The 217381-nt window shown below is 56.7% G+C and carries 176 protein-coding genes, 7 tRNA genes, 1 pseudogene and 1 riboswitch; of the genes and pseudogenes, 53 read left to right on the forward strand and 131 right to left on the reverse strand.

Translation table 11 applies throughout. From position 1 onward, the window contains the following. Window positions 1–613: 613 nt before the first annotated feature. Together HMPREF1631_RS05765 and HMPREF1631_RS05770 are read left to right on the forward strand one after the other, a co-directional pair. Window positions 614–2362 carry an ABC transporter permease subunit gene (locus HMPREF1631_RS05765; RefSeq protein ID WP_034233511.1) on the forward strand — a complete coding sequence of 583 codons (1749 nt, stop codon included), beginning with the start codon at window positions 614–616 and terminating at the stop codon, window positions 2360–2362. Between the two features lie 100 nt (window positions 2363–2462). Next, entirely contained in the window at window positions 2463–3896 is a 1434-nt protein-coding gene (locus HMPREF1631_RS05770) for a nitrate/sulfonate/bicarbonate ABC transporter ATP-binding protein (protein WP_052047175.1), read from the forward strand. A 121-nt stretch (window positions 3897–4017) separates the two neighbouring features. Here the strand turns inward: HMPREF1631_RS05770 and HMPREF1631_RS05775 are convergent, their stop codons facing one another. Together HMPREF1631_RS05775 and leuS are read right to left on the reverse strand one after the other, a co-directional pair. Beyond that, entirely contained in the window at window positions 4018–5004 is a 987-nt protein-coding gene (locus tag HMPREF1631_RS05775) for an aldose 1-epimerase (RefSeq protein ID WP_034233513.1), read from the reverse strand. Between the two features lie 141 nt (window positions 5005–5145). Next, window positions 5146–8031 (reverse strand): leucine--tRNA ligase, encoded by a 2886-nt coding sequence (gene leuS / locus HMPREF1631_RS05780; protein ID WP_034233516.1) that lies wholly within the window; start codon window positions 8029–8031, stop codon window positions 5146–5148. A gap of 105 nt (window positions 8032–8136) precedes the next feature. Between leuS and HMPREF1631_RS05785 the strand changes: the two genes are divergently transcribed. Further along, on the forward strand, window positions 8137–8673 hold the full coding sequence (locus tag HMPREF1631_RS05785) for an HIT family protein (RefSeq protein ID WP_084707524.1): 537 nt from the start codon (window positions 8137–8139) through the stop codon (window positions 8671–8673). Here the strand turns inward: HMPREF1631_RS05785 and HMPREF1631_RS06870 are convergent. Continuing rightward, the gene (locus HMPREF1631_RS06870) at window positions 8630–9364 is read right to left on the reverse strand and encodes a vitamin K epoxide reductase family protein (protein ID WP_156956243.1); all 735 of its coding nucleotides are present in this window, start codon (window positions 9362–9364) and stop codon (window positions 8630–8632) included. The genes HMPREF1631_RS05785 and HMPREF1631_RS06870 overlap by 44 nt on opposite strands. A gap of 40 nt (window positions 9365–9404) precedes the next feature. Further along, a complete protein-coding gene (locus HMPREF1631_RS05795; protein ID WP_034233798.1) occupies window positions 9405–10175 on the reverse strand; it encodes an HAD-IIB family hydrolase in 771 nt (256 codons plus the stop codon). Window positions 10176–10397: 222 nt separating this feature from the next. Between HMPREF1631_RS05795 and HMPREF1631_RS05800 the strand changes: the two genes are divergently transcribed. From HMPREF1631_RS05800 to HMPREF1631_RS05825, 6 genes are all read left to right on the forward strand, one after another. Beyond that, complete coding sequence (locus HMPREF1631_RS05800; RefSeq protein ID WP_052047177.1) at window positions 10398–11651, forward strand: AI-2E family transporter; 1254 nt, start codon at window positions 10398–10400, stop codon at window positions 11649–11651. A gap of 52 nt (window positions 11652–11703) precedes the next feature. Then, a complete protein-coding gene (gene deoD / locus HMPREF1631_RS05805) occupies window positions 11704–12414 on the forward strand; it encodes a purine-nucleoside phosphorylase (protein WP_034233517.1) in 711 nt (236 codons plus the stop codon). A gap of 50 nt (window positions 12415–12464) precedes the next feature. Then, window positions 12465–13175, forward strand: a complete 711-nt coding sequence (locus tag HMPREF1631_RS05810) for a metal-dependent transcriptional regulator (protein WP_034233519.1) — start codon at window positions 12465–12467, stop codon at window positions 13173–13175. Window positions 13176–13468: 293 nt separating this feature from the next. Continuing rightward, a riboswitch (SAM riboswitch) is annotated at window positions 13469–13580 on the forward strand. 14 nt (window positions 13581–13594) lie between these two features. Beyond that, the gene (locus HMPREF1631_RS05815) at window positions 13595–14584 is read left to right on the forward strand and encodes a methionine ABC transporter ATP-binding protein (RefSeq protein WP_034233521.1); all 990 of its coding nucleotides are present in this window, start codon (window positions 13595–13597) and stop codon (window positions 14582–14584) included. After that, a complete protein-coding gene (locus tag HMPREF1631_RS05820) occupies window positions 14581–15330 on the forward strand; it encodes a methionine ABC transporter permease (RefSeq protein WP_034233523.1) in 750 nt (249 codons plus the stop codon). Before HMPREF1631_RS05815 ends, HMPREF1631_RS05820 begins: the two co-directional genes overlap by 4 nt. 144 nt (window positions 15331–15474) lie before the next feature. Next, window positions 15475–16311 (forward strand): MetQ/NlpA family ABC transporter substrate-binding protein, encoded by an 837-nt coding sequence (locus HMPREF1631_RS05825; RefSeq protein ID WP_034233524.1) that lies wholly within the window; start codon window positions 15475–15477, stop codon window positions 16309–16311. A 200-nt stretch (window positions 16312–16511) separates the two neighbouring features. On the opposite strand, the gene HMPREF1631_RS05830 is transcribed toward HMPREF1631_RS05825, so the two are convergent. The 15 genes from HMPREF1631_RS05830 to HMPREF1631_RS05900 all read right to left on the reverse strand — a co-directional run bounded on the left by HMPREF1631_RS05830 (window position 16512) and on the right by HMPREF1631_RS05900 (window position 32528). Then, window positions 16512–17342, reverse strand: a complete 831-nt coding sequence (locus HMPREF1631_RS05830; protein ID WP_034233526.1) for an anchored repeat-type ABC transporter permease subunit — start codon at window positions 17340–17342, stop codon at window positions 16512–16514. Continuing rightward, window positions 17339–18076, reverse strand: a complete 738-nt coding sequence (locus HMPREF1631_RS05835) for a metal ABC transporter ATP-binding protein (RefSeq protein ID WP_034233528.1) — start codon at window positions 18074–18076, stop codon at window positions 17339–17341. Before HMPREF1631_RS05835 ends, HMPREF1631_RS05830 begins: the two co-directional genes overlap by 4 nt. Continuing rightward, on the reverse strand, window positions 18069–19007 hold the full coding sequence (locus tag HMPREF1631_RS05840) for a choice-of-anchor M domain-containing protein (RefSeq protein ID WP_084707549.1): 939 nt from the start codon (window positions 19005–19007) through the stop codon (window positions 18069–18071). Before HMPREF1631_RS05840 ends, HMPREF1631_RS05835 begins: the two co-directional genes overlap by 8 nt. 26 nt (window positions 19008–19033) lie before the next feature. Next, a complete protein-coding gene (locus tag HMPREF1631_RS05845) occupies window positions 19034–20665 on the reverse strand; it encodes an anchored repeat ABC transporter, substrate-binding protein (protein ID WP_232215454.1) in 1632 nt (543 codons plus the stop codon). A 154-nt stretch (window positions 20666–20819) separates the two neighbouring features. Further along, window positions 20820–22625 (reverse strand): aminotransferase class I/II-fold pyridoxal phosphate-dependent enzyme, encoded by a 1806-nt coding sequence (locus HMPREF1631_RS05850; RefSeq protein ID WP_034233538.1) that lies wholly within the window; start codon window positions 22623–22625, stop codon window positions 20820–20822. 8 nt (window positions 22626–22633) lie between these two features. Next, complete coding sequence (locus tag HMPREF1631_RS05855) at window positions 22634–23680, reverse strand: DUF1015 family protein (RefSeq protein ID WP_034233540.1); 1047 nt, start codon at window positions 23678–23680, stop codon at window positions 22634–22636. A gap of 63 nt (window positions 23681–23743) precedes the next feature. Continuing rightward, complete coding sequence (locus HMPREF1631_RS05860; protein WP_034233542.1) at window positions 23744–24589, reverse strand: phosphorylcholine transferase LicD; 846 nt, start codon at window positions 24587–24589, stop codon at window positions 23744–23746. A 174-nt stretch (window positions 24590–24763) separates the two neighbouring features. Then, window positions 24764–24835 (reverse strand) — tRNA-Asn (locus HMPREF1631_RS05865). 145 nt (window positions 24836–24980) lie between these two features. Then, window positions 24981–25250 carry a hypothetical protein gene (locus HMPREF1631_RS05870; RefSeq protein ID WP_034233543.1) on the reverse strand — a complete coding sequence of 90 codons (270 nt, stop codon included), beginning with the start codon at window positions 25248–25250 and terminating at the stop codon, window positions 24981–24983. A 49-nt stretch (window positions 25251–25299) separates the two neighbouring features. Then, window positions 25300–25373 (reverse strand) — tRNA-Ile (locus HMPREF1631_RS05875). A 51-nt stretch (window positions 25374–25424) separates the two neighbouring features. Further along, on the reverse strand, window positions 25425–27407 hold the full coding sequence (dnaG, locus tag HMPREF1631_RS05880; protein ID WP_034233545.1) for a DNA primase: 1983 nt from the start codon (window positions 27405–27407) through the stop codon (window positions 25425–25427). 60 nt (window positions 27408–27467) lie between these two features. Continuing rightward, a complete protein-coding gene (locus HMPREF1631_RS05885) occupies window positions 27468–28730 on the reverse strand; it encodes a deoxyguanosinetriphosphate triphosphohydrolase (protein WP_034233548.1) in 1263 nt (420 codons plus the stop codon). Next, entirely contained in the window at window positions 28731–29945 is a 1215-nt protein-coding gene (gene dusB / locus HMPREF1631_RS05890; protein WP_034233550.1) for a tRNA dihydrouridine synthase DusB, read from the reverse strand. Then, window positions 29938–31134: a YibE/F family protein gene (locus tag HMPREF1631_RS05895; protein WP_052047180.1), complete on the reverse strand. Its 1197-nt coding sequence runs from the start codon at window positions 31132–31134 to the stop codon at window positions 29938–29940. The genes dusB and HMPREF1631_RS05895 overlap by 8 nt, the downstream gene beginning before the upstream one ends. Further along, entirely contained in the window at window positions 31134–32528 is a 1395-nt protein-coding gene (locus HMPREF1631_RS05900; protein WP_034233553.1) for a glycine--tRNA ligase, read from the reverse strand. The genes HMPREF1631_RS05895 and HMPREF1631_RS05900 overlap by 1 nt, the downstream gene beginning before the upstream one ends. A gap of 279 nt (window positions 32529–32807) precedes the next feature. Here HMPREF1631_RS05900 and HMPREF1631_RS05910 point away from each other — a divergent pair, with 279 nt between their 5' ends. After that, window positions 32808–33218: a Fur family transcriptional regulator gene (locus HMPREF1631_RS05910; protein ID WP_034233558.1), complete on the forward strand. Its 411-nt coding sequence runs from the start codon at window positions 32808–32810 to the stop codon at window positions 33216–33218. Window positions 33219–33225: 7 nt separating this feature from the next. Continuing rightward, window positions 33226–33486, forward strand: coding sequence for an RNA-binding S4 domain-containing protein (locus HMPREF1631_RS05915; RefSeq protein WP_052047181.1), 261 nt, complete (start codon window positions 33226–33228; stop codon window positions 33484–33486). Here HMPREF1631_RS05915 and dnaE read toward each other — a convergent pair. The 21 genes from dnaE to HMPREF1631_RS06020 form a co-directional block, all read right to left on the reverse strand. Then, entirely contained in the window at window positions 33473–37015 is a 3543-nt protein-coding gene (dnaE, locus tag HMPREF1631_RS05920) for a DNA polymerase III subunit alpha (protein WP_034233560.1), read from the reverse strand. The genes HMPREF1631_RS05915 and dnaE overlap by 14 nt on opposite strands. 107 nt (window positions 37016–37122) lie before the next feature. Further along, a complete protein-coding gene (locus HMPREF1631_RS05925) occupies window positions 37123–38049 on the reverse strand; it encodes an RluA family pseudouridine synthase (RefSeq protein ID WP_255347279.1) in 927 nt (308 codons plus the stop codon). Then, window positions 38046–38639, reverse strand: coding sequence for a signal peptidase II (locus tag HMPREF1631_RS05930; RefSeq protein ID WP_084707526.1), 594 nt, complete (start codon window positions 38637–38639; stop codon window positions 38046–38048). Before HMPREF1631_RS05930 ends, HMPREF1631_RS05925 begins: the two co-directional genes overlap by 4 nt. A gap of 133 nt (window positions 38640–38772) precedes the next feature. Continuing rightward, the gene (locus HMPREF1631_RS05935; RefSeq protein WP_232215455.1) at window positions 38773–39369 is read right to left on the reverse strand and encodes a DivIVA domain-containing protein; all 597 of its coding nucleotides are present in this window, start codon (window positions 39367–39369) and stop codon (window positions 38773–38775) included. 133 nt (window positions 39370–39502) lie between these two features. Beyond that, on the reverse strand, window positions 39503–39799 hold the full coding sequence (locus tag HMPREF1631_RS05940) for a YggT family protein (RefSeq protein ID WP_034233564.1): 297 nt from the start codon (window positions 39797–39799) through the stop codon (window positions 39503–39505). A 9-nt stretch (window positions 39800–39808) separates the two neighbouring features. After that, window positions 39809–40216, reverse strand: coding sequence for a cell division protein SepF (locus HMPREF1631_RS05945; RefSeq protein ID WP_034233566.1), 408 nt, complete (start codon window positions 40214–40216; stop codon window positions 39809–39811). A 126-nt stretch (window positions 40217–40342) separates the two neighbouring features. Further along, window positions 40343–41506 carry a cell division protein FtsZ gene (gene ftsZ / locus HMPREF1631_RS05950; protein ID WP_034233568.1) on the reverse strand — a complete coding sequence of 388 codons (1164 nt, stop codon included), beginning with the start codon at window positions 41504–41506 and terminating at the stop codon, window positions 40343–40345. 116 nt (window positions 41507–41622) lie between these two features. Then, complete coding sequence (locus HMPREF1631_RS05955) at window positions 41623–42465, reverse strand: cell division protein FtsQ/DivIB (RefSeq protein ID WP_034233570.1); 843 nt, start codon at window positions 42463–42465, stop codon at window positions 41623–41625. Beyond that, window positions 42462–43835, reverse strand: a complete 1374-nt coding sequence (murC, locus tag HMPREF1631_RS05960) for a UDP-N-acetylmuramate--L-alanine ligase (RefSeq protein ID WP_034233572.1) — start codon at window positions 43833–43835, stop codon at window positions 42462–42464. Before murC ends, HMPREF1631_RS05955 begins: the two co-directional genes overlap by 4 nt. Beyond that, window positions 43835–44950, reverse strand: coding sequence for a glycosyltransferase (locus HMPREF1631_RS05965; RefSeq protein ID WP_034233574.1), 1116 nt, complete (start codon window positions 44948–44950; stop codon window positions 43835–43837). The genes murC and HMPREF1631_RS05965 overlap by 1 nt, the downstream gene beginning before the upstream one ends. Continuing rightward, window positions 44943–46235, reverse strand: coding sequence for an FtsW/RodA/SpoVE family cell cycle protein (locus tag HMPREF1631_RS05970; protein ID WP_052047182.1), 1293 nt, complete (start codon window positions 46233–46235; stop codon window positions 44943–44945). The genes HMPREF1631_RS05965 and HMPREF1631_RS05970 overlap by 8 nt, the downstream gene beginning before the upstream one ends. Continuing rightward, entirely contained in the window at window positions 46232–47845 is a 1614-nt protein-coding gene (gene murD, locus HMPREF1631_RS05975) for a UDP-N-acetylmuramoyl-L-alanine--D-glutamate ligase (RefSeq protein ID WP_232215456.1), read from the reverse strand. The genes HMPREF1631_RS05970 and murD overlap by 4 nt, the downstream gene beginning before the upstream one ends. Further along, window positions 47827–48912, reverse strand: coding sequence for a phospho-N-acetylmuramoyl-pentapeptide-transferase (gene mraY / locus HMPREF1631_RS05980; protein ID WP_034233576.1), 1086 nt, complete (start codon window positions 48910–48912; stop codon window positions 47827–47829). Before mraY ends, murD begins: the two co-directional genes overlap by 19 nt. Next, window positions 48909–50342 carry a UDP-N-acetylmuramoyl-tripeptide--D-alanyl-D-alanine ligase gene (murF, locus tag HMPREF1631_RS05985; RefSeq protein ID WP_034233579.1) on the reverse strand — a complete coding sequence of 478 codons (1434 nt, stop codon included), beginning with the start codon at window positions 50340–50342 and terminating at the stop codon, window positions 48909–48911. Before murF ends, mraY begins: the two co-directional genes overlap by 4 nt. A 123-nt stretch (window positions 50343–50465) precedes the next feature. Next, window positions 50466–52268, reverse strand: coding sequence for a penicillin-binding protein 2 (locus tag HMPREF1631_RS05990; RefSeq protein WP_052047183.1), 1803 nt, complete (start codon window positions 52266–52268; stop codon window positions 50466–50468). A gap of 34 nt (window positions 52269–52302) precedes the next feature. Further along, window positions 52303–52695, reverse strand: a complete 393-nt coding sequence (locus HMPREF1631_RS05995) for a hypothetical protein (protein ID WP_034233580.1) — start codon at window positions 52693–52695, stop codon at window positions 52303–52305. After that, window positions 52692–53711 (reverse strand): 16S rRNA (cytosine(1402)-N(4))-methyltransferase RsmH, encoded by a 1020-nt coding sequence (rsmH, locus tag HMPREF1631_RS06000; RefSeq protein WP_034233583.1) that lies wholly within the window; start codon window positions 53709–53711, stop codon window positions 52692–52694. Before rsmH ends, HMPREF1631_RS05995 begins: the two co-directional genes overlap by 4 nt. Window positions 53712–53824: 113 nt before the next feature. Further along, window positions 53825–54256, reverse strand: coding sequence for a division/cell wall cluster transcriptional repressor MraZ (gene mraZ / locus HMPREF1631_RS06005; RefSeq protein WP_034233585.1), 432 nt, complete (start codon window positions 54254–54256; stop codon window positions 53825–53827). Window positions 54257–54476: 220 nt separating this feature from the next. Further along, the gene (locus HMPREF1631_RS06010; RefSeq protein WP_034233587.1) at window positions 54477–54875 is read right to left on the reverse strand and encodes a DUF3040 domain-containing protein; all 399 of its coding nucleotides are present in this window, start codon (window positions 54873–54875) and stop codon (window positions 54477–54479) included. A 62-nt stretch (window positions 54876–54937) separates the two neighbouring features. Then, window positions 54938–56173 carry a DNA polymerase IV gene (gene dinB / locus HMPREF1631_RS06015; protein ID WP_034233589.1) on the reverse strand — a complete coding sequence of 412 codons (1236 nt, stop codon included), beginning with the start codon at window positions 56171–56173 and terminating at the stop codon, window positions 54938–54940. A 50-nt stretch (window positions 56174–56223) separates the two neighbouring features. After that, complete coding sequence (locus tag HMPREF1631_RS06020) at window positions 56224–57366, reverse strand: PAC2 family protein (protein WP_034233591.1); 1143 nt, start codon at window positions 57364–57366, stop codon at window positions 56224–56226. Window positions 57367–57638: 272 nt separating this feature from the next. Here HMPREF1631_RS06020 and HMPREF1631_RS06025 point away from each other — a divergent pair, with 272 nt between their 5' ends. Continuing rightward, on the forward strand, window positions 57639–59858 hold the full coding sequence (locus HMPREF1631_RS06025) for an AAA family ATPase (RefSeq protein ID WP_034233819.1): 2220 nt from the start codon (window positions 57639–57641) through the stop codon (window positions 59856–59858). Between the two features lie 132 nt (window positions 59859–59990). Beyond that, window positions 59991–62000, forward strand: coding sequence for an AMP-binding protein (locus HMPREF1631_RS06030; RefSeq protein WP_052047184.1), 2010 nt, complete (start codon window positions 59991–59993; stop codon window positions 61998–62000). A gap of 119 nt (window positions 62001–62119) precedes the next feature. Here HMPREF1631_RS06030 and nrdR read toward each other — a convergent pair whose 3' ends face one another. Both nrdR and HMPREF1631_RS06040 read right to left on the reverse strand, forming a co-directional pair. Then, on the reverse strand, window positions 62120–62572 hold the full coding sequence (gene nrdR / locus HMPREF1631_RS06035) for a transcriptional regulator NrdR (protein WP_034233593.1): 453 nt from the start codon (window positions 62570–62572) through the stop codon (window positions 62120–62122). 210 nt (window positions 62573–62782) lie between these two features. Beyond that, window positions 62783–63352, reverse strand: coding sequence for a hypothetical protein (locus HMPREF1631_RS06040; protein ID WP_034233594.1), 570 nt, complete (start codon window positions 63350–63352; stop codon window positions 62783–62785). Between the two features lie 234 nt (window positions 63353–63586). Between HMPREF1631_RS06040 and lexA the strand changes: the two genes are divergently transcribed. Next, entirely contained in the window at window positions 63587–64300 is a 714-nt protein-coding gene (lexA, locus tag HMPREF1631_RS06045; protein ID WP_034233596.1) for a transcriptional repressor LexA, read from the forward strand. A 99-nt stretch (window positions 64301–64399) separates the two neighbouring features. On the opposite strand, the gene HMPREF1631_RS06050 is transcribed toward lexA, so the two are convergent. Together HMPREF1631_RS06050 and hflX are read right to left on the reverse strand one after the other, a co-directional pair. Next, window positions 64400–66382, reverse strand: a complete 1983-nt coding sequence (locus tag HMPREF1631_RS06050) for an ATP-dependent DNA helicase (RefSeq protein ID WP_034233599.1) — start codon at window positions 66380–66382, stop codon at window positions 64400–64402. Then, a complete protein-coding gene (gene hflX, locus HMPREF1631_RS06055) occupies window positions 66379–67851 on the reverse strand; it encodes a GTPase HflX (protein ID WP_034233601.1) in 1473 nt (490 codons plus the stop codon). Before hflX ends, HMPREF1631_RS06050 begins: the two co-directional genes overlap by 4 nt. Window positions 67852–67997: 146 nt before the next feature. Here hflX and HMPREF1631_RS06060 point away from each other — a divergent pair, with 146 nt between their 5' ends. After that, window positions 67998–68645 (forward strand): class I SAM-dependent methyltransferase, encoded by a 648-nt coding sequence (locus HMPREF1631_RS06060; protein WP_034233603.1) that lies wholly within the window; start codon window positions 67998–68000, stop codon window positions 68643–68645. On the opposite strand, the gene miaA is transcribed toward HMPREF1631_RS06060, so the two are convergent. The 10 genes from miaA to HMPREF1631_RS06110 all read right to left on the reverse strand — a co-directional run bounded on the left by miaA (window position 68617) and on the right by HMPREF1631_RS06110 (window position 79341). After that, window positions 68617–69549, reverse strand: a complete 933-nt coding sequence (gene miaA, locus HMPREF1631_RS06065; RefSeq protein WP_034233605.1) for a tRNA (adenosine(37)-N6)-dimethylallyltransferase MiaA — start codon at window positions 69547–69549, stop codon at window positions 68617–68619. The two genes, HMPREF1631_RS06060 and miaA, sit on opposite strands and share 29 nt — an antisense overlap. 9 nt (window positions 69550–69558) lie before the next feature. Beyond that, the gene (gene miaB, locus HMPREF1631_RS06070; RefSeq protein WP_052047219.1) at window positions 69559–71088 is read right to left on the reverse strand and encodes a tRNA (N6-isopentenyl adenosine(37)-C2)-methylthiotransferase MiaB; all 1530 of its coding nucleotides are present in this window, start codon (window positions 71086–71088) and stop codon (window positions 69559–69561) included. Window positions 71089–71150: 62 nt separating this feature from the next. Continuing rightward, window positions 71151–71720, reverse strand: a complete 570-nt coding sequence (locus tag HMPREF1631_RS06075; protein WP_052047185.1) for a regulatory protein RecX — start codon at window positions 71718–71720, stop codon at window positions 71151–71153. 14 nt (window positions 71721–71734) lie between these two features. Then, complete coding sequence (recA, locus tag HMPREF1631_RS06080) at window positions 71735–72769, reverse strand: recombinase RecA (RefSeq protein WP_034233607.1); 1035 nt, start codon at window positions 72767–72769, stop codon at window positions 71735–71737. A gap of 217 nt (window positions 72770–72986) precedes the next feature. After that, complete coding sequence (locus HMPREF1631_RS06085; protein ID WP_084707530.1) at window positions 72987–73220, reverse strand: DUF3046 domain-containing protein; 234 nt, start codon at window positions 73218–73220, stop codon at window positions 72987–72989. Between the two features lie 20 nt (window positions 73221–73240). Further along, the gene (locus HMPREF1631_RS06090; RefSeq protein WP_052047220.1) at window positions 73241–73612 is read right to left on the reverse strand and encodes a helix-turn-helix domain-containing protein; all 372 of its coding nucleotides are present in this window, start codon (window positions 73610–73612) and stop codon (window positions 73241–73243) included. 112 nt (window positions 73613–73724) lie between these two features. Next, window positions 73725–74207 carry a nicotinamide-nucleotide amidohydrolase family protein gene (locus HMPREF1631_RS06095; protein WP_034233610.1) on the reverse strand — a complete coding sequence of 161 codons (483 nt, stop codon included), beginning with the start codon at window positions 74205–74207 and terminating at the stop codon, window positions 73725–73727. 7 nt (window positions 74208–74214) lie between these two features. Beyond that, the gene (pgsA, locus tag HMPREF1631_RS06100) at window positions 74215–74808 is read right to left on the reverse strand and encodes a CDP-diacylglycerol--glycerol-3-phosphate 3-phosphatidyltransferase (protein ID WP_052047186.1); all 594 of its coding nucleotides are present in this window, start codon (window positions 74806–74808) and stop codon (window positions 74215–74217) included. 132 nt (window positions 74809–74940) lie between these two features. Continuing rightward, window positions 74941–77586: a DNA translocase FtsK gene (locus tag HMPREF1631_RS06105; RefSeq protein ID WP_232215458.1), complete on the reverse strand. Its 2646-nt coding sequence runs from the start codon at window positions 77584–77586 to the stop codon at window positions 74941–74943. A 69-nt stretch (window positions 77587–77655) separates the two neighbouring features. Beyond that, window positions 77656–79341 (reverse strand): ribonuclease J, encoded by a 1686-nt coding sequence (locus HMPREF1631_RS06110; RefSeq protein ID WP_034233614.1) that lies wholly within the window; start codon window positions 79339–79341, stop codon window positions 77656–77658. 107 nt (window positions 79342–79448) lie between these two features. On the opposite strand from HMPREF1631_RS06110, the gene HMPREF1631_RS06875 reads away from it, so the two are divergent. Beyond that, window positions 79449–80078: a GNAT family N-acetyltransferase gene (locus tag HMPREF1631_RS06875; RefSeq protein ID WP_156956244.1), complete on the forward strand. Its 630-nt coding sequence runs from the start codon at window positions 79449–79451 to the stop codon at window positions 80076–80078. Window positions 80079–80094: 16 nt separating this feature from the next. Here the strand turns inward: HMPREF1631_RS06875 and HMPREF1631_RS06120 are convergent, their stop codons facing one another. From HMPREF1631_RS06120 to HMPREF1631_RS06140, 5 genes are all read right to left on the reverse strand, one after another. After that, the gene (locus HMPREF1631_RS06120) at window positions 80095–81405 is read right to left on the reverse strand and encodes a pitrilysin family protein (protein ID WP_034233616.1); all 1311 of its coding nucleotides are present in this window, start codon (window positions 81403–81405) and stop codon (window positions 80095–80097) included. A gap of 100 nt (window positions 81406–81505) precedes the next feature. After that, entirely contained in the window at window positions 81506–83833 is a 2328-nt protein-coding gene (locus tag HMPREF1631_RS06125) for a polyribonucleotide nucleotidyltransferase (RefSeq protein ID WP_034233835.1), read from the reverse strand. Window positions 83834–84016: 183 nt separating this feature from the next. Then, window positions 84017–84286, reverse strand: a complete 270-nt coding sequence (gene rpsO, locus HMPREF1631_RS06130) for a 30S ribosomal protein S15 (protein ID WP_034233618.1) — start codon at window positions 84284–84286, stop codon at window positions 84017–84019. A gap of 159 nt (window positions 84287–84445) precedes the next feature. Beyond that, window positions 84446–85438, reverse strand: coding sequence for a bifunctional riboflavin kinase/FAD synthetase (locus HMPREF1631_RS06135; RefSeq protein ID WP_034233620.1), 993 nt, complete (start codon window positions 85436–85438; stop codon window positions 84446–84448). Continuing rightward, window positions 85422–85631 carry a hypothetical protein gene (locus tag HMPREF1631_RS06140; protein WP_034233622.1) on the reverse strand — a complete coding sequence of 70 codons (210 nt, stop codon included), beginning with the start codon at window positions 85629–85631 and terminating at the stop codon, window positions 85422–85424. Before HMPREF1631_RS06140 ends, HMPREF1631_RS06135 begins: the two co-directional genes overlap by 17 nt. A gap of 70 nt (window positions 85632–85701) precedes the next feature. Between HMPREF1631_RS06140 and HMPREF1631_RS06145 the strand changes: the two genes are divergently transcribed. Further along, window positions 85702–86265, forward strand: a complete 564-nt coding sequence (locus HMPREF1631_RS06145) for a DUF421 domain-containing protein (RefSeq protein ID WP_052047189.1) — start codon at window positions 85702–85704, stop codon at window positions 86263–86265. Here HMPREF1631_RS06145 and hemH read toward each other — a convergent pair whose 3' ends face one another. The 6 genes from hemH to rimP all read right to left on the reverse strand — a co-directional run bounded on the left by hemH (window position 86266) and on the right by rimP (window position 93373). Further along, window positions 86266–87207, reverse strand: a complete 942-nt coding sequence (hemH, locus tag HMPREF1631_RS06150) for a ferrochelatase (protein WP_034233624.1) — start codon at window positions 87205–87207, stop codon at window positions 86266–86268. Window positions 87208–87303: 96 nt separating this feature from the next. After that, the gene (gene truB, locus HMPREF1631_RS06155; protein ID WP_052047190.1) at window positions 87304–88320 is read right to left on the reverse strand and encodes a tRNA pseudouridine(55) synthase TruB; all 1017 of its coding nucleotides are present in this window, start codon (window positions 88318–88320) and stop codon (window positions 87304–87306) included. Further along, window positions 88313–88759 carry a 30S ribosome-binding factor RbfA gene (gene rbfA, locus HMPREF1631_RS06160; RefSeq protein ID WP_034233626.1) on the reverse strand — a complete coding sequence of 149 codons (447 nt, stop codon included), beginning with the start codon at window positions 88757–88759 and terminating at the stop codon, window positions 88313–88315. The genes truB and rbfA overlap by 8 nt, the downstream gene beginning before the upstream one ends. A 96-nt stretch (window positions 88760–88855) precedes the next feature. Further along, window positions 88856–91603, reverse strand: a complete 2748-nt coding sequence (infB, locus tag HMPREF1631_RS06165) for a translation initiation factor IF-2 (protein ID WP_034233627.1) — start codon at window positions 91601–91603, stop codon at window positions 88856–88858. A gap of 214 nt (window positions 91604–91817) precedes the next feature. After that, the gene (nusA, locus tag HMPREF1631_RS06170; RefSeq protein ID WP_052047191.1) at window positions 91818–92837 is read right to left on the reverse strand and encodes a transcription termination factor NusA; all 1020 of its coding nucleotides are present in this window, start codon (window positions 92835–92837) and stop codon (window positions 91818–91820) included. Window positions 92838–92839: 2 nt separating this feature from the next. Then, window positions 92840–93373, reverse strand: coding sequence for a ribosome maturation factor RimP (gene rimP / locus HMPREF1631_RS06175; RefSeq protein ID WP_034233629.1), 534 nt, complete (start codon window positions 93371–93373; stop codon window positions 92840–92842). 60 nt (window positions 93374–93433) lie between these two features. Between rimP and HMPREF1631_RS06180 the strand changes: the two genes are divergently transcribed. Beyond that, a complete protein-coding gene (locus HMPREF1631_RS06180) occupies window positions 93434–94420 on the forward strand; it encodes a hypothetical protein (protein WP_156956245.1) in 987 nt (328 codons plus the stop codon). 4 nt (window positions 94421–94424) lie between these two features. Here the strand turns inward: HMPREF1631_RS06180 and HMPREF1631_RS06185 are convergent, their stop codons facing one another. The 9 genes from HMPREF1631_RS06185 to pyrH all read right to left on the reverse strand — a co-directional run bounded on the left by HMPREF1631_RS06185 (window position 94425) and on the right by pyrH (window position 104208). Then, window positions 94425–96209: a proline--tRNA ligase gene (locus HMPREF1631_RS06185; protein ID WP_198017387.1), complete on the reverse strand. Its 1785-nt coding sequence runs from the start codon at window positions 96207–96209 to the stop codon at window positions 94425–94427. 95 nt (window positions 96210–96304) lie between these two features. Further along, a complete protein-coding gene (gene ispG, locus HMPREF1631_RS06190; RefSeq protein WP_034233642.1) occupies window positions 96305–97441 on the reverse strand; it encodes a flavodoxin-dependent (E)-4-hydroxy-3-methylbut-2-enyl-diphosphate synthase in 1137 nt (378 codons plus the stop codon). Window positions 97442–97564: 123 nt separating this feature from the next. After that, window positions 97565–98854, reverse strand: a complete 1290-nt coding sequence (locus HMPREF1631_RS06195; RefSeq protein ID WP_034233644.1) for an RIP metalloprotease — start codon at window positions 98852–98854, stop codon at window positions 97565–97567. Window positions 98855–98857: 3 nt separating this feature from the next. Next, window positions 98858–100063, reverse strand: a complete 1206-nt coding sequence (gene dxr / locus HMPREF1631_RS06200; protein ID WP_034233647.1) for a 1-deoxy-D-xylulose-5-phosphate reductoisomerase — start codon at window positions 100061–100063, stop codon at window positions 98858–98860. A gap of 1 nt (window position 100064) precedes the next feature. Beyond that, window positions 100065–100628, reverse strand: a complete 564-nt coding sequence (locus HMPREF1631_RS06205; RefSeq protein ID WP_034233650.1) for a DivIVA domain-containing protein — start codon at window positions 100626–100628, stop codon at window positions 100065–100067. After that, on the reverse strand, window positions 100625–101899 hold the full coding sequence (rlmN, locus tag HMPREF1631_RS06210) for a 23S rRNA (adenine(2503)-C(2))-methyltransferase RlmN (protein ID WP_052047192.1): 1275 nt from the start codon (window positions 101897–101899) through the stop codon (window positions 100625–100627). Before rlmN ends, HMPREF1631_RS06205 begins: the two co-directional genes overlap by 4 nt. Window positions 101900–101937: 38 nt before the next feature. Continuing rightward, the gene (locus HMPREF1631_RS06215) at window positions 101938–102852 is read right to left on the reverse strand and encodes a phosphatidate cytidylyltransferase (RefSeq protein WP_052047193.1); all 915 of its coding nucleotides are present in this window, start codon (window positions 102850–102852) and stop codon (window positions 101938–101940) included. Between the two features lie 35 nt (window positions 102853–102887). After that, window positions 102888–103445, reverse strand: coding sequence for a ribosome recycling factor (gene frr, locus HMPREF1631_RS06220; protein WP_034233849.1), 558 nt, complete (start codon window positions 103443–103445; stop codon window positions 102888–102890). 13 nt (window positions 103446–103458) lie between these two features. Further along, the gene (pyrH, locus tag HMPREF1631_RS06225) at window positions 103459–104208 is read right to left on the reverse strand and encodes a UMP kinase (RefSeq protein WP_034233653.1); all 750 of its coding nucleotides are present in this window, start codon (window positions 104206–104208) and stop codon (window positions 103459–103461) included. A 126-nt stretch (window positions 104209–104334) separates the two neighbouring features. On the opposite strand from pyrH, the gene HMPREF1631_RS06230 reads away from it, so the two are divergent. Continuing rightward, the gene (locus tag HMPREF1631_RS06230) at window positions 104335–105165 is read left to right on the forward strand and encodes a YwiC-like family protein (protein WP_052047194.1); all 831 of its coding nucleotides are present in this window, start codon (window positions 104335–104337) and stop codon (window positions 105163–105165) included. Window positions 105166–105255: 90 nt separating this feature from the next. Beyond that, window positions 105256–106761: an MFS transporter gene (locus HMPREF1631_RS06235; protein ID WP_052047195.1), complete on the forward strand. Its 1506-nt coding sequence runs from the start codon at window positions 105256–105258 to the stop codon at window positions 106759–106761. A gap of 82 nt (window positions 106762–106843) precedes the next feature. On the opposite strand, the gene tsf is transcribed toward HMPREF1631_RS06235, so the two are convergent. Both tsf and rpsB read right to left on the reverse strand, forming a co-directional pair. Then, the gene (tsf, locus tag HMPREF1631_RS06240) at window positions 106844–107695 is read right to left on the reverse strand and encodes a translation elongation factor Ts (RefSeq protein WP_034233656.1); all 852 of its coding nucleotides are present in this window, start codon (window positions 107693–107695) and stop codon (window positions 106844–106846) included. A 39-nt stretch (window positions 107696–107734) separates the two neighbouring features. Beyond that, window positions 107735–108586, reverse strand: a complete 852-nt coding sequence (rpsB, locus tag HMPREF1631_RS06245) for a 30S ribosomal protein S2 (protein ID WP_034233658.1) — start codon at window positions 108584–108586, stop codon at window positions 107735–107737. A 349-nt stretch (window positions 108587–108935) separates the two neighbouring features. Here rpsB and HMPREF1631_RS07025 point away from each other — a divergent pair, with 349 nt between their 5' ends. After that, window positions 108936–109511 carry a M23 family metallopeptidase gene (locus tag HMPREF1631_RS07025; protein WP_084707532.1) on the forward strand — a complete coding sequence of 192 codons (576 nt, stop codon included), beginning with the start codon at window positions 108936–108938 and terminating at the stop codon, window positions 109509–109511. Window positions 109512–109636: 125 nt separating this feature from the next. On the opposite strand, the gene HMPREF1631_RS06255 is transcribed toward HMPREF1631_RS07025, so the two are convergent. The 4 genes from HMPREF1631_RS06255 to HMPREF1631_RS06270 are packed head-to-tail and all read right to left on the reverse strand — an operon-like array spanning window position 109637 to window position 113731. After that, entirely contained in the window at window positions 109637–110575 is a 939-nt protein-coding gene (locus HMPREF1631_RS06255; RefSeq protein ID WP_034233660.1) for a tyrosine recombinase XerC, read from the reverse strand. A gap of 9 nt (window positions 110576–110584) precedes the next feature. Continuing rightward, a complete protein-coding gene (gene dprA, locus HMPREF1631_RS06260; RefSeq protein ID WP_198017388.1) occupies window positions 110585–111796 on the reverse strand; it encodes a DNA-processing protein DprA in 1212 nt (403 codons plus the stop codon). After that, window positions 111789–113339, reverse strand: a complete 1551-nt coding sequence (locus HMPREF1631_RS06265; protein WP_034233662.1) for a YifB family Mg chelatase-like AAA ATPase — start codon at window positions 113337–113339, stop codon at window positions 111789–111791. The genes dprA and HMPREF1631_RS06265 overlap by 8 nt, the downstream gene beginning before the upstream one ends. Continuing rightward, a complete protein-coding gene (locus HMPREF1631_RS06270) occupies window positions 113339–113731 on the reverse strand; it encodes a YraN family protein (RefSeq protein WP_052047197.1) in 393 nt (130 codons plus the stop codon). The genes HMPREF1631_RS06265 and HMPREF1631_RS06270 overlap by 1 nt, the downstream gene beginning before the upstream one ends. Before the next feature lie 63 nt (window positions 113732–113794). Here HMPREF1631_RS06270 and HMPREF1631_RS07270 point away from each other — a divergent pair, with 63 nt between their 5' ends. Then, the gene (locus HMPREF1631_RS07270) at window positions 113795–113923 is read left to right on the forward strand and encodes a hypothetical protein (RefSeq protein ID WP_255347280.1); all 129 of its coding nucleotides are present in this window, start codon (window positions 113795–113797) and stop codon (window positions 113921–113923) included. Window positions 113924–114024: 101 nt separating this feature from the next. On the opposite strand, the gene HMPREF1631_RS06280 is transcribed toward HMPREF1631_RS07270, so the two are convergent. From HMPREF1631_RS06280 to rpsP, 8 genes are all read right to left on the reverse strand, one after another. Beyond that, a complete protein-coding gene (locus tag HMPREF1631_RS06280) occupies window positions 114025–114384 on the reverse strand; it encodes a DUF2469 family protein (protein WP_052047198.1) in 360 nt (119 codons plus the stop codon). A gap of 4 nt (window positions 114385–114388) precedes the next feature. Then, window positions 114389–115102: a ribonuclease HII gene (locus HMPREF1631_RS06285; protein WP_034233667.1), complete on the reverse strand. Its 714-nt coding sequence runs from the start codon at window positions 115100–115102 to the stop codon at window positions 114389–114391. After that, window positions 115102–115968: a signal peptidase I gene (gene lepB / locus HMPREF1631_RS06290; protein ID WP_232215459.1), complete on the reverse strand. Its 867-nt coding sequence runs from the start codon at window positions 115966–115968 to the stop codon at window positions 115102–115104. Before lepB ends, HMPREF1631_RS06285 begins: the two co-directional genes overlap by 1 nt. A 135-nt stretch (window positions 115969–116103) precedes the next feature. Continuing rightward, window positions 116104–116454, reverse strand: a complete 351-nt coding sequence (rplS, locus tag HMPREF1631_RS06295) for a 50S ribosomal protein L19 (RefSeq protein ID WP_034233670.1) — start codon at window positions 116452–116454, stop codon at window positions 116104–116106. 131 nt (window positions 116455–116585) lie between these two features. Continuing rightward, the gene (trmD, locus tag HMPREF1631_RS07030) at window positions 116586–117872 is read right to left on the reverse strand and encodes a tRNA (guanosine(37)-N1)-methyltransferase TrmD (protein ID WP_084707534.1); all 1287 of its coding nucleotides are present in this window, start codon (window positions 117870–117872) and stop codon (window positions 116586–116588) included. Beyond that, a complete protein-coding gene (gene rimM / locus HMPREF1631_RS06305) occupies window positions 117872–118414 on the reverse strand; it encodes a ribosome maturation factor RimM (RefSeq protein WP_034233672.1) in 543 nt (180 codons plus the stop codon). Before rimM ends, trmD begins: the two co-directional genes overlap by 1 nt. 157 nt (window positions 118415–118571) lie before the next feature. Further along, on the reverse strand, window positions 118572–118808 hold the full coding sequence (locus HMPREF1631_RS06310; RefSeq protein WP_034233673.1) for an RNA-binding protein: 237 nt from the start codon (window positions 118806–118808) through the stop codon (window positions 118572–118574). After that, window positions 118808–119272, reverse strand: a complete 465-nt coding sequence (rpsP, locus tag HMPREF1631_RS06315; RefSeq protein WP_034233872.1) for a 30S ribosomal protein S16 — start codon at window positions 119270–119272, stop codon at window positions 118808–118810. Before rpsP ends, HMPREF1631_RS06310 begins: the two co-directional genes overlap by 1 nt. A gap of 371 nt (window positions 119273–119643) precedes the next feature. Between rpsP and HMPREF1631_RS06320 the strand changes: the two genes are divergently transcribed. Further along, window positions 119644–120582: a cation diffusion facilitator family transporter gene (locus HMPREF1631_RS06320; protein WP_034233676.1), complete on the forward strand. Its 939-nt coding sequence runs from the start codon at window positions 119644–119646 to the stop codon at window positions 120580–120582. On the opposite strand, the gene HMPREF1631_RS06325 is transcribed toward HMPREF1631_RS06320, so the two are convergent. From HMPREF1631_RS06325 to HMPREF1631_RS06380, 11 genes are all read right to left on the reverse strand, one after another. Next, window positions 120503–121477 (reverse strand): DMT family transporter, encoded by a 975-nt coding sequence (locus HMPREF1631_RS06325; protein ID WP_052047200.1) that lies wholly within the window; start codon window positions 121475–121477, stop codon window positions 120503–120505. The two genes, HMPREF1631_RS06320 and HMPREF1631_RS06325, sit on opposite strands and share 80 nt — an antisense overlap. Window positions 121478–121630: 153 nt before the next feature. After that, a complete protein-coding gene (gene ffh / locus HMPREF1631_RS06330; RefSeq protein ID WP_034233688.1) occupies window positions 121631–123184 on the reverse strand; it encodes a signal recognition particle protein in 1554 nt (517 codons plus the stop codon). 42 nt (window positions 123185–123226) lie between these two features. Then, window positions 123227–124366: a signal recognition particle-docking protein FtsY gene (gene ftsY / locus HMPREF1631_RS06335; RefSeq protein WP_034233691.1), complete on the reverse strand. Its 1140-nt coding sequence runs from the start codon at window positions 124364–124366 to the stop codon at window positions 123227–123229. Between the two features lie 113 nt (window positions 124367–124479). Then, on the reverse strand, window positions 124480–124785 hold the full coding sequence (locus HMPREF1631_RS06340; RefSeq protein ID WP_034233694.1) for a hypothetical protein: 306 nt from the start codon (window positions 124783–124785) through the stop codon (window positions 124480–124482). 102 nt (window positions 124786–124887) lie between these two features. Continuing rightward, on the reverse strand, window positions 124888–128472 hold the full coding sequence (gene smc / locus HMPREF1631_RS06345) for a chromosome segregation protein SMC (protein WP_034233696.1): 3585 nt from the start codon (window positions 128470–128472) through the stop codon (window positions 124888–124890). A gap of 50 nt (window positions 128473–128522) precedes the next feature. Further along, window positions 128523–128939: a nucleoside-diphosphate kinase gene (gene ndk, locus HMPREF1631_RS06350; RefSeq protein ID WP_034233699.1), complete on the reverse strand. Its 417-nt coding sequence runs from the start codon at window positions 128937–128939 to the stop codon at window positions 128523–128525. 172 nt (window positions 128940–129111) lie between these two features. Further along, on the reverse strand, window positions 129112–130614 hold the full coding sequence (locus HMPREF1631_RS06355) for a folylpolyglutamate synthase/dihydrofolate synthase family protein (RefSeq protein WP_034233702.1): 1503 nt from the start codon (window positions 130612–130614) through the stop codon (window positions 129112–129114). Further along, window positions 130611–133835, reverse strand: a complete 3225-nt coding sequence (gene ileS, locus HMPREF1631_RS06360) for an isoleucine--tRNA ligase (protein WP_034233705.1) — start codon at window positions 133833–133835, stop codon at window positions 130611–130613. Before ileS ends, HMPREF1631_RS06355 begins: the two co-directional genes overlap by 4 nt. 384 nt (window positions 133836–134219) lie before the next feature. Next, window positions 134220–134963, reverse strand: a complete 744-nt coding sequence (hemQ, locus tag HMPREF1631_RS06370) for a hydrogen peroxide-dependent heme synthase (RefSeq protein WP_034233712.1) — start codon at window positions 134961–134963, stop codon at window positions 134220–134222. A 14-nt stretch (window positions 134964–134977) separates the two neighbouring features. Further along, window positions 134978–136057 carry a ferrochelatase gene (locus HMPREF1631_RS06375; RefSeq protein WP_232215460.1) on the reverse strand — a complete coding sequence of 360 codons (1080 nt, stop codon included), beginning with the start codon at window positions 136055–136057 and terminating at the stop codon, window positions 134978–134980. Then, window positions 136024–137319, reverse strand: a complete 1296-nt coding sequence (locus HMPREF1631_RS06380; RefSeq protein WP_052047202.1) for a glutamyl-tRNA reductase — start codon at window positions 137317–137319, stop codon at window positions 136024–136026. Before HMPREF1631_RS06380 ends, HMPREF1631_RS06375 begins: the two co-directional genes overlap by 34 nt. A 95-nt stretch (window positions 137320–137414) precedes the next feature. Here HMPREF1631_RS06380 and hemE point away from each other — a divergent pair, with 95 nt between their 5' ends. Genes hemE through HMPREF1631_RS06410 form a run of 6 tightly spaced genes read left to right on the forward strand, consistent with a single transcriptional unit; the run spans window position 137415 to window position 144102 of the window. Further along, a complete protein-coding gene (hemE, locus tag HMPREF1631_RS06385) occupies window positions 137415–138467 on the forward strand; it encodes a uroporphyrinogen decarboxylase (protein WP_369794736.1) in 1053 nt (350 codons plus the stop codon). Beyond that, on the forward strand, window positions 138460–139848 hold the full coding sequence (locus HMPREF1631_RS06390) for an NAD(P)/FAD-dependent oxidoreductase (protein ID WP_034233721.1): 1389 nt from the start codon (window positions 138460–138462) through the stop codon (window positions 139846–139848). Before hemE ends, HMPREF1631_RS06390 begins: the two co-directional genes overlap by 8 nt. Then, window positions 139848–140909 (forward strand): hydroxymethylbilane synthase, encoded by a 1062-nt coding sequence (hemC, locus tag HMPREF1631_RS06395; RefSeq protein WP_052047203.1) that lies wholly within the window; start codon window positions 139848–139850, stop codon window positions 140907–140909. Before HMPREF1631_RS06390 ends, hemC begins: the two co-directional genes overlap by 1 nt. Before the next feature lie 4 nt (window positions 140910–140913). After that, entirely contained in the window at window positions 140914–141618 is a 705-nt protein-coding gene (locus HMPREF1631_RS06400) for a uroporphyrinogen-III synthase (protein WP_034233724.1), read from the forward strand. 19 nt (window positions 141619–141637) lie between these two features. Further along, window positions 141638–142654 carry a porphobilinogen synthase gene (hemB, locus tag HMPREF1631_RS06405; RefSeq protein WP_084707540.1) on the forward strand — a complete coding sequence of 339 codons (1017 nt, stop codon included), beginning with the start codon at window positions 141638–141640 and terminating at the stop codon, window positions 142652–142654. Between the two features lie 44 nt (window positions 142655–142698). Then, the gene (locus tag HMPREF1631_RS06410; RefSeq protein WP_034233727.1) at window positions 142699–144102 is read left to right on the forward strand and encodes a glutamate-1-semialdehyde 2,1-aminomutase; all 1404 of its coding nucleotides are present in this window, start codon (window positions 142699–142701) and stop codon (window positions 144100–144102) included. A 99-nt stretch (window positions 144103–144201) separates the two neighbouring features. Here HMPREF1631_RS06410 and HMPREF1631_RS06415 read toward each other — a convergent pair whose 3' ends face one another. After that, window positions 144202–146139, reverse strand: coding sequence for a potassium transporter Kup (locus HMPREF1631_RS06415; protein ID WP_198017389.1), 1938 nt, complete (start codon window positions 146137–146139; stop codon window positions 144202–144204). Between the two features lie 180 nt (window positions 146140–146319). Between HMPREF1631_RS06415 and valS the strand changes: the two genes are divergently transcribed. Both valS and HMPREF1631_RS06425 read left to right on the forward strand, forming a co-directional pair. Next, a complete protein-coding gene (gene valS / locus HMPREF1631_RS06420) occupies window positions 146320–148992 on the forward strand; it encodes a valine--tRNA ligase (RefSeq protein ID WP_034233730.1) in 2673 nt (890 codons plus the stop codon). 103 nt (window positions 148993–149095) lie between these two features. Continuing rightward, on the forward strand, window positions 149096–150928 hold the full coding sequence (locus HMPREF1631_RS06425; RefSeq protein WP_034233733.1) for a long-chain fatty acid--CoA ligase: 1833 nt from the start codon (window positions 149096–149098) through the stop codon (window positions 150926–150928). 258 nt (window positions 150929–151186) lie between these two features. On the opposite strand, the gene HMPREF1631_RS06430 is transcribed toward HMPREF1631_RS06425, so the two are convergent. The 5 genes from HMPREF1631_RS06430 to tig all read right to left on the reverse strand — a co-directional run bounded on the left by HMPREF1631_RS06430 (window position 151187) and on the right by tig (window position 156983). Beyond that, a complete protein-coding gene (locus HMPREF1631_RS06430; protein WP_034233736.1) occupies window positions 151187–152107 on the reverse strand; it encodes a hypothetical protein in 921 nt (306 codons plus the stop codon). 158 nt (window positions 152108–152265) lie between these two features. Then, window positions 152266–153543, reverse strand: coding sequence for an ATP-dependent Clp protease ATP-binding subunit ClpX (clpX, locus tag HMPREF1631_RS06435; protein ID WP_034233739.1), 1278 nt, complete (start codon window positions 153541–153543; stop codon window positions 152266–152268). A gap of 284 nt (window positions 153544–153827) precedes the next feature. Further along, complete coding sequence (locus HMPREF1631_RS06440) at window positions 153828–154502, reverse strand: ATP-dependent Clp protease proteolytic subunit (RefSeq protein ID WP_034233742.1); 675 nt, start codon at window positions 154500–154502, stop codon at window positions 153828–153830. An 11-nt stretch (window positions 154503–154513) separates the two neighbouring features. Beyond that, window positions 154514–155155, reverse strand: coding sequence for an ATP-dependent Clp protease proteolytic subunit (locus tag HMPREF1631_RS06445; protein ID WP_304412813.1), 642 nt, complete (start codon window positions 155153–155155; stop codon window positions 154514–154516). A gap of 235 nt (window positions 155156–155390) precedes the next feature. Beyond that, complete coding sequence (tig, locus tag HMPREF1631_RS06450) at window positions 155391–156983, reverse strand: trigger factor (RefSeq protein WP_084707555.1); 1593 nt, start codon at window positions 156981–156983, stop codon at window positions 155391–155393. Between the two features lie 502 nt (window positions 156984–157485). On the opposite strand from tig, the gene HMPREF1631_RS06455 reads away from it, so the two are divergent. Continuing rightward, the gene (locus HMPREF1631_RS06455) at window positions 157486–158241 is read left to right on the forward strand and encodes a glycerophosphoryl diester phosphodiesterase (protein ID WP_034233896.1); all 756 of its coding nucleotides are present in this window, start codon (window positions 157486–157488) and stop codon (window positions 158239–158241) included. A gap of 45 nt (window positions 158242–158286) precedes the next feature. Here HMPREF1631_RS06455 and HMPREF1631_RS06460 read toward each other — a convergent pair. Next, window positions 158287–158360, reverse strand: a tRNA-Pro gene (locus HMPREF1631_RS06460). 140 nt (window positions 158361–158500) lie between these two features. Between HMPREF1631_RS06460 and HMPREF1631_RS06465 the strand changes: the two genes are divergently transcribed. After that, window positions 158501–158574 (forward strand) — tRNA-Gly (locus HMPREF1631_RS06465). Between the two features lie 588 nt (window positions 158575–159162). Here the strand turns inward: HMPREF1631_RS06465 and HMPREF1631_RS07180 are convergent. Continuing rightward, the gene (locus tag HMPREF1631_RS07180) at window positions 159163–159891 is read right to left on the reverse strand and encodes a hypothetical protein (protein WP_198017390.1); all 729 of its coding nucleotides are present in this window, start codon (window positions 159889–159891) and stop codon (window positions 159163–159165) included. 244 nt (window positions 159892–160135) lie between these two features. On the opposite strand from HMPREF1631_RS07180, the gene HMPREF1631_RS06475 reads away from it, so the two are divergent. Both HMPREF1631_RS06475 and HMPREF1631_RS06480 read left to right on the forward strand, forming a co-directional pair. Further along, on the forward strand, window positions 160136–160384 hold the full coding sequence (locus HMPREF1631_RS06475) for a helix-turn-helix domain-containing protein (RefSeq protein ID WP_156956248.1): 249 nt from the start codon (window positions 160136–160138) through the stop codon (window positions 160382–160384). Window positions 160385–160507: 123 nt separating this feature from the next. Beyond that, entirely contained in the window at window positions 160508–160918 is a 411-nt protein-coding gene (locus tag HMPREF1631_RS06480) for a hypothetical protein (RefSeq protein ID WP_156956249.1), read from the forward strand. Here the strand turns inward: HMPREF1631_RS06480 and HMPREF1631_RS07310 are convergent. The 3 genes and pseudogenes from HMPREF1631_RS07310 to HMPREF1631_RS06880 form a co-directional block, all read right to left on the reverse strand. Next, window positions 160915–161010: pseudogene (locus HMPREF1631_RS07310) on the reverse strand (DUF1963 domain-containing protein); the annotation flags it as partial. The gene HMPREF1631_RS06480 and the pseudogene HMPREF1631_RS07310 sit on opposite strands and share 4 nt — an antisense overlap. Before the next feature lie 496 nt (window positions 161011–161506). Beyond that, window positions 161507–166909 (reverse strand): S8 family serine peptidase, encoded by a 5403-nt coding sequence (locus HMPREF1631_RS06485; RefSeq protein WP_034233747.1) that lies wholly within the window; start codon window positions 166907–166909, stop codon window positions 161507–161509. Between the two features lie 246 nt (window positions 166910–167155). Next, window positions 167156–168862: a BspA family leucine-rich repeat surface protein gene (locus tag HMPREF1631_RS06880; protein WP_052047207.1), complete on the reverse strand. Its 1707-nt coding sequence runs from the start codon at window positions 168860–168862 to the stop codon at window positions 167156–167158. A gap of 305 nt (window positions 168863–169167) precedes the next feature. Between HMPREF1631_RS06880 and HMPREF1631_RS06495 the strand changes: the two genes are divergently transcribed. The 3 genes from HMPREF1631_RS06495 to HMPREF1631_RS06510 all read left to right on the forward strand — a co-directional run bounded on the left by HMPREF1631_RS06495 (window position 169168) and on the right by HMPREF1631_RS06510 (window position 173326). Beyond that, window positions 169168–170901, forward strand: coding sequence for a glycerol-3-phosphate dehydrogenase/oxidase (locus HMPREF1631_RS06495; RefSeq protein WP_052047208.1), 1734 nt, complete (start codon window positions 169168–169170; stop codon window positions 170899–170901). Window positions 170902–171337: 436 nt separating this feature from the next. Continuing rightward, window positions 171338–171613: a DUF1540 domain-containing protein gene (locus HMPREF1631_RS06505; protein ID WP_034233755.1), complete on the forward strand. Its 276-nt coding sequence runs from the start codon at window positions 171338–171340 to the stop codon at window positions 171611–171613. Between the two features lie 207 nt (window positions 171614–171820). Continuing rightward, on the forward strand, window positions 171821–173326 hold the full coding sequence (locus HMPREF1631_RS06510; protein WP_052047209.1) for an amino acid permease: 1506 nt from the start codon (window positions 171821–171823) through the stop codon (window positions 173324–173326). A 167-nt stretch (window positions 173327–173493) separates the two neighbouring features. Here the strand turns inward: HMPREF1631_RS06510 and putP are convergent, their stop codons facing one another. Then, entirely contained in the window at window positions 173494–175002 is a 1509-nt protein-coding gene (gene putP / locus HMPREF1631_RS06515) for a sodium/proline symporter PutP (protein ID WP_034233906.1), read from the reverse strand. Window positions 175003–175134: 132 nt separating this feature from the next. Continuing rightward, window positions 175135–175296, reverse strand: a complete 162-nt coding sequence (rpmF, locus tag HMPREF1631_RS07040) for a 50S ribosomal protein L32 (protein ID WP_084707544.1) — start codon at window positions 175294–175296, stop codon at window positions 175135–175137. A gap of 353 nt (window positions 175297–175649) precedes the next feature. Here rpmF and HMPREF1631_RS06520 point away from each other — a divergent pair, with 353 nt between their 5' ends. The 3 genes from HMPREF1631_RS06520 (at window position 175650) to epsC (ending at window position 178414) form a co-directional block, all read left to right on the forward strand. Continuing rightward, complete coding sequence (locus HMPREF1631_RS06520) at window positions 175650–176294, forward strand: YigZ family protein (protein WP_034233757.1); 645 nt, start codon at window positions 175650–175652, stop codon at window positions 176292–176294. Between the two features lie 582 nt (window positions 176295–176876). Then, on the forward strand, window positions 176877–177809 hold the full coding sequence (cysK, locus tag HMPREF1631_RS06530) for a cysteine synthase A (protein WP_034233760.1): 933 nt from the start codon (window positions 176877–176879) through the stop codon (window positions 177807–177809). A 29-nt stretch (window positions 177810–177838) separates the two neighbouring features. Then, window positions 177839–178414 (forward strand): serine O-acetyltransferase EpsC, encoded by a 576-nt coding sequence (epsC, locus tag HMPREF1631_RS06535; RefSeq protein ID WP_034233761.1) that lies wholly within the window; start codon window positions 177839–177841, stop codon window positions 178412–178414. A 140-nt stretch (window positions 178415–178554) separates the two neighbouring features. On the opposite strand, the gene HMPREF1631_RS06540 is transcribed toward epsC, so the two are convergent. Beyond that, window positions 178555–179001: a ribose-5-phosphate isomerase gene (locus HMPREF1631_RS06540; protein WP_034233763.1), complete on the reverse strand. Its 447-nt coding sequence runs from the start codon at window positions 178999–179001 to the stop codon at window positions 178555–178557. Between the two features lie 63 nt (window positions 179002–179064). Here HMPREF1631_RS06540 and HMPREF1631_RS06545 point away from each other — a divergent pair, with 63 nt between their 5' ends. Both HMPREF1631_RS06545 and pepN read left to right on the forward strand, forming a co-directional pair. After that, a complete protein-coding gene (locus HMPREF1631_RS06545; protein ID WP_034233765.1) occupies window positions 179065–181065 on the forward strand; it encodes a M13 family metallopeptidase in 2001 nt (666 codons plus the stop codon). Between the two features lie 198 nt (window positions 181066–181263). Continuing rightward, on the forward strand, window positions 181264–183816 hold the full coding sequence (gene pepN, locus HMPREF1631_RS06550; protein ID WP_034233767.1) for an aminopeptidase N: 2553 nt from the start codon (window positions 181264–181266) through the stop codon (window positions 183814–183816). An 86-nt stretch (window positions 183817–183902) separates the two neighbouring features. Here pepN and malQ read toward each other — a convergent pair whose 3' ends face one another. Then, window positions 183903–186035, reverse strand: a complete 2133-nt coding sequence (gene malQ / locus HMPREF1631_RS06555) for a 4-alpha-glucanotransferase (protein WP_034233769.1) — start codon at window positions 186033–186035, stop codon at window positions 183903–183905. Window positions 186036–186155: 120 nt separating this feature from the next. Between malQ and HMPREF1631_RS06560 the strand changes: the two genes are divergently transcribed. Then, entirely contained in the window at window positions 186156–187112 is a 957-nt protein-coding gene (locus tag HMPREF1631_RS06560) for an acyl-CoA thioesterase II (RefSeq protein WP_232215461.1), read from the forward strand. Between the two features lie 41 nt (window positions 187113–187153). Here the strand turns inward: HMPREF1631_RS06560 and ettA are convergent, their stop codons facing one another. The 4 genes from ettA to HMPREF1631_RS06580 all read right to left on the reverse strand — a co-directional run bounded on the left by ettA (window position 187154) and on the right by HMPREF1631_RS06580 (window position 192735). Next, complete coding sequence (gene ettA, locus HMPREF1631_RS06565; RefSeq protein ID WP_034233771.1) at window positions 187154–188836, reverse strand: energy-dependent translational throttle protein EttA; 1683 nt, start codon at window positions 188834–188836, stop codon at window positions 187154–187156. A gap of 84 nt (window positions 188837–188920) precedes the next feature. Beyond that, window positions 188921–189424: a single-stranded DNA-binding protein gene (locus tag HMPREF1631_RS06570; protein ID WP_034233772.1), complete on the reverse strand. Its 504-nt coding sequence runs from the start codon at window positions 189422–189424 to the stop codon at window positions 188921–188923. Between the two features lie 196 nt (window positions 189425–189620). Next, entirely contained in the window at window positions 189621–191123 is a 1503-nt protein-coding gene (locus HMPREF1631_RS06885; RefSeq protein ID WP_052047210.1) for a GTP-binding protein, read from the reverse strand. Window positions 191124–191172: 49 nt separating this feature from the next. Then, a complete protein-coding gene (locus HMPREF1631_RS06580) occupies window positions 191173–192735 on the reverse strand; it encodes a GTPase domain-containing protein (protein WP_198017391.1) in 1563 nt (520 codons plus the stop codon). Window positions 192736–192920: 185 nt separating this feature from the next. Between HMPREF1631_RS06580 and HMPREF1631_RS06585 the strand changes: the two genes are divergently transcribed. The 3 genes from HMPREF1631_RS06585 to orn all read left to right on the forward strand — a co-directional run bounded on the left by HMPREF1631_RS06585 (window position 192921) and on the right by orn (window position 195044). Then, window positions 192921–192993: transfer RNA gene (locus HMPREF1631_RS06585), tRNA-Arg, on the forward strand. A gap of 86 nt (window positions 192994–193079) precedes the next feature. Continuing rightward, on the forward strand, window positions 193080–194270 hold the full coding sequence (locus tag HMPREF1631_RS07045; protein WP_034233918.1) for an amidohydrolase: 1191 nt from the start codon (window positions 193080–193082) through the stop codon (window positions 194268–194270). Between the two features lie 114 nt (window positions 194271–194384). Further along, window positions 194385–195044: an oligoribonuclease gene (orn, locus tag HMPREF1631_RS06595; protein WP_034233774.1), complete on the forward strand. Its 660-nt coding sequence runs from the start codon at window positions 194385–194387 to the stop codon at window positions 195042–195044. Window positions 195045–195203: 159 nt separating this feature from the next. Here orn and HMPREF1631_RS06600 read toward each other — a convergent pair. Together HMPREF1631_RS06600 and HMPREF1631_RS06605 are read right to left on the reverse strand one after the other, a co-directional pair. Further along, window positions 195204–195275, reverse strand: a tRNA-His gene (locus HMPREF1631_RS06600). 128 nt (window positions 195276–195403) lie between these two features. Then, the gene (locus HMPREF1631_RS06605) at window positions 195404–196333 is read right to left on the reverse strand and encodes a RimK family alpha-L-glutamate ligase (protein ID WP_034233775.1); all 930 of its coding nucleotides are present in this window, start codon (window positions 196331–196333) and stop codon (window positions 195404–195406) included. Between the two features lie 204 nt (window positions 196334–196537). Between HMPREF1631_RS06605 and HMPREF1631_RS06610 the strand changes: the two genes are divergently transcribed. After that, window positions 196538–196610 (forward strand) — tRNA-Lys (locus tag HMPREF1631_RS06610). Window positions 196611–196654: 44 nt separating this feature from the next. On the opposite strand, the gene HMPREF1631_RS06615 is transcribed toward HMPREF1631_RS06610, so the two are convergent. Then, on the reverse strand, window positions 196655–197983 hold the full coding sequence (locus tag HMPREF1631_RS06615; RefSeq protein ID WP_034233777.1) for a DUF5692 family protein: 1329 nt from the start codon (window positions 197981–197983) through the stop codon (window positions 196655–196657). Window positions 197984–198166: 183 nt separating this feature from the next. Here HMPREF1631_RS06615 and HMPREF1631_RS06620 point away from each other — a divergent pair, with 183 nt between their 5' ends. From HMPREF1631_RS06620 to HMPREF1631_RS06635, 4 genes are read left to right on the forward strand one after another with little or no spacing between them, the layout of a single operon-like run. Next, window positions 198167–199189, forward strand: a complete 1023-nt coding sequence (locus HMPREF1631_RS06620; RefSeq protein WP_034233920.1) for a hypothetical protein — start codon at window positions 198167–198169, stop codon at window positions 199187–199189. After that, on the forward strand, window positions 199186–200223 hold the full coding sequence (locus HMPREF1631_RS06625) for a DUF5692 family protein (protein WP_232215462.1): 1038 nt from the start codon (window positions 199186–199188) through the stop codon (window positions 200221–200223). Before HMPREF1631_RS06620 ends, HMPREF1631_RS06625 begins: the two co-directional genes overlap by 4 nt. A 6-nt stretch (window positions 200224–200229) precedes the next feature. Next, a complete protein-coding gene (locus tag HMPREF1631_RS06630) occupies window positions 200230–202914 on the forward strand; it encodes an RNA helicase (protein ID WP_034233779.1) in 2685 nt (894 codons plus the stop codon). Window positions 202915–202961: 47 nt separating this feature from the next. After that, entirely contained in the window at window positions 202962–203720 is a 759-nt protein-coding gene (locus HMPREF1631_RS06635; RefSeq protein ID WP_034233781.1) for a YggS family pyridoxal phosphate-dependent enzyme, read from the forward strand. A 74-nt stretch (window positions 203721–203794) separates the two neighbouring features. Here HMPREF1631_RS06635 and pflA read toward each other — a convergent pair whose 3' ends face one another. The 7 genes from pflA to HMPREF1631_RS06665 all read right to left on the reverse strand — a co-directional run bounded on the left by pflA (window position 203795) and on the right by HMPREF1631_RS06665 (window position 212172). Continuing rightward, window positions 203795–204682: a pyruvate formate-lyase-activating protein gene (pflA, locus tag HMPREF1631_RS06640; protein WP_084707547.1), complete on the reverse strand. Its 888-nt coding sequence runs from the start codon at window positions 204680–204682 to the stop codon at window positions 203795–203797. A gap of 42 nt (window positions 204683–204724) precedes the next feature. After that, the gene (grcA2, locus tag HMPREF1631_RS06645; protein ID WP_034233785.1) at window positions 204725–204976 is read right to left on the reverse strand and encodes an autonomous glycyl radical cofactor GrcA2; all 252 of its coding nucleotides are present in this window, start codon (window positions 204974–204976) and stop codon (window positions 204725–204727) included. Between the two features lie 67 nt (window positions 204977–205043). After that, window positions 205044–207059, reverse strand: coding sequence for a pyruvate formate lyase family protein (locus HMPREF1631_RS06650; protein ID WP_232215466.1), 2016 nt, complete (start codon window positions 207057–207059; stop codon window positions 205044–205046). A 380-nt stretch (window positions 207060–207439) separates the two neighbouring features. Continuing rightward, window positions 207440–208618, reverse strand: coding sequence for a branched-chain amino acid aminotransferase (locus HMPREF1631_RS06655; protein WP_084707548.1), 1179 nt, complete (start codon window positions 208616–208618; stop codon window positions 207440–207442). A 2-nt stretch (window positions 208619–208620) separates the two neighbouring features. After that, window positions 208621–208746, reverse strand: coding sequence for a hypothetical protein (locus HMPREF1631_RS07275; protein ID WP_255347281.1), 126 nt, complete (start codon window positions 208744–208746; stop codon window positions 208621–208623). Continuing rightward, a complete protein-coding gene (locus HMPREF1631_RS06660; RefSeq protein WP_052047212.1) occupies window positions 208743–210458 on the reverse strand; it encodes an amino acid ABC transporter ATP-binding/permease protein in 1716 nt (571 codons plus the stop codon). Before HMPREF1631_RS06660 ends, HMPREF1631_RS07275 begins: the two co-directional genes overlap by 4 nt. Beyond that, window positions 210445–212172: an ABC transporter ATP-binding protein/permease gene (locus tag HMPREF1631_RS06665; protein WP_232215463.1), complete on the reverse strand. Its 1728-nt coding sequence runs from the start codon at window positions 212170–212172 to the stop codon at window positions 210445–210447. The genes HMPREF1631_RS06660 and HMPREF1631_RS06665 overlap by 14 nt, the downstream gene beginning before the upstream one ends. 353 nt (window positions 212173–212525) lie before the next feature. Here HMPREF1631_RS06665 and HMPREF1631_RS06670 point away from each other — a divergent pair, with 353 nt between their 5' ends. Continuing rightward, complete coding sequence (locus HMPREF1631_RS06670) at window positions 212526–214127, forward strand: aspartate:alanine exchanger family transporter (RefSeq protein ID WP_034233930.1); 1602 nt, start codon at window positions 212526–212528, stop codon at window positions 214125–214127. A gap of 49 nt (window positions 214128–214176) precedes the next feature. Here the strand turns inward: HMPREF1631_RS06670 and HMPREF1631_RS06675 are convergent, their stop codons facing one another. The 3 genes from HMPREF1631_RS06675 to HMPREF1631_RS06685 all read right to left on the reverse strand — a co-directional run bounded on the left by HMPREF1631_RS06675 (window position 214177) and on the right by HMPREF1631_RS06685 (window position 217274). After that, window positions 214177–215505, reverse strand: coding sequence for a threonine/serine exporter ThrE family protein (locus tag HMPREF1631_RS06675; protein WP_034233790.1), 1329 nt, complete (start codon window positions 215503–215505; stop codon window positions 214177–214179). A gap of 126 nt (window positions 215506–215631) precedes the next feature. Next, the gene (locus HMPREF1631_RS06680) at window positions 215632–216399 is read right to left on the reverse strand and encodes a class I SAM-dependent methyltransferase (RefSeq protein ID WP_052047214.1); all 768 of its coding nucleotides are present in this window, start codon (window positions 216397–216399) and stop codon (window positions 215632–215634) included. Continuing rightward, entirely contained in the window at window positions 216396–217274 is an 879-nt protein-coding gene (locus HMPREF1631_RS06685) for a Sir2 family NAD-dependent protein deacetylase (protein ID WP_052047215.1), read from the reverse strand. The genes HMPREF1631_RS06680 and HMPREF1631_RS06685 overlap by 4 nt, the downstream gene beginning before the upstream one ends. Window positions 217275–217381: the final 107 nt, after the last annotated feature.

Here is a 217381-nt window from a genome sequence, read left to right on the forward strand (position 1 = left end):
AACCCCCCCCCCCCCGGCAAATATGTCTTACAAAACGGCTGGGCGCGGCGGACTTCCGTTTTGGGGTCTGTTTTCGGAGACGGCCGGATCCGTTTTCGGAACACACACAGATTGCACAGATTCATCCGCGGAGTGCAGACGGCACCGAAATTCTCCCAAAACAGAGAAATCCGGAAAAGAAACGTATGTTGACAAACACACTGCCCGGGCTTATGCTGATTCAGGCCTCAAAGTGGGCCTGCACGGCAGTGTGCATCACCGTCAGATTAAGGAGGTGACCGGCCATGAATTATCACAGTAATATCTCAGATATGGATATCTCGGGTGACGGCCCCGGAAGTAAGTTCCGACATACTTTCTCCGCCGCCTCCCCGAACAGCGAAAACGGCAGTCACCCCTTCGGCGTGAAATAGCGTTTTCGGCATACTTTAAAATTATCGGTAATTTTCTTCCGCTGTTTGGCGGTTTCGGTTTCTTTTCCCGCCCGTATCTGCCTTTGGCACGGAAAAACGCCCGCCTGCGGGCATTGCCTGCGGCTGCGGCGTACGCCGGCGCCGGCGGCAATACCGAAACCCCGCGCGGAATATAAATATGACAGCACAGGAACTTCGTCATGACTATATTTACAGTCTCCCGGAAAAACGAAAACACGAAAAAAGTCACTTTTGCCACACGGCTGTATTCCGACGTCATCGTCTGTGTCGGAATACTGGCACTGTTTGGAGTCGCCGCATATGTTCTGCAGGGAATAAATATGCCCGTAAAACAGGGAAATATCCCCTCTGCCGTTTCCGCCGACCCGGCGCGGCTGCCGTATTATGCACTGCGTTCGGTGTTCCGAATGTTTGTCGCTCTGATATTTTCCCTGATCTTTACCGTTGTTTACGCACTGGCGGCGGCACGTGGCCGGCGGCTGGGAAGAGTCCTCATTCCCCTGCTCGACATACTGCAGTCCGTGCCGATCCTCGGTTTCCTTTCCGCAACGGTTACAGTCTGGCTCGTCATTTTTCCCAATTCCATGCTCGGCGTGGAAGCAGCCTCAATTTTTGCCATCTTTACCGGCCAGGCATGGAATATGACCTTCTCATTCCACAGATCGCTGCTCAGCGAACCGAAGGAACTGGACGAAGCGGCACGCAGCCTCGGTCTCAGCCGCTGGCAGCGTTTTTGGACTCTCGATATGCCCAATTCCGCAATTCCCCTGCTGTGGAACTGCATGATGTCGGTTGGCGGAGGATGGTTCTTCCTCACCGCTTCGGAAATGATCTCCGTCAACAACCGCACCTACGCACTGCCGGGTATCGGCAGCTTTGTGGCGCAGGCAGCCGCGGAAGACAAACCCGGCCATATCAGGTGGGCAATCGGGACAATGATAATCGTCGTTGTCGCCATTGATTTCCTGCTGTGGAAGCCGCTCACCGCATGGGCCGAGCGCTTTCGGATCACACACGGCGCCGGCGGGGAAGAACGGCGCAGCGCGGTACTCACGCTGATCCGTCAGTCGCATACCGACGAAATAATCGGCAGGATTTTTTCTCCCCTGCGTGAGCAGATTGACCGCGCAATGCGCATATTCGGCAAAACGGGCGCAAAATGGCACCGCGGCGGCAGAATGGAAAAACCGGCGGACTTCGCTTTTACGGCAGCCGTTTTGGCAGTAACGGCGGCGGCCGCCGCCCGCCTGCTTTTCTTCGTTTCGCAAACCACGGGTCTGGGAGAATTTGCGACTGCCGGTTTCCTCGGCGCACTGACGTTCATCCGCGTTGCCGTGCTCATACTTCTCAGCACGCTGATCTGGGTTCCGATCGGGGCAGTCATCGGAATGCACCCGAAAGTATCGCGGATTATGCAGCCGGTCGTCCAAATCTGCGCCAGCTTCCCCGCGAATTTCATTTTTCCTTTCGCCATGGTGTGGTTTTCGGCATGGCATATCGATTTAAGCCTGGGCAGCATCATCCTGATGGCTTTGGGAACACAGTGGTACATTCTGTTTAACGTCATCGCCGGAGCGAGCGCCATTCCCGGGGATTTGCGGGAAATGGCACGCAGTTTCCGTCTCGGGCCTCTGCTGCGTTGGAAAAGCCTGATTCTGCCGGCCATTTTCGGCCCGTGGTGCACCGGAGGACTCACTGCGGCGGGCGGGGCCTGGAACGCGTCAATCGTTTCCGAAATCGTCGAATACGGAAAACACCGTTTTTCAACTCCCGGTCTGGGCACATATATTGCCGATGCCACAGGCGCCGGCGACACCGCCCGTATTCTGGTCGGAATCACCGTGATGAGTTTAATCGTGGTTCTGAGCAATAAACTGTTTTGGGCCCCTTTGCAGCGCATTGCCGCCGGGCGGTTCACGGTCGGCTAAACCCGGGCGCACAGGCACACAGACATGCCGCCGCGCAGACAAATACGCACACACAGACAATATCCGAACGAAAATCCACAGACTTAAAGGACGGCAGATTATGAACATGAATACGGTATCGGCACCGAACACGGAAGCAATCATCCGCGCCGAACACATCAGCCAGAGTTTCACCGCGGAAAACGGAAGCACGCAGCACGTGCTGAAAGACATCTCCTTTACCCTGCACGAAGGGGAAATAGTGGCAATTCTGGGACGTTCCGGGGCAGGGAAATCCACTTTTCTGCGCACTCTTGCGGGCTTGGTGGAGCCCACCGCCGGCAGTGTCGCCTACCGCGGAAAAACTCTGACCGGCCCAAACCCGGGCGTGGCAATCATTTTCCAGAATTTCGCCCTTATGCCCTGGCTGACCGTGCAAAACAACGTTGAGCTGGGACTGCGCGCCCGGGGCGTAAAACGCAAAGAGCGCGCCGAACGGGCATTGGCGGCAATCGACTCCATCGGTCTCGACGGCTTCGAAAGCGCATACCCGAAAGAACTTTCCGGGGGAATGCGTCAGCGCGTGGGCATTGCGCGCGCACTGGTTCTTCGCCCCGATGCCCTGTTTATGGACGAACCGTTCTCGGCTCTGGACGTGCTGACGGCCGAAAATCTGCGGCAGGAAGTGCTCAAGCTGTGGTCGAAGAAAGAACGCGACATTAAATCCGTGCTGATTGTGACACACAATATCGAAGAGGCCGTGCAGATGGCGGACCGCGTGGTAGTGCTCGGTTCCCACCCGGGGCACTTAATCGCCGATCTGCGTATTGACCTTCCCCGCCCGCGCAACAGGCACAGCGCCGAATTCGGGCAGGCTGTGGATCGTCTTTACGCCATCCTGACCGGGGCGACATCCGCAGATACCACAAACACTTCCGGCACCGGGCACAGAACACAGACGGAACCGGGCGCACACGCCGCCGCGCAAAGCCGAGAAACGGCTGCGATCACCGAAATGCTCATGCGCCGGGCGGGAAATTCCAACCCCGCGCACGGTTCCGGAAACACACCGATACACCTGCTGCCCAATGCCACTCCGGGCGGGCTGGCAGGTCTGCTCGACGTGATGGCAGACACTCCGGCCGGACTGGATCTTGCCGATATCGCAGCCGATCTCTCCTTTGAGGTAGATGATCTGTTTCCGCTTGTCGACGCGGGAATACTGCTTAATGTGCTCACTGCGGAAAACGGGCACGTTACGATCACCGCGGAAGGGAAAAAGTGGCACCGGGCAGATATTCTGACCAGCAAACAGATTTTTGCCCGACTGGCACTTAACCATGCCCCGCTTGTGTGTGCCATCGACAGAGCGCTGGCAAACAACGGCGGAAAACTGCGCGGAGAACTGATTTTGGATCTGCTGCGCAGCAGACACCCCAACGGGCTGGCAAAACAGCAGTTTGAAACGGCTATCAGCTGGGGCCGCTACGGCGAACTTTTCGACTATGATGCAGACGACGACGAACTGACACGCACGGTCGGGCAAAGCGAATAAAAGGCGCGCCCGGCCGGGCGGCCTGTGCGTGCAGATCTGCTGCGCTTTTCTCTGTCTGTGCGCACAGGCAGAGAAAAGCGGCGAAAAGGGATTAAACTCCGAAAAGTGAGAGGGGCGCCGTTCAGCCCGCGTTGCACCGGTAACTCAAAGTGACGGTAACCGTCCGTTCCCCGCCGGCGGGCAGGCCGACGCTCGCCACCGAATCCGCACGGTTAAATGCATCGGGAAGATGGGAACTCGGCTCCAGGGCAATTGATTCGCGCGCGCCGTCCGGCAGACCGTCTGCCGTGAACATATGCAGCACGGGAGCCAGAGCGGGTTCCTGCGAAATGCGCACCTCCGCATTTGAACCCAAATCCCGCACAACAGAGGTAACCACGCCGTCGTCTTCGGGAATCAGACCGCGGAAAGACGTATCTTCCTGCGTGCTTCCCAAATATTCATATACCACCGGGGCCTGCACTCCCGCATAGGCTGCCTCGCCGGCGCGCGGAATTTTCTGCGCATCCACCAAAATTTTCGTGCGCGCGGGAATCTCCACCCGACATTTATTGATCGATTTCATTCCCGGGATTTTAATGTAGGGATGCCAGCCCACAGCGAGGGGAATCTCGCAGCTGTTTGTGTTTTTGGCGGTAATCTGCACGGAAAGATGCTCCACGCCGTCGGCACCGCTTTCCAGGGAGAAAGTGACCGTCACCGTAAAATTCCACGGATAGCCGGGGACGCCGCCGATTTTCGCCGACAGCACCAGCGCAGCCGGGGAAGAAACCCGCGAAAACTCCTGCGCACCGATCAGCCCGTGCATTGCGCCGCCCGGCGTATCACCGGCAAGACAATAGCGTTTGCCCCGAAAACGGTAGCTACCGTCTTTTATCCGCCCACACCAGGGAACCATTATTCTGCTGCGGGAAGCCACGGTGTTTTGCAGATCGGCGGCACTGCGGTATCCGGCGATCACTTCCTTTCCGGGCTCCGGCTGCCAGGAAAGCAGAGTCGCCCCCGCGGCAGCCACCAAAGCGGTGGCACCGGAATCGGCGGTAATACGCCACGCCCCAAGTCCGTCAAAGAGAGTTTCTTCAATTTGCGTAAAATGCGATCCGACCACTTCGTTTCCCCCTCGGCAAAATTGTTTCTGTGTTTATCCTACATAACATCGGCAGAAAAGTAACCGGTGTTCCGCAAAAACAGGCGCTGCGCTGCCGGTACGGTTTGCCGCAGAGAGGCTCCCCTCCCGCGGCAAACCGGTTCAGAGCACGATATTAACCAGTTTCGGCGCGCGCACAATCACTTTCCGCGGCTCGCCGTGCACAAACTGCCCGATTTTTTCCGAAGCCAGCGCGAGACGGCGCAGCTCATCCTCCGCAATATCCGGCTTTACCTGCAGCCTGTCGCGCACTTTGCCCTGCACCTGCACCACGCACGTTACCGTTTCTTCCTCCAGCAGGGATTTGTCCTCCACCACGGGGAACGGCTCGTGCGCAAGCGAATTTTCGTGCCCGAGACGCTGCCACAGCTCCTCGGCAATATGCGGGGCAACAGGCGCAACCATCTTCACCAGATCCTCCGCAACCCGGCGGGTGACCGTCCTGCCCGTAAGATAGTTGTTGAGCATAATCATCTTCGCAATCGCGGTGTTGATCCGCATATGCCGGTATTCTTCCGTCACGTCGGCAATCGTGCGGGCAACGGTTTTCTGCGTTTCGCGGTCGGGCTGCCCGTCGGCAACCTTCACTTCGCCCGTCGTTTCGTCAACGATATTCCGCCACAGACGCTGCAGAAAACGCTGCGAGCCGACCACGGCCCTGGTTTCCCAGGGACGGGAAATATCGAGGGGACCCATCGACATTTCATACACACGGAACGTATCGGCGCCGTAACGTGCGCACATTTCGTCCGGAGTCACGATGTTTTTCAGCGATTTGCCCATCTTGCCGTATTCACGGTTTACTTCCTCGCCGTGCCACATATATTTCGTTTCGCCGTCGGCGTTCGCGGCCGGCACTTCTTCAACCTCATCGGCGGGCACATACTGTCCGCGCGCGTCGGTGTAGGCATAGGCCTGCACATATCCCTGGTTGAAAAGCCTGTGGAAAGGCTCATAGGAGCTCACCCACCCCAGATCAAAAAGCACCTTGTGCCAGAAACGGGCATAAAGCAGATGCAGCACGGCATGTTCCACACCGCCCACATACAGGTCCGTACCGCCGGATTCCTTGCCCGGCCGCGGCCCCATCCAGTAGGCCTCGTTTTTCGGATCAACAAATGCCCGTTCGTTGTGCGGATCGATGTAACGCAGCTCGTACCAGCATGAGCCGGCCCAATTCGGCATGGTGTTTGTGTCGCGCCGGTAGGTTTTTAACCCGTCTCCCAAATCAAGCTTTACGTTTACCCACTCCGGCAGTCTTCCCAGCGGCGGTTCCGGCTGCGAATCGGCATCCTGCGGATCAAAAGACCGCGGGGAATAATCCGGTGTCTGCGGCAGCTCAAGCGGGAGCATGGACTCAGGCAGGGCGTGCACGGATCCCTCTTCGTCGTAAACGACGGGGAACGGCTCTCCCCAATATCTCTGCCGGCTGAAGAGCCAGTCGCGCAAACGGTATGTCACCGCGGCTTTTCCGCAGCCTTTTTCCTCCATCCACGCCGTAATTTTGGCTTTTGCCCCGTCCTTAAACAGCCCGTTGAGCGAAAGCGTATCGTTGGCGGAATTAATCACTTCACCGTCTTCGGTCCATGCGCGGTCCCACGCAAAACCGTCGGGAGCCTTCATTGTGGGCACAATATCAAGAGCGAACTTCACCGCGAAATCAAAGTCGCGCTGATCATGGGCGGGCACGGCCATAATCGCACCCGTGCCGTATCCCATCATCACATAATCGGAAGTAAACACCGGAATGTCTTTTCCGTTTATCGGATTTTCGGCAAAAATTCCCGTAAAAACGCCCGTTTTTTCCTTATCCGCATCCCCGCGTTCCGGTTCGGATTTGCGCGCCGCCGCCCGGCGGTATGCCGCAACCGCCTCACGCGGAGTGTCCGCGCCGTTTTTCCACTCTTCGGGAATGCCCGGTTTCCACTGCGCGGGAATGTTTTTCTCCTCCAGCATCGGATGCTCGGGAGAGACGACCATGAACGTTGCCCCGAACAGCGTGTCCGGACGGGTGGTAAACACTGTCAGCGTCTCGCTGCCGGTCTCGTGGTGCGCAGTAAAATCAACGTTTGCCCCGCGGGACTTACCGATCCAGTTCCGCTGCATGGACTGCACTTTTTCCGGCCAGTCCACATCGTCGAGATCGGCGGCAAGACGGTCGGCGTAAGCGGTAATGCGCATCACCCACTGCCGCAGATGACGCCTGAACACCGGGTAGTTGCCCCGCTCCGATTTGCCTTCGTTCGTCACTTCTTCGTTTGCCAGCACGGTTCCCAGACCGGGACACCAATTCACCGGCGCATAATCAACATAGGCCAGACGGTATGAATTTACCGTATCGTTCTTCTCTTTGGCGCTCAGCGCGCTCCATTTCCTGCCGTCCGGCAAAGGCCTGCTGCCGTCGGCAAAAGAGGCGATAAGTTCGCAAATCGGACGGGCACGGCCCTTGGTGCCGGGACGCCGGCCGGGCGCGTCCGGATCGTACCAGGAATTGAAAATCTGCAGGAAAATCCACTGCGTCCAGCGCATATAGTCGACATCGGTGGTGGCAAAGGAACGCCGTTTTTCATGCGACAGACCCAGTCTGCGCAGCTGGGCCGCCATATTGGCGATATTTTCCTCCGTCGTGACCCGCGGATGCTGACCTGTCTGCACGGCATACTGCTCCGCAGGCAGACCGAAAGCGTCATATCCCATGGTGTATAAAACGTTTTTGTTTTGCATCCGCTGGAAACGGGCAACCGTGTCCGTGGCGATAAAACCCAGCGGGTGCCCCACGTGCAGGCCTTTTCCGGAAGGATAGGGGAACATGTCCAGAAGGAAGAACGGCTCGGCGGATTTCTTTGCCGGCGGCATCGAATCGCCCACGGGATTCGGGGCATTGAACGTGCCCTCCGCGTCCCAGCGGTCCTGCCATTTGGCTTCGATCCGGTTTGCCAATGCGGCACTGTAACGGTACGGAAATACGGAGTCTTCCTCGGTGCTCATAATTCTCCTTCAAGATAACTGGAAACCGGTTTAATGCTATCTCAATTCCCGGGCGATGATTAACGCGTTCTGGATACCGGGCAGAAATTCACTTAAAATGAACGCATGAGCGTATTTTCAATGATTATCGACGGTAAAATTCCGGGACGTTTTGTTTGGGCAGACGATATCTGCGTCGCTTTTGCCACGATTGAACCTGCCGCGCCGGGGCACGTGCTGATTGTGCCGCGGATGGAAGTCGATAAGTATTCCGATCTGCCGGCGAATGTATTTGCGCACATGGCTGAGGTAAGCCAGATTATCGGCCGGGCACAGGAAAAGGCTTTCCACGTTCCCCGGGCAATTATTTCCATTCTCGGATTCGATGTTCCCCACACACACATTCACGTGATTCCCGCCCGGCCCGAGACCGTGAAAGTACTGGGAAACGAAAAACCCGCGCAGCCGGCGGAACTGGACTGCGCGATGCATAAACTGCGCAGCGCGGTGCGCGAAATGGGATATGCCGACTTTGTGCCCGAAAAAATGGACAGCCCGAAAACCAAATCCGCCGGAAAGGGAAACGCGCCAAAGCCGAAGCCCGCGTCAAAACCAAAAGCTAAAACAGAAGCATCCATTTATCCCAAAAATAAAACAATATGAAAGCGCTCAGCGCGGCATATGCGGCCGTCAGAATCACCGGGTAGTTGCGCACCAAAAATTCGCCTCCGCGCACAAACCGCGCACCGCAGTGCCCTGCCTGCAGACACCGCGCCCACAGCAGCAGGATCAGCGGAACCGATATATACCAGGTAAGAACGCAGTACGGGCACAGTGAATGCGCCACAAAAAACGACTGATACATAAACCAGCACACCCAAACTGCCGCCGCACAGGCCCCCGCGGCCAGCAGACGCCAGATATTTCTGTGCAGACAGGCACCTCCGAGCAATGCCACGCCGAAAGCGGCAAGCGCGGCGAAACCGGCCAGGCCGAGCACCGAATTCGAAATGCCGAACACGACTTCGTTTACCCGCGTGCCGATCCATTTTCCGCAGCCGATAAGGGGATTCAGATCGCAGGTAAGGGAGGCACCCGGAGATTTCAGTTTCGTTTTTTCGGCCATAATCAGGGACAGCGCCGCATACATCCCCACCAGCGAGAGAATCACAATCGCCGCCGCGGTTCTTTTCCCGGTTCCCCCGGCCAGGGCATGCCCGTCGGCGCGGCCGGTCAGTTTCGCCAGCCGCGCATCAATTTCCGCCTCGTCGGCAGGCCGTACCGCAAAAGAGGAAGAGGCGGCCTTCTGCCCGCCCGCCGCGGAAAGAAAATCTCCGTCTGTTTCTGTGTTCATCCGTTTCTCCCGTTTTGTGTCGGATACGGTTTTTCCAAAATCATTCCCGGTCCTCCCCCGAAAAGCGGGCAGAATAGGCACGGACAAAAGCGTATGTATCTTCCCAGTTCCGCACCCGGTAGGTATCTATGCCCAATCTGCATACCGGATAATCGTTGCCCCCGGGATCGAGGCGGTCTCCGACAAACAGTATATCTTTTAAGGGGATTCCCGTCTGCTCGGACAGCCTGGTAATCCCAAAGGCCTTGTCCACGCCCTTTGCCGTCACGTCAACGGATGTCGAACCGCCGCCGCGCACTTCCAGCCCCGGCAGCAGCGGTGCCGCCGCACGGCGGAGAGCTTCTTTTTTCTCCCCCGTGGGATCCCATGCCTTTTTTGCTTCCAACGGAGCCTCCTGGCCGAGAGCCGAATAGGTGATCTGCGATCCGCGGTCCTCGATAATCTGCCCCCAGGGATGTTCCTCCCACAATCCCAGTTCCCGGGCTTTTTCCCGCAAAACACGCACACATTCTTCCCGCAGCCGCGTAGGCAGATCGCGTGCGTAAACCGTCTGCCAGGCACCGTTTTCAAAACGCAGATAACGGGTACCGCAGGTCGGCATTAAATGCAGATTCCCCAGCCGTGCGCCGCAGGCGGCAAGAGGCGGAAGAAGCTGTGTTTCAAATTGAGTGAACCGGCCGCCCGAAATAACGCATACCGCAATATGCTCCAGCAGCGCAGCAAGCTCCCGGGCCATCTTCCCGGGAAGCGGCGATTTTGACGGCGCCAGTGTGTCGTCCAAATCAAAGGCAATTATTCGGTACTGTGTCATTTCGCTCTGTTTCTCTCCGATTTGACTCTGCTTCCCGCAGATATCCGCCGTGTCTCTCGGTTCACCGGTTTCGGTGCCGGCATCCGCCGATTTGCGCGCGAAATGTATCCGGCACAACGGAAACCGGTTCGGTCGGCAAAATACCGGCGGTGTAAGGTACACTGTTAAAGTATATTATTTCATCGGCGCAACGGAAAACCATGTGAAAGACAGGTGTAAGGATTGTCCGAAAACAACACGGAAACCCGGGCGGACTTCCCCGTGCTTCCTCCCGTCCTGACCGTGCTCTCCGACTGGGCGTGGAGATTTTTGGCCGTCTGCGGGGCGGTCGCCGTCATTGCCATGTGCACTTTCCGTTTTTCGGTGATCATTATTGCCCTGCTCGTGGCAATGCTGCTGGCAGTGGTACTCGAACCGCTAAACAGTTTTCTGCACCGCAAAGCCCGGCTGCCGAAGTCGCTGAGCGCCTGCCTGACCGTGCTCTTCCTCGCCGCACTGCTGTTTGCCGTTCTTTGGGCATCGGGCACGGGAATATACCAGGGATTTTACAATCTGAGCGACCGTATCACAGGCGGAATGCTGCATATCGTCACCTGGGCGGAGTCGGCTTTCCCGAATCTGCGCGGACAGATCGAACACTCATGGGACTCCGTGCGCGAAGCCCTGCAGAACAACAGCGGCAGAATTGTGGGCGGTCTGATGATGCTCGGTTCTTCGGTGGGCACATTTTCCACGAGTTTTGTTTTCTCTTTGTTTGCGCTGTTCTTTTTTCTCAAAGACGGACGGCAGATCTGGCATTGGTTTGTCCGGCTGTTTCCGTGCCAATACCGCAATGCCGTGAATGAATCGGGAATCCGCGCCTGGGTGATGGTCGGCAGCTATGCGCGCACGCAGACGGTGGTGGCACTGGTCGATGCGGTGGGTATCGGTCTTATTGCCTACTTCCTGGGCACTCCCGTGGGATTCGTTCTGCCTATTTTCGTTTTTGTGTTTTTGGGTGCGTTTATTCCCGTGGTCGGCGCGCTGTTTTCCGGGTCCGTGGCTGTATTGCTGGTCCTGGTCAACAGCGCAAGCTTCGAAACCGCCGGGTTAATGCTTCTGGGCGTGCTGTTGGTGCAGCAGACGGAAGGCAATGTGCTCCAGCCCGTACTGCAGGGAAACGCCCTGAGCCTGCACGCATTGGCGATTTTCATTCTCGTTTCGGGAGGAACGGTTTTCGCCGGAATTTTCGGAGCGGTTTTCGCCGTTCCCATTGCGGCGGCAGTGAACGTGATTTTGCTGTATCTGAACGGACACGATATTTATCCCTATCTGGATACGGATCCGAACCGCCCGGGCGGCCCCAAGCAGGATTTTGCACAAATCACGCAGGCGCATTGGGAAAAGTTCGACAGCGACGTGGCGCAGAAACTTAGCCCCCGCGAAAAACGCAGGCTAAAATGGGAAAAGCGGAAAAAGAAATTTATCGGCCGGTAAATAAGGATTTTTCACAGTCAGTTAACAGTTTCAGACAGTAAAGGAATCAGATATGCCTACCCCCCACATCGGTGCCATGCCGGGAGATTTTGCCCCTGCCGTACTTATGCCCGGAGATCCGAAACGTGCGCAGCGCATGGCCCGGCAGCTGATGCCGGATGCCAAAACGGTCACCGATGTACGCGGAATTCTCGGCTTCACGGGCACGGTGAACGGAAAACCGCTGTCGGTCATGGCTTCCGGAATGGGACAGCCATCACTGTCCATCTACGTCAACGAACTGTTTTCCCAATACGGTGTGGAGCGGATCATCCGCGTGGGAACATGCGGGGGCATTTCGCCGAAAGTAAAGGTGGGCGATGTGGTGATTGCCTCCGGCGCGCACTACGAAGGTGTTTTGAACACATATATGGCACCGAACGTTCATTTTTCCGCGATAGCCGATTTTTCCCTGATGAGGGCGGCCGCCGAAGCTGCCGCCGGCGATCCGCGGGTGACTGTGGGACCGGTTGTGTCGCGCGACCGTTTCTACGGAGTCGATCCGCAGGAAAATAAGGCACTGGGCGAAATCGGGGCGCTCGGAATCGAAATGGAGGCCGGCGCGCTCTACGGTTTGGCGGCAAAATACGGAAAGCAGGCTTTAACCGTGCTCACCGTGTCCGACCATCTTTTTGATTCCGCTTCCGATATGACCGCCGAAGAAAGAGAATCAAACTTCCGCCGCGCACTGCAGCTTGCCCTGGCAGCCGCGCACTGCGAATAATTCAGCACACAGAGAATAATTCAGCACACAGACAACGAAAGCAGCCGGACGTGAAAGCAGCCCCAGATACAGTGCTCAGCACCACACACGAAGATTATTTAAAAAACATCTGGCATATCTGTTCTTCGACAAAGTCTCTTGCCGGAGTGAATGAGCTTGCCTCCAGAATGAATCTGAGTCCTTCCACCGTCTCCGAAGCCGTGAAAAAACTCTCCGCCCAAAACCTGGTGGAACACAGCAGATACAGCGGAATCAGGCTCACTGCGGCGGGAAGGGCAATTGCTTTGAAGATGGTCCGCAGACACCGTCTGCTGGAAACCTATCTTTTTACCGCGCTCGGCTATTCCTGGGAAGAAGTACACGCGGAGGCGGAATCTCTGGAACACGCGGTATCCGACAGATTTATTGCCGGAATCGACGCTCTTTTGAACCATCCGACACACGATCCGCACGGCGACCCTATTCCCGACGCGGACGGGGAAATCAAAATGGAAGAATCCGTTCCCCTTTCACAGGCACCTGCGGAAACAGCACTGAGGGTTGCCAGAGTCTCCGACAGGGAATCGGATGTGCTCGCATACCTGCGCGAACTGCGAATTCTGCCGGGGACCGAACTGCGGATCACGGCGAAGTCAGAAGTTCTCGGACTGATCACCTGTTTCCTGCCCGATTCCCCGGCCCCCGCCCAAAAAATCCAGATAACTCTGCCAATCGCGGAGGCGGTGTGGGTGCGCGCGGAACGTAACGCAGATCGGAAATAAGAAAAAATATCTCGTCCGCATCCCGGGCCGCACCGGATACACATCTAATAAATACGGTTTTTTCTGCATAATAATTCACTTTCGTTCCGTTACTGAATATGATTCCCAATTATCGCGCACTGCCCCACAGAAAAACCGTTCCCCCGGGGCACATGCCCTAAATCACAGCCTGTTTCAAAACTTTTCCGTTCTCGTTGATAACTCGGCATTTCTCTCTTCCCGGAAGATGTCCGGAACGTGAACCGGGCTTCTTCCGACTTGCAATGATGTATTTATTCATGCAAATATACAGTTGTTCATCAAGAGCAGCCGAGAGACTTGGCTCAGTGACGCTGCAGCCACCTACGGAAGCGGAAACCGAAAGGCAGCCGCCCGTAAAGGTGCTAAGGCCAAGACCGATGAGATAAACAGGAGTTCACGTGATTAAATTAGAAGGCGTAACGAAGATTTACCCCAGAAGGGGGCAGGATCCGGTGTACGCGTTGAATAATTTGTCATTGTCCGTTCCCTCCGGCGCAATACACGGAATCGTGGGGGAATCGGGAGCCGGAAAATCAACTCTGATTCGCTGTCTGACAGCTCTCGAGCGTCCGACGGAGGGGAAAATCGAAATTGCCGGCAAAGACCTGACGCAGCTTTCCGAACGGGAACTGCGCAACGAACGCCGCCGGATCGGCATGGTGTTTCAGGGAGCCAATCTGCTTGACTCGCGCACCGTCGGACAGAACGTTGCCTACGCCCTGAAAATTGCGGGCATACCGGCGGAAAAAAGAAAACAGCGCGTGAAAGAGCTGTTTGAACTGATCGGGCTCAGCGGACGCGAAACTTCCTACCCCGCACAGCTTTCCGGAGGCCAGCGTCAGCGTGTGGGCATTGCCCGCGCCCTTGCCGCAAATCCGAATGTTCTCCTGGCCGACGAACCGACCTCGGCGCTGGACACCGGCACAACCGAGCAGATTCTGCGTCTTCTGAAAGACGTACGCGACCGGACGGGCGTTACCGTGGTTGTGATTACGCATGAAATGTCGGTTGTGCGCAAAATATGCGACTCCGTGACGCTGTTGGATGCCGGACGGGCCCTTGAATCGAAAACCATTGAAGATGCGGTATCGGATCCGGAATCGGGTCTGTGCCAAAAACTGATTCCGCTGCCTGAAGTGGATCTGCAAAACCTGCACCACGAAACACTGATCGACGTATTCTTCACGGCGCATCCGGGCGAACCTGCCGGCTCCAAAGTTTTGGGTCTGGCCAGCCATTTGGGAGCGGATATTGCCGCCGGACTGTTTGAAACGGTCGGCAAAGTACAGCTCTCCCGGCTTGCGCTTGCAATTCCGCGGGAAACCACGGAACACGCACTCACGGCCCTGCGCGAAAACGGAATTTATGCAAAGGAGCGCCTGGCATGACGATTAGCGCACTTACACTTTTTGCACACAATACTTTTGCCGGCATTCATTCGGGTGCCGCCGCAGCTTCGCAGACCTGGCTGAACAACCCGGCAATACGGCAGTTTCTGCTGCCGGCAATCTGGGAAACAATTCTGATGGTCGTAATTTCCACGGCCGTAACCGTAATTATCGGCATTCCGCTGGGCGTGTTCCTCTGTGAGACGCGCAAAGGCGGTCTGCTGAATAAACCGATCCTGAATCGCGTTGTGGGACTGATAATCAATCTGGGACGGGCAATTCCGTTTATCATTCTGGCAATTATCGTTCTGTTTGTGATTCGCGCAGTGGATTTGCCCTGGCTGAAAGCAATCGGCTGGCCGGCATTCACCCTTACCCTCATCGCCTCCGCCGTGCCCTATTTTGCACGGATGATCGAGTCAAACGTGCTGGCTGTGGAAAGCGGAAAAGTTGAGGCGGCTCAGATGATGGGCGCCTCCCGGCTGCGGATTATGGCAGGCGTTCTGGTGCGTGAAGCCCTGCCCGCCATCATTCAGTCCACCACCATTTTGACCATTACCATCATCGGATATTCCGCAATGGCTTCCGCAGTCGGAGGCGGCGGACTGGGAGCGCTTGCGATCAACTACGGCTACCAGCGCTACCAATTTGACGTGATTGTGATCGTGGTCGTTGTAATTCTGATCATGGTTCAGCTCGTGCAGATGTTTGGCGACATGCTCAGCCGGTTGGCCGACCACCGCTAAGGCATCGCCAACCGGGAACAGGGCTTTAAAACCGCAAGAGCCTTAGTGTATCTATTGTCCAAAACAAACCATTTTCGACAGTGCGGATACACTTGTCAATAACCTGTAGTTCGCGCTGAAACCATATACTTAAAAGGAAAAACAATGTCTACATTCAAAAAATTCTCTGCCCTGCTGGCTGCCGCCTCTCTTGCCCTCGGAGCCTGCTCTTCTTCCGACGGAAAGGATAAATCCGCAGCGGAGGGCAAAAACGGAGTGACCAAACTGATTGTGGGGGCAAGTCCGGTTCCGCACAGCGATATCCTGCAGTTCGTGAACGACAAACTTGCCAAAGACGCGGGAATCGAGCTGGAGATTAAGCAGTACACCGACTACGTGCAGCCCAATGTGGCCCTCAACGCCGGGGAAATCGACGTAAACTTCTATCAGCACCTCGCCTACTATCAGGAAGAGGCGGCCACCAAAGGCTACAAATTCGAAGTCGGAAAACCGGTCCATATCGAACCGATCGCACTGTATTCAAATAAATACAAAAAGCTTGAGGACATCCCGGATGGGGCAACAATCGTAATCAACAACGATCCGTCGAATCAGGCACGCGGACTGAAACTGCTTCAGGACGCAAAACTGATTAAGCTCTCTTCCAAATCGCAGAGTGCCTCAATTGCCGACATTTCCGAAAATCCGAAACATCTGAAGATCAAGGAATCGGAAGCCGCGGCAATCCCGGTACAGCTTGCGGACGTGGATGCCGCGGTAATCAACGGAAACTTTGCACAGGAAGCAAAGCTTAAGCCCGCCGATTCGCTGTTCATCGAGTCTGTGGAAAACAATCCGTACGCAAACATCCTGGCATGGAGACCGGACAACAAAAAAATTGCCGCAATCAAAAAGCTTGAGAAGCTGATTCATTCTCCCGCTGTGGCAAAGTTCATCACCGAAAAGTACCCGGATAAGAATATCATCCCGGCTTTTAAGTAAACCCCGGCCGCAGGACCGGAAAAAGGGAGGGAACGGATTTTCCGTTCCCTCCCTTTTTCCCCTCGCCGCTCTGCACCCCGGCAGTGCACAGTTTTCGGCCGCTCTCCGCACAATCTGCCGTGCGCTGCTGTCTGCGCGGATCCGCCGCCCGGTGCGCAAATCGGGAAAAGATTCACCCCGCGCCGCACACCGAATCCCGGTCAGTGCCGGCGAATCGGGGAAAACACCCACAGCAGAATGAAAAGCAGTGCGGAAACAAGCACAATGCTCGCACCCGTGGGTAAATTCAAAGCCCACGAAGCCCAAATCCCCAAAAAAGCGGAAACCGCACCGATAACGGAGGCAATCACCATCATCGGAAATATCCGGTCCGTAACCATCCGCGCGCCGGCCGCAGGGGCAGTCAGAAGCGCGAGCACAAGGATATTGCCGATTGTCTGCACCGAAACCACAACCGCCGCCGCAATCGTAAGAAAAAGAAGAAGATCCAACATTCCCACGCGCAGACCAAGCGTGCGGGCATAATCCCGATCCACGCCGAGAAGCACCAGTTTTTCGTGAAATACCGCCAGCACGCTAAGAATACAGATCCCCGCGGCGGCAACAGTCAGAATATCTGCGTTTGTCACGCCCGTAAGCGAACCGAACAAAAAAGATTCCAAAGAACCCGTATAGCCGGGAATCCGACTCATAATTACCAGCCCCAGAGCAAATGCCGCCGCGAAAAAGATCCCGATCACCGAGTCTTCGCCCAGGCGTCTGCTTTGGGAGAAAAGAGCGATTAACAGAGCGACCGCCCCGCCGGCGACCGCTCCGCCCAGCAGAATCGATCCCTGCATCGCAAAGGCAACGGCAATTCCGGGAAATACGGCATGCGAAAGGGCATCTCCCACAAAAGAAAGCCTGCGCAGCACCACATGCACACCCGTAACCGCACAGATCACCGCCGACATCACCGCCACAAGCAGTGCTTTTGGCAGAAATACCAAATTTGGGTTGCACATATCGGCAAGAAAATCAAAAAAGTTCATTTTGTTCCCATCCCCAGGGCACGCAGCAAAGCCGAATCCTCCCGCACCCGATAAGTTTCCGTCCACAGCTTCGGAATCAGCAGCTCCTGCGGTTTGCCCGCCGCACGCACGGTTTCGTTCAGCATAACCAGACGGTCGCAGATATCTATAGCCTGCGTAAGGTCGTGTGTGGACATCAAAATCCCCACACCGTTTTGCGCCAGTTCGCCAAACAAGTCCGAAAGAAGATCCTGATTTGGATGATCCAGGCCCGTAAAAGGCTCGTCAAGCAGCAGCAGCGCAGGATTTGGGGCAAGAGCCCTGGCAATCAGCACACGCTGTTTCTGCCCGCCGGAAAGCTGTGCTATTGTCCGTCTGCGCAGCTTTGCCAACCCAACCCGGTGCAGTGCCCGGTATACGGCAGCCCATTTCTCTTTTCTCCCCGCAAGCGCATCGGCCTTTCCCCCGCGGCGCGCAAGAAAAGAAGTCATCACCAGCTGTTCTGCCGACATCGGATACGACCAGTCGAGATTCTGTATCTGCGGCACGTAACCGATCTGCCGCTCTGCGGCAATCTCACCGCAAGTGCGGCGCACCAGACCCATCACCGTGCGCATCAGAGTCGTCTTTCCCGCTCCGTTCGGCCCGATCAGACCGACCAATTCCCCCCGGCGGACGTGCAGGCTCACATCTTTGAGAACTTCCTGCGTGCCCAGGGAAACACACAGATCTTCTATTCTTAATGCGTCATTCATCGATTCCCGCCATTTTCTCGGCTGCCCGGCGCTCGCGCAGCGTACGTCTGCGCATATACAGTGCCCCGGCGGTAACCGCCGAAGCGGCGGCCGCCAAAAATACCGCCACCGCCAAAGGCAGAAGCGTCATGCGCTCAAGTATGCCGGGCTGCGCCGATTTCACGGCAGTGGCGGGCGGATTTGTCTTCGTCCATGCCATAGCCAGGACGCGCTGCGCATCTGCCGCGTCACCCACCGCAAAACGCAGTATTTTTGTGTCTTCGACGGACGTCCCGTCTTTCAGCCGGGCCTGCGCGCTTAAACGCAGCAAATGTTCTCCCGGTTTTGTAAACACCCAGTTTGCGTGGGTGTGCGTGTTCGGCTCCACGTGAATCGGCTGTGAAACGGACCGGCGTGAGTTCCACAGTTCCTGCGGGCCGGAAAAATTACCCGCCTGCACAAAACCGTGGAAATCCCCGGCTCCCTGATGCCCTGCGTAAATCAGCGACACTCCCCCGTTCACGCTTCGGGCCACTTCCGGAGACTGCGTATTCCAGCCCAGCCAGACAACGCCCGGAATCTCCTGCTGCGGAATCACCCATACCCTGCCGGTGGCATTGATAAAAGAATATTCGTCTTTCTTTGGAATTTCGGCCTGCGCTTTGTCCGAAACCCGGAAAACGACATCTTCCGGATGGCGCCAAACCGGTGTTTTCCCCGAGTCGTCGCGCACCATCAGCTCCCATTTTCCGCCAATGATTTTCGGACCCAGATCCATATGGCCGGCAGAAATCTCCACTGCCGTCCCCTTTGGCGCAATATGCTCATTTTCCTCCACAACCTGCGTCAGCGCCGGGTCGGAAGGATTTGGCTGAGAATCGGCAGCCGCAGGCTGTGCGGCACACAGCAGCACAGGAAGGACGGCAGAGAGTTTTCGCAGGTGTTTCATCATATTATTCCTTTTTCCGCGTTTTCGTTTCACTGTTTTTCCGCTGCCGGGGAGGGACTCTGCGCGATGTTGGGATTCCATGCCGGCAAAGATTCCCGATCCAGACAGGATTTCAGAGATTTGGTATTAAATTCCATCAGCTTTATGTATGTGTTTATCTGCCCGGAGAAAGTGTCCGAATATATTTCACACACAGCGGTATTCGCCCTATGCGCGGCGGAAATAAGCTCGGGCACATGTGCTTTTGACGTCGGCTCGAGAAAAACCGCTTTCCCGGGAAGGGAACGCAGGGTCCGTGTCAGGTTCGCCAGCTGCACCACGGACGGTTCCAGCGACGGATTCGGGGCAACGAATCCCGCAATTTTAAATCCGTAGGCTTTGGCAAGATAGCCGAAAGAATCATGGGCGGTAACCAGGGTACGCCGCTCTTTCGGCACGGACGTAAGAACGTCGCGCATCCAGGCGTCCAGGCGGTTCAGTTTTTCCCTGTATTTGACCGCATTTTCCCTGTATTCGGCGGCGTGTTTCGGGTCTGCGCTTTCCAGGGCGGAAGTTATGCACTCCACATAGGCAGCCGCGTTGCTTACGTCATGCCACAGATGCGGGTCTGTTTCCCCGTGCACGTGTCTGCCCAATACCGCCTGTGCCAAAATCCATGCTTTTTCTCCCGGACGGCCGAGAAAACGCCATCCGTTGTCCGGAATATCCGCCGCCGCCGTGTGCGGCACCGCAATCACGGTGTCCTGCGGGGAAAACGAGGCCGTTCCGCCCTGCGGGGCATCGCCGAAAAGGTCTACTCCCCCGCGCAGCCGGGCGGTTATATCCATGTGCCCGCTATCGATCACGGTCTTTCCCGTTTTCTCCGCATTTGTGCCGACCGCAAACGTAACAGTCGCACTTCCCAGATCACGCTCTCCCGATTTGCCTTTCAGCACCGCTCCGAGCGTAAGTTTATATGTGCCCGGACGGGAAAATCCCCAGGACATATGCGTGTGCGCATTCGTGGGCAGGGAGACTTTACCGCGGGTCTGCGTTCCGCCGCCGCCCGTAATCCAGGGCGTGGGCCGGCCGAAGGTGCCTGTGGTAAATGCGGACAGAAGACCGGGGCCGGTTATTTTCCGGGCAACGATATCGACCGTTTCCTGCGAACTTCCCTGCCCGTCAACGCGAAATCCCAGCCATACCGTAGACAGCGAGATATCTTCCGTCAGATGAATGTGTTTTGCCCCGTAAGGCACCGACTCCTGCGCCAAAGCCACATTTTTTGCCTTTTCCGGCAGGTTTGCCTCAATCGTCGAAATCAGAGACTGCTGTTCAAGCAGAAGTCCGTTGGTGAAGGCGATATCCGCATTTGCCACATCCCGCACGGTAGCCACGGAGGGCTCGAAGGAATGGGGATCGGCACCGGGAGGAATCAATACGGAGATGTCGGCTTTTGGGGCAACATTGCGCACCAGATCGGCAATGATCGGAACGGAGGCAACTACCCTCAGCCGGCCATCCGCTGCGTCCCCCGCGGTGCCGGCAGAGCATCCGGCGAAGGACGCCATCGCACAAAACGCAGCACAGAGCGCTGCGCATTTCCCGCGCCGCGCACGGGAAATACGTCCACGCTTCGGATTTTCGGGGAAATATCCGCGCAGTTTTCCCCCAATCCGCACTTTCAGATTCAGTTTTCACACCGTCCTGCCAATTGGAATTTTTCCGACGGGACAATTCTAATTGATATTGATTCTCATTACCAATTTTAAGGTGTGATCCTGCTCTGCGCTTCCTTCCCGCACGCCAGACGGCCGGCCGAACCACGCAGCCGCTTCAGAACATCTCTTTCCGCAGCGCATCGAGCAAAACGTTGTCTTCTTCCTCATTGCGCACCGCAAGCCTGATATATTTTTTCCCGCCCATTTTCACGCGGAGATCTTTAATCAGTATCCCGTAGCGGGCAAGAAGGACCTGCGTCAGCTCTTCCGTTCCGATTTTGCCGGTAAGCTCGGCCATCACGTAATTGGCCTGGGAAGGTATAACTCTCAGCCCCCCGATACGGCTCAGCTCTTTTTCGAAACGCGCACGTTCGGCCCGGATGCGCACCAGAGCCTTCAAATAATCTTTTTTGTATTTCTCGGCTATCTGCAGATAATATTCGCCAAAAGAATTAATGTTCCAGATCGAAACATCTTTTTTGACCCTGCCTATCGCCCGGGTATCCCCCGAGGCCAGCACACCCAGGCGCAGACCGGGAACACCGTAGGATTTGGAAATGCTTTTCACCACAAACAAATGGGGAAAACGTTCAATGGTTTCCTGCCTGAGGAACGTGGGATCCGCTTCGTCGGAAAAATCAACAAAGGATTCGTCAAGAATAAATACGATTCCTTTTTCTTCGGCCCATTCGGCAATCCCGCGCATATCTTTCTTCGGGATATAATTCCCCGTAGGATTGTCGGGATTTACAAGAACCAGATTTTTAATATCTTTATCCCCGAAGAAATCAATCACATCCCGCGCGGTGTATGTGTAATTTTCGTTATCCGGATAAAAAGATACCGAGTTCTCTTTACCGTAACGGTTTGGATACTCCTCAAAAGTCGGCCGGATAAAACCTACTTTTCCTTCCAGATTATCCATAAGTGCCTTAATCAGTTCGGCGGCACCGTTGCCGACGGCTATATTCTCTGCCCGAATATTAAAATTCTTTCCCGCCAGCATGGAATTAACCGCCATTCCCGACGGATATTGGGTAAGGAGAACATCAAAATTGGATTTCAGTTCGTCGATAAGCTTTCGGGGCGGAAAATACGGATTCACAAGATAGCAGAAATCAAGCATCCCCGGATATCTCCAATAACCGCCGTAACGCGCAAACATCTTTTTCGCCCGCTCACCCGGCGGGCAGAAAATCGAAGAGGCAATATCCAAATCCTGCTCATCGTCAATCTCATACCATTTTTCATCCCTTATCCGCCTGACGCGCATCACCGAAGCGTCCACGGCGACAACGCTTTGCAGCACGCGCTCGTAATACTGATTTCTCCCCGCCGCGCAAAGATACGCCTCCATGAACGGAAAATAGCAATCGCGCAAAAACTCTTTGGAGAACTTATAGATATTTACCGTCTTCCAATAGGCGCCGCACCGGTTAAAATCAAATTCCGCACCCGGAATAAACGCGGTAATCCGGTCTTCGCCGTCAATTTCCACACACGTCCCGTCCATCCAGGATTCATATTTGTCAACCACCGCCAAATTCGGACGTTCATCCTCGGCCAGGCCGCGCAAAACAGCGTCGTCAAAAATCAGATCCGACTCAAGCAAAATGGTATCGTCTTTAACCATCTCCTCTTTCGCCAGATAAAGAGAATAGATATTATTTGTTTTATCGTAAATTTCGTTGTTTACGAATACCGTCTCTATCCCGGGATTCAGCTTCGAGACGTAATCCCGTAATTTTTCCCCCTCGTATCCGACAACGATAATAACCCTTTTCAGACCCAATCCTGCCAGCTGCCTGAGCATCCGTTCCATTAAAGAAACACCGTTTACCCGAACCATGCCTTTTGTTTGGTTTTGCGTGAGCCTCTTCAGCCTGCTTCCCATACCGGCGGCCAATATCAATCCCTGCACACGTCCTCCTACCTGTACTTTTTCATAATCAAAAACGAGGGAAACTTCGGTTCAAAACACGTTGACTTCGGCGGCATCACCTGATCGCGGTCGATAAATCCGACAAACTCGCAGAGCGTGGGCGCACACACCTCCAACAGAACGTCATTTCTGCCCAGAGTGTAGTCTCCCCGTTCAAAATCATTCCCGGAGACGAAAGACAAATCGGAAAAATCGTTTATTCTGAACGCAACGGTCAGGATTTGGGTGTTTAGCCTCAGCACATCGTTGTTCCAGAATTCATCGCCGTCGATATCGGACAGCCTGACGTACAGCGTTTCGTCCCCGTAGGTTATTCTGACGATGCCCTTTTTCAGCGCACGGCCGTCGGCAATCATCCTTCTGCTTTGAAACATTTTTTTTGCGGCATCGAATACGGCTGCGTCTATATTTCGCAAAATACGGTGAATCGGATAAATCACAACATCATCCATATCCGCCAGACACGAGAGCATGGTTTTTTTATGCCGCAGAATCGATGTCGAATACAGACGGTGATGACCGTCCGCCACGTAAAGGCATCCGATCTGCCTGTTATACATTTCCAGCAGACGCAGTGCCCGGTCACCGAGATAAACGTAGATCACCGTGTCTTTCACAGTGTAAATACCGTCGTTTTCCTCCTTTGCGGCATATTCGCCCAAAGGCAGGTGCTCTTTATGAATCAGCAGCACAGGCTGGGTTTCGGTATTGTAGATATTGAAATTTGCCAGCATCCCCTGCACCGTATCGGGAATAACCAGCTCATGCGTTTTCACTCTGCCGTTTTTGTATTCGTCAATGTCGATATCCGCAACCAGGCTGTAAACGTTTTTGCGCCTGACGAGAAAAGCGGCATTTTTATAATTTCGGACAGCGTCGCGGTTCAGTTTTTCCTTCTGCGTCTGCGAAAGAAAAAGCACCCGGCTGTCAAAATTTATTCTGCCGTCGTCTATTCGGGTCAGATTAATGAAATCCGGATCATAGCAGTTTCCGCTTACGTTCAGATACGAATCACTTATGGGGCATAATTTCAATCAGCTCACCCAATCCAAAAACACCATGCCCGCCTGCCGGCTTTTACACACAGACACGGGCCGTTACCACCGGCCGAAATCCAGACGCGCCGGATAATGGTTCTTCCGCTTCTCCTTGGGCGGAAGCTGCATATAATCACCGTAGAAAACAGACAGATGCCGGTGCAGATTCGCGGGGAAATTAATCATCATTCCCTCAAATTCGAGCTGCTGCAGAGGATAGACATCCTCACGGGACCAGACCGAATCATAAGGCTTCGTATCGCACATAAAAGCAATGCGTTTCCACGGCTCGCCAAAATGCATCCGCCGGGCGGCCTTTTCTTTTGCAATGCATTTTTCCAACGAAATCGGAAGCAGCGAAATCAAAGCTCCCGCGGCATACGTCACGGCTTTTACAATCCGGCCTTTCCATCCGTGATACACGATATACGGACGGGGAATCAGCTTCAGCAGACGCAGATGCGACCAGAACCACGCCCGGCGCGCCTGCCTGCGAAATTCCTTCTCGTTCTCGCTCACCGTGTCCAATGCGTACACATCAAGGAAAATTCCCAGATTAAGGGGCAAATTCCTCAAAGACTCCTCGCAAAACTGCGTTCCCTTCAGCATAATGCGGGACGTGGCAAGGGGATATTTCGGATTTTTCTCCGCATTGATAATTTCATAGCGCTGCGGATACTTCTCCTCAAAAATGGCAAGCACCCTGTCGTAATCCGCCGCAGGAAGACACACGTCAATATCGTCGTCCCACGGAATAAAACCTTTATGGCGCACGGCACCGATACCCGTTCCGGCATAGGCAAAATAAGTGAGATTGTTTTGCGCACACACTTCGGTGAAATCCTTTAGGATCATCAGTTCAAGCTGCTGCACGTGATGAAGCGTCTCCTCATCGTACTCGGTCATGCACACTCCTTCATCCGCGGCGTAAACACAAGTATTATGTTAAACATACACACTCCGTTAATCAATGACAACGCGGCGGAACACTTAGCACACAAAAAGCGGCAGAAACGCGGTGCGCGGACACGGTGTTCTTTGGGCAGCAAAAAACCGGGCCGAAGCCCGGCTGAAATCCGGCTCCCGCGGCTGGATTCGAACCAGCGACCATCCGATTAACAGTCGGACGCTCTGCCACTGAGCTACGCGGGATCGCGACTTAATTACTTTAGCAAAAAATAGTCCCGGTTCAAATTTTCCCGCCTCTTTTCCGCACAATGTGTTTTGATACACAGTTTGCCGCAGGCGCCGGCGCAGCAGCACCGCAGGCGAAAACACAGCCGCGCACGCACCCGTTTTACCCAATCTGCAGAGCGCACGGCCCGCCCGGCGCAGCCGCGCATACACCCACATCCGATACCTGCCGGCTCACCGCGCAGGATGCCGCGTCATGTTTTTGACGCATCTGTTTTCCCGCACAGAAACCCAAAACAGCAAGCAGCAGTCCCAAAATCAGGGCAACGGCAATATAGCGTTTTTGCGTGCGCCCGGCGCGTTCCCTTTCGGATTTTTCCGAATCATTCTCTTTGCATCCGTTGCGGTGCCCGTCGGCATCGGAGGAATCCACGGCAGCCTCCCGAAATAATACACCAATAGCCTGCTTCAATATTCTGCAGTGCCCCCGGCAGGACTTGAACCCGCGACCCTGGAATTATGAGTTCCCTGCTCTAACCATCTGAGCTACGGGGGCGATTATTTTATGCACTTCCTACAATAATGAAAAAAATCCGATTTTCCTAATTCAGAAATCAGTTTCGTCGTATTTGGCCCGTCTCACCCGCAGTTTTTCGATTCTGGCCAGAACTTCCTTCCGTTTCGGATCCTCGGCGGGCAAAAGACGCAGCTGGCTCTGCCCCTCGGCAATCTGGCGTGTGAGAGCCTGACGGATCAAAGATCCCATCACACCGTTCACATAAGCGCCTACCGTCCGCATATCGTCCTGGGCGATCGGTTCTGCGGCAAGCTGCCTGACAGCACCCGTCACAGGCTCCCCCGACGCATTCAGCAGCTGCTGCACATACCATGTATTCGCACGCCGTTCGGCCACATCGCTTTCCACACCGGCATCGGTAAGCTCTTTGAGGTAGCGCAGATATGCCTCTCCTGCGCCTACCGACTGCACGGTATCGCACACATTACGGTGTATCGGCACCGTGAATACCGCGCTCGGAATGCTGCCCGCGTTCGCCTGCTGCGCCAGCAGCGGCATCTGCACCATCACCTGCAGCACGGCACGTTCCACACGCTCGGCAGGATCGGAAATTTGGGAAAACGGTTTCAGCACCGGCTTTTTCTCCCCCTCTTCCGGCGCACAATGATCTTCGGAAGCCGTGATCTCTCTCGGTTCCCCCGCACGCATACGCATTCTGCGCTGCACATTTTCACGGACCACATTCCCGTCCAAATTCAGCCAGCCGGCAACCGTCTGCACATACTGCATCCGCAAAATATCGTCCTTGATTTCCGCCAGCACGGGAACGCAGCGGTACAGGGCGGCCGTTCTTCCCTCCGGAGACGAAAGGGAAATCTGCGAAAGCAGGGAACGCAGAACAAACTCAAACAGCGGTTTGCGGTTCTTCACGAATTCACGCACGGCTTCGTCGCCGTAGTTCAGACGCACCTCACACGGATCCATCCCGTGCGGGGCAACGGCCACATAGGTCTGCACGCCGAAAATACCGTCCTGCCCGTAGGCTTTCAGCGCCGCTTTCTGCCCCGCATTGTCGCCGTCAAATGTGTAGATAATCTCGCCGTTGAGGCCCGATCCGTCGTGCAGTACCGTCCCCGAATCGGGAGTGCGGATATCGCCGATCAGCCGGCGGATAATTTTTGCGTGCTCGCTTCCAAATGCCGTGCCGCAGGTGGCCACCGCATTCGTAATGCCCGCCAAATGCGCCGCCATCACGTCCGTGTAGCCTTCCACAATCACAATCTGCCTACGCCCGGCAATCTCGGCCTTTGCCATATTCAGCCCGTAGAGCACCTGCGATTTTTTGTAGATCGGTGTTTCGGCCGTATTCAGATACTTCGGACCTTCTTCGCTATCATCCGTTTTGCGTGCGCCAAATCCAATCGGATCACCCGTAATCGAATGAATCGGCCACATCAGCCTGCCCCGAAAACGGTCGTACATCCCGCGCGCGGACTGCGTTCCCAAACCGGAGACGGCAATCTCTTTCTCAGTGAAACCTTTTTTCCGCAAAACACCCAAAAGACAGTCCCACTGCGGCAGGGAATACCCGATTTCAAAGCGGTCAATTGCCTCGTCGTCAAAACCCCGGTCGTAAAGCAGCTGCAGCGCCTCTTTTGCCTGCGGCATGCGCAGCTGCCGGCGGTAGAGTTCTTTTGCCACTTTATGGGCATCGACCAGACGCGAGCGCTTCACCCCGCCACGATCACGGTCCTCGGCGCGGCCCTGCTCATACTCTATTTCTATTCCCAGCTTTTCCGCCAAAAGCTCCACTGCCTCAAGAAAAGAAATATTCTCGATGCGTTCGATAAACGAAAAAACATCCCCGCCCTCGCCGCACGCGCCAAAGCAGTGCCATCTGCCGTTGTACGGACTGACCGTAAACGAGGGGGTTTTTTCGTCGTGAAACGGGCACAGTCCTTTCAGGCGATTCGTACCGGCAGGTTTAAGCTGCAGATATTCCCCAACGATTTCGTCGATCCGCGACTGTTCGCGGATCCTGTCAATCACCGATTCTTTGATTCTGCCCGCCATACTTTACATCTCACCTCTGCGCCGATCATACCATTTTCCGATACCCCAAAATGCCGCAGATCAGTTCCGCAGCATTCCGCAGTACCGCGCATGCCACTGCCGCGCAGAATAGTCGGTGAGCGAGGCAATCTGATCGATTATTGCCCGCTGCCGCAGATCCTCGTTTCCCGCCGACCGCCAAAACTGCAAAAACAGCGGTTCGAGACGGGCGCACGGATCTTCGCCAATCGCATCGCAGAGGTCAAAAAGCAGCGTACGCTGTTCGTAGTAAAGCGGTTCGGTTTCCCTGGGAGCCATCACGTAATATACCGCCAGACCTTTAAGAAACATGATCTGAGCTTTGGTCCTGCGCGGAAGCACGATATCTGCGCAATACCGTCTCAGCGGTTCGGGACCGAAGCTTTCCCGCGTGGCGGCGGTCACGGCACGGACGAAGAATCCAATCAGATCCGAGGTGAGATCTTTCAGGCGGGCAAGCGAAACCGCATCACCGGAAAAATTCCGCGGCCAAAATTCGGCAGACAGCAGCTCGCGATACGCGTCAATCAGCGCGTCACCCGAGACTCCGTCGCCATACCACTTCAGGGTGGCCTCAACCACCTTCTCCGGCTCTCCGGCGCGCAGAGCGCCCGGAGTGAAGAGAAAGTCGGGGTTCAGAGCCCCGCGCACAATCGCATCTTCCACATCGTGCACGGAATAGGCAATGTCGTCGGCCAAATCCATAATCTGCGCCTCCACGCAACGGGCATTCCCGTGATTCCCGTGCGCCCAGAGAAACACGGCGCGGTCGTCGGGATACACACCGAATTTCCCGCTTTTGCGCCCCCGCGGACCGGCAAAACGCTCCCACGGATACTTCAGCACCGCGTCGGTGCAGGCACGCGTAAGATTTAACCCCACCGGTTCGCCCGTAGGCGCAAAACGCTTCTGTTCCAAACGCGTAAGCACCCGCAGAGTCTGCGCATTGCCTTCAAAACCGCCGATATCTTCACTCAGCTCGTTTAAGGCACGCTCCCCGTTGTGTCCGAAAGGCGGATGCCCGATGTCGTGGCTCAGGCACGCCGTTTCAACCACATCCGGATCCGCCCCCAGATTTTTCGCCAGCGCCCGGCCTATCTGCGCCACTTCCAGGGAATGCGTGAGACGGGTGCGCACAAAATCATCCGATTCCGGACCAAGAACCTGGGTTTTTGCGCCCAGACGCCGCAGCGCCGAAGAATGCAGCACGCGGGCCAGATCCCGCTCAAAATCCGTTCTGACAGGATCTTTTGCGGCTTCGGGAACAAAACGCCGCCTGTCTTCCGCAAGATACATATCCGCCATTTATCCTCCGCTGATCCCGATTTCCGCTTCTTCAATTTTAGCTTTCTGCCCGGGGGTCAGATAATGGCTGTCCAGCCAGTGTTCCGGCAGATGCGGCTTTTTCTCCCCGCCGGCGCGCCCCCGCGGACCGTCGGCCGCATCCGGATAAGGCTGATCCTCCAGCAGGGAAAGCTGCCCCTGCAGATCGGACAGCGAAGAAACAAGGGCAAGGCTGTGCCTGCACTGTCCGCCAACCGCAAAACCGCGCAGATACCAGCCAATATGCTTGCGCAGCTCACGCAGTGCGCGGTATTCGTTGCCGAAATGCCGCACAGACAGACGGGCGTGTTCCAAAATCACCTGCGAAACTTCTTTCAAAGTGGGACGGTAACGTTTTTCGCTGCCGTAATGCGCGGCCACAAGGTCGTAAAAGATCCACGGCCTGCCCTGACAGCCGCGACCCACCATCACGCCGTCACAGCCCGTTTGGCTCAGCAGCGCGGCGGCATCCCCGGCCCCAAACACGTCTCCGTTGCCGAACACGGGAATCGGCACCGCTTCTTTCAGCTCTTTTATTGCCTCCCACCGGGCTTTGCCCGAATAATACCGGGCAGTCGTCCTGGCATGCAGCGTAAGAGCCGAAATTCCCGCATCTGCCGCTATCTGCGCCGCATCGCGAAACGTTTCATGTTCTTCGTCGATTCCGATTCTGATCTTCGCCGTTACGGGTACGGGCCGGCTCCTGCCTGTTTTATCGCAGGCCGTCGCGCACGCGTCTACCGCTGCCCGGAGAATCTGCCCGAAAAGATCGTGCTTCCACGGCAGGGCCGATCCTCCGCCTTTGCGCGTCACTTTCGGCACGGGACAGCCGAAATTCAGATCTATATGATCCGCATACCCGTGTTCGACCAAAAATCCGACGGCTCCTGCCGTGTTTTTCGGCGTCACCCCGTACACCTGCACCGAACGCACCGGGTCGCGGGGATCGGGGGTAATCATCAGCATCGTTTCCCTGTTTCGTTCCACAACCGCGCGGGCCGTGATCATCTCGCACGTATACAGACCCGATCCCGCCTCCAGACCGTCCGTATGCCCGCAAATCGGCTCCATGCCCATATCCCGCAGGGCCAGATCGGCAAATTCCCGGCACAGACGGCGAAACGGCGGATTCGTCACCCCTGCCATCGGCGCCAAAATTATCGGCGTATGCAGCCTAACCGCACCTACTTTAAGCACCGCGGCACACCTGCTTCGCCGGTGAAACGGGAGCCAGTGCAGCGGCAATCACCGTCGTCAGCGGAATTGCAAGCACCAGACCGACAGAGGCCACCAAAGTCCGCACTATTTCTTCCGCCACTTCGCCTGCCAGGAGAAAATCCGTAAAACCGCGGTCAATCAGCGAAGCCGCCAGAAGCAGCGGCAAAGACGTTCCGATATAGGCGAAGGCAAGCGTATAAACCGTGGAGGCAATATGGTCGCGTCCCACGGTCATTGCCTGCCTGATCAGAGCCGAACGGCTCCCCTGCGGAGCGGCGGCATGCAGCTCCCAGACGGTCGAAACCTGCGTCACGGTAACGTCGTTTAACGCACCCAAACCGGAGAGGATCATTCCCGCGAGCAAAATACTCTGCAAAGACAGACGGGGCAGACGGCCCACGAGCGCAAGAGCGGCCTCGCCATGGGTCCCGGTCAGGTTTGCGGTGTCGATCATCACCCATGCCAGCACGCCCGTAAGGAGCAGGCCGGCAAAAGTGCCCAAAATCGCCGTGGTTGTGCGCACGGAAATTCCATGCGCGAAATAGATGGAGACAAACATCATCGCGCTGCCCGCCACCAGCATTGTCAAAACCGCCGGTTTCCCCGCCAGAAGTGCAGGCAGCAGGAAAAACACCACGACCGCAACAGACGCCGCCAATCCGGCAATCGCGGCAAGTCCTTTCTTCCGCGCCACGGCCAGCACGGCAAGCAGGTACACGGCCAAAAGGATCAGGATCGGGCCCGCCCGGCAGAAGTCGGCAAACAGATACGGCACTCCCGTGTCGAGAGCGTTGGGGGAAAACACGGTTTTTATTCTGTCGCCCACGCTTAAACCGTTTTTCACCACCTCAAGCGGAACGGAGACGGGAACCGGCGTGCCCCGGACTTTCATCTGCACGTCGGTCTGTCCGTTTTTGTCCGGCGTACCGATTTTTGTGACCGTTCCGACCGCAATTCTGCTTCCGGGTTCCAGATACGGCATTTTCTCAATGCCCGTATGCGGCCACAGCAGTACCACACCGATCAGCGTGAGCAACGCCAGCGGAATCGCAATTCCCGCCAGGCACAGCCGCACCCTGCGTCTTTGCCCCGGATTCACACCCGGAGCCAAATGGGTCCGTGTGTGCGGATGCGCCGCGGCCCGCACACCGGCTGCGGTTTCCTCCATCAGCAGCCCGCAAGCCGTGCTGCCAGGAAATCACGGACTTCATCCAGCGAAATCCGTACCTGTTTCATCGTGTCTCTGTCGCGGACGGTAACCGCGTGATCTGAGGGAGAATCGAAATCAAACGTAATACAGTACGGCGTGCCGATTTCGTCCTGACGGCGGTAGCGGCGTCCCACGGCTCCCGCCTCGTCATAGTCCACATTCCAATATCCACGCAGTTCTTTGGCAAGCTCCTGCGCGGGCGCGGTAAGCTCCGGCTTGCGCGACAGCGGCAGCACGGCCGCTTTCACCGGCGCGATACGCGGATCGAGACGCAGAACAACACGCCTGTCCACACCGCCCTTGGTATTGGGCGCTTCGTCTTCGCAGTACGCCTCGACCAAAAATGCCATCATCGACCGCGTCAGACCCGCCGAAGGCTCAATAACGTACGGCGTGTAACGCTCCCCCGTGGCCTGGTCAAAGTATTCGAGTTTCTTCCCCGACGCCTTTGAATGGGAACTCAGATCGAAGTCTGTCCGGTTTGCTATTCCTTCCAGTTCTCCCCACTGCGCGCCCGTGAATCCGAATTTATATTCAATATCCACCGTACGCTTTGAATAATGCGACAGTTTCTCTTTCGGATGCTCGTACAGACGCAGATTTTCGCGCGCAATGCCCAAATCCGTGTACCACTCAAGCCGGGCGTCAATCCAATTCTGATGCCACTTCTCGTCGTCTCCGGGACGGACAAAAAATTCGATCTCCATCTGCTCAAATTCGCGCGTACGGAAAATAAAATTACCGGGCGTGATCTCGTTGCGGAACGATTTGCCTACCTGGCCGATGCCGAAGGGCGGCTTTTTGCGTGTACAGGTGAGGACGTTGGCGAAATTGACAAAAATTCCCTGCGCGGTTTCCGGACGCAGATAGTGCAGACCGGCTTCGTCGTCCACGGGACCGAGATAGGTTTTCAGCAGGCCGGAAAACGGCTTCGATTCCGTCCACTGTCCGCGCGTTCCGCAGTTCGGGCAGGGGATATCGGCAGGATCGACATCTTTTTCCGCAATGTGGTGCCGGGCGGCATATTCTTCCGTCAGCTGGTCTTCACGCAGACGCCTGTGGCAGGACTGACATTCCGTGAGGGGATCGGAAAAAGTGGCCACGTGCCCCGAAGCCACCCACACCTCGCGCGGAAGAATAACGGAAGAGTCCAGGCCGACAACATCGCCGCGGGAAGTCACATTCGTTTTCCACCACTGACGTTTTATGTTTTCCTTCAGTTCGACGCCCAGCGGACCGTAATCCCATGCCGAGCGCGTCCCCCCGTAAATTTCTCCCGCAGGGAACACAAATCCCCGCCGCTTTGCCAGTGAAATCACGTTTTCCAACTTAGACGATGCCTGTTTCGCCATATCTCTGCTCCTTGTCCGATTTACGCCCGCAGGACGTAAATTCTCTGTTCTGCTGCCGGCTGCAGCAGTTTCCGGGCGGTCCCGGGGTTTTCGCAAACCGAATGGCCCGTTATTCTCCATTTTACGAAATAAACCGGGAAAACGAACTTTTCCCCTGCAAAAGCGCACCGGAGATTAGTCACATACCGCAAAGCGCGCCGGGTGCGCATGAATTTTTGCCAAAGAGCAGACAGTTTGCCGGTATACTGAAAGGGAATTCTTTGATTTGCGGAGTTGAGAATGCAGCGAATGACCAGACAGCGCATAGCAATTATTGAATTGCTGCGCAACCAGCAGACTTTTCTGTCCGCGCAGGACATACACGACCTGCTGCGCGAAGGCGGAGTGAATATCGGTTTGGCAACGGTGTACCGAAATCTTCAGGCCATGTATGAGGACCACACCGTAGACACCATCCGTCAGGAGGGTACGGATATCCAGCTCTTCCGCTACTGTGCCGAAGATACGCATCATCATCACCTGGTTTGCCGGTGCTGCGGCAAGACCGTCGATATCAAAGGCGGCGGGTTCGAACAGTGGGCAAGAAAAATCGCCGCGGAAAACGACTTTTCCCGTGTTTCCCATTCTTTCGAACTCTACGGGCAATGCTCCGAATGCATCAATCACGAATCCGGACACACACTGAAATAGGTACGGCATGAAAGACATTGCACTGCGTCTGCCCATTCGTCTCAGCGCTTTTGTGAAACTCTGCGGCGCAGCGGAAAACGGCGGACAGGCAAAAGAACTTATCCGCAGCGGAAACGTAAAAGTAAACGGCAGAACCGAAACACACCCCTCCCATCTGCTGCTGGACGGAGATGCCGTCACGGTGGCGGGTTTGCACGGGGAAGATATTTCACTGCGGGCAGTATCGGCCCAAACCGAAATTCCCAGCGCGGATCTCACCTGCCCATAACGCAGTTTCGCCCCAGAAGTACTTTCAGGTCGCTGAAAAGATAGGGGCTTGGCGCAACAAAAAACTCTTTCCCCAGTTCCACCACCGTTATCCGCTCCGCCTGCCGAATATGCAGCCGCACCGGTGTTCCCCCGGGATACTGGCGGAGCAGCTCGGCAAGTTTTTTCATCAGTGGCGGCACGCACATCCGCTCGGCAACCGTAATATCGAGCGGAAGATCGGAATCCACCGCCGTTGAGGGGACGCTCAGCTCCCGTGCGTTCAGCTGCACGGCACCGTCTCGCAGCGAAACACGCGCTTTGAGCACCACAACCGTGTCCGGAACCAGCATCATGGAAACTTTGCTGTATGTGGCGGGGAAGAAATTGACCTCAATCGATCCGGTCAGGTCTTCTACCGTGGCAGTGGCCCATACACGGGCATTCTTTTTCGATATCTTCGTTTCCACGGCGGAGAGCAGACCGGCAACCACCACTTCCTTTCCGTCGCTGAGCGAATCCGTATCCCCCAGAAAATCCACAATCCGGCAGTCCGCGGCGCGGTTCAGGAATGCCTCCAGGCCGGAAAGGGGATGATCGGACACGTAAAGACCGATCATCTCCCGTTCAAAATTAAGTTTCTTCTTTTTTTCCCACTCCTCGGTCTGCGGAATATTCACCGTGAATCCCGCGCCGCCGTCCGTGGCCGTTTCAAACAGATCAAACTGCCCCACGGCCTCGTTTTTCTTCAGCGACACCACCGAATCGAGCGCTTCTTCGAAAATTTCGGTCAGAGCCCTGCGCGAATGCCCGAAACTGTCGAACGCGCCGGCTTTGATCAGCGCCTCCAGCGAGCGTCTGTTGCATACGGAAAGCGGAACCTTCTTCAGAAAATCGGCGAAAGAGGTAAAAGCACCCTGCGATGCGCGCGCCTGCATGATTCCGTCCACAACCGCATCGCCCACACCGCTCACCGCGGAAAGCCCGATCCTGATTTCCTGCCCGACCGCCCAGTATTCGGAGCGCGATTCATTCACATCCGGCACCAGCACCCTAATGCCCATACGCCGGCACTCCGCCAGATAGGTGGCGGTCTTTGGCTTGTTCTTTTGGTTCGACGCCAGCAGCGCGGCCATAAATTCCGCAGGATAATGCGCTTTCAGATACGCTGTCTGATACGAAACCAGCGCATAGGCCTCGGAATGGGATTTGTTGAAAGCATAGGAAGAAAACGGAACCAAAATCTCCCACAGCGTATCGATGGCGTCCTGAGAATATCCGTTTGCCTTCATCCCCGCGGAAAATCCGGTGAACTGCTGCTGAAGCACTTCCGCTTTTTTCTTTCCCATCGCCTTGCGCAGAATATCGGCCTGCCCCAGAGAGAACCCGGCCAGCTTCTGGGCAATACGCATCACCTGTTCCTGGTAGACGATCAGACCGTAGGTACTTCCCAGAATGTCTTCCAGGGCATGGGCCAGTTCGGGGTGAATCGGTGTTTTTTCCTGCAGTCCGTTCTTCCGCAGAGCGTAATTAATATGCGAATTTGCACCCATCGGCCCCGGACGGTAGAGAGCCGAGACCGCCGAGATGTCGGCAAACGTATCCATTTTCATCTGCCGGAGCAGTGTTCTCATTCCCCCGCCGTCGAGCTGGAAAATACCCAGTGTTTCTCCGCGCGCAAGCATTTCGTAAGTGGTTTTGTCGTCCAGCGCAACGTTGTCTATATCGGGGACGTCTTTCCCGTTTTCGGCGATATTGCGCAGAGTGTCGTTAATCATCGTCAGATTGGAAAGACCCAGAAAGTCCATTTTTATCAGACCGAGTTCTTCGCACTGCGGGTATTCAAACTGCGTAAGAATCGCCCCGTCTTTTGCGTTTTTCATAATCGGAATTACGTCGGTCAGCGGAACGGAAGACATAATCACGGCACAGGCGTGCATTCCGGTCTGCCGTACCAGACCTTCCAAACCGAGAGCCAGCCCAAACACTTTCCGCGCGTCCCCGTCGCCGTCCACCATCGCCCTGAATTCCGTGGCTTCTACGTAACGCGGATATTCCTTGTTGTAAATTTGGTTTACGGGAATATCTTTGCCCATTACCGACGGCGGCATTGCCTTCGTCATCCTGTCGCCCAGCTCAAACGGATATCCCTGCACCCGCGCCGAATCTTTCAGTGCCTGCTTCGCCTTCAGCGTACCGAAAGTCACCACCTGGGAGACTTTGTCTTTCCCGTATTTTTCCTCTACATATTTGATTACTTCCCCACGGCGGCGGTCGTCAAAATCGATATCCAAATCGGGCATCGAAACACGCTCGGGGTTGAGGAACCTTTCAAAAAGAAGATCATGTTTGATCGGGTCAAGCTGCGTAATTCCCAGCGAATAGGCGACCATGGAACCGGCACCCGATCCGCGCCCCGGACCGACGCGGATTCCCTGTTCGCGTGCCCAGCGAATATAATCGCTCACCACCAGAAAATAGCCGGGGAAACCCATCTTCACGATCACGTCCATTTCGTAATCCGCACGTTTGCGCACGTTGTCGGGGATCGTCTCCCCGAAACGGCGGTGCAGTCCCCGCTCCACTTCACGGATAAACCATGAAGTCTCGTCCTCTCCTGCCGGAACGGGAAAAGAGGGCATATAATTTATTCCGTCTGCCGTGGTCGGAAAATTAACGTTGCAACGCTCGGCGATGAGCAGTGTATTTGCGCAGGCCCCGGGGATATCGGCAAACAGTTTTTCCATTTCTTCCGTGGAGCGCAGATAATATCCCTCACCGTCGAATTTGAAACGGTCCGCGTCCAGCAGTGTTGACCCGGAATTGATGCACAGCATCGCATCTTGTACCTGCGCGTCCTCGCGGCGCACATAATGCGAGTCGTTGGTGGCGATGATCGGCGCCCCGATCCTGCCCGCCAGGGCGATAAGGTCTTTTTGCACCCGGCGCTCAATCTCGATTCCGTGATCCATCACTTCCACGAAAAAATTATCTTTGCCGAATATATCCTGCAGTTCGCCGGCAGCCCGCAGTGCCTGTTCCCGCTGACCCAGCCGCAGTCTGGTCTGTATCTCCCCAGAGGGGCAGCCCGCAGTGCCGATCAGTCCCTCATGGTATTTTTCCAGCAGATCGCGGTCCATTCGGGGCCATTTTCCCATCTGCCCTTCCAGCGACGCCAGGGAACCCATGCGAAACAGATTATACATTCCCGTATTGTTTTCGCTCAGCAGAGTCATGTGCGTATATGCTCCGCGCGCCGACACATCATCGGAGCGCTGGGATTCGTTTCCCCACAGCACGCGGGAATGGTCAAATCTGGAAGTGCCGGGCGTCATGTACGCCTCAACACCGATAATCGGTTTTACGCCCGCCGCTTTGGCCGCTTTCCAAAACTCAAATGCGCCGAAAAGATAGCCGTGATCGGTGATTGCCGCCGCGGACTGTTTCTGTGCCGCAACCTCGGCCACCAATTTGGATATTTTCGCGGCTCCGTCAAGCAGTGAATAATCCGTGTGTACGTGCAGATGCGCAAAATCCCGATTCGAAGCCATGCAACCATTGTACAAACACACCGGCGCAAATGTGCCCTTATTCCCTGCTTTGAAAAGTGCAAAAGATTACCCCGCGCACCGGTGGGGAACCGAATTGCGCACGCGGGCTAAAACCCGGCGCCGGAGCGCATTTTGTCCAGTGCGGTCTGTAAATCTTTCGGATACGAGGAGGAAAATTCAACATATTTTCCGGTGCGCGGATGCGTAAAACCCAGTTTCACGGCATGCAGCCACTGCCGTTTCAGACCCAATTTTTCCGCCAAAACAGGATCCGCGCCATACATTTCGTCTCCCACACAGGGATGCCTGACGGCAGCCATATGCACGCGAATCTGATGTGTGCGTCCCGTTTCCAAATGCACTTCCAGCAGACTTGCGCCGATCAGCGCCTCACGCACATCGTAATGCGTTACGGCGTGTTTCCCTTCGGGCCTGATCCCCATTTTCCACTGATGGCGGTAGTCGCGCCCGATCGGAGCCTCTATTGTGCCGCTCATCGGATCCGGCAGGCCCTGCACCAGCGCATGGTAAATTTTATTCACCGTGCGTTCCCGAAACGCCCGTTTCAGCGCGCTGTAGGCAGATTCGGACTTTGCGACCGCCATGCATCCGCTTGTGCCCACATCCAGCCTGTGCACTATTCCCCGGCGCTCTGCCGGACCGGAAGAAGTGAGCCTGATACCCATCGCCAGCAACGCCCCCAACACATCCGGGCCTTCAAAATTAAGGGAAGGATGCGCGGCAACACCTGCCGGTTTGTCAACAACGACGATGTCTTCGTCCTGATACAGAATTGTAAAATCATCCACCGGCGTCGCAATCGGTTCGGCAGACTTCGGCGCCGGAAGATCTATCTCCATCACCGAGGCGCCGCTTATCTTCTGGCTGCCCTTAACGGCCGGTCTTCCGTTCAGCACAACGCGCCCGGCGGAAATAAGTTTTACGCACTGCGCACGCGAAATACCGGTGAAGCGCGACATCACCGAATCGATACGTTCCCCCGAGAAATCCTCGGGCACGGGATATAAATTCACGCTTCCACCCACGCCGAATCACCGCTGCAGGCATCTTCGCCCGCAGAAATGTCCGCATCGGGATCATCATCGCCGGCATCGCAGGCGTCGCGGCGCTGCGCGGAAGGATTATCCGGTGTCTCTTTTCCTTCACACACCCCGAAACATTCACTCACGCTAAGCACAACCAGCCCCACAACCAGGAAAATGTCGGCCACATTACCCACAAACAGACCGTTGTAGTTAATGAAATCAACCACGTGCCCGATGCCGAAACCGGGTCTGCGCAAAAGCCGGTCCAGCAGGTTTCCGCAGGCACCGGCCCACACGGCCGCAAGTATCAGTCTGTAGGACAGCAGCGGAATTCTGTAGACGAAAAACGGCAGCGCGAGCACCACCGCAGCCGAGATCAGAGTAAAAATCCACGTCGTCCCGCTGCCGAAAGAAAAAGCCGCACCGGAATTGTATGTAAGTTTAAGGGTCAGAAAATCCCCGATTAATTTTATTTCGCGCCCCTGCAGGAGCACGCTCTGTGCCCACAGTTTGGTCAGTTGATCCAAAATCAGCAGTACGGCGGCAAATACGCCTATTCGCGCAAAACTCTTTCCCATAAGAACAAGACTAGCAGAACGCGCGCCGGCGCGAAATTCCCCAAAAATGCGGCAACGGGAAAAACTTTACTGTGCGGAACATATCCGTTACCCGCATTTTGGGGAAAACGCCATCCGGAAAATGATGTGGGTCTTAAATCTGATTATTCGTGTTTTCCACGTTGTTGAGCAAAGACTCAAGATAGTTCTTCAGCCGGCTGCGGTAGTCGCGCTCAAATTCGCGCAGTTCCGCGATCTTGCGCTCCATTACCGAACGCTCTTCCTCAAGCTTCGTAATGGTCCGGTTATGCACTTCCTCGGCCTCGGCAATAATACGCGAACGCTCCGCTTCGGCTTCGCTGATCATACGCTCCGACTCACTCTTTCCGTCCGCAATATATTCATCGTGCAGACGCTGCGCGAGAGCAAGCATTCCCGTGGCGTTTTCCGCATCGTCGGACCGGGGAGCGGAATCAACAGCCGCAAAATTGGCGGTATGGTCGGCTTCCGTGGCGGTCTGCGCAGTGGTAACCACCTGAGGTGCGGCATTCTCAAGCTCCGTAATTCTGGCCCGGGCTTCCTGCAGCTGAGCAGCCAATTCCGTCTTTTCCTTGGTCAGCCGGGCGATTGTCTCGGCAACTTCGTCCAGGAAAAAGTCCACTTCGTCCTGGTCATATCCGTCCTGTGTGCTCGCCGGTTCCTTGAAGCGCATATTGACGACATCGTGTTCCGTCAGCATTGCCATTTTCATACCTCATATTTCAAGTTTTGCCGTTCGGCAGCGTATGCTTTCCGTCGACGAAAAACACTGCTGCAAACATACAACTGCTTACATGGTCTTTCTTATCATATTTTGCCCCGTACGCGCTAGGCAAATATACAAACTAGAAAAACAGCATCACGAGCAGACGGCGGAGAATATTCACACCGCAAAACAACACCAAAAACCCCAGATCAAAGGCCAGACCGCCGAGGCGCAGAGGGGGAATATACCTGCTCAGCAACCGCAGCGGCGGATCCGTAAGCCGATACACGATATTTGCGAAAATCAGCACGGGACCCCGGGGAACCCATCCGCGCAGAAAGAACGGAACAAAATCCAGTATCACACGTATCGTAAGAATCAGTGTATATAGGTCAAGAATCCAAAACAGAACCGGAAAAAGCAACGCGATACCCATAAACCCGCGTCAGCTATGAAAATCCTGCGTATGCAGATCTCCGTGCGACTCAAGTTTAATCGCATACGGAGTAAGGAGGAATACATCGTCGGAAATACGCGAGAAATCGCCTTCCAGGCCGAAGCACAGACCGACGGCAAAATCCACAATGCGTGCGCGTTCGCTGTCGGATGCCTCCGAAAGGTTTAAAATCACCGGCATTCCCGAGCGGAAATCAACGGCAAAATCCTTGATATCGCGGTATGAGGACACCCATACCGTAACGATACGGGAAATACTCTGTGATACGGAGCGGATAGAGGTCGGAGCCTCCGCCGTTTCTTCTTCCGTTTCCTGCGAAACGAAGTCTTCGTCTTCGTAGGCGTAATCTTCCTCAAAGCCTGCGGCTTTCTGATTGATTTTATCCAAAAAACCCATATCTTACTCCTAATTCCTCTTCCCCAATCTATGGGAAAACCGGTAAAAATGTAAGGAAATCCGACTGTGTGTCGGAAAATTGCCCGGCCGCGGCGATTTTTCCCGACCGGCCGGGCGCGGCGGTTCCTAGATCTCGTCCTCAAACAAAAACGGCGGAATATCCAGATCCGGGCGGCGGTGTTCTTCCGGGCGCGGACGGGATGTCTGCGGCTCGGCATCAATCGCCGCGGGAACGGACTGCGTCTCGGAAACCGGCGCGGACAGGGGATCCGCGCTCTGCTTGGCCTGCGCCGGAATATCAGCCGGCTGCGGGCGGTCCGAATCTCCCCCGTATAGATAGTCATTTGCTTCGTCAAAACCTGCCGCGATCACAGTTACGCGCAGTTCGTCGCCCAGCTGTTCATCAACCATCAGACCGACAATAATGTTTGCGTTGGGATCTACGGCTTCCTTTACCATCTGGGATGCGTCGGAGAACTCCCGCAGACTCAGATCGGTGGAAGCGGTGAAAGCAAGCAAAACGCCGTGCGCGCCGTCGATACGCGCCTCGAGCAGCGGAGAGGAAATGGCATTCTCCGTCGCCAACAGTGCACGGTCCGGACCGGAAGCGGTTCCGATCCCCATCAAAGCCGTGCCTGCATCCTTCATAATTGCCTTTACGTCGGCGAAATCCAGATTCACCTCTCCCGGTTTGGTGATCAGATCGGAAATTCCCTTTACACCGGAATGGAGCACCTCGTCTGCCATCCGGAAAGCTTCGATAATTCCGATCTCCGCCTCCGAAATCTCCAACAGACGGTCGTTGGGGATCACGATCAGGGTATCCACTGCTTCGCGCAGATCGGCAATGCCCGAATTTGCGTTGCGCGTACGCTGCAGGCCTTCAAATCCGAAGGGACGCGTAACAACGCCCACGGTCAGGGCACCGAGTTCACGCGCAACTTTTGCGACCACGGGAGCGGCACCCGTGCCCGTACCGCCGCCCTCGCCGGCAGTCACAAACACCATATCCGCGCCGTCAATCGTTTCCCGCAGAAGTTCAATATTTTCTTCGGCCGCCCGCCGCCCCACGGAAGGGTCGGCTCCGGCGCCCAGACCGTTCGAGACATCCCGGCCGATATCCAGTTTGGTTTCCGCTTCCGATTTTGCCAGAGACTGCGAATCAGTGTTTACGGCAACGAAATCCACTCCGCCCAGGCCGTCCTGAATCATCCGGTCAACCGCATTGACACCGCCGCCGCCGACGCCAATAACTTTGATATTGGCTGCATTATTTAACGCAATCATCATTTCCCCTTCAATTACTTCAAGTTATACTTGAAGTTTTGAAACTTTAACCTCGCGCAAAAGGTAAAGGGGAAAAGGAAAAGAATCAACGATATTATCGGGCGTGTTGAAATAGCTTTTCAGCCGGCCACGGGCGACGTGGGCACGGAGACGTCATAGAAGTTTTTCCGTTCCGCGAGCAGAGCCTTCAGAATCCGGGCTTTTACCGCACCGTCCCCGGACAGACCCCAATTTACTTTTCCGCCCTGAACCAGCGTGAAAGACACCTGCCCGCTGTCCGAAACGCTCAGCTCCTTAACCATCGCACGCAACTCCCCGCCCAGGTCATTCAGCACCCCGGTCAGTACTTTTACCGCTTTTATCCCCGATTTGCGCCCCGGAAGGGAAACGGCCCGCGGCAGTTTCTTCCGCACATCCTCACTGACCCTTATTTTCTGCCCCGATTCCGAAACCGGCACACAGCCGCCCGCGGCATTGAGACAGACCACCGCCCGCGCCGGAAAAATTTCGATCCGCGTCTGCGAAAACGGAGAAATATGCAGTTTAACGGAGGAAATTTCGGGGATCCTGCGCAGATCGCGCACCAAGCCGCTGTTTCTGAGGAAAAATACGGATGTGCCGTCGTAACGCGACACCACCTTTTTCACTTCCGCTTCGGACAGCTGCACCTGCGAAGACAGACCCGTAACCCGAACCCGTTCATGATGCAGGGCAAACACGGGGGAAAAAAAGAAAAACCACACCGCACCTCCTGCTATCGCCGTCGCCAGGAACGCCGTCAGTGCGATCCGCAGCCGGTAGCGAAGTGTTTCCCGGCGGCGTTCCCTCAGCCTGAACTCCAAAGACGTTACGGACTGCCCTGCAGCGGCAGAAGCAGGGGCACAGTCTTTTCCCCCTTCGGCCCGCGGGCGGACCGGGGAACGGAAATGCGGAATTTTTCGCACCAAACGGGAAATCTTCACCTGTTTTTCTCCAACTCCCGCACGATAACCGGGCCCATATCCGTCACATCGCCGGCGCCCATGGTAAACAGGATATCCCCTTCCCGGGCATCGCGGGCCAGCTGACGCGCGGCAGCCAAATGGTCGGGAATAAATCTGCTGCCCGGCAGAAGATCCGCAATCGCGTCTCCGTCCAACCCGTCGGCCGGGACCTCACGGGCAGCATAGGCGGAAGTAATTACCGCCTCATCCGCAAGCTGCAGGGCACGGGCAAAACGGTCGCGGAATTTTGCGGTGCGCGAATACAGATGCGGCTGAAACAGTACCCGCACTTTCCCCGCGCATTGGGAACGGGCCGTGCGCAAAGTTGCCTCGATTTCCGTGGGATGATGGGCATAATCGTCGATTACGCGGATTCCGCGCACGGTTCCGCGCAGCTCATAACGTCTCTGCGCACCGTGAAAAGCGCTCAGCGCCCGGGCCATATCATCCTGTGCGACTCCCAGTTCCACGCCGACCAGCCAGGCACCTGCCGCATTGGCCAGCATATGCGCGCCCGGCACCCGAATATCCAGTCCGGTTTCCTTCCCGCGGAAAGAAACACGGCCGCAGATCCCGAAACCGGAAGCACGCTCGGCACACCGCACAATGCGCGCGTGTTCCGCCCCGGGAACAGCCTGCTGCCCGTATCCGTAAGTCCAAACCCTGATTCCGGCCGCTTCGGCTTTCCGCGCCAAACGCAGCGCCCCCGCATCGTCCGTATCGCAGATCAGCAGACCGGAGGGCACAATACAGCGGGAAAAATCAAAAAATGCCTGTTCGAAGCGCTCTGCGGATCCGTAATGGTCCAAATGGTCGGGTTCGATATTGGTCACCACTGCCACGCGCGGACGGTAATTCAAAAAGGATCCGTCGGATTCATCCGCTTCGGCAATCAGCAGATTTCCCGCCCCCAGGTGCCCGCCGGGCACACCTCCGGCAAGACTTGCGCCAATCGCCGTCGAAGGGTCCATGCCCAATTTTTCAAGTGCGAGAGCCAGCATCCCGGTGGTGGATGTTTTCCCGTGCGCGCCGGCCACGGCAATAAAATCACGGCTGCCTGCGGCGAAAGCCAGGGCCTGTGAACGGTGCCAGACCCGCTGTCCCCGTTTGCGGGCGAGAGCCAGCTCCGGATTCACGTCTTTGATTGCCGAAGAAACAACAACCGTTGCCGTGGGGGAAAGATGTTTTTCGCTGTGCCCCACGTATACCCGGGCCCCGAGAGTTTTCAGAAAATGCATATTTGCCGAATCTTCGCGGTCCGAGCCGGTCACGGAATGTCCCTCCGCCAAAAGCAGCTCCGCCACCACCGACATTCCCGCGCCGCCGATTCCGATTAAGTGAAATTCCATTATCTTCCCAACACCGTCTCTGCCAATTTCCGGCCCGCATCGGGCATTCCCGTTTTCCGCGCCGCAGCCTTCATCCCTTCCGGCGAACCGGAGGCAAACAGCGGCAGCACCCGCGTGCGCACAAAATCTGCGTCAAATTCGCAATCCGGGCACATCAGGGCCGCCCCGGCAGATACCGCGTCGCGGGCATTAAGCGCCTGCTCCCCGTTTCCTACCGGCAGAGGCACAAACACCGCGGGGATTGCCAAAGCCGCCAGCTCGCATACCATTCCCGCACCCGCACGCGTAACCGCCAAATCGGCCACCGCATACGCCTGCTCCATTGAATTTAAGTATTCGACAACCCGATAGTAGCGGCGGGGCGTATCTGCCAAAATCCGTTCCGTCTCCTGCCGCTTGCCTTTTCCCGTAAGATGCAGGACCTGAATTCCCGCCGCAATAATCTCTTGGGCGCACCGGGCAAATACCTCATTTAGGTGGGCAGCTCCCAGAGAACCGCCCGTAACCAGCAAAACCGGACGGTCGGGGGAAAGAGAGAAATGCCGCAGAGCCTCTTCGCGCATTTCCTTCGCTGCGGATTGGCACGTCAGACGAAGAATCTGCGGGCGAAGCGGAAGACCGAGCGTTACGGTACGTCCCTTTTTCGCAGCCAAAGGCGTGGAGGCAAACGTAAGCGCGACGACATCGGCAAAACGCGCCCCCACTTTATTCGCCAGACCGGGCATTGCGTTTCCCTCATGCACCACAATTCTGATTTTTCTCTTTGCCGCGGCCAGATAAATCGGGGTGGAAACATAGCCGCCGAATCCCAAAACCACATCCGCGTCTGCGGCGTCCAGCAGTTTTCCCGCTTCACGCACCGCCTTTGCGAACCTGTAAGGAAAAAGAAACGCTTCTCCGTTCACCCGGCGCGGAAAAGGGACGCGCGAAATGCAGGACAGGTCAAACCCCGCTTTGGGCACGAGTTCCGTTTCCAGACCCGCGTGCGTCCCCACAACCGAAATTTTTACCTCCGGATCAAGATTTCGGATCATCTTTGCCGTAGACAGGAGCGGATTCACGTGTCCTGCCGTCCCGCCTCCCGCAAGCACTGCCGAGCGTACTTTTCTATTCATGGTTTTTCCTCACTATCGCTTTGGCACGATGTACTATTCCGGATCTGATCTTCATGCTCTCCCTCACCCCGGGCACAGACAGGGAAAATGCCGCCACCACCGCAACCATCGCCAGATTTGCGATCACAGCCGAACCTCCCTGCGAGATAAAGGGAAGAGGCACACCGAATACGGGCAGCAGTCCCGTTACGACACACATATTCGCAAAAGCCTGCCCGCAGATCCACAGACCCGCCCCCGCAATTGTCAGCTGCCCGAAACGGCTCGGATGGTTCAGCGCCAGACGCAGAAAAACCCACGCCAGCACAAGAAACAGGAAAAGAACGGTCAGCGTGCCGAACAGCCCCAGCTCCTCGCCGATAACGGCAAAAATAAAATCGGTGTGCGCTTCGCGCAGATCAAGCCATTTTTCTTTGCCCGCGCCCAGACCCACGCCCGTCATTCCGCCCGTGCCGAAAGCAAACTGCGCAAACTCCGACTGTGTGGGCGCAACCGTATCCGGCAGCGTAACCAGATTCGTGAAAAATCCCGTTACGCGCGCCAGACGCGAAGGCTTAAACGCAATAAAAAGCGCGGCAAGCAAAACGGCTGCCACCATGCTCCGCAGGAAGAACTTTCGGCTGATTCCCGCTACCCACAGCATTCCCGCACCGATTGCGACATATATCAGAGCGGTACCCATATCTCCCGGAATGAGTACCGCCGCGGTAGCCGAAATAAAACCGAGCACCGGAACAGTAAGTGTTTCTTTTTTCAGATCGGCGGCATTTATCCGCGAGAGAACCGCTGCCAGCCAAATCACGAGGGCACCCTTTAAAAATTCCGAAGGCTGAATCTGCACCGGCCCGAGCATCAGCCAATTCCTGTTCCCGTATATTTCTTTTCCGAAAAATATCACCATGAGCTGCAAAATCAAAGCCGCGGCAAAAATGGCCCGGAAATGCCTGAAATAAAATTTCGGCGTGAAATGCGCAAGCACAAAACCTGCCGACACACCGGCCAGAATATAAACGGTATGTTTAATGGCTACGGAAAACAGTTTTGTTCCCTCCGCGCTCCGGTCGGCGGCACGGATCGAAGCGACCGTGGTGGCGGAAAAAACCATAAAAATTCCGATCACGGTGAGCACGGTGACCACCGCCAGCATCAGAATCAGGGACTGCTGCACCAGATCCCGGCGCACACGCACTTTTTCCGCATCCGTCAGGCGCTCCTGATGCGTGTTACGTTTCCCTTCGTCTTCCTCCCGGCGGGATTTCGCTCCCGGTCTGTGCGGCAGATTCATTTTTCCGCTGCCTGTCCGTCGTTTTCCCTCCGTTTCCGGTCCGCCCCGGAGAGCGGATTCGGCGCGGAACGGGCAAAATAATTTTCCACTGCCCGCCGGAACTTATCCCCTCTGTGCGCATAGGAACGGAACTGGTCCATGGACGCACATGCCGGAGCGAGCAAAACAGAGGGCAGCGTGCCTTCGGTGCGGATTTTCTCTGCCAGGCGCGCGGCAGATTCCACGGCATCCGGCATCGGATCCAAAACGTCTCCGTCGGTGTATACGGTCGGCACGTCCAGCTGTGCCAGAGCCTTCTTCCACGGTCTTTGATCCGTACCGATGACGACGACGGCCCCCACGCGGTCGGCCGCCTCGGACACGAGATCCGAAAAATCAACGCCTTTCGCCTGCCCGCCCACAATCCACACGGTGCTGTGCCGCTTCTGCATCCGCAAAGAAGCCAGCGCGGCATGCGCATTGGTGGCTTTTGAATCGTCAATCCAGTTGATATTTCCCGCCCGGGAAATCAGTTCTATCCGGTGCGCGCCCGGTTTGTATGCCCGCAGGCCGAGACGGATGTGTTCGGCGGAAATTCCCACGGAACGCGCCAATGCGGCTGCGGTCAGGGCGTCCTTAAGCAAATGCACGGGCAGAGTGCCTTCACCGCTTCCCCCCGGAATCAAATGCGCCAGGTCCGCCGCCGTAAAGAGTTCGGGAACCGCTTTATGCGAGAAAAAACGTTCCTTTCCGAAAGCGCGGTCAACCGCCACGTTGTCGCCCGTATACGGATCGCGGACCATGCCGATCTGTCCGATCTGCGGAATCCCCGGGGTAATTCCGACTGCCCTTGCCCCTTCCCGCACCTGCGCGGCATCCACCATTTTCCGCACCTGCGGATCGTCGGCCGGATATACGCAGGCGCACTGCACGCGGTTGTAGATGTTGGCTTTGGCTTTCCAATAGCTTTCCCTGCCGTAATGCCACTCCAAGTGGTCATCGGCAAAATTCAGCACTGCCGCGGAAGCGGGGGATACCGAATGGACGGCCGCCAGCTGGAATGAAGACAGCTCCAAAACTATCACCCGGGCCGCATCGTCAAGACGAGTTATTTCGGTGATTGCGGGAGAACCGATATTTCCCACGGCGTCGTGGCCCAGCCCGGCGGCTTTTACAATCGAAGCCAGCATGGAAACCGTTGTCGTTTTTCCGTTCGTGCCCGTGACGCACAGCCATTTTGCACTGTTTCCCTGCGGGTCTGTCGGGCGCAGATGCCATGCCAGCTCAATTTCCGACCAAATGGGAATACCCGCCCGGCGCAGTGTCTCCCAGACAGCTCCCCTTTCCCGGAAACCGGGAGCAATCACCGCAATATCCGGTCTGTAGGAAAGCAGGGCGTCGGCCAGATCTTTTTCTTCGGCACAGTGGAAACGCCGGGAATCGGGCACGGACTGTGCCACTTCCTCCAACGCCCGCGCGTTTTGGTCCCACGCCGAAATCAAAGCCCGGGTGTGTTCATTCAGAGCCTTAACGACGGCGCGCCCCGAAACGCCGATTCCCACCACGGCGATCTTTTTGCCGTCAAACTGTGCGCTTCCCAAAATTTTAAGCATTACTGTGCCGCCAGCCATTCCGCATAAAACAGTGCAATTCCGACTGTGACACACAAAATCTGTATCAGCCAGAAACGTACCACGATCGTTACTTCTTTCCAGCCTTTCAGCTCAAAATGATGGTGCAGCGGAGCCATTTTGAATACCCGCTTATGCGTCAGTTTAAAGTATCCGACCTGAATTACATCGGAGAACACGATAATAACAAACAATCCGCCGAGCAGGACCGCCAGGACTTCCGTCTGGGTGAGAATCGACAGGCCCGCAAACGCTCCCCCCAGCGCCAAAGATCCTGTGTCGCCCATAAAAATCCGCGCCGGCGAGGTATTGTGCCACAGGAATCCGAGACACGCACCCACGAGGGCGGCGGCGATCATCGTCAGATCGCGCGGATCGCGCACGTTGTAACAGCCGGGATCCAGCCGCACCAGAGAGCTGCAGCTCTGATAGGACTGCCAGATCGAGATCAGAACATAGGAAGAAAAAGCAATCGCCGAAGCGCCGGCCGCCAAACCGTCCAGGCCGTCGGTCAGATTGACGGCATTGGACCAGGCGGTAATCAGAAAATTCGCCCAGATCACAAACAGAACAAAACCCACTGCGGCACCGGCAAAAGCGAAAGTCAGGGGCGTATCGCGCACTACCGAGATGCTGAGAGTTGCGGGAGTCTGCCCGATCCTGTTTCTGAAGCGCAGAGCACCCAGGGCGAAAACAATCCCCACAAAGCCCTGGCCGGCCATTTTTGCCAGCGGACTCAGTCCCAGAGAGCGTTCGTGGCGGATTTTCGCAAAATCATCCAAAAATCCGACCACGCCCAAACCAACTATCAGGAAAAGAAGCAGCAGACCGGAGGGCGCCGGGCGGCGTTCCGAAACGAGATTTGCCACGGCATATCCCGCAAGCGTGGCGGCAATAATCATAATTCCGCCCATGGTCGGAGTTCCGCGCTTCACCAAATGCGTGGTCGGCCCGTCCTCGCGGATAAACTGACCGTAGGAACGGCGCTGCAAAAATCTGATGAAAAGCGGCGTACCGCATAGGCTGACCACCATTGCAACCAGCCCCGCAACCAAAACTGAAATCATGCAATTTCCCCATTCATCATTTTATCCGCAAGTTTCCATATACCCGAACCGTTCGATCCCTTAAACAGAACCGCCGCCCCGGGTTTTAATTCCTTTTTCAGCCACTGTTCGGCTTCCGCCAAAGATTCGCAGGTAACGCAGTTAATATCCGTGCCTTTCAGCTCCTGCGCCAAATAGGAATAAAGCCCGCCGACCGCCAGCACCGTATTGATTCCCGCTTCGCGCAGATCGCCGGCCAGGCTGCGGTGCGCGGAAACACTGTGCCCGCCCAATTCAAGCATTTCTCCCAAAACAGCGATTTTTTCGCGGCATCCGTTTCCGATTGCGCCCAGGGCGAGAATTCCCGCCCGCATGGAAGCCGGATTCGCGTTGTACGAGTCGTCAATAACGGTTTTCCCCGCCACCCGGCGCACGTCCATCCGGTGGGAGCTGATTTTCCCGGGATGCGTCAGCACCCGCAGGATGTCTTCATCCCCCACTCCCATGTAGGAAGCGACGGCAGCCGCCGCGGCCGCGTTGTGAATCTGATGCACTCCCGCCAAACCCAGTGTGAAATGCACTCTCCTGCTCCCCAGGCGCATATCCGCCACCGCGTATCCGCCCGCGGAGGAAAGATTTTCCACCGCACACGCATATCCGGCAGAACTGTTTTTCGGATCGGCGGCGAAAAAATAAACGGGAGCAGCCGAAGCCGCTTTCATTTTTACGGTATATTCGTTGTCCGCGCTCAAAAATACGGCTCCCGCGGCAGGAACGGCCTCCACTATTTCCTGTTTTGCGCGGGCAACCGTTTCCAAATTCCCGAATGAACCGAGATGGGCTTTTGCCACAGTCAGCACAACCGCGATATCGGGGCGGGCAACCGAAGTCAGATATCTGATATTCCCCACGGCATCCGCCCCCATCTCCAAAACGAGGGAAACGGTGCGCTCATCCGCGCGCAAAACGGTAAGCGCCAAACCGATCTCGTTGTTAAAGGAATTGGGAGGGGCAACAACCGGGCCGAGGGGAAGCAGCATTTCGGCCAGCAGATCTTTCGTGGTTGTTTTGCCTACAGAACCCGTTATCCCCACTGTCCTCAGCCTGCTCCCCGGCAGGGAACGCAGAAAAGAAAGCCAGTAATGCGCAATTTTCCCCAAAGCAGTTACCGTATCGGGCACCGCAATCAAAAACTTTTCTTCCGCTCCGCAGGCTATTGCCGTCTGCGGATCGGAGGTAAGAACGGCGCGCGCGCCTTTCTCCAAAGCATCTTTGGCATAGCGGTTGCCGTTATTGTTTGCACCGATAATTGCCACAAACAGCTCTCCGCCGCGCACATTGCGGTTGTCGGTCGCAACGCCTCTTATTTCCCCTTCCGGCACCGGACCCTGTTTTGCGTAAAATTCCCCCTCACAGGCACGGACCAGTTCCCGAAGGGACATATTCACCATTTTTGCTCCTCATACGATAACGCAGGCTGCCCGATGCAGACATCCGCATATTCCATATTATCTATCTCTGCGCACTTAATTCTAATTTCCCGTCTGCCGTGTTTGGCCCCCGGATTTCCGCATTTATCTCGTCCAGGGAAGATCGGCAGGCGGAACGGAGGAAGGAGGAACTTTCAGCATCCGCATCGCGAATTTTCCGATCTCGGAAAACACCGGGGCGGCGACCATTCCCCCGTAGGCAACCCCGCCGCTTTTACGCACCGAAACGGCAACGGCAATTTTCGGATTTTCCGCGGGAACGGCTCCCACGAACGAACCGACCGTTCCGGCAAGCGTGCCGCCTCTGCCCAAAATCTGCGCCGTGCCGGTCTTGCCCGCCACATTGTAGCCGTCAATTGCCGCGCCGGGCGCGGTGCCGCCTTTTTTCGTCACGCCCTGAAGCAGCTCCATTATCGTTTTTGCCGTTTCTTTCCGCAGCACCTGCTGCGGGCGTCCCGTAACTTTCGGTTCAAAATTTCCCTGCGCGCCATACACGCCGTCGATTAAATGCAGCGGATATTTAACTCCGCCGCCGGCCACGGTGGCAATCATCGAAGCAAGCTGAATCGGCGTAACGGCATACGACTGCCCGAACATCGTGGTATAGCGCGCGCGGCGGTCCCATGATTTTACGGGACGCAAAATACCCGGCTCTTCCCCGCCGATCTCCACACCTGTGCGCGCACCGAAACCGAATCTGCGCAGATATTCATAACGCGTTTCGGCAGGTACCCTGTCTCCTATCTGTACCGTGCCCGTGTTCAGCGATTTTGCCACAATTCCCGCCATCGTCATTCGCTGCGTGGGATGCTGCTCATCGTCATGAAACACTTCTCCGTTCGGCATCGTGATCTGATAGGGAACCGTAAAAGTGTCGAGAGGCTTTGCTTTGTTTTGGTCAACCGCCGTGGAAAAAGTAACCACCTTCCCCACGGAACCGGGTTCGATAATCGAGCCCACCGCCGGAGACGTAAAGGATTTGGGCATATTTTTTGCCACATCCGCGGGATTGTAGGTTCCGCTGTCGGCAAGGGCAAGAATACGTCCCGTTCCCACTTCTGCAACCACTGCCGAGGCCCAGTCCGCCCCGTAGCGCTCCACGGTATCGTGCAGTAAATTTTCCGAAAGTTTTTGCAGGTCGCGGTTGATGGTCAGTTTAATGTCGCGCCCGTTTACCGCCGGCGTCTCGCTCCGTTTTGCCTGCGGAAACACTGTTCCGTCCGGACCGACTTCAACCGTAAGTTTACCGTTTTTGCCCGTCAGCACGCTGTTCATGGACTGCTCTACTCCCGCGCGCCCCGCCACGGTGTCGCCCTGCTCGGTTTTCCCCACAAATCCGAGCACCGATCCGGCAACCGTGCCGTTGGGATAAATTCTTTCCATATACCTTTCGGGGAAAATTCCGCGGATCTTCTTTTTCTCTATTTCTCTCCATTTTTCCGTGCTCAGCCCTTTGGCAAGGAGCAGCCACTGATTCTTCCTTTTCCCGGAGATTAAGATTCCGCCCAGTTCGGCACGGTCCATACCCAGTATCGGAGCCAGTTCCTCGGCCACCGCAACCGCACCGGCGCTTTTGATTTTTCCGTCGCTGCCGTACTTCACATATTCTGAAACGGCTTTCTGATCCGCCCGCACATTGTATTTTGCCCCGGATCCGGCCAGTACTCCCCCTTCGGAATCCAAAATTCTGCCCCGCAGCGCTTCCTGCGTGTAGGAACGGGAACGAAATGCCGAAGCGGTCTGTGCCAGGGAATCGGCCTGAAAAATCTGCAGCATTATCAGCCGCGCAAACAACAGCAGCGCAACCACGGCAATTACAGCAAGAATATGCCCCAGACGACGGCGTGTCGGGGCGTTTGCCTGTCTTTCCCTGCCGGTAACTGTCATGTTCGGTTCACATGCCTTATGCCGTATGCCGGTTTCAGCGCTTTTCCTCCGCGGTTATTTTGCCGCTTTTGTAATCGAGATATTTAACGTCCGCGGCGGGCACCATCCCCAAATCGGAGGCGCTTTTCTGCAGTCTGTCGGGAGTGGAAAGGGACATCACCGCGGTAGAAAGGGCCTCGGCATCGGATTCGACCCGGGAGAGATCCATTTTCATCGTCCGCACCTCGTAGGCGCCTTCCACCATCTTTGTATTCAGGCAGAATGCCGCAATTACCGCTGTTAGGAATATCGCCGTGCAGAGGATAAGCGTGCCGAAAAACCCTCCGGAGGGAGCCGGGGCGGGCACTACGGAAAGTCCGGGAGTATCCGTACTCCGGCGTATTGCGGTATTTACATTCCGATACGCCGCTGCTGACTGTACACTCATGCGTGACCTCCGTTGAATTTAGTGTCTGTATGGTGAAGATGGGCCGGTGTGCGGCGGATACGTTCCACCGCCCGCAGCCGGACGGATGCGCTGCGCGGATTGCGGGCAATTTCCGTTTCCGGGGCACGGAATGCACCGTGAACCAATTCGCGCAGATAGGGACTGTGCTCCTCCAGCCTCACCGGCAGACCTGCCGGAGTGGTGTCTTCCAGTCCGCGGCGAAAGGCGTTCTTTACGATGCGGTCTTCCAAAGAATGATAGGATTCCACAGCCATACGCCCATGTACGGCCAATACGTCCAAAGCGGAGCATAGCGCTCTCTGCAGCACTTCAAGCTCGGAATTTACCGCAATTCTGATTGCCTGAAACGTACGTTTTGCGGGATTTCCGCCGGTGCGCACCGCTCTTGCCGGCAGTGCGCGGCGCACGGCTTCCACCAGTTCCCCCGTTCCCGTGAAAGGCTGCCGCGCACGGCGGGAAACGATTTCTCCGGCAATCCGGGAAGCAAATTTTTCTTCCCCATACACTTTCAGAATCCGGGTAAGTTCCCCGGCCGAAGCGTTATTCACAATATCTGCGGCGCTCACTTCGAGATCCGGATCCATACGCATGTCCAAAGGCGCGTCGTGCGCGTAGGAAAATCCGCGTTCCCGCGCGTCGAGCTGCAGCGAAGACACCCCCAAATCCATCAGAACCGCCTGCGCTTTCCCCTCCGGGGCATATTGCGCGCAAATATCGGCAATTCCGTCATAGGTGGCACGGACGGGAATGAAACGTCCGCCAAAGGGAGCCAGTCTGCGCGATGCCAGTTCGATGGCCTGGGGATCGCGGTCGATACCCACCACCGTGGCTTCCGGGCAGGAACGCAGAATCGCTTCCGTATGCCCGCCCAGCCCCAACGTGCAGTCCACGCAAAGAGAATTTTTTTCGCTCAGGGCGGGCGAAAGCAGTTCCACACACAAATCGCGCAGGACGGGCCGGTGCAGGGCATTGCCGCGTGCATCTAAAACTCCCACCTGAGTGCACCTTTCCGTGTTATATCCGATACCGTTCCGCCGTTCCAGATGCCTGGTTTCCGCTTTGTCCTGCCGCCGGGGAATCGCTTCAAGACCAAGCGGAAATCACACACCTAGAGCACTCCGGGGATGATCTCGTCTTCCAGATCCGCAAACTGCGCTTCATTGTCTGCCAGATAGTCATTCCAGGCTTTCCGGTCCCAGATTTCTACCCGGTCTCCCGAGCCGATCACCACAAGGTCCCGTTCCAGGTCCGCATAACCGCGCAGAATTGCCGGAATGGTGATCCGTCCCTGACGGTCCGGAACCTGATCGTTTGCGCCGGAAAGAAACACACGCGTATAGCTGCGCGCCTGTTTCGACGTCAGCGGGGCCTGCTGCAGTTTTTCCAGCACTTTCGAGAATGCGTCCCGGGAAAACACGTACAGACAGTGTTCCTGGCCCCGGGTAATAACCAATCCGCCGTCCAGCCGGTCGCGGAATTTCGCGGGAAGGATCAGGCGTCCTTTGTCGTCCAACCGGGGTTCGTACGTACCAAGGAACACTTCACACCTCCACTCGAAATCGGCTATGTCTCCACTTTACACCACTTTGCACCATAAACAAAGCAAAACACGGCGCATAAAGTTAATAATTTGGCGTAAAAACAAGGAAAAATAGCGTGGAGGAATTCAATTGCGTTTTCCGTATTCATGCAAAAACAGGGCGGGCAGACGCAAAAAACAGGGCGGACAGAAAAACTGCCCGCCCCGCTGTGAAAAAAAATCAGTGCCTGTCACGATTTTGCAGTCTGCGAATCCATTCCTCCGCCTGCTTCTGCATAAAATCGGCACCCGCCGGAGGATGCATTTTTTTCCGCGGTCTGCCCGGCCCCACGCGCCGCACAAAACCATTGCTTAAATACCAGAAACCGGCAAAAATAACGGCAACTCCCAGCACACCTACAGGAACCAGTTCCGCAGAAACACCGAGCAGCACAATTCCCAGCCCGCACACGACAACAATCAGCCCGATAATCAGATTTCTTGGCACAACCCCCAAATGCAGCGCCTGTCCGGGGCGCGGAATATCACCGTTGATCCCCTCGCGAAATTCGGAATCTCCGGACTTAAGCTGCGACTCCAGCTCTTCGAGCATCTTCCGCTCATACTCAGACAAAGCCATGTCCACTTCTCCTTCGGTTGTCCGCTTCTTTAAGAATATCTAATCCGACCAAAAAGAAACAGTCAGAAAGCAAATCCTGTATTTTTCCCGTCTTCGCCGTACAGTGTGGCAAAACCGGCACTCTTTGCGCCGAATTTCCGCCGTACCTCATCGAGCGCCGATTCGATTCTGCCGCTGCGGTCGTCCGCATCCAGTGCGGGCTGGAATTCCGAGGCGGCACCGGTCAGGCGTTCCGCCTTTACGCCTACCAGGCGGACTTTCTGCTTCAGCGGGAGAAGCCGGTCAAACAGCGAAACGGCACTGCGGTATATATCCGCCCCGGAAAAGCCGGGGACGGCGGCCGCGGCCGAGCGGGTCACGCAGGTAAAATCGGCAAATTTAACTTTTATTCCCACCGCGGAGGCATACATATTCCGGCTGCGCAGCCTATGCCCCAAAAAATGGCTTTCAGCCAGAATAGCGCGCAGAATTTCCGGGACGGAATCCGTATCCCGGGCAAATGTATGTTCTTTGCCGATGGATTTTTCACATTTGCGCGGAACAACTTCCCGGCAGTCTTTATTCTCGGCCAGAGCGAGCACTTTCCCGCCCAAAGCGGTACCCAAAATTTTTTGCAGCTGCCGCGCAGGTGCCGCCAGCACATCCGGCACGGACGTAATGCCGAAACGGGCAAGTTTTTCCGCGCTCCGGCCGCCTATTCCCCACAGATCGCCGACCGACAGTTCGTTCAGGAAGTCATGGGAACGGTGCGCGGGAATAAGCAGCATCCCATCCGGTTTGGCGTACGCGGAAGCCAGTTTTGCCAAATGCTTGGTGTTGGCAATTCCCACGGATGCGGGTACGCCCACTTCCCGTTTTATCCGCCGGCGGAGAGAAACGGCAATGTCCCGGGGAGAACCGAAGAGTTTCCCGGCCGAGCGCACGTCCAAAAACGCCTCATCAACCGAAATCTGCTCAACCGCAGGCGTAAACTGCGAAAAAATATCCATAATCTGCCTTGAAAGTTCCCGGTAAAACCGCATGTCAACAGGTAAAATAATTAAATCGGGACACTGCCGCACAGCCCGAAACAGAGGAAGGGCGGAATTCACTCCGAAACGGCGTGCCTCATAGGAAGCGGCGGCAACCACGCCGCGCTCCCCGCCGCCCACGGCAACCGGTTTCCCGCGCAGCTGCGGATTGCGCAGCAATTCCGCAGATACGAAAAAGGCATCCATATCCACGTGCAAAATCGGGGTCTGCGAATCGTCGCTTCCCCAATCGCGTTTCATATTCACATTCCGCAGCGTACGCGACACTTATTTTTCCTCACCGAACACCGGCCTTCCGTCCCGTGGAATACCCAAAATCAGTAGTGGTGTTTCCCTCTTCGCCGGGGAGAGTTTTTCCCCTGCGGCAAAATCTGTGCATCATTTGAGCCCCGCACATTTTTTCTCTCTGCGGCGCAGGCTTTGGGCGAAGACGAAAGATCGGTTTTCTCCGCGGCGTGTTTTGCCCGGCGTTTCCGCCGCGGCCCGGCATCTGCGGTATTGGTCATCGCGGAAATTCTGTTTTTCCCGAATTTGTTTTTTTCACTTTCGCAAGACGCCAGCTTATCCCGCAGATTCCCCGTCTGGCCGGCAAGAAAACGCTCTGCGGCAATACCGATTTCCTCAAAAGTCGGCACCCTGATTCCGTCCTCGGAAGTACTGGCAAACCTCATTTCTTCCGGATTTGCGTCGTACTCTTCTTCCAGTTTTGCAACCAACTGCGCGATATCCCCGCCGGAATCCATAAGCTGCGCAAAAGCCTGCTCCTGCCTGTCCTCAAACTGTTCCAGGTCGCCCAGGGGCAGACTCGGCCCGCCCAGGTCGGCCGTCATTTTCGCCAAAGCCAGGGCTCCCGAAATAAAAGGCGTGCCGGACTGCGCGATGTAAAAAGGAACCCGAACCCGTAAATTTGTCACCGACAGATCGTCCTTTGCCGCCGCAAATTCAAAATAATCGCTCAGTGCGGCATAATGCTCCGCCTGACCCTGCACATATTTCACCCCGGGATGGAATTTCGTCGAGCGCAGAAGCATATCGGCAGGACGCGTATGGGGCACCGCGGCCGCCATCGCCGCAAAGGAAAACACCTTTTTCACCCGAAAATCCTTCACAATCCGGATTAAATCCCGGCATATTTCCGCCCATCTGAAATCCGGTTCCTGCCCGCACAGATAGAGAAAATTAACGCCTCTGATATCCGTGACAAGCTTCAGATTCAGTGCCGCCGTAACGAAATCGGCAATTTTTCCGTCCCGGTAGGTAACTATCGGACGCTGCGCACGGTAATCAAAAATTTCATCGCTGTCGAAAGAGGCAATCTCAGCCGAATCCAAATCTGATATCGCAGCATCCAGTGCCTGCATCACGTGCCCTGCGTCCACGAGGGGATCAAGGAGGTTGATAAGAAGCGAGTCAATTTCAATTCCCGATTTAATCGGCTCATATCTAAACAGATGCGGCACCGGACTCTCCTCTCAGCCTATTTTTTCGATACTATATTGTAGCGTGACCTACCGTGGGAAAAACGTTTCCGCCGCAGATCCGTCCGTTATTTTCCCAACAGCTTATTTTTCGCCCAACGGAAAAAAGCTGCCGGCACAAAGATGACATCCCGTCCAAAATCGGCGATAATTGAGGAACTGCCACGAAACGCAGGCAATGTAAAAACCGTTTAATTCAACAGAAGAAAGCGAATTTTTCCGTGCGTCCCAATTCCGCATCAGAATCCGATTCCGTGCCCGAAGAATGTTTGCAGACGCAGCGGGAGGCAATCGCCGAAGAACAGCATTTTGCCGATTTTGCCTACGCCAATCTGGACCGGCAGATAGCCGGATACACAAAGCAGCTGGAACGCACGCGCGGCCGGGGAGCGTCCGGCACGCCGGCGGCCCGCAGCGAACGGGATTCTTTTGCCGGGCATTACGAAGACAACATCACCCGGCTGAAAACCGTGGAAAACAGGCTCATTTTGGGCAGCCTGGAATTCGATTCCGGTTCCCGCACGCATATCGGACGCACCACGCTGCGCGACCCGAGGCAAAACATTATTCTCACAGACTGGCGCGCACCCCAATGCGAAGCCTTCTACCGGGCGACACCCGTTGACCGGCAGGGAGTTACGCGCAGGCGTCATATTCAGACCAGATTCAGAACCGTGGTCGGCGTGGAAGACGAACTGCTGGACACTTCGTCAAAAACCGCCGAAGCCCTCCCCCTGACGGGCGAAGGCGCTCTTTTTGCCGCAATGAACAGGGCACGCGACGGCAGAATGGGAGATATCGTCTCCACGATTCAGGCCGAGCAGGACCGGATTATCCGCTCTCCCCTACAGGGAATTTTGGTGGTACAGGGCGGCCCGGGCACGGGAAAAACAGCCGTTGCGCTGCACCGCGCCGCATACCTGCTCTATACTTTCCGCGCACAGCTGGAAAATTCCGGCGTTCTTATCATCGGTCCCTCGCCGCAGTTTTTGCGCTACATCGAACGCGTGCTCCCCTCTCTGGGGGAATCCGGCGTAGTTTCACGCACCGTCTTTGAGCTGCTGCCCGGCATCCGTGCGGACCACACGGACGGCGAAGAGGCAGCCGCGCTGAAGGGAAACGGAATTTGGAAAAAGATATGCGCGCGCGCCGTGCGCCAAATTCTGCAGCGCCCCCTGACTCACGCCGTGGCTTTCCGCGTATCGGGAAAAACCGTTTCGCTGCGCCCCCATGAGGTTGCCCGGGCCGCGGAACGCGCGCGCCGCAGCGGAAAACCGCATAACGAAGCGCGCAATATATACGCAAAAACACTGGTCACTCTGTTGGCGGAAAAACTGGCGGCACGGCTGGAAACCGATTTGAAAAGCCATGAATGGATTTACACCGACATCGCCTCCGATCCGCAGATCCGCCGGGAAATAAACCTGCACTGGCTGCCCGCATCCCCACTGTGGCTTTTGGAACACATTCTGGCCCGCCCGGCACTGTTTGCGCAGATCGCGCCCGAGCTGAGTCCCCGACAGCGCAAATTGCTGTACCGCGCGAAGGGAAGCGGTGTTTCCCGGGCCGACATCGCAATTCTCGACGAACTGGCAATGCATCTCGGGCCTTTGACCGACAACTGTGAACAGCGGCGGCGTGAGCTTGCCGCCTCCGAGGAAAAGAATCTCGACGCCTATATCGGCGATACGATGTCGGCGATGGGTTTGGGCGGGGGAATTGTCAGTGCCCGAACCATTGCGCAGCGTCACCGGCCCGCGGCACGCTACACATCGACGGCGCAGCGTGCCGCGGAAGACCGTTCGTGGACCTACGGACACGTGGTGGTGGACGAAGCCCAGGAGCTGACCGAAATGCAGTGGAGAATGATTTTCCGGCGCAATCCGAAACATTCGATGACGGTTGTCGGAGACCTTGACCAGCGCACCGCAGGCGCGCCAAAAGGCGGCTGGCAGGATCTGCTCGGGGAAAAGGACCACAGCCTCAGCGTGCAGAAACTGTCTGTAAGCTACCGGACTCCCGCAACAATTTTAAATTATGCGGCACAAAAAATGCGCGGGCTGGGAATTGCCGTGGATCCTATCCGCGCCGCGCGCGACATTCCAAACAGTCTGCGCGAGATCACGGCAGATCCCGGAGCGGATCTTTCCGCACTGCGCAAAACAGTGAAAGACACGGTTGCCGGGCAGCTGCGCTATCTCGACGGGGAATACGGAACGGGATTGGGAACGGTGGCCGTGATCGCACCGAAGTCCCTGTCCGGACAGCTGAAATTTCCCTCCTCCGACGCGCGCGTGCGGTTCGTGACGCCGCAGGGCGCAAAAGGCCTGGAATACGACGTCGTCATTCTGCTCGGGGAAAAGGAAATTGCAGAAAATGCCCCCGGCGATTTATATGTGGCTCTCACCCGCGCAACCAGGCATCTTGTGATAATCCGCCGCCGCGCCGGGCACACCCGGGGTCAGTGCGGGTGATTTTGCGTTCGGATAATTACCCGGATTCTTCTCGGGAAGCGGACAGTGTGAAGAACCATACGGACTGCGAATTGACGCCCGACATAAAAAATCGTCATAATTCTAGTTAGTGTCAATATCTTCGGAGGGACAATGAACGATCTTCTTAAAGAGGCCCACAAACACTATCCCAAAACGGTACCGACGCGGATCATTCCGCCCACACACACGGTATCCGACGTGTTTGAAGCGGCCGTACACGATTTTCCGCAAAACATCGCCATTGATTTCCTCGGACGCGAATTCACATACAAAGAACTGTACGAACAGATAAAGCGCGCCGCTTCCGTGCTCAGTATGTGCGGCGTGCGCAGGGGGGATGCCGTTTCCCTGATGCTCCCCAACTGCCCCCAGCATTATGTCGCATTCTACGCCCTGTCCTACCTGGGTGCCGTTGTTTCCGAACACAATCCGCTCGCCCCGCCCGCACAGCTGAAAGAACAGCTGGAGCGAATATCCCCGCGTGTGGTGGTGGCATGGGAGCAGACCGCGGAAAAGCTGGCAAAAGCGGGCGTGCTGCGCCCATACACCTGCCTGGCCGTCGACATCACCAGGGCACTTCCCCGCAAATCGCAGTTTCTGCTTAAACTTCCGATCAAAGCGGCAAAAAAACAGCGTGCGAAAATGCGCGGCAAAGTTCCTCCCGAGGCATATTCCTGGGACGACCGGGTGGCGGCGGCCTATCCGATGCATTTCCATCCCGAAATGCACTCCGGGCAGGACGACATTGCCGTTCTGATCCAAACCGGCGGCACGACGGGCACACCGAAAGCGGTGGCGCTGACACACCGCAACATAGTTTCCAACGCCGCCCAGGTTTTGCTCTGGCTCGATTCGTTTAAACGGGGAAAGGAAACCGTGGGCGCGGTTTTGCCATTCTTCCACGCTTTCGGACTGCAGCTGTCTCTGTCGGTCTGCGTCTCCCTGGCCGCCACCCAGGTTATGCTTCCCGCATTCGATCCGGAACTGCTTTTGGCCGGCAACAGCCGCCACCCGATCACGTTCCTATGCGGCGTCGCCCCCATGTTCAGAAGAATTCTGAAAGTGGCACACGAAAAACAGATTTCTTCGCTGCCCTCAATCAGATTTTCGGTCAGCGGAGCAATGCCGCTGCCCCGGGAACTGGCCGAAGAATGGGAAAAATTTACCGGCGGCTTCCTGATTGAAGGCTACGGGATGAGCGAATGCAGCCCTGTTTTGTGCGCATCTCCGCTAAATGCGAACCGCCGCCCTTCCACGCTGGGAGTCCCGCTGCCCTCCACGGAAATCAGAATTGCGGATCCGGAAAATCCGGATCTGGATGTGGCGCCCGGAGAAGTGGGAGAACTTCTGGTCCGCGGCCCGCAGGTTTTTCCCGGATATTTCAACGATCCGAAGGAAACGAAACTGTGTTTCCACAACGGATGGCTGTGCACGGGCGATTTGGTCACCTGCTCGGACGGATTTATTGTGATGGCAGACCGCCGTAAGGAAATGATTATCAACGGCGGATTTAACGTTTACCCTTCCGAAGTGGAACAGGCGATACGCGATATGGACGGCGTGGAAGACGTGGCCGTGGTGGGAATGCCCAACGGATCTCTGGGGGAAATGGTTGTCGCGGCCCTGGTTCTCAAACCGGGTGCGGCAGTGGACCTGGACGCTGTGCGCAAATGGAGCGAATCCAAACTCTCCCACTACGCAATGCCGAAAGCCATCGCGATTTTGGACGATCTTCCGCGCTCCCAGCTGGGGAAAGTTATGCGCAGAAATGTCCGCGACCAGCTGCAGAATTTCCAGCTGATTTCCGGTGAATTGCGTCAGAAACTCAGCGAGGCTTCATCCAACGCCGCCGAAATTCTGGATTCCTACCTGCAGACTCTGCGGGAAAAAACAAACAGCTCGGCCGAAGACTGGAAAGAGTGGCTGGAAAACAACAATGCCACTTTGGAAGGATTTAAAAATTGGCTGACCGAGCAGGTAAAGAGAAACACGGAAGTGAAAAAAGAAGAAGTGGAGAAGGAAGCGGCACACCACGGATTCAGCACCGATACATTCTTTGAGTGGCTGCGGAACAAAACAGGGAAAGCGGGAGATACAGGCAGCCGGGAAGAACAGAAATAAACACGGAAAACGCCGGGCGAAAATCCCGGACCCCGGCCCGGAGCCACCCACCCGCAAACCGAGCGTATTCCGCAGCAACAGGCAGCGGCAGACATATCGGTATGCGGACCGGTTTTCGATTAGTTTTCGGACTCGTTTCGCAGACTTTGGATCGCCTTTTCAAAATCATCCAGGGAATCAAAGTTTGAATAAACGGAGGCGAAACGCAAAAAGGCAATCTGATCCAGTTTTCGCAGCGGCTTTAGGATCGCGCGCCCAATCTCTTCGGTTCCGACCTGAGAAGCTCCCGTGAGGCGGATCGTCTCTTCCACCTGCTGCGCCAAAACAGTCAGATCGTCATCCGAAACGGGTCTTCCCTGGCAGGACTTGCGCACACCCGCAATGATTTTTTCCCGGCTGAATGGTTCTGTTGCACCGGAACGTTTTACCACACCCAAAGAAGCAGTCTCTGTTGTGGTAAACCGTTTTTTGCATTTCGGACATTCGCGCCTGCGTCTGATTGAAGTTCCGTCCTCACTGCTGCGGGTATCAATCACACGCGAATCTGCATAATGACAAAATGGGCAGTACATACCGTCAAGGTATCCGGTTTATACAGGAAATGCAAATCGAAACCCTGCTGCCAAACCACGGATTGCAAACTCCGATTAGAAAACCTGCCCCGGCAGCGGATACGAAACCCTGTCACCCAATCTAAACCACGTTGCCCGATTTAAACCGAAAGCCGTTTTGCCGCGGAAACAAATCCTTTCCCGTTCAGCGCAGACAAAAATACCTCCTAATTAAAGAAGCAGCGGAGAGGCGGCAGGGCCGGCGCTCCCGGCCGTGGGATAAATAACGGACCCAAACAGCAAATCGATGCAGGAAACCGCCAGACCGAAAAGAAGCAGGAAAAACAGCAGCGTAAAAGCTATCTTTACGGCAGGAGACATACAGAGTGCCACAACGCTCCGGAGAAAGGATACATCATCGGATACACCGCCTGAATTCCGAACCGGAGAAACCGGACGCCGGCGCGGCATGCGGTTTAAATCCGGCATACGGACCGCGCTGACGCCAAACTGTTCGCCTGCGAACCCGTCCGCAACTGCGAGAACAATTCCCCGCCGCGATTTTCTCCTGTCGGGACGGACAATTCTGTTTGGCGCGGCATCTTCCCTTCCGCCGGCCCCCGCAGCGGGGACCTGAGGAAAATACGCCTCGTCGGAATGTACCGCACGCAGCTTCACCCGCGCCGGCTCCGAAGTCGGCTTACCGGCAGGAACGCAGGACCCGACGCTTTTTTTCGCCCGGTTTGCGGACAGCGGCACATAATGCCCGCACAGTGCGGCAGAACCTCTGACAGTACCCATATCTTTCCTCGCTTTCGTACTTCTGTTCGACGTACCTATGTTCGATAGACTACCACCTGCGGAGAGAAAAGTCCAGAACGTCTGTTTGATTATTTGCCGAACAGGCGTTTGATTGTTTTCTTTTTATCCGTTAGGCTTACATATATAAGTTCAGCATCGGACTCCACAGGTTTTTGCTTCCCGGCTCGCGGCAGATATCTGAAAATTCACGACGGCAGACAACAGTGAGGAAATATGACGAAAAAATCAGTCGGCTCGCGGCTCACAAAACGACAGTTGGAAATTTTTTGCGCAGTTGCCGAAAAAACACGCCGGCACGGATTTCCTCCGACCGTACGCGAAATCGGAAGCGCGGTGGGCCTCAATTCCCCCTCTTCGGTCAAATATCAGCTTGACGCCATCGCCCGCGCCGGATATATCGCCCGGGGAAGCAGACAGCCGCGCACAATCGAACTCACCGAAGAAGGGAACGAACTCCTGCGGAGTCTGCACGGGGAATCACCCGCGCCGCAAAATCCGTCTCCGTCTTCCGCACCGGTTGCCGCCGTCCCCGTAAGCCGGCAGGACGAACAGAATTCCGTGGACGTTCCCCTGGTCGGGAAGATAGCGGCAGGTACGCCGATTACCGCCGAACAGATCACCGAAAACGTATTTTCCCTTCCGCGCAAACTAACGGGCCACGGACAGCTTTTCATGCTCAGGGTAAAGGGAGACTCCATGATTGACGCCGCTATCTGCGACGGAGACGTGCTGGTCGTCAGATATCAGCAGACGGCGGAAAACGGGGAAATAGTCGCCGCGATGATTGACGGCGAGGCAACCGTCAAAGTATTCAGCCGCAGAGACGGGCACATTTTGCTTCTGCCGAGAAATCCGCACTACGACCCGATCCCGGCAGACAACTGCACAATTTTAGGGCGTGTGGTTCTGGTAATGCGCAGTATATAAATATGCACCGCACGCGAATCCGTGCATTTTCGTTTTTTCAGCCGATATCGGGAGCATCTTCCGCGCCGCCGATCGGCGCGCGCAGCAGTGAAAACAGTGTCAGTCTTTCTTTTCTTCGGCTTCGCCTTCCTGCAGGGAAATCCGCTTCAGCGCCCCCAGCACCGCATCACGCTGCGTAGTCGGCCAAAAATCAGGCAGAGACCTGCGCAGATAACTTCCGTATCTTCGTTTCGTCAATCTGCTGTCCAAAATAGCCACCACACCTTTATCCGTTGCCGAACGCAGCAGACGCCCGCTCCCCTGTGCCAGGAGCAGAGCGGCCTGTGCGGCGCTGACTTCCATAAATCCGTTTCCGCCGCGTTCGTTCACTGCCTGCATCCGGGCCTGCATTAACGGATCGTCCGGCCTGGCAAAGGGAATTCTGTCGATAACCACAAGCCGATTTGTCATCCCGGGCACATCCACACCCTGCCACAGCGAAAGCGTACCGAATAAACTGGCATGATAATCCGCGCCAAATGCGGCAATCAGATTGGAAATACCGTCTTCCCCCTGGCAGTAAAGAGGATAACTGCTTCTCCCGCGCACGTATTCGGCCGCCGCCCGGGCAGCGGCAAAGGAACTGAACAGCCCCAGACATCCGCCTTTTGACGCCTCGATCAGAGAGGCAAGTTCCTCCAAATTTTCCTCCCCGTACCCTTCACGCCCGGGTTCGGGCAGATGGGCAGCCATATACAGTATCCCCTGCTCCGCCGGGACGAAAGGAGTTCCCACCGACACACCCTCCCAGGGACCCTGGTCGGGAAAATTAAATCCCACATTGGAAGCAATCGTCTGAAAATTCCCGTTGACCTGCAATGTGGCGGAAGTAAGCACCGCGGCGCAGTCCTTAAACAGTTCCCGGGAAATATCGGCCGCCACATCGACGGGAGCCGAATGAAGAACCGACGTTCCGTCTTTATTCAGCGAAACCCAACACACCAGCCGGCCCGTGGCTGTTTTTTCGCCCAGCGCATCCGTGCACAGATTCAGCATTTCCGTCAGGCGCGTACGCAGCAGTTTCTTTTGTATCATTCCCGTTTCGGTTTTTATGTCCAAATCCTTTGTCCTGCCCAGCGCATCCTGGGCCACACCCACGGCACGGATCAAAACGTCGCCGAGAACCGAAGGAATACTGACGAGCCTGCCTTCGCCCACAGATGTGAGGGCATCGCCAAATTCATTTTCCAAAGAGTCGAATTCCAAATCACCGATTCCCGCGGTGCGCAGTGCGCGCGCCAGATTGCGCAGATCATATTTATTCAGCGAAACGGAAAGCTGCGACGTGACCCGATTTACCAGTTCATGCGCTTCGTCAATAATAAAAGCCTCCGCCGGCGGGAGAACCGGAGTCTGCGCCGCCTGCACACCCAACAGCGCATGATTTGTCACAATCACATCCGCTTCTGCGGCCTTTGCGCGCGCCAGCATCGGAAAACAGGAACCCCTCAGCGGGCATTTATCGCCGATACATTCATTTTTCGGCAGAGACACCTGCGCCCATGCCCGATCACTCACGCCGGGAACGAGTTCGTCGCGCTCCCCCGAGTCCGTCTCCATTGCCCACTGCCGTAGGCGCACTACCTCTTCACCGATGGCAGTGGAACCGTATTTTCCTTCCGCGCGGGAAATCAAAGCGTCGTCTTCCGGGTATCCCCCGCCGGCTTTGCGCAGGCAGACATAGTTATTCCACCCCTTTAACAGTGCGATTTTCGGTCTGCTGCCGGTCATTTCATAAATCGCATGCAGCACGGCGGGTGCGTCTTTGCGAATAATCTGCCGCTGCAGCGCAAGTGTGGCAGTGGAAATAACGCTCCGTTTTCCCTCCCCGGCAGCCAGCAGCACTGCGGGCACCAAATAGCCGAGGGATTTGCCCGTGCCCGTGCCCGCTTCCACAATCAGATGTCTCTGTTCGCAAAGCGCTTCATACACCAGGGCAGCCATTTCGTTTTGCCCGGCGCGGTCCTGCCCCGAAAAATTTTCCCGCACCCGTTTTAGCAGATCCCTGGGAGAGAGGCTGTCCAACGAAACCAAATTTTTCATTTATCCGCACATTGCCTGACTGCCGCCGCCAAATCCTTTTCCACCAATGCCGTTATCCGGGTGCCCGAAGCGGAAAACGATTCGCCGAGCACCTCTCCCTCCGCATGAATCCTGGCCACAATATCACCGTGCGCATAGGGGATCACCGCTTCAATCCGTTCACACGGACACGGCAGCAGAAGTGCTATTTTTTGCTTCAGTTCCTCTATCCCCAATCCCGTTACCGCGCTGACTGCCACGGAATCGGGAAATTTTGAACGGAGAACAGTCAGATCAACCGAATCGGCAAGATCCGCTTTCGAAAGCACAATAAGCTCGCGCACCTGCGATACGCCCGGCACGTCACGCAGCACTCTGTGCACGGCTTCCACCTGTCCCACAGGATCATGATGCGAAGCGTCCACAACGTGCAGCAGCAGATCCGCTTCCGCCGCCTCCTCGAGGGTGGAACGGAACGCCTCCACCAGCTGAGTCGGCAAAGAGCGCACAAAACCGACCGTATCGGTGAGCGTGAAGGCCCGGCCGTCGGCAGTTTTGCTGCGGCGCACAGTGGGATCGAGAGTGGCAAACAGGGCATTTTCCACCAGCACCGCCGAATCCGTGAGTACATTCAGCAGCGAAGATTTGCCCGCGTTCGTGTATCCGACCACCACTGCCGAAGGAATTTTCCTTTTTCTCCGCCTGTTTTTCTGAGCCAGCCGGGCAGGATGCATCTTTTCCAAATCCCGGCGCAGCTTCGCCATTCTGGTACGGATTCTGCGCCGGTCCAATTCAATTTTCGTTTCCCCGGGACCGCGCGAGCCAATTCCCGCGCCGGCGGCAACGCGTCCGCCTGCCTGCCGCGACATCGATTCTCCCCAACCGCGCAGCCGGGGCAGAAGGTATTCCAGCTGCGCCAGTTCAACCTGGGCTTTTCCTTCCCTGGATTTGGCGTGTCGGGCAAATATATCCAGAATCAGTGCCGTTCTGTCGATCACTTTTACTTTTACGATATCTTCGAGCGCACGCCGCTGCGAAGGAGCCAGCTCCGAATCGACGATTACGGTGTCCGCTTCCGCCGCGTGCACAATATCGGCCAGTTCACGGGCTTTTCCGCTGCCCAAAAACGTGGTCCGCTCCGGAATCTGCCGCCGCTGAATTACCCCGTCAAGAACCTGCGAACCTGCCGTTTCTGCCAAAGCTGCCAGCTCACGCAGGGAATCTTCCGCCTCGGCGAAAGTTCCCTGCGTCCACAGCCCGGCCAGCACAACACGTTCCAGACGCAGTCTGCGGTATTCAACATCGACCTGTTCCTCACGCATTGAAGACAGATTCGGAATCCGCCTCAGCGAGGAACGTACATCGCGTTCCAGGGAATCTCCGGCCCAGTCTCCCCGGTAATTCGGGTCGGCCTGCAGTGCCGTACCCTGCCTGGAATGGACCTCCACCCGATGTTCGCGAAGCTCCTGCCTCTGTTCACCGAAAGTCATTTCACCCGCCGTATGTTCTGCCGATATTTTCTCTCTGTTTCCATTATCGCACGGAGTTCCCCAAAATATTATTCCTGCCTTCCCGGGCGGTGCCGCCGCGTGCAGACGCTTTCCGGCGCCGGCCGGGAATCATGTATCCTAACGGTATGACTACCCACTATTTTTCCCCGCACGCAGACGCGGAATTTAAACGCGGCACACTGGAGGTCACCCTAAAAGGCGTTCCCTACACCGTTGCCGTCGCCAACGAAGTATTTTCCGCCCGGAAACTGGACCGGGGAACTTCCGTGCTGCTGCACAGGGTTCCGTACGTGCCTCTGGGAAAAGAAACACTGATGCTGGACCTGGGATGCGGCTGGGGGCCGATCTCCCTTGCCCTAAAAACTCTTTATCCGCAGACGGAACTGCTGGCGGTGGACGTCAATCCGCGCGCTTTGGAACTCACCGAAGAAAATCTGAGCGCTAACGGATTTAGCCGCTACTGTGTTCTGCCGCCGCACCGGGCACTGGAAAAACTGGCCGCCGAGAAAAGAAAAATCGATCTTATCTGGGCAAATCCCCCGATCAGAATCGGCAGGGAGAAACTGCACGGAATGCTTCTGCAGTGGTTTTCGCTTTTGGGACGCGAAGCGCACGCCTTTTTTACGGTACAGAAAAATCTCGGTGCCGATTCGCTGCAAAAATGGCTGATCGGAAACGGTTTCACCTGCGAAAAAATAGGATCGGCAAAGGGATATCGCGTTTTCGGCCTCACCCTGGGCACATTTAATCCTCCCGAAGCGCAGGCCGAATGATTCTTTCGGCCAATTCCCGCGGATCCGACATTTCATACCAGGCGATCCGTTTGTCGGCGCCGAACCAAGTCCGCTGTTTTTTCGCCAGTCTGCGGGTATAAAACGCAGTCTGTTCAATGGCTTCGTCCTGCGAAATTTCCCCCTGCAGCAGCGCCAGCGCCTGCGCATATCCCGTGGCTTTGGCGGCTGTGGGACTTTCGCGCAGACCCCGGGCAATCAGCCGTTCCGTTTCCTCCGCCAGTCCCGCGGCAAACATTTTCCGGGCACGCTTTTCAATGCGCCGATTCAGTTCTTCTTTTTCCGCCGAGATCCCGATATATACAACATTCGCGTAATGGGAAGTGTGCCGCGGAAACTTCGGAGTGTAGGATCTGCCCGTAATTTTCACAACCTCCAGAGCCCGAATTACCCGCCGCGGATTGGCCAAATCAATAATCCCGGCCGAAACGGGATCTATTTTCCGCAGCTCTTCAACCAGCGGTTCCAATCCCCGGCAGCGGCAGATTTCCTGCAGACGGGAACGGACTTCAGGATCGGACCCGGGAAAATGCAGTTCGTCGAGCAAAGCGGAAACGTACAGCCCCGAGCCGCCGACGACGATGGGAATCTTTCCGTTTTCCGCAATCTGCCCCAGGTCTTTCCGCGCTGCCCTCTGGTATGCGGCAACGGATGCCTCTTCGGCAATGTCCAGCACATCCAGCTGTCGGTGAACGATCCCCCTGCGCTCTGCGGGCGTTGCCTTTGCGGTGCCGATATCCATTCCGCGGTACAGCTGCATGGCGTCGGCAGAAATAATTTCCGCCTTCTGCGGCCCTCCAAGCAGATGCGCCAGCTCGACGGACAGTGCGGTTTTCCCGCTTGCCGTCGGTCCGACTATACAGTAAATCCGCGGAACGTCTTTCACAGCAGCTCCTCAGCCGCGCACACGCAAAGTCGGCATCCCGATCGAAACGGGCGCCAGACCTGCCGCTTCCGCCGTCAGACGGGCTTTTTTCATCTCCGCAATCTCCCAGGCGTCCCCGGCACGTGTTTTGCGCACTTCAAACAATCCGCCCAAAATTCCGGAATCCGCCACCAAATGCGAGGGCGCTCCGTGCGTAACAGTCGCCCGCACAATATCACCCGGACGGGGCCTGCATTCACAGTCTTTCGGCAGGGCGGCATGAACAAGACGATTATCCCGGGCACGGCCGGTAATCCGTTCCGTTTCGGCATCTTTTCGGCCGCTGCCGGCGGAAACCAAAATCTCTACCGTCCGGCCCTCCAGTTTTTGGTTCTCTTCGGTTGTAATTTTCTTTTGCAGCTCCAGCAGCCGCCCGAAACGCTCATTGGCCACCTGCGGAGGAACCTGTTCTTCGAATCCGGCCGCCGGCGTGCCCGGGCGCGGGGAATAAAGGAACGTAAAGGCAGAGGCGAATCTGGCCCGCTGCACCACTTCAAGCGTCTGCTCAAAGTCTTCTTCCGTTTCCCCGGGGAATCCCACTATTATGTCTGTTGTGATTGCGGCCTCCGGAATTTTTTCCCGCACACGGTCTAAGATTCCCAAAAATTTCTTCGTTCTGTACGAGCGGCGCATCGCTTTCAGCACCCGATCCGAGCCCGACTGCAGCGGCATATGCAGCGACGGCATTACGTTTGGCGTTTCGGCCATTGCCGCAATCACATCATCGGTGAAGGAAGCCGGATGGGGGGAAGTGAAACGCACCCGTTCCAGACCCTCAATTTCTCCCGCCGCACGCAGCAGTTTTGCGAAAGCGGCACGGTCGCGGAAACTCACTCCGTAGGAATTTACATTCTGCCCCAGGAGAGTGACTTCGATTGCCCCCTGCGCAACCACAGCCTGAATTTCCTGCAGAATCTCCCCCGGTCTGCGGTCTTCCTCTTTTCCGCGCAGATGGGGAACAATACAGAATGTACACGTATTGTTGCATCCCACGGCAATCGAAACCCATGCCGCATAAACGGACTCGCGGTGTGTGGGAAGAGTGGACGGAAATACTTTCAGCGACTCTTCGATTTCCACAGCCGCTTTCCGATTGTGTTTCGCCCTCTCCAATAAAACAGGCAGCACGTCCAAATTATGCGTTCCCAAAACAACGTCCACCCAGGGAGCGCGTTTCACTATTCCGTCGCGCAGCTGCTGCGCAAGACATCCGGCCACGGCAATCTGAAATTCCGGGCGTTCTCTTTTTACTTCTGCCAGCTGGCCCAGATTTCCGAACAGTTTATTCGCCGCATTTTCACGCACAGAACAGGTGTTTACCACCAGCACATCGGCCCCGCGGTCGCCGGCTTCCGTTGCTCTGGCCACAGCCTGCGGCACCAACTCCACAGGCAGATATCCGGCCTGATCGAGCAGACCGGCAAGACGCTCGGAATCATGCACATTCATCTGGCACCCGAGAGTTTTAATCGCATAAGTTTTCGGTAATTGTTCCATCATCGAAGCCAGTTTAGTATTTTTTAACGAAATTATCTTTTCCGCGCAATGCGATTTTGGACGCATCACTCAATTTCTTCCATTGAGCGGCGGATAATTTCATAGGAAAAACCGCGCCGCGCCAAGGCTCCGTAAACCCTTCTTTTCACCGTTTCCCGGTCCGCCCCGCGCAGCGAACGCATTTTTTTCTCCGTTATTGCCCGGGCGGCAGACAGTTCATCCTCGGGGGAAAAGTCATCCGTAACCGCTTCGATGTCTTCGCGCGAAATCCCTTTTTTCGCCAAATCGGCCGCCAGTTTTCTGCGCGAAGTCCGCTTTGCCTCTTTGGCCGCCCGCGCGTATGTCTGCGCAAACCTGCGGTCGTCGACCAGACCCGCGGCAACAAATTTTTCCAGCACGGTATGTGCGATTTCGGGCGGAACATCGCGGCGGGAAAGGGAATCACGCAGCTGTTTCACGGACCTTTCGGCCATTCCCAGCTGTCTGTAAACTACATCGCGGGCCAAAGACTCCCAGTCTGATTCACTGCGCCGCTCATTGCGTCTCTTTTTCGCCGCGGCGGCTTCTTCGGGCGTGCGGTAGCGTTTTTTGCGCGCACGCCCGAAGAAGTCGGCGTCCTCTGCGTAATTAACCATTTGCGGAATATGGATTACTTCTCTTCGCCGCCCTCCGCGGCAGGCGCAGATACGATTCCCAGTTTAATTTTTACTTTCCGTTCGATCTCGGCGGCGATTTCAGGATTGTCTTTCAGGAAATTACGCACTTTTTCCCTGCCCTGCCCCAACTGATCGCCTTCATACGTGTACCAGGAACCGGACTTGCCGATTACGTCGGCACCGGTGGCCATATCCAAAATTCCTCCTTCGCGGGAGATCCCCTCACCGTAGAGGATGTCAAATTCTGCCTGCTTAAACGGCGGAGCCATCTTGTTTTTCACTACTTTTACCCTGGTCCGGTTTCCCACCGGAACCGCGCCTTCTTTGATCTGCTCCGCACGGCGCACATCCAACCGGACCGAGGAATAGAATTTGAGGGCCTTGCCGCCCGTCGTCGTCTCCGGAGTGCCGTAGAATACGCCTATTTTTTCCCGCAGCTGATTGATGAAAATCGCCGTCGTTCCCGACTGTGAAAGCGCACCCGTTATTTTCCGCAGTGCCTGCGACATCAGTCTTGCCTGCAGGCCGACGTGGGAATCACCCATATCCCCTTCGATTTCGGCTTTCGGCACAAGCGCGGCAACCGAATCTATCACGATAATATCCAAAGCACCCGAGCGGATCAGCATATCGGCAATCTCCAGTGCCTGCTCTCCCGTGTCCGGCTGGGACACAATCAAAGAATCGGTGTCCACACCCAATTTTTTCGCATATTCGGGATCCAGTGCGTGTTCCGCATCCACGAAAGCGGCGATTCCGCCGGCTGCCTGGGCATTGGCCACTGCATGCAGGGCGACGGTGGTTTTTCCCGAAGATTCCGGACCGTATATTTCAACTATTCTTCCGCGCGGCAGCCCGCCTATTCCCAAAGCGATATCCAACGCCAGCGAACCTGTGGGAATCACCTGCACCTGCTGCGGAGGTTTGTCTCCCAGACGCATCGCCGATCCCTTGCCGAACGCTTTGTCAATCTGCCCCAGCGCAACATCCAACGCCTTAATGCGATTGTCCTCATTCTTTACAGCCATGAAATTCCTTTTCCGGTAATCCGACAGAACAGGTCTGTTCCGCAGATACTCTCTCCGAGTACCCTTACGGATACAACATTAAGGCCGACCTCCACCAAAAAATGATTCCCGCCCTCAGCCAAGCGGAAAAACAGTTCATTTCTGTTGTATGTGGACAATCGTAAACGAACCCGCGTTCGAAATCAGCACGGCACGCCCAAAAAGCCAAAATCAAAATTCACTGCTTCTTTTCTGCCCTGCGCCGGTGCAGAAAAAGAAATTCATCCGCAGGCAGATCCATCTCCTCAACGATGGCTTTCCACACCTCAAAAGGTTCCGTTCCCCCGTTCAGAGCCTGGACCGCGGTTTTCCGGTCCAGCCGGAGCAGCACCAAATCCTGAGCCAGAGCTTCCCCTCTGCCTTCGGGGAAGGCACGGGAAAGCGTCCGCCAAAATTCACTGTGCGTCATCATCTTTCGTCCGGCAAAACGGCTCAGCGGTTCATGGCCGCCAACTCGGCGTTGATAACCGAATCCGGAATCGAATCCGGTATCTGCATCTTCACGGAACGTGCCCGACGCATTGCCGGGGTAAGACGGCCGCCGGCCAAATCCATCCGATCGGCAATCAGACGCAGAACATGGCTCAAAGGCACATTCAGCGCCCTGCAGATCGAATCCAGCAGTTCCGAAGAGGCTTCTTTCTGCCCCCGTTCGACTTCCGAAAGATACCCCAAAGAAACACGCGCGTCGGAAGAAACTTCACGCAGTGTACGTCCCTGACGCTGACGGTACTCGCGCAAAACATCACCCATCTCGCGGCGAAGAAGAACCATTTCGGTGCGGGGCTCGGTGTTTACATTCATTGCGATCTCTTTTCTGTCTGTGAAACGCAAGATTTTCCTGCTCACGTAATACAACGCTTTCAACTGATACTATGTTCCCAAATCATTCCGGAAGTTTCCTGAAAAGTTCGGCCTAATTCCCTCGAATTTTTTCCAGCTCCCGCAAAAACAGCTCCATGGCGGCCTTTACTGTGCCTTTTCTTACATCGTTGCGCGTACCGGAAAAATGGTATTCGCGCGCAATACGCAAACCCGCGCCAACGCATCCGATAAACACCGTTCCCGCCGCTTTCCCCTCATTCGGGCCCGGACCTGCCACGCCCGTTGTGGACAGGGCAAAATCCGATCCGCAGCATTCCGCCGCACCCTGCGCCATCTGTAAAGCTACGGGCGCGTTTACCACGCCTTCGCGTTCGGCCAATTCCGCGTCCACCCCAAGCAGACTGATTTTAAGATCGGTTGCGTAACTCACAACCCCGCCCCGAAATACGGCGGAAACACCCGGCACGCACACAAACTCCGCGGCAAGCAGACCTGCGGTGAGAGACTCGGCCACGGCAACGGTTTTCCCGCTGCCCAGCAGTATTCCGACTGCTTTTTCCGTTACAGACCGCATTGTGCGCCTACCGTTTTTTCGCCGCGCGGATCAGATTCACCGCTTCGTTCACATATTCGTAAGCCGAAGACAGCGCATAGTACAGGCCGATGGCAATGCAGGCATAACTTATATAAACAAGCGCCGCCGCCACGGAAGAGGGAAAAACGGTATGCCACGGAATAAGCAGACCGGCGATTCCCATCGACTGGGCAAACATCTTCACCTTTCCGCCCCGGCCCGCAGCCATCACTTTAATATGCCGCATATTCATGCGCATCGCGGTAATACCCAGCTCACGCACGATAAAAACGACCGTCACCCACCACCAGAGATATCCGTGCACAGACAGCAGCAGCAGCGCCGCAATGATCAGCGCCTTATCCGCAATGGAATCGGCCAGCTTTCCGAAATCCGTAATCAGATTGCGCGACCGGGCCAAATATCCGTCCAATTTATCCGTAAAAGCCGCAACCGCAAACACGGCCCATCCCCACCAGCGGCGGGGATCACTGTCTGTCCACACTACGCAGACAAAAACGGGAACGAGCACCAGTCTGATAACCGTGAGCACATTCGCGATATTAAAAAGCGGAGCCTGTTTGTTTTTACTGCCAGTCACACTTATAGCTTAAGCCATTATTGAAAATAGGCAATCCGAAACACAGGAAAACGGCAATTGGCAAAACATTCGCCGCCGGGCAAAACATTCGCCGCCGGGCAAAACACAGTGCGCAAATATACCGCCCGGGAATTATTCGTCCTCCCCGGCAGGAGACCCGGTTCGGTAAACAGCTGTCGGGGCCGAATCCGGGGCAAAGCCGGCGCCGTCGCAGCCATCTTCCTCCGGCGTATCCGCGCTGCCCGCACTCATCCCCTCCAGATGCACGCTTTGGGATCCCACCGCAAACGGACGCACCTGCAGATCGGGGTTGCGCGCCACATCCACATCCCCGAAATCCGCATCCGCGTAGGGATCAGCCTGCGGATCACCGTTTCTTTCCGCTCCCGCGCCCGCGATATGCAAATCCACATCTTCCCCGCAAATCAGGCTGAGCACATCGTCAAGCCGGTCGGAGGGAACGAGTACGTCACGTGCCTTCGACCCCTCCGACGGGCCGACAATTCCGCGCGACTCGAGAAGATCCATCATCCGCCCGGCCTTCGCAAAACCGATGCGCAGTTTTCGCTGCAGCATTGACGTCGAACCAAACTGATTCGTCACCACCAGCTCCGCCGCCTGCAGCAGCGTATCCAAATCCTCTCCGATTTCGTCGTCTATTTTCCGCCGCGGGGCCTTTGCCGTCACATCATCGCGGTAAACCGGCTGCATCTGCTGTTTTACATGCTTCACCACGGCATCGATTTCCTCTTCGTCCACCCATGCACCCTGCACGCGCATCGGTTTGGAAGCACCCGAGGGCATAAACAGCGCATCACCCATACCGATGAGTTTCTCTGCCCCCGAAGAATCCAAAATCACGCGCGAGTCGGCAAGCGAAGAAGTCATAAACGCCAGCCTGGAAGGAATATTTGCTTTAATCAGCCCGGTTACCACATCCACCGACGGACGCTGCGTCGCCAGCACCAGATGAATTCCCGCGGCCCGCGCCAGCTGCGTAATACGCTGAATCGAAGCTTCCACATCGCGCGGCGCGACCATCATCATATCCGCCAGTTCGTCGACAACCACCAGCAGATACGGATACGGCTGCAGTTTGCGTTCGGAACCCGGATGCGGCTGCAGTTTTCCGCTGCGGATTGCCGCGTTGAAATCGTCAATATGTTTGAAACCGTATGTCGCCAGATCGTCGTAACGCTGATCCATTTCCTTCACCACCCATTCCAGGGCTTCCGCCGCTTTCTTTGGATTGGTGATGATCGGCGTCACCAGGTGGGGAATCCCGGCATAGATGGTCAGCTCCACCCGCTTGGGATCCACCAGAATCAGGCGCACCTGTTCAGGTGTGGCACGCATCATAATTGAAGTAATCATTGAGTTGATAAACGACGATTTGCCCGCGCCGGTCGCCCCTGCCACCAGAAGATGCGGCATTTTCGCCAGATTTGCCACCACGTACTTTCCGTCTACGTTTTTTCCCACGCCGACAGCCAGCGGATGCGTCTGTTTGGCGGCCGCCGCGGAGCGCAGCACATCGCCGATACGCACCATTTCCCGATCCGTATTCGGAATTTCGATTCCGATCGCGGATTTTCCGGGAATCGGCGAAATAATGCGCACATCGGCCGACGCAACGGAATAGGCGATATTCTTTGACAGCTGCGTAATTCTGTCTACCTTCACCCCGGGACCGAGCTCCACTTCATACTGTGTCACCGTCGGTCCGCGGGAAAAGCCGACCACGCGCGCGTCCACTCCGAATTCCGAAAACACGCGCGTAAGAGCGGCAACAACGTTGTCGTTGGCCTGCGAGCGTTCCAAATGCGGGGCACCCTGCCCGAGAAGCGAGAGGGAAGGCAGCGTGTAGGTAATATTCGAAGACAGTTCAAGCTGCCTGCCGGCAATCGGCATTTCGGACGGTTTGGGTGCGCGGAGCACTTTGGTTTCGCCCTGCGAAGCAGCCGTTTTGTTTTCGGGGACGTTTTCGGCAGACGTTTTCCGTATCGGCACGGGAATCCGCACCCGGGGAACGGGTGTCTGCTTTCCCGTTTTTGCCTCTTCCGCGGGTATGGGAACGGTATTCTCTTCCGCCGGCGCATCGGATGCCGCCGATTTCCGGGCCACTTTTTCCCGCAGCCGCCGCAGCAGTCCCGCCGGAGGGGAATCCTGCGGTGTCTGCTCCCCGCAGTACGAAGCATCATGCGGATCGGCATCGCGGTGTCTGCCCATTTTTCCTTTGAACAGAGCGGCAATCTCCCCAATGCGCATATCGGCCGCAAACAGCAGCAGATACAGGATCAGCAGAATCAAAACCGCGACTGCCCCGTACACGCTGAGCAATGCCGAAAGGCCGGCGCCCGCGACCCAGCCGAGAATTCCTCCCGCCTGTTCCACTGAAGAAACGTTGCGCAGCGGATTCGGCGAACCGCAGAATATATGGGCCAACGCGTCGGCTGCGGTAAACAGTACGGGCACTGCGGGCAAAAATCTGTTGGGCACGGGCGCGCGCGCAATGCGAAACAGTTTTACCGCCGCAGCCAAAAGAAAAACCGGGACGGTAAATGCAAGCAGACCGAAGGCGCCGGCGAGCGCATGATGCAAAACGTCAAGCAAAATTGCCTCGAGACTAAACCACTCGGACAGCGAAGTTACAACCGCCAACGCCAGCAGCACAAACGCCAGACCGTCGCGCGAACGGCCGTCCCGCTGCCGCAGATCTGCTTTCCCCTGTGCCTTTTTTCCGTTTTTTCTTTTTTCACCGGACCGTTCCCGAGCCAAAATTTCCCCCGTCTTTCTTCTCTGCGCCGTATCAAAACCGGATGTGTGCATCCGGCCCGAATCCGGCCGTCAGCTTTCGATCACCGTCGGAATAATCATCGGCGCGCGGCGCAGGGTACGCGCAGCCCAACGCCCGAGTACGCGGCGCATTGCCTGCTGCATCTGATATGCATCCGCATTTTCGTTTTCCAACGCACCTTTCAGCGCTTTCTTCACTTCGGGAAGAATCTCGTCAAATACGGAGTCGTCTTCCGCCATAGCCCGCGCCTGAATATGCGGACCGGCAAGAATGGTACGCCGCTGCGCGTCGACCACGGCGAAAACGGCAATAAAGCCTTCCTGTCCCAGTGTCCGCCTGTCCGTGAGCTCGGTTTCTCCGATTTCACCCACCGACGAACCGTCTACAAATACGTAGCCGCAGGGAATTTCCCCCACGATCCGGGCCACGCCGTCATGCAGATCCACCACTGTGCCGTCTTCGCACAGCATCACATTTTCCGCAGGCACACCTGTTTTCACGGCCAACGACCCATTGGCCACCAAATGCCTTGGCTCACCGTGAATCGGCATCACATTCAGCGGCTCAACGATGTTGTATGCGTAAAGCAGCTCTCCCTGCGCGGAATGCCCGGAAACGTGCACTCTTTCGTTTCCCTGATGCACAACTTTGGCACCCAGTTTCGTCAGCCCGTTAATCAGGCGGAATACGGAATTTTCATTCCCCGGAATAAGCGAGGAGGCAAAAATTACGGTGTCGCGCGGACCAACCGAAATCCTTCTGTGCGTACCGGAGGCAATGCGGGCCAGCACCGCCATCGGCTCACCCTGCGAGCCGGTAGACATAAATACCCGTCTGTTTTCCGCAACCGAATCAATGTCTTTCAGATCGACAAGCGTATTTTCCGGAATATCCAGCAGTCCCAAATCGGCGGCAATCCCCATGTTGCGTACCATGGACCGCCCCACGAAACACACCTTTCGCCCAAATTTCCGCGCCGTTTCGAGCACCTGCTGCACACGATGCACGTGGGACGCAAAAGACGCCACCACAATCTGCCCCTGCGCCCGCCCGAAAATGTTTTCCAGCACCGGCCCGATTTCCTCTTCGGAATGCACAAAACCGGGGACTTCCGCATTCGTCGAATCAACCATAAACAGATCCACCCCGATTTCCCCGGCACGGGCAAAAGCGCGCAGATCCGTAATTCTGCCGTCCAAAGGCAGCTGATCCATCTTAAAATCCCCGGTGATCAGAATGTTGCCCGCCTTGGAGCGCATAAACACGGCAAGGGCATCGGGAATCGAATGATTGACGGCGATAAATTCACATTCAAATTCACCCAGCTGCTCCACATCCCCCTCGGCAACCACCAGAGAATAAGGCTTAATGCGATGCTCGGCCAGTTTCGCCTCCGTCAGGGCGATCGTAAATTCGCTGCCGACGAGCGGAATGTCGGGGCGCAGGCGAAGCAGATAGGGAACGGCACCGATATGGTCTTCGTGCCCGTGGGTCAGCACAATCGCGTCTATATCATCGAGACGGTCGCGCAGATATTCAAAATCCGGCAGAATCAGATCCACACCCGGCTGGTGTTCGGAAGGGAAAAGAACTCCGCAGTCAACAATTAAAATTCTTCCGTTGTATTCAAAAACGGTCATGTTCCTGCCGATATCGCCGATTCCGCCGAGCGGAATCACCCGGATCGTATCGGGTGCGGGGGCAGGAGGTAAGTTAGTTTTATTCACATTTTCCATTGTCTCACACTAACGGGGGAAGAAAAGCCCGAACACGGTTTTTCGGTGATTGCCACATCTTTGTGCTCCGGTTAGTATACTTTGCCGCGATAAACAATAATAGAAACGTGAGGAAAGCAAAAAATACGGTTCGCGTGGCGAATGCGGGAGATGCCGGGGATATTGCGGAAATTCAGCAGCGGGCGATGCGCGAAACGCTGGTTCGGGCACTGAATGCCCCGCTTTCGGCACGCACGCTGTCCCGGCTGAGCACCGAAGATTTTACGCGGACATGGACGGCAGCCCTCCGGCGTCCCGCCGATCAGCGCGAGCTGGCCCTGATTGCCACGGAAAACGAAAAAGCGGTCGGTTTTGCCACCGTAGTTCCCTGCGAACCGGCAGACTCGCCGGCGGCACGGAAACACAGGCCGTATTCCCCGCCTGCCTCCAAGTGCGAAGATGATTCCGATGCTGTTGGGCGCCGCGCTTTTGAAATTCTGAATTTTGAAATTTCTTCCGCATCTTTCGGCCGGGGACACGAAGCCCGGCTGCTGTCGGCAATTACCGATCTGATCGGTCCCGCCGCCGAAGAATCAGGCAGCGGCGAAACCGAAATCTATCTGTGGATATTTGAATCCGACACCGAAAAAATCAGAACTTTTTCCGCGGCGGGATTCGCCCCCTGCGGTCTGCGGCGCAGTTTTGCGATTGACGGCAGACAAATCACCCAGCATCTGTGGTGGAGCGTCCTGTCTTAAACCGAAAAAGAGCACATCATTCGGCCGAGCTCCACAGCACGGTCGGTGTGTGGGCGGCAAAATTTTGCGCAATACGCTGAATATCATCCGCCGTCACTTCCCGCGCCAGCCTCAGCGATTCGCCTACGGACATAATTTCCCCGCGCAGAAGCTCGGCATATCCGAGTCTGTTCTTTCGGTAACCGTTTGTTTCCGCAGCGAAAACGAGCTGTGCCCGGTGCTGGTTGACCGCCGAGCGCAATTCATCTTCAGATACGCCGTTTTGCGCAAGTTCTTCCAGGCAGTTTCGCATCAGATCTGCCACCTGCCGTGTATTTTCCGCGCCGCAGCCGGCCTCCATGGCAAATACGCCGCCTTCATTCCAGTTCAGCGACCACGAATACACCGAATAGGCAAGACCGCGTTTTTCCCGAATTTCGCGAAAAAGACGGGAAGAAGTGCCTCCGCCCAGAATAATTTCAAACAGCGCGGCCGCAGTTTCGTCCCGGTCTGCCAGACGCAGACCGGGCATTCCCACAACCACCGCGCTTTGCCGGCCGGGATGGGGAATCACGGAATGTGTTCCGCAGCGGTATTCCACGTCCGCCGCCCTGCGCGGCGCGGCGGGAAGAACGCCTTGGCCAAGATTCCATCCGGCGGCTTCCAGCAGGTCCGTTACCTGCCCGCACAGCAGGTCATGATCCACATCTCCCGCCGCCGTGATTACCAGTTCCCGGGAATTGTAATTGCTGCGGTAGTGACGCAAAAGATGTTCGTGTTTCAGTGCCTCCACTGTCTGCGGCGTGCCCCCGACCGGACGGGAAAGAGGATGATCTCCCAGAACCAGCGGAAGAAGGGCCGTTTCCGTTACTTCTGCGGCATCGTCCTGCGCCGCACGCAGCTCTTCCAAAATAACCCCGCGTTCCACGTCCATCTGCGCACGGTCCAATGTCGCCCCGGTTACCATATCCGTGAGCAGATCCAGCAAAAGCGGCAGATCGGCGGTAAATACGCGTCCGTAATAGCACGTATACAGGCGCGCGGTGGCTGCATTAACCGCTCCCCCGAGATAGTCGGAAAGCTGTGAGATCTGCGCGCAGGAACGCTTTTTAGTGCCCTTAAACAGCAGATGCTCGAGAAAATGTGTAGACCCTTCACTTCCCGCTGCTTCGTCACGCGAGCCGGCGCCGATCCAAAAAGAAACGGAAACGGACTGCTGACCGGGTATTTTTTCGCTGAGAACCCTTATTCCCCCGGGCAGAACGGAACGTCTGCCGAGCACGCCGTTTTCTTCAAATTCGATCGGCGCAAAAGAATCCAACGGCAGCGCAAGACGCGTAAAAGTCATTTCTTCTCCGATATTTCCACAGATAAAGGCGACGTGCCGGACCAAGACAGATATTTTGCCTCAGTCCAACACGTTCGCGAATCGATCCAAATTCAGTTATTTATTCTTCGGACTGTGAATCCGTTTCTTCTTTCTTCGGCTCGGCAGAACGCGTCCGGCGGCGTTCACGGGGACGCCGCCCGCGTTCTCTGCGCTCCGGGCGGGTTTCCTTTTGCCCGGCCTCCGCTTCTTTCTCCGCCGCAAGCTGTTCTTCGGTCAGCACGGCGTGCAGGGAAAGCTTTCCGCGCGGATCTATCTCGGCCAGTTCCACTTCCACTTTGTCGCCGACGTTGAGCACATCCTCCACGTTTTCCACGCGCTTTCCGCCAACCAGACGGCGAATCTGCGAGATATGCAGCAGCCCGTCTTTGCCCGGGCTCAGAGAAATGAAGGCACCGAACGTGGTTGTCTTTACAACCGTTCCCACGAAACGCTCGCCGACCTCCGGCATCTGCGGGTTCGCGATCGCGTTGATCGTCTGCCGGGCAGCCTCGGCGGAAGTGCCGTTGGTTGCGCCGATAAATACGGTGCCGTCTTCTTCGATCGTGATTTCGGCGCCCGTGTCTTCCTGAATCTGGTTAATCATCTTTCCTTTGGGTCCGATGACCTCACCGATCTTGTCTACGGGAATCTGCACCGAAATAACGCGCGGAGCGGTCTCCGCCATTTCTTCGGCCTGCGGAACTGCCTGCTCGATGAGATCCAGGATTGCAAAACGCGCCTCGCGTGCCTGGGCGAGCGCTTTGGCCAAAACCTGCGCCGGAATACCGTCCAGCTTCGTATCCAGCTGCAGGGCGGTAACGAATTCACGCGTACCGGCAACTTTGAAATCCATATCGCCCAGTGCGTCTTCCGCTCCGAGAATATCGGTCAGCGCCACGTAACGCTGTTCACCGTCGATCTGCCCGGAAACCAGACCCATTGCGATACCCGCCACGGGAGCTTTCAGCGGCACACCCGCGTTAAGAAGGGAAATCGTGGAGGCGCACACCGAGCCCATCGAAGTTGAGCCGTTGGATCCCAGAGCTTCGGATACCTGACGGATTGCGTAGGGGAATTCTTCGCGCGGGGGCAGCACGGGCACCAGCGCACGCTCTGCCAGCATACCGTGTCCGATTTCGCGCCGCTTGGGCGAACCCACACGCCCGGTTTCACCCGTGGAGTAGGGCGGGAAATTGTAATGATGAATATAACGCTTGGAAGTGATCGGGGAAAGATTGTCGATCTGCTGTTCCATCTTCAGCATATTCAGTGTTGTCACGCCCAAAATCTGAGTCTCGCCGCGCTGGAACAGGGCCGATCCGTGCACCCGCGGAAGAACCGAGGATTCCGCCGTAATTGTGCGGATTTCCACCGGCGTGCGCCCGTCCATCCGTTCCCCGGTGGTGAGCACGCGTTCGCGCATCGCTTTCTTCCAATGCGCATTTACCGCCATCGCCAGCGCCTGCTCGCGCTCCGGGAATTTATCTGCCACTTCCGAAACAATCTTTTCGGTCAGTTCGTTCAGCGCCTCATCACGTTCATGCTTGTCCGTGATACCCCACAGAGCCCCGAAACGGTCGCCGATTATCTCTCCGACAGCTTCGTATTCATCGTCTTCGTATGCCGGGTAAAGCGGATATTCCTGCACGGGTTTCGCCGCCTCATCGGCCAGTGCGCGCTGCGCCTCGCACAGCACGCGGATAAACTTCTTCGCCGCTTCCAGACCTTCGGCCACAACTTCCTCGGTCGGTGTTACGCCGCCCTTGGCAACGTTTTCCGTCAGGTGTTCTCCGCCTTCGGCCTCAACCATCATAATTGCGACGTCCTCGCCGACGATTCTTCCTGCCACAACCATGGTAAAGGTGGCACGCGGCATCTCGCTGTAACGCGGGAATGCCACCCAGCTGCCGTCGATCAGCGAAATACGGACTCCGCCGATCGGCCCGGAGAAAGGCAGACCGGAAAGCTGCGTAGACATGGACGCGGCATTGATTGCCAGCACGTCATAAGCGTCATCCGGATTCACCGCAAGCACAGTGGCAACGATCTGTACTTCATTGCGCAGACCTTTGACGAATGCCGGGCGCAGCGGACGGTCGATCAGGCGCGCAGCCAGGATTGCGTCCGTGCCGGCACGGCCTTCGCGGCGGAAAAACGATCCGGGAATCCGCCCCGCGGCGTAGGAACGTTCTTCCACGTCCACGGTCAGGGGGAAGAAATCAAAACCTTCCCGCGGTTCGGACGAAACGGCGGTTGCGGAAAGAACGGTGGTTTCCCCGTCCAGATATGCCAGGGCACTTCCTGCCGCCTGCCGGGCAAGCAAACCTGTTTCGAAACGGATTTTACGGGTTCCGAACGAACCGTTGTCGATAACGGCCTCGCTGAATTTTACATCAGGACCCTCCATGGGACCTCCTTTAATTATTTGCCTCCCGGCGATGCGGTCGTCGATTGTCATAACCGGAAAATTCCGCCTACCACAACCGAAGACCGAACCAGTGCGGGGGACTTCCTCTTTTTACTCTTTTTATGTGTGTTGATTTTAGAATTATCGGCCCGAACAGATTATTCGAGCCGATAGTCAGTTCCGTCAGCGGCGCAGGCCGAGACGGGAAATCAGAGAACGGTAACGCTCAATGTCTTCTTCCGCCAGATAACCCAGCAGACGCCTGCGCTTACCGATAAGCAGCATCAGACCGCGGCGGGAATGATGATCGTGGTGGTGCGTGCGGAAATGCTCGGTGAGCTCCTTAATCCGCGCAGAAAGCAGTGCAACCTGTACTTCCGGCGAACCCGTGTCGCCCTCATGAGTTGCATATTCTTTAATAATTGCATCCTTGGTCTCTTTGCTGAGAGCCATATGATTCTCCTTCATAACTAGCTGCACGGAGCCCGGGGCATGTTCTCCCGAGCGATGACACCCCGTGGCCGATCTAACGGCTAGCCCAGTCTATCACCAATACGCCCAAAACAGCGAAAAAATTACCGTGACTTCGCGCTCATCCGCTTTCGCACGCATTTAGGACGCGGTTACGCTCTGCGGAGGCACGCGGCGGGCCGGCGGCACGCCCAGTTTCTGTGCACAGTGTTTCAGGTCGTCGTCCATCTGCGAAAGCAGTGCCGCAACCGAAGAAAATTTACGCATCGGACGCAGGTAGGAAATAAAATCGAGCGCAATTTCCTGCCCGTACAGGTTCAGGTCGCTGCGGCCCAAAACGTGCGCCTCCACCGTTCTGCTTTTCCCCCCGAACTGCGGATTCGTGCCCACCGAGATGGCAGCCGGCAGATAGGCGGCGGCATTTGCCGCGCACCCGGGAAGAATAAGCCGGCCGGCATATACCCCGTCTGCCGGCACTTCCCCCAAATTGTCGCCGGCGAGGTTTGCGGTGGGGAATCCGAGTTTTCTGCCCCGCTTAAAACCGTGCCGCACGATGCCGCGGATCCGGTGCGGCCGGCCAAGCACCTCCATCGCTTCCCCGACTTTTCCCTCGGCCAGCAGCTCCCTGACCCACGTCGAAGACCAGCGTCTGCCCTGCCGGTCGCATAAGTCGTCGAGCAGAACCACGGAAAATCCGAACCTGGCGCCAAAATCTTTCAGCATCTGCCCGTCCCCGGCATTGTTCTTTCCGAAACGGACATCCTGCCCGACCACAACCGTTTTGGCGTGCAGCTGCCCCAAAAGCTGCCCGCGCACAAAATCTAGGGGCGTGGTTTGGGCGTAACGCAAATCGTACTTTTGCACAAAAACCCCGTCGATCCCCGCCTCTTCCAGACGGGCAAGACGCTCGGAGAGTGAAGTTATCAGCTGAAATTTTCGCTCCGGATGATGCACGCGCAAAGGGTGGGGATCGAACGTAAGCGCCAAAGCGGGCATATCCCGCTCCGCCGCAACCTGCGCCGTCTTTGCCAGTATTGCCCGGTGTCCCCTGTGGACTCCGTCAAATATCCCAACCGTGACCGCGCTTTCCGGCAGATCCCGCGGAATCTGCGCCGCGTTATGCCAAATCTGCATTATTTTCCGCGCAGACCCAGCTGTCTGCGCCCTTCGGATAGACCGGCGGAGGAAGCGTGCCGCCGGCCGTGCCCGCCGCAACCGCAGCCGCCGCTGCCCGACCCGGAGTGTTTTTCCTGCCCGGAGCGTCGGCCGTGCCCGCCGCAACCGCAGCCGCAGGAAGATTTTGTCTTATTTTCGGTATTTTTGTCATTCGTCATATTCCTATTCTAAAAAAGAAAAGGATCTAAGGCATAATACAGACAGAAGCAAAAGGAGCCAAAATGAATTATCCGCACGGAGCTTCCGCCTGGCTGGGAATCACCGCGGAAGGCGCGGCCCTGACCGCACTGGGAACCTGCATTATCTATCTCGTTTTTCTGCTGACGACGAAAATCTTCGGCGCACGGCTGCAATCCGGCCTGACGACTTTCGACACACTGATGACCATGCTTTTCGGGGCGGTGATCGGAAGAACAATGATCGGTCCCGTGCCGACGCTGGCTGCGGGAATCGTCGTGTTTGCGACTCTGCTTATTCTGCACATAGCACTGGGCGCGGTCACCAACACCGCCCGCGGCGACCGTCTGCTTAATTCCCGGCCCGTTCTGCTGATGGCAGGCCCCCAAATACTGGAACGCAACCTAAAATCCGTCAACACCACGCATACGGAACTGATGTCTGCCCTGCGCGAACACGGAATTTCCGATAAATCGCAGGTGGCAGCGGTAATTATGGAATCTTCGGGAAAACTCTCCGTCCTATCCGCAGCGCACCCGATCGACCGTGAAATGCTGGAAGGCGTAAAAGACGGGCAGCGGATTCCCGCGCGGTTCATACGCGGATAATTACTGCGCCCGGCGGTATATTTCGGCGAGGATTTTACCCGCAACGGGGTCGTCGTTCGGCGGGCGCAGCCTGATCATTTCTTCCCCTCCCGCACGGATAAACGTCTCCCTGTTCAGCACATCCAGCTCATCCAGTGTTTCGATGCAGTCGGCAAAGAATCCCGCGGAGAGCACAAGCACCCGTTTCACGCCTTCTGCGGGCAGCTCCCCCATCCGCACCACAGTGGCCGGAGAGAGCCATTTGCCCGGGCCGAATTTTGACTGAAACGTAATCTCGTGGGGAAAATCACCCACACGGCCCATAATCAGATCCGTTGTGGCAACGCACTGCCTTAGGTATTCCCCGGGACGGTGCGGCGCACGCAGGGGTACGCCGTGGTATGAAAAAACAATTTTTTCCACGCGGCCGGCGCGCAGTACGTTTTTTATTTTTTCGGCATACCATTGGGCAAGCGTCTCCTGCCGCGCCCAGGACGGCGCAATGCGCACCCGCACATCCGGATGCGTGCGCGCAAACAGCGCAACCTGCTTTTCTATTGCATCCACCGTGGACGGGGCATAGTGCGGAAACAGCGGTATAACCGTAATTTTGCGCGCACGCATCGCCGAAAGCTGCTCTCCGACGGAAGGGCTCATATAAGTGGTGGCATATCTGACTTCCGTATCGGGCAGTTCCCGGCTCAGAGCCGCGCACTGCCTGCGCGAATAGACATCCAGCGGCGATCCCTGCGCAAACCACACCGCTCTGTAGCGCGGGGCAATCCGCGAAGGACGCAGCGGAAGAACAAAAGTGTGCAAAATCGGTTTCCACAGCCAGCGGGGAAAATCCACAACCGCCGGATCGGAAAGAAAACGGCGCAGAAAAAATTTTATTTCTTTCGGCTCCGGCGAGCGCGGCGTACCCAGACAGACTATCAGACATCCGTTATTTCCGTTTTGCATTCAACCACCCGGTGTCGCATAAATTTATCGGAACATATAAAGCATATAGGAAAAAACAAAAAATATCCCGATACACCATGTCGCAAAGTGTGGCGGTTAGGGCGTCAGCAGAAGGCAGGGTTTCAGTTTATCGCCGCGCGCAGAAAGCAGGGCAACCGCCGTGCCGTCTTCCGTGTAGGCGGCAAAGGGAAAACCGGTTTCCCCGGCCGGACATTCACCGGGTTCGCGCATCGCTATGAACTGTCCGAATCTGAGCGCCCGTGCTTCTTCCGCACCGACATACACAACGGGGAAAAGCGTTTTGCACACGGCAGACAGCGGCAAAACAGGCAGGGGCCGGCCCGCCGCAGTCATCTGCGCATACTGTTTCACCCCAAGGGCGCGGGAACTTCGGCGCCCGCCCACACTGCTGCGGTGCAGCATTCGCAGATGTGCGCCGACTCCGAGATATTCTCCCAGATCTCTGGCCAGTGCGCGAATATATGTTCCCGCGGTGCACCGCACCGACACGGGAAATTCCAATGTGGCAAATCCGGGCACGGTTTCCTGCGAAAACACGGCCGGACCCGTGCGCAGAAACGATTCCACCGTGACCGGCCGGGGGGAAAGCCTGACCTCCTCACCCGCCCGGGCCAGATCATAAGCGCGCCGGCCGCCGATTTTCTTTGCCGAAACACGGGAAGGCACCTGCATCTGTCTGCCCGTAAATTTCCGCAGAGCGGCATCGATCTCTTCCCCACCCAGCGTTTTCAGCCGCGCGGCGAGCCGCGCATCGGGCAGGGAAACAATTTCGCCCTCCCTGTCTTCCGTATCCGTGCGCACGCCCAGACAGATACGGGCCTCATATGTTTTGTTTTTGCCGCTGAGATAGGTCAGAAGTTTTGTTCCTCTGCCGATCCCCAGAATAAGCAGACCCGTTGCCATGGGATCCAAAGTTCCCGCATGGCCGACTTTACGCGTTCCCGCCAGCCTGCGCACCGCACCGACAACGTCATGGGAAGTAACTCCCGCGTCTTTGTTTACGGGCAGAATACCGTCCGGAGCAGCGCATGCGGCCCGGGGAACGTCTCCCCAGGGCATCTGCCTGCGCGGCAAAGAAGGCGTACTATTCATCGGCTTCGTACCCGTCGGGCACGCCCTTCGGCTCCCGGTAGGGGTTTGCATCCCCGGCGGGAGAGGCATTTTCGGCGAGTCTGCGAATCTGCTCATCCTTAAATCTTGCTGCCGTCAGCGCATCTTCGATCGATTTCGCGCTTTGCGGCAAAGCGTCGGCAATAAAATCCAGCGACGGCGTAAGGCGCAGTCCCAGCTGAGCACCTACCTGCGAACGAATCATTCCTTTCGCCGATTCCAGCGCCCGGGCCGAATTGCGCAGCTGCGTCTGCGAACCGTAAACGGTATAGAAAATATCGGCATGCTGCAGATCACCCGTTACCCGCACATCCGTAACCGTAACCATTCCCAGACGCGGATCCTTCAGTTTCGTGTCTATCATCTGCGCCACAATCGCGCGGATCCGCTCCGCTACCCGCGCCGCCCGCGGATTAACCATGTTTCCCCCTTAAATCCGGTTCGCCTGCCGATTTTGCGCGGGACGCCGGCAGTAAGCAAACCCACCGCCGGCGTCCCGCCAATAAACCGATAAATCTTACTCACGCGGCTTTTCGCGCATTTCCCAGGTCTCAATTATATCGCCTTCGCGAATATCTTTGTGACCCAGGGTAATACCGCACTCGTAGCCCTCTTTTACCTCGGTTACGTCGTCTTTTTCCCGACGCAGCGAGACAATCTCCAGGTCGGGCACGACCACTGTTCCCTCACGTACCAGGCGTGCCTTCGTGCCGCGTCTGATGACGCCCTTACGCACAATCGAACCGGCGATATTGCCAAACTTTCCGGATTTGAAAATCTGGCGTATCTGCGCCGTCCCCAGCGCAACCTCTTCGTAAATCGGCTTGAGTTTGCCCTTCAGCGCGTCTTCGACATCGTTGATCGCATCGTAAATCACGGAGTAGAACTTCATCTCCACGCCTTCGCGGTCGGCTATCTCGCCGACGCGCTCTGCGGGACGGACGTTGTATCCGATAATAACCGCGTTGTCCACCGTGGCCAGATCAACATCGGACTGCGTGATTGCCCCCACTCCGCGGTGGATCACGTTCAGCTGCACTTCGTCGCCGCCCACTTCAATATCGAGAAGCGAAGACTCCAGCGCTTCCACCGAACCGGAGGAATCGCCCTTCAGAATCAGGTTCAGCGTCTCCACCTTGCCTTCTTCGATTGCGGCGGTGAGGTCTTCGAGCGAAATCCGCTTCCGCCGTCTGGCCAGTGTTGCCGCGCGTTTCGCCGTTTCGCGCCGTTCGGCAATCTGACGTGCCGTGCGGTCGTCTTCGGCCACAATCAGCCGGTCGCCCGCACCGGGCACGGAGGTCAGTCCCAATACCTGCACCGGACGCGAAGGACCGGCTTCCTCCACCCGGCTGCCGTGTTCGTCGATCATCGCCCGCACACGTCCGTAAGCGGTTCCGACCACAATCGGATCGCCTACGTGCAGCGTTCCGTCCTGAATCAGAGCGGTAATCACCGAACCGCGCCCCTGATCCAGCTTGGCTTCAATCGCCACACCCCTGGCAGGCTTGTCCGCATTCGCGGTGGGGTTGACCAAAATATCCGATGTGGCAATAATCGTTTCCAGCAATTTGTCTATATTGATCCGTTTCTTCGCCGAAATATCGACAAACGGCACATCGCCGCCGTATTCTTCGGCAACCAGACCGTATTCGGTCAGCTGGGAACGGACCTTGTCCGGATTTGCCCCTTCGGTATCGATCTTGTTTACCGCAACCACGATCGGAACCTTCGCGGCCTGCACATGGTTGATCGCTTCCACGGTCTGCGGCATTACACCGTCATTTGCGGCCACAACCAAAACCGCCACGTCCGTGATATTCGCTCCGCGGGCACGCATCTGCGTGAAAGCCTCATGGCCCGGAGTATCGATAAACGTGATCGAACGTTCTTCGCCTTCAATACGCAAATGCGTCTGATATGCGCCGATGGTCTGCGTAATACCGCCGGCTTCACCCTCAACCACATCCGCATTGCGGATTGCGTCAAGAAGTTTCGTCTTGCCGTGGTCCACGTGTCCCATGACCGTAACCACAGGCGGGCGGGCAGTAAGATCCGACTCTTTTTCCTGCGCCCGTTCGGCATCAATATCAATGTCAAAGGCTTCCAGAATCTCGCGGTCTTCGTCTTCGGAACTCATGATTTTAATATCGTATCCGAGTTCGGCGCCCAAAAGCCGGAAAGTATCCTCATCCAACGACTGGTTCGCCGTTGCCATTTCACCCATGCGGAACAGAACGGTCACCAAAGCAGCCGGGTCGGCATTGATCCGCTCCGCAAAATCGGCAAGGGAAGCACCCTGGCGCACGCGTACCGGCGTTGAACCGTCTCCGCGCGGCACCTGCACTCCCTGCAGCATCGGAGACTGCTGCTCCTCAATTTCCTGATGGCGTGTGCGGTTGCTGCGTTTCTTTCCCCCGGTCCGTCTGCCGAAAGCACCGGCGGTAGATCCCCCGCGTGCCTTTCCGCCCGAACGGGTAAAGCCACCCCTGAAACCGCCGGGTGCGCTCGCGAACTGCTGTTCTGCCTGCGCGCCGCGTCCGCGGCCTCTTCCGGAGCGTCCGCCCTGGGGCATTGCCTGCATCTGATCCGGCATCGCCTTCGGCGAAGGACGGTATGCAAAACGGTTTGCGCCCTCGTTGCGGCGGTTCGCTCCCGCGTTGGCGCCTCCGCGCTGCGCACGGCGTGCGCCGCCGCCCTGATTCTGCTTTTCCTCGGCGCGTTCGCCGCGGCGCGACATTCCCTGCCGGCTGGCAAAAGGAGAATTGCCCGGACGCGGCATCTTTCCCTGCGGGCGCGGACCGGGCTTTCCCATTCCCTGCCGGCTGGCAAAAGGAGAATTGCCCGGACGCGGCACGGCTGCCCGTTTCCCCTGGGGACGGGGTGCGGGTTCGGCCGGATGCGGATGGGGGGTATGCGAATCCGCTTTTGCGGCTGCCTTCGCCGGGGGACGGGGAGTCGCCGGTTTTCCGTCCTGCTTTCCGGCTTTGTTCCCGCCGCCGGCGGGTTTCTTTTCCGCCGGGCGGGTCTGCGCGGCTTCGGTTTTACCGGAAACAGGCTTCGTTTCGCTCTTTTTCGTCTTCGGCTTTCCCTGCGGAAGCAGTTCCGGATGCTTTTCGTAGTATTCGCGCGCACGGCGCACAACAGGCGCTTCAATGCTCGAAGACGCCGATTTTACGAATTCGCCGTTTTCTTTCAATACCGCAAGTAAAGCTTTGCTTGTTACGCCGAGCTCTTTGGCGAGTTCATGGACGCGGACCTTTGCCACATTTCTCCTTCTACATCGGTCCGCGCTGATGCCCGGACCCTTCTACTGGCAGCTCATCGCTGGGTACTCATCGGGTGCCCATCGGCTTTCTACCCGCTTTCATTTAGATTGCGTTCTGACTTTTACTTTCCCAGTCTACCCGAAAAAGACAGTTTATCCGCACCGGTGCGTCATTTTTGTGAGGTGAATACGCTCACGGTGCATGGCAGATCCTCTATGCCTGCGCGTTCTGTCCGCCCCGGTTTCCGGCCGCCGGATCTTCCGCTTCTTTTCTGATGTCTATCGACCATCCGGTGAGCTTGGCAGCCAGACGCACATTCTGCGCCTCTTTGCCGATCGCCAAAGATGCCTGGTCATTGGGCACAACAGCCAGTGCCTGACGCGCTTCGCGGTTAACAATGTCCACCCGGGTGACCTGCGCCGGGGAAAGTGCGGCGGCAATAAACAGCGCCGGATCGTCGTCATACTCCACAATGTCGATTTTTTCCCCGTTCAGTTCCTGCGTAACTGCCCGGACCCGCTGCGCGTTATGGCCGATAACAGCGCCCTTGGCAGCGACGTTTTCATCCGCGGACCACACCGCAACCTTTGACCTGTGCCCCGCTTCCCGGGCCAGAGACACAATCTCCACGGTACCGTCGGCAATTTCCGGAACCTCGGTTTCAAAGAGCCGGCGCACAAAATCCGGATGCGAACGCGACAGTCTGATGGAAGCTCCCCGGGGCCCGACGGAAATATCCAAAATCAAAGCGCGGATCAGATCCCCGTGGCGGTAATGCTCACTGGGCACCTGTTCTTCCGCGCGCAGAATTCCCCTGTTTTCGCCCAGCTCAACAAACAGATCCCTGGACTGTGGGTCGCGTCCGGCCCTTCCCTCCACGGTACCGGAGACAATCTGCCCCTGCTTGCCCTGAAAACTGCCCAAAATCCGGGCACTTTCCGCATCCCGCAGACGCTGGGCAATAATGGAACGGGCGGTGGCGGTGGCAATGCGTCCGAAATCGTTGGGTGTATCGTCAAATTCTCCGATCACCCGGTCATTTTCGTCAAGCTCGGGCGCCCATACGGTAACTTTCCCCGTAGACCTGTCGAAGTCCACGCGGGCGCCTTTTACCGAACCCGGGACGCGATTATAGGCATGCAGCAAAGCAGCTTCAATCGTTTCGATCAGCACATTTAAGTCAAGCCCCAACTCCGCTTCCAAAGTACGCAGCTCACCCATTGAGATATCCATCTTTATCCCTCCGCTTCCGCTTCGCTTTTATCCGACTTACGCAATTCAACTTCCACGCGAGCTTTTTCTATCTCTTGGAATGTTATAACACGCGGGTCAAAGAAGATAGTTTTATTACTTTTCTTCACTTTTTCTTCCGGACGCACAAGCACGCCCCCGTCATTTGCCTGCAGGATCCGGCCCGTAAACGACTCCCCGCCGCGCAGGGAAAAGCGCACAGAGCGGCCCACGGCCCGCGTATAATGACGCGGCTCGGTCAGCACTCTTGCGGCGCCCGGCGTAGTCACCTCAAGGCTGTATGCATCCGCAAAAGGATCGGCATCGTCCAGGATCGCGGAAATCGCGCGCGTCAGCTCTTCCAGCTGCCGGGAATCCGGACCTCCCGGACCGGATTCCAGATCCACCGTAATACGCGCGGTCAGATATCTGCCCGAACGCACAATCCGTGCCTGCTCCAAAAACAGACCCGCAGCGCGGACAGCCGGCGAAACCAATTCCGCCAGCTCTCTGCTTCCAAACTTATTTTGCCGTGTCATATATGTAAGAATACTAGCCGCTTTCCCCGGGACGCCAATTTTCGGATTATACTTACAAAAGTGTCGGCAGATACGGACAAATCCAAAGCAGGTCGGATGAATAAATACGAAACGGGAAACTCGGCCCTGAAATCATGGGTATCTTTCCTCACGGTACTCTTTTTGGGAATCGGTTCCTTCTCCGTTTTCCTCTGCGCGATGGACGTGCGCAGGGGAACTGCGGGGCTGTCCGCGGCAGAGGCTGAACAGACGCAGAAACTGCGCGAAGAACTGGCAAAACAGAGCGGGAGAATCGAACGCATGGCAGAGGCGCTCCGGCCCGCGCAGGGTCCCGGCCTGGCGGCAGACGCAAAAATTTGGATTTCCGATCTGGGTGGAATACATCCCCGCACGGAACGCCGCGCCCGCATACCCGGGGAAAAACGGGATACATCCCCCGCCCGGGGAAAATCCGCCCGGGATACATCTTCTCCGGCACCGGATCTTCAGACGCTGGTTGGCGAACTGGACAATTTTTCCGCCGGAGTGCTGAAACTTGCCCGCACACCCGCAGACCGGCAGCTCACGGTATCCATCAGCGCAAAATCGGAATTTTATGCAGCGCAGATCGCCTCGGCCGCCTCCCTTAAACGCACTGCGCCCGATGTATCCCCGGAAGGTCTGGGGAAACGCATAACCGATCCGCGCACCGTGACCGAGCTGGATGCCGAAAAACAGGAAATTGAGCAGATTGCGGCGGCCCTTCCCCCCGCAGAAAGGGGGAATCTGCCAAAGATCGTTTCCGCATTGGAGATCATGGCAGACGACGCACTGAAAACAGGGCTGGAAGACCGGAGAATCGCACAGATCCCCCCGGTTCGCGCCGATACCGACCCTTTTTCCGAAGCAGCCGGCACACTGCTCCGCGCTGCCTCGCGTCTTGCCGATATCGGCGGCCGGCGGCGTTTCGGGGTATTCATCGCCACATATCTTATACCCGCGCAAAAAACCGCGGGCGCAACTCCCGGTTGGGAGCCACGCCCGCAGAAAAAGCCGAAACTAAAATAGCCTCTCAGTCACACTGCTTTAAAGCCTCACGGACCGCCGCCGTGATCCCGGCGAGAGGAACATTTACGGATTCGCCGCGGCGCCGGCGCACTTCCGCCATTCCGTCTTTCAGACCTCTGCCGACTACCACGGCAACCGGCATTCCCAGCAGCTCGTAATCGGCAAACTTAACGCCCACGGAAACCTTCGCCCGGTCGTCAAGAAGCACCTCCAAACCGCTTTCCTCCAGCTCCGAGGCAATTTTTTCGGCTGCCTCACGCAGTTCTTCGCCTTTGCCGGCAATCAGAACCTGCACATGCGCCGGAGCCGTCCGGGCGGACCAGGCCAGCCCTTTCCCGTCGTGGTATTTCTCGGCCAGCGCGGAAACAATCCGCGATACCCCAATGCCGTAGGATCCCATCGTGACCACAGTGGATTTTCCGTCCCGGTCCAGCACCGTCAGCCCCAGAGACTTCGAATACTTCCTGCCGAGAGCAAAGATATGCCCGATTTCGATGCCGCGCTCAATCGACAGCCTGCCGGAACCGTCCGGGGCCTCGTCTCCCGCGCGCACTTCCGCCGCCTCCAAAAATCCGTCGGCCTCGAAGTCACGCCCGTACACATAATTCACAACGTGCTTTTCGTTCCTGTTGGCCCCGGTGATCCACGCCGAACCCCGCGCCACGTGCGGATCAAGGAAATACCGCACCGAACCTACGGGTCTGCCGTTTTCGTCCCGGCGGCGCAGAGGCGAATTCGGCCCCAGCACCTGCGGGCCGATATAACCCGGCACCAATTCGGGATGTGCGGCCAAATCCTCGGGCGTGGCCATCTCGATCTCGGCGGGAGACATATTTGCCTCCACCCGCTTTTCGTCCACGTTTCTGTCTCCCGGCAGACCGACCACGAATACTTCCCTGGTCCCATCCGGGTGCACGGCCGTCAGTGCCACGTTCTTCAGCGTATCTGCTCCCGTCCAGGGGCGGTCTTTGCGCGGGGACAGCCTGTTTATCACTTCCACAAGGGAATCAATCGTGGTTGCCTGCGGCGTATCGATCACTTCGGGCTGCGGCACATCCGCACAGTCCTGCTCCGGCTGCGGCGGCGTGGTTACGGCTTCCGTATTTGCCGCATACCCGCCGGGTGAGGAAACAAAAGTATCTTCGCCGATTTCACACGGGAAGAGGAACTCCTCCGAACGCGATCCCCCCATTGCGCCCGAAGTAGCCGAACAGATCACATACGGCACCCCCAGGCGGCGGAAAATACGCATATACGCCTCACGCATATTAAGATAGGATTTCTCCAGGCCCCCGTCCGTGGTGTCGAACGAATAGGCATCCTTCATCAAAAATTCGCGGGTGCGGATCATGCCCGCCCTGGGACGGGCCTCATCGCGGTATTTTGTCTGAATCTGATAAAGAGTAACCGGCAGATCTTTGTACGAGGAGTACATATCCTTCACCGCCAGAGTAAACATTTCCTCGTGCGTGGGTGCCAGCAGATAATCGTTGCCGCGCCTGTCTTTCAGACGGAAAAGACCGGGCCCGTATTCTTCCCACCGGTTGGTTGCCTCATAAGGTTCGCGCGGCAGCAGGGCCGGAAGAAGAACCTCCTGCGCCCCGGCACGTTCCATTTCCTCACGGATTACGGCTTCCACCCGGCGCAGCACTTTCAGCCCCAGGGGCAGCCAGGTATAGATGCCGGGAGACACCCGGCGGATATAACCCGCCCGAACAAGAAGCTTATGGGACTCAACTTCCGCATCCGCCGGATTTTCACGCAGCGTGCGGACAAACAATTCAGACATTCTTAACACACGAACAGTCTAGCGTGTTTGCGCCGCGTTTTACAGCCGGCTGCGCATCTGCGCGCAAAGCGGAAGCAGAGCCGAAAACCGCCTCGCTATACCAGCACTTCGGGATGCGTAGCGCTGTCTTCGGCCAGCCCCAGATCCTCCGCCACCACACGGGCCCGGCGGATCAGCGTCTCCACAATTTCGGATTCGGGCACCGTCTCCACCACTTTTCCCTGCACAAAAATCTGCCCCTTGCCGTTGCCGGAAGCCACGCCCAAATCGGCTTCGCGCGCCTCCCCGGGACCGTTCACCACGCACCCCATTACCGCCACACGCAGCGGGAAAGTGACGTCTTTCAGACCCTCCGTGACCCGATTGGCAAGCTCATACACATTCACCTGGCACCTTCCGCATGAGGGACAGGAAACAATTTCAAGCTGTTTCGGACGCAGATTCAAAGAACGCAGAATCTGCTCCCCCACCTTTACTTCCTGCACGGGCGGCGCAGAAAGGGACACGCGGATTGTATCTCCTATCCCCCGGGAAAGCAGCGCCCCGAAAGCAACGGCGGATTTAACCGTGCCCTGAAACTCCGGCCCGGCTTCGGTTACCCCCAAATGCAGCGGCCAATCCCCCGCCCGGGAAAGAAGCTCGTAGGCGCGGACCATCACCACCGGATCATGATGCTTTACCGAAATCGCAAAGTCATGGAAATCCGCGTCCTCAAACAGACGCGCCTCCGTCACTGCCGATTCCACCAAGGCTTCGGGCGTGGCTTTTCCGTATTTTTTCAGCAGCCGCGGGTCCAGCGAGCCGGCATTGATTCCGATACGCATTGCCGTTCCGTTGGCTTTTGCGGCGGCGGCAATTTCGGGAATCCGGTCGTCGAATTTTTTGATGTTCCCCGGGTTCACCCGCACACCGCACCCGGCCTCAATGGCGGCAAACACATACCGGGGCTGAAAATGAATATCGGCCACAACAGGGATATTCGACTGCTGCGTGATCGCCGAAAGCGCTTCGGCGTCCTTGTCGGTCGGGCAGGCCACGCGCACAATATCGCAGCCGGCCGAGGTAAGTTCGGCAATCTGCTGCAGTGTGGCACCGATATCGTGCGTCTTGGTTGTGGTCATGGACTGCACACTGATCGGGGCGCCCCCACCCACCGCCACGTTTCCCACGTGAATCTGACGCGTTTTCTTTCGCGGCGCAAGAACTTCGGGTTCTTCTCGCACACCGGGCATACCTAAAGCAATTGGATTGTTCACGTCTCCATTATTCCACGTTGGAAAAATTTATCCAGTTCACGCGTTTTTCTTTATGCGCAACATTCGCCGGATATTGCGCCGCGCACCGGATTTTCCGTTTTACATCACGGGATTAATCAGATCCGCGGCAGCCAAAATGAGTGTCATCACAATGAAAAAACAGATCACAGCCCTGCTGAGGGGAATCATGCGCGCGGTATCGAAGGGCGGGGGCGGCGGTCGCCTGCGTATTTTCGCCATCCTGCCTCTGACCATATCCGCTGCCGCGCCCAAAGCGTGCCCTCCGTCCAGAGGAAGAAGCGGAAGCAGATTAAACACAAACAGAGACATATTCAGCGATCCCAGCAGCATTATCAGATCCGCGGCACGCCCGGACGCCGTGTAACCGGGATTTGCGCCGGCGGTAATCGATCCTGCCATATCGGCTACGCCCACGAGCCCGACCACACCTTCGGGATCGCGTTTGGCACCGGTAAACAGTCCCCAGGTCACCTTCCACAGCTGCCCGGGCAGCGAAAACACAATTTTCCCCGTGGATAGTGCAATCTCCGATATTTTTCCGGCCACGCCCGCAGGCCCTTCGGGGATTCTTTCCACCGCCGGGGACACTCCCACAAAAGGTACCCGGCGCAGCTTCTGCTTTTCCCGCACCTGCGGTTTCTCTTTTCCCTTTTCCGTAACGGGACGCAGCACCCGGCGCGGCGTTATGCCCAACGTCATTTTGCGTCCGTCGCGTATTATGTCCAGCGAAGCCGGGCGTTCCCCGTTTGCCGCTATCGCCCGGCGCAGCTTCTGCCAGTTTTCCGTGTTCTGCGTGTTCCACCGCACAATGACGTCCCCGGGTTTCAGACCCGCTTTCGCCGCGGGAGTCATCTGCGGAGCAGAACAGACTTTGGCCTGCGAATTCAGACACGGAGCCACCGCTCCTATCTTATTTGTGAAAACAGGGACGCCGAAACCGGCAAACACAGCCGTAAAACAGATCAGCGACAGCAGCAGGTTCATCAGCGTTCCCCCGCACATCACCACCAGTTTTTTCCCGGGAGAAAGCCTCCAAAACGCTTTTTCTTCCTCTCCGGGCAGAAGATCTTTTGCCGATTCCCTCCGGGCCTCCTCGGCGGCGGTAAGTTCGCCGTTTGCGCGCACGGTCTTCGTGTGTTTTCCCGCCGGCGGAAGCATTCCCGCAATCGAAACATAACCGCCCAGAGGAATCCATTTCAGACCGTATTGCGTGCCCCGATAGGTTTTTGAAAAAACGGTGGGGCCGAAACCGATAAAATACTGCGGGACTTTCACCCCAAATTTTTTCGCCGGCAGAAGATGGCCGAATTCATGCAGGGCAACGGAAAAAACCAGCCCGAGAATAAAAAGAATTATCCCGCAGAGCAAACTTCAGCCTTTCGCAATTTTCGCCGCCTCCCGGCGTGCCCATGCCTCGCTGCCGAGCACCGTCTGCAGATCCGTTACGGTATCGCCACGGAATTTCTCCAGCACCCGTTCCACTGTTTCCATGATCTGCAGGTAACCGATGCGCCCGCGCAAAAACAGATCCACGCATACTTCGTTTGCCGCGTTCATCACGGCAGGATGCAGAGGCGAATGACGCAAAGCACTGCGCGCCAGGGCAACGGCGGGGAACGTTTCGGTGTCGAGAGGTTCAAAAGTCCATTCCCCTGCACGGCTCCAGTCGCATCCGCGTGCGGCCTGTGCAAGGCGGTTTGGCCAGGACAGACCCAAAGCAATCGGCAGACGCATATCGGGGGGAGACGCCTGGGCAAGTGTTGAACCGTCGGTAAATTCAACCATCGAGTGCACCACGGACTGCGGATGTACCACAGGCAGAATCCTGTCCGCGGGAACATCAAACAGATACGCCGCTTCGATCAGCTCCAAAGCCTTGTTCATCAGGGTGGAGGAATTTACGGTAACCGTCGGCCCCATCTTCCATGTCGGATGGTTCAGCGCCTCGGCAGGGGTGACGTGCACCAGATCGGCACGTTTCCTTCCCCGGAAAGGACCGCCGGAAGCAGTCAGAATAATTCTCTTTACTTCGCTGGTTCCGTCCGTGCAAAGCGCGGTAAGCCCCCTGTTGTGCCGTCCGGAACGCAGTGCCTGGGCGATTGCGGAATGTTCCGAATCAACGGGAACTATCTGTCCGGGCCGGCGCATGGCCGCACCGACCAGCCCGCCGCCTGCCACAAGCGATTCCTTGTTGGCCAGGGCAAGCGTCGCTCCCGAACGCAGCGCGGCGAGTGTGGAAGCCAGACCCACGGACCCCGTGATCCCGTTCAGCACCACGTCTTCGGGGCGGGCACAGGAACACAGCCTCTCCGGCGCCTCCGCACCGAGAAAAAGCTGCGGGCAGGGTTTCGGCGCCGCTATCCGGTCCCACATACTGCGGAAATCGGTCTCTTTTGCCGCATCCGCAATTGCCACGGCAGGCACCGCAAAAGTGTCTGCCTGACGCACCAGACGCGCGATATTTGCGCCGCCGCCGCCGATTCCCTCCACCGTAAACCGGTCGGGATTGCGTGAGATCACATCCAGTGCCTGCGTGCCGATGGATCCGGTTGAGCCCAATAAAAATACTCTGCGCATTTTATTCCACTGCCGTCAGCACTTCCACGACGCGGTCAAGATACACGTCCACGATCTGCTCGTCGTAAGCGGCGTCGCCTCTGGCGGAGGAAAAGAGCGTCCTGCGCACCTCGTCCACGCTCAGCGGGGTTTTCCCGTCGAAATAGCCGGCAATTTTCTCCACCAGCAGATCAACTTCGCTTTTTTTGTATCCGCGCCCGGAAGCGGAGGCAAAACGTTTTCCGCGGGGCAGTCTCATCCGCGGGTAGAGGGTGGTCGCCTCCCGATACACTTTTTCCAGCCAGCCTTCTTCGCCTCTGACCGTAATCACCTCGCTGCGCTTATGCTTCATATATGCGCTCTCCAGACGCTCCAGCGCGGCATCGACCTGGGCGGCGTCATAGCCGTTGCGTTTCCAGGCAAAGGAAACATTGCGGATTTCGGCCGCATCGTTGTTTTCCGTAAAAGCCGCGGCGGCTTTTTGCTTCTCGCTGTACACCCGTTTTGCGCGCGCCATAAACGCATCAACATCTTTTACGCTGTATCCGTGGCGAAAGAACCCAACCCGCTTAAATGTCTGTGTCATTCTTTGCTTCCTTTGTTTTTGCTATGCTCTTCCAACATCATATCTAAATTCTGCGGGCGTGCCCGATGCCCCGCTATCCGCGCGTCCACATCCGCCTGCGCCTTTGCCGCACGCCTGGCCACATGCTCCCGGTCTATTGTCTCGGCGGCAAGCTGCCCGCAGGCACCGTCAATATCCGATCCGCGCGTATCGCGCACGGTGGTTGGGATACCCGCCTCCAGCAGTGTTTTCACAAACAGTTTCTCGCTTTTTTTGCTCGCCGCCGTCCAGATACTGCCCGGCGTGGGATTTAACGGAATCGGATTTACGTGTGCCCATCCGTGCCCCCTGATATTCAGTTCGTGTGCCAGCAGCTGCGCCCGCCATTCGTGGTCGTTCATGTCTTTGATCAGGGCATATTCCACAGATACGCGCCGGCCCGTTTTTACGAAATACCGCCGGGCGGCATCCAGCAGATCTTTCACCTTGAAACGCGAATTGATCGGGATCAGATCATCGCGCAGCCCGTCATCCGGGGCATGGAGGGAAATCGCCAGCGTCACCGGCAGCCCTTCCTCGGCCAGCGCATCTATTTTCGGCACCATGCCGACGGTGGAAACGGTGATATTGCGTGCCGATATGCCAAAGCCTTCGGGCGCGGGGCAGATCATGCGGCGCAGAGCCTGCCTGACCGCATTGTAATTGGCCATCGGCTCGCCCATTCCCATAAATACGACGTTCGTGATATTGGACGGCTCACCGGCAATTCCCGATTTGGCGATAATCATATTTTCCCGCAGCTGTTCAATAATTTCGGCGGTGCTCAGATTACGCTTTAAACCTCCCTGCCCGGTGGCACAGAAAGGACACGCCATCCCGCACCCCGCCTGGGAGGATATACACAGTGTGGTCCGTTTCGGATACTTCATCAGCACCGACTCAACCACAACGCCGTCAAAAAGTCTCCACAGTATTTTGAGCGTTTTTCCGCCGTCTGCAGCCTGCGTGCGTACCTTGGTGAGCAGCCGGGGGAAAAATACCGGGCACACACTGTCGCGGATCTGCGCCGGCAGATCGGTCATCTGCTGCGGATCCACACAAAGATGCCCGAAGTAATGACGCGAAAGCTGATCGGCGCGAAACGGGGGAAAACCGAAATCTCCCATCAGTTCCCTGCGCGTTTTCAGATCGTAATCCACCAGGTGTTTAGGCGCTTTCCCCTTACGCTGTTCGGTAAAACTGAGCAGCGGCCGCGGACCGTTTTCAACTCTGGGACGAACCTGTTTTTTCATTTTATCCTTATACCCGGCGATTACCCGACTCTGGAATTTTAAGAGAAATTCAGCGCAAAAAGAAACAGGAAATAGAAAGTGGGACCGCAAAACAAAATGGAGTCCAAACGGTCGAGCATTCCCCCGTGCCCCGGAAAAATGCTTCCCATATCTTTAATTCCCAAATCACGTTTGAGCATCGACTCGGCAAAATCCCCCGCCGTGGCCAAAACCGGGGTAGCGGCACCAAAAATCAGCACCCACTTCCACGACAGCCCGATAAGCAGACCGACCGTCAGAGCGGAAGCTGCCAATGCCAGAAGAAAAGAACCGAAGAATCCTTCCCAGGATTTTTTGGGGGAAATTGACGCCGCAATCGGATGCCTGCCAAAAAGAACACCCAGCAGCCAGCCGCCCGTGTCGTTCGCCACGGGAAGCAAAATAAGTGCCGCAATCAGCTTGGGGCCCGCACTGCCCTCCGCCGCCATAGCCACCGCAAAACAGCCCGAAAACCCAATCCACGCCAAGGCAAAAGTGCCGGCAACCGACCGGCTCAGATTCTCGCGCGAATCCGTTTTCCGCAGTGCCGGATAGAGTGCGCACCAAATCAGAAGCACGGTCAGCGCATGGGTCAGACCGTATGCCCACGTACACAGAAGCATCAGGGTCTGCCCCGCCAGCAGCGGCAAAAACGCGATCCGGATTTCCCGGGCCATCACCGCACCCGCGTATTCCCACAGTCCGATACCGAGAAACACTACGGCAAGGGCAACAAAAATCTCAATCCGGACAACCAAAGAGAGCGCAAAAACCGTCAGCAGAACGACGGCAGTCCCCACGGCTGCGGGCAGGTTTCTTCCCGCTTTCGACGTCGTGCGCGCGGGCGGCTTGGGCGGGTGCGGTCTAAGGGTCCGCACCAGTTTGCGCACGGCCGCTTTTGGCGAAAATTCTGTTTCAGCTTCGGTCTCAGCCATTTTTGGTTACCTTATGCAAAAATCCGAACCGGGATTCAGATTTCCATGAGTTCCGTTTCTTTCCCGGCCAGCAGCGAATCCACCGCTTCCACATATTTCTTCGTCAGCGCATCGAGTTCTTTTTCGGCGCGGTCCACTTCGTCTTCGCCGGCTTCGCCGTCTTTCTTGATTCTGTCCAGCATTTCCTTCGCTTTGCGGCGGATACCGCGTACGGAAATCCGCGCTTCTTCGGCTTTGGTCTTTGCCAGCTTTACATAGTCCCGGCGGCGTTCCTCGGTCAGTACGGGCATGTTGATCCGCAGCACCTGGCCGTCATCCGTCGGATTAACACCCAAATCCGATTCGGCGATGGCGCGCGAAATATCTTTCATCGCGGAACGGTCGTAGGGGCTGATCAAAACGGTACGCGCCTCGGGAATTGATACCGTCGCCAGCTGCTGCAGCGGTGTCGGAGCGCCGTAGTAATCCACGTACAGGGATGTAAACAGCTCCGGATTTGCCCTTCCCGAACGGATCTTTCCGAATTCTCCGCGGGCCACGGCAACCGCCTTTTCCATTTTTTCTTCCGCTTCCAGCATTACTTCGTCGATCATGTCTGTTCCCATCCTAAAAATTGTTTGCTACCAATGTTCCGATCTGTTCGCCGCACAGGGCACGCGTGACGTTTCCGGGCTCGGTCATCCCGAAAATACGCATTGTCAGCCCGTTGTCCCGGCAAAGCGAAAATGCCGCCGCGTCAACTACTTTCAGCCCTTTGCGCAGCGCGTCGTCATAACTGACGGAGTCGAGTTTCACCGCGTTTTCATCCTTGCGCGGATCGGCACTGTATACGCCGTCTACGCCGTTTTTCCCGACCAAAATCGCATCGCAGCGCAGTTCCAGTGCCCGCTGCGCGGAAACGGTGTCGGTGGAGAAGAAAGGCATTCCTGCCCCCGCCCCGAAAATCACCACACGCCCTTTTTCCAGATGGCGGATCGCGCGCAGCGGAATATACGCTTCGGCGATCTGCGCCATCGTAATCGCCGTCTGCACCCTGGAGGGAACTCCCGCCTTTTCCAGGAAATCCTGCAGGGCAACGGCATTAATCACGGTTCCCAGCATTCCCATATAGTCCGCTCTCGCCCGATCCATTCCGTTTTCCTGCAGCTGTGCCCCGCGGAAGAAATTACCGCCGCCCACTACGATTCCCACCTGAACGCCGGCTTTTACGGCGGTTGCGATCTCGTTACTCACTCTGGTCAGCACCCGGGTATCCAAGCCCACCGCGCCGCCGCCGAACACTTCTCCGGAAAGTTTAAGCAGTACACGGCGTCGTGAAACCTGTTTCTGCTTCCATTGTGGCGTTGTCTGCGACATTCTCTTCCTTTCGTCTCGCTACTGTGATTGTATCTTAGGAATGGGAAACTCAGATATTAACGTGCCTACATTTTCGGGTTTTTCACTCTGTTTTATTCCGGTGTTATTCTGTTTTAGACTTATGCCATGGAGAAACGGATTCAGACGCACACCAAAAACACCCCGTGGCGGCGGCCCCGGGGCGCAGCCGGACGCAGGGGTTGGGTGCCGGCATGGCACGGGGCATGGGCGATGCTGATTATGCCTCCCGCAGCGGGAATAATACTGTCCGGATTTAAAATTCCGCAGCTGGCACTGCTCGGCTTTTGGTGGTTTGGCTATTTTGCCTTTTATCCTTTCACCCTCTTTTTGAAAACACGGTTTCGCCGCTGTTTTCTGCGTCCTTTTGCCGTCTATGCCGCTGTGTGCATTTTGTGCGGCGCACCCCTCGTGTTCTGTTTTCCCCGTGTTCTGTGCGCGGCGGCGGTCTTTCTGCCCCTGATTCTGATTTCGTGTTTCTGCTCGTGGAAACGCATGGAACGTTCTTTGCTCAATGACTCCGTCACCGTCCTTGCCGCCTGTCTGATTTTATTTGTTTTCTACGCTTTGGGCGCACACAGATCCCCCCTGATGTGGGCGGTTTTGGCTTTCTGCTCTTTTGCCTGCTACTTTCTGGGCACAGTCGGATACGTGAAAACGAATATCCGCAACCGCAACTCGCTTCCCTGGCTCGCCGCTTCGGTTTCCTTCCACCTCTTTTCCCTGATCCTTATTGTCTCTCTGTGCTCCGCCGCCCGTATTTCCCCGGCCGTCACGGCAGCGCATTTTCTCTTCTGGGCGGTTCTTCTTCTGCGCTCGGCGGCCGTTCCTCTGTACGGGCGACGGCACGGATGGCTGCGACCGCGCGTCATCGGACTGACGGAGCTTGCCTTCTGCATCGTGCTGTTTGTGCTGGTTCTTTGCGGCTTTTGCGTGTGATGTGCGGCTCTCTGCCTGTCTGTATTTGTCCGGCGGAACAAACAGGCATAATATGGGATTAATTTTGAAATTTTACAGATTACAAAGGACTTGATTCACATTACAGAAAATTCCCGTTATATTGTCCTGCCCGGAACCGCGAAATTATATGACCGCAACCGAATTCTGCTTGTGGTTCTGATTCCGCTCACCATCACTCTGATGCAGATTTCGGCGGTAAACAATGCTCTCTTTGCAATACGGCAGACGCTCTGCGCTTCCGAAACACAGCTGCAGTGGATACTTTCCGGGTATGCTCTTGCAATCGGTCTGATACTGGTCCCCGCAGGACGGCTCGGCGATATTTTCGGACGCAGCGGCGCTTTCGCCACCGGCCTGACTATTTTCAGCATTGCTTCTTTCCTTATCGGCCTGTCCGAGTCTCCCGCCGGGCTCAATACGCTGCGCTTCATACAGGGGCTGGGTTCCGGAATCCTGGCTCCGCAGAGCACGGGCCTGATTCAGCAGTATTTCCGGGAAGAGGCACGGGCCAAGGCATTCGCTTTCTTCGGCGTGGCGGTCTCCGTTTCGGTGGCGGTCGGCCCCCTGCTCTCCGGCGCGTTAATCGGTTTATTCGGCAACGAAACGGGATGGCGTGCCTCGTTCATGATCAATGCCCCGCTCGGAATGGCCGGCGTGGTTCTTTCCCTGTTTTGGCTCCCTTTCGGCACCGAGCGAAAGAAATTCGGACAGCGCGGGGGAAAGATAAAATATGTTGTTTCGCAGCTGAAGACCGCTTTGGATCTGCCGGGGATATTTTTTCTGGCTCTGGCAGTGCTTTCGGTTATGCTTCCGTTCATGACTCCCGGCTCCGCGCTGAAATGGATTGGGCTGCCGGCCGGAGCGGCGGCGCTTGGTATCTGGGTGTGGTGGGAAAACAGATACAGAAAACGCGGGCATCTTCCGCTGGTGGATCTGCGGCTGTTCGGAATCAAAACTTTCAGCTATTCCATGCTGATCAGCACTATCCAGTTTCTCGGCAGCACGTCGATTTTTGCCGTGTTTGCCATTTTCCTGCAAAACGGTCTGCACGTTTCCGCATGGCATGTCGGGCTCATTACACTCCCCAGCGCGATAGCCTCTGCCTTTGGCGCTGTGATAGCGGGAAAATACGCCTACAGGCACGGGCGCGGGATTCAGGTTCTCGCTCTGGCGTGCCTGATACTCGGTCTGCTGGGCACGATATTCACCACCCGGCTGAATTATTACGGATATCCGTTTGGATGGTTTGCCGTTCCTCTGTGCGTGATCGGTATCGGTGCGGGTATGATGGGCTCGTCAAACCAGACCCAGGCAATGATGGACGTTCCTCCCGAAGACGGCGGAACCGCCGGCGGCGTGCTTCAGACCGGTCAGCGCATGGCCACAGCCATCGGCAACGCTTTGGTTACAGCCGTATTTTTCACTTTTTCCCGTCCCGTGCCTGCCGGTCACGAAAAATGGTATCTCGGAATTGTTATGGCTTATGCGGCGATCTGCGTGCTGATCTTTATTGCGCTGATAATTGCCGTCCGCTTCCGCCATGAGGGTCGCCGGCGGGAGAAAAAGACGGCATAGCCGCGCCCGCCGGCGCGGAAACAGTTCCGGGCGGTGAAAACTTTCACCGCCCGGAAATCTTGGTTTTGGTTCGGACAAATGCCTACTGTGCGGCAGACTCGCCCACGCGTACGCGCTCAAAGCCTGTTACCGTACCGCCCGCGGCCTTTACCACCTGGCCCACAGACATCTTCGGATCACGGGCATAGGCCTGATCAAGCAGCACATTCTGTTTGTAGAAACCCTTCAGACGGCCTTCTACAATCTTGGGTACAATCTTTTCCGGCTTGCCTTCTGCCAGCGTCAGTTCCGTTGCGATACGCCGCTCGGTTTCCAAAACTTCTTCCGGAATATCGGATTCCGTCAGGTAATCCGGGCTCATCGCCGCAATATGCACGGCCACGTCGTGCGCCACTTTCGCACCTGCCGCGTCCGTTGCGATCAGCACTGCAACCTGGGGAGGCAGATCGGGAGACGTGCGGTGCATATAGGCTTCCACATGTTCGCCCGAAAGCACCCGAATGCTTCCCACGGCGAGCTTTTCGCCGATAATCCCGGTGAAGTTCTTTACGAGATCGTCCACCGTGCCGCCTTCTGCGGGCGCAGCCAGCACTTCGGCCACGGTCGTTGCCTTCGCGGCGATGGCAGCTTCCAGAATCTGCCGGGCAAAGGAAAGGAACTTTTCGTTCTTTGCCACGAAATCGGTTTCGGAATTTACTTCCACCACATAGCCGACTTTGCCGCTGTCGCCGTCAACAATCTCCGAGAGCACCAGACCCGCGGTTGCGCTGCGTCCTTCGCGCTTCGCCGCCGTCTTCAGGCCCTTCAGGCGCAGAATCTCTTCCGCTTTTGCGGTATCGCCGTCGGCTTCGGCAAGGGCATTTTTTACATCCATCATGCCTGCGCCGGTCTTTTCACGTAATGCCTTGATATCGGCAATAGAGAAGTTTGCCATTGTCTATCCTTAAAATTCGGTAAAAGTTGGACTTAAAAATTACTTTTCTTCCGCTGCTGCGGGCGCGGATTCTTCCGCAGGTGCGGCTTCATCGGCCGCGGGGGCAGACTCGCCGGTCTCTTTCCCGGCCTCTCCGGCCAGAAGATCCCGTTCCCACTGCGGCATCGGCTCGGCAGACGCTTCCTCCGTATTCTTTCCCGCACCCCGGGCCAGCAGGCCTTCCGCAACCGCGTCGGCTACGATGCGCGTAAGAATTTCGATGGACCGGATAGCGTCGTCGTTTCCGGGAATTGCATAATCCACTTCGTCCGGATCACAGTTTGTATCCAAGACCGCAACCACCGGAATGTTCAGCTTCTTCGCCTCAAACACGGCCAGATGCTCTTTGTTTGTATCCACAACCCAAACCGCGGAAGGCGTCTTGACCATGTCGCGGATGCCGCCGAGCACGCGCTCCAGCTTTTCTTTCTCACGGCGCATCATCAGAAGCTCTTTTTTGGTGCGTCCCGAGCCGGCAACGTCATCGAAATCGATGAGCTCAAGTTCCTTCAGCCGCTGAATGCGCGCATGCACGGTCTGGAAATTGGTGAGCATACCGCCCAGCCAGCGTTCGTTGACGTAGGGCATGCCGACACGTTCGGCCTGTTCGCGGATGGACTGCTGCGCCTGGCGCTTTGTGCCCACAAAAAGAATATTTCCGCCGTGGGCCACGGTTTCTTTCACAAAATCATAGGTCCGGTTAATATCCCCGATCGTTTTCTGCAGATCGATAATATAAATTCCGTTACGGTCGTTAAGGATATAACGCTTCATCTTCGGGTTCCAGCGACGTGTCTGGTGACCAAAGTGCACACCGGCTTCAAGCAGCTGGCGCATGGTAACGACGGCCATAGTCGTCCTTTCATTCATGCAGGATTTGCCTGCGTTTCGGTTTTCGTTCGGATGCGGAATTGCCCCCGAACCCTGGCATGCGGCTGTTTTGCGTACGGAAATTTCTTCCCGACCGACGCAAAAAGGGCGACCGTGCGCCTTTCCGCATGCGCGAAGTCTGCAATTTCGGATAAAATCACAGCTTTTTTATTGTACCCGTTTATTCACTTTTCCGCCAATGCGGGCGGTTTTCGGAAAGTGGAATTGCCTACACCGCGAAACTTCCGTGCACACGTCCCCTCCGTGTGCACGTTATCCACAGGTCCGCCTTCGAAAAAAACGCGCCCGGCCGGAGAAGCACAATAACAGTATGTTTATTAAAAAAGTCTTTTTGTTTTTTATGCTTTCGGTTTCGGCATTTTCTCTGTCTCCCGCCCGCTTTCCCTCCGCAGGCGGCACTTCGGCGCAGCTCTCCGCTTTTTCCGGGAACACCGGGCGCGCCGCAGGCCGGTCCGCGGCCCGGCCTGCCGGCAAAGATCCCCGCTCCGCATACCTGTGTCCGCTGCGCAGATGCCGCGTTGTAAACAGATTCCATGTGGGAGCGCACAACTGGAATCCGGGAAACCGGGGTGTTGATCTGGCGGCAAAAATCGGTGAGGAAATTTTTGCCCCCGCTGCGGGAAAAGTAGTTTATGCGGGGGATGTCGCCGGGCGGACGGTTATCTCAATCCTGCACGGCTTCGGGATCCGCACTACCTACGAATCCGTTGTCCCTTCCGTATCCCGGGGAGAAAACATTGCCCGGGGGCAGAAAATAGGGACCGTGGCACAGGGACGCTGCCGGGTCGGCACGTGCCTGCATTGGGGTGCGAAAACGGGGCCCGACTCTTATATCGATCCCATGCTGCTGCTGTCGGAACACAGAAAAATACGTCTGTACGAATAGCACTTCGGACAGCACTTCTCCTCCGCCGGGCTCTGTTTCCGTTCCCGGAACGGGTTTTCGCCCGAAGCGCATCTTCGCAAAACCGCCGTGTTTCCCGCCGGGGAGGGAAAAAAGACATTCGCCTCTCAGGCACGCGGATGGGCCTGCCCGAATACTTCTCTGAGCCGCTGCGGCGTCAAATGCGTGTATCTTTGGGTGGTTGTCAGAGACGAATGGCCCATGAGCTCCTGTACCGTACGCAGATCCGAACCGCCTTCAAGCATATGCGTGGCCATGCTGTGGCGTATCCCGTGCGGAGATATTTCCCGCACTCCGGCCTGCGCGGTCAAACGGGTCAGAATTGCGCGCACCACGCGCACATTGATCCTTTTTCCGTGTTCCCCCACAAAAAGTGCCTCTTTGTCGCGCACGCTTTGCGGGCGCAGACGCAGCCACTCCCGCAGTGCGGCCTGCGCCGGCTTTCCGATCGGCACAATTCTTTCCTTACCTCCCTTGCCGAAAACTTTCACCGTGTCTTCTCCCAAATCGGCAAGGTTCAGCGCCGCGCATTCGGCAATTCGTATTCCCGAAGCATACAGCAGTTCAAAAAGAGCCCGGTCACGCACATGTATCGGGTTGCCCGATTCGGCACGTGCCGCACAGTAATTCAGAAACTGTGCCATCTGCTTCCGGGAAAGAATATGCGGAAGCCTGCTGTTTACTTTCGGGGATTTTAGCCTTGCCCCCGCATCGGCTTTTGCGTACCCGCTGCGGAAGAGCCACTTTGCAAACGAACGTCCGCCGGCGCAGTGCCTGGCAAGCGAGGCCCGCTGTCCGCTTTGCGCGCGTTGGGACAGCCACGCCCGCAGATCATCCGGTTTCAGAGCGGACAGACGCTGCGCGAGATCTTCTTTTTCTTCCGTCTGCGCCGGGGAATCGGCGGAAACCGCCCCGTTTGCAAGAAACCGCAGCAGATTTTTTGCCTCACCCAGATAGGCTCTCACGGTGTGCGCGGAAAATCCGCGTCTCAGTGTAAGTTCATTTTCATATTCGGCCAGCAGCTGCGTCACGAAATTATCTTCCACATATACCTTCTACGTCTGTTTTTTCCACAATCCGTCACATTCACGCACACGCCCGCGAATCTGCAGTTTACTTAATTTTATCAGAGTATCGGCAATGTCCGTTCCCGCAGTCGCCGCTATCGTCTGCACATCACAGGCTTTGCGCAGCGGCACCGCGTCAAATACCCGCTGAGCAAGAGCATCGAAATCCCGGCGCGTATCTTCCGGGCGCGTAGCGCAGGATTGGAAAAACAAATCCCCTTCCCCGCCGCAGCGAACCGTTTTGCACAGCGGTTCAACCATTTCGTAAATGTCGCGCACAGAAGTAATCAGCGTGGCACCTTCGCGGATCAGACTGTTGCACCCCGCAAACTGAACGGTATCCACACCTCCCGGCACCGCGCCTACCTCCCGTCCGATACTCATGGCATGATGTGCCGTATTCAGCGCCCCGGAACGGATACCCGCCTGAAACACGACCGTTCCTTTCCCCAGCGCGGCAATAATTCTGTTTCGGGAAAGAAAACGGTGCCGCTGCGGAGCCGATCCCCAGGGAGATTCGCTCACAACGGCTCCCCCGCACTGCTCTATTTCCCGGAAAAGAGAAGCGTGCGTCCGCGGATAGGCACGGTCCACCCCGCCGGCCGAAACAACAACGGTAGGTCTTTTATGCAGCAGTGCGGCGCGGTGAACGCAGGCATCTATCCCCATCGCGCCTCCCGAGCAAAGTACATACCCGGGAGCAAGCGCATAAGAAAAATCAAGTGCCGTGCGCCGTCCCGATTCCGTGGTATCGCGGGAGCCCACAGCGGAAATTACCGGATTTTTCAGCACATCCGCATTCCCCTTTACCCACAGGGACAGCGGCGCCGTGTCCCCCAGATACAGCAGCCCCTGCGGCCAGCATGGATCTGAGGGAAGCAAAAACCGGGTGCCGGTTTTCCGCAGTGCGCTTAAATCAAATCCTTTCCACCGCAGCAGACGGGCACACCAGCTGTGTCTGATTTCGCTGCCGATGCTTCCCCTGTGCGCCGGATTCGGCCGGCCGGCCTCCGAAGCACTCTGTTTTGCCGCCGCATCCACCGCTTTCAGAGCCGCAAAAAATCCCTTTTCTTCCGTTATCCGGCGCGCCAGGCGATCCTGCGGCTCACACAGACAGGACCACACCAGCGCCGCTTTTCTTTCCCGGTCGAAATCCGGTGCGCTCTGCGCGAAATACCGCTTTAAAACTTCGTTAGCCAATTCCCGCTCCCCGCATTTGCAGCGCCAGATATATTTCATCGTCTCCCGGCGTGTCTTTCTCCCTTAAATCCGCAAGGGAAAAAGCGATCCGCAGCGTACGGTCGACTCCGCGCAGAGAAATTTCCCCCGCCTGCAGGAGACGGCTGAACGTCCCGTACATAACTGCCGACAGCCGACAGTTCCCGCGCAGCCATTTTCCCGGCAGACACGCATTTACCGGCTGCGCGATACCTTCTATCCGCCTATTCCGAAACAGCGAGCGCTGTCTGGCCCGTATTACCCGCGCCGCAGCCTCGGCTGTGGACACGGTTCCGCCAAGGCGCAGTCCGGCTTCGGTCGGCCGGCGGACCGTCAGATGCAGGTCGATTCGGTCCGCAATCGGACCGCCGATTTTATTGCGGTATGCCACCCTCTCTTTTGCCGTGCAGCTGCATTTTCCCCCGGAATCCGACAGATACCCGCATTTACAGGGATTTGCGGCCGTTATCAGCTGAAAGGAAGCGGGATAGCGCACATGCGCCCGGGCACGCAGCAGATCCACCGTTCCGCTTTCCAGCGGCTGACGCAGAGCCTGAATACTCTCTGCCCGAAATTCGGGAAATTCATCGCAGTACAGCACACCGCGATGCGCTCTCGTGATTGCCCCCATCTTCGGCACTCCGCTTCCCCCTCCGATAAGAGCCGCTGCCGAAGTGCTGTGGTGCGGGGCAACAAAGGGACGCCTGTCGGGCAGGGCGGTGATCTGTTCTCCGTCCAGTGATCTGACGGCGGCAACTTCCATCGCCTCCTGTGCCGTAAGGGGTGGCAGAATACCGACAAACCTCCGCGCAAGCATGGTCTTGCCCACCCCGGGGGCACCGACCATCTGCAGATGATGTCTGCCCACCGCACCCACCTGCAAAGCAAAAATTGCCTCCTCCTGCCCGCATACTTCGTTCAGATCTTCTTGCGCGCACGTCTCCCAATCCGGGCGGGCCGGAGTCTCCGCGTCGGTCTTCCGTTTCTGTGGTTCTGCCGCCGCGCGCGGCAGATTCGGAACTCCCAAAAGTGCGGCCACTTCTCCGAGATGGGCCACAGCCAGAATCTCGATTCCGGAGACGAGGGCGGCTTCCGTTTTATTCGCAGAGGGGACGACCGCTTTGTCAAACCCCATCTTTTTTGCGTTCAGCACCGCGGGAAGTATTCCCCTTACCCCGCGTACGCTCCCGTCCAAGCCGATTTCCCCAAAAAGTGCAGTATGCGGAGGGAAATTTCCGTATCCCAAAGCATTAATCACCGCCACGGCAATCCCCAGATCAAAACCGCTGCCGGATTTGGCTGTATCGGCAGGGGAAAGATTGATTATCAGACGCCTGTTGGGCCAGGTAAGTCCCAGTGCCTGGAAACCTGCGCGCAGGCGCTCGCGTGCCTCGTTTACGGAAGTATCGGGCAAGCCGACAATCGTAAAATTCGGCAGTCCGTTGAGGAGCGCCGCCTCGATTAAAATTTTCTTCCCCGCAAGGCCCTGTAATTTTATCGTTTCCGCAAGACCCAGATCAGCCATTATAAGCCTTTCAGATGATTGACGGCACAGTACCCGTCTTTTACCGCGAGCGCCAGCACATCGACTTCGATTTGCGCGCCGCGGCATCCGTGACTGGCGCTCCAGGCCGTCAGCAGGACGCGGATCCGTTTTAATTTTTGTGCGGTTACCGCTTCTTCGGGTGTGCCCGAGCGACATCCGCGCCGGGTTTTTACTTCCACGGCCACCGTAGCGCCGCGCGCCGGATCATACACGATTAAATCCAGTTCTCCCAGCGCGTGGCGCCAATTACGCTCCAGAATTCCGTATCCCAGACCGGTTAAATACCGTTCCGCAAAGGCTTCGCCCCACCGGCCCAGTTCTTTGGCGCTGCAGTGCGCCGGATCCGTACCGATTTTATATTTCAGATGCATAACTCCTCCTTGGGAGTTATTTCATCATTTGAAACCTGATCTTTCCGCAGGGAAAAGAAAACCGTGGATAATCGGGTATATGCCGAACCGATGTGGACAGCCGGGCAATACACGCAACAGCCTGCCGCGCCCGCAGAAGGCGGAACACAGCAGTCTTCGGTTTACGGCTGCGGTTTCCCGAACCGTTTTTAACGCGCCTGCGCGGATACCGGGCGCGTAGCGGTTCGAAATACTTCGGGCTTTTCGCAGTCTTGCACACAACAGATGGGCACCGATGCTTATTTCGGCAAAAACTACCCTCTGCGCAGCCTGTCTGCAGGTTCGCCGCTTCCGGGCGTATCTTCCTCCGCGGGCACGGCAGAATCTGCCCCGCGGCTTTCAATTTCCTCCACATTCACGTCTCTGAAGGTCACAATGCGCGCCGAACGGACAAATCTGTTGCGGCGGTAGGCATCCCACACCCATGCGTCGGTCAGCAGAACTTCAAAAAACACGTCCCCGTTTTCTGCGGCGCGCACCTTAACTTCCGCATCGTTTGCAAGATAGGAACGTCTTTCCGTTTCCACGGAAAAACGAAAACGCTCCGCAGCTTCGCGGTATTCGCGGTATAGGGCAAGTTCCGCCTCACAGGTGTATGTTTCGGATTCGTGCATGATTTCAGACTACCCGATTATTGTCCGAACCGCCCTGTTTTACACCCGGTATTTTCCATGACTTACGGTGCTGCGCGGACAGACCCGCCCGGCCGATTCCCGCAATATGCGCCTTCGTCGCATATCCCTTGTTTTTTTCCCAGCCGTATGCGGGGTAGCTCTGCGAAAGATCTTCCATAATCTTATCGCGTCCCACTTTGGCCAGTACCGAAGCAGCCGCAACCACGGCACACCGGGCGTCGCCTTTTACCTCCGTCTGCACCGGCAGAGCAGGGGGCAGCGGCATATCGGCAAACAGTGTGGGCGCGCTCCACCAGTCATGCGACCCGTCCAGGAGCACCAAATCGAGAGTGATTCCGCGGGCCCGCAAATCTTCCGCGCCGCGCGCGGCGGCTATCTGCATCGCCCCGACAATACCGTATCTGTCAATCTCCGGCGCCTCGGCGTATCCCACGGCCGCGGCCTTTACCCACTGTATGCAAGGCTCCGCCAGATTTTGGCGCATCCGCGGGGAAAGAAGCTTTGAATCGCGCAGACGGCAGGGAAAGCCGTCATCCGTGTTTGCGTCAACAACGCATATTCCCACTCCGACGGGACCGGCAATCGCACCTCTGCCGACTTCGTCCACACCTGCCAGGTTCACACTGCGCCCCGCCCGGCGGGAATACCGTGCCAGCAGTTCCTTCTCCGTCGCCCGGGAAGGGAGGGTCTGTGCCATTATCTGTCTTTCGCCGCCGGCACCCGGCTGAAAACGGAAGATTCGTCTTTCAGCCGCGCAAACCGGTCGAAGGGATACATTCTCAGCCAGGCTCTTCCTTCCACATTTTTAATCGGCACGAAACCGAATCCGGAATACTTCTGATGAAAACGCGAATCTTTTGAATTGGAGCGGTTATCTCCCATTACCCACAGATGGCCCGCGGGAACGGTTACATTAAATTCCGTATCCGAGGGAGCCGCACCGGGATACAGGTAGGGCTCGGTAATTTCCCTGCCGTTGATTTTCAGTTTTCCGTTTGCCGAACAGCATTCAACATGATCTCCCGGCATTCCGATTATCCTTTTTACAAGATGGTTGCCCGCATTGCGCGGAAGAATACCGATCGCCTGCCCAAAACGGTTAATATATTTCCCCGGGCCCGTGGGCTCCTGCAGCTGCACTCCCGCCAGCCAGTTATTGGGGTCGATAAAAACAACGACGTCCCCGCGGTGCAGCCTGCTCTCCGAATTGGCAAGTTTATTGACCAAAATCCGATCGTCCGTGATTAAGGTCCGGGCCATTGATTCGGAAGGAATTTCAAAGGGCTGAATCAGGTATGTTTTCAGCAAAACCGCCACAAACAGCGAAATAACGGCCACCACAAAAAATTCGAAAATACTGCCGAAAATCCGTGCCGGCAGACTTTTCCGCGGCTTTTCCCGTTTTGTTTCCAATTCTTCCAATCGGTCTTCGGCATCCTGCGCATCTTCGTCATGGTGTGCGGGGCGCACGGCGGGAAGAAACGACGGCGGCATTTCGCCGTTCTCTTCCGTATCCGTATCCGGAAACGAATCCTGCATATTCATAGAAAACCAATCAGCCAAAAGTTTTTTTTCGCTATTCATATTACCCTGTGCAGCCACAGAGTTTGGCGAACACCCCCGCCGAATGTGCAGCGTTGCATAAAATTTCCCCCACGGGTGTGCCCGCGGGGGAAATACGCTGTGTGTGGCGGATGTTTATGCGTCAACACGCTTTTCTTTAATCTTTGCCGCCTTGCCGTGACGTTCACGCAGATAGTACAGCTTCGCCCGGCGCACCTTTCCGCGGGTCACAACCTCAATTGCATCCACGTTCGGAGAATGCAGCGGGAACGTACGCTCCACTCCCACACCGAAAGACGACTTGCGCACGGTAAAGGTTGCACTCACGCCGTCCCCGCCTTTGCGGGAAATAACCACGCCCTGAAAAACCTGAATACGGTGCCGGTTGCCTTCCACAACCTTCACGCTTACCTTTACGGTATCGCCCGCCCTGAACTGCGGACGCTCAACGGTATGTGACTGTGTAACTTTGCGAAGAAGTTCCATGATTCATCTTTTCTCACCCTGCACGCAGGTCAGAGTGGGGTTGGGGATTTTTCAATCCGGTTTGCAAACTCATCGGAATGCTCCTCCCCTGCGGCAGATTTCGCATTCACAAAGATGAGACAACTTAATTATTATTCCACACTTAACGGAAAAACCATAGTTATATCTGTTTTTCCCCGCCCGCCGGCAATGTGATTCCCCTCATTGCCGCTCACGGCTGCGGGAAATATCCCCCGCACCTGCCTAAACCCCAGACTCCGGTAATAACGCTGCAGATCCCTGTTTCCTTTTTCCACGCGAAGATACAGACAGGAGTATGCCAAATTCTCCGCTTCGCTGCGCAGGGCATGCACGCTCCGGGCGGTGAATCCGACACGGAAACGGTCGGTATCCCAGGCGGGATCAAACACCGGCTGCAAAACACAGGCCGGAGAATGCCCGTCTTCCCCGTTCTTTGGCGAAACACATTCCCCGGCGGCGGACACAAAAGCGCAGGCAACCGTTTTTCCTTCGTACACAGCCGTATAAACATACTGTGCCCCAAGATCCGCCGCAGATGCGCACATCTGCGAAAACGCAGGCAAAGAACCCGGCCGCGCCTCCCCCGGCCCGGCAAAATCGGCTTTCCCGAATTCCGTTTTGCACAGCCGCGCCTCCCCCGGCCCGGCAAACCACCCGTATTCCGCCAGCACTTCCAGGTCACGGGCACCGAGGCGCGCACAGGAAAGATTTTGGATCAAATCGGGACGGCGCCGACAGGTTTTGCGCAGTGCCTCGTCTCTGCGCCAACGCTCCACGGCACCGTGATTTCCCGAAGTCAGCACTTCCGGTACGCGAATCCCGCGAAACACGGCAGGACGCGTATAAATCGGATATTCCAAAATTCCTTCTGCGCCGTGCGACTCTTCCGTCAGGGAATCCGGGTTGCCCACCATCTTCGGCAGCAGCCTGGAAACTCCTTCCACAAGCGCCACTGCCGCGACTTCCCCGCCGTTAAGCACATAATCACCCAGGGAATACTCAAATACCTCAAGATCTCTCTGCTGCGCGTAATACTGCGTCACACGCGAATCTATTCCCTCATAGCGTCCGCAGGCAATAATGATCTGCCGGGCCCGGGAAAGACGCAGCAAATCGTTTTGCCGCAGCGGTTTTCCCGCCGGCGAAGGCACGGCCAGCACGGCTTTCCCGGCTCCGCGCACACTGTCGACAGCTGCGGCCCAAACCTGCGGGCGCATTACCATTCCCGCGCCGCCGCCATAGGGAACATCGTCCACGCTGTGATGCACGTCGGAAGTCCAGTCACGCAGATTGTGCACGTCAACGCGGATAATGCCGCGCTCCTGCGCCTTACCCACCAAAGAACAGTCCAATGCCGAAAAAAACTGCGGAAAAATAGTAAGAATACTGAAATGCATTATGCCTTCTCCGCAGCATCCCCGCCGATTTGCGGACCGTCTTGGGAAAACAGCCCGCAGGGCGCGTCGATCACCGCACGGCGGCCCTCCGGATCAACTTCCGTAACAATTTCTTTTACGAAAGGAACCTGCACCACCCGTCCGCCGGGCTCGGTAACAAGCAGCAAATCCTGCGCGGGCATGGGCTGCAGACCGGATACCGTGCCCAGTTTGCGGCCCTGCGGATCCAGTGCCTCCAAACCGAGAAGCTCATGCTCGTACCACGCATCTTCTTCCTGCGCAGTTTCATCCGATTCAATCACCAGCTGCACGCCGCGCAGCGATTCGGCCGCCGTGCGGTCCGATATCTGTTCAAATTTCGCATACGTGCCGCCCCTGTGGGAACGTACCGAAAGTATCCGCAGGGGGCCTGCCGCCGCGGGCTCGGTTTCAATCTCCGTGCCGGGAACGAATCTTTCCTCCGGCACATCGGTACGCACGTCAAGTTTAACTTCTCCCTTTAAACCGTGCGCCGCGCCGATCACAGCCACCAATAACCGCATTTACACTCCTCGCAACAGCTCGCATTTACTTAATAATATACGAAAGACATCCCGCACGGCTTATACCGCGGCCCACAGATCCGCCATTTGCCGGAAACATTCGCCGAAAAACACGAATGACCCGCGCATAAACGCAGGTCATTCGCAAAAAATCAGTTCAGCGGTCGGTTTCGATAACGTCTACCCGCACCGAACCGTTCGTAGACAGCGCATTGATCACCGTACGCAGGGCTTTTGCGGTGCGCCCGTTGCGCCCGATAACCCGCCCCAAATCCTGCGGGTTCACTCTTATTTCAAGCAGTTCGCCGCGCCGGTTGGTGTGTCCGGTTACCTCGACATCGTCGGGATGGTCAACAATCCCGCGGACCAAATGTTCAAGAGCTTCGGCCAGCATTAGGCTTCCTCGGATTCGGATGCCTGTTCTGCACTCTCAGCCGCTTCGGCCTGTGCGGCCGCTTTTGCTTCGGCTTCGGCCTTCTCGCGGGCCGCGGCCTTCTGTGCGCGGCGCTTTTCGGCATCGTCCTGAACAGCCTGCACTGCTTCCTCACGCGCCTTCTGCAGATCAACCTTTTCCACGGTCTTCAGCGTCGAACCGCCTTCCAGGCCTTTTGCCGCCTGCCAGTCGCCGGTGATCTTCAGCTGCGCCAGCACCGGCTCGGTCGGCTGTGCGCCGACGGAAATCCAATACCGGGCACGTTCGGAATTGATATCGATGGTAGAAGGCTCCGTATTGGGGTTGTAGAAACCAATCTCCTCAATTACGCGCCCGTCGCGCTTCTTCCGCGAATCCACCACAACCACGCGGTAAATGGCTTCACGGATCTTACCCATACGCTTTAAACGAATTTTGACTGCCACCTGTGCGGTCACTCCTAGTTCTTTTGCTTGCGGAAAACACCTTGCCCGGTGGGAACACGGACTCCGAATCTTCCTAACTTCGGGACCGGCCGGACAAGAGAGGGCGTCCGACCCGCACCCAAGGTACCCAATAATTGTGCCGGATTCCGGCGGAAAATTACAGCTATCCGCCAAACTGCACGGTGGTACCGCTCACGGAAAGTTTCTGTGACCCGACACATAAAATCTGCCGCACTGCCGTTCGCCCGCAAAAACTTTTCCGAAGGTCGGAGTAAAACCAAATTATTCGGTCCTCCGCACTGTGCGCAAACACTCACCGCAGCGCGGACGGCGGGCGTGCAAAACCCACATAAAATCAGCACAATGAAACTATGTACGGTACAAAAACGGAAAACGGAAAACCTGCCGATCTCACGCATTTCGCCTGGGTCTCCATCCTCGCCGCCCTTGCCACGATTGCATTAAAAACGGGCGCATATCTCATCGTAAACTCCGTCTCCCTGCTTTCGGACGCAATGGAATCCACAGTAAACCTCGTTGCCGCGGTCATTGCCCTGATCACACTGAAACTGGCGGCAAAACCGGCAGATGAGCGCTACACTTTCGGCAGAAGCAAGGCGGAATATTTTTCTGCGGCGACGGAAGGCGCAATGATCTTCGGCGCGGCGGCACTGATCATTTTTTCCGCCGCCTGCCGCCTGATCTACCCCTCCGAGCTGTCACACATCGGATGGGGTCTTGCCGTGTCCCTCGTCCCCACGCTGATCAATGCGGTTACCGGCGTATATCTCCTCCGTGCGGGGAAAAAATACGATTCTCCGGCATTGCAGGCAGACGGAAAACATTTGTTCACCGACGTTGTCACCACCTGCGGCGTGCTTGCGGGCGTCGCCGTGATCTGGGCCACGGGAGTGGAAATTCTTGACCCGCTGATCGCAATTCTTGTTGCTCTGAACATCGTCCACATCGGAATCGGTCTCATCCGTTCCGCGCTTGCCGGTTTAATGGACGTAACCCTCCCGACGGAGGAGAATGCCAAAATTGTGGAGGTTTTGCAGTCCCTGCGCACAAAGGAAATCGATTTTCACGGCCTGCGCACCAGGCGCTCGGGCAGACAGCGTTACATCTGCCTTGACGCACAGGTGCCGGATGACTGGACGGTACGCCGGGGGCACGACTTCGCAATGAAAGTGGAAAAACTGATTGCCGGCAAAATAAAACACGCGGAAGTCACGATTCACATCGAACCGATTTCCGATCCCGCTTCCTATGAAGACATCCCCGAGGGATTCGTACCTTTAGATTCCTGAAACCCGGTTTCTTCCCCATCTCGCACACCAGCGCCGAGCCGAGCACGAGAACGGCCCCCACAAGACCCAGCAGCGTCAGCCGCTGATTCAGAACCGCCGCGGAAAGGATCAGTGCCGTTACGGGGTCCAGATAGCTGACGAACGCCACAGTCTGCGCCTTCAGATAAGTCAGCGACCCGAAATGAAACAGGTAGGCAACCGCGGTGTGCACGACACCCATCGTCAGCAGCAGGCAGAGCGTAGACCCGGTCAGCGCCGAAAGCGGAAAACCGCCGATCACGCAAAGATACGGCACCATGGTTGCCGTGGCCGCCGCCAGCTGCACCAGCGTCTTTTCCGCCGCGCCCACGTTCCGCAGAATCTTGTTTACGATCACCACAACCGCATAGGCAAAACCGGCGAACAGCGCCAAAAATATCCCCGTCAGACTTTCCCCTCCCGGAATACCGGTTTCAAATACGCCGGAAACCAGCACCATTCCGAAGAGCGAAACGGGCACGCACACGGCTTTTCTGAGCGTAAAGCGTTCATGGAGAACAAACGTGGCCAAAATAATCACAATCGTCGGTTCCAGGTAGCAGCACAGAGTGGCAACCGGGACGCCCGTATAAATATACGCCTCAAAGATACAGACCCAGTTTGCGCCGATCAGAATTCCGGAGCAGCACAGAAGCAGCAGGGTTTTGCGGCTGCAGGAAAATCTGATTCTTTTCCCCGACATGCGCATATACGCCAGCAGAAACAGACACCCGACCGCTCCCCTGAAAAACACGATCCAGGCCGAGGGAAGCGGTATAAACTCCCGGAAAATTCCAATCGACCCGAAAATCAGCGCACTTGCCACAAGCATCGACAAAGATTTCGCATATTCTTCTTTGCTCCGCCGCTTTTCCATATTAATTTTCTTCTCCCCCGCCTTCATGCCGTATGCGAATAAACGGCAAATTTTTGTATGAAGCCACCATTTTAAAATACGGCATGCCTCACTTGCCGGCTTATCCGGGCCGATGAGACGTAAACAACGCACTAAGGTGCGGAAACACACTCCCTAACGGAGATATTTTGCAAGCGCCGCGAGGTCTGCCTCCGGAGTTTCCTCTTTCGGCACTACCCCAAATGCGTTGCCCGCTTTCTCTTTGCCCTTCAGGGCCGCCAGTTCCTGCTGCCGGCGTTTTGCCGGATTGCCCGAACGCCCTTTCTTTGAACCGGAAGTGCGTCTGCCATTCTTTTTCTTCTGCTTTTTCGTATATCCTCCGCCGACACCCGGCATTTTCGGCATTCCCGGGACCGCCGGCATTTGGCCGCCGCGCGACATATTCCGCATCATTTTCCTGGCGGCGTCGAACCTGTCCATCAAAGAGTTTACTTCCTGCACCGTTGTGCCCGAACCGCGGGCAATGCGCTGCCGGCGCGAAGCATTTAGAATCTTCGGATCCGTGCGTTCGGCTTTCGTCATTGACCGGACGATGGCTATCTGCCTGTCAATTTCCCGCTCGTCAAAATTGTCCAGGGCCTCCCGGTATTGGTTCATGCCCGGAAGCATCCCCATAATTTTTTTCATCGATCCCATTTTGCGCATCTGTGCAAGCTGATCAAGGAAATCATCGAGAGTGAAACTGCCGTCCGCCATTTTTCGGGTCAGATCCCGGGCCTGTTCTTCATCCCAGGTTTTTTCCGCTTTTTCAATCAGCGTCAGCAGATCGCCCATATCGAGAATGCGCGAAGCCATCCTGTCGGCATGAAAACGTTCGAAGGCGTCGGGTTTCTCGCCCGTGGAGGCAAACAGAACCGGCTTGCCCGTCACTCCCCTCACCGAGAGGGCGGCACCTCCGCGGGCATCGCCGTCAAGTTTGGAGAGCACGACGCCGGTGAATCCCACGCCGTCGCGGAAAGCCAGCGATGTGTTTACCGCATCCTGCCCCACCATGGCGTCGAGCACGAAAAGAATTTCGTGCGGATGCACCGCGTCGCGGATACGGCATGCCTGGTCCATCATTTCGGCATCGATTCCCAAACGGCCCGCGGTATCCACGATCACCGCCGAAAAACCGTTCTGCCGGGCATACTCCACACCGCTGCGCGCTACTTCAACGGGGTCGCCGACGCCGTTGCCCGGCTGCGGTGCCCATACTTCCACGCCTGCCTGCTGTCCGACGATCTGCAGCTGATTAACCGCATTCGGACGCTGCAGATCGGAGGCAACCAGCAGCGGGCGCTTTCCGTTTTCGCGCATCCATCTTCCGAGTTTTCCCGCGAGAGTGGTTTTTCCCACGCCCTGCAGACCGGCAAGCATAATTACCGTCGGTTCCCCGTGCGCCCAATTAAGTTCGCGGGTATCGCCGCCCAGCGCTTCGATCAGTTCTTCGTTGACGATTTTGATTACCTGCTGTGCGGGGTTCAGCGCCCGGGAAACAAGTGCGCCGGTTGCTTTTTCCCGTACGCCGGCCGTAAATGAACGGACTACGGGCAAAGCCACGTCGGCCTCCAGCAGCGCCCGGCGGATATCGCCGATTACCGCTTCCACATCCGATTCGCGCAGACGCCCCTGCTTACGCAGATTGCGCAAAGAATTGGTGATACGGTCCGAAAGAGAATTAAACATTGTTTGCCCCGGTTCTGTCTGCGGTATGTATGTCGGAAAGTGTTATTTGCTCAGTAAGGAATCCACAAATTCCTCCGGTTCGAAGGGTACCAGATCATCCGGCCCTTCTCCGAGACCCACGAATTTTACGGGTACGCCCAGTTCACGCTGAACCGCGATCACGATTCCGCCTTTTGCCGTACCGTCGAGTTTGGTCAGCACGATTCCGCTCAGTCCCGTCACCTCGCCGAAAACGCGCGCCTGCTGCAGTCCGTTTTGCCCTGTGGTGGCGTCCAGGACCAGCAGCACCTCCGTGACGGGAGCCTGTTTTTCCATAACCCGTTTTATTTTTCCCAGCTCATCCATCAGCCCTGCCTTATTTTGCAGCCGGCCCGCCGTATCCACCAGCACCGCATCCGCCTGCGCGGCACATCCCGTTTTTACGGCGTCAAACGCAACGGAAGCCGGATCCGCGCCTTCCTTTTCGGAGCTTACAACCTGTGCGCCCACACGCTGCCCCCACGTCCGCAGCTGCTGTGCGGCGGCGGCACGGAATGTGTCTGCCGCGCCCAAAACAACCGTTTTTCCCTCCGAAATAAGGAAACGGGCAAGTTTGCCTGCCGTGGTGGTTTTCCCCGTTCCGTTTACTCCGACCAGAAGCACACAGTCCGGCACTTTTGCGCCCTCTTCTTTCCGTCCGGAAGCTAGGTTAAGTTCGCGCGATTTGTCCGTATGTACCAGCTTCAGCAGCTCCGAGCGCAGAAGAGTGCGCGCATCCGCGGCGTCTTTGCCCTGTATCTGCATTTCGCGGCGCAGGCTGTTCAGCAGTTCGTCTGTCGCGTCCACACCCAGATCCGCCATGAGCAGAGTCTCTTCAAGTTCTTCCCAGTCCTGTGCGCAAAGCTTATCTTTCGCCAAAATTCCCAGCAGAGCCCGGCCAAAAGCGCCGGAAACCGCCAGCCGGGCGCGCAGACGCCGCATTCCGGAAAGCGGGGGCTGCGTACCCTGCGCAGCGGCAGACGTCTCCGCAGTTTCCCGCAAAGAAGATACCTGCGCCGAAGAAAGATCTTCCGCAGTCTTTTCTTCCCCCGCGCACTGCGCGCCGCGGCGGGAATGCTTCTTTATTGCCAAAACTGCGGCGGCGGCAATGCACAAAACCAACACTGCCCCCAGAACGAGACAAAGAATCAAGGCGGTATTCATGTTTTCATTTTCTCCTACGGGAAACACAATTGCCAAAGATTTTGCAAAATCTTTGGCAATTTCACTTCATTGCTGTTTCTCCTGCCCGCGCGGGGCACCCGCACGGAAAGGATTCACAGGGCGGTTTCGGAAAACTTTTTCCGCAGATAGGTCGGAGTCAGATCCGATACGGTCTCGTTGATTTCCTCAAGGGTAAGATAACCCTGCGTGGCGCTCGGAAAAGTCTCAAACATTTTCGTAACCGAAGTCTTGTCGTGTTCGACTTCAAAGCGCGTCTCTTTGAATTCGTTGTTCTTCCATGCGGCAAACGAATCTTCTATCAGCCGGCCCGTTTCGGCCGCTTTCTGCTCACCGAGCAGAACATAAATCACATACCCGGCGAGGGCAATAATCAGGAACGAAAAAATTATAATCCACACATTTCATTTCTAAACTATTTCTCCTCTCCAGTCACTGCACACGCCGATACTTTTACGTATTTCACATGCTTTATAACGGCTTGATAACAACGAAAGATCGTTTTATAACATTGCCGCTATTTCTTTCAGCCGCTGCGAAACCACACCCGTTACCCCCTGCTCTTTCATCGCCACTCCGTAAAGAGCGTCGGCGATCTCCATCGTCCGCTTCTGATGCGTAATCACCAGCAGCTGGGAACGGTTTTGCAGTTCGCGGAAAATATCAAGCAGACGCGACAGATTGACGTCGTCCAAAGCCGCTTCCACCTCGTCCATCACATAGAAAGGCGAAGGGCGGGCCTTAAAAATAGCCACCAGAAACGCAATCGCGGTCAGGGAACGCTCCCCGCCGGAAAGCAGAGACAGACGCCTGACGCGTTTCCCGGGAGGCCGGGCCTCAATTTCCACCCCCGTAGTCAGCGCGGACTGCGGTTCGGTAAATACCAGCTGCCCTTTTCCGCCGGGGAAAAGACGGGAAAAAATATCTTTGAATTCCCTTGCCACATCCGCCAGTGCGGTGCGCATTATTTCCTCTACACGGGCATCGACGTCTTTCACGATTTTTTGCAGATCGGCCCGTGAAGCGTGCAGATCCTGCAGCTGCCCGGTGAGATACTTCAGGCGTTCCTCCAAAGCAGCGTGCTCTTCCAAAGCCAGAGGATTTATCTTTCCCAGACGGGCCAGGGCGCGCGTCGCCTGTTCCAGACGTTTTTCCTGCTGTTCGCGCACAAAAGGCATTTCTCCGCCTTCCGGGGTGGGGACCGGCAGATGGGGTCCGAATTCCTCGATCAGCACCCCGGCGTCCATTCCCGTATCTTCTGCGGCTTTGGACGCAAGCTGCCCGCACTGCTCCCGAAGCCGGGCCAAAACCAATTCGCGCGCGTGGGCCTTTTCTTCCAGCTCACGGATCTGCTGCAAGAGCCCGTCCACGAGTCTGCGGGCACAGGCCAGTTCCTTCTCCCGCCGGGCACGCTGTTCTTCGGCCTCCTTTTGCCGCAGTTCCGTCTGCAGCAAAATCTCTTTTGCCCGGGCCAGCGCCCGATCGGCGTCTTTCCCGATCCGCTGCGCGGTCAAAGACGCCTGCGCCCGGCGCTGCGCGGCGCGCTGCTCGGCGGCAATACGTTCCTGCACGGACTGTGCCGTGCGCTCAAGGGCATCGGCTTTTCCTGCCTGTGCACGCAGACGTTCTTCGCGTGTGCGCAGGGCCAGGCGCGCCTGCGTTTCCGCGCCGCGCGCAGCCACGGCAGTTTTGTGCGCTTCGGCGCGGCTGTGCTCAAACTCCGCTATCCGATTCGGAATATCTGCGCAAGTGCCCTCCGAAAGTTCTTTTTCCCGGAGAAGTTCGTCCCGCTGTGCGCGCAGAGACTCCAGATCGTCCCTTATTTTCTGCCCGCGGGCGGCGCTGCGCGCAAGTTCTTCCTCCACTGCGCGCAGAGACTGACGCAGCACTCCCAACTGCGCACCCGCCGCGCCGAGCTGTGCGTCGCGGGCATTGAGACGTGCCGCCAGAGCCGCGGATTTTTCTTCCGCGCGGGAAAGACGCTCCGCGGCGGCGGACAGTTCCCCGCGCAGACGCTGCGCCTGCCTCTGCGCGTCCTCCGTATGCCCAAATGCTTCCGCACAGAGCGCCGCCCGGGCAAGAACGGCCGTGTAATCGGTCTGCCCGCCGCGCACATGATACGGGGTGAGTACGTCGCCCGCGGGAGTGGCAACACGCTGCGCACCCTGTTTGAGCAGGGCTTCGGCAACTGCCAGATCGGCGGCCAGAATCGTGCCGTCCAGGATCATTCTTACCGTCCGGGCCGCACTTCCCTCTCCCTGCACGGCTTCGGCCGCCAATATCGCCTGCGTTTTGCCGAAACCCGAGTGTTTCAGCACTGCCGCGCCCGCGCGCCGGCCGGCAGACTCTTCCGGCTGACCTTCCGCCGGGTTTTTGGGTTTGCCGACCAGAATTTCCACACGTCCGGCACCTCCGCTGCGCGCGGCCCGCAGCACGTCAACGGCATCTTCCGCCGATCCGCCCACAATTGCGCAGGCGGCTGCCGGAAGTGCGGCCTCGATACCGGCTTCCCAGCCGGGCATAATTTTGATCGCGTCGCGGACCAGACCTTTAATCCCCTGTTTGTATTCGGCAAGGACCCACGCCGAAGCGTCCTGCGGCTCAAGCGACATTTTCAGCGTTTCGGCTTTTGTTTCCCACTGCACCGCCGCAGTCTGTGCGGCGGAAAAATCCCGGCGCAGCTTTTCCGCGGCGTCTTTTGCATCCTGCAGCTCCCGTGCGGCCTGTTCGTGTGCGGAGGAAAGAGTGTCGTCCCCGTCCGTATGCGCAACAATTTCCTGTTCCAGCCGCGCCGCCCGGCCGGCGGCCTCTTTTTTCCGCTCCTGCGCTGCCTGCGCGGCATTTTTTACGCGTTCAAGCTCCTCGCTCAGGGCCTCGATACGCGACTTTACCGCTTCCGTTCTGCCCGCTATCGCGGCTTCCGTTTCTTTTTTGTCCGACAGTGCCCGGTTCAGCGAAGAGAGCCGCGTCTGTATCCCGCGTTCGTCCTCTTCGGCACGTTCGCGGCGGGCAACTGCCGCCTGCAGCGCGTCGCGGGCGGCATCCACTTCCCGTGTCAGTTCTTCTTCCCGTTCCCGCGCCCGGGCGGCACGCTCGCGGATCTGCGCCGGAGATTCGCCCCGCTGCCCATTTGGACCGGGAACTGAAAGCGAGCGCCCGCGCTCCCCGGCAAGCTCGCCCAAAGCACGGAATCTTTCCGTCAGTGAGACGAGACGCTGCCGGGACTCCGTGAGGAGAAAAAGATTCGGGCCGGCGTGATCCGCTTCTGCCTGCAGTTCTTCCACAGACGCACGTGCCCGGGCGATCTGCGTATCCAATTCTTCCTGCCGCGCCCGCAGATCCTGCCCGTCGGATTCCTGCCCGGCAAGACGAGCCTGCGCACGGGCAAGATCGTCGGCAAGCAGCCGCGCCCGGGCGTCAAATACCGTGCGCTGAATCGTCTCCGCCCTGCGTGCGGTTTGAGCCTGCCGCGCCAAAGGACCCAGCTGCCGGCGCAGTTCGGCGGTAAGGTCTTCGATCCGCGTCAGGTTCGACTGCATTGATTCGAGCTTGCGCAGGGCCTTGTCTTTCCGCTGCCGGTGTTTTATCACCCCTGCCGCTTCTTCAATGAATCCGCGCCGCTCCTGCGCCGAAGCCGTAAGAACCCCGTCCAGTTTTCCCTGCCCGACAATCACGTGCATTTCCCTGCCCATTCCGGTGTCGGAGAGCAGCTCCTGGATATCGAGCAGACGGCACGCCGTACCGTTGATGGCGTATTCGGAGCCGCCCGAACGGAAAAGCGTTCGCGTAACGGTTACTTCCGAATACTCGATGGGAAGGACGCCGTCGGTATTGTCGATCGTCAGGGAAACCTCGGCGCGCCCCAAAGCAGGGCGTTTTGCCGTGCCGGCGAAAATCACATCAGCCATCTGCCCGCCGCGAAGGTTCTTTGCCCCCTGTTCGCCCATCACCCACGCCAGAGCGTCGACCACATTCGATTTTCCGGACCCGTTCGGCCCGACCACGCAGTTGATCCCCGGTTCAAATTTCAGCACGGTGGACGCCGCAAACGACTTAAACCCGCGTAAAACCAATGTTTTCAGATGCACTGACGATTCGTTTCCTGTCTGTGTTTTTTAAAATGCCGGCCGGCGGCGTTTTACTCGTCTCCGAACCAGATTGAGATTTCCCGCCGCGCAGCCTGCGGGGAATCGGAAGAATGAACGAGATTAAACACGCCGTTTTCCCATGACCTGCCCAAATCTCCCCGGATTGTGCCCGGTGCGGCCTCGGTCGGATCCGTCGCCCCGCAAAGTGTGCGCACTGCCTGTACCACGCGGTCGCCCGCAATAATCGCCGCAACAATAATTCCCGACTTCATATACTCCGCCATTCCGGGATAGAACGGCTTTTCCACGTGTTCGGCATAATGCCGCGCGAGCAGTTCGTCCGTTGCCCGCACTGTTTTCAGTGCCTGAACCGTGTATCCCTTCGCCTCGAACCGGCGCAGGATCTCACCGATGAGACCGCGCTGCACACCGTCGGGTTTTACCAAAATCAACGTCTGTTCACCCATGTGTCCATCATAGCGAAAACAGCTGCCGAAGGGCGAGCGGTTAGGCGTTTCGTCCCTGCGGCGGGACGGAAAGCACGATCCGTCCCGCATTTTCTCCCGCACGGGAAAGCGGCATTTCGGGCAGCGGATCTGCCGCTGCCCCTGCCGCACCCGCCGGCGGGCGAACGCAAGACTACTGCGAATCGGGACGGTAGGCACCCAACAGATCGCGGGCCGCGCCGGCAAGCTGAATAGAGCCGATCACCACCACACTCGCGGGCGAAACCGCCTGCGGATCCGCCGTTTCCGCCAAATCCGCGGCACGGGAAATCGCATTGCCCAAATCCGGCTCCGTAAATACGCGCTCCGCTCCGAAAATCCCCGCTGCGGTTTGCGCCAGATCATCCGCATCCGCGGCCCGCTCCCCGTCCATCTGCGTCACCACAACAGCCGCAAACGCCGGTTCAAGAACCGTGAGCACACCCTCAATATCCTTATCCGCCATCGCGGAAAACACCGCCACACGCGGACCGGGAAAACTTTCTTCCAGCACGTCCACGCTGACTTTCGCTCCCGCCGGATTGTGTGCGGCATCCACCAGTATCAAAGGCGAACTTTTAACAATCTCCATTCTTCCCGGGGAAGAAGTCGCCATCCAGGCATGCTCTGCCACATCGCCGGAAAGCGCGCCGCCGCCGAAAAAGGCTTCCGTGGCCATCAGCGCCGCCGCTGCGTTCTCCGCCTGATATGCGCCGAACATCGCCAGCGGAATATCACGGTAGACAGCCGCCGGCGTACGCACGGTCAGCAGCTGCCCTCCCACCGCCGGTTCCCGGTGCTCCACGGAAAAATCACGTCCGGCAAGATAAAGCATCGCTTTTTGCTCTTTTGCCCAGGCAACGGCCATCTCCGTCACCTCCGGTACCTGCCGGGCGCAGACCAGCGTCTTGCCCGGATGCAAAATTCCCAGCTTTTCCGCGGCAATTTCCTCCACGGTCGATCCCAGCCACTGCTGATGGTCCAGAGCTACCGGCATCAGCATCGCCACATCGGCCTGCAGCACATTCGTTGCGTCCCATCTGCCGCCCATGCCGACTTCCACAACGGCAACATCAATCGGCCGCATGGCAAATGCCGAATAGGCCATCACCGTAAATACCTCAAAAAACGAAAGACGGGAACCCCCTTCCGCCACGGAACGCTCATCAACCAGTTCTATCGCCCGGCGCACGTCTTCCCAGGTATCAACGAACTCAGCCGGGGAAATTGCCTGCCCGTCAAGCACAATCCGTTCGCGCACGCTGTGCAGATGCGGCGAAGTAAACCGACCCGTGCGCAGACCGCGCTCGCGCAGCAGAGCTTCCGTCATCCGCGCGGTGGACGTTTTTCCGTTTGTGCCCGTAATGTGAATTGTGCGGAAGGTATCCTGCGGACGCCCCAGCAGATCCAGGCATGCCTCCACCCTTTCGGTTGAAGGCTGCACTTTATGCTCGGGCGCACGCCGGATAATTTCACGGTATATCTCTTCTACCTGTGATTCCAAAGCCAGATCGTTAATCGGTGCCGCGGAGGGATCCGCGGCGTGCATGACGTCCTCAAGCACGCTCGGATCCGGCCCGACAATCAGACCCGAACCGAGCAGCGCCCTGAGCGCCGCCAGGTCCGCATCCGGCTCGGAGTCATGCGATTTATTCACGCAAGAGCCTCCACTTTCACAGTGATCTGCGCGGCGCCGCCGCTCACATCGGCCTGCAGAGCCAGCGTTTCTGCTTTGATCATCTCCAGATTTGCCCGTACCGCCTCCACTTTGTCGTCCGGCACCTGCAGCTGCAGACGGATTCTGTCGGCAACATGCAAACCGTCGGCTTTACGCCGGTCCTGCACCGCACGGATCACGTCACGCGCGTAGCCTTCCGCCTCCAGCTGCGGAGTCAGAACCGTATCGAGAACCACGAAACTTCCCGAGTTCAGCACGGCAGCCACGGAACCCGCCTCTGCCCTGACCACAGTGGCCAGTTCGTACTGATGCGGAAGAAGCACGGTCGGCGGATCGATCAGCATCTTCACGCCGCCTTCAACCGGTTCCCACTGTCCGGCTTTTGCCGCCTTAAACAGCGCAGAGGTAAGTTTGCGCACCGAGGGATCCAGCTCGCGCGGAAGCACTGTGAGCTCCCGGCTGATTTCCAGACCGGACTGCCGGGCAGAGAGAATCTTCACCTCTTTCACGTTCACTTCCGTGGCAATGAGCTGTGCAAACGGACGCAAATCCTGTTCGGTGACGATTGAAAGGCTCCGCAGCGGCTGACGCACGCGCAGTCTATTGGCTTTCCGCAAAGCATGCGCGTTGGACACCACGTCACGTACCTCATCCATCACCGTTACCAGATCCTGCGCTCCGGGAAGCTGCGGCAATTCCGGCCAGTCGGTAAGGTGCACGGAGCGTCCGCCCGTCAGGCCGCGCCAGATTTCCTCGGAAATCATCGGCAGCAGCGGCGCAACAACCCGGCACAGCGTCTCCAGTGCGGTATAGAGAGTATCGAACGCGGCACGGTCCTCGTTCCAGAAACGGTCTCTGGAGGTACGCACATACCAGTTGGTAAGCAGATCCAGATAATCCCGCACAGCCTGCGCCGCCGAGGGGATGTCCAGACCGACAAAATAATCCCGCACGGTATCCGCCAGTTTCCCGGTGCGGGCAAGCAGATATCTGTCCATCACATCAAGACGCCCGGAGGCGGCCGGATCCGTCAGATCAAGCTTTTGCGCCAGATAGCCTTTTCCGCCGTCCACGGTTGCGGCATACAGGGCGAAGAAGTAATAGGAATTCCAGATCGGCAGAATCACGTGCCGGACCGCTTCGCGGATTCCCTCTTCGTTCACCACCAGATTTCCCCCGCGCAGCACAGGCGAGCTCATCAGCATCCAGCGCACGGCATCGGATCCGTACAGGTTGTACATATCCATCGGATCGGGATAGTTGCGCAGCGACTTCGACGCCTTGCGCCCGTCGTTGCCCAGCACGATTCCGTGGGAAATGCAGGAAGTAAAGGCAGGCTTGTCGAACAGGGCCGTGGCAAGCACGTGCATCACATAAAACCATCCGCGCGTCTGGCCGATGTATTCAACGATGAAATCGCCCGGGAAATGATTTTCAAACCAATCCTCGTTTTCAAACGGGTAATGTTTCTGTGCCCAGCTCATCGAACCGGAATCGAACCAGACGTCGAGAATGTCGTCGATCCGGCGCATGGTCGATTTGCCTGTCGGATCGTCCGGGTTCGGCCGGGTCAGTTCGTCAATAAAGGGACGGTGCAGATTCGGCTTTCCCTCGCGGTCCAGCGGCAGACGTCCAAAATCGCGTTCCAGCTCGGCAAACGAACCGTATACGTCAATTCGCGGATACTCGGGATTATCCGACTTCCACACCGGAATCGGCGTTCCCCAGTAGCGGTTGCGCGAAATCGACCAGTCGCGTGCGCCTTCCAGCCAGTTGCCGAAAATTCCGTCCTTGATGTGTTCCGGCATCCAGGTGATCTGCCGGTTGAGTTCGACCATTCGGTCACGGAACTGCGTAACCGCCACGAACCACGAGGTAACGGGCTTGTAAATCAGCGGTTTGCGGCAGCGCCAGCAATGCGGATAGGAGTGCACGTGCGACTGCTCGCGGACCAGAACGGATCTGTGCGCGGGTTCGATGCGCGCCAGAGGGCCCGTGCCGTCGCGCAGATCGTTTATAATCGGACGGTTCGCGTCAAAGACCTGCATCCCGGCATAATCCGAAATCCGGCTGAAGAACTTCGCCCCGTCGTCCACCGTTTCGATCACTTTAATGTCGGCTTTTGCCAGCACATCCATATCTTCTTCGCCGTAGGGTGCGATATGCACCAAACCGGTGCCGTCTTCCGTGGAAACGTATTCGGCGGCAACAATCTGCCAGGCGTTCTTCCCGGGGGCATCTTCTTCCCGGCTGTAGTAGTCATAAATCGGATAATAGAACTTCCCCGCAAGGTCACGGCCTTTGCAGCGCGCCACCACATTCGGCGTTTCGCCCAGTTCTTTGGCGTAGGCCGCCACGCGGGATTCGGCAATCAGCACTTTCTCCCCCGCCAGCGGACCGTCTTCGGGCATTACCGTCAGATAATCGATATCCGGGCCCACGGCAATAGCCAGGTTGGACGGGAGCGTCCACGGCGTGGTTGTCCAGATCAGCGCCAGCTCCCCGGTTTCCGTGCGCAGCCCGACGGTAACGGTCTGATCCTGGCGGTCCTGGTAGACGTCGTCATCCATTTTCAGTTCGTGGTTGGACAGCGGAGTTTCGTCATTCCAGCAGTAGGGCAGCACCCGGTAGCCTTCGTACACGAGACCCTTGTCGTACAGACGCTTAAACCCCCAGATCACCGATTCCATGAATGTGGGATCGAGAGTTTTGTATCCGCCGTCGAAATTAACCCATCTTGCCTGTCTGGTAACGTATTCTTTCCATTCCCCCGCATAGGTCATCACCGAGGAACGGCAGGCGTCGTTGAATGCCTCGATTCCGTATTTGCTCTCGATTTCGGATTTGTCCTCGATGCCGAGAATCCTCTCTGCTTCGAGTTCCGCGGGCAGGCCGTGCGTATCCCAGCCGAAATCGCGTTCCACCTTATGCCCCAGCTGTGTCTGGAACCTGGCCACAAGATCCTTCACATACCCGGTGAGCAGGTGTCCGTAGTGGGGAAGACCGTTTGCGAACGGCGGACCGTCGTAAAAGACAAATTCATTGGAGCCTTTTTCGCCCGTTTCGCGGTTGTCTACCGAAGCCTGAAAAGTTCCGTCTTTTTCCCAGTAGGCGAGCACTTCCTCTTCCAGATGGGGAAGATCTACGGACGCAGCCACATCCTCTGCCCGATGTAGGGGATATTTCTTCTGTTCGCTCAATTTAACTCCTCGATATTGTCCAATCGAGGACGATCAGCGCGTTTGCGCTCACCGCGGTACCACCCCGCTTGCCCCGGCAGCGCCCGCCACGGCGGACCTGCCGAAACCGCTCATTAACGGATGTTCACGGATCCGACCCGTCGGTTCTACTGACGGCGGATTCCCGCCGCGTTCTTCCGAAGGCTCCCCGGTGATAGCCGGATCAATGCCGCGTTGGTTTTCAACTGTTTTCCAATATAGCGAATTAGGATACGTCCGACAAAAGAAAACGGTGTGGTCTTAACCATTGAGACATCCTGCCGCCGGCAGCCGGACAGAGCCGCGCGGACGGAAAAATGCGGCGGCATGCCGGGCATGCCGCCGCACAGACAGGGTTTTTCCGCCTCACATCACCGGCTGGCGTTTCACCCATTCTTCCAGTTCAACGCGCGGACCGGTAAAGAAAGGCGTATCCTCGCGCACAAACAGACGCGCTTCGGCGTCACGCTGTTTGCGCAGCACGCTCATAATCCGGTCCAGGGAATCGGCCTCCAGGGCAATCGTCCATTCGTAATCCCCCAGGGCAAATGCCGCCAGCGTGGATACCTGCACATCCATGTGGTCGCGTCCGTTCAGCCCGTGTTCTTTCAGAATCGCGCTGCGCCGCGCCTTGGGCAGATAATACCAGTCCCAGCTGCGCACAAACGGATATACCGCGCAGTAGGGGCGCGGGGCAATTCCCCCGAAACAGGCAGGCAGATGCCGGGGATTAAATTCCGCGGGTTTGTGTGCCGCCATTGCCGACCAGACCGGTTCGAGGCACTGACCCAGATCCGATTTTACCAACGCATGGTAGGCAGCCTGCAGCTTATCCGCGCTGTCGCTCAGCGCCCACAGCATCAGATCCGCGTCCGCGCGGAAACCGCCCACATCATACCAGCCGCGGATCTCCACTCCTGCCGATTCCACGGCTTTCTGTGCCGCCTGCGCCAATTGTGCGAGACCGTCGGGCTTCGGCGGCATTGCCAGACGGAACACCGTCTGAAGCGAAAAATTATCCCGTGCGTTTACCTCATCCGGGTCAATTCCCGTTTTGTCGCGCGGATCGGGAATGTATCTGCCGTGTCCGTGCTGCTGTACGTCGTCCATGATGTATCGCCTTTCTAACCGTTAATTTTTTTTCCTGTGAAAACCGTGGGCAAAAACGTGTAATTTTTCTGCGGCACGCAGCACTGCGCGCCGCATTCGGCATCCCACACCTGCGCAAGGCAGTGTTTCGCATTTCCCCGCACCAAATCCGCCAAACCGCGGACAAATGCCGGATGCGTGCCCAGTGTGGGAATTCTCAGATAATCGAGTTTCAGTTCCCGGGCCGTCTGCGCCGCTTCCGTGTCCAGATCGTAAACCACTTCCATATGATCGGTGATGAAACCGATCGGAAACACCGCCACGGATTTTACCCCGTCTGCGGCAAGGGCACGCAGACGGTCGTTAATATCGGGTTCCAGCCAGCGCTGGCGCGGACTGCCGGAGCGCGAGCAGTACGCCAGATCAAGACGGATTTCCCGCCCCAGATTCCGGCTTACTTCCCTGCACAGCAGAGAACCGAAAAGTTCGTGCTGACGGCGGTAGGAAGGTTTCGTTTCGCAGGCCGAATTTTCCTCCATCGTCAGCGGAATGGAATGCGTGACGCACACCAGATGCGTTTCCCCGCGCCCGCGCAGCGCACGGGTTACGGTGTCCGCGGCCGCGTCCAGCATTCCCTGAAGCGTATAATACGTCTCTATTTTTCGCAGCCTGAATTTGGATGCCGTTTCAACCTGCGACAATGCCGCCGCGATATCCTCTCTGTACTGTCTGCATCCCGAATAGGAAGCATATGCGGAGGTAAACAGACACGCCACCCGGTACAGTCCGCGGCGGGCCAGGTCTTCGAGCGCGTCGGTAAAATACGGCGTCCAGTTCCGGTTGCCCACGGTAACCGGAATTCCCAACTCCGCCTCCAGGGCGGCCCGCAGTTCCTCATTGCGTTCGTTGATCGGGCTTGCTCCCCCAAACAGGGCATAATGTTTGCTCACGGCAATCAGCCGCTCGTCCGGAATACCCCTGCCGCGCGTGGCATTGCGCATGAAGGGCAGCACTTCGTCCATCGCGCGCGGCCCGCCGTAACTGCACAGCAGGACCGCATCCGTCTTTTCCCGGAAATCCATCAGCTCTCCCGTATCCGCCGGTCGGGCACGCATCCGTTTTCAGCTGCCGCGGAAGACAGCTCCACTCCGAATACGGCGTGCAGGGCCTGCAGATACTCCCACTGCTCACCGGCTACCGCCGCTTTTCGCACACCCACGGAGGGAATATGCGCAACCCTGTTGGCAAAATGGCGCAAAGCATACTCCAGGTCGGCTTTCGTATAGGTGTCTTTGCACGGGATCCGCTCTATTTCTTCGGCGCACATTCCGCCGATAAAGGAACGCAGCGCCACAACTGCGGAGTCGGCCCTGCATGCGGTGAGTTTCCGTTCCAGATCCGCCACACCGCGGGAGATAATCTCCTTTGCCGCCTCAAGGTGTTTCACGGCCACTTCCGGAACGGATTCTTTTACCGTTTCCAAATCTATCAGCTTTATAAAAGGCAGGCTGCGCGCCGTTTTCTCCACGTCTCTCTGCAATGCCAGGTCCAGAATGGGAAGAACCGAGGTGCGGCGGTCTCCGATATCCGCAAGCTGCCCATAGGTGAGAACCGGCGCATTCAGTCCGCGGCAGGAAATCACCAAATCACAGCTTTGCAGCATTTGGGGCAGATCGGCATCCGAAACCGCCTGCACGTTATGGGAGCGCGCAAAGAGCTGCGCCCGGCCCGATTTGGAATACACCGCAATCCGCTCTATCTGCCGCGCCCGCAGTGCTGCCACGCCGGCTCCCGCATATGCGCCTGTGCCCAGCAGAAGCACCGATACCCGGGCGGGATCGTTTTCCCAGACGTCACGGCACAGATGCAGTGCCTGGGCAACCACCGACCTTCCGGCACTGGCCAGGCCCGTATTGCGCGCCACCTGCCTTGAAGTATGGAGCGCCGCCTCCGTTATCCGGTTCAGGGCGGCACTCGAGGTATGGGCATTGATCGCGCGCAGATGCGCCCTGCGCAGCTGACCGGTGATTTCCCTTTCCCCGACCACCATCGAGTCCAGTCCGCACGCCACCCGGAAAATGTGGGTAATTGCCTCTGTTCCGGAAGCGAACAGCGGCTGCGGCGCGCCCGGGGACGTGCCCTGCGCCGCGGAGGGCGGAAAGAATGTGCCGCACAGCAGCTCCCGAATCTGTTTTTCCGCGCCGGCGCCCACTTCAAGATACACATCCACCCGGTTGCACGTAGACAGAGTGAGAAATCCGCGCACCTCCGGCTGGATTTCCAGCATCTCTTCCACCCGGGGCAGACGCGCCGCGGCACAGGCCACATCTTCGAGACAGTGGGTTGTGTGATGAACGGAAGCACTGAGAATAGTCACGCTAACTATTCAAGCAGATTCCCGGGCGGATTCCCAATTTTGGGCAACACCCGAAAAGTATCCGTCGGCGGAAAAAGTATGCAACAATGAATCCGATGTCTTGTTTTATTTCTGCCCTAAAAGGTTCGCGTTCTGCGGTTACGCCGGTCTGGTTTATGCGCCAGGCGGGCCGTTCCCTGCCGGAATACCGAAAAATACGCGGTAATATGCCCATGCTGGAAGCCTGCCTTACCCCGGAGCTGGCGGGGGAAATCACGGCTCAGCCGGTACGCCGCCACGGGGTGGACGCCGCCGTGTTTTTTAGCGACATCGTAGTCCCGATACGTCTGGCTGACGTGGATATCACAATCACTCCCGGAGTCGGTCCGACCCTTCCGCACGGATACGACACCCCGCAGGCGGTGGAGGAACTCATTTCCCGGCAAATCACGGACACCGACCCCGTCACGCAGGGAGTGCGCTGCGCGGCCGAAAAGGTTTCCGTCCCGGTTCTGGCTTTCGCGGGAGCGCCTTTCACGCTTGCCGCCTATCTGATCGAGGGACGTCCCACGAGAGACCATCTCGGAGCGCGTATTCTCATGCACGCCGACCCCAAACTTTTTTCCCGGCTGCTGAACTGGTGTGCCGAAATGTCAATCGCTTTTATCCGCGCACAGGTAAAGGGCGGCGCAAAGGCATACCAGCTCTTCGATTCCTGGGCCGGAGTGCTCAGCGCGGAAGACTACCGCAGACACTGCCTGCCCGCCACGCAAAAAATTCTGTGCACAGACTTCTCCGTGCCTTCCATTCATTTCGGCGTGGGAACGCAGCATCTTCTCCCGGCGATGGCACAAAACGCCGACTGCCTCGGCATCGATTTCAAAACGCCCCTTTCGCAGGCGGTCGCCCTCCTGCGCGAAAAATATGCTTCCCCGGGCGCACAGGAACGGAAAAAACCTGTCGTTGTACAGGGCAACATTGACCCGGCCATGCTCATGTGTCCGCCCGAAATTCTGCGCCCGCACCTGGATTCCGTTCTCGCCGCGGGCAGAAAAGCAGACGCGCACATTGTAAATCTGGGGCACGGAGTACCAAAAAACACCGACCCCGACGTACTGACAAAAATAGTCGAATACGTACATTCCCAAAAAACAGGTGAAAATGACTGACGCAATTATCATAGGCGGCGGAATCGCAGGTCTTTCGGCCGCATACCGCCTTTCCCTGCGCGGTATACGCTGCCGCGTTCTCGAAGCGCGCTCCCGGCTCGGCGGTCTCGTCGGCGCAGGCAGCGTAGGCGGAATAAAAATTGATCTGGGAGCCGAATCATACGCTCTGCGCAACGGGGAAATTTCGCGGCTGTGTTCCGAACTCGGCCTGACCATGAACTGCCCGCAGGGCAAATCCTGGATTTACCACAGCGGCGGCGCAACACCGATCGCCTACGGAATATGGGGAATCCCTGCCTCCTGGGACGACGGGGCATGGAGCGCGCTGACCGGCGAAGAATACGCCCGCGCCCGCATGGACGAAAATATGGCCACAGACAGAATCGGACGGATTTCCACACTTGCCGAACTGGTCCGGTGGCGCTGCGGACAGGCCATGCTGGAAAAAATGGTGGCGCCGATGGTCGGCTCAATCCATTCGGCTTCGCCGGAGAAAATCGGCATCGACGCAATAGCACCCGGTCTGCGGCAGGCCATAGAGGAAACAGGAAGTCTGATCCGCGGAGTGAAAAAACTGCGGGGCACAGACAAACCGAATCTGGCCCAGCCGGTGGGGGGAATGCATGTGCTGCACGAAACACTGGCGGAAAAACTGCGCGGGGCGGGAGAAACGCTCACAACCCGGATGAGCTGCGAAAAAATAATCGCGGAACCGGAAGGGGGATTCACCGTCACCGCACGGGAGACGGACGGGAGAAGCGAAGACGCCGACAGGCACACGCCGGGGCACACATTCGGCGCGGAAAAACTTATTCTGGCAACGGGATGGAAGAGCGCATGCAGACTTCTGCGCGGAGCATTCCCCGAGGCACCTTTGGATATTTCTTTCCCCGCAGACGCATCCCCGGTGGGAGTCACGGTTGTGCTGCGCAGCCGGGAACTGGACTGTGCACCGCGCGGATCCGGTCTGCTGGTCTCGGCAGATTCGCCGCTGCGTGCCAAAGCACTGACCCACTATTCGGAAAAATGGAAGTGGTGCGGAAACAGACTGCGTGCCCTGCACGGTCCGCATACACACGCCCTGCGCATATCATACGGCCGCGCCGGCGAGGAAGAGATTCTGCCCGATCTGCCCTCCGTTTTGCATGATGCATCCGCGCTGCTGCAGTGCACTCTGCGCGAAGATGACGTGATTGATTTCCGCACGGTCCGCTGGGGCAGGTCGCTGCTCTCCCATACGCCGCAGTATACCGCGGATATCGCACGGCTGATAGAATGGCAGTCCCGGATACCCAATTTTGCGGTTACGGGTGCGTGGATTGCCGGGACCGGCCTGGGAGCGGTGATTCCGCACGCACTGACGGTGGGAAGTGAACTGTAATGACACAGACTGTAAGAATCGGAACACGGCGCTCGGAGCTTGCCCTGGCGCAGGCGCGGCAGGTGGCCGCGGCTCTGGCCCGGCTGGGCGTGCGCAGCACAACGGTTGCGGTTACGTCTGCCGGGGATACTGCCCGCGAACCGCTTTCCAAACTGGGCACAGTGGGAGTATTTGCCGCCCGTCTGCGCACGGCGCTGCTGGAAAACGAATGCGACATTGCCGTGCACAGTTTCAAAGATCTCCCCACGCAAAAAATCCCGGGGTTGGAAACCGCCGCCGTGCCAAAACGGGAAACGGCCGCAGACGTGCTGGTCACAGCTTCGGGAGCGGAACTTGGCGATCTGAGGCAGGGAGCGAAAATCGGCACCGGTTCCCCGCGGCGCGCAGCGCAGCTCAAACGTCTGCGTCCGGATCTGCGGATTATGGATATCCGCGGCAATATCGGAACGCGCATTTCCCGTGTGCGCGGTCTGCATCCGCAGGCGGAAGGGGATCTGGACGCGGTTGTGCTGGCCCACGCGGGACTGATCCGTCTGGGAAGAACCGACATCCCCTCCCGCATTCTTCCGATCCTTCCCGCACCCGCCCAGGGCGCACTGGCCGTGGAGTGCCGTTCGCAGGACTGCCCCGCGCCGGAAAAAACGCATCCCCTTTCCCCCCTTGCCCGCGCACTGGAAAATCTCAACGATCCGGAATCAAATTTCAGCGCGTCCGCCGAACGGGCGGTCCTGGCCGGGCTGCAGGCGGGATGCGCCGCGCCCGTGGGTGCCGTATACGAAAACGGTATTTTGCGGGCAGGCGTGTTCTCCCCGGACGGTTCGTCCGCCCTGGAAGCCGAACTGCCGGCCGCCCAATACCCGCACGCCGGGGAACTCGGACTGGCTTTGGCCTCACTGCTGCTGGAACGGGGAGCGGAATCCGTCGCACCCCTGCACCTGAACAAAACGCGGCGCAGCGGCGGCAGCGGCGGCGATATTTCGCCTTTCGCCGGCAGCGCACTGTGGAGAGAGGAAAAACAGGATCCCACGGCCGCCGCAAACGATATTTCGGCAAAGTGGTGAAAAAATGCAGACCGTAGTCACCCAGCAGGAGGGCAGCCTCAGCCGCGGGCTGGAAAAACTGGGCATAAAAGTCACTGCCGCCCCTCTCCTGACTTTTCAGGGGCTTGCGTACAGTTTTCCGCCGCGGGCACCGGAAGCGCTGGCCGTCACTTCCCGCCGCACGCTCACTTTTCTCGGCTGTAACGGAAGGCAGCAGCTCATACGCTACAGCCAAAACGGCACGCTCTTTTTTGCCGTCGGCAGAAAAACAGAAAACGGGCTGGGTGAAATCGGGATCGGAACCCACATTCCCGCCGCACCCAACGCACAGTCCCTCAGCGAATCGGTTGCGCATCTGTTTCCGCGCCCCGCTGACCGGCGCGGAATTTTCTGGTGGCTTCCGGGATCGGAAAAAGCGCACAAAACACTGCTTTACGCATTAACCGAACTGGAATTTCCCGCCCGGGCCACGCCGGTCTACACTCCCCGGCCCGTAGCCGCGCTCCCCTGCGCCTACCGCAATGCCGAGTGCGTAATTGTTACTTCGGGCTCCGCCGGACGTGCCCTTGCCGGGTTCCTAAATTCGGAGTTTCGCGCACCGGGCGTTATTGCCCTCGGTGCCCAGACCGCCCGGGACTGCACGGACGCCGGACTGCACGTTGCCGCCCTGGCAGACACACCCGATGCCGCGGGAATAGCCCGCGCCCTGCGCTCTTTAAGCCAAAACTGAAAGGAAGCCAAAGATTATTATGAATACGGAAAACACACATGAATCCCGGCCGGCGCGGCGCCTTCCGATACGCCCCCGGCGTCTTCGGACCACCGCCGCAATGCGCTCGCTGGTTGCGGAAACCACCGTCAGCGCAAAACATCTTATTCTGCCCGCGTTTGTCCGCAGCGGTCAGAACGGACCGCAGGAAATAGGCACACTTCCCGGACAGTACCGGCACAGCCTGGATTCCGTGCGCCGCCTGGCCGCCCAATGCGCGGAAGCAGGAATCGGGGGAATCGATCTGTTTGGCATTCCGCTGCCCGAAGAGAAAGATGCCTGCGGCTCGCCTGCCCGCGACCCGCAGGGAATCCTGAACCGGGCGATTGCGGCGGTACGCGAAGAAGTCGGCGACGCTCTCGTGGTCTGCGCCGATACATGTCTGGATGAGTTTACCGACCACGGCCACTGCGGGGTAACGGACGAAAACGGTGTAGTCGACAACGACAAAACGGTCGCGCTTTACGCCGAAATGGCGGTATCGCAGGCACAGGCGGGAGCGCATATGGTCAGTCCCTCGGGAATGATGGACGGACAGGTGGCGGCAATCCGCGAAGCGCTGGACGAAAACGGGTTTACCGATGTATCCGTCATGGCATACTCGGCGAAATATGCCTCCGCTTTTTTCGGCCCTTTCCGCGAGGCGGTGGACTGCTGCCTGAAAGGCGACCGGAAAACGTATCAGCAGGATCCGGCAAACAGGCGGGAGGGAATCCGCGAAGCACTTCTCGACATCGCCGAGGGCGCGGATATCGTGATGGTCAAGCCCGCCTCGCATTATCTGGATGTAGTTTGCGAACTTGCCGGGCAAAGCCCGATTTCCGTAGCCGCGTATCAGGTGAGCGGAGAATACTCGATGGTTGAGGCAGCCGCGCAGCGGGGCTGGATCGACCGCGAACGGGCAGTCAGAGAATCGCTGACTGCCATTACCCGCGCCGGAGCGGATATTATTTTAACGTACTGGGCTTTGGAGTACGCGCAGACGATGCAGGCGTAACTGCCTCTGCGCACAATACAGCAACCGAAACAAAAGGAGCAGTTATGAAAACCTCTGCGCAGGCATTCGTGCAGGCACGGGCAGCAATCCCGGGAGGAGTCAATTCCCCGGTGCGCGCCTGGGCCGCAGTCGGCGGGGCACCGCTGTTTATCAGCCGGGCCCGGGGTGCATATATCACGGATATCGAGGGACGCGAATACGTGGATTTGGTCTGTACGTGGGGTCCTTCTCTTCTCGGGCATGCCCATCCGCAGGTTACCGCGGCCGTGCGGGAAGCGGCGGAACGCGGCCTGAGCTTTGGCGCGCCGCACGAAAACGAAACCGTTTTGGCAAACATGATTACCGCCCGTATGCCCCCGGCTTTCCGGATACGCATGGTTTCCACGGGAACCGAAGCAACAATGACCGCGATCCGTCTGGCACGCGCCGTCACCGGCCGGCCGTTTATCGTGAAATTTGCGGGATGCTACCACGGCCATTCCGATTCGCTGCTGGTTGCCGCGGGCAGCGGCGTCGCCACACAGGGACTGCCGGGCAGCGCGGGAGTAACCGCGGGCACAGCCGCAGATACGCTGGTTGTCCCCTACAACGACGAAGCCGCGCTGGAGCGCGTATTTGAAGAGTCCGGCGCGAAAATTGCGGCCGTAATCACTGAGTCCGCTCCGGCAAACATGGGCGTGATTACCCCGAAACCCGGATTTAACCGGTGTATCCGCCGGCTCACCCGGGAACACGGCGCACTGATGATCACCGACGAGGTTCTTACCGGTTTCCGCTGTTCGCCCGCGGGATACTGGGGACTGGAAGCAGGGTACGGGCCCGCTTCCCTTCCCGCTTATCTGCCCGCGGCGGCGATGCAGGGGGAAGAGGAACGCCGGCAGTGGCAGAAAACACAGCTGGCACAGGCCCAATACGTGCCCGATATTATCACTTTCGGAAAAATCGTGGGCGGAGGAATGCCTTTGGCCGCTCTGGGCGGAGCGCCGGAAATCATGGACCGTCTTGCCCCCGTCGGTGACGTGTATCAGGCAGGTACGCTTTCCGGAAATCCGCTTGCCGCGGCGGCGGGCATCGCCACGCTGAAATATGCGGACGAAGCGGTGTACAGAGCGGTCGACAGCGCAGCCGAACAGCTGACCGAAGGGCTGGGCGCCGAATTTGACCGCGCCTCGGTTCCCTTCCGCATTAATCGTGCGGGAAGTCTGTTCAGCGTGTTTTTCGGCAGGGAACCGGCGGAAAACGGCGTGGAAAATTATGCACAGGCCCGGGCGCAGAATACTGCGGCATATACGGCTTTCTTCCACGCCATGCTCGACGGCGGTGTGTATCTGCCGCCGTCGTGCTTTGAAGCGTGGTTTGTTTCCGCCCGGCATACGCCGCAGGTTCTCGACCGAATTTTCGCCGCTCTTCCCAATGCGGTAAACGCCGTAAAAAAGGCACTCGGCTGACCTCAAATACGGCAGGCACGCTTTCGCGCACAAAATAACACAGCCGAAGAAGCAGTCCGGGGCCGCAGACACGCTGCGGCCCCGGACGCACCTTTTTGGTTACAGGTAGATGGATCCGCCGATAATGGCGGTTCTGCTGCGCGGCAGACGCATCACGTCCACACGCTGGGTGGCGTTGCGGATCAGAAACATAAACAGCGAACGGCGCCACATCAGATACCAGGGCACCTGATCGGATTTTTGCAGTTCCAGCACCGAGACAAAATAACGTGCCTGATCTTCGCGAAACACAAATTCGGCGTCCGGGTTGCTGCACAGGCGCAGATTATAGGGAATATCAATTGTGTCGTTAAACCCGAGACTGATTGTGATATCAAAAAGTTTCTGCTCGTGGCGGCCGAAGCGTTCCACACTCACCCGCTGCGCGTGGCGCACGTGCGGGATATTGAGCACTTTTACGTGCACAAGCACGATCTGTTCGTGCGTGCATTGGTTGAAACGCAGATTTTCCTTCAGACCGATCGGCACCGTGCCTCTGTTTTCGTGCAGGTAAATTGCCTGGCCGGGAAGCCTGCGCACTTCCTTTTCGCGCAGTGTTTTCAGCAGCGTGCGCATATTGATTTCAATTTCGCTGCGTCTGTCGCGCACGGCGCGCACACCCCAAATCCATGTCGCCATGACCAGGAGAAATACCGAGGCGATCAGAATCGGAAGCCAGCCGCCCGTCGGAATTTTCTGCACATTTGCCGAAAAATAGGAAATTTCCAGACTCAGAATTATGCACAGCATCGGAATAATCCGCACCCAACTCCACCTCAGAACATGCCGCGCAAAGAGGAAGAAGAGCGTGGTGGTCAGAAGTTCCGTACCCGTAACCGCCAAACCGTAGGCATGGGAGAGTGCATCGGAAGACTTAAAACCGATAATCAGCACGCCCACCCCGATGGCCAGCAGCACGTTAATCGCGGGCACATAAATCTGCCCGCCTTCGGATTTGGAAGTGTGCAAAATCCTCATTCTGGGCAGAAAACCGAGGTTAAGAGCCTGGGCCGTGACCGAAAACGCTCCGGAGATTACGGCCTGGGAGGCGATTACCGTAGCCAGTGTGGCCAGCACGATCACGGGCAGACGCAGACCTTCCGGCACAAGATAGAAGAACGGTGCGTCAACGGCTGTGGGATGTTCCAAAATCAGTGCCGCCTGCCCCAGATAATTCAGCGCCAGACAGGGCAGAACCATCATAAACCACGCACGGGCAATCGGAGTGCGCCCGAAATGCCCCATATCGGCATACAGCGCCTCCGCGCCGGTGATTGCCAGCACCGCCGCACCGAGCACACCGAATGTAAGGAGCGGGTGCTGCCACACAAAACCGAGCGCATACGTGGGCAGCAGCGCGCTCAGAATCCCGGGGTTGGCATATATATGCGGAACACCGAGCGCGGCAAGCGTCAGGAACCACAGTGCCATAATCGGCCCGAACGCCCGCCCCACAAGTGACGTGCCAAATCTTTGGATTCCAAACAGAAATGCCAAAATTACCAGCGAAACCGGCACTATCAGCCGCTGTGCGTCCGGATAAACGGTTTCCAGCCCCTCCACCGCGCTCATCACCGACATCGCTGGGGTAATCATGGAATCGCCGAAAAACAGAGCCGCTCCCACGAGTCCCAAAACTGTCACAATTTTAAAGCCCGTTTTCACCAGTGTCTTGCGCAGCAGTGCGGTCAGCGCCAAAATTCCGCCTTCGCCGTCGTTGTCGGCGCGCATTACAAGGAGCACATATTTAAATGACACGATAATCATTACCGACCACAGCAGCAGGGACAGTATTCCGTATACGCCTTCCTGCGTGGGGACTACGGAATGATTGTCGAAAGTGAAAATCGAACGCATCGCATACAGAGGAGAAGTTCCGATATCCCCGTATACCACACCGAGCGCAGCCAGAGAAAGACCCGCCCGGGCTTTCCGGGAAACCGGTTCATGCCGTTCAAATACCTTTTTCCCATGCGTTTTAGCGCTGTTTGCGCGCATCTGAAACTTTAGCACGAGGAATACAATATCCCCCCACCCCATGGGTAATACCAGTCTTTTTGCTATCTTTTCGGTCACATTCGGTAAAAAATGAGTATTTTTGTCTCAAAATAGGCGTGATACACGCCACTACATACATGATTATTACGCTAATCACCGCAAACGTGAAACAATAAATTCATGACTGAAAATATAAAATCCGCATTGCTCGATCACACCGAGGTTCCGGAAAGAGCCGCCCTGGAAGGATTGGAAAACCGCTGGGGGCAGGCATGGGCCGACGGTGGCACATACACATTCAACCGCAACAGCGACCGTAAATCCGTATATTCGATTGACACACCGCCCCCGACCGTTTCGGGTTCACTGCACGTCGGTCACGTTTTCAGCTATACGCACACGGATATTGTCGCCCGCTACAGGCGTATGTGCGGATACAACGTATTTTATCCGATGGGATGGGACGACAACGGTCTGCCCACCGAACGCCGTGTACAAAATTATTACGGGGTGCGCTGCGATCCCTCCCTGCCCTACGAGCCCAATTTCGTTCCCCCGCACAGCGGCGACGGAAAATCAATCAAATACGCAGATCAGATGCCTATTTCACGGCGCAATTTCATCGAACTGTGCCAACAGCTCACCAAAGAAGACGAAAAACAGTTTGAGAATCTGTGGCGCCGTCTCGGTCTTTCCGTTGACTGGTCGGAGCATTATCAGACAATCGGCACAAAAGCACAGAAGGTGGCACAGGCGGCATTTCTGCGCAATCTCAGCCGCGGCGAGGCCTACCAGGCCGAGGCTCCCGGGCTGTGGGACGTAACATTTCAAACGGCAGTGGCACAGGCGGAACTGGAATCGCGCGACTACCCCGGCCACTATCACGCGCTTGCTTTCCATGCCGAAGACGGATCGGACGTAATTATCGAGACCACACGCCCGGAGCTCCTTCCCGCATGCGTTGCCCTGATCGCACATCCGGAGGACGAACGCTACCGCCACCTTTTCGGAACAACCGTCACCTCTCCGATTTTCGGCGTGAAACTTCCGGTTCTTGCCCACCGCGCCGCGGAAATCGACAAGGGCGCGGGAATCGCCATGTGCTGTACTTTCGGCGACGTAACCGACGTGCAGTGGTGGCGGGAACTGAATCTTCCGATGCGCTGCGTACTGGGCAAAGACGGACGTCTGCTGCGCGAGACACCGTCGTGGATCACATCCGAATCCGGACTCGAAATGTATGCCCTGATGGCAGGAAAAACCACCTTCTCCGCGCGCAAAGCGCTGGTGGAAAAACTGCGCGAAACAGGGGAACTGCACGGCGAGCCGACACCCACAATGCGTAAAACAAACTTCTTTGAAAAAGGCGACAAGCCTCTGGAAATCGTCACTTCCCGTCAGTGGTACATCCGCAACGGAGGCAACCCCTATCCCGAGAAAAACGGAAAAGAGCTGCGCGAAAATCTGCTTGCCCGCGGGCAGGAACTGCGCTTCCATCCCGATTTCATGAAAGTACGCTACAACAATTGGGTGGAGGGGCTGAATTCCGACTGGCTCATTTCCCGCCAGCGTTTCTTCGGCGTGCCTCTTCCGCTGTGGTACAGAATCAAAGAAAACGGGGACGTGGATTACGACGATGTACTTACCCCATCCGAAGACCGGCTGCCGGTGGATCCGTCTTCCGACTGCCCGCCGGGATTCTCCGAGTCCGCGCGGGACTGCCCGGGCGGATTTACCGCGGAAATAGATATTATGGACACCTGGGCCACTTCTTCGCTCACGCCGCAGATTGCGGGCGGATGGCTGCACGACGAAGATCTGTTTTCCAAAGTCTATCCGATGGATCTGCGCCCCCAGGGACAGGACATCATCCGTACCTGGCTGTTTTCCACGATGGTTCGCGCCCATCTTGAATTCGGCGCAATTCCGTGGAAACACGCGGCAATCTCGGGATGGATTCTCGACCCGGACCACAAGAAAATGTCGAAGTCCAAAGGCAATGTGGTTACGCCCATGGGACTGCTGGAAAAGCACGGTTCCGATGCCGTGCGCTACTGGGCCGCTTCCGCGCGCCTGGGCACCGATGCGGCATTCGACGAACAGCAGATGAAAATCGGACGCCGTCTGGCGCTGAAGGTTCTCAACGGCTCAAAGTTTGCATTCCGCGCGGGCGGGGAAAACGCTCCCGTGGTTTTGGATCCCCGGCTCGTCACCTGCGAGACGGACCGGTCCATGCTGGCAGAGCTGGCGAAGGTGATTACCCGCGCAACGCAGGCACTGGAAGATTACGACCACACGCGGGCACTGGAAGTTACGGAAACCTGTTTCTGGACGTTCTGCGACGATTATCTGGAACTGGTGAAGGCGCGTGCCACAGACAGGGACGGCGCACTTGCGGCTGCGGGAAAGAACGGGCAGATTGTTTCGGCACGCGTGGCCCTGAATCTGGCGGTCGACGTTTTCGTCCGCCTGCTTGCCCCCGTACTTCCCTACGCCACCGAGGAGGTGTGGTCCTGGTACCGCACCGGTTCGGTACACCGCGCACCCTGGCCCAAAGCCTCCGAGCTCGCCGACGCCGTGGGGAACACCTCCGAAGATGTGCTGCACGCGGCATCGGAGGCATTGCGCGCGCTGCGGAAGATAAAAACGGAGGCAAAGGTCAGCCAGCGTACCCCTTACTCCAATGTGACGGTGCAGGCCCCGAAGGAGCTTCTCGGACTGCTTGAATCGGCACGCGGGGATCTGACCGCCGCCGCTTCCGTGACCGGCCAACTGCGGTTTGTCGGCGCAGAAGATGCCGACTCGCCTGTGCAGGTAACGGATTTTACGCTTATTGAAACACCGAAACGGTGAATCGGGCGGGGCTGAAAATGAGTTTCGGCCCCGCTTTTTCATTCACAGTCGGTTTTTTCGTCTATACTTAGATAATCGGTCCGGAAGAAACGAAGGGAGCTCAATGAGCGACTATATTGAAGAACCGGGAATATCCTATACACCGGGAAAGATCGAGATTCCCGACACCCTAAGCGTACCCGGGCTGCTGCTGCAGATGGCCGAACGCACGCCGAAAAAAGTAGCCGTGGAGCGCAAAGCCGAAGTTTCCGGGCAGTGGGTGAAGGTCACTTTCAAACAGTTTCTGTTTGAAATTCGCCAGGTGGCACGGGGCCTGATCGCATCCGGGATTAAACCGGGCGACAATGTGGCAATTATGGCACACACTTCCTATGAGTGGACGCTGTTTGATTTCGCCATTCAGTTTGCCGGCGCCCGGGCAATTCCCATCTACGAAACATCGTCCACGGAGCAGGCGGAATGGATTATCACCAACTCCGAAATTGTGGCTGCGGTGGTAGAGGATCCGATGATGCGCGCGATTCTCGATCCGGTGTTTAAGAAGGAACGCAGATTTAAGCAGACATGGGTTATTTCCGACGACGCTCAGGGCAAGTTAAGCAGACTCGGGGAGACTGTGGACGATTCCCTCCCGGATAAACTGGTTGCGGCACAGAAAGCCGACGATCTGTGGACGATTATTTACACTTCCGGCACTACCGGTAAACCAAAAGGCGTGGAGCTTACGCACCGCAACGTCCTGCATGTGGCGATGAACGGTGTAACGAATGAGGAGCTGATGAAGATTTTGGGCGGAAAGGAAGCCCGTACGCTTCTCTTTCTGCCGATGGCGCACGTGTTTGCCAGATTCATCAACATCACCGTAATGTACGGCGGAAACGTGGTGGGATACAGCCCGAACATCAAAAACCTGGTGGCAGATTTCCGCTCTTTCCGGCCCACTCTGGTTTTGGCCGTACCGCGGGTGTTTGAAAAACTGTACAACGCTGCCGACGCCAAAGCGGGCAGGGGTTTAAAGCTCAAGGTGTTCAGGCATTTTGCAAAAGTGGCGATTAACTATTCCCGCGCTCTGGACACCAAGGAAGGCCCCTCGGCGAAGCTGAAGGCACAGCACCGATTGGGAGACCGTGCCCTGTACGGGCGTTTGCGCGAAATCACGGGCGGCAGAATGCACTACGCCATTTCGGGCGGCGCGCCTTTGGGAGAACGGCTGGGGCATTTTTTCCGCGGCGCGGGGATAACTGTGTTTGAGGGCTACGGTCTGACCGAAACTTCTGCACCCACGACCGTGAACCGCCCGGGCAATATCGCGATCGGATCGGTCGGCCAGGCATATCCCGGCTGCTATCTGAAAATTGACGACGACGGGGAACTTCTCGTCAAAGGAGATCACGTTTTCCGGGCATACCACAACAGCCCCAAAGAGACAAAGGAAGCATTCACGGAAGACGGATGGTTCCGCACGGGCGATATCGGCAGAATTGACGAAAATGATTTCGTGTGGATTACCGGGCGCAAGAAAGAACTGATCGTAACCGCCGGCGGAAAGAATGTTGCTCCCGCCATTTTGGAAGACAACCTGCGCGGGCATCCCCTGATTTCCCAGGTAGTTGTGGTCGGCGACAAGAAACCGTTTATTGCCGCCCTGATAACGCTGGACGCGGAGGCACTTCCGCAGTGGCTGGAAAACCACGAGTTGGAGCCAATGACGCTTTCCCAGGCGATCACCGATCCGCAGATCGTCGCCGCCGTGGACCGCGCGGTGAAGTATGCGAACCGCACGGTCTCGCGGGCGGAATCGATTCGTAAGTTTGTGATTCTTCCGGGTGATTTTACGGTGACTAACGGTTACCTGACACCGTCGATGAAGGTCCGCCGCGCGAATGTGATCGCCGATTTTGCCGATGAGATTGCCGGGATCTACGGTGAAAAGTAATTAGAACACAATAATTCGGGTGCCTCTGCCAAAACAGCGCAGAGGCACCCTTTTCTTATAAGCTCCCGTCCGTTTCGGGCAACCAAACGGACAGATGTGGGTTCCTGAGGGCACATCTGTCCGCCCGGTTGCCCGAAATGAACACCCCAATTCGGCACACACCCAAAATCCCCGCGGAACGGAACAAAACGGAACAAAAAGTTTCCCCGGCGCAACGCGCCGGGGAAACCCCACCCAAAATCAAATTACAGAATCAAGTCAGTGTGCACGACGACGCAGGAACGTACCCGCACCGGCAGCAGCACCTCCGAGACCGAGAACCAAGGCCACACCAATACCGGTCTTGGGGAGCTTGCCCTTCTTATTTTTGGCAGCCTTCTCCGCAACAGTCTTCTTATCCTTAGCAGACTTCTTGTCTGCATCGGACTTCTTATCCGCAGGCGTATTGGCTGCGTCCGGCTTCTTATTGGGATCGACAGTCGGCGTCGTGGGATTGGCAGTGGTGCCGGCAGGCTTTACTCTTGCATCGACATCCGAAAGCTGTACCCGCTCACCCGGCTTAAGAGCACTGTTCAGCATCGCAAGCAAATTTGCCACGGAAGACTTCTTGGAAGCACGAATCTGCTTCGCAAGGAAATTCTTCCCCAAAGCTTCTGCCTTCAATGCCAGCGCTTCCTTCACCTCAGCATCATTCGTGCCTTTGGCGACAGCAACCTTTCCGCGTGTAAGATACGAATTCAGCTGCTTCTGAGCGTCAAAAATGGTGATCTGACCGGCCAGAACTTTATCGGCAAGCGCCTTGTCGGCGATCTTGTCCATAATCAGCTTTGCCATCTTTTCCCGCTCGGCCTTCACCAAAGCTTCTTCTGTCTTCTTCTTCTTCAGCTCGCACGAGTTGTAACCGGTATCGCCGGACTTAATGCCCTCGCAGACATCCTTTTTCTCCTCAGCGGGCTTTACAGGCTTCTTGGCAGGTGCCTTAAGTTTGGCAATTTCCGCTTCCAGAGCTTTGCACTGTGCAGGTCCGATGATATTATCATCAACACAGTTGACCTGGTACCTGTGTTCCAGCACAGACAAATCCTGCTTACCCGCATCCGCACCAAATGCGGTTGCGGGAACTACAACGGCGGAAAGCGCGAGTGCCCCAACCGACACTCCGGAAAATAATTTCTTCATTTTCTCTCCCGTTAATTATGTGTTTGTTAACGACACTAAGGAATCTACCCCCCCCCCCCGCAACGTTTGTCAAGAGAAAAAAGAAAAGATTGTGAAAATTGATAAAAATGTTACTTAAGAAAATATAACTTCGCCACACCGGGCACATTTATGAATAATTACGCCTGCTTCTGCCGCTCCGCAAACACAAACTGCGGCTCGGCTTCCTTTCTGACCACGTCGCCGGAAATCAAAACGGCACTGATATCGCTGCGCGAAGGAATATCAAACATCAGCTCACGCAGCAAATCTTCCAAAATGGAGCGCAGCCCGCGCGCACCCGTGCCGCGGGCAATCGCCTCCCGCGCGATTTCGCGCAGCGCATCGTCGCTCAGCTTCAGATCCACACCGTCCAACGCAAACATTTTCCGGTACTGTTTCAGCAACGCATTGCGCGGCTTTGTGAGAATAGCCACCAAATCGTCTTCGGTCAGCGCCTCCACATTGGCGATAATCGGAAGCCTCCCCACAAGTTCCGGAATTAAACCGAATTTATGCAGATCTTCGGGAGTTACGTCTTTGAAAATATCGTCGGAATCCAAAGCATGATGCAGCTGCGCCCCAAATCCGATCCCGCGTTTGCCCACACGGCTTGAAACAATATCTTCCATTCCCGCGAAAGCACCCGCCAGGATGAAAAGCACATTGGACGTGTCAATCTGCAAAAACTCCTGCTGCGGATGCTTACGCCCGCCGGCAGGCGGCACAGAAGCCACCGTCCCTTCAATAATTTTCAGCAGAGCCTGCTGTACGCCTTCCCCGGATACGTCCCTGGTAATCGACGGATTCTCGGACTTACGCGAAATCTTGTCTATCTCGTCGATGTAAATAATCCCTTTTTGGGCGCGCGCGATATCATCTCCCGCCGCCTGAATCAGCTTCAGCAGGATATTCTCCACGTCTTCACCCACATATCCGGCTTCCGTGAGCGCCGTGGCGTCCGCAATCGCAAAAGGCACGTCGAGCATTTTCGCCAGAGACTGGGCAAGGTAGGTTTTTCCCGTGCCCGTGGGACCCATCAGCAGGATATTCGATTTACCAATCTCAACATCGTCGCCGTGATCCTTTTTCCCCTTTGCCGCCGACGCATTTTCGAGCGCACGCACCCGCTTGTAATGGTTATACACGGCAACGGCCAAAGTGCGTTTTGCCGTTTCCTGGCCCACAACGTATTCGTCAAGAAATTTGCAGATCTCCCTGGGAGTCGGCAGCTTCTCCTCTTTCGCTTTTTTCTCCGCTTCGCCGCCCAGCTCTTCCTCAATGATTTCATTGCACAGTTCAACGCATTCGTCGCAGATATACACCCCGGAGCCGGTAATCAGCTTCCGCACCTGACGCTGGCTCTTATTGCAGAAAGAACACTTCAGAATATCTGCGGCATCGGCAGTGGGAACCATTTAGCAATCCGCCTTTCCGCAATATCCTGCCCGGATAATGCATCGTCCGTAAAAATCTATAAGATATGTTACCCCGAAGCGCGAGGCATGCGGGCATGAAACACCGCGATATCCCGCGCGTACAAACGCTGCCCACAGTGCGCAGGCTCAGCCGTAAACACCGCCAAAGAGCAGACGGCCCGTAAACGGCAAACACAGCACCACACGCCAAAAAACGCCGGGCGAAGAAACGGAACGGGAAGGAGAACGCACCCGGTGCCCCCTCCCGCACACAGACTCAGCGGTTATTTCTGTTCGGGCACGGATTTCCTGGAAACCAGCACCTGATCCACAAGCCCGTATTCTTTTGCCTGCTGCGCAGTAAGAATTTTATCCCGGGAAATATCCTTTTCCACCTGCTGCGCACTCATCTTGGAATGCAGGGCGATCGTGTCGATAAGCCACCGGTTCATCCGGTCGATCTCATCGGCCACAATCGCAATATCGGACGCCTGACCCTGCACGCCCTCCATGGCGGGCTGATGGATCAGCACCCGGGCATTGGGCAGCGCAAGACGCCTGCCGGGGGCACCTGCGGCAAGCAGAACCGCTGCCGCCGACGCCGCCTGACCCAGACACACCGTCTGAATCTGCGGCTTAATGTACTGCATGGTGTCGTAAATAGCCGTCAGCGCCGTAAACGAGCCTCCCGGAGAATTGATATACATCGTAATCGGAGATTCCGGATCTATGGATTCCAACACCAACAGCTGCGCCATAATATCATCGGCAGACGCGTCGTCCACCTGCACACCCAGAAAAACGATCCGGTCTTCGAAGAGTTTTGCGTAAGGATCCTGACGCTTGTACCCGTAGGGCGTCCGCTCTTCGAAATTCGGAAGAATATAACGGCTTTCCGGGATTCGGGGAGCTGTTCCCCCGGGAAGTGAAAAACCGGAATTATGCAGATTCAAATTCATTGTTTACCCTCTCAGTTCCGTTCTTCCGACGCGTCGGCAACTCCCATACCGCCGCCGCCGATCACCGAAGATGCGGTGGTGATAATATGATCGGCAAAACCGTACTCCACTGCCTCTTTCGCCGTAAACCAGTGGTCACGGTCGGAATCGGCAATAATCTGCTCCACCGTCTTTCCCGTGTGCAAAGCGTTCAATTCCGAAAGTTCCTGTTTCATCTGCAGAATCAAATCCGCGTTAATCCTAATTTCCGTTGCCGTACCGCCGGCACCCCCGAGAGGCTGATGCATAAGCACCCGTGTATGCGGAGTAATATAACGCTTCCCCTTCGCGCCTGCGGAGAGCAAAAACTGACCCATAGACGCGGCAAGGCCCATTCCCACGGTAGCCACATCCGGCTTAATGTATTCCATGGTGTCAAAAATTGCCATGCCGGCCGTGACGGATCCGCCGGGAGAATTGATATACAGGTATATGTCTTTTTGCGGATCTTCTGCCGCAAGCAGCAGAAGCTGCGCACAGATCATATTTGCGTTTTCGTCTTTTACCTGATCTCCGAGCCAGATAATCCGTTCTTTAAGCAAACGGTTGTAGATAGAATCCCCCAAGCCCAAACCGCCTGCGGTTTCGGCTGCCAGCTGTGGCCGTGTCGTCACAAGTGCTCCTTAATATCTCGGTTGTTTCCCGTAAATCCGTCTTTGGCGCAGTCTCGGTGCGTGGCCTGCGCCCACTTCTATCAGAATATCGCGAAGTTCCCCATTTTTCCGCTTCCGTCTTCGTCTTTCGCTCACGGCAGAGATCGGCGGAACCGGAAAAACAGGGAAAGAGAACGCAAAACGGGTGGGGCAGGCAAGAAAATACGCCCACCCCACCCGGGAAGAAGAATTTCGGTCAGCCCTGATAGTTAATCAAAGCATCCTTCGTCATTTTCTTTGCTTCTGCCTCCGTAAGCTCTCCGGTGGCAACACGGTACGCCACCCATTCGCCCTTCAGGGCAGACTTGGCGGGCGCTGCCGGAGTGTCTGCGCTCTGCGCTGCGGCGGCCTTCTTGCCCTTTGCCGCTTTGACCGGTTTTTCCGCCTTTTGCGGCTCTCCGGCTCGGGCAGTCTTGCCCGCTTTGGCGGCCGGCTTGGCCTTCTTTGCCGCAGGATTGATCTTGCGCGTCTTCGGCAGATTAAACTCGGGCACTTTTTCGTTCTCGGGAGCTTCACCCAAAGCCGATACCACATCCACTTCATTGCCCTTGTCGTCCACTACCTTAGCCAGACGCATTGCGGCAATCACGGCCTTGTTCCGCGCAAGCTCACCGGCGAATGCAGGCAGCTGGTTCGACTGTGCGGCAGCCTGAATGAACTGATTCGGGTCCATTCCGTACATCTTCGCCTGCTGCATCAAGAAGTTGAGCAGATCTTCCCGGCCCACTTCCACGCCGAAACCCTCGGCATAGGCGTCCAGAAGAAGCTGCAGTCTCAGCTGCTTTTCCACATCCTTACGGGCTTCTTCCGCGTGGTCTTTATCCTCGCTCTTGCCTTCCTGCTCCAGATGCGCGGCCACTTCTTCGTCGACGACGCTTTGCGGCAGCGGGAACTCCGCCAGTCCCAGCAGTTCTTCGATCAGTTTCTGCTCCGCTTCAAAAATCTGCCCGTCAACCTTGGATTTTGCGGCGTTTTTCCGCAAATCGTCACGCAGAAGATCAATCGTGTCAAATTCCGAAGCCAGCTGGGCAAATTCGTCATCCGCATCCGGAAGAACGGATTCTTTTACCGAGTGGACGGTAACGGTTACGGCCGCTTCCTCTCCCTTGTGCTCTCCGCCGGCAAGCTTGGAGGTAAATTCGACAACGTCGCCGCTCTTTGCCCCGGTAAGCGCGGCGTCCTGCCCTTCCAGCATATTTCCGTCGCCGATACGGTAAGACACGCCCGACATATCGTCAACCTGCTTGCCGTCGATCGTGGCCACAAGATCGATATTCACATAATCGCCCTTTTTCGCTTTCCTGTTTACGTCGGTCAGCGTGGCAAAACGCTCCCGCAAATCTGTCAGTGCCGTTTCAACTTCGTCATCGGTCACTTCGCCCGCAGGGACTTCAATTTTCACCGCACCCGGATCGGGAAGCGAAATCTCCGGACGGATATCCACCTCCACCGTGAACTTCAGAGCCGTGCTGTCTTCGGCGCCTTTCATTTCCGGCACTTCGTCAATTGCCACTTCGGGACGGGACATCGGAGAAATCCCGAACTCCGCGGCAGCATCTCTGTAATAGGAATCGAGGCTGTCGTTAATCGCCTGTTCGATAATGTAGCCCTTGCCGATACGCGATTCGAGCACGCGGCGCGGAGCCTTACCGGGGCGGAAACCCGGGATATTCACCTGTTTCGCAACTTTTTTCGCGGCTTTCTCGTATGCCGGGCGGAAATCTGCCGCCGATACTGCCACTTCCAGCTTGGCACGGGTCTCACTTAAGTAGTCAACGGAATTCTTCACTGAGATTTCTCCACTCATGAGGTCTGAAAGGCGGTCGCCCGCCGTTGTTGTCTTCTGAACGTCGATGACGCACGCATATGTGCGCATTCGTTATGCCCAGAACTGGTCTATGCACTCATAGGTACACATATACTGTTTAATCGTAGAACAAAAACACACATTTTTATGCATTATTCAAAATGAAAGTGGACACAGTCGGGATCTATGCCCGCTTCGCCCCGCCGGGCAGGGGTTTCCGCCCATCTTCCGGGCCCGCGCCCCGCCGGGCGCCCGCGGGCGGGCAGCTGTGCCCGCCCTGCCGGCGGCGGCACAGATTACACCGGACGGGCAATACAGATTACGCCGGCTGTTTCGCGCAAATGTGCGAAACGGAAAACAAAACACTGCGGAAGTACCCGCCATGCACTACCATAAATAATTGTTCCGGCCGGAGCGGCGGGCACCGAATACGGCGAAATGCGAAGACGTATCGGGCCGCACCGGACACAGAGAGGAAAGAACAATGGCGGACTGCACTTTAATGGCTCACCGCGGACTGAACACGCTTGCGCCGGAAAATACTTTCAGCGCTTTTCGAGCTGCTTTGGACAACGGAATCAACTGGATTGAAACCGATGTGGACGCATTGGGAGACGGCACTCCCATCATTATCCACGACACCGCACTGGACCGCACAACAAACCGTTTTGGAAGTTATTACGATTTGAATGCCTCGGATTTACCGCAGCTGGACGCCGGGTCCTGGTTCAGTCCGAAATTTGCCGGCGAGCCCGTGCCGACACTGCGCGGACTTATCCGATTCATGAACGAAAAAGAGCTGAATGCCAATATCGAGATTAAATCGAACGAACAGGGCAAAAAAGAAACGCTGCGTTTGATCGACAACATCATTTCGGAACTGGAAGAGCTCAGCCCGTCCCGAAAAGTTATTGTTTCTTCTTTCAACCATGTGCTGCTGCATATTTTTAAACAGCGGGCCCCGAAGCTTCCCGTCGGCTGCCTCTACGAAACGGCGGCTCTTTACGACGACTGGAAATCCGTTCTGGAACTGGTGGGCGCCGACTATATTCACCCGGAAGACGATTTTCTGACGGCGTGGCGTGTGGAAAAAATCCATCGGGCGGGATTCGGAATCAACGCCTGGACAGTCGACAGCCCGGGGCGCGCGAATCAGCTTGCCAATTGGGGCGTAGACGGGATTATTTCCAACGTACCGCATATTATGAAGGGTATTTCCGGGGCAAAAAGCGCGAAATAGCCGGCAGGCGGAGTACAAGGGACTGTCCGCCCAAAAACGGTCCGGTCGGGGTAGCGGGATTTGAACCCACGGCCTTCCGCTCCCAAAGCGGACGCGCTACCAAGCTGCGCCATACCCCGTGCTCAATAAATAGTAAACTAAGCCATTATGCTTTCCAAACCGATTTTTTCCGATGAGTGCCAAATCACGCCTGTTTGCACTCAAACACATTTTATTTTGAAGCCGATTCCTGCTAAACTCGTTTAGCGGTGAAAGCACTGCGAGTGTAGCTTAATGGTAAAGCCTCTGCCTTCCAAGCAGATGACGCGGGTTCGATTCCCGTCACTCGCTCCACTTAGACGTCGGATTTGATAAGTACCCATTTGCGTTCGCGATTTTGCGTTGCGGCTGTGCCGGCTTAGCGAATGTGGATATTCACTGCGGGCGGAAAATCTAGTCGCTATTAAATTTTGAAGCGCACCGGGTTTCCCATTCCCCGATTTTTGGAGGAGTGACGTTACATACATAATCGGAATAAAAGAGAGGAAGCTCGTCACTTCAGGGTTCGGTTCATCATGAAGAAGCCTGTGCAAACCATGATCGGTGGCCTTCTTTCAATAACAGCTATGGGTGCCTCCACAGTGGAAACACCCATAGCTTTAGCACGAACAACAGACTCTCACCTTGATATACTGGTGGTGTAGCCTGTATCGTATTTCATCGCGAAAACAACGATCTGATCATGATTTCCTGTTTTGATCAGGTGGTTGAATATCGGTTTCACTTTCCTGGGTTACCAGATGTCCAATCAGAGCCACCGCACACAAAACGCCTCCGATCTTTCTGGTATCAACCCAAAAATTAAGAATTATCAATGCTAATCCGAGGATTCCTATTACGAAACTAATTTTTCGTACCTTTTTTTTCATTCGCACTCTATTCTTACTCGAAGCAAGCATCATAAACAATCCCTAGGTTAAAGAGTTCGATCAAAGTACGTTGAGCTTTTGGTCCAGCCTTTTTTGCAGCCCGCCTAACGGCCCGCGAAACTGCAGTCTTAAATGGTACTTTTGCTCTCCGCTGTGCATCGTAAACACGCTTGAAGGTCTTTACAAACTTAGTTACACCACCGGCAGCTTTCAGAGCCGTACGGATTTTCGTAATCTTAAAGATTGGAAGGTTTGTCACGATAGCAAGACCGATAGCACTAACACAACCGACTACTCCAAAAGTGGAAATGCCACCTGACTCTGAGTGAAATCCATCTCCCAGTCGCGTTTTGAGCCAAGATTGTGCTGCAGCATCTCCGGCTTGAAGGACACTATCAGGAATCTCTTCAATTGCTTTAAAAACAGCTAATAGCTGATCCTCCGATATTACAGGGGCCGGTGTGGTGTGTTGTGTGCCGTGAGAAATTTGCTGAGACAATGGCGTGGACTCGCTAAGCGGCGTGGCATTAGCTACTCCGCCAAACACTAATGACAACGCAATTGCGCAGACACTTGCAGTTGTCAGTTTCGCAAATTTTCGAAGATTCACGGACTTCGTTCCTTTCATCGTGCCGTGTTGCCTGACGGCGGGTAGTGCAGCCGGGGAATCTGGGCTGCAGCCCCCTCTTAGAGATAAGAAAAATGTTAAGTTATGAAAACTCTTGCCGTCAATAGTTTTCATAAAAATTTCACAACACCAATAGGCCGCGTGACTCGTACACCGACCGGCCCGTATCCGCGCCGCCGCCTCGGCGTGTTCTGTCTTTAGCCATCAAGTCCTCACAATGTTGCAGCATTTGCGCCGGTCAAGCAGGTGGCAACCGTCGGTAGCCGGTAGGAAATCTCGCGTAGCCATGTGATCGCCTGCGTCTGCCTCCGACGCGGTAGACGCTTATAGTAAAACCGATTGAAGAGAAAGTATGATCATGGCACTTGCAGAACGAATTAAAGAATGCCGCACTAACCTCGGCTTCTCGCAGGCAGAACTCGCTGAGAGAATTCATGTCTCAAGGCAAGCAGTCACGAAATGGGAATCCGGCAAAGGCTATCCAGATATCGATAACCTCAAAGCCATGTCGTGTTGTTCGATGTTAGCGTTGACTACCTACTTGACGAAAAGCCTGGCCCTACTACAGACGCGAAGATGCGTGTACCGATTGATCCGGAAAATGTGACTGCCGGACATGCATCTACCCGGAGCCAAACAGGCTAAGTACGACGCAGCAGTTCGTCATGTATTTCCGAATGCGACCATCCGGCCACTACGGCACAGGCACAAGCACACAAAAACTGAGTCAGTGATTGAATGGATCATTTCTATATTGAACTATTTCATCATCGATATTTTGGGCATTTTCAATCTTAAGGATGGTCTTGAGAAGCTCAATGAGCGCTATTACCTAGTTGAGGATAAGAACCGCCAACTCCTTGCAACCGTTACCCCAGTGGCCGTCATTGCTGAAGAACTTAGTCACTGTGTGGACAAGAAGTTCCGGATTGGCCAAGACACATACCGCGTCATTAAACCGCACAATTTGACCATGATGACCGGCGACAAGCCCCTCCTCGCACAGCGTTCAGCGATAAATCGAGTTAATGCCCTGTTTGATTCGGTGATTTTGCGTGCGGTTGACCGAGCCTGCTGTCCCGGCATCCACCTTGTAAAGATTTCACTGCCCCTACCCTCATTTGAAAATCCGTGTTCCTAGTCGGTTCGGATTAGGCACCATACATGGGAGAAATCAAGTTTTTTCAAGTCGCTTTGTCTGATCCATACTTCTAGATTTCCTGCGTCTGAAAAACAGCTGTTAAGCGTAGTCCATTATTCTACTGTTACCGGTAAAACGTGGGTGTCATAATCAGAGATAGGAAGAACGGCATTTAGCAGTTCTTCAAATCCTGTTTTTCCGTTCCATGAGTGTCCGCCTAGATGGGTAAACGAAACAACATAGTCAGTTTTTCGCTGAAGCGTTGCTCGTGCCAGGTAGCTTTAAGGTCTTCAATGCAGCGTTCCCACACCTCAAATACAACTCCACTGGCAGACGTCCAATCCCAACCATTATCATAACCAAGTAGCCGCCCCACTGATGTGCCTCAAACAGAGGCCGAACACAAGAACTCTCCTGGTAAACAGGGGTTAGGTGATGGTCTGGGCTCTTATCAAATCCAACGTTTAAGTCTCCAAAATGAACGCCCACTCATATGAGGTGGGCGTTTTTATTTGCCGTATTGCTGCATATCGGCAGACAGCGTACGGGTAGGGCAGCCGTTGCCGCCCTACCCGTTTTCCGCTGAGTCTACTTCTCTTTTCTCTCCCCTGCTCTGCGCACGGCGGCAGGCACAGACAGTCCCGCACCGAATACCAGCGCAAACACCGTCAGCACGGACAGTGCGGCACTGCGGGTGCCGGTTCTCGCCAAATACCCGTGCAGACGGTATTTATCCGGCGCATGGTGCGCAGCGGCACCGACATTGCTTCCCCGGTGTTCTGCCGGATGCACGGCACGGCCCGGATTCTGCTCCGTTCGGTGCTCCGGTGCAGGACGCTCTCCTCCGGGCGCATCGGGCACCAGCGAGGGCGCAGGCGCGGGAGGCGCAGGTACCGGCGGAACCGGTGTCGGACGAGGCGCAGGCGGAGTGGGCACCGGAGCCGGAGGCTCCGGCAGAGGGGCCGGCTCCTTCGTGAAAGTGAATTTCCAGCTCTTCGCTGCGTCTGCGGAAATTTCCGCTCCGAATTCCTGCACTGCCTCAACTTCCACCTGACCGGCTTCGGTTACCCGATACGTCCCGGGAGACGTAAACACGCCGTTCACTCTGTACTGCACGCCTTTCACGGCCGGAATCGTATATGTGCCCAATGCCTTATCCGTATCCTTATCGTCAAATACGGGCGCGGCCGGACGCACGGATACCGGCTTGGGCGCCGGGTCGGGAGCGGGAATCTTTATCTGCGACGGCATGGTTCCCGCAGAGTATTTTATATTCACTTTCGCGCGCGGGGAATCCACCCGGATCAGCGTGCACGGCTCGGCCCTATATCCTGCCGGCATCTGCGGCAAAACAGCATAGCGCCCGTAGGGAACCTTAAATTCCATTCTCTGCCCCCACTGCGCGGCAGGAGAATCAAACACAAGGTCAGCGGCGGCTTTATCGAGACGGCGGAAAATGAATTTATACGGTTTGGCACTCAGATTACCGAAATTCATCATATCCCGGAAACCGAATCCCCAGTCGGCAAATACGCCCACCGCAGCCGTGTCCGCATCGGCGGCAAAAGGCTTCCACGCAAACGTTACCTGAACGGACTTCCGGTTTGGTCCCGTCACGGCCTTCTGCTCCGTATTGTCGGTGTAGTAATTCTTCGGCAGCGCAGGAGCACCGTCCCTGCCTTCTTTTATCCGCACTGTCCACGTTCCGTAATCCAAATGCTTCATGTCCGCGGCAGGTTTGCCCTGTTCGTCTACGATTTCATAGGGCACGCCCAAATTCACCGTTTCTTTTCCGTTTACCAGATCACGGACGGAAATACCTGCGAAATCATCTTTTGTTTTCTTCCGCACCGTAATTTTGGGCGCGGCGTTTCCTTTGCGCAAATCGGCTTCCCGGATATCGGCAACCGCATAGTATCCCTGCGGCACGCGTACTTTCAGTTCGTAGACACCGGCGGGAAGCAGATCCAAACGCGGCATTTGCATCCCCTGCAGGGCATTTTTCCCCGTACTGTCCTGTATCTTACGCACTGCTTCCACGTGCACGTCGGAAATTTTTATTTCTCCGCCAGGCGGCAGACCGATAACGGGATCAATGCGATGCAGATCCGGCCCGACAAACCAGATTTTTTCCCCGCCCAAATCGGTATCTCCGAACTGCTTCACCGTGATTTCGCCGCTCTTGGGCAGAATTACCGCCCATTTCGGATCGGTTTTCACCACTTCCGCTTTCCACTTCCCCGGTGTCAGCCGCGGTTTAAACATCGGTTCCGCGCCGTGGGAACCCAATTCCTGGGATCCCTGCACATCCACCGTAATTCCGTCTTCGTTTGTGAAACGCAAAGTCGGGCGCTCCACGGAGGGCCATCCTCCGTTGGACGTAGTCACGGTGACGGGAATCCGCGCGGGGGAAACGGAAACATTGCGCAGTTTAAACGTAAGGGAAACATTGGGATTTTCCCGGCTTACCGTAAATTCCGTTTCTTTCTTTTCCGCCGCATAGTTTAATACTTTCAGCTTCAGCTCCGCCTTATATTTACCCAATGGCAGATGCGCACAGTCCAGCTGTTTCACACCCTGCTCATTGCGGACTGTCAGTTCATACTGCTGCGGCGTAATATCCGCCGGGTCTCCGTAGCTGTCGGTGAAAACCGCTTTCACCGATCCGCCCGCATCGGGGTGCGTAATCGCCTCCAGGCTGCGGTACATTGTATTTCCCGCGTAATCGGTCAGACGCAGATACGTCTGCGGATAATCTTTCGCCGCGATACGCAGTTTCAGCGCTCCGTCCCGGTCCGGATTCTGCGGCGTATAATGCACGTTTCCGTCCGAACCCACCGTTTCCAGTACTGCCCGCGCCACTCCCGCACCGGTATCTGCCGTCAGCAGCGTAAGCAGACCGTCTTTTTCCGTGAAGGATTTAACCGCGGGAGGCGTGGAATCAACGGTAACCGGGAAAGAAAACTCCTGTTCTTTTGCCGATTCCGCAACCGGGCGCACCTTAAACCGGAAGGTGTATTTTCCCTCGGGCACAATCCGGCCCGAGCTGTCTTTTCCGTCCCACCGATAATTGGACAGTTCGGAAAACAGCGTGCCCGCAGAGCCGTCCGCAGCGGCCGCCAGGCTCTTTCTCCCCGTTCTTACGGTACCGTCTGCCTGTTTTGCCCCGTCATACCCGGGAGCGGATTTATAAACAACCCTGCCGGATTGGTCGGCTACCTCAATATAGTCGTGATAGTACATGCTCAGAAACACCCCGCGGAACTGAGCATAATCCAGCACATTATCCCCGTTGGGAGAAATAGCAATCCGCGTTTTCGCAAACCGTCTTTCCCCCTCTGCGCCGGGAAGCATTTCACCCAGCACACGTTCGCCCTGCGGGTCGCGGCTCATCAAAGCCGTAAACGCATTCTTCCCCGCCGCTTCTTTTAATCTCATATACTTCGGCACATCCGCGCTTTTCGCCGACAGATCGGCAAAATCGTAGATGCTGCGTTCCACGGCGGGCAGGTCTGTAAATGCGCCGGGCGTACCGTCGGGATTGGTATGACGGAAACCTATATACGGCAGACCGATATCGCTTTGCCCCGCGGAAAGGGAGTGCAGGCGGATAAATCCCTCCACAAAATACCCGTTGCGGAACTTCTTTTGCAGCTCCGGATCCTCTTTGGAAATATCGACGGAAACCGTCTTTTCCACGCTCTTCCCCGCCGGTACCGTAATTGTGTCGTTTTCCGACAAATCCGGAATAATTCTGCTGCTCCCCAGGGGAACAATCAGATTGGGATTTTTCGGATCTGTGCGATCGGTCTGCACCGTGACCTGCGAAACCGTAAATTTAAGATCTTTCGTACGGCTTATGTTTTCCACGGTGAATTTCAGATCGAATTTACTTCCGACCGCTCCCAGATTGATTTTCGCAGCTCCCCCGGCGGATCCTGTGTTTCCCTGTGTTGCACCGGCTTTTGCCAACGCAAATCCGGAAAGCGCATTTTGCCTGTTCAGTACGCCGGCACCCTGTTTTCGGGGAGAGACGTACGGATCTGCGGGAGTGTCCGAGACGGGCACTGCCGTGCTCATGAGCATATTCTTCAAAAATGCCATTCTGCTTCCGGCGCTCAGTTCAACGCTGCCGTGCGGGCTGAATTTCAGATCGGGGTCATTGCGCAGACGCTCACTGAGAAGTGCCGCGACTCCGGCTACCTGCGGCGAAGCCATGCTCGTACCGGATTTGTCGCCGTGTCTGTTGCCGGGCTGTGCGGCCTGCACGTGCCCGCCCACGGCAGTTATCTCCGGCTTAAGATCAAATTCCGGCGTAGGCCCCCAGGAAGAGAAATGAGAGAGTTTTCCTCCGTTTTTCAAAACAAAATCCGCCTGCCCGGAAACAAACGCCACTTTTCCCAAACGCTTCAGTTTCAGTCCCTCGCTGCGGCGGAGAAACACTGCGGGAATGGCCGGATCGTGAATTCCCATATTAACCCACTCTTGGGAATCCTCATTGTCGAAGATCAGTGCCACAGCGGCTTTTTTCGCCGCCACCGCCGCAACCTTTTGGTCGAAACGGGTCTGACCGCGGCGAATCAGAACGGCTTTGCCCCGCAGGTCCTGCTGCGTAAACTTCTCCATTTCTTTTTCCGTTGCCGCTCCTACATCCGCCAGCTCCAGCGTCTTTCCGTAAAGAGAGGAGTAGTCCTGTCCCGCTCCCATGTAGTAGGGAATTTTTTCTCCGCCATAAGTCAGATACGGCAGCCGGATAACGTTGTTGTCGAGAGAAGCTACCGCCAGTACGTCCGGCGTGAGGGCAGGTGCGGATATCGTGCCGTAATTCGGCTGTTCGGTTTTGGGCGGAATCAGATCCGCATCGGTATAGTTTTCGTTTCCTGCCGAGGCCGTCACCAGCACTCCATGCTGTTTGGCTATTTCAATCGCGTGCAGAATTTCTTCTCCCACATTTTTCATGGAAGCAGCCGGAATGCCGAACGAGAGATTGATCGAGGTTGCGCCGAGCAGCACGCTTTCCTCTATTGCTGCCAGATACCTCTCGGGAGACGGTTTGTCGTATTCTCCGGCCAACACCCGCATGGCAAGCAGCTGCGCCGCCGGAGCTTTTCCGGGCCTGTTTTTTCCTGCCGCGGCAATTGCCGCCACATGCGTTCCGTGCGAATCGCCTGTTTCTTTCACGTCTGTATTGTTCCCGGCAAAATTAAATCCGTACGGGAACTTTGCGTTCAGCCATTTTCCTTTCAGCCGGTTCGGGTATGCGGCCCTGATCTGCTTAATTTTTTCTTCAAGGCTTTCCTTGGTCGGATATTTCGCTCCGAGTGTATCGTTCATCGCAAAATCCCCGTGATCGATATCGAAACCCGTGTCGATCACGGAAATCAGCTCTCCTCTGCCTGCGGAATCTGCGGGACTGTATCCCGCCCCTCCGGCACTTCGCACGCTTCCGATTTCGTTTTGTGCCTTCTGTGCCGCACGGGACACGATTTGCGGCTGCGTGTTCAGTTTCAGATTCGGAGAGATTCTGGCTACCTGCGGAAGTGAGGCAATTTTCTTCAGATCCCCGTAGCGTGCCTCTACCGCCAGTACGCTGCCGACTGCCGCGCTGACTTCCCTGAAATGCAGTTTTCCGCCTGTCTTTTCTTTCGCTGCGGCAATAAACGCACTTTGCGTCTTCTGTGCCTCACCCAATTTTTCCAGCGGATCGGAAAATTTATTTAAACCGGCAGCGGATTCACGCAGAGCCACCAAAACCGGTATCTTCCCCCGCTTATACTCCGGATCCTGTGTTTCCCCCGATGCTTTTGCTTTCGCAAGGCGGTTTTCCAACGTTTTCAGCACCGGTTGCGCCCGCAGATCAGCCTTCTGTATTTCGGACGCAGACGCTGCAGCCATGTCGCCGGAGAGCAGTGCGTCACGTGACAGCCCCACTGTAGGCAACACCAATCCCAAAAGCGCAAACACTGCCGGAATGCGCAGCTTATTTTTCATCGAGACTCCTTTGTTTCGCCACATAGCCAAATAACCTGCATAAATGCATATGTATAAAACTATAGACTTAGTTAGGGTCTCCTAAGAAATAAAATGCGGTTTAATGGGAAAGGTCTCAAAGCGCACCCGCACCCGCACCCGCAGGGATTATACAGACAATCCTGCGGGAATCTGTCCGACACGGCATTACGCCGTATTCGTCCGTCAGGCAGAGTCCCGCAGGAAAACGGTTATTTAATTATCTGTTTACTTCTTAATGTTTTTCCTCCTGCCAAGAAGCAAAATTCCGGTCACCGCAAACAGCATGGCAGCAACGGCCTTCGTTTCCGGGGATGCGCCCGTATTAGGCATATATTTCGCCTCAGGAGCCGAAGCCTTGGGAGCAGGAGAATCCGACGAGGGGGAAACCTCCGCCTGCGGCTGCGCACCGGCACACTTCTTCAGCTCACCGTCATTCATATCCCGGGTCCGCTTCTCAACGGCAACACTCTTACCGGCCTCATCCTTAACCCACTTATGCGAAACACTGTCCCACTTAAACGGAACCGTAGTCACACTGCGGGTCTGATTCACCTTCCCCGCCGCACAGTCCGCACCGCCGGCACCGGCAACATCAGCCCAAACCGAAGAAGAAACCTCCGCCTGCGGCTGCTCAGGACGGGAAAGAACAGTGAGGTTGGCTCCCTTAAACGTGATATTGTATGCACCGGCCTCCGAGTCTTTAATTTTCACCGTTCCCACTGTAATGGGCACATCTCCGGCAGTGGTATCTGCCGTATATGCAGCGGCAACCTCTCCCTGCACCAGAGACTTGAATTTAGCCGGTTCCACCTCGTACTTAAGTGCCGGCAGCGCTTCGCCTTCCCACACCTGTGCGGGTTTCGCGGTGACCGTCACCGACTCGTTCATCTGAATCATATACTTGTGGTCATCCCGGATCGCGTCTTTAACCGAGGACGGCATATTATTCACCTCGTTGCCCAAGAAAGGCGCCTTATTTAAAAGTTCGCCTGTGGTCAGATCGCGGATATGATAATAAGTATCTCCCTTGAAACGAATATCCCCCAAAACGGATTTGAGTATATCGCCCCGCAGTTTAAGGATCGTCTGATTGTACGTATTAAAAATACTGCTGTAGTCGTCATTTTTGAGCACCCAGCCTGATATGTCCAGATTTTTCACCTCAGCACCGTTGAACATATTGACCATATTCTCAACCGCTGCGGTATTCCACTTGGAAATATCAAGATTGTTGACGCACGCCTCGGAAAACATCTCGGTCATCGTCTTAACTTTGCCCGTATTCCATTTCGATATATCCAAGTCCGTACATGCTCCACGGTTGAAATAGATAAACATGGAACTCATGTCGGTCACGTTGCCCGTATTCCATTTCGACATATCGACATGCTTTATACTTGAGCCCCAAAACATACCGCCCATATTGGTAACATTGCGCACATCCCAGTTGGACACTTCCAAGGTGTCCTGGTGCAAATTGGAAAATATACTCTCCATGTTGGTCACGTTGGATGTATTTATTCCTTCGCGGGGAAATTCTATTTCCGTGCTGTTGCAGTTTTTAAACAGAGAGCTGGAATCTTGCGGAAAATCGATTGTCTGCCCGGCATCGGGAACAAATTTTATCCGCTTTGTTTCCTTAAATTTGTCGTCGTTGGGCCAGCTCCCGCAAAAATTGGGCTCATAGGATACCGGCCACGGCCGTCCCCACTTGTCGCGGTCAAGAGTGCCGTGGCCGGCAACGGTGAGGGTTTTATCCGCCGGATCCCACGTTGCGGTGAGGCTGTCCCCCACGCTGAACGTTTCTTTCCCGTCGGCAACAGCACTCTGGGAAACACCGAAAGACAGCAGCAGGACACATGTAAAAACCGCAGTCCACGCTTTACGGAACCAAAAGCGCGAAGTTTTTGTGTGCAAAGATACAGGCTTCATTATCACACCCCATTACAGTTCATACTAAACACGCCAATTTTACGCCTTTACCCCCCCCGTGCAATTTAGTTCATCACAGCCCGCACGGTTCAAGATTCCGTGCCCCCCGAGTCGGCCGTGCCGTTTGCACACTCGCATACACCTTGTTTTTAGGGCACCCTTATCGTATTAAGAAAAATTTCACTTGCGTTAATCCGCTAATGCACATCTGTTCAAAGATCTTGAATGCGCGTGCGGATAACGTAATCTGAAACTGTATCGCCGGAAGCGAATCCGACCGAAAACAGACAACCGAGGAGTCACCGATGACACCAGTAAAAATTCACGACACTGCTCTTAATTCCGCTCAGAGAACGGCCGCATTGGAGGCAATGGAAGAACCCGAAGGTCTCGACATTCTGGTTGTGGGAGGAGGCGTAACAGGTGCCGGAATTGCGGTTGACGCCGCGAGCCGCGGACTGCGCACGGGAATTGTGGAAATGGGAGACTGGGCTTCCGGCACGTCCTCATGGTCTTCCAAGCTGGTCCACGGAGGTCTGCGCTATCTGTATCAGCTCGATTTCGCCCTTGTTCACGAAGCCCTTACCGAGCGCGGCAGACTGCTCAACACGACCGCGCCCCACCTGGTAAAGGCCCAGCCGTTCCTCTGGCCGCTGAAGCATCAGTTCGAACGCACATATTCGGCGGTCGGCGTGGGAATGTACGATGCATTGGCATTCGCCGGCGCGCACGGAAAGAAAACCGTTCCTTTCCAAAAGCATCTGGGAAAGAAAGGCACAAAAACCCTCGCGCCCGCGTTGGACTCCTCCAAGCTCGCCGGATCGATTAAATTCTACGATGCGCGTGTGGATGATTCCCGCCTTGTAATAGATCTTATCCGAACCGCCGTAGGTCTGGGAGCCTTTGCCGCCAACCGCACCAAAGTAGAGTCTTTCATTAAAGACGAAAAGGGCGGCGTAACGGGCGCCGTCGTAAAAGATGCCGAAACCGGGCAGACACGCAAAATCAAAGCCGCGCAGATAATCAGCGCAACGGGGGTATGGACGGAACAGACCCAGGATCTGGCCACGGATGCGGGCGGGCTGAAAGTACTGGCCTCGAAGGGTATTCATCTCGTTGTTCCCAAAGAGACAATCGACGCCGAAACAGGTATTTTCCTGCGTACGGAAAAGTCCGTGCTTTTCATTATCCCCTGGCCACGCTACTGGGTGATCGGCACCACCGACACACCGTGGGAATACGACGTTTCCAAAGCCGTCGCCACCTCGGCCGACATTGACTATATTCTCGACCACGCCAATAAGGTTCTCTCGCGTCCCGTTACGCGCGAGGACATCATCGGCGTATACGCAGGCCTGCGCCCCCTGCTCCAGCCGCAGCTGCGCCCGGGTGCCGAGTCGGCTTCCACCAAAGTTTCCAGAGAGCACACAGTAACCCGGATCTGCCCCGGACTGACGGCAATTGCCGGCGGAAAACTCACCACATACCGCGTAATGGCGGAAGACGCCGTCGATCTGGCAATCGGAGATGCGCGCGCGAAAGAATACCCGACGCAGACCAAGACCCTGCCTCTGGTCGGCGCGGCCAACTACGCGCAGACGCAGCAGGAAGCGGGCAGTATTGCCCGCGAACGGGATTGGACGTTGGAGCGCGTGCAGCATCTGCTGGACCGTTACGGCGACGAAGTGCCTCAGATTCTTGAGATGATCGACCGGGATCCGGAGAAAAACTACGGCGCTCCGCTGGAAACCGCCCCCGATTTCCTGCGTGCCGAAGTCGTATGGGCCGTTACCCACGAAGGAGCGGCACATCTGTCGGATGTGCTTTTACACCGGGTGCGTCTCGATCTGGAACGCCGCGACCACGGTCTGAGTTCCGCCGACGAAATACTGGGAATCATTGCCCCGCTTCTCGGATGGGATAAAAAGAAGACCGCCGAAGAAAAAGAGGCATACACCGTGCGTGTGCAGGAAATCCGCGCTGCCGAAGCGGAATTCACCGACGACGCCGCCGTCGCACACATCACCGAAAGAATCTAATACTTTTTGGCACCGCTCTGAAGTGGGGGCTCTTGGAGCCTCCACTTCTTTTTATCCCCTTATTCCGCATCCTGCGCCGCATCCGCCGTATCCGCCGCACCGCGGTTCTGCGGGCACGGCCCGCCTCACTCCCGCACCTGCGGGCGCCGACCACTCCGCACCCGCATGCGCAAAAACTTCTCCCCTCACCGCACAGCCGCACAATTCCCGTTTACGCGCAATTTCCCGTTCAAACAGTGTATTTACGGCACGGTTACGTGCCGCAAAACATTTATCGCAAATAAAATGTTCGCTATTCGCTTTTTCGGCTTAAACAAAACGTTTTCCGCCTCTAGGCGAGCCTTACCTGTCTTTTTCAGACTTTTTCCGGAAAGTAGAGTTATCGGTGTAAACAACTTGATCGATGTAATCCGTTTCGAATATATCGGGAGGAAAAATGAAAACCACAACTATTGATTCCTGCGCCATCTCAGAATGCGCTTTCAACAACAACGGCTGCTCGGCTGTTGCCGTCACCATCGCCGGCAAAGCAAACGACGCCTCCTGCGGCACGTTCATCGCACTGAACGAACACGGCGGCCTGCCTGTCGCACACGCCACGATCGGCGCCTGCCAGCGCGTGGAATGCGTACACAACCATCAGCTTCTGTGCGACGCGGCCGCAATCGACGTAAACGCCAAGGCCGACTGCTCTCTGTACCGGGTTGCATAATCCCAAATAATTACGGCCCGGGAAAACCGGATGTAACCGACTGCGGTTACATCCGGTTTCGCTATCTCACCATAAGGGCAAATCTCCCAATCTTTTGCAAAACATCTAAAATTTAGATATTTAACGACACACAGTTACCGTACCGCTTTCGGCCAACGAAAGTTCAAAGGTTATAATGGTACTTTCCGCACAGAAAAAGGAATAGCCATGTCTGACAGAAATACCAGAGATCCCAAATCTCTCACCGACTCAATGGGCGACCGGCAGCTGCAGCGCGGTTTGGAAAATCGCCATCTTCAGCTGATTGCCATCGGCGGAGCCATCGGAACCGGACTTTTTCTCGGATCAGGACGCACAATTGCGGTGGCCGGGCCGTCCATTCTCCTTGTTTACTGTATTATCGGCTTTTTTCTGTATTTCGTGATGCGGGCAATGGGCGAAATACTTCTGTCCAACTTTGCCTATAAATCTTTTGCCGACTTCGCAACCGATCTGATCGGTCCCGGAGCCGGTTTTTATATCGGATGGACGTATTGGATGTGCTGGGTGGTAATCGGAGTTGCCGATACCGTGGCGATCTGCGGATATCTGGAGGCCTGGATTCCGCAGGTTCCGAAATGGATTCCCGCAGCCTGCGTTGTTCTGCTTCTGACGGGCCTGAATATGGTGGCGGTAAAGCTGTTCGGGGAATTGGAGTTTTGGTTTGCGATGATTAAAATCGCAACTATCATCACCCTGATCGTGATCGGCACGGGACTGATTCTGGTCCATTTCCGCCCCGAAATGGCAAATGCCCCCGCTGCCTCGCTCACACATCTTTGGGACCGGGGAGGATTCTTCCCCAACGGAATACTCGGGTTTATCGGCGGATTCCAAATCGCCGTTTACTCTTTCCAGGGCGTGGAGATGATTGGCACAGCGGCTGCGGAAACCGCAGATCCGCAGCGCAATCTGCCGCGGGCAATCAATTCCATTCCCGTCAGGATTATCATTTTTTACGTTTTCGCACTTGCCGTAATTATGTCTGTGCAGCCCTGGGATCTAATTGACCCGGAAAAAAGTCCGTTCGTGGAAATGTTCGGATTTGTCGGCATCGGCATTGCTTTCCATATCATCAACTTCGTTGTTCTCACTTCCGCCGCAAGCTCGGCAAATTCCGGTATTTTTTCCACATCGCGCATTATGTATGGAATGGCAAGGAGCCACAATGCCCCGCTTTGGCTGGGGAAACTGAATCACCGGCATATCCCCTACCGCGCCCTGATTTTCACGGCGATCTGCATTTCTCCCGCCATTGCGCTGGTTATGCTCACTGGCTCGGTAATGAACGCATTTAATCTTGTGGCCGGTATTTCGGCAGTACTGTATCTGTCCGTCTGGCTCCTAATTGTGGTCTGCTATCTGCGCTACCGAACCATATACCCCGAGCGGCACGGCGAATCCGTGTATAAGATGCCCTGCGGAAAAACAATGTCGTGGGTCGTTATCCTGTTCCTCGCCACAGTCCTCGTATTCCTGGCCCTGGATTCGGAATCGCGCAAGGCCATAGCAGCCGCGCCGGTCTGGATCATAATCATGCTGGTTATCTACCGGGCATTGGCCCGCACACGGGCCGCTGCGGAACATATTGATTTTAATGCTCTGCGCGAGCCGGCACGCCAAGCCATAGCCGCCCAATCGGAAGCAAAATCCGTCTCCGATTCACGCGAATAAAACGAAATCGCCGGCGCACGTGCGCCGGCGCCGAGATACCCTCTCGCCGACTTATCCGGCAGGATCTTGTTTGTGCCTGCATGCACGGCCGCGTTGGCAGACGCAGGGCAGCCGCTATTGGCAGGATCTGCGTACGTGCCCGAACCATCCGCCGCCGCGGCAGCGGATCAGCCAAGGTCCGCGCGGCGGATCTCCTCGGCACCCGCACGGGAAAGACGCACAGCCCGCGTAAATTCCCCGTCAATTTCCGCATTCTCACGATAGGTGCACAGCGACACCAGAACCGCCGCCGCCGTTCCTGCCAAAAATGCGGGCAGCAGCTCATAAAGACCCCAGATCTTGAAAGTCCCCCATACGCCTACCGTAACGGCGCCGACAATCATTCCCGTCAGCGTCCCCTGCCAGGTAAGTCTGCGCCAATACAGGGAAAGAAGCACCACCGGGCCGAAAGAGGCCCCGAAACCGGCCCAGGCAAAAGCCACAAGGTTTAGAATCGATTCCGTTCTGAACCAGGCGAAACATGCCGCCAAAACGGAAACCATCAATACCGCCATTCTCCCGGCAGTCACCGATTCCAGACCGGTCCGCTGCTTTTTCGTCACCGCATTCAGGATATCTTCAACCACCGCCGAAGACGTCACCAACAGCTGCGAGGAAATGGTAGACATAATTGCGGCCAAAATTGCCGCCAGCATGAACCCCGCCACCAGCGCGGGAAACAGCTCCTGCCCCGCAATAATAAACACGGATTCGTGCCTGCCCTCAGGCACATTGATAATGCCGAAACGGTTTGCGGCAATGCCGACTATCGCGGTTCCCCCGGCGCCCAATACGGAAAGGACCATCCAGCCGATACCGATTCTGCGTGCCGTTTTTGCCTCTTTCGGCGAGCGCAGAGCCATATAGCGCACCACAATATGCGGCTGCCCAAAATACCCCAGACCCCAGGCGAGAGAGGAAATAATTCCCACGGCCGTCGCTCCGCCGAACGGATGTAAGAAGTTCGGATTAACCGCGCTTACGCCTTCGGCTATCGCACCAAAACCGCCGATCGCAAATACTCCCACAACGGGCACTGCCACCAGCGCAAGAAGCATCATCACTCCCTGCACCATATCCGTCCACGACACGGCAAGAAATCCGCCTACCAGCGTATAAATGATCACGACACCTGCCACAAGAACCATTCCCAGGTGGTAGTCCATACCGAAAGCCGTTTCAAAAAACGTCCCTCCCGCGACCATTCCGGAAGAGACGTAAAGCGTGAAAAACACGAAAATGATAACACCCGAGACAATCCTGACGGAATTGCTCCTGTCGTGCAGACGGTTTCCCAGAAAAGAGGGCACGGTGATGGAGTTCCCCGCGAGCTGGGTATACGATCTGAGACGCGGAGCAACCACTTTCCAGCTTGTCCAGGAACCGACGGTCAGGCCTACGGCAATCCAGCCTTCAACCACGCCGTTTAGATATAACGCGCCGGGCAGCCCCATAAGAAGCCACCCCGACATATCCGCCGCGCCGGCAGACAATGCCGCCACAAGCGGATTCAGTCCCCTGCCCCCCAACATATAATCGTCCATATTTTTTGTGCGCGTGTAAGCAAGCACACCGATAAAAATCATTGCCACAAAATAGATAATCATGGCCATTGCCTGGCCGCTCAGATGATCCATCGGCAAGCTCCTTTCGGGCCGGGTATCGGGAAAAATTCCCGTTACGGAAATTCCGGCGCTGTGTGTTGAAAGCCGGATTGTCAAATAAAAAATCCCAAGCTCGGCGCTTGGGATTTTAAGTCTCGGAAATACTCAGTCGAGCATACCTTTCTGCGCCGCTTTTGCCAAGCGACGAGGGAGACGCAACTCGCGCCCACCAACGCGAACGGTCTGAAGCTCTGTAAGTTCAGCCTTCCACTGGGAGCGGCGAGAGCGGGTGTTGCTGCGAGACATCTTGCGCTTTGGAACTGCCATTCCTACCGCTCCTTTCTACCGCGGATACCAAACCCGCGTATGCCGTAAATTCGTTCTGTTAATTCCTACAGAACACACAATGAGTAAGTTTAGCGCAATGTGCCGTATTTTTTCCATTCCCGGAGAGAACTTTGTGCTGAGAAACACCATGTGTTCTATTCTTCGCTGTTTTCATGCTGTATTTTTGCGCAGATACGCGCTGTTCTTCCGCCATGTCTGCCTCCCGGCCCCGACATTCTCCGCAGTGCCCGGCCTGCCCCCCCCGAACAGTGTTCGTCTCCCCCGGTTTTTCTTCCCCTGCCCGGTTTTTCTTCGCCGTCCCTGAAGAGCGGAGAAAACGTTAGAATGACTTTATGGATTTCTGTCTGCTGCCGCCCGATACGGAATGCCGCGCCGAAGTGGAAGTGAAACGCTCCCGGTTTATCTGCCTTGCGGCACGCACAGCGGATCCCCCACAGGCGCGGGCATATCTTGCGGATGTCAGACACAGATTTCCCAATGCGCGCCATTACTGCAGTGCATACGTAATTTCTGCGGATACGGCACAGGGAATGTCGCATTCTTCGGACGACGGCGAACCCGCAGGTACCGCAGGACGTCCGATTCTGGAAGTACTGCAGTCTCTGCACCTGACGGACACGCAGGCTGTTGTTGTGCGCTATTTCGGAGGGACACTTTTGGGGACCGGCGGACTGGTCCGGGCATATACCGCAGCGGCACAAAAGTGTTTTTCACACGCTCCGCTGCTGCGGCGGATCCGTCTGCGCCATGCGCGGATACGCGTCAGTCTCGCTTTGGCGGGAAAAACCGAGGCAGGTCTGCGGGCGGGCGGATATCTGCCGATACACACCGAATACACCCGTTCATATGCCGAGTTCGGTTTCGCCGTAACCGATTTTCATGCTTTTTCCCAACTTGCCGCCGCTTTAAGTGCCGGCGGCGGGCAGATTTCGGATTTGGGAACCGTGCTGCGGGAAGTCCCTCTGCGCGGAGAGTAGGTTAGGGAGCCCGCCGAGCCCACTCACGCAATATGCCGTCTATTTCGGGCAACGAAGCGGACAGATGTTCTCCGCAGAGGGCACATATGCCCGTTTCGTTGCCCGAAATGGACAAAACCATCCGCACAGACCGCAAAAAATACCAAAATCCGGCAAAACTTGAACGATTTTTTTGAATTTGTTACCGTGGGGGCAGGTTTCAGCCGGAAAACACACTCCGGCGGCCGAAGATACGGACTGCAGGACAGAGAAAGGAGCACGCAGATGTCTGTTTTTTCCTGCGTGTGCACTTTTGGAACGAACTGTACCTGCGTATGTATGCAGGGCGTCCGGCTCTGATTTTGTGCGCGTGCCGCGCATGCCCGGCGCCCTTATGCTTTAAGCACCTTCGGCTTCCTTATCCATTCTGCCTGATCCTTTTGCCTGCGCGTTACCCTGTCTGCGGTTTTGCCGCACGGGCAGTCCGCCGGCGCAGAGGAACGGTATTCGGATAAGCGGCAAAACAGATTAAAGACCAAAAGCCAAACAAACCGGACGGATCCGGACGATCCGGACAGACCCGGATTAATTTAGGAAACTACCATGACTCTTTACACCTCAATCACGGACATTATCGGCAACACGCCCCTGCTGCGCCTGCAACGCACCGCGCCGGAGAGCACGGCGGAAATCTACGTAAAACTGGAATTTTACAGCCCTGCCGGCTCCGCAAAAGACAGAATCGGCGTGGCAATTGTGGATGCCGCGGAAAAATCCGGCCTGCTGCCGCCGGGAGGCACAATCGTCGAAGCCACATCGGGCAACACGGGAATTGCCCTGGCGTGGGTCGGGGCGGCGCGCGGGCATAAAGTAATACTGACCATGCCGGCCTCCATGTCCAGGGAACGCAGGGCGCTCCTGCGCGGATTCGGAGCGGAACTTGTGCTCACCGACCCCGCGAAAGGAATGCAGGGAGCGGTAGACAAAGCCCGGGAAATTGCAGACGCCGACGAAAATGCCATTCTCGCCTCCCAGTTTACGAACACGGCAAATCCGCAGATACACGAGCGCACAACAGGTCCGGAGATCTGGAAAGATCTGGACGGGAAAGTAGATATTTTCGTGGCGGGCGTGGGCACGGGAGGTACGCTGACGGGAACCGGGCGTTACCTGCGCAGAAAAAATCCCCGGATTCGGATAGTGGCCGTGGAACCGGCCGATTCCCCGCTGCTTTCGCAGGGAAAGGCGGGAAGCCATAAAATCCAGGGCATAGGCGCCAACTTCATTCCCGAAATTCTTGATCCGGATCTTTACGACGAAGTGATCCCCGTTGAATTTTCCGATGCTCTGCACACCGCACAGACACTGGCCCGCCGCGACGGTGTTCTCGCCGGCATTTCCGGGGGCGCCGCTCTTTGGGCCGGACTGGAACTTGCCCGCCGGGAAGAAAATGCCGGCAGGCGGATCGTCGTCATTCTTCCCGATTTCGGGGAACGCTATATTTCCACACCGCTGTTTGCGGGACTGACCGACTAAAACGAACGCAAACGGGTGAGGTCCGTATCATGAACAAAAAAATCACTTTTTCAAAACAGTTAAAAGAAGATCTGCAGGCGGCGGTGAATCACGACCCGGCGGCACACAACCGGCTCGAAGTGGCACTTGCGTATCCGGGCGTGCACGCGGTATGGGGATACCGTCTGGCACATCTGCTCTGGACGAAACATCGGGCGCTTCGTCTGCCGGCGCGGATTATTTCCCAAACGGTCCGCGCGCTGACAGGCGTCGAAATCCATCCGGGAGCCGTAATCGGACGCCGCCTGTTCATAGATCACGGAATGGGCGTAGTTATCGGCGAAACCGCGGAAGTGGGAGAAGACGTAACAATCTTTCACGGCACAACATTGGGCGGAACTTCCATGCGGCCGGGGAAACGCCATCCCACTGTGGGAAATAACGTCATAATCGGAACGGGGGCAAAAGTTTTGGGCCCGATACATATCGGCGACGGCGCAAAAATCGGGGCGAACGCGGTAGTCGTCCGGGATGTGCCGGCCAATAATATTGCTGTCGGCATTCCCGCGTGCAATCGGGAAAACAAAACCTGCGCCGCGCACACCGATCCGGCAGTTCTGATCTGAAACCGGGCGGAAACGGCGGAAAGGGCAGACGCCGCCGGCAGCGGAGAAAGCTTTGCGGGTCTGCGCGCAATCGGCACAGACCCGCAAAATCACAGATATCGCTGCTCTGCCTGCAGAATATCCGCAGGCAGAAGCACAGTCTACTTCGTTTCGTAGTCGGTGAGCATTTCCACGCGGGACTGGTGACGGGAACGCGGGTCGTACGGCGTACTCAGGAACACATCCACCAGATGTTTTACTTCCTCTTCCGTATGCTGCCGCGCACCGACCGACATCACGTTTGCATTATTGTGCTCACGGGCCAAACGCGCAATTTCCTCATTCCAAACCAAAGCGGCGCGCACGCCTTTTACCTTGTTTGCCGCCATCTGCTCGCCGTTTCCGGAGCCGCCGATCACAATCCCCAGCGAACCGGGATCCGCTGCCGTGGCTTCCGCACAGGCGAAGCAGACAGGCGGGTAGGCGTCGAGCTTGTCATAATCATGGTATCCGTGGTCTTCTACTTCGAAGCCCTTTTCGGTCAGATATTTCACGAGGTTGTTCTTCAGTGTGAAACCTGCGTGATCCGTTGCTATATGTACTCGCATGCTCTTAGCATAACTCAATTTTTCACCCGTGGATAATCCGGGCGGAACGGGTAGAATAAATTTATGACCGAAACAGAGCAGAACACAGCAGATATCCTTTGCGGATCCGATCCCCAAATCCGCCCGCAGGACGACCTATTCAGACACGTCAACGGAAAATGGCTGGAGGAAACGCCAATTCCCGCCGACCGGCCGCTTACGGGTTCTTTTGTCGAACTGCGCAGCCGCAGCGAAGAAAATATCCGGGAAATCATCACCGAATTGGCCGATTCCCCGGATCTGTGCGGGGAACGGGCGCAGATAGCCGCCCTGTACACCTCTTTTATGGACGAAGAGCGCGTGAACAGCCTCGGAACGGATCCCCTGCGCGGGGATCTGGCTCTGACCGCCGCCGCAAAAGACAAAACAGAATTAACGGCTGCCCTGGGAAAACTGGCTCTGGGCGGAATCTCCCTCCCGTTTGACATGGAAATCGATGCCGACCGCAACAACCCGGAGGAAAACATCGTCTGGATTTCCCAGGGCGGTCTGGGTCTGCCCGACGAAGCTTTCTACCGCAGTGCCGAATATGCGCAGATTCTTTCCGCATACAAAGCATTTGTGCCCAAACTTTATTCCCGGGCGACGGGAACCGACCAAAAAACCGCGGAGGATGCCGCGGCGCGGATCACGGAGTTTGAAACAAAACTGGCATCCGCACATTTTGATATCGTAAAACTGCGCGATGCCCGGGCAACAAACAACGTGATGACTTTTCGGGAATTCCTTGACTGTGCCCCCGGTTTCGACTGGGAGTCGGTTTTTGGCACGCTCGGCATTACGAAAGACAATGCGCCCCGGCTGCTGATCTGCACTCCCCCCGCTCTGAGTGCTTTTGCCCGGCTGTGGGACGAGTCTTCCCTCACCGATCTGCGTTTCTACCTGAACTGGCAGATCATTCTTTCACGGGCTCCTTTTCTGAGTTCCGAAATAACGCAGATCAACTTCGATTTTTACGGCAGGACGCTCTCCGGACAGGAGGAGCAGCGCGAGCGTTGGAAACGCGGAGTGTCTCTGGTCAGTTCCGTTCTGGGCGAGGCTCTGGGGAAAATTTACGTACAGCGCCATTTTCCCGCTTCGCACAAAGCTCTGATGGAACAGCTGGTTGCCGATCTGCTCAGTGCCTGCCGAATGTCGGTCACGGATTTGGATTGGATGGGCGCGGATACCAAGCGGAAAGCTTTGGAAAAACTGGATATGTTCAGAACGAAGATCGGCTATCCGGACAAATGGAAAGATTATTCGGGTTTGGAGATGTCCGCACACGATCTGATGGGGAATGTCCGGCGGGCGGCGGCTTTTGCGTGGCAGCGCGACACAGAAAAACTTGGCCGGCCCGTGGACCGCGACGAGTGGCATATGCTGCCGCAGACCGTAAACGCCTACTATAACCCGGTGGGAAATGAAATCGTGTTCCCCGCGGCTATTTTGCAGCCTCCGTTCTTTTCCCCGGATGCCGATTTGGCATTTAACTACGGCGGTATCGGGGCCGTAATCGGCCACGAAATCTGCCACGGTTTCGACGATCAGGGTGCGAAATACGACGGCAGCGGCAGACTGTGCAACTGGTGGACGGAAGAAGACCTGCGCGAATTTGAGAAACGCACTGCGTCTTTGGTCAGTCAGTACGACGCATACGTGCCGCGGCAGCTTCCCCGGAATTCTCCGCATCATGTGCGGGGAGCCCTGACTCTGGGCGAAAACATCGGCGATTTGGGCGGTCTGTCAATTGCGCTCAGAGCATACCGGATAGCTTTGCACAGGGCAGGCGCCGACGCCGGGGATCTGCCCGACCGATTCGGATACACCGCCCTGCAGCGTGTGTTTATCGGGTTTGCCCGGATTTGGAGAGAAAAACGCCGTGACGAATATATGATTCAGGCATTGGCCACCGACCCCCATTCACCGGGCGAGTTTCGCTGCAATGCGGTGGTGAAAAATATGGATGAATTTGCCCGCGCGTTTGGGATCACGCAGGCAGACGCCCTGTATCTGCCGCAGGAGGAGCGCGTGCGGATCTGGTAGGCGGCCTCGGCAACGGCGGACACCGCCGAACGCCACACCCGGGCGGCATCCCGCTGCCGACAGCCGACAGCCAACATACCGCCCACGCGGCAGATTCGGGAGAAGAAAGGCTGTTTTCCGGTCCGGAATTTCATTTGCCCTCTTTTTCTCGTAGGCTGGAAGAAAAGAACCAAAAAATAATATCTGAAAGGAAAGTAAGTGCCCGGTCAGAACCTTAGCCGCAGCGAGGCTGCGGCCCGTGCCGAAATTGTTTGCCCCCACTCATATTTTGTTGATTTGGACCTCACGGGAGAAGAAACGTTCAAATCCGTAACCACTGTCAAATTCAGTGCCGTGGCAGGGAAAAATACTTTTATTGATCTGATTGCCCGCAGCGTCAGCCGAATCACCCTAAACGGCAGGGAACTCGATCCGAACTCGTTTTGCGACAGCCGGATTCCGCTGCCGATCACGGAAACCGAAAACGAACTGACTGTTGCCGCTCTCTGCGAGTATTCGCATACGGGCGAGGGTCTGCACCGGGCGGTCGATCCCGCCGACGGCGAGGCATATTTGTATTCGCAGTTCGAAGTTGCCGACTGCCGGCGGATGTTTGCCGTATTTGAGCAGCCCGATCTGAAGTCCGTGTTTACATTCTCGGTACGCACGCCCGGGCATTGGAAAGCGTTTTCCGTTTCTCCCACACCCGAACCCGTCTACGGCGCAGACGGCACCGCACGGTGGAATTTTTCGCCTACGGAAAAAATTTCTTCCTACCTCACCTGCCTTGTCGCCGGACCGTACGAAGGCGTTACGGACACGTACACATCGGTTGACGGACGCACTGTTGCGATGGGCGCATACTGCCGCAAATCCCTGTTTGAATATTTTGACGGCGAAGAGATTATCGCAATTACGAAACAGGGAATGCCGTTTTACGAAACGCAGTTCCGTCTGCCCTACCCGTTTCGCAAATACGACCAGATTTTTGTGCCGGAATACAACGCCGGCGCCATGGAACATCCCGGCTGCGTAACGATTATCGATGATTACGTATTCCGTTCGCGCAGCACGGAGGCAAAAATCGAACGCCGCGCGGTAACGGTTCTGCACGAATTGGCGCATATGTGGTTCGGAGATCTGGTAACCATGAAATGGTGGGACGATCTGTGGCTGAATGAGTCTTTCGCCGAGTATATGAGCCATGTGGCAACCGCCCGGACCACCCGCTGGAAGGATGCCTGGATTACGTTCAACGCCTCGGAAAAAACCTGGGCACAGGCACAGGATCAGCTTCCTTCCACACATCCGATTGCCGCCGACATCCGCGACCTGGAAGATGTGGCAGTCAATTTCGACGGGATCACATACGGAAAGGGAGCTTCGGTATTCCAGCAGCTTGTAGCATACATCGGATGGGATTCCTTCATCCGCGGCGTGCAGAAATACCTGGCGAAAAAAGCCTGGGGAAATGCGACGCTGTCCGATCTGCTGGTGGAGCTGGAAACCGCTTCCGGGCGTGATTTGCACCGGTGGTCGAAGCTGTGGCTGGAAGAATCCGGAATCAATATTCTTCGGCCGGAAATCACCGAAGCCGACGGCACGCTCAGCGAATTTGCGATTTTGCAGGAATCGGACGGACGGGCGTCACTGCGCCCGCAGCGAATCGGCGTAGGCGGATATGACCTGCAAAACGGCAGATTCGTGCGCACGGTGTACTGCGAAACGGAAATCGCCGGGGAACGCACGCCGGTAAAGGAGTTCAGCGGGATCAAACGTCCCGATCTGATTCTGATTAACGACGGCGATTTGGCTTACGCAAAGGTACGTTTGGACGGAGAGTCCCTCGCCTGCGCCATGCGGAACATCAATGCCTTCGACGAACGTCTTCCGCGCACGCTGGTTCTTTTCAGCGCCTGGGATATGTGCCGCGACGGGCAGATGCCGGCATCGGATTTCGTTCCCCCGGTGCTCAGCGCGCTGGAAACGGAAGACCACGGAACGGTTCTGCGTTACCTGCTCAGCGAGCTGGCCACAGCCGTAAAGCTTTACAGCGACCCCGCCAAACGCGATGCTCTGCAGAAAACGGTCGGCGAAAAACTGGCGGAAATTCTTTCACGTGCGCAAAGCGGATCCGACCGGCAGCTGCAAATCGCAATGGCCGCAGTTTCAATGGCTTCGGGTTCACAGCTTGATGTGTATGGGAAATGGCTGACGGACGGGCAGAGCGTTCCTGCCGGCCTGGTCATGGACAATGCGATGCGCTGGGAAGTCCTTACGCGTCTGGCGGCAGAGGGCAGAATTTCGGATGCCGAAATCGAAGCGGAACTTACGCAGCGCGACAACACTGCCTCCGGAAAAGCCTGTGCCGCCAAGGCACGCGCCGCACTTTCCTGCGCGGATGCAAAAGCGAAGGCCTGGAAAGTCATTACCGAAGACGATGTGCCCAACGCCGAACAGCGTGCGGCGGCTCTCGGTTTCGGTGCCGGTGATCCCGCACTTCTCTGCCCATACGTGGAAAAGTATTTTTCTCTGGTGGAAGAACAGTGGAACAGACGCACAAAAGAATCCGCTTCCAATATGATTGACTATTCATTCCCCATTGAGCTTGCCGGGCGCACCGATTTGGGCGTTGATTTAACGGCAGCCGGGGACGAATGGCTGGCTGCCCACCGAAACTCGGCTCCCGCGCTCGTCCGTCTGGTGAGCGAAGCCGTGGACCGCGCAAAACGTGCGCTGCGGGCACAGTCCTGTGACCGCGCGGCACACTGACCGTTTCCCGGTTTAACGCTGTTTTCCGGCTGACGGTTGGGGGCGCTCCTTTAGGAGCGCCCCCAACCGTCAGCCGACCGATATATTTATCTGTTCAGTGCGGCGGAAAAACTGTGCATCAGCGATACCACCCGCGGATGTTTTGGCAGATCCTCCACCAATACAATCTTTTCCGTGCCGTCGGCCAGAGGAACTTTCCAATTCGGATATTCCGTATCCGTGCCCGGCTGATTCTGAGCTCTGCGCTCCCCAACGGCGTCAACCAGCGATACGCCCAGCAGACGGGCGGGAGTTTGGGCGATATAGGCATGCAGCGCTTCGATAATCTCGCGTTCCGAGGCATCTTCGCCCAGCAGACCGTATTCTTTCAGCCTGGCCAGCACCTGCTCGCGTTCCGTTTCCGCTTCCCGGCGGACTTTTGCCTCGTCTTCCACGAGCAGTCCCAGTCTTGCCCGCAGATCCACGTGTTCTCCCGCCAGGTATCCCGCGGCGGGCGGAAGATCATGGGTATCGACGGTGGCAAGCACATTGTCCCGGTATTTGTCTGCGTATTTCGGCGTGCCGTCTTCGTTTTTCTCAAACCAGAAAATGGACGTGCCCAAAATTCCGCGCTCTTTCAGATATTCACCGACCCACGGTTCGATTGTGCCCAAATCTTCCCCGATCAGGATCGCTCCCACGCGGGCCGCCTCGAGCAGCAGGATTCCGACCATTGCCTCATGGTCGAACTTCACGTATGTTCCCCGATCGGGAGTATTGCCCGTGGGAATCCACCACAGCCGGAACAGACCCATCACATGATCCACGCGCAGCATGCCCGCATGGCGCAGCACGGTACGTGCCATATCCCGCAAAGGAGCATAGCCCAGAGCCGGCAGCATGACGGGCTGCATTGGCGGCTGCGACCAGTCCTGTCCCTGCTGGTTATACATATCCGGGGGCGCACCCACGCCGATCCCTTTGGCAAACGCATCGGGGTTCGACCATGTATCCGACCCGTTTGGATGTACGCCCACCGCCAGATCATGACAGATGCCGTATCTCATCCCCGACGCCAAAGCCGTCTTTTGCGCCTCGGCCAGCTGCTCGTCGAGAATCCACTGCAGCCATGCCCAAAAATCAATTCTGCCCGCCAATTTGCTGCGCTCGCGGTTCACCGCAGGGGAATGCAGATCGCGCAGACGCGCCGGCACCTTTCCCCCGTGCGCTTCGTTGATTGCACACCAGAGGGCAAAATTCTCCAGTCCCTCGCCTTCGGTTTCCCTGAAACGCTCAAAGGCACGCTGTCTGGCCTCGCTGCGGCCCGCCTGATAGATAACGTCCAAAGCCTCCCGCTTTGCGTCCCAGACCGCATCGCGGTCAATCAGTGTATTTTGCGTTGAGAGCTCTTTGACTTTTTCTCCCGCCCAAACCACAAGGGAACGCTGCGGCCCGCTGAGATAGGCGGTTTCGCGGATATTTTCGGGACGGATATAAATCGGATTGAAGAATCTGCGCGTTACGGGCAGATACGGGGAAGGAGTCATTTTTCCCACCGGTTCGGCGGCATGCAGCGGATTGATCAGCAGAAAATCTGCTCCGAAATCGCCGAACACCGATCCCATCTCGGACAGATCGTTCAGATCTCCGATTCCCCACGAATCGCGCGAACGCACCGAATACAGCTGTGCCATCATTCCCCATGCCCGCGGCCCGCGGTACGCGGCGTCAATCCGGTTCGGCACCAATGCCAGGCAGGTATAAAATTCCTCCGTGCGGCCGTCGAAATCGGTTACCGCGGCGAACAGCCGGTGATACCCCAAAGGCATCCCGGCAGGAATCAGAAAGGCCGCCTGGCCGATAAGTCTGCCTTCGATTTCACGGGCGGGTGTGTTGTCTTCAATCTGCTGCAGTGCTGTCTGCCCGCCCTTTTCAAACAGAATTTTTACTTCCACACCGTATCCGTCGGGCACGTGCACGCGCAGCGGAGTGGAGCGGTCGTCCCGCGCCACCGTGAATTCGGGCAGCACCGAATACCAGTCGCGGTTGTTGCGCTTCCAAATCTCGTATTCCGCATTTTCGTCTGTTACGTCTCCCACACCCATTGCTTCGAGCACTTTGACGACGGTACTGTCTTCAACAGTCCGTTTTTCCCCGTCGTAACCCCAATATTCGCTCGCCACACCATAGGCATCCGCCAGCCGGACCAACGTCTCCCGGTCGGTAAGTTTGATTGTCACTGCCGCTCCCCCTGTTCACAGATTCAATGCCGTTTGCTTATACTTTAACTGTACTGAAAATGTTACCTAAAACATAGTCATATAACATATTTTTTCCAAAAAACGGCATACGCGTCGCAGATGAGAAGGCTTAAAATGCAGACATTGGATTTGCCCGTTGTTTCCTCCGAGCCTCTGGCTTCGGTATTAAATATTTTACGGCTTGGGATTATTGGACCCGGCTCCTTCGTAGGCAGTAATTCACGGCAGTTTCCGCTGCGCGTTTACGGAGGGCAGATTTTGGCACAGGCCGTTGTTGCCGCCTACGCCACCTTCGCAAACGAATATAAAGGACGGCAGATACATTCGCTGACCTCCGCATTTGTCCGACCGGGGGACGTCGGCACACCCACTTATTTTTCGGTGGACGATATTCTGGACGGCAATTCTTTTTCCACCCGGTCGGTTAAGGCTTCCCAAAACGGGAAAACGATCTTTTCCGCCCGGGCGTCTTTCCAGGAAGTCCAATCCGGTCCCGAACACTGCCGGGCCATGCCGGAAACCGTAGATCCGGGTCAGCTCGAATCCTCCGCCGCTTTTTTCTCCTCCCTAAACACCGCTCCCGCGCAGAACATGGCAATGTTTAACCCCGTGGATTTAAGGCACGTGGACGGACCGATCTGGCTCAGACCGCAGAAGCATCCCCAAACCCGCACACAGATCTGGTTTCGGCTGCGCTCCCCGCTGCCGCAGCAGTCCTCACAGCTGCTGCACAGGGCAATGCTGGTTTATGCGGCGGATCAGTTCATGCTTGAACCGATTCTGCGCGCACACGGTCTGTTTTGGCTCAATCCGCGTCTTTCGCCCGCAACTTTGAACCACAGCACGTGGTGGCACCGCGATGTCAATATGTCGGACTGGATTCTGGCGGATCTCAGCACGCCTTCGGCACAGGGCGGGCGCGGGCTGAGCATTGCCGAATTTTTCCAAAACGGCACGCATATTGCGACAATGGCCCAGGAAGGCATGGTACGGGTAAAAGACGGTCCGCGGCAGGGCGCTTCGGATACCCGCCATGCGGGAGAAAACAGGAAGTAAAGGCCGCGCCGGGGCGCCCGCTGCACCCGGGCGCCCGCGGATCAGCCGCGCGTCAGCTTTCTGTATACGGAAGCCGAGGAACGCACTGCCTCAGGTCCCAGCCGCTGCGCTTTGTTCTTTTCGTACATCTCGAAATTGCCTTCAAACCAATACCAGTTATCGGGCTTTTCGGCAGTTCCCTCCCATGCCAGAATATGCGTGGCAATTCGGTCAAGGAACCAGCGGTCGTGGGTAATAACTACCGCACACCCGGGGAAATTAAGCAGCGCATTTTCCAAAGATCCGAGGGTTTCCACATCCAGATCATTCGTCGGCTCGTCAAGCAGAATCAGATTTCCGCCCTTTTTCAGAGTAAGCGCCAGATTTAACCGATTCCGCTCACCGCCGGAAAGCACCCCGGCCGGCTTCTGCTGGTCCGCGCCCTTAAAGCCGAAAGCAGAGACATACGCACGGGAAGGCATTTCCGTATTGCCGACCTTTATGTAATCCAAACCGTCGGAGACAACCTCCCACAGTGTTTTTTGCGGATCGATTCCCGCGCGCGTCTGATCCACATAGGAGATTTTTACGGTTTCGCCGATTTTCAGTTCCCCTCCGTCGAGCGGCTCCAAACCGACGATAGTTTTGAACAGCGTGGTTTTTCCCACGCCGTTCGGCCCGATAATCCCCACTATTCCGTTTCTCGGCAGCGAAAACGACAGACCGCCGATCAGCGAACGGCCGTCGAATCCTTTTTGCAGATTATGCGCCTCAATCACCGTGCTGCCCAGACGCGGGCCCGGCGGAATCTGAATTTCCTCGAAATCAAGCTTTTGCGCACGTTCGGCCTCTGCCGCCATTTCCTCGTAACGCTGCAGACGCGCTTTTGATTTCGCCTGCCTGCCCTTTGCGGAGGAACGCACCCACTCCAGCTCTTCTTTCAGGCGTTTCTTCAGCTTGGCGTCTTTTCTGCCCTGCACTTCCAAACGTTCCTGTTTTTTCTCAAGATAGGTGGAATAGTTGCCCTCGTAGGGATAAAGCCGACCCCGATCCACTTCGGCAATCCACTGCGCCACATGGTCAAGGAAGTAACGGTCGTGGGTAACGGCAATAACCGCGCCGGGGTACTTTGCCAAATGCTGTTCCAGCCATTCCACGGATTCTGCATCCAAATGGTTGGTCGGCTCGTCGAGAAGAAGCAGATCGGGAGCTTCCAGCAGCAGTTTGCACAACGCAACGCGCCGCCGCTCACCGCCGGAAAGAACGTTAACGGGAGTCTCCGGCGGCGGACAGCGCAGCGCATCCATCGCCTGGTTCAGCTGCGAATCCAAATCCCACGCATTGGCCGCATCAATCTCTGTCTGCAGCCTGCCCATTTCATCCATCAGCGCGTCAAAATCCGCATTCGGATCTGCCATTTCGGCACCGATTTCGTTAAACCGTTCCACTTTCGCAAACATATCGCCCGCGGCTTCACGCACGTTTTCCAAAACGGTCTTTTCTTCGTCCAACGGCGGTTCCTGCATCAAAATCCCCACCGTATATCCCGGAGACAGCTTCGCTTCCCCGTTCGACGGCTCGTCCAAACCCGCCATTATTTTCAAAATGGTGGACTTACCGGCACCGTTCGGACCTACCATGCCGATCTTGGCCCCCGGAAGAAATGCCATCGTCACGTCGTCTAAAATCAGTTTGTCCCCCACGCTTTTGCGGGCACGCACCATTGAATAAATATACTCAGCCACGTTTCTCCGTACTTTGCATTGCCGTTTGTATTTCATGTACAGATTATCGGGATTTGGTAAAGATGTAAAAGCAAAAACGAAAAACTAGCTGTCTGCCCCCACCGGTTCTCCCGGTTTGTCCGCTGTGCAGCCGGTTTCCCACTGCGCATCGGAAACACCGGACTCGGAAACACCCCGGTCTTTGACCGCAATCCCCGCCGGCGCGGAAACGGTTTTCACGTATTCCGCTTTTCCGTGGCTGAGCTCAACTCCCACCGAATCGGCAAAAATCACCTGAGAGGTACGCATATTTCCGCTTTTGTCCCGATAGGTGTGCCGGGCCAGCCTTCCGCGCACCAACAGCGGATGTCCGCGTTTTACACAAAGAGAGACGTTGGCCGCCAAAGATCCGTAACAGCGCACGGAATACCACATCGTTTCACCGTCCCGAAAAGACTGCGTTTTTCTGTCGAAAATGCGCGGAGTCACGCCTACGTTTACCAAAGCCGCCGACACTTTGGCCGTGGCGGGCGCGGAATTTTCCCCGATAAACAGTTTTGCGTCCGAGCCCGCCCAGCCGCGCACGGTAACAGTTGTTTCATTAGACATTTCTTTCCCCCGTTTCCGGTGTTATCCAAAACTTACATGTTTAACTAAAACACCGGCGGAGAAAAAAGAAACGGCGGATATTTTTTCTGTGGATAAAGTGCCCGCCGCTAAAACGTGCGGAAAACAGATGTTTCGCCCCGCAGCCGTTTTGCGCGGCGGCGTGCGATTCGGCCGAAACAGCGGGAAACAGAGCCGGCTAGGCGGGATTTTTTCTCAGCAGCAAAGCGCGCACCCGCCCGTAGCGTTCCAGCACTTCATCCGCTTTTACAAGCAGACATTCATCCACTGTCTTTTCCAGCTCCGCCAATACCCGCCGCTCGTAGCGCACGGCACGGCGGCGCGCACGCACCCTGCCCACGGCTGCCGCCGCGGCCCACAGACACAGCAGAAACACGGCCGTGCCCGCGAAAAGGGCTGCCTTTTGCCACGTCCGCATCAGATCCCGGCACAGAAACTCGGCGGCGGCGCAGGCAACAACGGCAGCACAGGCCAAAAAGAGAACGGCAAAAACCGCTTTTACGTTTTTATGCGGCACGGGGACCGCTTCCAGCGCAGCACCGATCCTGCGGCGCAGTCTGTCCGCCGGCACGGTGTTTTTCCGCACGGCACGGGCCCACAGAGGCGGCAGATCCCGAACCTCATCCGTTATCCACGCTTCCCGCAGCGCCCTCACGACCGCGGAAGCCGGCTGCTGCGGGGGCGCGGGCGCAACCGCGGACAGGTGTCTGCCGCTCCCGCGAATCGCATCGGCTACTGCCGGTACGCCGCACGCGGCGGAAATCTCCGCCGTCAGCTTCTCTTTGCTCTCTTTGGGCGTCCGCACTTCACGGCTTCCGAGCCCGGAAGCAAGCAGCCGGGTAACTCCGTCAATCTGCGACGCGGCTCCGGCCAGCACCGTTTCCGTCCTGCCCACTGCCGTTTTCAGCAGCTCCCGCACGGGTTCCAGTCCCTTTCCGCAAAGAGCGGAGACGGGAAAGACCGGCACATCTTCCAAACCGTCTTCGGCCAAAAGGCGCCGCAGATCGGAAACCAGCAGATCAACGCTTTCCGGGGCAACGGTATCAGTCTGGTTCAAAATCACGGCCATTGACCGTCCCCGCTCCCGCAGGGCACCCAGAAAATCCCGGTGGAGTATCTGGTCGGCATATTTCTGCGGATCGACAACCCAAATCAACAGATCCGTCAGCGGCATCAGCCGCGACACAAAAGCGCAGTTGGTGCGGCGGACCGAATCATGGTCCGGCAGATCGAGCAGAACCAAACCCCTCAGCTCCTCGGATACGGGAGTAAGTGCCGAACCGCGTTCAATTCTGCGTTCTTTTTTTACCTCCAGATAATCCAGAAGGTCTTCCGCCTGTGCCTGCCAGGTGCAGGCAGTAGGCTGCTGCGTAGTGGGACGCAGCCTGCCCGCGTCGGCAAAATCAAAACCCGTCAGCGCATTGAACAGCGTGGATTTTCCTGAACCGGTACCTCCCGCCAACGCGGCAAGCGTACATCCGCCGCCCAGCGCCATCCGTTTCTTTACCTGATTCAGCCCGTCTTTCGCCCGATCTGCGATATGCGGATCACATTCCGTGCCTATCTGTGCAAAAACCCCCTCCAACTCGCCGATACGCGCCGAAAGCATTTGAGAAGTAAGTTTTTCCCGCGAATCCGACAGTGCCACAGGTACACAGCGTTCACTGAGATGCTCCGCCATTTTTCGATTCCCAACCTCCGAAGATCCGTTTTCGATATTCTACCGCAATTCACTGCGCAACAACGCGGTCCGTGAATTCGGCCGCGCGCAGACGCAGCGCCGCCACGTCGGCAGGATCCGCCTCCGGAAGTGTCTGCGCATATATCTGTGCAATCCCTGAAACGGCTTTTTCCACCGCATCGCACAGAACCGTTCTCGCACGGCGCACGCTCTGTTCCGATTCCAGACGCTGTGCGGCTTTCACCGCACCCGCGATCCCTCCTGCCGCCGCACCGATCAGATACGCTTTGCCCGCATTCCCCAGCCAGGCATTCGTTTTTCCTTCACTGCCCATACTTTTCACCGCCGAGACCCACTGTGCCAATGCTTCGTCCGCTATCTGCCGCACATCCGCATTCCTCCGCGCCCGGCGGATAAACACACCCGTATCCGCCGCGTCCTCTTTCCATGCCGATTCAATCCCGTTCTGCGCATTAATCAGAGTCTGGCGAAAAGCGGTTTTTATGCCCCCGCAGACCGCGTCGAACACCGCAGCCGCCGCTTCGTCACGCCGCTGTCTGCCCCGGCCGAAGAAAGGGGGTTTCTTTCCCGCCGCCAAGCCTGCCAGCGGTGCACCGGCAGAAACGGAAGAAAGCCACACTGCCGCCGCGCCGCCGCGGCCCAGTCCTCCCGCCGTAATACCCGCATTCAGTTTTTCCGCGGGCCCGTCTGCGGCCGCAAACGCTTTGTCCCGCAGGTCTGTGAGAGCATTGGCCTGCATTTCCAAACCGTCCGCCAGCAGATTCAAATCCCCGCGCAGCGCGGGAAGCGTTCCTACGCGTGTTTTCTCCGCCAAACGTTTTACCATCCGCGACCGGGTCACCGTCCGCAGCCATTCACACAGTTCTTTTGTGCAGGACCCGGGCAGCAGTCCTTCGTGCGGTCCCAGATCCCGAATCACAAACAGCGGGCAGTCCTGTATCCCGGAGGCATACAGACGCCGGGTCAGATCGCGCGAAATATCCTGCAGAGCATCGGCGGGCACACGATTCAGCACCACTGCGCAGGTTGTTCCTCTTTGGGCGGCATATTCCAGAGTTTCCCATGCGCGGGCATCCCCGTAACGCGCGGCGGTGGTAACAAAAATCCACAGATCCGCGGAATCCAAAAGCCGCTGCGAAAGTACGTGATTTTCCTCCTCCACCGTGTCCAGATCGGGCGCGTCCACCGCCGCAATTCCCTGCAGTGCGGCGTCGTCACACACACATTGGGCATAAGCGCACAGATCGTGCCCGTTCATCTTTGCGGCGTCAAGCGGATGCATAACCGCCACGGGAGTGCGCGTGGTCGGACGCAGCACCGAAGCACGGGTTACCTCTTTCCCCACCAGAGAATTCACCAACGTGGATTTTCCCGCTCCCGAAGAACCGCCGAACACAACCGTCAGGGGCAGCATACGCTTCTCCAAATGCGGCAGAATACGCGCTTCCAAATGGGTAATCAGTTCCCTGCGTTTACGCTCCAGCTCTTCGGTACCCGGCATTTCCAGGGGAAATTCCGTATCACGCAGGCAGGACAGTGTTTCGCGCACCAAAGCCGCCAGATCCGAATGTGTAAACGAATTTGTTTCCATACTTTCTATTGTGACCCAAAACGGAGGGAAAAGTGGATTTTTGTGATTCATGTGCACAGTTTCGCAATCCACCGCACCGGCCGCGCGGGAGCCCGGCAGGCAGGCGCGGAAAATATGCGGGACATATAACAATCTGCCGGCAAAATTCACAAAAACCGGCGGAAAGATGTAAATTGGTGATTAATGCCCCCATAGCTCAATGGATAGAGCATCAGACTTCTAATCTGCAGGTTGCTGGTTCGAGTCCAGTTGGGGGCGCTTGTGTTTGCAATCGGAACGCAAAGGAACACGCACCGAAGGAGACCGCTACGGCCGGGCAAAATTTTAACGGCGAATATCAAAAAATTGCGCAGTGGCAGACCCGTCTCTACCGGGATCTGCACAGAAATCCCGAACTTTCGCTGAAAGAATTTCGCACCGCCGAACGGATCGAAGCGGAATTGAGCCGGCTCGGCACACGGCCGATGCGAATCGGAGAAACGGGTGTGGCTGCGGTAATCAGAAACGGGACCGGGAAAACGGTTCTTGCCCGCGCCGACATCGACGCTCTTCCCGTGACGGAGAACACCGCACTGCCCTATGCCTCGCAGATTCCCGGCATAATGCACGCGTGCGGGCACGATATGCATATCTGTGCTCTTCTCGGAGCGGTGAAACTGCTTCTTTCCTGCCGCTCCGACTGGTCGGGAACCTACATTGCCCTTTTCCAGCCCGCGGAGGAACTGGCGGCAGGCGCGGAAAAAATGCTTGCCGACGGACTGCGGGAGAAAATCCCGGCGCCGCAGATCGCTTTTGCGCAGCACGTAATAGTCGGTCCCGCCGGACAGATAACCACGGTGTCCGGACCGGCACTGTCGGCCGGGGATTCGATCCGGATCGTAATTTACGGACGCGGCGCGCACGGATCGATGCCCCACACATCCGTAGACACCGTGCTCCTCGCCTCCGGGATCGTGACGCGGCTGCACTCCGTCGTATCGCGCGAAATTCAGCCGGGAGTATTTGCGGTACTCACCGTCGGGGCAATAAACGCGGGCACGAAATCAAATATTATTCCCGACAGCGCCGAACTGCTTGTCAATATCCGCACCTACAGCACAAAAGTGCGTGACCGGATCATTTCCGCAGTCGAACGGATCGTCCGGGGAGAATGCGCCGCCGCGGGAGCCGAACGCGAACCCGAGTTTACCTATTACGACCACTACCCCCTGACCTGCAACGACAAATCCGCCAACGAAATTATCACCGAAAAATTTAAAGCCTACTTCGGTCCGCAGTCAGTAACCGCAAACGGAAAAGGAGCAACGGCTTCCGAAGACTTCAGTGTTATTCCCGACGCTTACCGCATTCCCTACGTATATTGGTTTGTCGGATGCACCGGGGAGGCACAGTGGAATGACGCTCTCGCCCGCGGGAGCGTGGAAACGGATATTCCGGCAAACCACAATCCGGGCTTTGCCCCGCAAATCACTCCGACTCTGCAGAGGGCAACCGAGGCGCAGGCCGTGGCCGCCCTGGCATTTCTGGAACGTTAAACACCGCCGGCGCAGGCACGGCCGAACACCGCCGCGAAACAGGGCGGCAGGAAAACACATTCGGATCCGCCGGGATAAAATCTGTGCCCGCACAAAATCTGCTAGTCTTGAAACGTGAATAATTTTTCTGCACAAAACACACCGATTGTCTGGATAGACTGCGAAATGACCGGTCTTGACCTTGCAACCGACGCATTGGTGGAAGTATCTATAGTTGTCACCGATGCAAATCTCCGCCCCTACGATACGGGATTGGATTTGGTTATTAAGCCCGATCCCGCAGCAGTTGCCGCAATGAACAGTTTCGTTCGGCAGATGCACACAGCCACAGGCCTGATAAACGACTGGGAAAACGGTTTAACAATGGAGGAAGCCACAAAACAGGCTCTCGCCTATATCCGGCGGTTCGTGCCGGAAGCGGGCAAAGCACATCTGGGCGGAAATTCCGTGGGAACCGACCGCAATTTCCTTGCCCGCGACATGCCGCAGCTGATTGACTATCTCCACTATCGGATTATCGACGTTTCTTCGCTTAAGGAACTGGCCAAACGCTGGTTCCCGCGCGTTTATTTCGCCGCTCCCGAAAAAACGGGAAATCACCGCGCAATCGGCGACATCTACGATTCCATTGACGAGCTGCGTTACTACCGTGCCGCTCTCTTCCCTGCGGGCGAAGGTCCGGATACGGCACGGGCACGCGAAATCGCCGCGGGGATCAAAGCCGATTTAACTCAGAAACGCGCCGAGGAAGCCCACGCAAAACAGTGCCGCTGACCGCGCCGCAAACGCCCTGACAAGCGGCTCCGCTGACCGACGGGTCTGTGCCTTCCGGGCAGCGGAGCCGGGACCGCCCTAAAGCGGAAACGAAGCGCACAGGAATAAGCGTGCGCAGAGATACAAAAACCCTCCGAAATTCAATTTCGGAGGGAAAAGGGTGGCCGACGGGGCTCGAACCCGCGACCCCCTGGACCACAACCAGGTGCTCTACCACTGAGCTACGGCCACCATACGTTACCTGAGGCAACGAATTAAAACTATAGCAAAAACCGTTCTTCGGGGCAAATAATATGCCGTGAAAGACGTCACCGCCTCCTGCGGGGAACGTTTCGGATCTTCACTGCATAACGCGGGCTTCACCACATAACGCGGGTCTGGATTGCGTCCGCGAAACGGTTTAAATTCTCCTCTTTTGCGCTCAGATACAGCGAACCGTCGATCAGCGAAATTTCCATTACATAAAACTCTTCTTCCGAGTCTTCGTCTCCGCGCACAATATCGACCCTGTTAAACAAAAGCAGCTCGTCGTGCCCCGATTTTTCTTTCACGTATCCGTGCAGGGCCTTGCGGATTCTCTCTCCCCAGCGCCAGGTTTCCTCGGAAGCGTCAGCCAGGTTTACCACCTCGTCGACCACTGCCGAATCGGCCGTGCTGCGGAAGCACGGATGAAGCATCGGAGCCTTTTCCACCTGGTAGGCAGACAGGCCGTTGAGATAGATAAGGGAGGTTTCGCCCTGTCTGTCGATCACATCAAGATACCGCTGCACCATCACCGTGCGCCCGTGGCGCAGTTCACGCATTGCGTGCTCTATCGCCTCCGCCCGCGACTTCGGATCCGTTGCCGTATACCGTCCCGTTCCGCGCCCACCGGAGGAAACGGCGGGTTTCACCACAAAATCCCCCGTGGCAGGAAAACGGGAGTGAATCTGCTGTTTTGTGTAGTGGCGGTCCGCTTCCAGCCAGATTGTGGGGATGGTGGGCAGGCCCCTGGCAGCCAGTTCCCGCAGATAATGTTTGTCCGTATTCCAGGCAATCGTTTCGGCGGAGTTTAAAATCCGCGGTACGGAACGTGCCCAGTTCACAAATTTCTTTCTGTCGCGGGCGTAGTCGCGCACGGAGCGCACAACCACAACACCTGCGTCATCCCAGTTCACCGAGGGGTCATCCCAAACCGCAATCCGCGGCTCTATTCCGCGCGCCCGCAGAGCATCGGGCAGACCCTGCTCATCACGGTCCAGATTCGGAAACTGCGCGCCGGTAGCAATGGTAACAACGGGAGCAGACACTCTTTAACACCTGTTTCTTTTGCCGAACTACATACTTCCTCTCGTATTCTAAGCTATTTTTCCCCGCCCCGCCCAGCTGCGGAAAAACCGCCGGAGAAAAACGGAAAATCACGGCAAAAGGCGGCTTTGTGCATGAACTCACACCGAAACCGAAAAACAGGACTTGCAAAATGATTCTCCCGGAAGATATTATTATGGAGTTGCGCACCGCTAGCTCAACTGGCAGAGCATCTGACTCTTAATCAGAGGGTTCTGGGTTCGAGTCCCAGGCGGTGTACGAATCGGAGACACCCGCCGGACGGCGGGTGTCTCTCTTTGTTTTCACACATCCCACTGCGGATCGCTTACTATGCCTTTTTCGGCCAGCTTCCGGTCGGCGGACAGCGGCACCCGCGCCTTGGGCCACCGTCTGTCTTTTTTCCACCACGGCATCCACCCTACGTATCCGTCACGCGGAGGAACCGGGGAATCCGGCTCAAAGCCCAGCTCGGCCGGCGTCGGGGCAACCATATCCGTCAGGAAATACTTATCCCGGTCGTCCGCGTGCTGTCTCACTATTGTGCGCACGGCACCCAGGTCAAGGAAAAGGCAGTTGGTGAGGGGATTGCGCCTGAATCTGACGATTCTGCGCAGCCAGTATCCGAAAAGCCACAGATTAAACAGGAACGCAATCCATGAACAGACAATGTTTGCCGTCGGATTCATCGTAGCGTAGTTCGTCATAATACTTGGACGCACAAGCAGCCCGGGAAGGATGTTGTTGGCCGCTATCCAGAACATCAGCGTAAAACACCTGAACCAAATCCACTGCCCCTTTGCCCATGTAAAAGCGGGAACCGTGCAGGCCAGCAGGAGGGCGAGCGTGCAGTACCACGTGTAATCGGCCAGAGAATTGTAGAGAAAAGCATGATTCCACAGATCGTAGGCAATAACCCAGGGCCAAACCATATCCGCCCAGATCAGTCCCCGCACTTTGGCTTTATTCGGCGAGGAAACAAAGATTTTTCCCAAACCCGTGATGGTAATGATGTTCAGCAGACCGGCCGCCGCCGACAGCAGATTCCAGTATCCGCCGATCGTGCGGAAGCCCGTTGCCGGATCAATACCGATTCCCTTCTGCGCAAATGCCGCCGCAACGGCACGGTACCATGCATCGGAAAACTGCGGGGCTGCAATACCGCGCGTTTCCGGCAGGCCGGCAATCATTGACACCGGGCGGCCCGCGTCGATGCCCTGCAGACACCGGGGATCCGCGGCACAGGAAAGATAGCTGTCCGCCTGGAAAAAGATCGTAATATCGCGGATATTGGCTTCCATGATATTCACGGCAAGGCCGATCCACAGCGCAATTCCCAGCCAAATTGCATACCGATGCGCCCGCACGGGATTGCGCTTCCCCCAGGCCAGGAGAAATGCCGTCATCGTGGCGGTGGCAATCATGATTACAAATTTTCCGAAGGGGAACCACCCCACCATCGGAACTCCGTGGACAATCACGTACGGCGTAACCAAAACACCGCCTACCGTCCACATCGCAAAAGCAGTCCACACCCAGCGGCGGTTTATTTCCGCCACGAGCATCTGCAGTGCAAAAACAACAAACCAGAAAAAATAGACCCACCCGGAGCCTACCTCCCATAAGAACCCCATTGTTCTTCCTCCATGCCGGTTTTGAGCGACAAAAATCTGCAGTTACACATTACCACAGAGATTTGGCCAAAACTTCCGATACGGAAAGCCTGTTTCGGGTATAATTGCGTTAATCGCAGTTCAATGACGAATATGCGGATGGGACTGCCGGCGGCATCCGTCCGGCACAGACGGGAGAAACAAATGGTTCGCAGAGTATTTACGGCAGCGGCAGGCGCGGCCGCCGCGGGACTGGCAGGAATGTTTTCTTTCAGCCAGCTCTCGGGAAAAGCCACAAAGGAAGAAAACGACTGGAAATATCCTTCCGACGATCTGATCGACAGATGCTACGGGAACGGACGGTCCTCCACCTACGCAATCGACATAAATGCCCCCGCATACGCCGTTTACCGGCATCTGAAGCAGATTGGGTGCGACAAGGCGGGCTCGTATTCGTCGGAATTTCTGGAACGCACTTTCGCCCGGCTGCCATTTTACAATTCCTATGAAATTCAGGAACAGTGGCAGGGGGAAGACGCCCTGAAACCGGGAGACACCGCGGGTTTTGACTTCACGGGAATGTCGATGGAATGGACGGATATCGTTCCCGGAAAATACATCTCCCAATGGGTAGACACAAAGCATCCCCCAAAAGCCCCGGGATCTTTTGCGTTCCGCTACCCCGGAATGAAACATTACGCCGCGGCGTGGTGCTTCTACCTCGTGCCGCTGAAAGGGGAACGCTGCCGGCTGATCAACCACTGGCGGATCGGATTTGAGCCGGAAACGAAAACGGCCGCCGTCATCAATTGGATCAACATCGAATTAATCGGCGGGTGCATGGCGCATCTGCAAAATCTGTATCTCAAACGCGTGGCGGAATTCCGAAAGAAACCGCAGTGGCAGGCACGGATTAAACGTGCCGTGCTGGGAGGAAAAGTGTTTGGCTACGGCACCCCCGCAGGCAGATACGACGGCACCGAGCTGTACGAAGAAACGCACAACACATGGCTCCGTTACGGCAGACAGGACCCCGCCTGCAACGAAGTGCGTCCGCCGGTCACCGACAATCCGAACTGGCCTCCGACGGGCGAGGGCACGCCGTGGGCAGACACCGTGGACGAAACGTATTTCGAGGGATGGAGCGAACCGGAATTCTCCTGGGAAGAACAGATCCGGCAAAAGAGAGAAAAAACCTACCCGAAAAATTGGGGGAAGAAACAATGACACCCGACTACCCCACACTGTTCTTCTTTGAAACCGGTCAGTGGTGGGATTACGCAATGCTGCCCGTGGTGGTCATCGCCCTGGCCGTGACCGCCCGGCTGGCGATTTCCTTTAAGTGGGTAGCGGTTGCCGTTTTTATCGTGATTCCGCTGGGACTGACGGTGTTTTGGTGGCCCTATTCCACACAGGGAACGAGTTCGGCGGGCTGGTTTCCGATTGTCAAACAGTATTCCGCGCTGTTCGGTTCCCTTTCCCTGGTGGCATTGCAGTATTTTCCCCGGCTGCGCGGAAAAAAGTGGTATCTGTGCATTCCGCCGGTCATTCTCGCGGTCAATATCGCCGAAGCCGTAATCCGCGATTTTCAGTGCTACCGGATTCACGGCGTGGATCCGCAGAACAATATGTTTACCCTGGGCGGACCGTGGAATATCATGAACGGCATTGCCGGGATTCTCAATCTGGCGATGATTTCCGGATGGCTGGGAATTTATGTCTCAAAAACGAAAGACAGGCAGATCATCTGGGGCGACCTGACGGTGCAGTGGATTATTGCCTACGACCTGTGGAACGTTGCGTACGTATACAACTGTTTGGCAGACCGGGCATGGTACTCCGGCGTGGCACTGCTTGCCGCATGCACTATTCCTGCCTTTATGCCTTTCGGCCGGGGTGCCTGGATTCAGTACCGCGCCTACACCCTCACGTTCTGGTCCGCCGTCGTACTCACATTTCCGCACTTTATGCAGGATTCGATATTCGCCCACCGTTCGGCGCACAATCCGCGGGCGCTGTTTATTCTTTCGCTGGCGGCACTGCTCGTCAACGCGGCCGTTTTCCTCAGGCACATATACAGAATTGCAAAACTGAAGCGGAATCCCTTCCGGCAGGAACTGTATTACGATACGGCAGAGAATATCCGCATCTCCCGGATTCATGCCCCGGCTGCCCGCACCCGGCCGGCCGCGGCGCAAACACGCAGCGCGGAAAAGAAGACCCGCGCAAAAAACGGGGAACCGCTAAATCGGATACAATAAACTGTGATGACACCGCAGGAAGAACGATTGCCCCAACCGGAGCTGAATGTTGCCCTTGACGCACTGGAAGACGGCTACGGCCTCAACCCTCCCCCGGAAGCGGTCGCGGATGCTTTTTCCTCATGGGTATCGTCTCACGGGAAACAGATGTATCCCCATCAGGAAGATGCGCTGCTGGGAATCGTCACGGGCGACCATCTGATCGTATCTACGCCCACCGGTTCGGGAAAGTCGATGATTGCCGTGCAGGCTCTGTTTAACGCGCTTGCCACGGGAAAAACAGCCTACTATACCGCGCCCCTGAAAGCGCTTGTTTCGGAAAAATTTTTCGACCTGATCACTCTCTTCGGAGCGCACAACGTAGGTATGGTAACCGGCGACTGCACAATCAACGCCACCGCCCCGATAATCTGTGCCACAGCGGAAATTTTGGCAAATCTTTCCCTGCGTAAAGGAGACGAAGCGGACAGCGACGTGATTGTAATGGATGAATTTCATTACTACTCCGACCCGCAGCGTGGATGGGCATGGCAGGTACCGCTGCTGGAAATCCCCCACGCGCAGCAGATTTTGCTTTCCGCAACACTGGGGGACGTGTCGTTTTTTGTCAAAGATCTGGAACGCCGCACAAACCGCCGGGTAAGCGTAATCGACAATGCCGTGCGTCCGGTTCCGCTGCATTTTCGCTACTGCACCGACCCCACAGCACAGCTGATTCAGGAACTCGTCACCACCCATCTTGCACCGGTTTATGTGGTTCATTTTTCCCGGCGCGAAGCCGTGGAACAGGCAAAAAGACTTCTTTCGGCAAATCTGATCTCCAAAGAACAGAAGGCCGCCGTTTCCCGGGTTTTGGAAGACTTCAGATTCTCGGCCGGTTTTGGACGGGAACTGTCGAAACTGCTGCGAAAAGGAATCGGCGTACACCACGCGGGACTGCTGCCGCGTTACCGCCGTCTTGTGGAACGCATGGCCGCGGAGGGACTGCTCAGCGTGATCTGCGGCACCGATACACTCGGCGTGGGTATCAACGTGCCGATCCGAACCGTTCTGATCACGTCTTTGGCAAAATTTGACGGCGCAAAAATGCGCCACCTCACCGCGCGCGAATTTCACCAAATCGCCGGCCGGGCGGGACGGGCCGGATTTGACAGCGTCGGTTACGTGATAGTGCAGGCTCCCGAATATGAAATAGAAAACGCGCGGAGGATCCGAAAAGCGGACGGCGACCCCGAAAAACTCCGGCGCGTGCAGAAGGTAAAACCCGAAGAAGGAAAGCTGCAATGGTCGGAAAAAACTTTTGCCGCCCTGCGCGACCGGGCGCCGGAAACCATGAAATCGCAGATGCGGATCACCCATTCCATGATCCTAAATCTGCTTCAGCGGCGAAACCCGGTACAGGCCGCTATCCGTCTGCTCACAGACAGCCATGAGCCTGCGAAACCCCGAAATCCGCTGATCCGCAGTGCTCTGGAAATATACGCCTCACTTCGGCGGGCGGAAGTGATCGTGCATGACAGCCGTGACGAACGCGCGGCCCGGCCGCAGCGGTGTCCGATCCGTTTCGCAAAGGAAGTTCCCCCCGATTTCGCCCTGAACACGCCCCTTTCCCCGTTTGCCTTATCCGCGCTGGATTTGCTTGACCCTGATTCCCCCACTTACTGCCTGGATATTCTCAGCGTAATTGAGGCCGTGCAGGAAGATCCCGTTCCCGTGCTGACGGCACAGAGAAAAGCCCTGCGCGCAGAGTTAATCGGCAGACTGAAAGCCGAGGGGGCAGATTATGAGGAACGGATGCGCCTCGCCGACGAAGTTACCTGGCCAATGCCTCTGGAACAGCTTCTCACTCCTGCCCTGGAAATTTACGCACAGTCGAATCCCTGGGTTCGCTTCCACCGTCTGAGCCCGAAATCCGTTGTGCGGCAGATGGTGGAAGAAGCGCTTACTTTCAGTGAATTTATTTCCCGCTACGATCTGACGGGCAGCGAAGGAATCGTGCTGCGGTATCTGACCGACACGTATCGTGCCCTGCGCCAGATTGTGCCTCTGAATCTGCGCACGAAAGAACTTACGGAGATCATTTCATGGCTCGGCGAACTGATCCGTTCGGTTGATTCTTCGCTGCTGGACGAGTGGGAAGCCCTCGCCGCGGGAAGAACAGACTATGCCGGCGCCGATTCGTTCTCCGACGACTCCTCCGTCCACGGAACGGAAAAGCCGTTCGGAGCCGACGAAAACGGACACGTGCCTTTCAGCCGTAATCCGTACCGGATGCGAAAAGCGGTCAGAAACGCAATGTTTGCGTGCATGGAAGCCATTTCCCGCGACGATAACGAATATCTCGGCGGCCTGGACGCACTGGGCAGGACGGCAGATGAATGGGAAGAAATAACCGACGCCTATTTTGACGAATACGACTATCTGGGAACCGACACGGCCGCCCGCTCCGAAAAGTATTTTCAGATTCTGCAAAATCCCGACGCCGCAGATCTTATCCGTGCCGGTCTGCCGCAGGAGCGGGCTTTCCGGCTGACGGAGACACACGCGGAAGGCAGAATTTGGCTCGCGGTCCAGACTCCGGACGACGGAGAAGACGACCGGGCCTGGGCACTGTGGGCGCTGGTCGATTTGGACGCGAGCGACGCAGCCGGAGAGCTTTATCTGCGTCTGCTTGATTTTGCGCAGCGGTGAACCTGTGCCAAACTGGGAGTGTTGGGATACTTGAACGGGTGACGGCCATGAAAAAGGAAGAGATCAGAAATAATATCGTCCGTGTACGGGAAAGAATCCGGCAGGCGGCGCTGGCTGCCGGGCGGGATCCGGGTGAAATAAAACTGATGCTGGCCGCAAAATATCAGCCGCTGGAAAATCTGCTGGCAGCCGTAGAGGCCGGCGAAACACTTTTTGGCCACAACCTGATTCCCCAGCTGGAAACGGCCGAAATCGGACTGCGCGAAGCTGCGGAATCTCTTTCCGATCCGACGGCACTGCGGCACCGCACCGCCGTAATCGGCCATGTGCAGAGCAATAAACTTTCGGCGGCGATGGAATATGCCGACCGGATTGACACCGTGGATAATTTCAAAACCGCGCGGCGGATAAACCACCGCCGCGCACTGCTGAACGAAAAGGACGCCGCCGACGCCGTCTATCCTATTTTGCTGCAGGTTAATTCGGCCCATGCGGACACACAGTTTGGATGCGCACCAAAAGATCTGCCCGAAATGGCAAAACGGATCAGCGAAGAACTGCCGTTTGTAAAAATAGAGGGACTGATGACGATTGGCGCCAACACCGCAGACCGCGAAGCGGTAATCCGCAGTTTTGAAATTACCCGCGCCCTGGGTGCGCAGCTGCGCGAACTGCCGGGTTTAAGCGAGGCAAAAGAACTCTCCATGGGTATGACGGGCGATTTGGAATTGGCCGTGGAACACGGATCAACAATGGTCAGAATCGGGACCGCCGTCTTTGGCCCGCGCCCCGGCGCACCAAAGTAAAAAGTCAAAGCAACAGGCCAAAAGCGCTAAAAGCAGTGTATTAAAGGCAGCGCGCCAAGGGGACGAAACCGGATTCAGAAAACCTTCAGTCCGTATTTACGGAACACGTTACGGACTTCCTCCACATGCTCCTTGCTCGGCGGCTCTACGTCTTCCAGTTCGTATTTCAGGCCCAGCGATTCCCATTTATCGCGCGCCATCTGATGGAACGGAAGCACTTCCAAGCGCTCCACGGATGACCAGCGGGATATAATGCGGGCCACGGCCTCTACGTTTTCGGGGCTGTCGGTCAGTCCGGGCACGCACACGAAACGTACCCAAATCCTCTTCCCCGCGGCATTCAGTCTGTCGCCGAATGCGACGGTGGGAGCCAGCTCGCGCCCGGTCGTTCGTTTGTATATCTGCGGAATCCCGCTTTTCACGTCAAGCAGAACAAGATCCACATTCCCCATCATTTCATCGGTAAGGGAACGGCCCAAAAATCCCGAGGTGTCAATTGCGGTATGAATCCCCATTTCTTTGCATCCGCGCAGGAGATTGGCCAGGAATTTGGGCTGGAACAGCGGCTCGCCGCCGGAAAAGGTAACACCGCCGTCGGTGGCTTTAAACACGCCCCGATAGCGTCTGATCTTCTTCAGCAGCGCCTCGGCCGTTACCGCAGTTCCTTCGCGCATTTGAAATGTATCGGGGTTGTGGCAGTACAGGCAGCGCAGGGGGCACCCTGCGAAAAAAACAGTCATTCTGGTTCCCGGGCCGTCCACGGCCGTCACCAGCTCCCAGGAATGAACGGACCCCAGCCTGCCCTCGCGGACGGCGGCAAGGTGTTCGGCGCGCGTCATCTCCTGCGCCTGCTCGATGCCGTCCAACCCGGCCCCGCCCAGGCGGGGTACTTCAATTTCGGACGGTTCGGGGCGATATTCGCCGGTTATTCCCTCTGTTGTGCGGGTTTGTAACTGAACCATATCGCCCCTCTCCGAATTTACGCCGATTTTACCGACAGTGTCTTACATTCCCCGGTGGAAAGTACGGGAAATCACGTCGAGCTGCTGCTCGCGGGTAAGACGCACGAAGTTTACCGCATAGCCGGAAACACGCACGGTAAGCTGCGGGTACTTCTCGGGGTGCTCCATTGCGTCTTCCAGCGTTTCACGGTTCAAAACGTTGATGTTGGCATGGTAAAGACCCTTGCCGCTTTCCTTGTCGCCGCGCGTGGCAAGCATCGACGCTTCGCGTTCTGCATAGGTCATCGTAGACATATCAATCAACTCCTGTTTATTTCTTGATTAATTAAATTTTAGTCTTTTTCTTTGGTTGTGCAAAATATCAGTCTTCGGGAATGAAGCCTGCATCCATGATTCCCACCAGGTTTGTGACCTGCTCGTCAAGCGTGCGGCCAAGGGAGGCGGGAACGATCGTGTTGGTCAGCGAAATGCCGTCCAGAGCATCGTCATAGTCGAGCTTTCCTACCGACAGCATGGAAGCGAGCATTCCGTGGGTATCCATACCGTTTTCCGGATTTGCGCCGGGCGCAAACGGAGTTCCGGCCGCGTGCCCTGAGGGGAATGCCCCGGTTGCCTTGCCGTAAACCACATTCGAGGTGATTGTCAGCACCGACTGGGTCGGAATTGCGTTGCGGTACATCGGGATCTCTTTAATCTTCGACATCACCGTATGCACGATTGTGGCCGCGATGTTGTCTGCGCGGTCGTCGTCGTTTCCGTAACGCGGGAACTCGCCTTCGGTCTTGTAGTCAACAACCAGACCGGTTTCGTCGCGGATCGGAGTGACCTTGGCATACTTAATCGCGGACAGAGAATCGGCCACGATCGACAGCCCGGCAATGCCGCAGCCCATCGTGCGCACGATATCCGAATCGTGCAGTGCCATTTCCATTGCCTCATAGGCGTAACGGTCGTGGCAGTAGTGAATAATGTTCAGCGCCTCGACATAGGTGTGAATTACCCAATCCAGCATTTCTTCGTATTTTGCCCAGATCTCGTCGAAGTCCAGCGGGCCGTCACCCTTAATCGGCTCATATCCCGGCACAACCTGCTTTCCGGTCATTTCGTCGCGGCCGCCGTTGATGGCGTACAGCAGAGCCTTGGCCGTATTCACGCGGGCGCCGAAGAACTGCATCTGCTTTCCTACACGCATCGGGGAAACGCAGCAGGCAATCGCGGCGTCGTCGCCCCAGTGGCAGCGGATCTGATCGTCGGCCTCATACTGAATGGAGGAGGTCTGAATCGAAATCTGTGCACAGAAACGCTTGTACCCTTCAGGCAGCCGGTCGGACCAGAAAATGGTGATGTTCGGCTCCGGAGCGGGTCCGAGGTTTACCAGCGTCTGCAGCAGACGGAAGGAAGTCTTGGTGACCAGCGTTCTGCCGTCGTCGCCGAAACCGCCGTCGGACCAGGTGGCCCAGTAAGGATCGCCGGAGAAAATCTGATCGTAGGCTTCGGTGCGCAGGAAACGCACGATACGCAGCTTCATTACGAGCGCGTCGATGATTTCCTGTGCGCCCTGCTCGGTCAGAATGCCGCGGGCGAAATCACGTTCAAAATAGCAGTCAAAGAACGCCGACAGACGGCCGATGCTCATGGCCGCCCCGTCCTGGCTCTTTACGGAACCGAGGTAACCGAAGTAGGTCCACTGCACGGCTTCTTTTGCCGTCTTCGCCGGTTCGGAGATATCAAATCCGTAGCTTTCCGCCATCCGCTTCAGCTTCTGCAGCGCCTTGATCTGCTCTGCGTGCTCTTCGCGGTAGCGTGCCCAGTGCTCGGAGAACGGCTGGTCGGACACGGCATCCTTGGCCGCCTGCTTTTCCCGGATCAGATAGTCCACGCCGTAAAGCGCCACGCGGCGGTAGTCGCCGATAATCCGGCCGCGCCCGTAGGCATCCGGCAGACCGGTGATGATGTGCGAGGAACGCGCCGCACGGATACGCGGAGTGTAGATGTCGAATACGGCATCGTTGTGCGTCTTGCGGTACTTGGTGAAAATTTTCTTAATCTCCGGATTCGGCACCTTACCCGCTTCTTTGATTGCGGTTTCCACCATTCTCCACCCGCCGTTGGGCATCATTGCGCGCTTCAGCGGAACATCCGTCTGCAGACCGACGATGACGTTGTCATCCTCGCTGATGTATCCGGCGCCGAATGCGTCTACGTCCGCCGGCGTATCCAGATCCACATCGTATACGCGCTTTACGCGTTCCACCGACAGATATTTCTCGTCAAGAGTTTTCCATAAATTCAAGATCTTCTGTGTGGGCCCCTCGAGGAATGACGCATCCCCCTCGTAGGGAGTGTAATTTTGCTGAATAAAATCACGGACGTCGATTGCCTTCTTCCAATCGTCTCCCCTGAAATCCTTCCAACCGACATATTCGGTACCGGCGTCGGTATCGGTAACTTGATTCACGACTTTACCCCTTTGAAAATATCGAAGAATTAACGTTTGTTAATTAACAGTTCCATTCTAGGAGAGCGCCGGGGAAATAAAATATCGGGAACGGAAAAAATGGTGTGAACTACGTCCGCTTTGTTACTTTCGATACTCTTATGCGTGCCCAAATAGGACTTTGGTCCCTATATGGATCAGAGAAGACGAAGGACACGCAAAGCAGGAAAACCCCTTAAAAACAGACATTCCCCCTTAATCATGTATAAAACGAAAAAGAGGGAAATAGTACTTAGCTCCCGGGGAAAACGGCAGGCATTTCACCCCAGCGGATAAAGCCAGCCGAACCGGTCCGGCCGCCGACCTTCCTGAATTGCCGTCAGCTCCCCGTAAATATGCCGCGTCACCTGCGTATCCGCAAGATCCACCGAGAATCCCCGGCCGGCCAGGCTGCCCACGGAAGTAACGACGGCGGCCGTGCCGCAGGCAAACATTTCTCTCACCGTTCCGGCTTCGATCGCCCCAATAAGCCACTGCAGCCCAATCCGCTCCTCCCGAACCGGCGTACCCGACCGGCGCAGAAATTCCATAATCGAAGAACGCGTGCATCCCGGCAGTATATTTCCGTTTAGCCGCGGCGTAATCACACTTCCGTCCGACAATACGGCAAACACGTTCATTCCGCCCAGCTCATCCAGATCCGAATTGCCGAGCGCATCCAAAAACAGAACTTCGTCATAGCCCGCTTCGTGGGCCTGCTGTTTGGGAAGCAGCGACGCGGCATAATTTCCGCCCGTTTTTGCATCTCCCATGCCCCCCGGACCCGCGCGGTGATATTCCTGCTCCACCCAGACCCGAATCGGGCGGTAACCGTGTTTGAAATAAGGGCCCGCGGGCGAAGCCAGAACCACAAATTCATAGCGGCGCGCGCTGCGCACGCCCAAAAACGACTCCGAAGCGAAAACCACCGGGCGCAGATAAAGCGAACTGCCGTGCGCATCCGCAACCCACCGCTTTTCGACCCGGGCAAGAGCTGCCACGGCGCCCAAAAAATCAGGAATCGGAAGCGGGGGAATCGCCAGTCTGCGGCAGGATGCATTCAGTCTGGCCGCGTTGTATGCGGGCCGGAAAGAGTGCAGCGACCCGTCTTCGTGCCGGTACACTTTCAGCCCTTCAAACACTTCCTGACCGTAATGCAGCACCGCCGCGGCAGGATCAAGACGGAGAGGGCCGAACGGCTCGATTTTCTTCGCGTGCCACCCCTCTTCCGGCGTCCAGGTTGCGTGCGCCATGTAATCGGTAAAATAATTTCCGAATCCGGGTTTCTCCATTATCCGCAGGTATTCTTCTTCCCCGCGCGGATTCGGATGCGGCTGCACCGCAAAACGCCGCGCCAGCTCATCCGCATTCGGGTAGTCGGCATCGGCCAATATCTCAAGTTCGGTTTTTTCGCTCACTGCTCCCCCATCAGTCTTTTGCCGCGCACGTGCGGCCCGCATAACTAGTTCAGCGCCAGCGCCACGGCACTGACAACCGCAGAGCCCGCCAACGCCACGATGAGCACAAACGCCACTGCTTTCTGCCCCCGCGGACGGCGGAAAGTTTCCCTGTCTTTTTCAGTCTTCATCGGATACCCGCTTCCCCAATATCCGGCATTCCGTTCCCGATACGCGCACACCGTCCTCCTTCAATGCGAAACACACGGTCGTAGTGCGCGGGATTTTCCACCCGGTGCGTAATCTCCAAAAGGGTAACGCCCCGGGACCAATGCCGCAGATTCTCCCTGATCTTCCGTTCCAATTCTACATTCAGATTTGCGCTGAATTCGTCAAGCACTATTACACGGGGTTTGGTAAGCAAAGCCCGGGCAAGGCATAAACGCTGCACCTGACCGCCGGAAAGAGCCGAACCCTCCACGCCCGTCGGCGTGTTCAGACCCAAAGGCATTTCCCTTATTTCCCCGGCCAGCTGTGCAACTTCCAGAGCTTCCCACATTTCTTCTTCGCCCGCCCCGGGAGCTCCCAGACGCATATTCCCCGCAATGGTGGAATTAAGCAGCTCCGGGCGCTGCGGCACGAATGCCACAGCCCGGCGCAGCGTATCCAGCTCATATTCCCCCACCGGTCTGCCGGCGAGCAGAACCTCTCCCGCACGGGGATCGTCGTAACGCAGAAGAAGCTGCATAAGCGTTGATTTCCCCGAGCCGGAATGCCCGACAAACAACGCATTCTCCCCCGGTTCAATTTGAATATTCACCCGGTCGAGCACAGGCCTGTCCGGCGCGCCGGGATACGCATAACTGACATCGCGCCACTGCACCGCCGCCGCACCGGCGGGCAGAAAAGTCTGCGGACCGTCGCGGATCACCTGCGGTTCATGACAGATCAGATACAGTCTGCGCGCGGCGGCAAAGGCGGAGTCCACGCCGCCGAGTGCGTCTTCAATCCCACGCGGTCCCTCAAAAATCCGCATACACACCGCGGCCAAAGCCGCGATCAGCGCAGGATCGCGGTGCCCGCCCACCCCGACTGCGATTACCGCCGTCATTGCGGCCGGGGGAAGAACTCCCCCTATCCCGCGCCGCGCAGCACGGACCGCCACGGCCGCACAGGCAGTATCTTTCACGCGCAGATCCAATTTACGCAGACCGGCAAAACGCACCTTTTCCCGTCCGTATCCGACAACTTCCTCAGCGCCGAAAACCGAATCCGTGAGCCACTGCGCCAACTCCCGGCGGGCCTGCAAAGAACGCCCGGTAGCCCGCAGCGCCCTGCCGAATCCGGCCGGCGGCAAAATAAATACGGCAAAGAACAGCAGCAGCACCGGAATGGCGGTAATCTCAATCCCCGCCAGGCAGATACCCGCCGCAGCCAGCACTCCCGTCACCGCCACGCCCGTAATTACCGGGGCAATTGTGTGTGCGTAAAACACCTCAATGCGGTCAATATCGCGCGTGAGTGCCGTCAGCATTACGCCCGTTCTCATTTTCCCCGTCACATACGGCGCCTTCGGCCACAGCGCGGCAAACGCCGTCGTCCGCAGCAGCTCCAGCGATTTAAACGCCACATAGTGCCCCGAAAACTGCTCGAGATACGCGGCGGCCGCTTTTACCGCCGCCAAGACCGTGAGAACGGCGAGCGCATAGACCAAGGACCACCGGCCGCGTACCGTCTGCACCACCGCCGCACCGGCAAAGGCAAACAGGGCCGCCGCCGCTATCTGTTCGGTTGCCCGCATAAGCACGGAGAAATACAGCGGCTTCAGCACCGGGCGTGTAACAGACAGCAGCCAGCGCACGGTCTCTGCCCGGCGGGCGGAACGGTTTTCATTCTTCTCCATGTGCGTTCTCCCTGCGTATCAGGCGTCCGTCCGTCAATTCGTACACCACATCCGCAATATGCAGCAGCGAGTGTCTGTGCGTTACGGCAACCACCGTTATATCCCGTCCGGCGCGTGCGAGAGCCGCGGTAATTTTCCGCTCCGAATCCGGATCTACCTGCGCCGTCGGTTCGTCCAAAAACCAAATTTTCCGCTGCGCCAAAAAAGCCCGCGCAAGCGAAATTCTCTGTGCCTGGCCGCCGGAGAGAAACGAACCGCGCTCGCCCACATCAGTGTTCAGCCGCAGGGGCATCGCCCGCACTTCCTCGGCTATATTGGCGCGTTCAAGCGCATCCCACATCCGCTCTTCGTCGGCATCCGGACACACAAAACGCAGATTGTCGGCAACCGTGCCGCCAAACAGCCATGTTTTCTGGTTCACGCAGGCGCACAGACTGCGTTTTTCGGCTGCCGGCGCGGAGGAAAAATCCACGCCGCCCACACGTACCATTCCCTCGGTAAACGGAAGCTGCGCGCGCAAAACGGAAAGAAGCGTGCTTTTCCCCGCTCCCGAAACCCCGATCACGGCCACTTTCTGCCCCCGGGGCACGGACAGGTCAAGACCGTTCAGCACGTTTTTGCCGCGGTATGCAAAACTGAGACCGCGCACTTCAACCGCAAGATCTGCGCCGGCGGCCGGCGGCAGCGGATCTGCGGCACTCTGCACGGCATATTTTTCCGCCGCCGCGTTTCCCTCCCCGTGCGCGTCCAAATATCTTTTAATCGCCTTCTGCGCGGCAATTCCGCCCATTCCCACATAAAAAAATCCCGCAACCTGCGACAGCGGAGAAAGCACAAGCACAATAAGAAAAATCACCGTAAACGCGGCGCCGAAATCCATTATTCCCGCTCTGACCCGCAGTGCGGCAAGCATGGAGGCAAGAATGATAACCAAAAAAGAAACCGCGCCGTCGAGCACGGCAATAATAATCTGGTTTCCCGCCAGAAGACGCATTACCGTTCCCCGGTTGCGCTCCCCTTCCTCACGCAGATCACGTTCCACGGTTTTCCCCGCGCCGAGCAGACGGACGGAAACCAGATTCCGTATCGCGTCCAGGTACTTCGCGGACAGCCGCGCCCTCTGCCCGCGCGAAGCCTTCGACCTTCCGCCAAAAAGACGCAGAAATCCGCCCACCGTCAGCGGCACGGACACAAATGCCGCCATCAGCACGGTTCCGGAAACGGGATCAACGGCAAGTGCCACATACCCCAAAACGAAAAACGGTATCAGAAAAGAGGCAAGCGTGGATCCCAGATATGCCTGACGGTATTCGGTTACGCGTTCGGCGTTGTCGGTCATCAGCGTAACGAGACGGGCGGGAGAGAATTCCGCGCTGTCGCGCAGAGCCATTTTATCCGAAGCGTAAAGGGAAGCCAGCAGGCGGTGTCTGATCCGAATCTCCTCGCTGCGGGCCGCACGGCCGCCCAAAAAAATTTCCCCGCAGGAAGAAAGCACAGCCAGCAGCAGGCCGCCGGCCACAGCCGCAATCCGCGCACCTGTGAACGCCGCGGGAGAGGAGAGGCATTTTCCAAAGACGGCGCAGTCTGCGTATTCGCCCAGCACGCCGCCCAATACCACAAGAACCGCACCCATTCCCGCGGAAGCCAGAATCCGCATCAGGGCAACTGTGGCCGCAGCCCGGTTCCCCCGGGCGGAAATTACCTGGGACGACACATCCGCTCCTTCCTTCCCGCTGCCGGCTGCCGGCAGACCCAAGACGCTTTCGGGCGCAGAGCGTGTTCGCCTTCCGCCGGCCGTTTCGCAAATCCGGTTATGCTCCTAAACTAACGAATTCATGTCTTTCTGCGCAACTCTTTTTACCCGCGCACAGCAAAACAGCCTACTTCCCGCGCGGAACACATCTGCATGCAAATCCTTTCCGCCCACGCACATAAAACAGAGCATGAACTGCCGATATACCGATTTTCCCGGATCCGCGGTATCTGTTTTCGAAAAATAGGACGAACAGACCCTTCCGAGGCTGTAGAATGAAAGCTCAGGGATTCACTTTTTTGCAAAGGGGCACCATGACTTCCATTTTCCATGTACTGCAGGATAACCAGGTACTGCTACTCTTCGTCCTTATCGGTTTCGGCGCTTTGTTTTCCAAGCTGCGTATCAGAGGTATTTCTTTGGGCGCGGCGGCCGTGCTCTTTTTCTCCATCGCGCTCACTGCCTGGGGTGCGGCTCAGGGATACGAGCTGCGTGTCGAACACGATCTGGGCGTACTGGGTCTGGCTCTTTTCGCTTTCGCTATCGGAATTTCTTCCGGGGCGTCCTTTTTTCAGACTATCCGTTCTTCGGTAAAACCCGTTCTGCTGATGCTCTCCGTAGTGGCTGTGGCGGCCTGCGCGGCGGGCTTAATCGGGCGGATGATGGGGATGAAGTGGGCAATGATTGCCGGTACTTTTGCCGGTGCCGTCACCAACACTCCCGCACTGTCCGCGGCGGGACAGGCTTCCGGGGATCCGGCCACCGCCACGATCGGATACGCAATCGCCTATCTGTTTGGCGTAATCGGTATGCTGGGCTGGGCGATGCTCGCGCTGTCAAAACGCGGCGAAGACACGGACGCTCCCTCGCCGATTGTAAACCGCACTGTCCGCGTGGAATTGGAAGAAGCGATGACGGTTGCGGCGGCACGGAAAAAAATCGGCGAAGACGCACACTTTTCCCGGCTGCGCAGAGGGGAAGACGGACGCACCTGGGTTCCGACAGACGCCGATATTCTGCAGAAAGACGACATGGTTACGGTTGTCGGCACATCGCAGGCAGTTGACTGCGCGGTGGAGCTGCTCGGGCACGTTTCCTCCCATTCGCTGATGAGTGACCGCAATTATCTGGATTTCCGGCGGATCACGCTTTCCAATACCAAACTGGCGAATCTCACCGTGCAGGAAATTGCCCTGGAAGATAAATTCGGCGCCACAATCACCAGAATCCGCCGCGGAGATACGGATATCGTGGCGCATGCCAACGAGCCTCTGCGTCTGGGAGACAGAATCCGCGTTATCGCACCGGCCGAAAAAATGCGGAAAATCTCGAAATACCTGGGCGACTCCGCTTTCGGAATCACAAATATCAACCCGTTTGCCCTCGGTATCGGAATGACTTTGGGAATTTTAATCGGAGAACTGGAATTCCTCACTCCTTCCGGTCTGAAGTTTTCCATCGGGTCTGCGGCAGGCACGCTGATCGTCGGTCTGATTATGGGAAAGGTGGGAAAGGTGGGAAGAATTATCACCACTATCCCCTACGATACGTGTCAGGTGCTCTCGGAATTCGGTCTGCTTGTGTTTCTTGCCTACGCGGGTACCACCGCAGGTTCGCGGATTCTGCACGCGTTTGTCGGAGGTGCGTGGCTGCAGATTCTTGTTTTGGGTGCAATCGTGACCACAATTATGGGTGCGGGTCTGTATTTCTCCATGCGCTGTTTTGCCAAAATGGGCGGCACGCGCCTTTCGGGTGTACTCGCAGGCACTCAGACGCAGCCGGCCGTACTCGCATTTTCCAACGACCGGACAACATTCGATCCGCGCGTTGCCCTGGGATACGCAATGGTGTATCCGATCGCCATGGTGGCAAAAATCTTCTGTGGACAGATATTGGGGTCTTTCGCCGGATTCTGATCCAAATCCGGATGCCCGAAACGGAAAATGCCGATTCGGCTTGCGCGCCTTATACTTTTTCCGACGGTTTGCGCTGCAGCGTCCGGGGCAGGTTTGAAGTATCGGTATCCACACGCCACGCGGGGTCAAGTAAAATCCGCGCAATCGCCAGCCCGAAACCGATCGAAATCACTACCAGGAACACATCGGCCAGCGGCTCCAGGGCATTGCCTATCTTTCCCTCGTTTACCGCCACCAGAGCACGGTAGAAAGGCACACCGGGAATCATAATCACCACTGCAGGCACGGAAAGGGAAACACGCGAATACTCCGTTTTCCAGGCCAGAAGATTGGCCAAAATGCCGATCAGAAGCGCGGCCAGCCCGACTGCCGCCTGCCACGGGATGTTGGCGTATTCCTGCCCCAGCAGTCTTCCCGTATTGGCCGAAGCACCGATTATGCCTGCTGCCAAAGATACTTTCCAGGGCGCATTGAACAGTACGGCGAAACCATAGGCCGCCACAAACGAACAGAATACGCGCAGACAGGTTTTTACCAGCGGATCAAGCTCGTACAGCGCAGGGTGGTCGATATTCCACTGCGCAATATGGCATACAGCCCAAACCGAAAGACCCGCGGATCCGATCACTACCATGCAATAGCCGAACCGGCTCATTGCGGACTGATAATCGCCGCGAACCCAGTCAAGCATTGCGGTAGTCAGGGGAAAACCCGGAATCAGATACAAAATCGCCGACGCCAGGCCCGACTCGTGTGTGTATACCCCCGCCCAATGCAGATATTCATACAGATCAAGCAGACCGATGTAGATTACGGTAGACACAACCGCACACATAATCCACACCAAAAAATGGGCATAGCCGCGTTTCAGCAGAAATTTTCTCGTCAGCTGGCCAAAACCCGCGGCAAAAAACACCGCCGAGCATTCAACTGTGTAGCCGCCGTTGAGGAAACAGAATCCCGCGCAGGCAATCGCAGAAGCAATCACCGTTATCCATACCCGGTAATGCCAGTCGTTGGAGGAAACTTTCCGCAGTCCCCTGCGAAATTCGGCAACCGTCATATTCTGATGGAGCTGATTGCAAAATCCCATCAGACGGTCCAGTTTTTCCACGTTTACGCCGGTTTTCCGCTGCTCCGTAAAATGCGTATGTGACACATCCCCCTCCCAGGATGTGGACATAATATGCCGCATCGAAACATGAGATTCAAATTTGGTCAGACCCAGCGATTTTGCCGCACGCGCAAGAGCAGCTTTTACTCTGTAGCCGCCCGCTCCGCAGGAAAGGAGCATTTTGCCAAATTCAAGGATAGCTGCCGATTTCGCATCAATCCCGTCTTCTATCTTTTTTTTCGATTCCGTTGAATCAGAATTCATCCCGAAACTCCGAACACCTAAATTTACAGAAACCCACGTAATTATATACTCCCGCAAAGAGACGGCACCGGTCCGAAAGTCTGTGTCTGTCTTTTATCCGCGAAAGACGCGGCAGAGGATAATGATTTATTTCAGCTTCGCCGTCCACAGCAGAGTGCGGTAGGGCAGCGAAATTACTCCGTTTTGCGGATCAAATCCCAGCTCCTCACACAGATACCACCGCAGATTCTCCCTCATCCTTCTCCGGTTTTCCGCATCGGATCCAATCCACGAGGAACGCGTGGTTCCCAGGGCAAACACTTCTTCCACAGTCATTTTCTCCGTCATTGCGCCAAGAACCAGCTCCGGGTGCGTAAAGCGTCTCCCCAGCTGCGGAGGTCTGTCTTCCCGGTGTACGTCGCCCGAGCGCATGATCCGTGTCAGCTGCAGCACCCAGGGAAGGGAAACATCAAGCTGATTGTAAAGTACCGCAATTTTTCCTCCGGGACGCATAATCCGCGCCGCTTCCGCAGCCGCAAGCGGAGCCGAGAGCCAATGCCAGCACTGACCGTAGGTAACAAGATCAAAGAAGCTGTCTTCCAAACCGGTGTTTTCCGCCTGTGTCGGCATCAGCCGTGAGGCGGGAAATTCGGGAAGCGCCCTGAGAAATATCTTTCTGAAATCCTGCGCCGGTTCCACTGCCCACACATTTTCGCTCAGTCCACACAGCAGAGCAGTCAGTTTTCCGGTTCCCGCACCTATGTCCGCTACCCGGTCGGTCTTCCCCACCTTTAACCGGGCCACTATTTCCTCCGGATATCCGGGACGCACATCACGGTATACCTGTGCCCCGGCGCCTATGCCGTGAAACGGATTTGCGCACCGAGACCCGCGTTCCGGCCGGGAAAACGTCATTTCCGGTCCTCTTCTTCCCGTTCCGCAGGAGTTTGGCAAAGCAGATCCGCCAGATATGTCATGCATGGCGAAGCTCCGGCGTCAATGCGCAGATCGGCGGAGCCGTCGCAGGCAGTGGGGCCCAGGTTGATGAGCGCAAACACCGCTGCGTTCCCCAGCGCCTGCCGAACCACATACAGCGGGGTGCCTACCGCAAAAGACGTGCCCACTGCCAGCACAACGTCCGCTTCCGCGCCCGCCCGCATTGCCCGGCTCATTGTCTCCTGCGGGAGCATCTGTCCGAAAAACACGACATCCGGTTTCAGCAGTCCTCCGCAGCGGGCGCAGCCGACTGTGCGGAACTTGGATTTCAAAGCGGACTGTCTGTCGGCAGGTGCCAAAACCGCCACGTGCGCGGGATTGGGATCCGGCAGACAGTGCGGATTTTTCGCGGTAAGACGTTTGTGCAAAACAGCCCGGTCTGTTACTTCCCCACAATCCAGACAGACTACGTTTCGAAACGATCCGTGCATTTCAAACACGTTTTTACAGCCGGCTTTAATATCCAGACCGTCCACATTTTGCGTGGCGATTCCCGTAAGCAGACCGGCGCGTTCCAGTTTTCTCTGTGCCGTGTGCGCCGCAGTGGGACCGAGAGAAAGCATGGTCTGCCACGTCCGGTGGTTTCGTTCCCATACCCACCGCTGCCATACCGGGTCGGAAACAAACTGCCCGTATTCCACGGACGGAATACCGGTGTTTCCTTTTCCGCGGTAATCCGGAATACCGCTGTCGGTAGACATTCCCGCGCCGGTTACCAGTACTGTTTTTCTTCCCCGCATAAAACGGGCAAGATCATTGAGTTTCGCCTGAGTATCGGCATCCAAAAGTTCCATGTTTCCACTATAAACCGGGGAATCTGACCGCCGAAAACGTATGTCCGAAACGGTGTGGATATGTGTTGTGTGTATATAAAAAGGGAAACCCGGGGTTTCCTCCCGGG

The sequence above is a fragment of the Arcanobacterium sp. S3PF19 genome (assembly GCF_000758825.1).
GTDB lineage: Bacteria > Actinomycetota > Actinomycetes > Actinomycetales > Actinomycetaceae > Arcanobacterium_A.

Excerpts from the sequence above, each read along its gene's own strand:
- HMPREF1631_RS05765 (WP_034233511.1), top strand. The coding sequence starts at position 614 with ATGACTATATTTACAGTCTCCCGGAAAAACGAAAACACGAAAAAAGTC.
- HMPREF1631_RS05770 (WP_052047175.1), top strand. The coding sequence starts at position 2,463 with ATGAACATGAATACGGTATCGGCACCGAACACGGAAGCAATCATCCGC.
- leuS (WP_034233516.1), bottom strand. The coding sequence starts at position 8,031 with ATGAGCACCGAGGAAGACTCCGTATTTCCGTACCGTTACAGTGCCGCA.
- HMPREF1631_RS05785 (WP_084707524.1), top strand. The coding sequence starts at position 8,137 with ATGAGCGTATTTTCAATGATTATCGACGGTAAAATTCCGGGACGTTTT.
- HMPREF1631_RS06870 (WP_156956243.1), bottom strand. The coding sequence starts at position 9,364 with ATGAACACAGAAACAGACGGAGATTTTCTTTCCGCGGCGGGCGGGCAG.
- HMPREF1631_RS05795 (WP_034233798.1), bottom strand. The coding sequence starts at position 10,175 with ATGACACAGTACCGAATAATTGCCTTTGATTTGGACGACACACTGGCG.
- deoD (WP_034233517.1), top strand. The coding sequence starts at position 11,704 with ATGCCTACCCCCCACATCGGTGCCATGCCGGGAGATTTTGCCCCTGCC.
- HMPREF1631_RS05820 (WP_034233523.1), top strand. The coding sequence starts at position 14,581 with ATGACGATTAGCGCACTTACACTTTTTGCACACAATACTTTTGCCGGC.
- HMPREF1631_RS05825 (WP_034233524.1), top strand. The coding sequence starts at position 15,475 with ATGTCTACATTCAAAAAATTCTCTGCCCTGCTGGCTGCCGCCTCTCTT.
- HMPREF1631_RS05830 (WP_034233526.1), bottom strand. The coding sequence starts at position 17,342 with ATGAACTTTTTTGATTTTCTTGCCGATATGTGCAACCCAAATTTGGTA.
- HMPREF1631_RS05835 (WP_034233528.1), bottom strand. The coding sequence starts at position 18,076 with ATGAATGACGCATTAAGAATAGAAGATCTGTGTGTTTCCCTGGGCACG.
- HMPREF1631_RS05840 (WP_084707549.1), bottom strand. The coding sequence starts at position 19,007 with ATGATGAAACACCTGCGAAAACTCTCTGCCGTCCTTCCTGTGCTGCTG.
- HMPREF1631_RS05860 (WP_034233542.1), bottom strand. The coding sequence starts at position 24,589 with ATGACCGAGTACGATGAGGAGACGCTTCATCACGTGCAGCAGCTTGAA.
- dnaG (WP_034233545.1), bottom strand. The coding sequence starts at position 27,407 with ATGGCGGGCAGAATCAAAGAATCGGTGATTGACAGGATCCGCGAACAG.
- HMPREF1631_RS05885 (WP_034233548.1), bottom strand. The coding sequence starts at position 28,730 with ATGGCGGATATGTATCTTGCGGAAGACAGGCGGCGTTTTGTTCCCGAA.
- HMPREF1631_RS05895 (WP_052047180.1), bottom strand. The coding sequence starts at position 31,134 with ATGGAGGAAACCGCAGCCGGTGTGCGGGCCGCGGCGCATCCGCACACA.
- HMPREF1631_RS05900 (WP_034233553.1), bottom strand. The coding sequence starts at position 32,528 with ATGGCGAAACAGGCATCGTCTAAGTTGGAAAACGTGATTTCACTGGCA.
- HMPREF1631_RS05910 (WP_034233558.1), top strand. The coding sequence starts at position 32,808 with ATGCAGCGAATGACCAGACAGCGCATAGCAATTATTGAATTGCTGCGC.
- HMPREF1631_RS05915 (WP_052047181.1), top strand. The coding sequence starts at position 33,226 with ATGAAAGACATTGCACTGCGTCTGCCCATTCGTCTCAGCGCTTTTGTG.
- dnaE (WP_034233560.1), bottom strand. The coding sequence starts at position 37,015 with ATGGCTTCGAATCGGGATTTTGCGCATCTGCACGTACACACGGATTAT.
- HMPREF1631_RS05930 (WP_084707526.1), bottom strand. The coding sequence starts at position 38,639 with ATGGGAAAGAGTTTTGCGCGAATAGGCGTATTTGCCGCCGTACTGCTG.
- HMPREF1631_RS05935 (WP_232215455.1), bottom strand. The coding sequence starts at position 39,369 with ATGAAAATGGCAATGCTGACGGAACACGATGTCGTCAATATGCGCTTC.
- HMPREF1631_RS05940 (WP_034233564.1), bottom strand. The coding sequence starts at position 39,799 with ATGGGTATCGCGTTGCTTTTTCCGGTTCTGTTTTGGATTCTTGACCTA.
- HMPREF1631_RS05945 (WP_034233566.1), bottom strand. The coding sequence starts at position 40,216 with ATGGGTTTTTTGGATAAAATCAATCAGAAAGCCGCAGGCTTTGAGGAA.
- ftsZ (WP_034233568.1), bottom strand. The coding sequence starts at position 41,506 with ATGATGATTGCGTTAAATAATGCAGCCAATATCAAAGTTATTGGCGTC.
- murC (WP_034233572.1), bottom strand. The coding sequence starts at position 43,835 with ATGGAATTTCACTTAATCGGAATCGGCGGCGCGGGAATGTCGGTGGTG.
- HMPREF1631_RS05965 (WP_034233574.1), bottom strand. The coding sequence starts at position 44,950 with ATGAATAGAAAAGTACGCTCGGCAGTGCTTGCGGGAGGCGGGACGGCA.
- HMPREF1631_RS05970 (WP_052047182.1), bottom strand. The coding sequence starts at position 46,235 with ATGAATCTGCCGCACAGACCGGGAGCGAAATCCCGCCGGGAGGAAGAC.
- murD (WP_232215456.1), bottom strand. The coding sequence starts at position 47,845 with ATGGCTGGCGGCACAGTAATGCTTAAAATTTTGGGAAGCGCACAGTTT.
- mraY (WP_034233576.1), bottom strand. The coding sequence starts at position 48,912 with ATGATTTCAGTTTTGGTTGCGGGGCTGGTTGCAATGGTGGTCAGCCTA.
- murF (WP_034233579.1), bottom strand. The coding sequence starts at position 50,342 with ATGGTGAATATGTCCCTTCGGGAACTGGTCCGTGCCTGTGAGGGGGAA.
- HMPREF1631_RS05990 (WP_052047183.1), bottom strand. The coding sequence starts at position 52,268 with ATGACAGTTACCGGCAGGGAAAGACAGGCAAACGCCCCGACACGCCGT.
- HMPREF1631_RS05995 (WP_034233580.1), bottom strand. The coding sequence starts at position 52,695 with ATGAGTGTACAGTCAGCAGCGGCGTATCGGAATGTAAATACCGCAATA.
- HMPREF1631_RS06010 (WP_034233587.1), bottom strand. The coding sequence starts at position 54,875 with ATGGCTTTGTCTGAGTATGAGCGGAAGATGCTCGAAGAGCTGGAGTCG.
- HMPREF1631_RS06030 (WP_052047184.1), top strand. The coding sequence starts at position 59,991 with ATGAACGATCTTCTTAAAGAGGCCCACAAACACTATCCCAAAACGGTA.
- nrdR (WP_034233593.1), bottom strand. The coding sequence starts at position 62,572 with ATGTACTGCCCATTTTGTCATTATGCAGATTCGCGTGTGATTGATACC.
- HMPREF1631_RS06040 (WP_034233594.1), bottom strand. The coding sequence starts at position 63,352 with ATGGGTACTGTCAGAGGTTCTGCCGCACTGTGCGGGCATTATGTGCCG.
- lexA (WP_034233596.1), top strand. The coding sequence starts at position 63,587 with ATGACGAAAAAATCAGTCGGCTCGCGGCTCACAAAACGACAGTTGGAA.
- HMPREF1631_RS06050 (WP_034233599.1), bottom strand. The coding sequence starts at position 66,382 with ATGAAAAATTTGGTTTCGTTGGACAGCCTCTCTCCCAGGGATCTGCTA.
- hflX (WP_034233601.1), bottom strand. The coding sequence starts at position 67,851 with ATGACTTTCGGTGAACAGAGGCAGGAGCTTCGCGAACATCGGGTGGAG.
- HMPREF1631_RS06060 (WP_034233603.1), top strand. The coding sequence starts at position 67,998 with ATGACTACCCACTATTTTTCCCCGCACGCAGACGCGGAATTTAAACGC.
- miaB (WP_052047219.1), bottom strand. The coding sequence starts at position 71,088 with ATGATGGAACAATTACCGAAAACTTATGCGATTAAAACTCTCGGGTGC.
- HMPREF1631_RS06075 (WP_052047185.1), bottom strand. The coding sequence starts at position 71,720 with ATGGTTAATTACGCAGAGGACGCCGACTTCTTCGGGCGTGCGCGCAAA.
- recA (WP_034233607.1), bottom strand. The coding sequence starts at position 72,769 with ATGGCTGTAAAGAATGAGGACAATCGCATTAAGGCGTTGGATGTTGCG.
- HMPREF1631_RS06085 (WP_084707530.1), bottom strand. The coding sequence starts at position 73,220 with ATGATGACGCACAGTGAATTTTGGCGGACGCTTTCCCGTGCCTTCCCC.
- HMPREF1631_RS06090 (WP_052047220.1), bottom strand. The coding sequence starts at position 73,612 with ATGAATGTAAACACCGAGCCCCGCACCGAAATGGTTCTTCTTCGCCGC.
- HMPREF1631_RS06095 (WP_034233610.1), bottom strand. The coding sequence starts at position 74,207 with ATGCGGTCTGTAACGGAAAAAGCAGTCGGAATACTGCTGGGCAGCGGG.
- HMPREF1631_RS06110 (WP_034233614.1), bottom strand. The coding sequence starts at position 79,341 with ATGGAAAATGTGAATAAAACTAACTTACCTCCTGCCCCCGCACCCGAT.
- HMPREF1631_RS06120 (WP_034233616.1), bottom strand. The coding sequence starts at position 81,405 with ATGACTTTTACGCGTCTTGCGCTGCCGTTGGATTCTTTTGCGCCGATC.
- HMPREF1631_RS06125 (WP_034233835.1), bottom strand. The coding sequence starts at position 83,833 with ATGGAGGGTCCTGATGTAAAATTCAGCGAGGCCGTTATCGACAACGGT.
- rpsO (WP_034233618.1), bottom strand. The coding sequence starts at position 84,286 with ATGGCTCTCAGCAAAGAGACCAAGGATGCAATTATTAAAGAATATGCA.
- HMPREF1631_RS06135 (WP_034233620.1), bottom strand. The coding sequence starts at position 85,438 with ATGCAGATTTGGCATAACGCGGCGCAGATTCCGCGGGATCTGCCGGAA.
- HMPREF1631_RS06140 (WP_034233622.1), bottom strand. The coding sequence starts at position 85,631 with ATGACAAAAATACCGAAAATAAGACAAAATCTTCCTGCGGCTGCGGTT.
- HMPREF1631_RS06145 (WP_052047189.1), top strand. The coding sequence starts at position 85,702 with ATGAATTATCCGCACGGAGCTTCCGCCTGGCTGGGAATCACCGCGGAA.
- hemH (WP_034233624.1), bottom strand. The coding sequence starts at position 87,207 with ATGCAAAACGGAAATAACGGATGTCTGATAGTCTGTCTGGGTACGCCG.
- truB (WP_052047190.1), bottom strand. The coding sequence starts at position 88,320 with ATGAATAGTACGCCTTCTTTGCCGCGCAGGCAGATGCCCTGGGGAGAC.
- rbfA (WP_034233626.1), bottom strand. The coding sequence starts at position 88,759 with ATGGTTAATCCGCGGGCGGCGCGGGTAGCGGAGCGGATCCGCGCGATT.
- nusA (WP_052047191.1), bottom strand. The coding sequence starts at position 92,837 with ATGGATATCTCAATGGGTGAGCTGCGTACTTTGGAAGCGGAGTTGGGG.
- rimP (WP_034233629.1), bottom strand. The coding sequence starts at position 93,373 with ATGACACGGCAAAATAAGTTTGGAAGCAGAGAGCTGGCGGAATTGGTT.
- HMPREF1631_RS06185 (WP_198017387.1), bottom strand. The coding sequence starts at position 96,209 with ATGTCTGAATTGTTTGTCCGCACGCTGCGTGAAAATCCGGCGGATGCG.
- ispG (WP_034233642.1), bottom strand. The coding sequence starts at position 97,441 with ATGCCCGGTGTGCGAGAAGAACCCGAAGTTCTTGCGCCGCGAAAGAAA.
- dxr (WP_034233647.1), bottom strand. The coding sequence starts at position 100,063 with ATGCGCAGAGTATTTTTATTGGGCTCAACCGGATCCATCGGCACGCAG.
- HMPREF1631_RS06205 (WP_034233650.1), bottom strand. The coding sequence starts at position 100,628 with ATGACACAGACATTTAAGCGGGTTGGGTTCTTTCGCCACGGATACAGC.
- rlmN (WP_052047192.1), bottom strand. The coding sequence starts at position 101,899 with ATGAAAAAACAGGTTCGTCCCAGAGTTGAAAACGGTCCGCGGCCGCTG.
- HMPREF1631_RS06215 (WP_052047193.1), bottom strand. The coding sequence starts at position 102,852 with ATGGCTGAGACCGAAGCTGAAACAGAATTTTCGCCAAAAGCGGCCGTG.
- frr (WP_034233849.1), bottom strand. The coding sequence starts at position 103,445 with ATGATCGACGAAGTAATGCTGGAAGCGGAAGAAAAAATGGAAAAGGCG.
- pyrH (WP_034233653.1), bottom strand. The coding sequence starts at position 104,208 with ATGTCGCAGACAACGCCACAATGGAAGCAGAAACAGGTTTCACGACGC.
- HMPREF1631_RS06230 (WP_052047194.1), top strand. The coding sequence starts at position 104,335 with ATGGAGAAACGGATTCAGACGCACACCAAAAACACCCCGTGGCGGCGG.
- tsf (WP_034233656.1), bottom strand. The coding sequence starts at position 107,695 with ATGGCAAACTTCTCTATTGCCGATATCAAGGCATTACGTGAAAAGACC.
- rpsB (WP_034233658.1), bottom strand. The coding sequence starts at position 108,586 with ATGGCCGTCGTTACCATGCGCCAGCTGCTTGAAGCCGGTGTGCACTTT.
- HMPREF1631_RS07025 (WP_084707532.1), top strand. The coding sequence starts at position 108,936 with ATGTTTATTAAAAAAGTCTTTTTGTTTTTTATGCTTTCGGTTTCGGCA.
- HMPREF1631_RS06265 (WP_034233662.1), bottom strand. The coding sequence starts at position 113,339 with ATGGCTGATCTGGGTCTTGCGGAAACGATAAAATTACAGGGCCTTGCG.
- HMPREF1631_RS06270 (WP_052047197.1), bottom strand. The coding sequence starts at position 113,731 with ATGCATCTGAAATATAAAATCGGTACGGATCCGGCGCACTGCAGCGCC.
- HMPREF1631_RS06280 (WP_052047198.1), bottom strand. The coding sequence starts at position 114,384 with ATGCACGAATCCGAAACATACACCTGTGAGGCGGAACTTGCCCTATAC.
- HMPREF1631_RS06285 (WP_034233667.1), bottom strand. The coding sequence starts at position 115,102 with ATGGCACAGACCCTCCCTTCCCGGGCGACGGAGAAGGAACTGCTGGCA.
- rplS (WP_034233670.1), bottom strand. The coding sequence starts at position 116,454 with ATGGAACTTCTTCGCAAAGTTACACAGTCACATACCGTTGAGCGTCCG.
- trmD (WP_084707534.1), bottom strand. The coding sequence starts at position 117,872 with ATGCATTTCAGTATTCTTACTATTTTTCCGCAGTTTTTTTCGGCATTG.
- rimM (WP_034233672.1), bottom strand. The coding sequence starts at position 118,414 with ATGCGGTTATTGGTGGCTGTGATCGGCGCGGCGCACGGTTTAAAGGGA.
- HMPREF1631_RS06310 (WP_034233673.1), bottom strand. The coding sequence starts at position 118,808 with ATGCTGGCCGAAGCTCTTGAACATTTGGTCCGCGGGATTGTTGACCAT.
- HMPREF1631_RS06320 (WP_034233676.1), top strand. The coding sequence starts at position 119,644 with ATGTACGGTACAAAAACGGAAAACGGAAAACCTGCCGATCTCACGCAT.
- HMPREF1631_RS06325 (WP_052047200.1), bottom strand. The coding sequence starts at position 121,477 with ATGGAAAAGCGGCGGAGCAAAGAAGAATATGCGAAATCTTTGTCGATG.
- ffh (WP_034233688.1), bottom strand. The coding sequence starts at position 123,184 with ATGTTTAATTCTCTTTCGGACCGTATCACCAATTCTTTGCGCAATCTG.
- ftsY (WP_034233691.1), bottom strand. The coding sequence starts at position 124,366 with ATGAATACCGCCTTGATTCTTTGTCTCGTTCTGGGGGCAGTGTTGGTT.
- ndk (WP_034233699.1), bottom strand. The coding sequence starts at position 128,939 with ATGGGTGAACAGACGTTGATTTTGGTAAAACCCGACGGTGTGCAGCGC.
- hemQ (WP_034233712.1), bottom strand. The coding sequence starts at position 134,963 with ATGGACGACGTACAGCAGCACGGACACGGCAGATACATTCCCGATCCG.
- HMPREF1631_RS06375 (WP_232215460.1), bottom strand. The coding sequence starts at position 136,057 with ATGCGTGCCCGACCGGCGGATACGGGAGAGCTGATGGATTTCCGGGAA.
- hemE (WP_369794736.1), top strand. The coding sequence starts at position 137,415 with ATGTCTTGTTTTATTTCTGCCCTAAAAGGTTCGCGTTCTGCGGTTACG.
- HMPREF1631_RS06390 (WP_034233721.1), top strand. The coding sequence starts at position 138,460 with ATGACTGACGCAATTATCATAGGCGGCGGAATCGCAGGTCTTTCGGCC.
- hemC (WP_052047203.1), top strand. The coding sequence starts at position 139,848 with ATGACACAGACTGTAAGAATCGGAACACGGCGCTCGGAGCTTGCCCTG.
- HMPREF1631_RS06400 (WP_034233724.1), top strand. The coding sequence starts at position 140,914 with ATGCAGACCGTAGTCACCCAGCAGGAGGGCAGCCTCAGCCGCGGGCTG.
- hemB (WP_084707540.1), top strand. The coding sequence starts at position 141,638 with ATGAATACGGAAAACACACATGAATCCCGGCCGGCGCGGCGCCTTCCG.
- HMPREF1631_RS06410 (WP_034233727.1), top strand. The coding sequence starts at position 142,699 with ATGAAAACCTCTGCGCAGGCATTCGTGCAGGCACGGGCAGCAATCCCG.
- HMPREF1631_RS06415 (WP_198017389.1), bottom strand. The coding sequence starts at position 146,139 with ATGCGCGCAAACAGCGCTAAAACGCATGGGAAAAAGGTATTTGAACGG.
- valS (WP_034233730.1), top strand. The coding sequence starts at position 146,320 with ATGACTGAAAATATAAAATCCGCATTGCTCGATCACACCGAGGTTCCG.
- HMPREF1631_RS06425 (WP_034233733.1), top strand. The coding sequence starts at position 149,096 with ATGAGCGACTATATTGAAGAACCGGGAATATCCTATACACCGGGAAAG.
- HMPREF1631_RS06430 (WP_034233736.1), bottom strand. The coding sequence starts at position 152,107 with ATGAAGAAATTATTTTCCGGAGTGTCGGTTGGGGCACTCGCGCTTTCC.
- clpX (WP_034233739.1), bottom strand. The coding sequence starts at position 153,543 with ATGGTTCCCACTGCCGATGCCGCAGATATTCTGAAGTGTTCTTTCTGC.
- HMPREF1631_RS06440 (WP_034233742.1), bottom strand. The coding sequence starts at position 154,502 with ATGAATTTGAATCTGCATAATTCCGGTTTTTCACTTCCCGGGGGAACA.
- HMPREF1631_RS06455 (WP_034233896.1), top strand. The coding sequence starts at position 157,486 with ATGGCGGACTGCACTTTAATGGCTCACCGCGGACTGAACACGCTTGCG.
- HMPREF1631_RS07180 (WP_198017390.1), bottom strand. The coding sequence starts at position 159,891 with ATGAAAACTATTGACGGCAAGAGTTTTCATAACTTAACATTTTTCTTA.
- HMPREF1631_RS06475 (WP_156956248.1), top strand. The coding sequence starts at position 160,136 with ATGGCACTTGCAGAACGAATTAAAGAATGCCGCACTAACCTCGGCTTC.
- HMPREF1631_RS06485 (WP_034233747.1), bottom strand. The coding sequence starts at position 166,909 with ATGAAAAATAAGCTGCGCATTCCGGCAGTGTTTGCGCTTTTGGGATTG.
- HMPREF1631_RS06880 (WP_052047207.1), bottom strand. The coding sequence starts at position 168,862 with ATGAAGCCTGTATCTTTGCACACAAAAACTTCGCGCTTTTGGTTCCGT.
- HMPREF1631_RS06495 (WP_052047208.1), top strand. The coding sequence starts at position 169,168 with ATGACACCAGTAAAAATTCACGACACTGCTCTTAATTCCGCTCAGAGA.
- HMPREF1631_RS06505 (WP_034233755.1), top strand. The coding sequence starts at position 171,338 with ATGAAAACCACAACTATTGATTCCTGCGCCATCTCAGAATGCGCTTTC.
- HMPREF1631_RS06510 (WP_052047209.1), top strand. The coding sequence starts at position 171,821 with ATGTCTGACAGAAATACCAGAGATCCCAAATCTCTCACCGACTCAATG.
- putP (WP_034233906.1), bottom strand. The coding sequence starts at position 175,002 with ATGGATCATCTGAGCGGCCAGGCAATGGCCATGATTATCTATTTTGTG.
- rpmF (WP_084707544.1), bottom strand. The coding sequence starts at position 175,296 with ATGGCAGTTCCAAAGCGCAAGATGTCTCGCAGCAACACCCGCTCTCGC.
- HMPREF1631_RS06520 (WP_034233757.1), top strand. The coding sequence starts at position 175,650 with ATGGATTTCTGTCTGCTGCCGCCCGATACGGAATGCCGCGCCGAAGTG.
- cysK (WP_034233760.1), top strand. The coding sequence starts at position 176,877 with ATGACTCTTTACACCTCAATCACGGACATTATCGGCAACACGCCCCTG.
- epsC (WP_034233761.1), top strand. The coding sequence starts at position 177,839 with ATGAACAAAAAAATCACTTTTTCAAAACAGTTAAAAGAAGATCTGCAG.
- HMPREF1631_RS06540 (WP_034233763.1), bottom strand. The coding sequence starts at position 179,001 with ATGCGAGTACATATAGCAACGGATCACGCAGGTTTCACACTGAAGAAC.
- HMPREF1631_RS06545 (WP_034233765.1), top strand. The coding sequence starts at position 179,065 with ATGACCGAAACAGAGCAGAACACAGCAGATATCCTTTGCGGATCCGAT.
- HMPREF1631_RS06560 (WP_232215461.1), top strand. The coding sequence starts at position 186,156 with ATGAGAAGGCTTAAAATGCAGACATTGGATTTGCCCGTTGTTTCCTCC.
- HMPREF1631_RS06570 (WP_034233772.1), bottom strand. The coding sequence starts at position 189,424 with ATGTCTAATGAAACAACTGTTACCGTGCGCGGCTGGGCGGGCTCGGAC.
- HMPREF1631_RS06885 (WP_052047210.1), bottom strand. The coding sequence starts at position 191,123 with ATGGCGGAGCATCTCAGTGAACGCTGTGTACCTGTGGCACTGTCGGAT.
- HMPREF1631_RS06580 (WP_198017391.1), bottom strand. The coding sequence starts at position 192,735 with ATGGAAACAAATTCGTTTACACATTCGGATCTGGCGGCTTTGGTGCGC.
- HMPREF1631_RS06615 (WP_034233777.1), bottom strand. The coding sequence starts at position 197,983 with ATGGGGTTCTTATGGGAGGTAGGCTCCGGGTGGGTCTATTTTTTCTGG.
- HMPREF1631_RS06620 (WP_034233920.1), top strand. The coding sequence starts at position 198,167 with ATGGTTCGCAGAGTATTTACGGCAGCGGCAGGCGCGGCCGCCGCGGGA.
- HMPREF1631_RS06625 (WP_232215462.1), top strand. The coding sequence starts at position 199,186 with ATGACACCCGACTACCCCACACTGTTCTTCTTTGAAACCGGTCAGTGG.
- HMPREF1631_RS06630 (WP_034233779.1), top strand. The coding sequence starts at position 200,230 with ATGACACCGCAGGAAGAACGATTGCCCCAACCGGAGCTGAATGTTGCC.
- HMPREF1631_RS06635 (WP_034233781.1), top strand. The coding sequence starts at position 202,962 with ATGAAAAAGGAAGAGATCAGAAATAATATCGTCCGTGTACGGGAAAGA.
- pflA (WP_084707547.1), bottom strand. The coding sequence starts at position 204,682 with ATGGTTCAGTTACAAACCCGCACAACAGAGGGAATAACCGGCGAATAT.
- grcA2 (WP_034233785.1), bottom strand. The coding sequence starts at position 204,976 with ATGTCTACGATGACCTATGCAGAACGCGAAGCGTCGATGCTTGCCACG.
- HMPREF1631_RS06655 (WP_084707548.1), bottom strand. The coding sequence starts at position 208,618 with ATGCGGGCCGCACGTGCGCGGCAAAAGACTGATGGGGGAGCAGTGAGC.
- HMPREF1631_RS07275 (WP_255347281.1), bottom strand. The coding sequence starts at position 208,746 with ATGAAGACTGAAAAAGACAGGGAAACTTTCCGCCGTCCGCGGGGGCAG.
- HMPREF1631_RS06660 (WP_052047212.1), bottom strand. The coding sequence starts at position 210,458 with ATGGAGAAGAATGAAAACCGTTCCGCCCGCCGGGCAGAGACCGTGCGC.
- HMPREF1631_RS06670 (WP_034233930.1), top strand. The coding sequence starts at position 212,526 with ATGACTTCCATTTTCCATGTACTGCAGGATAACCAGGTACTGCTACTC.
- HMPREF1631_RS06675 (WP_034233790.1), bottom strand. The coding sequence starts at position 215,505 with ATGAATTCTGATTCAACGGAATCGAAAAAAAAGATAGAAGACGGGATT.
- HMPREF1631_RS06680 (WP_052047214.1), bottom strand. The coding sequence starts at position 216,399 with ATGACGTTTTCCCGGCCGGAACGCGGGTCTCGGTGCGCAAATCCGTTT.
- HMPREF1631_RS06685 (WP_052047215.1), bottom strand. The coding sequence starts at position 217,274 with ATGGAACTTTTGGATGCCGATACTCAGGCGAAACTCAATGATCTTGCC.